The organism is Rossellomorea vietnamensis NBRC 101237, from assembly GCF_001591825.1.
GTDB classification, from domain to species: Bacteria; Bacillota; Bacilli; order Bacillales; family Bacillaceae_B; genus Rossellomorea; species Rossellomorea vietnamensis.
Genome location: NZ_BCVQ01000004.1, coordinates 1 through 176,486, shown reverse-complemented (window position 1 = coordinate 176,486; position 176,486 = coordinate 1). Strand labels below are relative to the sequence as shown.

Annotated in this window: 191 protein-coding genes, 4 pseudogenes and 3 riboswitches; of the genes and pseudogenes, 112 read left to right on the top strand and 83 right to left on the bottom strand. The window is 42.5% G+C overall.

Annotated elements, in window-relative coordinates:
• Positions 1-288: 288 nt before the first annotated feature.
• A pseudogene (locus BVI01S_RS04020) lies at positions 289-651 on the top strand (VOC family protein).
• Positions 652-691: 40 nt separating this feature from the next.
• A complete protein-coding gene (locus BVI01S_RS04015; protein WP_244886861.1) occupies positions 692-1,201 on the top strand; it encodes an NUDIX hydrolase in 510 nt (169 codons plus the stop codon).
• A gap of 111 nt (positions 1,202-1,312) precedes the next feature.
• Here BVI01S_RS04015 and BVI01S_RS04010 read toward each other — a convergent pair whose 3' ends face one another.
• A complete protein-coding gene (locus tag BVI01S_RS04010; protein ID WP_061809307.1) occupies positions 1,313-1,819 on the bottom strand; it encodes a GNAT family N-acetyltransferase in 507 nt (168 codons plus the stop codon).
• A 200-nt stretch (positions 1,820-2,019) separates the two neighbouring features.
• Here BVI01S_RS04010 and BVI01S_RS04005 point away from each other — a divergent pair, with 200 nt between their 5' ends.
• From BVI01S_RS04005 to BVI01S_RS03990, 4 genes are all read left to right on the top strand, one after another.
• Positions 2,020-2,667: a pentapeptide repeat-containing protein gene (locus BVI01S_RS04005; protein ID WP_061809306.1), complete on the top strand. Its 648-nt coding sequence runs from the start codon at positions 2,020-2,022 to the stop codon at positions 2,665-2,667.
• Positions 2,668-2,942: 275 nt separating this feature from the next.
• Positions 2,943-3,854, top strand: a complete 912-nt coding sequence (locus BVI01S_RS04000) for an ABC transporter ATP-binding protein (RefSeq protein WP_061809305.1) — start codon at positions 2,943-2,945, stop codon at positions 3,852-3,854.
• Between the two features lie 15 nt (positions 3,855-3,869).
• Entirely contained in the window at positions 3,870-4,613 is a 744-nt protein-coding gene (locus BVI01S_RS03995) for an ABC transporter permease (RefSeq protein ID WP_061809304.1), read from the top strand.
• A gap of 123 nt (positions 4,614-4,736) precedes the next feature.
• The gene (locus tag BVI01S_RS03990) at positions 4,737-5,195 is read left to right on the top strand and encodes a GNAT family N-acetyltransferase (protein ID WP_061809303.1); all 459 of its coding nucleotides are present in this window, start codon (positions 4,737-4,739) and stop codon (positions 5,193-5,195) included.
• Positions 5,196-5,284: 89 nt separating this feature from the next.
• Here the strand turns inward: BVI01S_RS03990 and BVI01S_RS03985 are convergent, their stop codons facing one another.
• Complete coding sequence (locus BVI01S_RS03985; protein ID WP_061809302.1) at positions 5,285-5,773, bottom strand: sigma-70 family RNA polymerase sigma factor; 489 nt, start codon at positions 5,771-5,773, stop codon at positions 5,285-5,287.
• 260 nt (positions 5,774-6,033) lie between these two features.
• Here BVI01S_RS03985 and BVI01S_RS03980 point away from each other — a divergent pair, with 260 nt between their 5' ends.
• Positions 6,034-6,324 carry a hypothetical protein gene (locus tag BVI01S_RS03980; RefSeq protein ID WP_061809301.1) on the top strand — a complete coding sequence of 97 codons (291 nt, stop codon included), beginning with the start codon at positions 6,034-6,036 and terminating at the stop codon, positions 6,322-6,324.
• A gap of 126 nt (positions 6,325-6,450) precedes the next feature.
• Here the strand turns inward: BVI01S_RS03980 and BVI01S_RS03975 are convergent, their stop codons facing one another.
• A complete protein-coding gene (locus BVI01S_RS03975) occupies positions 6,451-7,503 on the bottom strand; it encodes a serine hydrolase domain-containing protein (RefSeq protein ID WP_167562092.1) in 1,053 nt (350 codons plus the stop codon).
• A 212-nt stretch (positions 7,504-7,715) separates the two neighbouring features.
• On the opposite strand from BVI01S_RS03975, the gene BVI01S_RS03970 reads away from it, so the two are divergent.
• From BVI01S_RS03970 to BVI01S_RS03925, 10 genes and pseudogenes are all read left to right on the top strand, one after another.
• Positions 7,716-8,168, top strand: coding sequence for an NUDIX domain-containing protein (locus tag BVI01S_RS03970; RefSeq protein ID WP_061809299.1), 453 nt, complete (start codon positions 7,716-7,718; stop codon positions 8,166-8,168).
• 31 nt (positions 8,169-8,199) lie between these two features.
• Complete coding sequence (locus BVI01S_RS03965; RefSeq protein ID WP_156477297.1) at positions 8,200-8,391, top strand: hypothetical protein; 192 nt, start codon at positions 8,200-8,202, stop codon at positions 8,389-8,391.
• A gap of 50 nt (positions 8,392-8,441) precedes the next feature.
• A pseudogene (locus BVI01S_RS03960) lies at positions 8,442-8,936 on the top strand (NUDIX domain-containing protein).
• 100 nt (positions 8,937-9,036) lie between these two features.
• On the top strand, positions 9,037-9,699 hold the full coding sequence (locus BVI01S_RS03955) for an HAD family hydrolase (RefSeq protein WP_061809297.1): 663 nt from the start codon (positions 9,037-9,039) through the stop codon (positions 9,697-9,699).
• A gap of 162 nt (positions 9,700-9,861) precedes the next feature.
• The gene (locus BVI01S_RS03950; RefSeq protein WP_034759521.1) at positions 9,862-10,089 is read left to right on the top strand and encodes a hypothetical protein; all 228 of its coding nucleotides are present in this window, start codon (positions 9,862-9,864) and stop codon (positions 10,087-10,089) included.
• A gap of 244 nt (positions 10,090-10,333) precedes the next feature.
• Positions 10,334-10,609: a helix-turn-helix transcriptional regulator gene (locus tag BVI01S_RS03945; protein ID WP_061809296.1), complete on the top strand. Its 276-nt coding sequence runs from the start codon at positions 10,334-10,336 to the stop codon at positions 10,607-10,609.
• 39 nt (positions 10,610-10,648) lie between these two features.
• Complete coding sequence (locus tag BVI01S_RS03940) at positions 10,649-11,920, top strand: MDR family MFS transporter (protein WP_061809295.1); 1,272 nt, start codon at positions 10,649-10,651, stop codon at positions 11,918-11,920.
• A gap of 176 nt (positions 11,921-12,096) precedes the next feature.
• Positions 12,097-12,771 carry a serine/threonine protein kinase gene (locus BVI01S_RS03935; RefSeq protein WP_034759515.1) on the top strand — a complete coding sequence of 225 codons (675 nt, stop codon included), beginning with the start codon at positions 12,097-12,099 and terminating at the stop codon, positions 12,769-12,771.
• Between the two features lie 141 nt (positions 12,772-12,912).
• Positions 12,913-13,998 carry an NAD(P)H-dependent flavin oxidoreductase gene (locus BVI01S_RS03930; protein WP_061809294.1) on the top strand — a complete coding sequence of 362 codons (1,086 nt, stop codon included), beginning with the start codon at positions 12,913-12,915 and terminating at the stop codon, positions 13,996-13,998.
• 185 nt (positions 13,999-14,183) lie between these two features.
• On the top strand, positions 14,184-14,873 hold the full coding sequence (locus tag BVI01S_RS03925) for a DUF4145 domain-containing protein (RefSeq protein ID WP_061809293.1): 690 nt from the start codon (positions 14,184-14,186) through the stop codon (positions 14,871-14,873).
• A 37-nt stretch (positions 14,874-14,910) separates the two neighbouring features.
• Here the strand turns inward: BVI01S_RS03925 and BVI01S_RS03920 are convergent, their stop codons facing one another.
• Positions 14,911-15,390 (bottom strand): hypothetical protein, encoded by a 480-nt coding sequence (locus tag BVI01S_RS03920; protein WP_061809292.1) that lies wholly within the window; start codon positions 15,388-15,390, stop codon positions 14,911-14,913.
• Positions 15,391-15,483: 93 nt separating this feature from the next.
• Between BVI01S_RS03920 and BVI01S_RS03915 the strand changes: the two genes are divergently transcribed.
• From BVI01S_RS03915 to BVI01S_RS03840, 15 genes are all read left to right on the top strand, one after another.
• The gene (locus tag BVI01S_RS03915; RefSeq protein WP_061809291.1) at positions 15,484-16,071 is read left to right on the top strand and encodes a vWA domain-containing protein; all 588 of its coding nucleotides are present in this window, start codon (positions 15,484-15,486) and stop codon (positions 16,069-16,071) included.
• A 146-nt stretch (positions 16,072-16,217) separates the two neighbouring features.
• Positions 16,218-17,390 (top strand): TraB/GumN family protein, encoded by a 1,173-nt coding sequence (locus BVI01S_RS03910; RefSeq protein WP_061809323.1) that lies wholly within the window; start codon positions 16,218-16,220, stop codon positions 17,388-17,390.
• A gap of 94 nt (positions 17,391-17,484) precedes the next feature.
• Positions 17,485-17,682: a hypothetical protein gene (locus BVI01S_RS03905; RefSeq protein ID WP_061809290.1), complete on the top strand. Its 198-nt coding sequence runs from the start codon at positions 17,485-17,487 to the stop codon at positions 17,680-17,682.
• A 19-nt stretch (positions 17,683-17,701) separates the two neighbouring features.
• Entirely contained in the window at positions 17,702-18,238 is a 537-nt protein-coding gene (locus BVI01S_RS03900) for a histidine phosphatase family protein (RefSeq protein WP_061809289.1), read from the top strand.
• Positions 18,239-18,353: 115 nt separating this feature from the next.
• Positions 18,354-18,539: a hypothetical protein gene (locus BVI01S_RS03895; RefSeq protein ID WP_034759495.1), complete on the top strand. Its 186-nt coding sequence runs from the start codon at positions 18,354-18,356 to the stop codon at positions 18,537-18,539.
• A 779-nt stretch (positions 18,540-19,318) separates the two neighbouring features.
• Complete coding sequence (gene dppA / locus BVI01S_RS03885; protein WP_034759489.1) at positions 19,319-20,143, top strand: D-aminopeptidase DppA; 825 nt, start codon at positions 19,319-19,321, stop codon at positions 20,141-20,143.
• A 14-nt stretch (positions 20,144-20,157) separates the two neighbouring features.
• A complete protein-coding gene (locus tag BVI01S_RS03880) occupies positions 20,158-21,090 on the top strand; it encodes an ABC transporter permease (RefSeq protein WP_034759486.1) in 933 nt (310 codons plus the stop codon).
• Positions 21,090-22,043, top strand: a complete 954-nt coding sequence (locus BVI01S_RS03875) for an ABC transporter permease (RefSeq protein WP_061809288.1) — start codon at positions 21,090-21,092, stop codon at positions 22,041-22,043. The genes BVI01S_RS03880 and BVI01S_RS03875 overlap by 1 nt, the downstream gene beginning before the upstream one ends.
• 5 nt (positions 22,044-22,048) lie before the next feature.
• Complete coding sequence (locus BVI01S_RS03870; protein ID WP_034759480.1) at positions 22,049-23,062, top strand: ABC transporter ATP-binding protein; 1,014 nt, start codon at positions 22,049-22,051, stop codon at positions 23,060-23,062.
• Between the two features lie 42 nt (positions 23,063-23,104).
• Positions 23,105-24,730 (top strand): peptide ABC transporter substrate-binding protein, encoded by a 1,626-nt coding sequence (locus tag BVI01S_RS03865; protein ID WP_034759478.1) that lies wholly within the window; start codon positions 23,105-23,107, stop codon positions 24,728-24,730.
• Between the two features lie 93 nt (positions 24,731-24,823).
• Positions 24,824-25,762, top strand: coding sequence for a S66 peptidase family protein (locus BVI01S_RS03860; protein WP_034759476.1), 939 nt, complete (start codon positions 24,824-24,826; stop codon positions 25,760-25,762).
• Positions 25,759-26,838, top strand: a complete 1,080-nt coding sequence (locus tag BVI01S_RS03855; protein WP_034759474.1) for a dipeptide epimerase — start codon at positions 25,759-25,761, stop codon at positions 26,836-26,838. Before BVI01S_RS03860 ends, BVI01S_RS03855 begins: the two co-directional genes overlap by 4 nt.
• Before the next feature lie 17 nt (positions 26,839-26,855).
• Positions 26,856-27,779, top strand: a complete 924-nt coding sequence (locus BVI01S_RS03850) for a C40 family peptidase (protein ID WP_034759472.1) — start codon at positions 26,856-26,858, stop codon at positions 27,777-27,779.
• Positions 27,776-28,780: an ABC transporter ATP-binding protein gene (locus BVI01S_RS03845; protein WP_034759470.1), complete on the top strand. Its 1,005-nt coding sequence runs from the start codon at positions 27,776-27,778 to the stop codon at positions 28,778-28,780. Before BVI01S_RS03850 ends, BVI01S_RS03845 begins: the two co-directional genes overlap by 4 nt.
• A 17-nt stretch (positions 28,781-28,797) precedes the next feature.
• The gene (locus tag BVI01S_RS03840) at positions 28,798-29,586 is read left to right on the top strand and encodes a serine hydrolase (protein ID WP_082804658.1); all 789 of its coding nucleotides are present in this window, start codon (positions 28,798-28,800) and stop codon (positions 29,584-29,586) included.
• Between the two features lie 67 nt (positions 29,587-29,653).
• Here the strand turns inward: BVI01S_RS03840 and BVI01S_RS03835 are convergent, their stop codons facing one another.
• Together BVI01S_RS03835 and BVI01S_RS03830 are read right to left on the bottom strand one after the other, a co-directional pair.
• Positions 29,654-30,655 carry a DUF3231 family protein gene (locus BVI01S_RS03835; RefSeq protein ID WP_061809286.1) on the bottom strand — a complete coding sequence of 334 codons (1,002 nt, stop codon included), beginning with the start codon at positions 30,653-30,655 and terminating at the stop codon, positions 29,654-29,656.
• A 163-nt stretch (positions 30,656-30,818) separates the two neighbouring features.
• Positions 30,819-31,643 (bottom strand): STAS domain-containing protein, encoded by an 825-nt coding sequence (locus tag BVI01S_RS03830; RefSeq protein ID WP_061809285.1) that lies wholly within the window; start codon positions 31,641-31,643, stop codon positions 30,819-30,821.
• A gap of 300 nt (positions 31,644-31,943) precedes the next feature.
• Here BVI01S_RS03830 and BVI01S_RS03825 point away from each other — a divergent pair, with 300 nt between their 5' ends.
• Complete coding sequence (locus tag BVI01S_RS03825; RefSeq protein WP_034759457.1) at positions 31,944-32,489, top strand: helix-turn-helix domain-containing protein; 546 nt, start codon at positions 31,944-31,946, stop codon at positions 32,487-32,489.
• A 76-nt stretch (positions 32,490-32,565) separates the two neighbouring features.
• On the opposite strand, the gene BVI01S_RS03820 is transcribed toward BVI01S_RS03825, so the two are convergent.
• Entirely contained in the window at positions 32,566-32,898 is a 333-nt protein-coding gene (locus BVI01S_RS03820; RefSeq protein WP_061809322.1) for a DUF3889 domain-containing protein, read from the bottom strand.
• A gap of 268 nt (positions 32,899-33,166) precedes the next feature.
• On the opposite strand from BVI01S_RS03820, the gene BVI01S_RS03815 reads away from it, so the two are divergent.
• On the top strand, positions 33,167-36,244 hold the full coding sequence (locus BVI01S_RS03815) for a GNAT family N-acetyltransferase (protein WP_061809284.1): 3,078 nt from the start codon (positions 33,167-33,169) through the stop codon (positions 36,242-36,244).
• 175 nt (positions 36,245-36,419) lie between these two features.
• A complete protein-coding gene (locus BVI01S_RS03810) occupies positions 36,420-37,220 on the top strand; it encodes a class I SAM-dependent methyltransferase (RefSeq protein WP_061809321.1) in 801 nt (266 codons plus the stop codon).
• Positions 37,221-37,307: 87 nt separating this feature from the next.
• On the opposite strand, the gene BVI01S_RS03805 is transcribed toward BVI01S_RS03810, so the two are convergent.
• On the bottom strand, positions 37,308-37,508 hold the full coding sequence (locus tag BVI01S_RS03805; RefSeq protein WP_034759452.1) for a twin-arginine translocase TatA/TatE family subunit: 201 nt from the start codon (positions 37,506-37,508) through the stop codon (positions 37,308-37,310).
• A gap of 153 nt (positions 37,509-37,661) precedes the next feature.
• A complete protein-coding gene (locus tag BVI01S_RS03800; protein WP_034759449.1) occupies positions 37,662-37,988 on the bottom strand; it encodes a hypothetical protein in 327 nt (108 codons plus the stop codon).
• A gap of 184 nt (positions 37,989-38,172) precedes the next feature.
• On the opposite strand from BVI01S_RS03800, the gene BVI01S_RS03795 reads away from it, so the two are divergent.
• Entirely contained in the window at positions 38,173-38,754 is a 582-nt protein-coding gene (locus BVI01S_RS03795; RefSeq protein ID WP_061809283.1) for an STM3941 family protein, read from the top strand.
• A gap of 52 nt (positions 38,755-38,806) precedes the next feature.
• Here the strand turns inward: BVI01S_RS03795 and guaC are convergent, their stop codons facing one another.
• Positions 38,807-39,790, bottom strand: a complete 984-nt coding sequence (gene guaC, locus BVI01S_RS03790; protein ID WP_034759445.1) for a GMP reductase — start codon at positions 39,788-39,790, stop codon at positions 38,807-38,809.
• A gap of 239 nt (positions 39,791-40,029) precedes the next feature.
• Here guaC and BVI01S_RS03785 point away from each other — a divergent pair, with 239 nt between their 5' ends.
• Complete coding sequence (locus tag BVI01S_RS03785) at positions 40,030-40,578, top strand: 2'-5' RNA ligase family protein (RefSeq protein ID WP_034759442.1); 549 nt, start codon at positions 40,030-40,032, stop codon at positions 40,576-40,578.
• Positions 40,579-40,663: 85 nt separating this feature from the next.
• Here BVI01S_RS03785 and cypC read toward each other — a convergent pair whose 3' ends face one another.
• Positions 40,664-41,911 carry a CYP152 family fatty-acid peroxygenase CypC gene (gene cypC / locus BVI01S_RS03780; RefSeq protein ID WP_034759440.1) on the bottom strand — a complete coding sequence of 416 codons (1,248 nt, stop codon included), beginning with the start codon at positions 41,909-41,911 and terminating at the stop codon, positions 40,664-40,666.
• Between the two features lie 83 nt (positions 41,912-41,994).
• Between cypC and BVI01S_RS03775 the strand changes: the two genes are divergently transcribed.
• The 9 genes from BVI01S_RS03775 (at position 41,995) to BVI01S_RS22465 (ending at position 50,085) form a co-directional block, all read left to right on the top strand.
• Positions 41,995-42,486 (top strand): MerR family transcriptional regulator, encoded by a 492-nt coding sequence (locus BVI01S_RS03775; RefSeq protein WP_369690874.1) that lies wholly within the window; start codon positions 41,995-41,997, stop codon positions 42,484-42,486.
• Positions 42,483-44,003 (top strand): class I adenylate-forming enzyme family protein, encoded by a 1,521-nt coding sequence (locus tag BVI01S_RS03770; protein ID WP_061809282.1) that lies wholly within the window; start codon positions 42,483-42,485, stop codon positions 44,001-44,003. Before BVI01S_RS03775 ends, BVI01S_RS03770 begins: the two co-directional genes overlap by 4 nt.
• Positions 44,000-45,682: an acyl-CoA dehydrogenase family protein gene (locus BVI01S_RS03765; RefSeq protein ID WP_061809281.1), complete on the top strand. Its 1,683-nt coding sequence runs from the start codon at positions 44,000-44,002 to the stop codon at positions 45,680-45,682. The genes BVI01S_RS03770 and BVI01S_RS03765 overlap by 4 nt, the downstream gene beginning before the upstream one ends.
• A 357-nt stretch (positions 45,683-46,039) precedes the next feature.
• Positions 46,040-46,591: an Hsp70 family protein gene (locus BVI01S_RS03760; protein ID WP_061809280.1), complete on the top strand. Its 552-nt coding sequence runs from the start codon at positions 46,040-46,042 to the stop codon at positions 46,589-46,591.
• 380 nt (positions 46,592-46,971) lie between these two features.
• Positions 46,972-47,841, top strand: coding sequence for a cation diffusion facilitator family transporter (locus BVI01S_RS03755; RefSeq protein ID WP_061809319.1), 870 nt, complete (start codon positions 46,972-46,974; stop codon positions 47,839-47,841).
• 151 nt (positions 47,842-47,992) lie between these two features.
• Entirely contained in the window at positions 47,993-48,823 is an 831-nt protein-coding gene (locus tag BVI01S_RS03750; protein ID WP_061809318.1) for an alpha/beta fold hydrolase, read from the top strand.
• Between the two features lie 19 nt (positions 48,824-48,842).
• Complete coding sequence (locus BVI01S_RS03745; RefSeq protein WP_244886858.1) at positions 48,843-49,307, top strand: GNAT family N-acetyltransferase; 465 nt, start codon at positions 48,843-48,845, stop codon at positions 49,305-49,307.
• A 195-nt stretch (positions 49,308-49,502) separates the two neighbouring features.
• The gene (locus BVI01S_RS03740; protein ID WP_061809279.1) at positions 49,503-49,928 is read left to right on the top strand and encodes a GNAT family N-acetyltransferase; all 426 of its coding nucleotides are present in this window, start codon (positions 49,503-49,505) and stop codon (positions 49,926-49,928) included.
• Between the two features lie 16 nt (positions 49,929-49,944).
• Positions 49,945-50,085, top strand: a complete 141-nt coding sequence (locus BVI01S_RS22465) for a hypothetical protein (protein ID WP_156477296.1) — start codon at positions 49,945-49,947, stop codon at positions 50,083-50,085.
• 34 nt (positions 50,086-50,119) lie between these two features.
• On the opposite strand, the gene BVI01S_RS03735 is transcribed toward BVI01S_RS22465, so the two are convergent.
• Together BVI01S_RS03735 and BVI01S_RS22035 are read right to left on the bottom strand one after the other, a co-directional pair.
• A complete protein-coding gene (locus BVI01S_RS03735; protein ID WP_034759426.1) occupies positions 50,120-50,506 on the bottom strand; it encodes a sporulation protein in 387 nt (128 codons plus the stop codon).
• The gene (locus BVI01S_RS22035; RefSeq protein WP_079532558.1) at positions 50,506-50,640 is read right to left on the bottom strand and encodes an FbpB family small basic protein; all 135 of its coding nucleotides are present in this window, start codon (positions 50,638-50,640) and stop codon (positions 50,506-50,508) included. The genes BVI01S_RS03735 and BVI01S_RS22035 overlap by 1 nt, the downstream gene beginning before the upstream one ends.
• A 348-nt stretch (positions 50,641-50,988) precedes the next feature.
• Between BVI01S_RS22035 and BVI01S_RS03730 the strand changes: the two genes are divergently transcribed.
• The 3 genes from BVI01S_RS03730 (at position 50,989) to BVI01S_RS22460 (ending at position 52,558) form a co-directional block, all read left to right on the top strand.
• On the top strand, positions 50,989-51,411 hold the full coding sequence (locus BVI01S_RS03730) for a DUF1801 domain-containing protein (RefSeq protein ID WP_061809316.1): 423 nt from the start codon (positions 50,989-50,991) through the stop codon (positions 51,409-51,411).
• Positions 51,412-51,613: 202 nt separating this feature from the next.
• Complete coding sequence (locus BVI01S_RS03725; RefSeq protein WP_061809278.1) at positions 51,614-52,249, top strand: FMN-dependent NADH-azoreductase; 636 nt, start codon at positions 51,614-51,616, stop codon at positions 52,247-52,249.
• A gap of 123 nt (positions 52,250-52,372) precedes the next feature.
• Entirely contained in the window at positions 52,373-52,558 is a 186-nt protein-coding gene (locus BVI01S_RS22460) for a hypothetical protein (RefSeq protein ID WP_156477295.1), read from the top strand.
• Positions 52,559-52,622: 64 nt separating this feature from the next.
• Here the strand turns inward: BVI01S_RS22460 and safA are convergent, their stop codons facing one another.
• Positions 52,623-53,252, bottom strand: coding sequence for a SafA/ExsA family spore coat assembly protein (gene safA, locus BVI01S_RS03715; protein ID WP_082804657.1), 630 nt, complete (start codon positions 53,250-53,252; stop codon positions 52,623-52,625).
• Between the two features lie 222 nt (positions 53,253-53,474).
• On the opposite strand from safA, the gene BVI01S_RS03710 reads away from it, so the two are divergent.
• The 3 genes from BVI01S_RS03710 to BVI01S_RS03705 all read left to right on the top strand — a co-directional run bounded on the left by BVI01S_RS03710 (position 53,475) and on the right by BVI01S_RS03705 (position 54,697).
• Positions 53,475-53,678 carry a hypothetical protein gene (locus BVI01S_RS03710; protein ID WP_034759413.1) on the top strand — a complete coding sequence of 68 codons (204 nt, stop codon included), beginning with the start codon at positions 53,475-53,477 and terminating at the stop codon, positions 53,676-53,678.
• Positions 53,679-53,693: 15 nt separating this feature from the next.
• On the top strand, positions 53,694-53,864 hold the full coding sequence (locus BVI01S_RS22455) for a tRNA U-34 5-methylaminomethyl-2-thiouridine biosynthesis protein (protein ID WP_106298451.1): 171 nt from the start codon (positions 53,694-53,696) through the stop codon (positions 53,862-53,864).
• 119 nt (positions 53,865-53,983) lie between these two features.
• The gene (locus tag BVI01S_RS03705; protein WP_061809275.1) at positions 53,984-54,697 is read left to right on the top strand and encodes a nucleotidyltransferase domain-containing protein; all 714 of its coding nucleotides are present in this window, start codon (positions 53,984-53,986) and stop codon (positions 54,695-54,697) included.
• Between the two features lie 52 nt (positions 54,698-54,749).
• On the opposite strand, the gene BVI01S_RS03700 is transcribed toward BVI01S_RS03705, so the two are convergent.
• Entirely contained in the window at positions 54,750-55,130 is a 381-nt protein-coding gene (locus tag BVI01S_RS03700) for a sporulation protein (protein ID WP_061809274.1), read from the bottom strand.
• A gap of 366 nt (positions 55,131-55,496) precedes the next feature.
• On the opposite strand from BVI01S_RS03700, the gene BVI01S_RS03695 reads away from it, so the two are divergent.
• The 7 genes from BVI01S_RS03695 to BVI01S_RS03670 all read left to right on the top strand — a co-directional run bounded on the left by BVI01S_RS03695 (position 55,497) and on the right by BVI01S_RS03670 (position 61,966).
• Entirely contained in the window at positions 55,497-57,629 is a 2,133-nt protein-coding gene (locus tag BVI01S_RS03695) for a peptidoglycan D,D-transpeptidase FtsI family protein (protein WP_061809315.1), read from the top strand.
• Positions 57,630-57,709: 80 nt separating this feature from the next.
• The gene (locus BVI01S_RS22450; RefSeq protein WP_156030020.1) at positions 57,710-57,874 is read left to right on the top strand and encodes a hypothetical protein; all 165 of its coding nucleotides are present in this window, start codon (positions 57,710-57,712) and stop codon (positions 57,872-57,874) included.
• Positions 57,875-58,025: 151 nt separating this feature from the next.
• The gene (locus BVI01S_RS03690) at positions 58,026-58,592 is read left to right on the top strand and encodes a nucleotidyltransferase family protein (RefSeq protein WP_244886856.1); all 567 of its coding nucleotides are present in this window, start codon (positions 58,026-58,028) and stop codon (positions 58,590-58,592) included.
• A 119-nt stretch (positions 58,593-58,711) separates the two neighbouring features.
• Complete coding sequence (locus tag BVI01S_RS03685; protein WP_061809273.1) at positions 58,712-59,191, top strand: YjdJ family protein; 480 nt, start codon at positions 58,712-58,714, stop codon at positions 59,189-59,191.
• A gap of 168 nt (positions 59,192-59,359) precedes the next feature.
• Positions 59,360-59,770, top strand: a complete 411-nt coding sequence (locus tag BVI01S_RS03680; RefSeq protein WP_061809272.1) for a MerR family transcriptional regulator — start codon at positions 59,360-59,362, stop codon at positions 59,768-59,770.
• A gap of 42 nt (positions 59,771-59,812) precedes the next feature.
• Positions 59,813-61,081 (top strand): hemolysin family protein, encoded by a 1,269-nt coding sequence (locus BVI01S_RS03675; protein WP_061809271.1) that lies wholly within the window; start codon positions 59,813-59,815, stop codon positions 61,079-61,081.
• 63 nt (positions 61,082-61,144) lie between these two features.
• Positions 61,145-61,966, top strand: a complete 822-nt coding sequence (locus BVI01S_RS03670) for an EcsC family protein (protein WP_061809270.1) — start codon at positions 61,145-61,147, stop codon at positions 61,964-61,966.
• 121 nt (positions 61,967-62,087) lie between these two features.
• Here BVI01S_RS03670 and BVI01S_RS03665 read toward each other — a convergent pair whose 3' ends face one another.
• Both BVI01S_RS03665 and BVI01S_RS03660 read right to left on the bottom strand, forming a co-directional pair.
• Positions 62,088-62,483 (bottom strand): SET domain-containing protein, encoded by a 396-nt coding sequence (locus tag BVI01S_RS03665; protein WP_061809269.1) that lies wholly within the window; start codon positions 62,481-62,483, stop codon positions 62,088-62,090.
• 102 nt (positions 62,484-62,585) lie between these two features.
• Positions 62,586-63,899: a D-alanyl-D-alanine carboxypeptidase family protein gene (locus tag BVI01S_RS03660; RefSeq protein WP_061809268.1), complete on the bottom strand. Its 1,314-nt coding sequence runs from the start codon at positions 63,897-63,899 to the stop codon at positions 62,586-62,588.
• Positions 63,900-64,169: 270 nt separating this feature from the next.
• Here BVI01S_RS03660 and BVI01S_RS03655 point away from each other — a divergent pair, with 270 nt between their 5' ends.
• The 4 genes from BVI01S_RS03655 (at position 64,170) to BVI01S_RS03640 (ending at position 67,537) form a co-directional block, all read left to right on the top strand.
• Positions 64,170-65,183 (top strand): S66 family peptidase, encoded by a 1,014-nt coding sequence (locus BVI01S_RS03655; protein WP_061809267.1) that lies wholly within the window; start codon positions 64,170-64,172, stop codon positions 65,181-65,183.
• A 199-nt stretch (positions 65,184-65,382) separates the two neighbouring features.
• Entirely contained in the window at positions 65,383-65,928 is a 546-nt protein-coding gene (locus BVI01S_RS03650; protein WP_061809266.1) for a GNAT family N-acetyltransferase, read from the top strand.
• Complete coding sequence (locus BVI01S_RS03645; protein WP_244886855.1) at positions 65,925-66,947, top strand: serine hydrolase domain-containing protein; 1,023 nt, start codon at positions 65,925-65,927, stop codon at positions 66,945-66,947. The genes BVI01S_RS03650 and BVI01S_RS03645 overlap by 4 nt, the downstream gene beginning before the upstream one ends.
• An 89-nt stretch (positions 66,948-67,036) precedes the next feature.
• Positions 67,037-67,537 carry a CBO0543 family protein gene (locus BVI01S_RS03640; RefSeq protein WP_061809264.1) on the top strand — a complete coding sequence of 167 codons (501 nt, stop codon included), beginning with the start codon at positions 67,037-67,039 and terminating at the stop codon, positions 67,535-67,537.
• A 90-nt stretch (positions 67,538-67,627) separates the two neighbouring features.
• Here BVI01S_RS03640 and BVI01S_RS03635 read toward each other — a convergent pair whose 3' ends face one another.
• On the bottom strand, positions 67,628-68,134 hold the full coding sequence (locus BVI01S_RS03635) for a GNAT family N-acetyltransferase (RefSeq protein WP_061809263.1): 507 nt from the start codon (positions 68,132-68,134) through the stop codon (positions 67,628-67,630).
• 125 nt (positions 68,135-68,259) lie between these two features.
• On the opposite strand from BVI01S_RS03635, the gene BVI01S_RS03630 reads away from it, so the two are divergent.
• The 8 genes from BVI01S_RS03630 to BVI01S_RS03595 all read left to right on the top strand — a co-directional run bounded on the left by BVI01S_RS03630 (position 68,260) and on the right by BVI01S_RS03595 (position 76,454).
• Entirely contained in the window at positions 68,260-68,691 is a 432-nt protein-coding gene (locus BVI01S_RS03630) for an HIT family protein (RefSeq protein ID WP_061809262.1), read from the top strand.
• 11 nt (positions 68,692-68,702) lie between these two features.
• Positions 68,703-69,944: an aminopeptidase gene (locus BVI01S_RS03625; protein WP_061809261.1), complete on the top strand. Its 1,242-nt coding sequence runs from the start codon at positions 68,703-68,705 to the stop codon at positions 69,942-69,944.
• Positions 69,945-70,053: 109 nt separating this feature from the next.
• The gene (locus tag BVI01S_RS03620) at positions 70,054-70,611 is read left to right on the top strand and encodes a glycerol-3-phosphate responsive antiterminator (RefSeq protein ID WP_034759363.1); all 558 of its coding nucleotides are present in this window, start codon (positions 70,054-70,056) and stop codon (positions 70,609-70,611) included.
• Between the two features lie 331 nt (positions 70,612-70,942).
• Positions 70,943-71,773 carry an MIP/aquaporin family protein gene (locus BVI01S_RS03615; RefSeq protein ID WP_061809260.1) on the top strand — a complete coding sequence of 277 codons (831 nt, stop codon included), beginning with the start codon at positions 70,943-70,945 and terminating at the stop codon, positions 71,771-71,773.
• A gap of 18 nt (positions 71,774-71,791) precedes the next feature.
• Positions 71,792-73,282, top strand: coding sequence for a glycerol kinase GlpK (gene glpK / locus BVI01S_RS03610; protein ID WP_034759358.1), 1,491 nt, complete (start codon positions 71,792-71,794; stop codon positions 73,280-73,282).
• 173 nt (positions 73,283-73,455) lie between these two features.
• Complete coding sequence (locus BVI01S_RS03605) at positions 73,456-75,120, top strand: glycerol-3-phosphate dehydrogenase/oxidase (RefSeq protein ID WP_034759355.1); 1,665 nt, start codon at positions 73,456-73,458, stop codon at positions 75,118-75,120.
• Positions 75,121-75,568: 448 nt separating this feature from the next.
• Positions 75,569-75,982, top strand: coding sequence for an NUDIX domain-containing protein (locus BVI01S_RS03600; protein WP_034759351.1), 414 nt, complete (start codon positions 75,569-75,571; stop codon positions 75,980-75,982).
• Positions 75,983-76,010: 28 nt separating this feature from the next.
• Positions 76,011-76,454 carry a DUF4064 domain-containing protein gene (locus tag BVI01S_RS03595; protein ID WP_082197404.1) on the top strand — a complete coding sequence of 148 codons (444 nt, stop codon included), beginning with the start codon at positions 76,011-76,013 and terminating at the stop codon, positions 76,452-76,454.
• A 227-nt stretch (positions 76,455-76,681) separates the two neighbouring features.
• Here BVI01S_RS03595 and BVI01S_RS22880 read toward each other — a convergent pair whose 3' ends face one another.
• On the bottom strand, positions 76,682-76,777 hold the full coding sequence (locus BVI01S_RS22880) for a putative holin-like toxin (RefSeq protein WP_224519971.1): 96 nt from the start codon (positions 76,775-76,777) through the stop codon (positions 76,682-76,684).
• 252 nt (positions 76,778-77,029) lie between these two features.
• Between BVI01S_RS22880 and BVI01S_RS03590 the strand changes: the two genes are divergently transcribed.
• The 8 genes from BVI01S_RS03590 (at position 77,030) to BVI01S_RS23060 (ending at position 85,526) form a co-directional block, all read left to right on the top strand.
• Positions 77,030-78,127 carry a M24 family metallopeptidase gene (locus BVI01S_RS03590; protein WP_269146691.1) on the top strand — a complete coding sequence of 366 codons (1,098 nt, stop codon included), beginning with the start codon at positions 77,030-77,032 and terminating at the stop codon, positions 78,125-78,127.
• A gap of 150 nt (positions 78,128-78,277) precedes the next feature.
• Positions 78,278-78,721 carry a DUF6376 family protein gene (locus BVI01S_RS03585; RefSeq protein WP_061809258.1) on the top strand — a complete coding sequence of 148 codons (444 nt, stop codon included), beginning with the start codon at positions 78,278-78,280 and terminating at the stop codon, positions 78,719-78,721.
• 185 nt (positions 78,722-78,906) lie between these two features.
• On the top strand, positions 78,907-81,069 hold the full coding sequence (locus tag BVI01S_RS03580) for a DNA topoisomerase III (RefSeq protein WP_061809257.1): 2,163 nt from the start codon (positions 78,907-78,909) through the stop codon (positions 81,067-81,069).
• Between the two features lie 146 nt (positions 81,070-81,215).
• Positions 81,216-81,869, top strand: coding sequence for a type 1 glutamine amidotransferase domain-containing protein (locus BVI01S_RS03575; protein ID WP_369690872.1), 654 nt, complete (start codon positions 81,216-81,218; stop codon positions 81,867-81,869).
• 110 nt (positions 81,870-81,979) lie between these two features.
• Entirely contained in the window at positions 81,980-82,360 is a 381-nt protein-coding gene (locus BVI01S_RS03570) for a CidA/LrgA family protein (RefSeq protein ID WP_061809256.1), read from the top strand.
• The gene (locus BVI01S_RS03565; protein ID WP_061809255.1) at positions 82,344-83,030 is read left to right on the top strand and encodes an LrgB family protein; all 687 of its coding nucleotides are present in this window, start codon (positions 82,344-82,346) and stop codon (positions 83,028-83,030) included. Before BVI01S_RS03570 ends, BVI01S_RS03565 begins: the two co-directional genes overlap by 17 nt.
• Before the next feature lie 163 nt (positions 83,031-83,193).
• Positions 83,194-83,937 (top strand): type I methionyl aminopeptidase, encoded by a 744-nt coding sequence (gene map, locus BVI01S_RS03560; protein WP_061809254.1) that lies wholly within the window; start codon positions 83,194-83,196, stop codon positions 83,935-83,937.
• A gap of 302 nt (positions 83,938-84,239) precedes the next feature.
• Positions 84,240-85,526, top strand: a complete 1,287-nt coding sequence (locus BVI01S_RS23060) for a protoglobin domain-containing protein (RefSeq protein ID WP_061809253.1) — start codon at positions 84,240-84,242, stop codon at positions 85,524-85,526.
• A gap of 47 nt (positions 85,527-85,573) precedes the next feature.
• On the opposite strand, the gene BVI01S_RS22710 is transcribed toward BVI01S_RS23060, so the two are convergent.
• Positions 85,574-85,729, bottom strand: a complete 156-nt coding sequence (locus tag BVI01S_RS22710) for a DUF8096 family protein (RefSeq protein ID WP_167562091.1) — start codon at positions 85,727-85,729, stop codon at positions 85,574-85,576.
• 404 nt (positions 85,730-86,133) lie between these two features.
• On the opposite strand from BVI01S_RS22710, the gene BVI01S_RS03550 reads away from it, so the two are divergent.
• From BVI01S_RS03550 to BVI01S_RS03530, 6 genes and pseudogenes are all read left to right on the top strand, one after another.
• Complete coding sequence (locus BVI01S_RS03550; protein WP_061809252.1) at positions 86,134-86,946, top strand: 3D domain-containing protein; 813 nt, start codon at positions 86,134-86,136, stop codon at positions 86,944-86,946.
• 299 nt (positions 86,947-87,245) lie between these two features.
• The gene (locus BVI01S_RS23055) at positions 87,246-87,818 is read left to right on the top strand and encodes a 3D domain-containing protein (RefSeq protein ID WP_061809251.1); all 573 of its coding nucleotides are present in this window, start codon (positions 87,246-87,248) and stop codon (positions 87,816-87,818) included.
• 743 nt (positions 87,819-88,561) lie between these two features.
• Positions 88,562-90,091 (top strand): glycine betaine uptake BCCT transporter, encoded by a 1,530-nt coding sequence (locus BVI01S_RS03540; RefSeq protein ID WP_034759323.1) that lies wholly within the window; start codon positions 88,562-88,564, stop codon positions 90,089-90,091.
• 275 nt (positions 90,092-90,366) lie between these two features.
• Positions 90,367-90,447, top strand: a pseudogene (locus BVI01S_RS22860) (YjcZ family sporulation protein); the annotation flags it as partial.
• 148 nt (positions 90,448-90,595) lie between these two features.
• Complete coding sequence (locus tag BVI01S_RS03535; RefSeq protein ID WP_034759311.1) at positions 90,596-91,237, top strand: lytic transglycosylase domain-containing protein; 642 nt, start codon at positions 90,596-90,598, stop codon at positions 91,235-91,237.
• A gap of 123 nt (positions 91,238-91,360) precedes the next feature.
• The gene (locus BVI01S_RS03530) at positions 91,361-93,583 is read left to right on the top strand and encodes a DEAD/DEAH box helicase (protein ID WP_061809250.1); all 2,223 of its coding nucleotides are present in this window, start codon (positions 91,361-91,363) and stop codon (positions 93,581-93,583) included.
• A 52-nt stretch (positions 93,584-93,635) separates the two neighbouring features.
• Here the strand turns inward: BVI01S_RS03530 and selD are convergent, their stop codons facing one another.
• Positions 93,636-94,688 carry a selenide, water dikinase SelD gene (gene selD / locus BVI01S_RS03525; RefSeq protein WP_082804655.1) on the bottom strand — a complete coding sequence of 351 codons (1,053 nt, stop codon included), beginning with the start codon at positions 94,686-94,688 and terminating at the stop codon, positions 93,636-93,638.
• 231 nt (positions 94,689-94,919) lie between these two features.
• Here selD and BVI01S_RS23215 point away from each other — a divergent pair.
• Positions 94,920-95,105, top strand: a pseudogene (locus tag BVI01S_RS23215) (Rdx family protein); the annotation flags it as partial.
• 62 nt (positions 95,106-95,167) lie between these two features.
• Here BVI01S_RS23215 and BVI01S_RS03520 read toward each other — a convergent pair.
• Positions 95,168-95,560: an Hsp20/alpha crystallin family protein gene (locus BVI01S_RS03520; RefSeq protein ID WP_061809248.1), complete on the bottom strand. Its 393-nt coding sequence runs from the start codon at positions 95,558-95,560 to the stop codon at positions 95,168-95,170.
• 100 nt (positions 95,561-95,660) lie between these two features.
• Between BVI01S_RS03520 and selA the strand changes: the two genes are divergently transcribed.
• Positions 95,661-97,073: an L-seryl-tRNA(Sec) selenium transferase gene (gene selA / locus BVI01S_RS03515; RefSeq protein ID WP_061809247.1), complete on the top strand. Its 1,413-nt coding sequence runs from the start codon at positions 95,661-95,663 to the stop codon at positions 97,071-97,073.
• 44 nt (positions 97,074-97,117) lie between these two features.
• On the opposite strand, the gene BVI01S_RS03510 is transcribed toward selA, so the two are convergent.
• Positions 97,118-97,255, bottom strand: a complete 138-nt coding sequence (locus BVI01S_RS03510) for a small acid-soluble spore protein P (protein ID WP_034759304.1) — start codon at positions 97,253-97,255, stop codon at positions 97,118-97,120.
• 118 nt (positions 97,256-97,373) lie between these two features.
• On the opposite strand from BVI01S_RS03510, the gene BVI01S_RS03505 reads away from it, so the two are divergent.
• Positions 97,374-97,631, top strand: coding sequence for a hypothetical protein (locus tag BVI01S_RS03505; protein ID WP_034759302.1), 258 nt, complete (start codon positions 97,374-97,376; stop codon positions 97,629-97,631).
• A 176-nt stretch (positions 97,632-97,807) separates the two neighbouring features.
• Here BVI01S_RS03505 and sspO read toward each other — a convergent pair whose 3' ends face one another.
• Complete coding sequence (gene sspO / locus BVI01S_RS03500; RefSeq protein ID WP_034759300.1) at positions 97,808-97,957, bottom strand: small acid-soluble spore protein SspO; 150 nt, start codon at positions 97,955-97,957, stop codon at positions 97,808-97,810.
• A 320-nt stretch (positions 97,958-98,277) separates the two neighbouring features.
• On the opposite strand from sspO, the gene acnA reads away from it, so the two are divergent.
• From acnA to BVI01S_RS03470, 7 genes are all read left to right on the top strand, one after another.
• Entirely contained in the window at positions 98,278-100,989 is a 2,712-nt protein-coding gene (gene acnA / locus BVI01S_RS03495; RefSeq protein WP_034759297.1) for an aconitate hydratase AcnA, read from the top strand.
• Positions 100,990-101,128: 139 nt separating this feature from the next.
• Positions 101,129-101,716: a peroxiredoxin family protein gene (locus tag BVI01S_RS03490; RefSeq protein ID WP_061809246.1), complete on the top strand. Its 588-nt coding sequence runs from the start codon at positions 101,129-101,131 to the stop codon at positions 101,714-101,716.
• 193 nt (positions 101,717-101,909) lie between these two features.
• On the top strand, positions 101,910-102,056 hold the full coding sequence (locus tag BVI01S_RS22020; RefSeq protein ID WP_079532604.1) for an FbpB family small basic protein: 147 nt from the start codon (positions 101,910-101,912) through the stop codon (positions 102,054-102,056).
• Positions 102,057-102,160: 104 nt separating this feature from the next.
• Positions 102,161-102,304 (top strand): acid-soluble spore protein N, encoded by a 144-nt coding sequence (locus BVI01S_RS03485; protein WP_034759295.1) that lies wholly within the window; start codon positions 102,161-102,163, stop codon positions 102,302-102,304.
• Positions 102,305-102,384: 80 nt separating this feature from the next.
• Complete coding sequence (gene tlp / locus BVI01S_RS03480) at positions 102,385-102,612, top strand: small acid-soluble spore protein Tlp (RefSeq protein WP_034759293.1); 228 nt, start codon at positions 102,385-102,387, stop codon at positions 102,610-102,612.
• A 178-nt stretch (positions 102,613-102,790) separates the two neighbouring features.
• Positions 102,791-103,207, top strand: a complete 417-nt coding sequence (locus tag BVI01S_RS03475) for an acyl-CoA thioesterase (RefSeq protein ID WP_061809245.1) — start codon at positions 102,791-102,793, stop codon at positions 103,205-103,207.
• 56 nt (positions 103,208-103,263) lie between these two features.
• Positions 103,264-103,569: a hypothetical protein gene (locus tag BVI01S_RS03470; protein WP_061809244.1), complete on the top strand. Its 306-nt coding sequence runs from the start codon at positions 103,264-103,266 to the stop codon at positions 103,567-103,569.
• A 53-nt stretch (positions 103,570-103,622) separates the two neighbouring features.
• On the opposite strand, the gene BVI01S_RS03465 is transcribed toward BVI01S_RS03470, so the two are convergent.
• Positions 103,623-103,913 carry a HesB/YadR/YfhF family protein gene (locus BVI01S_RS03465; protein ID WP_061809243.1) on the bottom strand — a complete coding sequence of 97 codons (291 nt, stop codon included), beginning with the start codon at positions 103,911-103,913 and terminating at the stop codon, positions 103,623-103,625.
• A 120-nt stretch (positions 103,914-104,033) separates the two neighbouring features.
• On the opposite strand from BVI01S_RS03465, the gene BVI01S_RS03460 reads away from it, so the two are divergent.
• Complete coding sequence (locus BVI01S_RS03460; RefSeq protein WP_156477294.1) at positions 104,034-104,297, top strand: hypothetical protein; 264 nt, start codon at positions 104,034-104,036, stop codon at positions 104,295-104,297.
• A gap of 65 nt (positions 104,298-104,362) precedes the next feature.
• Here BVI01S_RS03460 and BVI01S_RS03455 read toward each other — a convergent pair whose 3' ends face one another.
• Together BVI01S_RS03455 and plsY are read right to left on the bottom strand one after the other, a co-directional pair.
• Entirely contained in the window at positions 104,363-105,520 is a 1,158-nt protein-coding gene (locus BVI01S_RS03455) for a CapA family protein (RefSeq protein ID WP_034759280.1), read from the bottom strand.
• A gap of 223 nt (positions 105,521-105,743) precedes the next feature.
• Positions 105,744-106,328 (bottom strand): glycerol-3-phosphate 1-O-acyltransferase PlsY, encoded by a 585-nt coding sequence (gene plsY, locus BVI01S_RS03450; protein ID WP_174523011.1) that lies wholly within the window; start codon positions 106,326-106,328, stop codon positions 105,744-105,746.
• A 198-nt stretch (positions 106,329-106,526) separates the two neighbouring features.
• Here plsY and BVI01S_RS03445 point away from each other — a divergent pair, with 198 nt between their 5' ends.
• The 10 genes from BVI01S_RS03445 (at position 106,527) to BVI01S_RS03400 (ending at position 118,967) form a co-directional block, all read left to right on the top strand.
• Positions 106,527-107,807, top strand: a complete 1,281-nt coding sequence (locus BVI01S_RS03445) for a purine/pyrimidine permease (protein ID WP_034759276.1) — start codon at positions 106,527-106,529, stop codon at positions 107,805-107,807.
• Positions 107,808-107,980: 173 nt separating this feature from the next.
• A complete protein-coding gene (locus BVI01S_RS03440; RefSeq protein ID WP_061809241.1) occupies positions 107,981-108,964 on the top strand; it encodes an ABC transporter ATP-binding protein in 984 nt (327 codons plus the stop codon).
• Positions 108,961-109,617 carry an ABC transporter permease gene (locus tag BVI01S_RS22855; RefSeq protein WP_034759269.1) on the top strand — a complete coding sequence of 219 codons (657 nt, stop codon included), beginning with the start codon at positions 108,961-108,963 and terminating at the stop codon, positions 109,615-109,617. Before BVI01S_RS03440 ends, BVI01S_RS22855 begins: the two co-directional genes overlap by 4 nt.
• A gap of 24 nt (positions 109,618-109,641) precedes the next feature.
• Entirely contained in the window at positions 109,642-110,541 is a 900-nt protein-coding gene (locus BVI01S_RS22850; protein ID WP_034759266.1) for an ABC transporter substrate-binding protein, read from the top strand.
• Between the two features lie 203 nt (positions 110,542-110,744).
• Positions 110,745-111,152 carry a CoA-binding protein gene (locus tag BVI01S_RS03425; RefSeq protein WP_061809240.1) on the top strand — a complete coding sequence of 136 codons (408 nt, stop codon included), beginning with the start codon at positions 110,745-110,747 and terminating at the stop codon, positions 111,150-111,152.
• Between the two features lie 289 nt (positions 111,153-111,441).
• Positions 111,442-113,412 carry a DNA topoisomerase IV subunit B gene (gene parE / locus BVI01S_RS03420; protein WP_280512979.1) on the top strand — a complete coding sequence of 657 codons (1,971 nt, stop codon included), beginning with the start codon at positions 111,442-111,444 and terminating at the stop codon, positions 113,410-113,412.
• 3 nt (positions 113,413-113,415) lie between these two features.
• Positions 113,416-115,854 (top strand): DNA topoisomerase IV subunit A, encoded by a 2,439-nt coding sequence (parC, locus tag BVI01S_RS03415; RefSeq protein WP_061809238.1) that lies wholly within the window; start codon positions 113,416-113,418, stop codon positions 115,852-115,854.
• A gap of 259 nt (positions 115,855-116,113) precedes the next feature.
• Entirely contained in the window at positions 116,114-117,538 is a 1,425-nt protein-coding gene (locus tag BVI01S_RS03410; RefSeq protein ID WP_034759253.1) for an alanine/glycine:cation symporter family protein, read from the top strand.
• A 138-nt stretch (positions 117,539-117,676) separates the two neighbouring features.
• The gene (locus BVI01S_RS03405) at positions 117,677-118,441 is read left to right on the top strand and encodes a YybI family spore inner coat protein (RefSeq protein ID WP_034759250.1); all 765 of its coding nucleotides are present in this window, start codon (positions 117,677-117,679) and stop codon (positions 118,439-118,441) included.
• Positions 118,442-118,508: 67 nt separating this feature from the next.
• Positions 118,509-118,967 carry a staygreen family protein gene (locus tag BVI01S_RS03400; protein WP_034759247.1) on the top strand — a complete coding sequence of 153 codons (459 nt, stop codon included), beginning with the start codon at positions 118,509-118,511 and terminating at the stop codon, positions 118,965-118,967.
• A 577-nt stretch (positions 118,968-119,544) separates the two neighbouring features.
• Here BVI01S_RS03400 and BVI01S_RS03395 read toward each other — a convergent pair.
• Entirely contained in the window at positions 119,545-120,504 is a 960-nt protein-coding gene (locus tag BVI01S_RS03395; RefSeq protein ID WP_061809237.1) for an LAGLIDADG family homing endonuclease, read from the bottom strand.
• Between the two features lie 259 nt (positions 120,505-120,763).
• Between BVI01S_RS03395 and BVI01S_RS03390 the strand changes: the two genes are divergently transcribed.
• A complete protein-coding gene (locus tag BVI01S_RS03390; protein WP_439951094.1) occupies positions 120,764-121,246 on the top strand; it encodes a ribonuclease H-like YkuK family protein in 483 nt (160 codons plus the stop codon).
• A gap of 205 nt (positions 121,247-121,451) precedes the next feature.
• On the opposite strand, the gene BVI01S_RS03385 is transcribed toward BVI01S_RS03390, so the two are convergent.
• From BVI01S_RS03385 to BVI01S_RS03180, 43 genes are all read right to left on the bottom strand, one after another.
• Entirely contained in the window at positions 121,452-123,011 is a 1,560-nt protein-coding gene (locus tag BVI01S_RS03385) for a long-chain-fatty-acid--CoA ligase (RefSeq protein WP_061809236.1), read from the bottom strand.
• Positions 123,012-123,176: 165 nt separating this feature from the next.
• A complete protein-coding gene (locus BVI01S_RS03380; protein ID WP_061809235.1) occupies positions 123,177-124,481 on the bottom strand; it encodes a nucleobase:cation symporter-2 family protein in 1,305 nt (434 codons plus the stop codon).
• Entirely contained in the window at positions 124,478-125,068 is a 591-nt protein-coding gene (locus BVI01S_RS03375; RefSeq protein ID WP_061809234.1) for a xanthine phosphoribosyltransferase, read from the bottom strand. Before BVI01S_RS03375 ends, BVI01S_RS03380 begins: the two co-directional genes overlap by 4 nt.
• 112 nt (positions 125,069-125,180) lie before the next feature.
• A riboswitch (purine riboswitch) is annotated at positions 125,181-125,282 on the bottom strand.
• 164 nt (positions 125,283-125,446) lie between these two features.
• Complete coding sequence (locus BVI01S_RS03370; protein ID WP_061809233.1) at positions 125,447-126,016, bottom strand: precorrin-2 dehydrogenase/sirohydrochlorin ferrochelatase family protein; 570 nt, start codon at positions 126,014-126,016, stop codon at positions 125,447-125,449.
• The gene (locus tag BVI01S_RS03365) at positions 125,997-126,752 is read right to left on the bottom strand and encodes a sirohydrochlorin chelatase (RefSeq protein WP_034759230.1); all 756 of its coding nucleotides are present in this window, start codon (positions 126,750-126,752) and stop codon (positions 125,997-125,999) included. Before BVI01S_RS03365 ends, BVI01S_RS03370 begins: the two co-directional genes overlap by 20 nt.
• The gene (cobA, locus tag BVI01S_RS03360) at positions 126,753-127,517 is read right to left on the bottom strand and encodes a uroporphyrinogen-III C-methyltransferase (protein WP_034759227.1); all 765 of its coding nucleotides are present in this window, start codon (positions 127,515-127,517) and stop codon (positions 126,753-126,755) included.
• Positions 127,518-127,528: 11 nt separating this feature from the next.
• A complete protein-coding gene (locus BVI01S_RS03355; protein ID WP_061809232.1) occupies positions 127,529-127,753 on the bottom strand; it encodes a DUF3906 family protein in 225 nt (74 codons plus the stop codon).
• A 14-nt stretch (positions 127,754-127,767) separates the two neighbouring features.
• On the bottom strand, positions 127,768-129,378 hold the full coding sequence (locus BVI01S_RS03350; RefSeq protein ID WP_061809231.1) for a nitrite/sulfite reductase: 1,611 nt from the start codon (positions 129,376-129,378) through the stop codon (positions 127,768-127,770).
• 12 nt (positions 129,379-129,390) lie between these two features.
• Complete coding sequence (gene cysC, locus BVI01S_RS03345; protein ID WP_034759218.1) at positions 129,391-129,993, bottom strand: adenylyl-sulfate kinase; 603 nt, start codon at positions 129,991-129,993, stop codon at positions 129,391-129,393.
• Between the two features lie 21 nt (positions 129,994-130,014).
• Complete coding sequence (sat, locus tag BVI01S_RS03340; protein WP_061809230.1) at positions 130,015-131,151, bottom strand: sulfate adenylyltransferase; 1,137 nt, start codon at positions 131,149-131,151, stop codon at positions 130,015-130,017.
• Positions 131,152-131,194: 43 nt separating this feature from the next.
• Entirely contained in the window at positions 131,195-132,259 is a 1,065-nt protein-coding gene (cysP, locus tag BVI01S_RS03335) for a sulfate permease (protein ID WP_034759212.1), read from the bottom strand.
• A 15-nt stretch (positions 132,260-132,274) separates the two neighbouring features.
• A complete protein-coding gene (locus BVI01S_RS03330) occupies positions 132,275-132,973 on the bottom strand; it encodes a phosphoadenylyl-sulfate reductase (protein ID WP_061809229.1) in 699 nt (232 codons plus the stop codon).
• 103 nt (positions 132,974-133,076) lie between these two features.
• The gene (locus BVI01S_RS23050; protein WP_224519933.1) at positions 133,077-133,232 is read right to left on the bottom strand and encodes a YezD family protein; all 156 of its coding nucleotides are present in this window, start codon (positions 133,230-133,232) and stop codon (positions 133,077-133,079) included.
• 77 nt (positions 133,233-133,309) lie between these two features.
• A riboswitch (SAM riboswitch) is annotated at positions 133,310-133,415 on the bottom strand.
• 166 nt (positions 133,416-133,581) lie between these two features.
• Positions 133,582-133,986, bottom strand: a complete 405-nt coding sequence (locus tag BVI01S_RS03325) for a MaoC/PaaZ C-terminal domain-containing protein (protein WP_034759207.1) — start codon at positions 133,984-133,986, stop codon at positions 133,582-133,584.
• Positions 133,983-134,432 (bottom strand): MaoC family dehydratase N-terminal domain-containing protein, encoded by a 450-nt coding sequence (locus tag BVI01S_RS03320; RefSeq protein WP_034759205.1) that lies wholly within the window; start codon positions 134,430-134,432, stop codon positions 133,983-133,985. The genes BVI01S_RS03325 and BVI01S_RS03320 overlap by 4 nt, the downstream gene beginning before the upstream one ends.
• A 24-nt stretch (positions 134,433-134,456) precedes the next feature.
• Positions 134,457-135,215, bottom strand: a complete 759-nt coding sequence (gene fabG / locus BVI01S_RS03315; RefSeq protein WP_061809228.1) for a 3-oxoacyl-ACP reductase FabG — start codon at positions 135,213-135,215, stop codon at positions 134,457-134,459.
• Positions 135,216-135,236: 21 nt separating this feature from the next.
• Positions 135,237-136,412, bottom strand: a complete 1,176-nt coding sequence (locus tag BVI01S_RS03310; protein WP_061809227.1) for an acyl-CoA dehydrogenase family protein — start codon at positions 136,410-136,412, stop codon at positions 135,237-135,239.
• Positions 136,413-136,438: 26 nt separating this feature from the next.
• On the bottom strand, positions 136,439-137,413 hold the full coding sequence (locus tag BVI01S_RS03305; RefSeq protein WP_061809226.1) for a quinone oxidoreductase family protein: 975 nt from the start codon (positions 137,411-137,413) through the stop codon (positions 136,439-136,441).
• Positions 137,414-137,424: 11 nt separating this feature from the next.
• Positions 137,425-138,198, bottom strand: a complete 774-nt coding sequence (locus tag BVI01S_RS03300; RefSeq protein ID WP_061809225.1) for an enoyl-CoA hydratase/isomerase family protein — start codon at positions 138,196-138,198, stop codon at positions 137,425-137,427.
• Between the two features lie 13 nt (positions 138,199-138,211).
• The gene (locus tag BVI01S_RS03295; protein ID WP_061809224.1) at positions 138,212-139,294 is read right to left on the bottom strand and encodes a phosphotransferase family protein; all 1,083 of its coding nucleotides are present in this window, start codon (positions 139,292-139,294) and stop codon (positions 138,212-138,214) included.
• A 16-nt stretch (positions 139,295-139,310) separates the two neighbouring features.
• A complete protein-coding gene (locus BVI01S_RS03290; protein ID WP_061809223.1) occupies positions 139,311-139,727 on the bottom strand; it encodes an acyl-CoA thioesterase in 417 nt (138 codons plus the stop codon).
• 78 nt (positions 139,728-139,805) lie between these two features.
• Entirely contained in the window at positions 139,806-140,372 is a 567-nt protein-coding gene (locus BVI01S_RS03285; protein ID WP_061809222.1) for a TetR/AcrR family transcriptional regulator, read from the bottom strand.
• Between the two features lie 34 nt (positions 140,373-140,406).
• Positions 140,407-142,002: a long-chain-fatty-acid--CoA ligase gene (locus BVI01S_RS03280; protein WP_061809311.1), complete on the bottom strand. Its 1,596-nt coding sequence runs from the start codon at positions 142,000-142,002 to the stop codon at positions 140,407-140,409.
• A gap of 46 nt (positions 142,003-142,048) precedes the next feature.
• Positions 142,049-142,798 carry an SDR family NAD(P)-dependent oxidoreductase gene (locus BVI01S_RS03275; RefSeq protein ID WP_061809310.1) on the bottom strand — a complete coding sequence of 250 codons (750 nt, stop codon included), beginning with the start codon at positions 142,796-142,798 and terminating at the stop codon, positions 142,049-142,051.
• Between the two features lie 19 nt (positions 142,799-142,817).
• Complete coding sequence (locus BVI01S_RS03270) at positions 142,818-144,047, bottom strand: acyl-CoA dehydrogenase family protein (RefSeq protein ID WP_061809221.1); 1,230 nt, start codon at positions 144,045-144,047, stop codon at positions 142,818-142,820.
• Between the two features lie 33 nt (positions 144,048-144,080).
• Positions 144,081-144,854: an SDR family oxidoreductase gene (locus tag BVI01S_RS03265; RefSeq protein ID WP_034759182.1), complete on the bottom strand. Its 774-nt coding sequence runs from the start codon at positions 144,852-144,854 to the stop codon at positions 144,081-144,083.
• A gap of 172 nt (positions 144,855-145,026) precedes the next feature.
• A complete protein-coding gene (locus BVI01S_RS03260) occupies positions 145,027-146,412 on the bottom strand; it encodes an L-cystine transporter (protein WP_061809220.1) in 1,386 nt (461 codons plus the stop codon).
• 105 nt (positions 146,413-146,517) lie between these two features.
• Complete coding sequence (gene thiE, locus BVI01S_RS03255) at positions 146,518-147,162, bottom strand: thiamine phosphate synthase (RefSeq protein WP_061809219.1); 645 nt, start codon at positions 147,160-147,162, stop codon at positions 146,518-146,520.
• Positions 147,159-147,968 (bottom strand): bifunctional hydroxymethylpyrimidine kinase/phosphomethylpyrimidine kinase, encoded by an 810-nt coding sequence (gene thiD / locus BVI01S_RS03250; RefSeq protein WP_061809218.1) that lies wholly within the window; start codon positions 147,966-147,968, stop codon positions 147,159-147,161. The genes thiE and thiD overlap by 4 nt, the downstream gene beginning before the upstream one ends.
• 16 nt (positions 147,969-147,984) lie before the next feature.
• The gene (locus tag BVI01S_RS03245) at positions 147,985-149,007 is read right to left on the bottom strand and encodes a thiazole biosynthesis adenylyltransferase ThiF (RefSeq protein WP_034759172.1); all 1,023 of its coding nucleotides are present in this window, start codon (positions 149,005-149,007) and stop codon (positions 147,985-147,987) included.
• The gene (locus BVI01S_RS03240) at positions 149,004-149,768 is read right to left on the bottom strand and encodes a thiazole synthase (protein WP_034759170.1); all 765 of its coding nucleotides are present in this window, start codon (positions 149,766-149,768) and stop codon (positions 149,004-149,006) included. Before BVI01S_RS03240 ends, BVI01S_RS03245 begins: the two co-directional genes overlap by 4 nt.
• A 1-nt stretch (position 149,769) precedes the next feature.
• Positions 149,770-149,973, bottom strand: a complete 204-nt coding sequence (gene thiS / locus BVI01S_RS03235; protein WP_034759167.1) for a sulfur carrier protein ThiS — start codon at positions 149,971-149,973, stop codon at positions 149,770-149,772.
• Between the two features lie 4 nt (positions 149,974-149,977).
• Complete coding sequence (gene thiO, locus BVI01S_RS03230) at positions 149,978-151,075, bottom strand: glycine oxidase ThiO (RefSeq protein ID WP_061809217.1); 1,098 nt, start codon at positions 151,073-151,075, stop codon at positions 149,978-149,980.
• Positions 151,059-151,700: a thiamine phosphate synthase gene (locus BVI01S_RS03225; RefSeq protein ID WP_061809216.1), complete on the bottom strand. Its 642-nt coding sequence runs from the start codon at positions 151,698-151,700 to the stop codon at positions 151,059-151,061. The genes thiO and BVI01S_RS03225 overlap by 17 nt, the downstream gene beginning before the upstream one ends.
• Positions 151,690-152,493 carry an energy-coupling factor transporter transmembrane component T family protein gene (locus tag BVI01S_RS03220; RefSeq protein WP_061809215.1) on the bottom strand — a complete coding sequence of 268 codons (804 nt, stop codon included), beginning with the start codon at positions 152,491-152,493 and terminating at the stop codon, positions 151,690-151,692. Before BVI01S_RS03220 ends, BVI01S_RS03225 begins: the two co-directional genes overlap by 11 nt.
• The gene (locus BVI01S_RS03215; protein ID WP_244886853.1) at positions 152,490-153,917 is read right to left on the bottom strand and encodes an ABC transporter ATP-binding protein; all 1,428 of its coding nucleotides are present in this window, start codon (positions 153,915-153,917) and stop codon (positions 152,490-152,492) included. The genes BVI01S_RS03220 and BVI01S_RS03215 overlap by 4 nt, the downstream gene beginning before the upstream one ends.
• Positions 153,918-153,931: 14 nt before the next feature.
• Positions 153,932-154,510: an ECF transporter S component gene (locus BVI01S_RS03210; RefSeq protein ID WP_034759152.1), complete on the bottom strand. Its 579-nt coding sequence runs from the start codon at positions 154,508-154,510 to the stop codon at positions 153,932-153,934.
• Complete coding sequence (gene tenA / locus BVI01S_RS03205; protein ID WP_061809309.1) at positions 154,503-155,210, bottom strand: thiaminase II; 708 nt, start codon at positions 155,208-155,210, stop codon at positions 154,503-154,505. Before tenA ends, BVI01S_RS03210 begins: the two co-directional genes overlap by 8 nt.
• A 118-nt stretch (positions 155,211-155,328) precedes the next feature.
• Positions 155,329-155,436: riboswitch (TPP riboswitch) on the bottom strand.
• A gap of 268 nt (positions 155,437-155,704) precedes the next feature.
• The gene (locus BVI01S_RS03200) at positions 155,705-156,304 is read right to left on the bottom strand and encodes a response regulator transcription factor (protein ID WP_061809213.1); all 600 of its coding nucleotides are present in this window, start codon (positions 156,302-156,304) and stop codon (positions 155,705-155,707) included.
• On the bottom strand, positions 156,301-157,437 hold the full coding sequence (locus BVI01S_RS03195; RefSeq protein ID WP_034760685.1) for a sensor histidine kinase: 1,137 nt from the start codon (positions 157,435-157,437) through the stop codon (positions 156,301-156,303). Before BVI01S_RS03195 ends, BVI01S_RS03200 begins: the two co-directional genes overlap by 4 nt.
• Before the next feature lie 124 nt (positions 157,438-157,561).
• Positions 157,562-157,759 carry a hypothetical protein gene (locus BVI01S_RS03190; protein ID WP_034759142.1) on the bottom strand — a complete coding sequence of 66 codons (198 nt, stop codon included), beginning with the start codon at positions 157,757-157,759 and terminating at the stop codon, positions 157,562-157,564.
• Positions 157,760-157,916: 157 nt separating this feature from the next.
• Positions 157,917-160,445 (bottom strand): cyanophycinase, encoded by a 2,529-nt coding sequence (locus BVI01S_RS03185; protein ID WP_082804651.1) that lies wholly within the window; start codon positions 160,443-160,445, stop codon positions 157,917-157,919.
• Between the two features lie 198 nt (positions 160,446-160,643).
• Complete coding sequence (locus BVI01S_RS03180) at positions 160,644-160,925, bottom strand: DUF6509 family protein (RefSeq protein WP_034759138.1); 282 nt, start codon at positions 160,923-160,925, stop codon at positions 160,644-160,646.
• A gap of 173 nt (positions 160,926-161,098) precedes the next feature.
• Between BVI01S_RS03180 and yxiS the strand changes: the two genes are divergently transcribed.
• Positions 161,099-161,407 (top strand): protein YxiS, encoded by a 309-nt coding sequence (gene yxiS / locus BVI01S_RS03175; protein ID WP_094075183.1) that lies wholly within the window; start codon positions 161,099-161,101, stop codon positions 161,405-161,407.
• 49 nt (positions 161,408-161,456) lie between these two features.
• On the opposite strand, the gene BVI01S_RS03170 is transcribed toward yxiS, so the two are convergent.
• Complete coding sequence (locus BVI01S_RS03170; protein ID WP_034759132.1) at positions 161,457-162,371, bottom strand: phosphatidate cytidylyltransferase; 915 nt, start codon at positions 162,369-162,371, stop codon at positions 161,457-161,459.
• 97 nt (positions 162,372-162,468) lie between these two features.
• On the opposite strand from BVI01S_RS03170, the gene BVI01S_RS03165 reads away from it, so the two are divergent.
• Positions 162,469-163,023, top strand: coding sequence for a hypothetical protein (locus BVI01S_RS03165; RefSeq protein WP_061809212.1), 555 nt, complete (start codon positions 162,469-162,471; stop codon positions 163,021-163,023).
• A 36-nt stretch (positions 163,024-163,059) separates the two neighbouring features.
• Here BVI01S_RS03165 and BVI01S_RS03160 read toward each other — a convergent pair whose 3' ends face one another.
• The 7 genes from BVI01S_RS03160 to speD all read right to left on the bottom strand — a co-directional run bounded on the left by BVI01S_RS03160 (position 163,060) and on the right by speD (position 168,653).
• Positions 163,060-163,647 (bottom strand): hypothetical protein, encoded by a 588-nt coding sequence (locus BVI01S_RS03160; RefSeq protein WP_061809211.1) that lies wholly within the window; start codon positions 163,645-163,647, stop codon positions 163,060-163,062.
• A 43-nt stretch (positions 163,648-163,690) separates the two neighbouring features.
• On the bottom strand, positions 163,691-164,443 hold the full coding sequence (locus BVI01S_RS03155) for an exodeoxyribonuclease III (RefSeq protein WP_061809210.1): 753 nt from the start codon (positions 164,441-164,443) through the stop codon (positions 163,691-163,693).
• Between the two features lie 205 nt (positions 164,444-164,648).
• The gene (locus BVI01S_RS03150; protein ID WP_034759120.1) at positions 164,649-165,044 is read right to left on the bottom strand and encodes a DsrE/DsrF/DrsH-like family protein; all 396 of its coding nucleotides are present in this window, start codon (positions 165,042-165,044) and stop codon (positions 164,649-164,651) included.
• Between the two features lie 59 nt (positions 165,045-165,103).
• The gene (locus BVI01S_RS03145) at positions 165,104-165,403 is read right to left on the bottom strand and encodes a rhodanese-like domain-containing protein (RefSeq protein ID WP_061809209.1); all 300 of its coding nucleotides are present in this window, start codon (positions 165,401-165,403) and stop codon (positions 165,104-165,106) included.
• Positions 165,404-165,532: 129 nt separating this feature from the next.
• Positions 165,533-166,627 (bottom strand): PRK06851 family protein, encoded by a 1,095-nt coding sequence (locus tag BVI01S_RS03140; RefSeq protein ID WP_061809208.1) that lies wholly within the window; start codon positions 166,625-166,627, stop codon positions 165,533-165,535.
• A 267-nt stretch (positions 166,628-166,894) separates the two neighbouring features.
• Entirely contained in the window at positions 166,895-167,692 is a 798-nt protein-coding gene (locus tag BVI01S_RS03135) for a TIGR00266 family protein (RefSeq protein ID WP_061809207.1), read from the bottom strand.
• Positions 167,693-167,840: 148 nt separating this feature from the next.
• On the bottom strand, positions 167,841-168,653 hold the full coding sequence (gene speD / locus BVI01S_RS03130; protein WP_034759109.1) for an adenosylmethionine decarboxylase: 813 nt from the start codon (positions 168,651-168,653) through the stop codon (positions 167,841-167,843).
• 191 nt (positions 168,654-168,844) lie between these two features.
• Between speD and BVI01S_RS03125 the strand changes: the two genes are divergently transcribed.
• Positions 168,845-169,975 (top strand): CAP domain-containing protein, encoded by a 1,131-nt coding sequence (locus BVI01S_RS03125; protein ID WP_244886851.1) that lies wholly within the window; start codon positions 168,845-168,847, stop codon positions 169,973-169,975.
• Between the two features lie 119 nt (positions 169,976-170,094).
• Here BVI01S_RS03125 and BVI01S_RS03120 read toward each other — a convergent pair whose 3' ends face one another.
• The 4 genes from BVI01S_RS03120 to BVI01S_RS03105 form a co-directional block, all read right to left on the bottom strand.
• Positions 170,095-170,814: a DsbA family oxidoreductase gene (locus BVI01S_RS03120; RefSeq protein ID WP_061809205.1), complete on the bottom strand. Its 720-nt coding sequence runs from the start codon at positions 170,812-170,814 to the stop codon at positions 170,095-170,097.
• A gap of 85 nt (positions 170,815-170,899) precedes the next feature.
• Complete coding sequence (locus tag BVI01S_RS03115) at positions 170,900-173,479, bottom strand: helicase-related protein (protein ID WP_034759100.1); 2,580 nt, start codon at positions 173,477-173,479, stop codon at positions 170,900-170,902.
• 164 nt (positions 173,480-173,643) lie between these two features.
• Positions 173,644-174,090 (bottom strand): SRPBCC family protein, encoded by a 447-nt coding sequence (locus BVI01S_RS03110; RefSeq protein ID WP_061809204.1) that lies wholly within the window; start codon positions 174,088-174,090, stop codon positions 173,644-173,646.
• Positions 174,091-174,253: 163 nt separating this feature from the next.
• Positions 174,254-175,045, bottom strand: a complete 792-nt coding sequence (locus tag BVI01S_RS03105; protein ID WP_061809203.1) for an HAD family hydrolase — start codon at positions 175,043-175,045, stop codon at positions 174,254-174,256.
• Positions 175,046-175,195: 150 nt separating this feature from the next.
• Between BVI01S_RS03105 and BVI01S_RS03100 the strand changes: the two genes are divergently transcribed.
• Both BVI01S_RS03100 and BVI01S_RS03095 read left to right on the top strand, forming a co-directional pair.
• Positions 175,196-175,492 carry a DUF948 domain-containing protein gene (locus tag BVI01S_RS03100; protein WP_061809202.1) on the top strand — a complete coding sequence of 99 codons (297 nt, stop codon included), beginning with the start codon at positions 175,196-175,198 and terminating at the stop codon, positions 175,490-175,492.
• A gap of 141 nt (positions 175,493-175,633) precedes the next feature.
• On the top strand, positions 175,634-176,284 hold the full coding sequence (locus BVI01S_RS03095; RefSeq protein WP_061809201.1) for an MtnX-like HAD-IB family phosphatase: 651 nt from the start codon (positions 175,634-175,636) through the stop codon (positions 176,282-176,284).
• Positions 176,285-176,486: the final 202 nt, after the last annotated feature.

Genomic DNA, 176,486 nt, shown 5'->3' with positions numbered 1-176,486 from the left:
ACCGCCAGCCCCGCGGAAAGCGAGCAACTCTCGCTGTAATCAACCACTACTCACTACTTTCAAAACCAACTGTATTTACGTAAACAGCTAAATGATAAATCCGAACGATTTCGATTGATCGTTCGGATTTTCTTTTAACTAAACTCTTTTGTCCCAACCTCTTTCTTTGGAAAACATTATTCGCTTGAAGGATAATGGGAAATTTTGTCGAATTGTAAATAGTGCGTAATGGTATCAGGGATTGTCTTTAAGTGAGTTCAATTTAACATGATAAGAAATGTGGAGGGAATGAATGTGAAAAATCGAAATGGAAAAGTAGTTGGCTTTGAAATAAGCAGTCAGGCTCCAGAAAAAGCAGCAGCGTTTTATTCGAATGTTTTCGGGTGGGAAGTGGATGAACCCCAGTGGGACTACCAAACAGTCACGACCGGACACAAAGATGGAATAAATGGGGGGATTAGCAAGGGACCCCACGATCATCCACACGGTACACGAATTTAAATTGAAGTAGAATCCATTGAAGAAACCATTTCTGCAGCTAAAGAAAATGGGGCAATGGTGGTAAGAGACAAGATGGAATTCGAGCATTTTTTTCTTGCGTATCTAGTGGACCCCACCGGTGTGGGCATTGGATTGATTGAAAACAAGTAGGGAATGAAATCAACATAGTAGAAGGGAGGGTGAGATAACTTTGTTTGAAACTGTATTGGGAAAACCAAAAAGCTTGGTAACTGATTACAAAATGAAATATAGAACCGCTGTTAAGGCAGTCATCATACAAAATGGTAAAATCCTTCTTATGCATTCCAACAGGGGAGATTATAAATTTCCAGGAGGCGGAGTCGAAGAAGATGAGAGTCTGTCTGCTGCTCTGATAAGGGAAGTGGCCGAAGAGACGGGCTACATACACTGTCATGTTAAAGAGCCTGTAGGTATCGTTATACAAAGGCATCCCGACCTAAATGATGAAGATACAATATTTGAAATGACTTCACATTATTTTCATTGCGAACTATCAGACTTTGATAAAATTCCTCAACAATTAGAGGGATATGAGTCGGAGCTGGAAATGGCTCCCCGATGGATTACCATGGATGAAGCCATTGACGGAAATGAGATGCTGATGGACAAGTATGAGAACAATCGATGGATCAAAAGGGAAAACTATGTTTTGGAAGAATTAAAGAAATTATACGAATAGAATGTGGACGCTTACCCGGTATAGGGAATGGAAAAGAGCTGTCGGTTTATTATGACCCAGCTCTTTTCGATATGAGTAAACGTGAATAACATTTAATACATTTCCTTTTAGTTAGATTTTCAATCCGTATTTTTTCAATTCTTCTGTATCATTGGGCAATGTCACATACCCTTCAAACGTCATACCCAACTTTTCAAGAAGTTTGGAAGAAGGGTCATTATCTTTTGACGTAATCGCTACGAGCCGTTTAATTCCCGCTTCTTTGGCAAACTCCACCGTAGCGCATGCGGCTTCATACGCATACCCTTGAGATTGATAGTCAGATAGAAAGGCAAAGCCAATATCCACGTCTTCCAGTCCGTCTCGCTTAATCAGTCCACACAAACCGATTGGTGTATGATCAAGTTTTCGTTCTGCCAAGAATAATCCAAAACCTTTTTGCTCATACATGGCTCTCGGACCATTCAAAATATACCGATTTGCATCTTCCAAAGTATGAACCCCTTTATCTCCAATGTATTGAAGCCATCCAGGCTCATTCAATAATGTTAAAATAAATCCTGCATCCGACTCCTCCACCCATCTAAGTGAGAGCCGATTTGTTTCTGTAATTTTCATAAGGAACACCCCATTTCATATCACTCCACCTTATTATACTTGAAACATATAAGAGAGGAAATCCAACAATGCTTCATACTATAAATTTGACCACTAACATCATGGCGAGACACACACCTAATAAAAATCCAAGACTACTATTCAATTTTCTTCATGATATAGTTTCTTTATACAAAAAGAACATAATTTGAGGTGTAATCATGGCGCAAAAATTTAAAGTCGAAGACCCGAAAATCCCTGCTCGTTTAAGCTCTGTCAATTTTCAAGATATCTATTATGAAGAAGATCCGTTCCTATCAAATGGTTTGATCGAAAATATAGGATTGGAAGGGGAAGAAATCGATCAGCTCGTGATATCAAAAGTCATGTTTAAAAATGTCTCCTTCACCGGTGCATCTTTCCCCCGTATCGACATGACAGATGTGGTGTTTGAAAACTGTGACCTGTCGAATGCAAACTTCAGTGAAGGAATCATACATCGGGTCATCTTCAAAGAATGCAAATTATTGGGTGTGAATTTTACCGGTGCTCATTTAGGCAATGTACGTTTTGAAGAGTGCCTGGCGAATATGAGTGACTTTGTTGAAACACGATTAAAACAAGTAACATTCAACGAGACCTTTTTACAAAATGCCAATTACTCTGACTGTGAACTGCTTAAGGTCAACTTTAATCAGTGCGATCTTAATGATATTGACTTCACTCAAACTGACCTCAAGGGTATCGATATTAGTACTTGCAAGTTTACACGCATCAATGTAGCTCTTGAAAATCTTTCTGGTTGTGAGATTTCACCAGAGCAGGCGATCGGATTTGCAAGCTTATTGGGATTGAAAGTGAAGGAGTAGTATAAGACTGTTGTTGTTCATAACGATATTCATATTGGTTTGAATCCTGTACAAGGCATGAAATGATTCAAGCGGGCATAACTATGTATCAACAACGCCTACCTGGTTTCAATTCAAAAGGTTACCGTCTTCCGTTCACCCGAAAATAGTAAAAAAACGAAAGGAGTGGAATATAACCCCACTCCTATTTCTTTCGTTTCTTACTGGTAGTTGAAACTTTTACCAATTATGATTCGTACATCTTATTAAAAGTAACTGTTGGAGGAGGTTTATTCATGATCACGGTTGATAACGTAACCAAGCGATATGATTCACTTCAAGCGCTAAACGACATTCATTTCTCAATTCAGGAAGGCTCTTGTTTCGGCCTTGTAGGACCCAATGGTGCGGGAAAATCCACATTGATGAAGATCTTTTCCGGTGTATTGCAAAACTTTAGTGGGGACATCAATGTCCAGGGCCTATCTGTCAAGAAAGATAGAGTAAAGGTAAAAAAGCTGATCGGCTACATACCTCAAGAAATCTGTTTGGAAGAATCCCTTACTGCCAAGGATAATTTATTGTATTTTGGTAGCCTTTATGGTCTGAAAGGAAAAGACCTTCAAGATCGAACCGAGAAAGTGTTACAGCAAATCGGTTTAGAAGAACGAGGGAAAGATAAAGTCAACACCTTTTCAGGGGGGATGAAGCGCCGGTTGAACATTGGCTGTGCCATTCTACATGCTCCCTCCATTATCATCATGGATGAACCGACAGTGGGAATAGATCCACAATCAAGAAACTCAATTTTTTCAATCATACATGAACTAAAAGAGAAGGGAAGTACAATCATATATTCGAGTCACTATATGGAGGAAGTAGAGCAGCTTTGTGACAGCATCGGACTGATTGATAAGGGTTCATTAATCGAATGTGGATCTCTGGGTGAGTTGCAGCAAAAATATAATAAACCGTCATTGTTTGTTTCCGGTGAAGGTTTAGATAATGTTGGTTTATCCAAACATGGAGAGGTCGAATCGAAAGGAAACGGATTTATTCTGCGAAGTGATGATCCTTTGATGACATTGGAAAAATTGATTGCCGAGTTCCGCATCTATAACATTTTGCCAAGAAGGCTAGAGTTATATCAACCGAAACTGGAGGATATCTTTTTCACATTAACTGGAACGCAACTTCGAGATTCATAGAAAGGGGAGGATGATATGTGGGCCATTGCCAAAATGGAATTTAAGAAAAATATACAGGATAAAGGCTTGTGGTTTTGGACATTTATCTTACCGATCGTCTTTATCATTGCCTTTGTTTCCATTTTTTCAGGTGATGAAAATACGAGTTACAAAGAAGTCATCACTCAAATCATTCCAGGCTATACCATCATGTTCGCTTTTTATATTATGATTTCAATGGTCATCGGATTAGTGAAGGATAGGGATAAAGGAATGGTTGCGAGGATTGCCAGTACGCCACTTCCTATCATGAGCTATTTTATAGGGAAATGGATTCCTTTCATGGTGATCGTGTTGATTCAGATTGCTGTATTATTTGGATTTGGCGTCGTTGTGTATGACCTTCCTTTAGGGGATCCCCTTGGACTGATCATTTTATCCATTTCTTTGGCGTTTATTGTAACCGGTTGGGGCATGGCGCTCGCCGTACTCGTGAAAACGGAAAATATGGGTATTGCCATGACCCAGATCATAGCTCTTGGTGGTGCAATGCTTGGGGGATTGTGGTTACCCGTCGATTTGATGCCGGAGTTCATGCAAACAATCAGTAAGTTACTTCCTCAATACTGGGCAATTGAAGGGTACAAAGAGATCATTTTAGAAGATGGAACCATATTAGATGTCTTATTCAATATTTTGATTTTGGTCATTGCAGGAATAGCTGGTGGCTTGATTGCCATCGCTGCCTATCCACGGTTTCTTCGTACCTCCAAGAGTTAAAGACAGATGGAAAATTTTCTATTTATTTTTAAAAATGAAAATCCTCTCCTTATTTCTTGAAATTTATGGTATGATTCTATGGTCTGAAATACAAGATCTTCGTAGATTGAAAGGGGAACATACTTGAATAAGAATCAAGTGAAAATCGCAGAAGTAAACGCAGAAAATTGGTACGAGTGTTGTCAACTGGAACTTTCCATGGAGCAACAGGAATTTATTGAGCCTAATGCCATTTCGATTGCTCAATCGAAATTCGAGACTACTTTAAAACCATTCGCCATTTATTTTGAAGATAAAATCGTCGGGTTTTTAATGTTCAACTCTGTACCTGAAGAACTGGATGCTTATTGGGTTTACAGAATCATGGTGGATAAAAACCATCAAGGTAGAGGCATCGGAAAAGCCGCAACAGATCTGATGATGAATGAAATGATAGAAACCTATGGTATAAATAAAATCATAGTAGGATATCATCCTGAAAACCATGGGGCTCACCGCTTATATGCGAGTTTGGGGTTTGTCGATCACGGTGACCGATTCGGCAGGGAAATGGCGGTAGTGAAAGAAGTAACGATGAACTAAGATATTTCAAAAGGGCCACAAACGCTTGGCCCTTTTTGAGCTTGCATTAAATCCCCTTTTCTAATACTTTTGAGCAAACGACTTATTATTCACCCGTTAATGTCCAATATCCCTCGAACCTTTTCCTTTGCTCCCTTCCGCCACTTTTTCACAGCGGATATGGACACATTCTCTACCTCTGCAATTTCACTGACTGTCAGCATATGCAGACAAGTATACATGACCCATTTTCTTTGGTTCGCAGTTAAGTCCCCACAGTAACTGAACAATAATTCTTCGGCCAGTCCTTCGTTGATATGCTCATCTTCGATCATGTCAAAAAACTCCGTCTCTTTGAAAATACTTTTCTCTTCATTTCGACTTTCACTTGTTAATTGAGAAAGTATTCTGCCTCGAACATATGAATAAGCATAGGCAGGAAATGCCCCTTTTTCCGGTTCGAATTTTTGATGTGCCTCCCAAAGTGCAATGAGACCGGTCTGATAGTATTCAGGTTTGTTTTTATAAATGTGCAGAGAATGAATGATCTTGTGAATCATTCTGTCATATTGCATATGAAGCTTTTCGAATTTCTCCAAGTCAGTATCCTTTTGACCGGCGCGCCGTTCTTTGTATTCCCAGGTAGCTTAACCTTACAAAGGAACAGGGCTTTTTGACAAAAGAGGATAACACTCGTTTTCATGGAAGAAACCTAGCATTACCAAGGTTAGTCATCATCATTTATCGGTAGGGAACTGACAGTTATGCTGGAATTTTCAGTGTGGTGAATTACTTGAGTTTAACTTTACCCACCAATAGCAATACTGAAAGGACCATCCACTTACAAGGAGGTCCTGGTATGCCTAATAAAAAGGATGAAAGCAACGATGTCCTAGGTCAGAAAAATGAAGAGATTGAAAAGCTTGAAGAGATGTTATCCGCCGTCCTTCACTACTTATCAGATGATGAAATCGAAGAAATCGATATCGAATATCTTCTTACGAATACAGATAACCTCCGGGATTGGTGGGATAGCTACCGGGAGAAAAACAAAAAGAAGCTAGAAGATGAGATTAAAAAGTCTTTGAACAGGTTATCTCTTGAGGAGTTAGAAAACATCCGGGAACAAATAAAGAATAAAAATCGCTAAATGACAACAGAGAAACCATAACAATATTATGTAAATTAAGTGCAACACAGAAAAAGGAGGATAACGGTATGCCTCAAATAGCTCAGGAAGAGAACCCCTAGGGAAAAGGCTTCTCTTCTTGGTCAATTATCTACTTACTAAATTTCTTTTTAACAGTTGATGAGCAAGTGACACAGCTCCTACAGGCATCTGATTCACGATGACCGTCGTAAAAATTTCCTCATCGTGATAATAAAGTGTCACGGATTCATACCCATGAATGCCACTATGATGACCATATGCCGTCATTCCATTTTCAAATGTATACTTGTATAAACCCAAACCGTAAAATCGCTCCGGATGATCCGTTTCAGAAAATACAAGCATTTGATTCATCGACTTCTGAGATAGGAGGGATCCGCCAAAAAGGGCCTTCATGAATGTTTGGATTTCCGCGGGGGTTGAAACAAGTGCCCCTGATGTCCCCATGATTGAAACATTGAGATCTGTAATAGGTGTTATATCATCTGATAGGTCAGTCAAGTCAGACGTCGCTTTTGAATGCCCGGTGGCAAAGGGGAGCCTGAGATCATTGGAACAAGGGAAGTATGTTCTCTCCAGTTGAAGTGGTTGGGTGATCCATTGATAGACTGCATCTTCAAACTTTTTTCCTGAACATTCTTCGACGATCAGTCCCAACAGGATACCATTCGTATTAGAGTATTTGAACGCAGTACCAGGTTCAAATTCCAGGTCGTGGTTGGCAATAAGTCTGACAAGACTTCGTGGCGAAAAGAAATCCCGGGGACTTGAAACAGCGTGCTGGATACATTTTGTTCCTGCAACGTCCATCCATAAATAATCCTTAAGACCGCTTCTATGCTGGAGCAGTTGTTTCACGGCTATACGACTGCCTTCTTTCAGGATACCGGGTAAGATGGATTCTACAGTTTGCTCCAGTGAAAGCATGCCTTCTTCCTGAAGTTTTAAAATCACCACACTTGTTACAATGTTTGATAAGCTTCCAACCCGCTGATGATCATAAGGATCTAATAACGTATCTTGAAGAAGGTTTCGAACGCCTGTTGCCAATATATAGTCTTCTCCGGAAGAATCAGTCAGACACAACGATATACCTGGAATCCTGTATCTATCACGAAAGTATTGGACTGTTTTTTTCAGTAAAGCAGGATCCTTCAAAGAAATCATCCTTTCAAGTCTTGGTTTGATAAAGAAAACCCCTGCCAAATGCAATTGCTTTTAAGTATAAAGCAGAATTTAAGCGGTTTTATATTGAAAAGAATATAGTTAGTATTTTATTAATGCTATAGATCCACTAAATAGATAGTGAGTGTCATATAGTATGTTTTATACATATGTGAAATCGAGAGAAATAGAAGGAGAATGATCCGATGCCGATTCGTAACTCAGCAAAAGCCATCATTATCAAAGACAACAAACTACTTTTGACTAAAAACAAAGACGAAGACAGTATTTTTTACCTTTTCCCCGGTGGTGGACAGGAACATGGTGAAACACTTCATGAGACTTTAAAAAGGGAATGCCTTGAGGAAATCGGATGCGAAGTGTCAGTAGGAGAACTAATCCATGTTAGGGAATATATAGGTAAGAACCATGAACATGCAGCATTTGATTCCTCCTTGCATCAAATGGAGTTTTATTTTACCTGTACGCTCATCCACGAATGGAACAATGATCAGACCCCATCTAACCCCGATAGTCATCAAGTAGGGGTGGAATGGATTGATCTGAGTAAACTGAAAGAATATAGATATTATCCTAGAGAAATAGAATCGTATTTAGTCAATAAATCGCCCAGAGTTTACCTGGGGGACATTAATTAGTTCTATTCTATTCAAACAAGGAGGGCGATGAGTGATGAGAATAAGTAATTTTATTTTGACAGGTATATTGGCAGGCATTTATTCAAGTGTGTTAGATGGCTTTGAACAGCACTACAGCTTGAATTCCCTTTACAGTGCCTTCATCTTAGCGCTGTTAACAATCGGGACGGGTCTTTTATTACACAGCCTCCCATCCATAAAAAGTGGAGGGAATCCTGACTGAGCTCTCTTGGAGAATACCCGTAAAAGTCAACAGTAAACGGAGTGATCATGATGAATTCTACATATGTATGGTGGGGAGGATCCAAAGTGAAGTTAGCATGGCGGCAAGATTCGATCCTTCCTGACACATCACGGGTTACCAGTGTGCATGGATTCTGCTTTAAAGATGGAAAGATGCTCTTGGTGAACCTTCATAAGCGAGGCTGGGATTTTCCAGGTGGGCATCTGGAGAAGGGTGAGTCCCCTGAAGGATGCTTGAAGAGGTAAGTGATGGAGGAAGCATATGTATCCGGCTCTTCTCACTTTTTGGGTTATCTGATTGTGGATCATCATGATAATCCCCTCTGGAATGAACAAAGCCCTTATCCCAAAGTAGGCTTTCAACTTTTTTATAGAGTGGACGTTGAGGAAATATATACATTCGAAGCAGAATATGAATCTGCTGAGCGATGTTGGATCGATCCAGATCATGTAGCCGATTGTTATTCCGGATGGAACAGAGTGTATGAGGAGATTCTTTCTCAAGCCCGTACAATTAATTTGTAGGTTTGTTATATGAAGTGGAATTCCAACAAGTTGAATTCTTACGATAGAGTTAATTTACTATCAAAGGTTATTAAATGTAGAGGGGTGGAGATGGTTATTTATGATTAAAGCTGCACTATTCGATCTTGATGGGACGCTTTTAAACAGGGATGCGTCTGTCCAAGTATTCATCAAAGACCAATATGAACGATTCTTCCAATTTCTCAACCATATCCCGGCGGATTTATTTTCATCCAGATTCATTGAATTGGATCAAAGGGGTTATGTGTGGAAAGACAGGGTGTATAAGCAGCTTATCGATGAGTTTTCAATTAAAGGATTAACTTGGGAAGAACTGCTCGATGATTATATCAGTCAATTTAAACACAGCTGTGTACCGTTTCCCCATCTACATCATCTGCTGGATGAATTACAGGCTTGTGGTATAAAATTGGGGATGATCACAAACGGCTTCGGCAGATTTCAAATGGACAACATACTTGCCCTTGAAATCGAACCTTATTTTCAAGAAATCCTTATCTCTGAATGGGAAGGATTGAAAAAGCCCGACCCTGAGATTTTTAAGAGGGCGATAAAGAGATTACAGGTAAAACCTGAAGAATGTATTTTTGTCGGGGACCATCCTGAGTATGATGTGTACAGTGCCCAAAAAATAGGGATGAAGGGTATTTGGAAAAAAGATCCCCATAGGACCGGTGTAAAGCATGCAGATGCTGTGATTGATGATTTGTCTGACTTACCACGCTACTTAAGGAGCTTATAATTTTCTTATTAGTCAATTTAAAGGATGAATCCACCCATCTAACATACTTATTTAGGCAAAGCTACCACTATTAAATTCATGAAATTTCTAGTATAATAGTCTTCTTGATACTACATATTCAGTGTAGCGCACTGGAATTGAATCAAATCAGGAGGGTCTAAATTGTTGGAATTCAGTAAATTATTAACAGAACCAGTAAAAACAGTTGCCATCAATATAGCAATTGTTTCGATCGTCACCATATCGCTTACCACACTTATATATACGGTACTTAAATTCATTAAGTTACCAGAAAAATTCATAGAAAATATCATTGGCCTTATCGTCGTGTTCGTTGGAATCGGTACCGTTTATTATTCACTTAGATGGGATTTATTCCTCGCATTATAGCGATCTATACTTTCAATAAAAAGCATCTACATGGTGCTTTTTTTTATGTGCATTTTTCTTAAAAGCATGTGTCGATCAGGAACTTCATCCTAAAGTCTTATATCCTTTCATCTAAAATGACCATGATATGCCCCTGCCATATCAATATAGTATAAATAGAAATGATATAATCCCCTTGATAATATGTAGAAATTTCTTTATATTTAGTAAATATGATTTTACCAAATGTTGGAGGTAGCTATCTATGAATGACATGAAGAAATTATGTAACTCCATTAATTCCTGTTTCACAAATGAGAATTCGTCTTTAGATGAACGAAACATGGGTGAAATTGTATCCTTACTGCGTGTGAAATCTCAACTGACGCAAGAGGAGCTGGCTCAAAAAGCAAATGTATCTACACAAACCATTAAAAGACTTGAAGGAGGCAAGGAAAAGGTAAGTGATATTACTTGTAGAGAAATAATAGAAGCATTGGGGGTTAATATTTCCCGACTGACAAAGCTTCTGGACGAATGAAATGAACGAACGCCCAATTGAAAAAGAGAAGGAATACATATGAGATTCAGAGATTTTCATAAAAATATTAAAATACGCATCATTGAAACATTTATGAGCCGCTTTATTGGGAGCATGATCTTTCCGTTTATGTCGATCTACCTGGCTGTTCATTTTGGAACAAAGATAGCAGGATTATTACTTTTGATCAATGTGTTTGTAGGAATAGGAATCAATTTTCTTGGAGGATATTTCGCCGATCAATTTGGCCGCAAAAAAATTATGTTATTCGCAGAATCGCTCAGGTTTCTGGCTTTCCTCACCATGATGGTTTGTAACTCACCCTGGTTTGAATCAGCCGCTGTCACCTTTGCCATGATGACGGTAAACAGCATTTGCTGGGGCCTTGCAGGACCTGCCAATCAGGCTATGATGATCGACGTCAGCACACCATCACAACGAAAGCTCATGTATTCGATTACCTACTGGGCGAACAATCTGTCCATCGCGATCGGAGGAATCATAGGGGCTTTCTTATTCAAGGATTACCTTTTCGAGCTCTTTCTTGCATTGAGTGTTGCGTCCGCCATTACCGCAATTTTGGTCGCATTCTTCATTGATGAGAGCCATACGGTATCGGAATCCGAATTGACACCCTCTCAGCATGTTAATCAACTTATTTCAAACTACGAAAAGGTGATGCATGACAAGCTGTTTGTTCTTTTTACCCTTGCAGGTGTGCTCATTCTGTCCATGGAGTTTCAGCTCACGAATTACATCGGCATTCGACTAAGTGAAGAAATGCCTTCGCAACCGTTCCTATTCTGGGACATAGACGGCGTACAAACCATGGGGATCCTACGAAGTGAAAATACGATTCTGGTCGTCCTCCTCATGCTTTTTGTCACAAGGATTCCGCATTCATTAAAAGACAAGACCGTTTTAGTATGGAGTTGTTTCTTCTTTTCAATAGGGTACGCGGCACTTGCTTATTCTAATAACGTGTTCATCCTATTTTTGATGATGGGGGTACTCACTATCGGAGAAGTCTTCCGCGTGCCGGTAGAGCAATCATATTTGGCAGCCATTCCACCTGACGATGCCCGCAGCTCCTATATGGCATTTAGTGGTCTGAAGTTTAACCTGTCCATGTTGATTGCATCCATCACCGTAACACTCGGAGCGATTCTTCCATCGGTCATCATGGCCGGGATCATTCTCACCATTGGACTTACTGGTACGGCACTATTAAAGATCATTTCTCCAGAATTGGACAGGCGAAAAGAAGCCGTAGATCTGAAACAGAACCATGAAGCTGTTAAGGCAGGTTAGGATATTCAAGGCAAAATAGACTATGGGAGTGTTCATTCAGGGTTTGTATAAAATTACTAGAAAGATGAGTAGGCTTTGAGTTGATATTTTAAATGGGCAGATGCTATATTATCCTGAATAAGGTACGAAATACGTTCATATCTTTAGAAGTATTAAATCGTACGAAGGGAGAGCCTATGGATAAGAAATGGGAAGTCGCACTACCTTCTTTATCTCAGATGTCCGTGTCATCAAATGCAAATAACGAACCTGTCACCATCCATGGCGGAGATGAAACATTACGTTGCATTGGCGTCGGAACAGACGCGGCAGTCTTTCAATCCATTTATGCACCCGACTTTGCTTTCAAATTGTACGCTGAAGATAAAAGATCTAAAATAAAGAGTGAAGAAATAGTTTATCAAACCATCGGAGAGTCCCCTTATTTCTCCACGTGCTATGAAGCATATGATACGTTACTGGTGTTAAGTTTTGAAGAAGGACCAACCCTTTTCGATTGTTTGCTGCAGGGGGTCAACATTCCAGAACAAGTGGTTAAAGACGTTGAACATGCAAGACAATATGTTCGAGATCAAGGAATGAATCCGCGTGATATCCACTTGAAAAACATTTTATTACAAAATGGCAGAGCGAAAATCATTGATGTGTCGGAATATATCCAGCCTGGTAATGATTACAGGTGGGAGCATTTAAAGAAAGCCTACGACGATCATTACCACCTTATAGAAGGTCGGGCTTTGCCATTTTGGCTGTTGGAGACCATTCGAAAATGGTATAACTCATGGAATAAGCATTTTAGTTCATATGAGGAGTTCATGAAAAGAGTATCACATTTCACTTCCTTTAAATAAGTCCCAAAAAAAGCGTTCAAGGCATTTGCTTTGAACGCTTTCATGATGAAGAAGAGGCCATGATGAACACGGATGAGTTGTACAACATGCTTTCCTTTGACATAATTCAATATAGAATATGAAAGAAACAGGAGGGAGACTATGTGGTATAAAAATGATGTAACGAAGAATCTCCGTACGAAATATCCTATCATCCAAGCAGGGATGGCCGGAGGGGTCACTACCCCTGAACTGGTTGCTTCTGTATCAAATTCCGGGGGGCTGGGAACGATTGGCGCAGGCTATATGTCTGTCACGGACCTCAATGAAAGTATTAAACAAGTAAAGAAGCAAACGAACCTTCCATTTGGGGTGAATGTATTCATTCCAGAGGAAGCGGAATATACTGAAGACCAAATAAATCAAATGCAAGAATTACTGAAACCATTTATGAAAGAATTGAATCTATTCAATGATGATCCATTCACTTTAAAACAAATTGATTTTGAAAGACAGATTGAAACAATTTTAGAGGAAAGAGTCCCTGTCTGCAGCTTTACATTTGGAATCCCGCCAAAGGAAATAATGAAAGAGTTGAAAAAGGAGGGTATTCAAGTGATTGGAACTGCAACGACGGTGGAAGAAGCGTTGATCAATCAAGAATGTGGAGTGGATTTGATTGTCGCCCAGGGAAGTGAGGCGGGTGGTCACAGAGGTACATTTCTTGGTACATATGATGAATCGATGATTGGGACGTTCTCTCTACTTCCACAAGTAGTGGATGCTGTGGAAGTACCGGTCATAGCTGCAGGGGGAGTAATGGATGGAAGAGGCGTGGTAGCTGCATTGGCTTTGGGTGCAAAAGGAGTTCAGATGGGTACGGCTTTTCTTACCAATAAAGAAAGCGGGGCAAAAGAGATACACAAAAAAGCTATTTTACAAGCTGAAGAAACAAATACAACCCTCACATCTGCGTTCAGCGGTAAACCGGCAAGGGGCATAACAAACTCATTCATACACATTATGAAAGAGTATGAGAATCAAATCCTTCCTTACCCTGTGCAAAACGCCTTGACGAAAGAATTGAGAAGGGAAGCCGGCAATCAACGTAACCCTGAATTTATGTCATTATGGTCTGGCCAGAGTCCGCGGCTAAGTAAGGACGTTAATGTACATGAATTGATGGATTCCCTGGTAATGGAAGTGGAAAAAGGTATACACAGATTGACCGGGCAGTGCCGGTTATAGAGGATTTCAATACCATTTATTCTCTTTAGTCCCATTATCACAAATCTCCTTTTCCCATTATTTAACCTTGTAATACTTTCTAGCAAAGGTATAATTTTGATATAAGGAAAGCGCTTTTTTATTTATCGTAAATTTTCATAATAATTAAAATTCATTTTTCGAGGTGCATTTTCTAGGAGGTTCACATGAGAGAAATTTTACCGGGATCTATATTGTCTCACATTCAGTACGGGTATCAAAAAGTTCCTAAGAAAGTCAAAAGTCAATGTCCAAGTTGCTCGAAGACCAGTGAATTTGTGCTGAAAGCCAACTTTTATCAAGTAAATAAAACAGGTTTGTTCGCAGAGGCAAACTGTTCGGAGTGTAAGAAACCGGCTGTTTTCGTTATCATGTTGAATGATGATTCGATTCATCACAAGGAGGAAGCGGGCCTTTATATTTATGATCCCCTGGCTACAAATGGACCTTTGGATCAAATCCAGGGGAATAAACGGATCCCCCAGGACCTTGTCCGTTCGTTCCGTTCTGCATTGAATGTCAGCCAGTCCAAAGATAACTCCGCAACCGCCGTAATGTCAAAGCGGGTGTTAGAGAGTGTCCTGAAGAATTTCAATGGAGATCAATCATCAGGTCAATCCCTGTCGGAACAATTCGATCAACTGCCGAAGAATGTAGATCTGTCAAAACCGATCCAGGCTCTCAGCCATCTTGTTCATCCCAAATCAGCATTTTATGAGATGTTGGAGTTGGAACGGGAAATAGACGATGAAACTGCCGGCCTGCTCATTGAGTTATTGGAAGGATTGATAGAATACCTTTATGTGCTTCCGGAAAAAATTGAAACATTACAGGAAAGAATTGAAAAGAAGTATTAGGAGGAGTAGAGTGCCGAGACTGGCACTCTACCTTTTTTTATAATGGTTTTAACCCGAGGGAATACAGTGCCTGGTTGACTTCATCCATGTCGTGAATTTCCTTCTCCAAACAAAACTGAATGACGAGATCGAATCGGTCATTGTTGGAAAGGGAGAAACCAGCGGCATTCAACATCTCAACGGTATCTTCCTCAGACAATTTCATAGAAAGACACAAGGCTACCACTGTCCGTTTACTGGGCTTATAATCAGGAAGCGATCTTATTTTGGAAAAAAGCTTTCGGTCTACTCCGGCTTTTTTGTAAACGGAAGCATCTGTCAAACGCCGTTCATCGATATGCTGAAATAGCCTTTCTGAAAAAGACGACGAATGATGCATCTTAATAAACGCTTCAAGCTCATTTGCGTAGACTGCATCACTCAAAATGGTCTCTTCTTTATGTATATCATATACCCGTAAGTCTCCGCTTGCCTCCACAAAATCAAGAAGCTCCTTCAAAATCTGTTCGCTAAGCATAGCATCACCTCCAAATGTCGCTTTCAAAGCGACCTATCTCATACTCTATTTGGATATGATTATATCAGAACAATATGGAGGGGATGAGAAAAAATGAATAGAGAATACACTGAAATCATTTTTTTATTGGACAGAAGCGGGTCGATGTGCGGACTTGAACAAGAGACGATTGGAGGCTACAACTCTTTTATCGAGAAGCAGCGCAAGCTGTCCGGGCAAACACTTGTCACGACCGTTCTCTTCGATGACAAGGTCGAGCAGTTATGGAGTGGGGTGGAGGCTGGTAAGGTAGGGCTCACAAGAGAAGAGTACTTCGTACGGGGGTGCACGGCATTAATGGATGCTGTAGGTAAAACGATCATTGAAGTGGGTCATCGTCTATCCCGTATGGCTGAAGGGCAAAGACCGGGTAAAGTCATCTTCGTCATCACAACCGATGGTATGGAAAACGCCAGTGTGGAGTTCTCTGCTAGTCAGGTGAAGGACCTTATCAATCAGCAACAGCAAGGATACAATTGGGAGTTCATCTTTCTGGGAGCAAATATCGATGCAGCTGAAGAAGCAATGAACATCGGCATAGACAAAGGAAGTGCGTACCAATTTGAAGCTTCTTCTAAAGGAGTTGAAGCGATGTATGATGTGGTGAGTGAAGCTGTGTGTGAAAGGAGAAATAAATGGTAATCGTGATGTCGGGGTCCCATCTTTTTGATGGGATTTTTTCGTTATTCTGATCAGTATTTATTTAAATTTTGCCAAAACTAGTTTATCATAGTGAGGTAGATTCAATTTATTCGGAAGTCAACGGAATTAAAGGAAGGTACACGATGATGACAGAAAACGAAAAGAATATTACGAGAATACATATGGATGGGAAGGAATTTATTCTCATCGGGACCGCTCATGTGTCACGTCAGAGTGCTGAGCAGGTGAAAGAAGTGATTGAAGCTGAACGCCCGGATACGGTATGTGTTGAGCTGGACGAACCGAGGTATCAATCCATCGTTGAAGGAGATAAGTGGAGGGACACGGATATCTTTCAAGTAATCAAGGATAAGAAAGCGACCTTACTGCTCATGAACCTTGCGATTGGATCATTTCAGCGAAGAATGGCCAAACAGTTCGGCATCAAACCGGGACAGGAAATGATCCAGGGAATTGAATCCGCGAAAGAACTTAACGCAGAACTTGTCCTTGCTGACCGAAACATCCAGGTGACATTTTCCCGGATATGGAACAGCGTCGGTTTCAGTGGGAAAGCCAAGCTGTTGACTCAAATCATCTACAGCATTTTCAGTACTGATACGATTACTGAGGAAGAACTCGAGAAAATCAAATCACAGGATATGCTTAATTCGATGTTGAATGAATTCACCCAGGTGTTTCCTAAACTGAAAACACCTTTGATTGATGAACGTGACCAATACCTGGCCCAAAAAATCAAGGAAGCACCTGGGAAAAAGATTGTAGCCGTCCTTGGTGCCGCACACGTTCCGGGGATCACGCAAGAAATCCATAACGAACATAATCTGGATAAACTCAATGAACGACCTGCTAAATCAAAATGGCCTAAAATCATCGGGTGGACCATCCCTATCATGATTCTGGCCGTCATTGCCTACACGTTCATATCAAACCCCGATGCAGGCATACAGCAGGGGATCAGTTGGATATTATGGAATGGGGGATTCTCAGCCTTGGGGGTAGCCATCGGCATGGGCCATCCATTAGCCATATTGACAGCATTCGTCGCAGCACCTATCACATCCTTGAATCCGCTTCTGGCAGCGGGGTGGTTTGCAGGATTCGTTCAAGCCTATTTCCGCAGACCCAATGTCGGTGACTTTGACTCTCTCCCTGAAGATGTCCTGAGTATTAAAGGATTCTGGAGAAACAAAGTAACCCGCGTCCTGCTCATTGTCGTACTTGCCAATTTAGGAAGTACACTGGGGACGGTCATTGGAGGAGCAGACGTCGTAAGATTATTTTTGGAAAATATATAGAAAAAAATGGGTCATCCTTCTGGATGGCTTATTTTTTCGGGAAAATATTGGAATATTATGTTAGAATAAGCTTACAAAAGCTTTGGAGGGGATCATGATAACTGAATTCATCAATCGATATGGCCATTGGCTCCTTCTTCTTATCACGGGGTTGAGTATGGGAATGGGATTTACCATTTTTACATCTTCGGCTCAAGGAGTCATTGCAGGCATATTTGGCATAGTAGGATTTTTGGGCGTAACCTATCTGGTCATCCATATGGAAGGACAGAAGAGGAAGAATAGTAAATAATAATGGGAGGAGGAGCTGCATGATCTACGTCATAAGACACGGTCAGACGGACTGGAATAAAGAAGGGAGACTTCAAGGTAGAAGAGGACTCCCTTTAAATGAAGAAGGCGTCAGACAAGCCGAAAATTTAAAACAGCAACTGAGTCATATCAGCTTCGATTACGTCTTTTCATCTCCACAGAAAAGAGCACAGGAAACGGCTGAAATTACCACCGGGGTCGCATGCATTACAGACTCCCGGTTGGATGTATATGATTTAGGGGAAGCAGATGGACTTTTTAAAAGGGAAGTGAAGATGGATGGACCCTTGCCTGATTCAGCTTCCTATAGTGGGGTGGAAGACCCTATGGAGGTCATGAAAAGGATAAAACACTTCATGACAGAGTTAGAAACTTTACACGGCAAGGAAGATAAAAACATCCTGATTTCCGGGCATAGATGCACTACAGGTGCAATCGGGTCTTTTTTTAACGGAATACCAGATGATCAAAATATTGTAAAGCTCTCTTCCGATAATGGCGAATATAAGCAGTATGGATTCACGGCAAGAAAATGATCAAGCCTAAAATGTAACTGCACAGCCACGTTTTCAAAATGGATCTTTGGGTAAATAGTAGTTAACCTTTACCCGCGACCTTGTGAGGAGAGAATAATAGGAGCTGTGACGATCGTTGCTCAATATACATGACAGATACTCCATTGTTTTGTATCAAACCTATATGGCAAGAAACCAGGCTTCCCGTACTTCTCAGAAGATTACCATTCAAATGCTCTCTCAGTACACAGGATTCTCTGAGGAAATCATCCTCGAAGCACTAGAATTTGGAAAGTTATCACCTGATTTATCTTTAAGATAATCACCTAGGGTTAAAGGTCAAAGAAAATTATTTTCTCCTCCAAGGTTGACTTATCATAGATTTATTCATTTTTGTTACATAATTAAATTTTGAAGAATATATTGAAAATACAAGCTTATATTTATTATAATAACAGAAAGGATTTATAGAGGAGGATCTAATGGACACCCACAGGAGTAAAAGAATCTCAAAGTTATACAGAAAGTTGATTACTTCTGATGCAACGCAAGCTTTCCTTATTTATAAAGGCCTAGATGAGACAACGAAAGCAGAATTACTTGATTTAGTGGCAGAGATGGGCTCTCAGCACTCAGAAAAATTGATGAATAAAATAAGCTAACATACATGCACCGAGTTTAAGACCTGGAGAGATGAGTACACCAGGTCTTTTTCTTATGAAAGTCTTCATACGAATAAGGTTTAACAGCGAAATAAATAATATATCAATAAAATAAAGCTAAGTCTTATTTCCCTCATTGAATACTGTACATCGATGATATTTGACATATAGATAGAAAAAGAATGCGGTGTGATTTCAATTAGGAAATCCATCGCATTTTTTTATTTTGATCCGATTTTATCACTCCATTGAACTATTTCGTTTTCCTTCATGGAGAAAGATACAGTTAAAAATAACGTTTTATAGTCCATACTTCCTTTTTTTATGAAAATAGGAATATATTCCTTTTTATTCAAAAAATGATTGTAATTAAATGCTATAATAATTATAATATTAAGAAAATTTAATAAATATTTCCTAAGAAAGGAGGGAACACTTTATGAACATATATATGTCAGTTGATATGGAGGGTATAACTGGACTGGTTGATCATACTCATGTCTCATCAGATAAGCATAATTATGAACGCGGAAGAATCATTATGACAGAAGAGGCCAATGCCGTTGTGACTGCTGCCTTTGATTCGGGCTGTAAGGAGGTATTGGTAAATGACAGTCATTCACAAATGAACAATTTGTTAATAGAAAAACTGCACCCTGAAACGAAACTGATATCCGGTGGAGTGAAACCATATTCCATGGTTCAAGGACTGGATGAGACGTTTGATGGGGCTTTTTTTGTTGGTTATCATGCCCGGGCTTCCATGAAAGGGGTGATGTCTCATTCCATGATCTTTGGGGTGAGAAACATGTACATCAATGATGTGGCCGTTGGGGAATTAGGATTCAATGCATACGTTGCAGGGTACTACGGTGTTCCTGTATTACTGGTTGCAGGGGATGATCAGGCTGCGCTGGAAGCAGAAGCATTCATTCCAAATGTGACAACTGCCGTGGTGAAGGAAACGATTTCCCGTTCTGTTGCGAAGAGCCTAACCCCGGAGAAATCAAGACAATTATTAAAAAAGAAAACAGAAGAAGCGATACATAATAAGAAAAATGTACAACCACTTACTCCTCCTGAACATCCTACTTTACGTATCGAGTTTGCGAATTACGGACAGGCGGAGTGGGCAAGTCTCATGCCGGGTACCATTCATGAAGAAGATTCAACGATTGTGAGATTTAAGGCCGGGGATATCCTTGAAGCCTATAGAGCCATGCTTGTCATGACTGAACTCGCGATGAGAACAACATTCTGTTAGGAAGTGTTTGATCAATGAGTACATATTTATTGAAACGACTACTGGCCATGGTCATAACCCTCTGGCTGATTGTGACATTAACGTTTTTCCTGATGCATACCATACCCGGATCCCCCTTCAATGAAGAACGGAATACGAGTGAAATGGTACAACAAAATTTAGAAGCCCATTATCATTTGAACGAGCCCCTGATGGTGCAGTATTTTCTATATTTAAAATCGCTTATTTCATTGGACTTTGGTCCTTCTATCACGCAGCCATCCCAAACAGTGAATGATTTACTGGGGAGGGGATTTCCAATTTCATTTGAACTCGGTATGACAACACTGATCATCGCAGTGCTTTCAGGAATTATCCTCGGGGTATTAGCAGCCCTTAGGCATAATGGGGTCATTGACTATATGGCGATGACATTTGCCGTACTTGGCATTTCAATTCCTAATTTCGTCATGGCGACATTATTGATTCAACAAGTGGCTGTAACGTGGGGAATCCTCCCGGTTGCCACATGGACAAGCTGGCGACACATGATTCTCCCGACTCTTGCATTAGCCACAGGGCCCATGGCCATCATTGCACGTCTTACCCGCTCGAGTATGCTGGAAGTGTTGACTCAGGATTATATACGGACAGCACGCGCTAAGGGATTGTCACCATTCAAGATTGTCGTTAAGCATGCGTTGAGAAATGCATTGCTGCCGGTCGTCACTGTCCTTGGTACACTTGCTGCTGGAATCTTGACAGGAACCTTCGTCATTGAACAGATCTTTGCCATTCCAGGTATGGGAAAATACTTTGTCGAAAGCATAAATCAACGCGATTATCCCGTCATTATGGGAACAACGGTATTTTACAGTGCCTTTCTTATCGTCATGTTATTTTTAGTCGACCTGGCATATGGTTTCCTTGATCCACGGATAAAGTTACACAAGAAGGAGGCAAAATGATGGGAGTCCCAAATCAACAAGAGCCACTCGTGACTCCAGATGTCAGGGATGAATGGTTCGCACCCAAGAAGAGGAATAAAGAGGATGCTGAAGCAGTGGTTAGACCCAGTCTTTCCTATTGGCAGGATGCCTGGAAGCGCCTCATGAAAAATAAACTGGCCATGCTTGGATTAGTATTCTTAACTGCTTTAATCATCATGGCGGTCGTCGGCCCGATTATTTCTCCACACGACGTCACTAAGCAAACGCTCTCAAATCAAAATCTGCCCCCCTCTGGTCAACACTGGTTTGGTACGGACGATATGGGCAGAGATGTCTTCACCCGTACTTGGTATGGTGCACGAATTTCGTTGTTTGTAGGGTTCATGGCAGCGCTTATCGACTTTGTGATCGGGATTGTATACGGTGGCATTGCAGGTTATAAGGGCGGAAAAACGGATAATGTCATGATGCGTATTGTTGAAATATTATACGGGTTACCATATCTGCTTATCGTCATTCTATTGATGGTAGTTATGGGACCGGGTCTCTTGACGATCATCGTAGCCTTAACGGTGACCGGGTGGATCGGAATGGCCAGGATCGTAAGGGGACAGGTGCTTCAGATTAAAAACTATGAATTTATTTTGGCTTCAAAAACATTCGGGACGAAAACCGCACGCATCATCAGAAAGAATCTGCTTCCTAATACAATGGGCCCGATTATCGTACAAATGACATTGACGATACCCAGCGCGATCTTTGCTGAAGCTTTCTTAAGCTTCCTTGGACTCGGCATTCAAGCACCCTATGCAAGCTGGGGAGTGATGGCCAATGATGGGTTATCTACGATCCTATCAGGGTACTGGTGGCGTTTATTCTTTCCTGCACTATTCATTTCATTGACTATGTTTTCATTCAATGTGTTGGGAGACGGATTACAGGATGCACTGGATCCGAAATTAAGGAGGTAATCACCATGAGTAAAGTTTTATCTGTACAAGATCTCCATGTCTCCTTTACAACCTATGGTGGAGAGGTCAAGGCGGTCAGGGGAGTAAGCTTTGATTTACATAAGGGGGAGACGCTGGCGATTGTAGGCGAATCCGGATGCGGGAAGAGTGTGACATCACAAAGCATTATGAGACTGATTCCGAATCCACCCGGGAAAGTGACTGGAGGCAGAATCCTTTTTAAGGGAAGGGACCTTTTAAAGGTAACCGAACCCCAAATGAGGAAAGTGCGGGGAGCCGATATTTCCATGATCTTTCAGGATCCGATGACGGCACTTAATCCTACGTTGACCATTGGTGAACAAATCATGGAAGGGATTTTGCAACACAACGATGTATCCAAGAAAGAGGCGAAACAAAAAGCGATCGACATGCTTAAGCTTGTGAGCATTCCAAATCCGGAGGAAAGGTTAAAGCAATATCCTCATCAATTCAGCGGGGGGATGCGCCAGCGTATTGTGATTGCCATGTCCCTTGTATGTGAACCGGATGTCTTGATTGCGGATGAACCGACAACGGCCCTTGATGTTACCATACAAGCCCAAATACTTGAATTGTTTAAAGAGATCCAGAAGAAGACGGGTGTATCGATTATATTAATCACGCATGACTTAGGAGTCGTGGCTCAAGTGGCTGACCGGATCGCCGTCATGTATGCAGGGAAGATAGTAGAAGAAGGAAACAGGAGAGAAATTTTTTATCATTCACAACACCCGTATACTCAAGGTCTGCTTAAATCCGTTCCAAGGCTTGATCTTGATGGGGAAGATTTGATACCGATTCCCGGTTCTCCGCCAGATCTCTTTTCTCCGCCTGTCGGGTGCCCATTTGTCCCACGTTGTGAAAAAGCCATGGAAGTATGCGACCGTGTGTATCCCGTGAAGACACAATTAACGGACGAACACCATGTCGACTGCTGGCTTCAGGATAAACGAGCCAACAAAGTGAAGCTTTCATCGGTCAGCTTAACCATTCGTTAAATTGATCGTTTGATAGAAAAATAGAATTAGAGGGGGAAAATTATGAAAAAGCTATTATCGGTCTTCCTAGTGGGGATGCTCCTGTTCATGTTGGCAGCTTGTACGGCCACGAAGGATGCAGGCAGTGAGTCAAGCAGCGGGGACAGTAAGAAAGAAGACGCAGGAAAGGTCCTCCATCTGAATAATGGAGCAGAACCAACGTCGTTCGATCCACCAATCGGATTTGATTCCTATTCCTGGACAGCATTGAACAATTTAATGGAAGGGATGACCCGTCTAAATGCCAATCATGAACCTGAAGCTGCCATGGCTGAAAAATGGGATGTCTCGGAAGATGGGAAAGTATATACCTTCCACATCAGGGACAATGCCAAATGGTCAAACGGTGATGATGTCACTGCCGGAGATTTTGTATTCGCGTGGAAACGCCTATTAAATCCAGACACAGGTTCACCGGCTGCTTTCCTTGGATATTTCATTGAAGGTGGCGAGGCATTCAACACTGGAAAGGGTTCAGCTGACGATGTGAAAGTGGCCGCGAAGGATGAGAAAACATTCGAGGTCACACTGACAAGTCCACAAGCCTATTTCTTGAGCGTCATTGCCAATCCTGCATTCTTCCCGATCAATGAAAAGGTTGCTACTGAGAATCCGGAATGGTTTGGAGAAGCGGATACATTCGTTGCCAACGGTCCGTTCAAACTGACGGAATGGGAGCATGACAGCCATTTCGTCATGGAAAAGAATGATCAATATTGGGATAAAGACTCTGTGAAATTGGATAAAGTTCACTGGGCCATGGTAAACGATACCAATACGGATTATCAATTATACAAAACTGGTGAACTGGATACAGCAGACGTACCGGCGGATTTGAGTAAACAGTTATTTGAAGAAGGCAAAGTGAATGTGGAAGACCAGGCCGGAACATACTTTTATCGTTTCAATCTAGAAAAAGAGCCTTTCCAAAATCAAAACATCCGAAAAGCATTCGCCATGGCTGTGGATCAACAGCAAATGGTTGACTTTGTAACAAAGAATAAAGAAAAACCAGCTTACGGATTCGTATCAAAAGGGTTTAAAGATCCAGCAGGCAAGGACTTCCGTGAAGCAAACGGAGACTTGGTGAAAACGGATGTGGAAGAAGCAAAAGCCCTCTTGAAAAAGGGGATGGAAGAAGAGGGATACGACAAATTACCGGAAGTCACTTTAACATACAGCACTAGTGATACCCATCAAAAAATTGCTGAAGCCCTTCAACAAATGTTCAAGGAAAACTTAGATGTCGATGTAAAGTTGGCCAATATGGAGTGGAACGTATTCCAGGATGAACAAAAAGCGTTGAAATTCCAGTTATCACGTAGTTCTTTCTTGGCAGACTATGCTGATCCGATCAACTTCCTGGAAAACTTCCAGACAGGACATTCCATGAACCGGACAGGGTGGGGTAATGAGAATTATGACAACCTGATCCAACAAGCAAAGAATGAAGCGGATGAAACAAAACGATTCGAAATGATGTATGAAGCAGAAAAAATCCTAATGGATGAAATGCCGATCATCCCGATTCACTTCTACAATCATGTGTATCTACAAAATGAAGATGTGACAGGCATCGTCCGTCACCCGGTCGGCTACATGGAATTAAAGTGGGCTGATAAAAAATAAAGATTTTCATACAGGATGAGTGGAGGGGCGCGTCGGCACACTTTATGGCCATGCGCCCACTCCCTCTTTTTCTACGAAAGGGGTCAGGAACATATGATGATGAAACCTTCTAAACTAAAAAAGGGGGATAAGGTAGGGGTCATAGCTCCGGCAAGCCCGCCAAAATCAGAACCATTGGAAAAAGGAATCCGGTTCCTTGAAGAATTAGGATTGGAAGTAAAGGTTGGGAGCTCGGTACATAAGAAATATGGGTACTTAGCAGGTGAGGACACGGAAAGGATAGAAGATATCCATAGGATGTTTGCAAATCAGGATGTAAGAGCCATTTTCAGTGCATGTGGGGGTTTTGGAACGGGCCGTATTGTTTCGAGATTGGATTACGAACTGATCCGTCAAAACCCGAAAATTTTTTGGGGGTATAGTGATATTACTTTTTTACATACGGCCATTCACCAACAAACTGGTCTCGTGACCTTCCATGGACCGATGTTAAGTTCCGATATCGGGCTCGAGGACGTCCATGCAGCCTCAGAGGAATCGTTCCGGCAGTTGTTTCAAACGGAAGACATTGACTATACGTATGACAAATCCAAACTTGAGACGGTTGCAGAAGGCGTAGCGACCGGCCCCGTGATCGGTGGGAACCTTACCCTGCTTGTAAGCACATTGGGGACACCATTCGAAGTGAATACCAAGGGAAAGATCCTTTTTATTGAAGATATCGATGAGGAACCCTATCAAGTCGATCGAATGCTGAATCAGTTGAAAATGGCCAATAAATTCAAAGATGCTTCCGGTATCATCATTGGTGACTTTAAGAACTGCGAGCCTAAAAAACGCGAACGTTCCCTGACTCTTGATGAAGTTCTGACAGAACATATTGCGAATGCCGGAAAACCTGCACTAAAAGGTTTTAATATCGGCCATTCTTCACCTAATATAGCCATCCCGGTGGGCAGCATTGGAACAATGAATACATTTGAACATTCATTTAAAATCGAGTCAGGCTTAAGTGAGGGTGAGAACGAGTGAAGATCCATCAACTTGAAACGTTCAGGACAGCCGTCCCTTTACATACCCCATTTAAGACAGCTTTGCGAACGGTGACAGTGGCGGAAGCCATTGTTGTCAAACTGACTTGCGACAACGGGATCACCGGCTGGGGGGAGGCACCTCCTACCATGGTAATCACCGGAGAAAGTTTATCCAGCATCGAACATAGCACCCAACACGTAATCAAACCCGCGATAATGGGCAAAAACCTATTAAACCATGAGAATCTTTTTCAACATCTTCACTCGTTACTCATCAGGAATACTAGTGCGAAGGCTGCAGTGGATATGGCCATTTATGATTGCCTGTCTCAACATTGTCACTTGCCACTCTATCAATTTCTGGGAGGGTACAGGCATGAACTTGAGACAGATTATACGGTGAGTGTGAACAGCCCGAAAGAGATGGGTGAGGACGCAGCAGCTTATGTGAATAAAGGGTTTGATGTACTGAAAGTGAAAGTAGGCAAAGATGAAATCGAAACAGATATAAAAAGAATTCACGAAATCCGCCAACGAATCGGTTACGATGTCAAAATCCGCCTTGATGCCAATCAAGGATGGGAATCAAAAGCCGCAATCAGAGCGATTCGCAAGATGGAGGATCTTGACCTGAATATCGAATTAGTTGAGCAGCCAGTCCCCGCGCATGACATTGAAGGCTTGAAGAGGGTCACGGATGGGGTCGAAACCCTGATCATGGCTGATGAAAGTGTGTTCACTCCGTATGAAGCCTTTGAAGTATTAAAAACACGAAGTGCCGATCTCATTAATATTAAACTCATGAAAGCGGGGGGAATCTATCAGGCTCAGAAAATAAACGACATAGCGGAAGTGTGCGGAGTTGAATGTATGGTAGGGAGCATGATTGAAACCAGACTGGGAATAACGGCTGCAGCCCACTTTGCGGCAAGCAGGAAAAATGTCACTCGGTTTGATTTCGATGCACCACTCATGCTGGCTGATGATATCGTAGTCGGGGGGATACATTATAACGGCCGGAAGATTACGTTGCCGACAAAAGCTGGTCTTGGAATAGAGAGAGTAAAAGTATGAATAGAGGGGGAAATCAAATGACGACTAAGGCGCAAATTGCAGTACCTGTAGCAACTCTTTGGACAAATCGTGATTCTGCACGTGACTTGGATTCACCGGCCATAACCAATCCTGCTCAAATTACAGATTGGTTGGACTCTTTAACGTATGATACGCGCTTAGCACTTTGTGATGAGAACCGCATACAATCTCAAGCATTATTCGGTCAGGAAGTATTCGTGTTGGAAGAGAGTAACGGTTGGTCCCATGTCCTCATACCGGATCAATCATCTTCAAAGGACGGACGCGGGTACCCCGGCTGGATCCCGAGTGTTCAGCTAATACCGGGAGAGTCATCCCAAGCGGACACATATGCCATTGTCATAAGTAAATTCACGGACTTGATCAATAAAGAGAATGAAGCCGAATTAGAACTCAGCTTTCAAACCATTTTACCGATTGTGAAAGAGCATGATGAAATAATAGAAGTGGAGACTCCTTTGGGTACAAGGTTCTTGAGGCAGACAGATATCATGGTATCTAAATCCAAAGTGAATGATCGAAGGGGAAGCGGCCAGGATATCGTTTCATCAGGAGAATTATTCCTTGATCTTCCTTATTTATGGGGCGGGATGTCAAGCTACGGGTTTGATTGCTCTGGATTCAGCTACACGATGTGCAAAACACAGGGGTACTTGATTCCCCGGGATGCACATGACCAGGCAAAGGAGGGGAGAGAGGTGCCGCTCGATCGCTTATTGCCTGGTGACCTCTTGTTCTTCGCATACGAGGAAGGAAAAGGCAGCATACATCACGTTGCCATCTATTATGGTGAAGGTAAGATGATCCACTCCCCAAACACCGGGAAAACAATAGAGATTCTATCGTTTAATGGAACGTATTATGAAAAAGAGTTGTGCGCAGCCAGACGCTACTGGGAAGAAACGGAGGAATCCCCATGACAAATCATGCGTTACTCGAAGTGAAAGAATTGAAGAAATACTTCCACCTGGAAAAGGGAAAGACATTAAAAGCCGTGGACGGTATTTCATTTGATATATATAAGGGAGAAACCTTCGGATTAGTGGGGGAATCAGGTTGTGGAAAGTCCACGACCGGTCGCACCATTATCGGCTTATACGACCGGACAGAAGGAGAGGTCTTATATAACGGTAAAAACGTACACAGACTTTCGGATAAGGAGAAACAATCATTTTATCGGAATATGCAGATGATCTTCCAAGATCCATATGCATCTCTGAACCCCCGCTCAACCGTAAGGGAAATCATAGCTGAACCTATGGAGGCACACAACTTATTCAAGGATAAAAGAAAGCAGATGGAACGCATTTATCAACTTCTGGAGGACGTAGGGCTTAATCGTGATCATGCCAATCGTTATCCTCATGAATTTAGTGGGGGCCAGCGTCAACGTATTGGCATCGCAAGGGCACTTGCCCTTGATCCAGATTTCATTATTGCAGACGAGCCGATTTCTGCCCTTGATGTTTCTGTACAGGCACAAATTGTAAACTTACTAACGAAACTGCAAAAAGAAAAGGGCTTGACCTTTCTCTTTATTGCACATGACCTTTCGATGGTCAAACATATCAGTAACCGTATCGGTGTGATGTATCTAGGCCATATCGTTGAACTTACCGAAAGTAAAGAGTTATATAAGAAACCTTTACACCCCTATACTCAGGCATTGCTTTCCGCGATCCCGATTCCCGATCCGGATGTGGAGGATTCACGTGAAAGGATGATCATACAGGGAGAAATCCCAAGTCCGATCAATCCCCCGACTGGCTGTGTGTTCAGAACCCGCTGCCCGGCAGCCATGGAAGCGTGTGCCACCCATAAACCTAAATGGCAGGAAGTAGAGGAAAGGCATTTTGTAGCTTGTCACCTTTACGACAAGGAAATCACAAGAAACCATGACGAAGTGGCAGTCACTAAGTAAGGGAATGAAGAAAATAAATGAAGAATATACTGGAATATAAAATAAGGGAAATAATGGTTCGCAGTATAGGAAGTGTGAGTGTGGCCGTTGAGCTTCCATACCACTCCTTCCACATTGATGGGGACCGCTCTTATTCAGCTGCCAGTTTAATTAAGATCCCCATTTTACTCGAAGCTTTCCGTCAAGCACAGGAAGGGGACATTTTCCTTAGTGATATGGTTACGATTCCTAAAGAGGGGAGAGTTGGCGGAGCTGGAGTTCTTGTGTCACTTTCAGATCAACTTACCCTAACTATAGAGGACCTTGTTACGCTTATGATCATCGTTTCCGATAATACTGCCACAAATTTTCTAATCGATCGGCTTGGTTCGAATGCCATACAAGAGCTTTGCCATTCATTAAAATTAAAGCATACCAGGTTTCTTAGGAAAATGATGGATTTCGAAGCTTTGGAGCAGGGGGTGAATAACTATACCTCGGCACTCGATATCATTACCTGTTTGAAAGTATTGGACATTGGTAAGGAATACTGTCAGACGAGCAGGGGGAAAATGCTGCATATTTTAGGGCAGCAACAATTTGATACCAAACTCCCATCGAGGATGGACAGGGAAGCAGTATATATCGGAAACAAGACAGGAGAATTGCCCGGGGTTGAGCATGATTGCGCCATCATCAAGTACCGGGAGAAAACGGCTTATATAGCGGTACTTATCGATGGACTAGGAGAGACCGAATCAGGGAAAGACACGATTGCTCAGATCGGGAAATTGATTTACGACTTTTTAATCAAAGATAACAGCTAAAAAAGCAGGTGAGCCATATGAATGATGGCACATCTGCTTTTGTCTGTCTTATGGAAAAAAATACAAACTATTTAAATAGCTTATTTCGATCTTCCATACTTGGAGGCTGTTCCATCCAACCGTTCTTAGCCATTATTTTACCTCCGTCATGCCCATAAGCTAAAATGTCCTTTGCAGTCGAAGCCAGTTTGATTGGAAGATCGCTGCGTAAGCTGAAAGCAGTCCCAAGGGCATTGCTTCCCAAACCGAAATTAGTAAAAAGGGAGGTGCAATACATCATGAGCTTATCTGAAAAAGGCGCAACCGTTGAATCGGTTGCTCTCGCTCCGGAAGTAGAAGGGGCTTGGACATCACTTTCCATCAGCACTTTAGAATAGTCGCTTACGATTTTCTTTGATAATTCTTTTCCTTTAATAAAGTATTTCTTCACTTCCGATTCATTTGCCACCTGGGCAAAGCCCGTCATCATCTGCATTCCCAAAGTATTTGATTCTATCCCAAAATAAAGGTAGGCAACTTCAACCGTATTCAACACCCTTTTATCCGAAAAGATGTTGAAACCAGCCATATAATTAGGACTTTGAGCAAATTCGATCGATTTTGGGAGTGTCACAGCAGGAGACCCAGGTAGAACATCCTTTTGGCGTAAGTAGTCCATGCACTTTTCATAAACAGATTGAGTGAAGCCGGTCAACTCTTTGTATAATAGGATAAGATCTTTTCGGTATGACATATTGACGTGTAACGTATGTAAACCCATACTAATGGCTTTAAGCTGCCTAAGAAACACGATATCGAAGTGGTGATCAAATAGTTTAGGAACCCCGGGATTTACATCCTCTTCGTTGAAGCCGGCGGGAATCACACAGCCCTCCTCTTCGAACAAAGAGGTGAGCCTTCCGATGTATTCTTTCACATTTGTATGTGTATCAACCAGGATATGTTTTGCTTCCTCATCGTCCGCCTTCTCTATGAAATACTCAAGTATGCGCTGAGTCATTGTCTTTTGTTGATATGTCATCCACAAAGTAGCCAGCTCACTTGAACATAACGCTTTATTATCAGTCATACACACCATCCTTTTTTCATTCATTTCATTCCGAGTTCATCATGGTGCCCGGAAATTTCATATCCTCATTTTTCCTCTTGAACTAAAAAATTATTCTCTAATATATTAGATAGCGAAGTCGTAGTTTGAGCTGTGATGGAGCATGAAAAAAAGCAAGAGCATCCTAACTCTTATGGATGCTCTTGCTTTTTTGTAACTGTATGAGGGCTGTATGGAGACTGGCGAATGTTGGGATATGCGTGATGACAATTCCCAGATTAACCATGGTTTGAGCAATTTCTGGTCGAATCCCTGTCAAAACTGCCTGAATTCCGGCTAATTTAAGAGCTGCCACCACTTTAAATAATTGGTCTGCCACCATCGTGTCAACAACCGTAACACCCGATAGATCAATAATTAGATAGTGTAAACCCATTGCAGACCCTTTTGTGAGGGCCCTTTCCATTAAATCTTTCGATCGTGAGGCATCAATGTCTCCAATAAGTGGCAGAATGGCAATCGAATTGGTCACCTTGACGATGGGGATGGACAGCTCAGCACTGATCGAGTCCGAAAGGGGATGAGAATAAGCGATCGTGATTCGAAAAATGGCCCGGTCCACCCCAGTATGAAAGTGAGAAAGTAAATCGTAGAACTTTTCAATCGACAGCTCTTGATCAATCGCCTCTGCTTTAATCACTTCTCCGATCATTTTACGAAAGTAATGCAGATCGTTTATCGCGACTTCAAGAGAAACGTCCAGCTGCTTGAATAGCGTAACAGAAGAACAAGCCCACTTTTCAATGTTTCCTGGATGCTTAGCCATTCGCAATGAATCAGCCAGCACCTCGATGGAATCGCCTCTCCACTTTCTAAGAGATACTTCTACAATATTCGAATAGGAAGGGTCTATATTCGCTCTCTCCTGTATCAGCACTGATTTTGACTCGACGATACGATTAATGAAATCAAGATATTTATCTTCGTCCTGAACGGCCTTCATCGACATATGATAACCTCCTACTATTTATCAACTTTATGGTTGTCTAATTATGTAAATATATTTGGAAAAAAGATAGAGGTAACGTTGGATTCTATGTTATGATTTTTATTAAAGAGTACAAAAGCAATGTTACTATTTGAGGAAGTAAGGTGTTTCATTGAAGAGGTGAAGGAATGAAGCATGATATGTTCCTACCTATTTATTATACAGAAGATTCGCACTCAAAAAAGTGTCTGTTTAGACACTTTCTAACATGCAGTATTCATTTGTTATTCTGTCTTTATGGTTCAGAAGGGGGATTGAGGGTTGAATAAAAGAACTTGGCTTACTAAGTTAAGAAAAAGGAAAAAGATGACCCAACAGGAAGTAGCAGCAAAAGCCTTTATTGAAAGATCCTATTATGCCCAAATTGAAAATGGAATCCGGAAACCCAGTCCTGAAGTAACGATCAAGTTGGGTCAAGTGCTGGATTTTCATGCTTCAAGTTTTAACCTGGAGGAGAATCCATTCTCCATCGCCTTACAAAATGCCCCTGTTATACTGGCTCATTGTGATACACAATTACGGTACACATGGATATTTAATACTCCTGATCTTATTCCCGAAGATCATATCGGAAAAACAGATATGGAGCTGGATGATAATGAGGGGAATCGTGCCCTGATGAAACTGAAGGAAGAAGTATTGATTGAAAAAATGCCCATCAGTCGAGTCATTACCCTTCCGTTGCCATCTGGTGAGATTTCCTACAATGTTTATGCTCACCCCCTTCTAAACGAGGATGGTGCCATTATTGGAGTTGCCACTGCTTCAACCGAAATACATAAGAACAGAGCTAATGAAGAGATTTAATTGATATGAGTGGTGAGTGTGGCAAAAAGAGATCGAAGGATGAAGAATCCGTCGATCTCTTTTTTTTTGAAAAAAACTACCGTTCCGTTTCCCTATATTTAATATTCAGAAATTTCTCGGTTTCCGTTTCAAACTGAATATCAATAAACACTCCGAATTCTTTACCATTCTGCCTTAACCATAGCTTGAACTTTTCGGTTGAAATCTTCGTTCCATATTCTTTTCCAATGTGAAGGTAATCCACGATCTCAGCATTAGGATACCTTTCTTTCGTTTTTCGCACAGCCAGACTTCCCCATTTTGCATAAGACGGAATTTCCTGCTGAGCATGAAGAATATGAGTACCGTCTCCGAGTGACAGGTTCGGCATAACCATTAAACAAAGAACAATAGAAACTAACCTGATCATTTTCAAAAGAATTACCCTCTTTTTATCTTGTAGGTTGTCTTGTCTGTCAGAAATTATTCCCCTTTTATGATTTGAAGACAAATGAATTATTTTTTTAGTTAGAATATTCTTTACTTAATACGCATAAAATCTTACACTGTGGATGTGGGAAGAAAATCTTTCCAACACATTGAAAGGAGGCGATGACGATGATTTCAATCGTCGATGCAAGTCAAAATATCAATGATTATGAGGTTCTTTCAATTAAAACATAGCCTGGGAGGATATTATGAAGACAACGCTTCAGCAAGTGAAAATCGTAGAATATCATGAAGGATTAGCAAAAGGAATCGCCAAAATGTGGAATGAAAGTCGTGAAAACTGGGGCGGGGATTCCACCGTTACAACAGAACAGGATGTGAAGGACAAGGAAGAGAGTTCCACCAATCTTCATCTATTTTTAGCCATGGTAGGTGACGAGGTTGCAGGATACTGTGGTCTTTCTGAATATCGTGAAGATGTCGGTGCATTATACATTCCATTACTGAATGTCCATCCTAAGTATCAGGGGTTAAAGATAGGTAAACAGCTTGTCTTAAAAGCGATTGAGAAGACGGTTGAATTACAATGGCCACGACTGGACTTGTTTACCTGGCCTGGAAATACAAAAGCTGTTCCACTTTATAAGAAATGCGGATTTTTCTGGGAAGACCGTGATGATACCGTTCATTTAATGAATTTCATCCCAATGGTGCTCCAACTCGATCTTTTGAAGCCTTTTTTCGAGAAACATGATTGGTATCAAACCAGTCAGCGTTTAATTGAAGTCAAACCGGATGCTTTGAAGGTTAATGAACACACGTATTATGAATACAAGTGGGAGGCAGATGGAGAGTTCGTCCGCATTCAATTTGAACGAACGGGAAGGGGCATTCGTTTAATTGAAACACAGGATTATTTAGTTCAAATGAACGTACCGGAATTCAAACTTCTGGAAAATGAAGACCATTATGTAAACTATCATGTTGAAAATCGCAGCAAGGAACCGATTGAAGTTTCAATAAAAGGTGTTTCCTCATCGATAGCTGAACATGTTTTCGAAGATACATTTCAGGTCGAAAACAAATGGATCAGGGATTATACAGCAAAGGTTTCTATGCCTCAAAGTGAGCCAGGTCCATGGAAAACCCACCCCACGATTGGGGCGGAAATCAAAATAAATAATCAAGCCCTTTCGCTGAAAATGGGGGTATACCCTAAGCAGGCAGGCAAAGTGAACGTAAGATCTGTTAAAAAGAATTGGAGACCCCACAGTAAGGGAATCGTTTATCTCGACCTTGAAAGTCAGGTGGGCGAAGATACCACTTGGACAGTCAAATTGCCTGAGAATAAAGTGATTTCCTGGGAAGAGCCTAAGGTGAACGAGGAGATCCACGCCAAGGCGAGAGCTTCGATTCCAATACCTGTCCAACTGTTGAAAAATGGGTTTTTATCCGAAGAAATAGTCGTAGAGGTCAAGCGGGAAAACGGACACCTCTCTACCTTTAAGACTACCTTGAAATTTGCATTTCCCGGGTTCGGGGCGAAATTCGGCGGGGAAACAGACGAGCACTGGTTTGGATATAATGGACCGCACTATGTTGAGATCGAAAAAAGAAATCATATGGTGAAAATCGGCTCCACTTCTTTCACCAGGGATCCCATTTCCTTTTTCACTCCCAAATTGGGTAAACCATATAGCGAAGAGTTTTCAAAAAAAGAAGCCTCTTCCATTGAATTCATCGAGTTACCTGAGGCATTGGTTGTGAAAACATCACTCATTTCAGAAGCCTTTCCTGCCGTACTACTGAATTCATATTTCAAGATATATGGTGAGGGATTAGTGGAAGTCAAGCATGAGGTGGTCAATACAGGGGATCAGGAAAAGAAGAATCTTTCTTTGATTCAGCCGGTGTTCACAAGTCTGGAAGGCCTGTCAGTGCCTCAGAATGAAGGGGTCTTGAAGTGTAATGAGTCCCTGGTTCCATTCGTCGAGTATATAGATGATAAAGCTATTTCAGAGCGATGGATGTTTCTCGAAGCATCCATAGGGGATACAATCGGTTTATCCTGGCCTGAGAATGCCATTGCCAGAAAAGATGATTGGCGAATGGGTTTGGAATATGATATGGATTTGATTCCTGCCCATGAGGAGCTATGTTTAGGTCCGATCCAGGTAGGGATCAACACTTCAAAACACTGGTCGAAATGGCGTGAATTCATTGTAGGGGATGAAACCGAGCGGAAGGAAATCCCACTTTATACTTTCGGAAAAGCAAATGGAGATGTTGTTTCTACTATCGGTGCCATAGAGGATTATTCATTTAATTCCATGATGACCCCTTATATTCAGGGCACTTTAACTGTTGGGTACGAGGGTGGTACGCTTGTGAAGGAAGTATTGAAAGATGATGCTCTCACTCAAGTGACTGTGGAAGTTGAACATAATTCCCCTGGAGTAAAATGGATCTCCGGAGATTTTTCCTCTAACAGTCAAACGGCGAGGGTGGATTCCTTGCAATTTGTTAAAGGAAAAAGCGCTGTGAAGATCGGTCAACATGATGATATTTGGTCTGTTGATAATGGGGTGGTGTCGTTTAAGGCCTCATCGGATTACTATCCTGGAATTTATTCATTAAGGATGAATGGAAGGGAAGCACTCGATCATCAATACCCTACCCCGGGACCCCGTGCCTGGTGGAACCCATGGGGCGGTGGGATTGCTTACTCCTTCCGGAATATCAGTGCATATTCCATGCTGAAAGAGAAGACAACGATTGAATCAGTGACGAAGGTGGATCATAACGGTCATCGTTGGTCAGGCCTCTGTTTAACTACAGAGTTTAAGCAGCATGAGAAAATGAAAGGCGTCATTCTTCGCCAATACGCCTTGACGCTGCCGGAAGTACCGGTGCTTACCGTTTATGCAGAAATTCATCAACATTCAGGGCAAACGATTGAGAAAGAATTACTCGATCTGGATGCTTTCTTCAAGTTGGGAAAAACGTTACAAACCAGTTACATTACTCTTCCTTCAGAAGGAATCTTCCATAAATACTATGGAGGAGCGGAAGAATTCGTCTTAAGGGATACACCGTTTGTTGTATTGGGATCTGACGAACGGGAAGAGATGATAACGCTTGTTCATCCAGCTAATAGAAAGATGTCAGAAGCGTATATTAACCAAGACGCGCTTTTAGTAGCATCCACTAAAGAGTGGTCTGCTCCCACCGGGAAAATCATAAAGGCAGATCCAAGTATCCTCTTCTACGGAGAACTGAAGGATACCCAAAGCATTAAAACATTACAAAACATCAAATTCACTTAATTCAGCACGAACTTGCCTGCACTCAGGCAGGTTCGTGTTTTTTAGAGGGGAGGGACGGACCTCCAAAAAGGGTGCTTTTCCCATGGATAACCTGATTGTACAAGGATCGAGGAGGAAAAGTGGAGAGTTATGGGAGGTCCGTCCCTTTAAAAGATTTTCTGGAGGGGACGGCATTTTGAGACAAAGTGAGCTTAGTAGGATCAATAGGGCAGGATGGAATGATGGTGCTTATCAGGCGTGGGTAAATCGTCATGGATCGCCAAAGGATTATGCTCTTACACTTATGAAAAATCCAAAACAGAAAGTAATGAAATATCTAAACCATATGGGAGATATCAGAGGGAAAAGAATTGCCAATCTATTAGGATCAAAGGGTAATAAAGCAGTGTCATTTGCTTTATTGGGCGCAGAGGTTACTGTGGTGGATATTTCGACAGAAAATAGCAAGTACGCCATGGAATTGGCAGAAGCCGCTGGTGTCGATATTCGTTATATCGTTTCTGATTTAGCAGAAATCCCCTCTGAAGAGAAAAAAGCAGATTATGATTTTGTCATTTTGAAAGTTGGCGTTCTACACTACTTTGTGGATTTAGTGCCTGTTTTTACGATCGTCATTAACATGCTTAAGAAAGGCGGAACTCTCATCTTGAGGGATTTCCATCCGATGCTTACTAAGCTATTGACGCTTGAAGGTTCAAAAATGGTGGCAGCAGGCGATTATTTTGATAGTGGTGAAAAGGAAGTGGATGTTGCATTCCGGAAACTATTGAAGACCGATCCACTGCACCCATCAGCTAAGAATAGAATTCGCAGGTGGACACTTGGTGATATCATCACAGCAGTCGGCACTACCGGCTTTACCATTACTCAATTAGAAGAGGAAGCCGGAATAAGATGGGCGTTCCCAGCCAAATCACCTATAGGAATCGAAGATAACATACCTGGTTTATTCACAATCATTGCAGAGAAAAAATAGCGGAAAGGAATAAAAGAGGGACGGACCTCTTAGAGAATAATAATGACGAAAGAATCATCACTCCTAGAGGTCCGTCCCTTGTAATGGTTACATATGATTGTTCTTGTCTTCCTGATTTGAAGGCGGCTGATTTTGTTGTTCTTCGTCTTCCATTATTCCACTTACTGCCTTTTTGAATTCTTTGAGGGTAGCACCGGCGGCTTTTCCCAGCTCTGGCAGTTTGCTTGGTCCAAAGAATAAAAGCGCAACAAACAGTATAATCGCTATTTCACCGAATCCCAGATTCATCGTATATTCCTCGCTTTATTTAAAGTCGTATAATTTAACATTCATCTATCTCCAGTCGAATATCTTCAATTAATATTAGTAAAATGCAGGACAAATAATCTCTTTTCTGTAAGAAACAAGCTTATTAACAATGATGAAAAAGGAATGTAAGGTTCAGAGGTAATTTGAATGGGACCTGACCACTTCTAGAAAACCCAACGAATCGGGAAGAAATTCAAAGCAAGATGGACGTTGTTCGAAAGCCTTCATGCCGAAGTCCGAGTCAGGGGGATTGGTCATTTTATTAAGAGGAATATCATCTTGTTTATGGACGAGAGAAGGGGTCGTGTCGAGAATCATGGCTTCATCTGCTAGAAACAGGTGATCCGAAATGGCAGGCTCATCATCAAAGCTTGCTAATATGGATTGATGTGACTGTTGTTGAATCGGATTGGTCATAAATGCCATACACAAAAGCACCATTAACATAAGTCTCGCCATTGTTCCTTCACCTCCCAAGATCATATTACACTTAATTATAGCCATAATTTTTTTGGTGTCTATAAAAATTCAGAGGGACGGACCTCTGGAACAAGGAAGGAAAGAGCCCGCCTTCAATCCTTTAGAGGTCCGTCCCTCAAATGTTAGGTTTAAATATAGTATTTTCGGGTATAGGAGATTGGATATGTATATTTATGGAAGGGGACTGGTCATGGAGGAGAAGGTTGTTGATTTTTATGAATCTAAGAAGAAGTTGAGTTTGATTGCGGTTGGATGTGTGTTGTTTGTTCTAGTATGTTTGTATTTAACGTATGAGTTTTTCTTTATTGATACGAACTATATGATAGGGGGGATTGTTGCGTTAGGGGGAGTGTTTTTTCTCTTTTGTTTGATTCAGATCTTTAAGAAGCTCTCTAATGATGTACCTCATGTAAGCATGACTATGGAGCATTTGGTTTTATATGTGTTGCCTGATGAACCCGTTCACATTCGATGGGAGGATATTGAAAGCTATGTTCCTTACGAAATTTACCGGAATTCTTTTATTGGGCTCGTTCTGTTCGATGAAGAGGAATACCGCGACAAGATGCCTGATAAGCTAAAACGCATGTCCAGGATGAATGTGAAAATGGGGTATCCACAATACAATATTGTAATAGGAAATTTAAAAAGGCCACAAAAATTACTCCAGGAATTGAATGGTCGAATTCCTCATGCGAATGTGGTCACTGCAGGAAAGACTGTTTCTCCTTCGAATTCATTGTGATATAACCAAAAAAGGTGAGCAAACATTGCCCACCTTTCACCTTTAAAAAAGATTAATATACTTTATCCCCATTAAAGATCGAATTCTTAACCACGACGTAATCTACAGTACGGATGGATTCAAGTTTTGTTCCCCCGGCATAGGAAATGGAGGATTGAAGATCTTGTTCCATTTCAATCAGGGTGTGTTCTAATGAACCTTTATGTTCAACATACATTTTCTTTCCTTCAACGTTTTTCTTTTCACCTTTTTGAAATTCGGATGCAGATCCAAAGTATTCTTTGAATAGTTTACCGTCTTTTTCAATCGTTTCTCCAGGAGATTCTTCATGGCCGGCAAAAAGGGATCCGATCATCACCATAGTGGCACCAAAGCGGATTGATTTTGCAACATCACCATGGGTACGGATGCCTCCATCCGCGATGATAGGTTTAGTAGCCGCTTTAGCGCACCATCTCAGTGCAGCCAGCTGCCATCCACCTGTACCAAAGCCTGTTTTGATCTTTGTAATACAAACCTTACCCGGTCCGATTCCAACCTTGGTAGCATCGGCCCCGGCATGTTCTAATTCTCTTACGGCTTCTGGTGTACCAACATTCCCGGCAATCACAAAGCTTTCAGGTACATGCTTTTTAATATGTTGAATCATATTGATAACGGCATTGGAATGGCCGTGTGCAATATCGATTGTAATGAATTCAGGGACAAGCTTTTCTTCAGCAAGCTGCTCGACAAAAACGTATTCTTCTTCTTTTACACCTACTGAAATAGAAGAGATCAATCCACGTGACTTCATATCTTTAATGAATGACACACGCTCTTCAGGATTAAAACGATGCATAATATAGAAATAATTATTTTCAGCTAAATAGACAGCGATTTTTTCATCAATAATGGTTTGCATATTGGCTGGTACTACTGGCAGTTTAAACGTATGTCCACCCAGTGTTACACTCGTATCACATTCAGAACGGCTGTTAACCACACATTTTGCAGGAATTAATTGAATATCTTCATAATCAAATACATTTTCCATCATTACACCCCTAAACACGAATATTAAAGTTTGTTTATTTTATAATTGTTCGTCCATAAGGTAATTTACATCATTTTCTTACCGATGTCAAAGATTTTATTTAATTTTTGGATGAATACAAACGATTCATGTAGTTAATTTTTAAGCGTTTACATTTGATATATCTTGAGGGAGACTGTGTTAGAGTATAGACATACCGGATATGTTACATTCCGTATGTTTAGAAAGGTGGTTTGCCTATGTATTGGGTCATCGCTCTATTCGATGATCAAACAGAAGAGCTGATAAAAGGGATTTGGAAAGAACTAGCGGTTAAAGACATCTCTTATTATGAAGAAGAAATCAATGATGCCCGTCCTCATATTACATTAGGCAGTTACACTGAATTAGACAAAGAGGCATACATAGATTCTTTAGGAACCTTTTATGAACATACCGCACCCTTCCGCATCACATTTAATACAGTAGGATCTTTTTTGAACTTCGGCACTCTTTTTCTTTCCCCGACCGTTACGAGGGAGCTTCTGGAGTTTCACTCGTCTCATTACGATTATTTTCATTCTTTTAAACGAAAGGCCAATCCACTTTACCTTCCTGGCAATTGGATTCCACACTGTACTTTAGCCAATAAACTTTCCCCTGAAAAATTAGCCGAGGGATTCGAGCACTGTTTAGGAAGGGGAGACACGATTGAAGCGGAGATAATTGGTGTAGCCCTTATTGAATTATTGGATGATTTAGAGGATTGTATGAATGCACCGATCATTTATACTAAATCATTTAGGTGAGTGAAATATTTCTATCAAACAGCGAGAGGCGGGTTACCATCCCGCCTCTCGCTGTTTGATATTACAGAACGCCAACTCAACAAAGTTATTTATTGCATACCTTCTTCATCACGAAGCCACTTTTCGGAAGCGTTGGGATTACCCGGAGACTGTAGCTCATATCCTGTTTCGGCAGCTGATAGGTAAGATGCTTACTCATGAAGGAGAAGCTCGCTTTCATGACTTCTATGGTCGGCCATTCACCTGGACAACGATGACCGGTATCATAATCTCCACCGCCTTGTGGGACCAGTTCATAGATACTGCCCTTGTAATCCTTGAACCGCCCGGGATCGAAATGATCAGGGTTCTCCCAGATCCGGGGATCATGATTCGTACCATACAAATCAAGCATCACCATTTGACCTTGTTTAAAATGATATTGCTGCCATTCGAAATCCTTGGTTGTCAGGGCAGCCAGAAAAGGGAAGAAGGGGTAGTAGCGACGCACTTCCTGAACGAAACATCGGAGGAGTTCGTCATGAGAATGAATCTTTTCTTTCCACTCCGGATTTTCCTCAAGTGCAACAGCGCCAAACACCAGATAACGTGATATGGCTACAAGAGGCCGAATGACATTTATTAATTCGACTGCTGCCACCTGTTTATCAAGAAGGTCCCCGTTCAGGTCTTGGTGGAAAGCCATTTCGTAGAGGGCAGACCCTTTCCTGGTTTCTTGCTGCCCTAGACGCACCCTGTGAATGACGCTTTCCATCCATTTTTCCAACCGATTCCTTGCCCGGAGACTTGCAAGATACTGTGGGCCGATTTTTGATGCTCCTTCAATTAATCTGTTTAAATCTTTGGAGCGTTTTGGTACAGCTTTCTCTTCGATTGGTATACCAGCCCATTCACATCCAACCTTTGTAAGTAACTCCAGGGATTCCTCGAAAAGGTTGACTTTATTCTTTTTCTCCCACTTACGTGTATATGCATCCCACTGTCTAGTCGTCAATTTGTGCAATTCATCGAGTCCTTCAGGTGTCATCAATGACATAAACAAACGTTTACGGTGTTCATGAGACTTTCCATCTAACGTCTGGACCCCGCCTTTCCCGAAGAGTGTGTTCAGTATGTGAGGAGGCATCGCTCCATTCCTCTTCATCTTTTCATTATCATAGAACAGTTTCACACCTGCTTCACCGCTTAGAAGAGCGACCTTCTTACCAAGAACTTTTGTTTCATACACATCTAGATGATGCTTCTGAGTACGTTTTTGAATAAACTCATAGCCGTCCATAAAGATCGACAATGTACGGTCAATTCCTTTATCTTTCGGTACCTGAACTGGCATTATGTATTCACATCCCCTTCTATTTGATTATTTTGTACTTTCCCACTTTTCCTATGAAAATAAACGCCTAAGCTGTTCATTTTTTGGGAGACCGAAAAGTAGTTATTTTTAAAAAATCGGTTGAACTTTACGTCAACGTCAATGATAAAATGAAAGTATCAAAATTTTCAAATAAAGGGTTGATGATGATGCCTTATACCATTTCCCAATTAGCAAAGGAGTTCAACGTAACGACACGCACTATCAGATATTATGAGGAACTTCGTTTATTAAAGCCTGAAAGGAGTGATTCAGGGAGGAGACTATACTCCAAGAGTGATGTCACCAGACTTACATTAATATTCCGTGGAAAGCGCTTCGGTTTTACTTTAGAGCAAATCAAGGAAATGATTCACCTGTTTGATCAAGATCGAAGTGGAAGGAAGCAATTGGAACGCACAGTCGAATATGGGAACATGAAAATAGAGGAGATAACCTCTTTCATTCAAGAACTAGAAACGATGAGAACTGAAATGGAAGAATTAAGGGATGACTTCCTTAAAAAATTAAACGAGTCAGGGGAGAACCGAGAATGAATATCTCAGAATTATTATCTCGAAATTCCAGGAAATATCCAACACGGAAAGCGGTTGTCACAGAGGGCGAAGAGATGACTTACAGGGAGTTGAATGAAAAAGTCAATCAGTTGGCGAATAGCTTGAAAATGCGGGGGATAGGTGTTGGGGATAAAGTGATGCTATTCATGCCGAACTCAGCGGAGTTTGTCATCAGCTACTTCGCAGTCCTACGGTTGGGGGCGATCATAGTCCCTGTTAATGCAAAGCTTTCACCTGATGAACTATCATTCATAGTCCATCACAGCGATGCCCGTGCCATCCTTGCACACGAGCGGGTTTGGGAAACGGTAGAAAGCATTGAACCCGGTCATCTATTATGTATTAAGACAGGGAAGACACGAGGATCTTGGAAGTCATTTGAGGATATGTTGAATGAAGGGAGTAAAGAAGAAATCGAGTGCACAATGAGTGAAGAGGATGATGCTACCATCCTTTATACTTCCGGGACGACAGGTCAACCAAAAGGCGTCCTCTTCACTTACCGAAATATTCTAACGGTTTCCATCATGATGTGTGTGGAATTTGAGATGAAACCGGAGAGCAGGATCCTCCACATGATGCCTCTCAGTCATTCTGCACCACTACATCTATTCCTGATAGCAGGTACTTATGTAGGAACCACCCATATATTATCACCGACCTTTACTCCTGAGAATCTACTTAAGTTGGTAGAGCAAGAACAGATCACACACTTTTTCGGCGCGCCAGTCGCCTACTTATTCACTTCCAAACTGCCTGACATCCAAACGTATAATCTTACTTCAATGAAATATTGGGTCTATGGTGGAGCACCTGTCTCCGGTGCAGAAATTGCATATATAAAAGAAAGGTTAGGGACGGACCTCCTCCATTGTGTTTACGGTCTGACAGAAGCTGGACCCAGCGGAACCCTGTTAGGAGCAGATGAACACCACCAAAAAGGAGGGAGTATCGGGAAGAGAGGGGCCCTCGGAACAGAAATTGTGATTGTTAACGAAGAGGGGGAGCCAGTGGACACGAATGAGGTGGGAGAAATTCTCCTATATGGAGAAGGTAATATGAAAGGATACTATAAAGATCCGGAGAAGACGGAAGAAGCCTTTATCAATGGATGGTTGAAAACGGGAGATCTCGCCAGAGTGGATGAACAAGGATATATATGGGTGGTTGACCGCAAGAAGGATATGATCATTTCCGGTGGGGTAAACGTTTATCCTAAAGAAATTGAAGAACTGCTTGTGGAGCATCCGGATATTTCTGAGGTGGCAGTCGTTGGAGTCCCCCATCCTGAGTGGGGGGAAACTGTTAAAGCGTATGTCGTCAGTTCGCTATCGTCGAATGAACTTTCCACGGTATGTAATGAATTCCTGAAGGGTAAACTGGCAAGTTATAAAACTCCAAAACTCTATGAATCCTTGCATGCACTCCCGCGTAATGCAACAGGCAAAATACTGAAACAGCCTTTACGGGATATGATTCAGGAGGTGAATCTATGAGAAAACTGGAAAATTTTTATCATGAAGATCCTCATTTAAAAGAAATCCTTGAGAGCTATCTGGATACAGATTTTTTTACGTGGGCCCATCATGAGCTGAACACTTTCGGCGAGCTTTGTGCAGGTGAAATTGATGAACGGGCCGTCCATACGGATCGTGAGGGTCAGCCTAAGCTTATAAAATACAACAGATTCGGAGAAGAGATTTCTGAAGTCTGGGTGAATGAAGGATATAAGAAAACAGTTGAACAAACATACAATAAAGGAATTGTCGGGTATATCCATAAAGAAATACCCGGGCTTGGGACGAAAGGAAATTATATGTATTCTTATGCCCAGGGATATCTTTTGTCTCAAACCGAGCCCGGTTTCTATTGCCCGGTCACCCTTTCCATGGCAACGGCCCTCCTTCTTGAGAGGTATGCATCTCCTGACGTGAAAGCCAGGTTCCTTCCACATGTCCTTTCAACGGGAGAAGTTGAATTATATGAGGGGGCGACTTTTTTAACTGAGAGACAGGGAGGGTCTGATGTCGGCGCAAATGAAACAAAGGCCATTCAAGATGGTGAATCCTATCAGCTATGGGGAGAAAAATATTTTGCCTCCAATTCAGGGATGTGTGGAGTGACAATGGTCCTCGCTCGGATAGAGGGATCCGGTAAAGGAACAAAGGGACTTAGCTTATTTGCAGTCCCGTGGAGAAACGATGATGGCTCCCTTAATGGAATCCACATTCGAAGGCTGAAGGATAAGTTGGGTGTCCGGGCAGTGCCTTCAGCGGAGGTGGAGTTCAAAGGTGCAAAAGCCTATCTGGTTGGAGAACCGGATAGAGGCATCTACTATATGATGGAAGCACTCAATTTATCCCGGATTTGCAATGCCATTGCATCGATCGGCATTATGAGAAGAGCCTATCTTGAAGCAAGAAATTACGCATTCCAGCGTGAAGCGTTCGGACAGCCTCTGGCTCACTTTCCGATGATAAAAGAATCCTTGACCCGTCTTGCCTCTAAACAGGAAGTGGAAACCAGTGCCGTGTTCCATCTCGTTCACTTGTATGATCGAGTCGTCTCCGATGACATTCCTGCAACAGAGGAAGAATCTGTTCTACTTCGTTTGCTGATTGCCATTCTGAAGAAAGAATCAGCGGAGCAGGCGATTCACTTTTCTCATGAAGCAATCGAACTTCATGGTGGAAATGGGTACATTGAAGATTTCGTCCTTCCGCGTTTACTCAGGGATGCCCAGGTATTGACGGTATGGGAAGGTACAGCCAATATTCTAGGACTCGAAGTTCTGAGATTAATGAATAAACACCGGGCTCATGAATACTTTTTAGCCAAAATGAAAAAAGAGCTATCCCTTGTTCCAGAAGAATTCATCTTGTTAACGATTCCCGTGACAGAAGGGATCATAAAGCTGGAACAACTATTGACACTTGTAACCACGTCCAATCATGATACACAGACCTATCATGCGAAGAGGATAGCAGAACTGATGGTCCATATTTTCGAAAGTGTAGTGGCACTTAAAGATGCCTATACGTTTGGCGGAAAAAGAAAACGTATGATTGCAGAGGTTTTTATCGAACACACATGGAAAACAACAGAATGGATGGATGAAGAAATGAAATCCGTTCAATACTTCGACGAAATAGTCGGGGGAAAAGTAAGGGTTTAAATAAAAAAAATCCCGGGCAACGTCCAGGGATTTTTTTTATTTTTCACAGCAGCAGGGACAATCACATTCTTTTTTCGTTTTACACGTACAGCGGTCACAAGGACATTCTTTCGTCACCAAATAAGGCACCTCCTTTTGCAAAAGTCATTATTCATCGTTTCCAAATCACTGAATTTCATACACATTTAAGCAACAGAAGCCCCACGTGTTAATGGCTAACGTCAAAGTACGGAAATCAGCATGTCTATATCATAAAAAATTACAATTAATACTAAATGATATCCATTTGTTTACAAATATTTAGTGATAAGGTAATATATGTAATTGTAGGAACGAATGAATGGGGAGGAATTACAGATGAAAAAATTGATGTTACCCTTTTTCTTGCTATCTATGAGTTTATTTATTGCTGCATGCAGTAGTGATGAAGGTAGTACAGAGGAAAAAGAGACAAACACTGAAGCAACTGAAGAAAGTGCAAAATCGGACGAGATGGAAATGAAATCAGCTCTATTAGACTTTCAAAAAGAAATCATCAACACAGTGAATGCCAATGATTCAGCTATTTACACGTTTGAATCGGCAAAAGCTAAAGAAGAGGATAAACCAAGTGCAGAAGAGATTGCCAAACTTAAAACCGAAGCTGAAACATCTGCTAAAACCGTAGCTGAAGACGTTCAGGGGCTGGAAGTACCTGCTGCACTGGATTCAAAGAAAGACGAAATTCAAGGCGCATTGGACGATCTTGCAAAATCATATGAAACCAGAGCTGCAAATCTTTCAGACGAAGCAAACGCAGAATACACAGAATCTGATGAACAATTTGCATTATTTGAAGAAAAAATGGCTGCTGTTTATGAAGAAGCTGGATTGACGAAACCTAGTTTTTCAGCTGATATTGTAGATTAATAGCACAGAAAAAATATAGATTAGACTTTTGACTAGAGTAGACTCAGATTTTTGACTCATTCGGGCGAAACTAAAGTTTCGCCCGCTTTTCAGCAAAGCTGAAAAGTAGCTCGTGAAGAAAGGCAGCCTGAATCAAATGCATTTGATTCAGGCTGCCTTTCTTCACGGGCTAAATGAGTCAAAAATCGTTATAGTATATATATCTATTTTAGGACTGCATTCGCATTCCTATTTTTTATGCCTTCATAAAAGTTTGCTACCGGAAACATTGTTCACCTCTTCATATTAAGATAGCTTCACTAAAGAAGGTTGCTATAGACCCACATGGGAAGGGGTTGCTATGATATTCAGGTACATATCAAATGTGGGGGAATATGATTGTGAACGAAGAAAAATATGATCAGTTAAAACTGGGTGAGCGTGGTGCACTGATAAGCATTATCGCTTATATACTGTTATCAATTATTAAATTCCTCATTGGAACATCAGCAGGTTCGGAGGCATTACGTGCAGACGGCTTGAACAATGCCACGGATATCGTGGCTTCCGTTGCGGTACTTATCGGCCTAAGGTATTCAAGGAAGCCAGCCGATCAAGATCATCCTTATGGGCATTGGAAAGCGGAAAGTGTAGCCTCTTTACTGGCATCCTTTATCATGATGGTAGTGGGGATACAGGTGCTATATAATGCGATTCAATCTGTATTTGACGGAAAAACCCAGGCACCGGATCTAATTTCCGCATGGACTGGTATTGGGGCTGCAATCGTCATGTACCTTGTCTATAGATACAACAAAAAATTAGCACAGAAAATTAATAGTCAATCCCTTATGGCTGCAGCAAAAGATAATCTCTCAGATGCATGGGTAAGCATCGGCACGGTGATCGGTATCCTTGGTGCTCAATTTTATCTGCCTTGGTTGGATCCCCTCACGGCAGTCATTGTCGGCCTTCTCATCTGTAAAACCGCATGGGGCATTTTTATAGAAGCTTCCCATTACTTAACGGACGGATTCGATGAAGAGCTTATAGAATCGTACGAAAAGACCGTCCTCGATCTCCCCGGGGTTAAAGGTGTAAAAGATATTCGCGCAAGAAATTATGGAAACAATACTGTCGTGGATGTAGTGATTCTGGTGAGGTCCACCCTCGATATAAAACAGGCACATGATATTTCAAGCGAGGTAGAAGAAGAATTGATGAATAAGCATGAGGTGTATGATGTGCACGTTCATGTGGAGCCGAATTAAAAGCGCTTCACTTCGAAAGGCCCTGCTTAGGGTCTTTTTTAGGTTCAAATCCATTTCAACCCTTTTTTCAAAACTTAGCATGAATATGTTGGATGATAATGGTAAGATAAAAGAATAAGAGACGGAAAGAAATACATAGGGGATGAACACCATAAAACGTTATTTTATTCAAAAACAACTCCAGCAAATACACATATCGGAATGGGGAGATCCTGCGAAACCAGTGATTTTTTGTCTTCATGGATTGGGAAGCACAGGACTCAGCTTTATAGAAATAGCGAACGATTTAGAGAAAGACTATAGAATCATTAGCATCGATGCACCTGGTCATGGAAAGACTACCCCATTTGAACGCGGGGAAAATTATGAAATGAATAACATGGCCGAATGGCTGAATGAAGTGATTGAGCTCCTTGAAATCGATTCATTCTATTTCCTGCCTCATTCATGGGGGGGCTTTGTAGCGCTATTTTATGCAGCCAAATATCCCGATAAGATCAGCGCATTGATGTTCATCGATGGAGGTTATCAGGGAAAACGGCATTCACAACAAACCGTAGAAGAAGAAGTCGCTTATTATGAAAAAGATTTTGAACAGACATGGGGAACATGGGAAGATTTCCTCACCCTCGTTAAGAGTGAATCGTTAAATTGGTCTTCTTTAAAGATGGTGGCCGCTCAAGATCTTTCCCTTTATCATGACCACCAATATTATTGGCATGCCCGTGGGGAGACAGCTGCTCACATCATCCGTGCCATGCACAAAGATGAGGCGGAGGATATTTATCACAAAATTGAAAATCCGGTTTTATTATTAAGAGCATCCCTTCCTGAAAATCTTGCTGAAACCCGTAAAAAGACAGCCGACAACTTTAAGGTACAGGTAAGGGGAGAAGTAAAGTGCATTCCGGATACGACCCACCTTCTTCATTGGGACCGTCCTGAAATAGTAGTAAGGGAAATAAGACAGCGCTGGAAATAAGTAAAGGAGGAATCACTCTATGATTACATTAAAAACGATGACAGAGAACGAATTTCATGATTGGATAGAAGAGTCCATCAAGGAATATGCAGAAGAAAAAACGAAGGCAGGCAATTTCAAGAAAGAAACGTCCCTGGATCAAGCAGAGGAGGAATTCAATAAACTATTACCGGAGGGAAGGGAAACAAAAGATCATTATTTATTTACCCTGTTTCATGAAGAGAGGGAGGAAATAGTAGGCAACTTATGGATTCATTTAAATGATGAAGCAAAGGAAATATTTATATATGATATTAAGATCCATGAAAATAAAAGGGGATCAGGTTATGGGAAGGGAGCTTTAGCGTCATTGGACTCGTTTGCCAGGGAAAAGGGTATCCCGAAAATATCCCTCCATGTATTCGGTCATAACAAAATAGCTATATCCTTGTATCAAAAAACAGGTTATGAAGTAACAAATGTGTTAATGTCCAAATCGCTTTAAAACAAAAGGGCACCTGTTCATACGGTGTCTTTTTCTTCTTAGAGGAGGATCTTTCACCATGTCAACTGTAAAAGAAACATATCGTATTGCCGACAGTTATTTCTTTATTGGAGATGCAGGGATACTTATGATAGCTCTCATCTTGGTCTTAGTATTTATTTACATATCATTAATGAAAAGAAGGTCGTGACTGTTATGAGAGAAGTAAAATATGCTCAATTATCAGATCTGGAACCGATCGTGGCGATTGATCAACAAGTCATCGGGCATTCAAACAGAAGGGGAGAAATCGAAAAGGCGATTAGGGAGCAAGCATGTCTGATTATCAAAGAAGGAAAGGCTACGGGCTTTCTCTTATTCAATACCCAGTTTTTTGAGAACGCGTTTGTCTCTCTGATCATCATTGCTCCTGAGGAGAGAAGAAAAGGGTATGCGTCTTCCTTATTGAAATATTTTGAGAAGAATTCCCCAACGGAAAAAATCTTTTCATCTACTAATCAGTCAAACATTGAGATGCAAAAAGTTTTTCAAAAGAATGGATACACTCCAAGCGGAAAGATTGAAAACATGGACCCTGGAGATCCTGAGCTGATTTATTTTAAATATAAAGAGAATCAATGAGATTGGGGGACTAAAATTGATGATCATGGTATTAGCTGTGTTTCTTCTTATTTTCTCGTTTGATTTCACGAAATTCAGGAAGCAGAATCAGACGATGATCGAGCAGAATGAAAGGATCATTTCACTACTTGAGGACATTAAGAAAGAAAACACTTGATAAAAATGGCTCGCAGATCTTGCGAGCCAACTTTCTATACAATTGAAATATAATCTTCATCCACGCTTTCTACCCCCTGATCAAACGTTAGCTTTGTCTTGAATAAATAACGCACGCCATCTTCAGAAAATGGGACTCCCATAGGAATTCGATAGGTAAATGACAGTTTATTGCATTCATCTGCCCGGATGATATCCGATTTTAATACAGTGGTCGAATCAATGAGCATTTCTTCCTTTCCATTCTTATCAATCATAACCAAATCACATTCAACCCGTTTAAGCTTTTGTTCAATGATGCCACCCTCTAAAAAGAAATAACCATGCAGGAGCTCACCTTGTCTAAATGAGGTTTTAGGCAGCACAAGATCAATTTTCGCAGACCCAATACCGAAGAGCGACATATATTTACGCAGTATCATTAGGCATGCTCCTTTTTGCTAGTATATTTCTTATCGATTTTTTCTTCGATTTTATCCATCTCCCGTCGATTTCTAATAATTTCTTCTTTGTTTTCTTCTATTAATTGAGAGAGGTTTGATTTTAATTTTTTCATTGTCCATTACTTCCTTTCAGAGTGAAATAATAAAGAAAAGACCTTTACCAATGGAGGTAAAGGTCTTTTCTGGACATATATAAGCCTTCACCAACTGGTAAAGGTCTCGCTAACAACATGGTTGTCAATAAAGCCGAGAGCGTGCACTCTGTAATGACGACTTTATTGTTACAGCTACTCCCCTTTAGGAGAATATTAAATTATGACACAATCATAATTGAAACAAGGATCGATGTCAACGGATATGAGAAACATATATCATTTCTATATATAAGACTCTATGCAGGAAACTCGAGGACGAAAAGAGAAGTAGTGGGTTAGGATGAAATGGAAAAAGGAGCTGGTCATGTGTATGAATTGAAAACGAAACAAAATGATGCGAGTGTCATAGAATTTATTGAGGGAGTGGATCACCTCCAAAAAAAGGAGGATGCTTATAGGCTACTGGATATTTTCAGCGAAACAACCGGCTTTGAAGCAAAGATGTGGGGGCCAAGTATTATCGGATTTGGTTCTTATCATTATAAATACAAAACGGGTCACGAGGGAGATGCTCCATTAGTGGGGTTTTCACCGAGAAAGGCCAAGATAAGCTTATATTTTGCCACAGGGGACAGTGAAAGAGAGAAACTTCTAAAGTCATTCGGGAAGCATACATCCGGTAAGGCGTGTGTGTACATAAATAAAGTAGCAGACATTGATGAATCGGTGTTAAAGCAATTGATTCAACAGTCTGTGGCCTTTTTACAAAAAACATATCCTGAAAAATAATTAAGTTTTTAATAGGGAATCAGTCTTGTTCATGTGACTAATTCCTTATTTTTTTTGACTGAAAGCTTTTTATTTGTAATTAAAGATAATATCCTATAATATTAATCTTGAATTAAAACTATCACGGTTCGAGATACATGATTTCAAATCATTGCAAAACCTTGATAAGGATCATTTTACATTCAGAAAGGGACGATTCAACATGACGAAGGTATTATATATTACAGCACATCCACACGATGACACACAATCTTACAGCATGGCTGTAGGGAAGGCATTTATCGATACGTATAAAGAAGCAAATCCTGGTCACGAAGTTATTACTTTGGACTTATACAAGGAAAGCATCCCACAAATCGATGCTGACGTATTCAGCGGCTGGGGCAAACTGCAATCAGGTAAAGGATTCGAAGAACTTTCTCAAGAAGAACAGGCAAAGGTTGGCCGACTTGGTGAATTATCGGATCAGTTTGTCGAAGCTGATAAATATATTTTCGTTACACCATTTTGGAACTTCTCATTCCCTCCAGTAATGAAAGCATATATTGACTCTGTGTCAGTTGCAGGTAAAGCCTTCAAATATACAGAGCAGGGACCGGTTGGACTACTGACAGACAAAAAAGCGCTTCACATTCAAGCACGTGGAGGAATCTACTCAGAGGGACCGGCTGCCGCAATGGAAATGGGACACCGCTACCTGGAAGTAATGATGCAATTCTATGGCGTTCCTTCATTCGAAGGATTATTTGTAGAAGGACATGCAGCCATGCCTGATAAAGCGGCTGAAATCAAAGAAAATGCCATCGCAAGAGCAAAAGATTTAGCACATACATTTTAATAATAGAGGGAGTCAACGATTATGTTGGCTCTTTTTTATTACCATTTATTTGAACCTTTTTTGAAAAATATGAAACTCCAACCACGTTATATTCGTATAGAGAGAGGAAAGGGAGTGGGGAAAATGAAGGATCAGGAATTTATTGATATTGTGTTAGGGGAAGATGAATCACTCGCAGCCCTGTTACAAACGATTGTGACCCATAAGAGGGAAGATTTAGGGACGCATGCCGTTTATGTTCAAGAAGTTATATCTACATATGACAATGGTTTCACGGTTATTCTTGAAATCAGCCGCAGCACTTACTAGATGAAAGAGGGAAAACATTAAAAAGAGACCCCGGTACAGTACCAGGGTCTACAATTATCATTCATTATCTTTTTATGAACATTTGAGTCCAATAATGACCGTACGATCCACCTTTCACATAGCCTACTCCGATTTCTGTATAAGTCGGGGAGAGGATATTTTTTCTATGACCTTCGCTGTTCATCCACGCTTCTACCACTTCAGATGGAGTCCTTTGACCTGCAGCAATATTTTCTCCTGCTGCCTGGTAGGAAATCCCGAAATCCTTCATCATTTGGAATGGGGATCCGTATGTCGGGGATGTATGACTGAAGTAGTTCTTCGCAATCATGTCTTCCGACTTATAGCGAGCGACACGGGACAACTCCCAATTTTCCTTCAATGGGGGTAAACCCACTTTTGAACGCTCCATGTTTACGAGTTTCACTACTTCATATGTATAACTTTCAGCAGTGGCATTTGCTCCTGGGATATTTAAGCTTTGACCAGGATAAATCATATTCGGATTACTGATCCCGGGATTTGCTGAAATCAGCTCGGATACTCCAACCTGATGTTTCACGGCAATCTTCCACATCGTATCCCCATAAGAGACCGTGTAGGTACCAGCAGCGGCAACCTTGGAAGAATGACCAAATCCAATGACAAAAGTGACAGACAACAATAAGATAGATAAAAGTTTTATAGTTTTCATAGTTCTATTGAAATATAATTCTGTTAATTTTAAAACAGGTAGTTGTTACCACTATAGAGGGAAACCCGTGTTATCAACATATAGTAAATTTTACTAGGATCATTCGACGGTTACTTTCTAATCAGAACAGTACAAATTAATCCCATATTATGGTCCTCCTTTGATATACTAATTAATAAAGATGTTTAGATAGCCGAGATACATACTAAAGGAGTGTAGCGAATGAACTGGTTGAATTGGAATGATCTTTTAGCCCCGTCCAATCCATATGTTGCCGTTTTTTTCGGGATCATCCTCACCATTGTGGTTGCCTTCAGTATATGGGTTGAAACGCGACAAATACGACCCCTTTTTATTGCAATGGTCTCAGGCGGTTTAACCACCATCATCGGAGTCGGACTCCTTACGATGGTCGGATTCTATTAGGAAGGATGAAATGATATGAAATCCCTTTTCTTAGTCATATTTGGCGCCATCCTGGGATGGGGAATCACAGGTTTTTTCACGGAAGGTTTTGAAACGGATTATCTGTTTATCCTGATCATAGGAATCGTGATCGGACATAGTTTAGGGCGTAGAAAGGAAAAAGAAGAGTTTACAGAATCCATTTGAAAGGCATGTCTGTATGACAGGGAAGTATATTCATATGAAGCATTTATCATTGGAAAGGTATGATTTAGTGTTATTTTTCTTGAAAGAACTCATCTTCTAAAGAGAAACGGAGATTACATATGAAAAGACCAACACCGATTGAAGCCGCAAAGCTTTTCATCCATGAACAATTTCCCACCTGTCAAGCCGCCCTTCTCGGAGGAAGTGTAGTAAGAGGAGAAGAGACAGCAACATCGGATCTTGATATTGTCGTCATCGATGAACACCTCCAGACCGAGTACCGTGAATCCCTTATTTCCAACGGATGGCCGATAGAAGTATTCGTTCACAATATGAAAACCCTCCGACACTATTTCCAATCGGACTACAAACGGGCCCGACCCTCCTTACAAAAGATGGTGTCAGAAGGAATTCCACTCATTGACCACCCAATCATCGACACAATCAAACGAGAGGCGAATCATATGTTGAGGGACGGACCTCCCGAATGGTCAGCAGAAACCGTTCGGATGAAGAGATATTTTCTTACAGATGCCCTTGATGATTTAATCGGTTCGACGAATAGAGGGGAAAGTATTTTCATTGCGAACTCAATCGGGGAATTACTTCATGAATTTGTGCTCAGATCGAATCGTCATTGGATAGGCTCTTCAAAATGGATCGTCCGTGCATTACATGAGTATGACCCACAGTTTGCCAAGGAATTTGTATATGCTTTCGAACAATTTTATAGGGAAGATGACAAAATGGAAATTGTGAGGCTGGTCGATTCTGTTCTCCAAATACATGGTGGAAGATTATTTGAAGGATTTTCGGTTGGAAAAGATCATTAAACTAGTTAACACTCAAAAGCCCTTCCGAATAGAAGGGCTCACATGTCTATCATTATACAAGAATCTGAAATTCATCGTGATCGACGCTGTTGACACCATCATCAAAGACAAGTCGGGTGACGAACTTATAAGAAACCGTCTCACTGCTTGGTGGAAATGCATCTGAAAGTCGGCATGAAAAGTGAATGGTGCGTTGTTCGTTTGCTTTCATCGTTGATGAGCTTAATATGGTATTCTGATGAAGAACAGAAGAACGTTTATCATCGTATTGTAAAAGATCTGTCTCAATCCTCTTTAATTTCTGCTCTACCCGACCGCCGGTGAGTTCATATTCACCCTTGATGACATCTCCTGGTCGAAACTCCTTCTTATTCAATACCAAATCAATCTTTGTAGCTCCAATTCCGAACCTGCACATCAGTTTGCTAAACATAACAGCCTTCAACCTCTCAATCATCTAGTTACCAATTCTACGCATTAAGGAGAGCTTTGGTTTCATTTTTATTGCTTTGAATACGACTATATTCTAAAAGAAACGGAACCGATTTGTCTATACTCCTTCTTCGACATTTTTCGCAGTTAATCTTCACACATATGCATATTAACCCCTATACTTCACCATCAATATCCAACGAAGTAAAATTAATGGGTTTTATTCCATATAGAGGTAGAAATATAGTCGAATTTTCTATAAAATAGGACTAGAACATTATCATATTTTGGTAAAATACGAGCTTAAAAGGGGTTATACAAATTGAAGGAAAAGAAGAAAAAGAAAAAAACCCATGTCCCATTGAGAATGAATTTATTGTTTATTTCGGTCTTTTTTCTATTTTCACTTCTGATTCTTCGTCTTGGAATTGTACAAATCGTGCAGGGGAACCATTATGAAGCAGAAGTCGCAAGAACTGAAAATGTCAAATCACATAATGGAACACCGCCGAGAGGGAAAATCTATGACCGATACCGGAATGTCATCGTCGACAACGTTCCACTGAATGCCATTACCTACACGAGAACGCAAACGACGAAGCCTAAAGATATGCTAAAGGTCGCTGAGAAATTAGCTGAATTGATTGAAATGGATACGGGTAAGATTACCGATCGTGACCGTCAGGATTTCTGGCTTCTCACTCATCCTGATAAAGCGGAAAAGCTTGTTTCAAAAGAAGAAATAAAGAAGCTGGAAGATGATGAAGAACTAGCGGAGGATGAGAGGAACAAGAAAATTTACGAAATGCAGCTTGAGAGAATCACTGAAAAGGATATCAACTCCTTTTCGAAACAGGAAGAGGAAGTACTGGCAATTTTCCGTGAATTCAATACGGGATATGCCCTTAGCCCACAGATCATCAAGAATAAAGATGTATCGATGGAAGAGATGGCGAGGGTGAGTGAACGATTATCTGAAATGCCCGGTGTGAACGTCACTACGGACTGGGAAAGAAAGTATGTGAATGATAGTACGCTGCGGACTGTTTTGGGTAGGGTTTCCACCTCACAACAGGGGCTGCCAAGCGAACTTGTAAAAGAATATAAAGCTCAAGGATATGCTTTGAATGATCGGGTTGGAACGAGTTATTTTGAATCTGAGTATGAAAATATACTTAAAGGACAAAAGGAAGAAATCGAGTACATTACGAAAAATGGTAGCGTCCTTGATACACAGCTTGTAAGCGAAGGACATAGTGGTAAGGATGTTGTGTTGACAATTGACTTGCAGCTCCAGAAAGAAATTGAAAAGATTGTTGAAGAAGAGCTTAGCAAACAAGCCTCAAAATATTGGGAATCTCCGTTCCTGGACCGCGCATTCGTCGTCATGATGGATCCGCACACAGGTGAGATCCTCTCCATGGTAGGAAAGAAGTATGGTAAGGATGAAAACGGAAAGACAGAATTACAGGATTATGCATTAGGAACGTACACTTCTGAGTATGGGGTTGGATCTGCTGTAAAAGGTGCTACTGTGTTGACGGGGTATATGACTGGTGCGTTGAATGTTGGGGATGTTTTGTATGATGAGGCAATTGCCATACAGGGAACCCCCGTTAAAAGATCATGGTTTAACCTTTCGAGAGGACCCATGTACCTAAACGATATCGATGCACTGGAGATTTCTTCAAATGCGTATATGTTTAAAACAGCAATTAAAATTGCAGGTGGTGTATACAGAAAGGACCAGCCAATTGATATGGATCCAAAAGCGTTTGATACCATGCGCAATTACTATAGCCAGTTCGGACTTGGCGTTAAAACTGGTATTGATCTGCCTGGTGAAGTCGAAGGGTTAAAAGGAAAAAAGAGAGAACCAGGTATGTTAATGGACTTCGCCATTGGTCAATATGATTTATATACACCCATGCAACTTGTGCAATATGCATCTACAATCGCCAACGGAGGTTTCAGGATGGAGCCTCACTTAATGAAAGAGGTTAGGGAACCAAGTCAGGAGAGGGATAAGGTAGGGCCATTAATTTATGAAAAAAATGCAAAGGTATTAAATCGGATTGATGCAACGGAAAGACAAATCCAGCAAGTGCAGAGAGGATTCTATAAGGTCGCACATGGGAGCCAAGGTACTGCCAATAATTTTAGAAACGCTCCATATGATGCTGCAGCTAAATCCGGTACAGCCGAAGCATTTTACTATAGTCCAGAAGAAAAAAGACAGTATGAAACCTATAACACTACATTAATCGGCTATGCACCATATGACAATCCTGAAGTTGCATTCTCAGTGGTTCTCCCATATTCACACCAGGACAAAGATCCGTATGTGAACAAAACCATCGCCAAAAGGGCCATGGACAAATACTTCGAACTAAAAAAGCAATACGAAAAACAAGGCTACTATAACTCTTCAACAGAAGAGAAAGTCCGTAATGCCGATGAGCTTGAAAACATAGAAGATCCTGAAACAACAGAAGAATAATTCTGTTAAATATGAAACCTGCCGTTTTTTCAAACGTATATATAGGTAAGGAAAGTATTCCTAATGGAGGTGCAGTGCACATGCTATGGTGGATTATAGGAATTGCCGTTGTGTTCGGTGTAATAAGTGGTCTTCTTAGACGTAAGTTCTCCCAAAATACATTTGAAGCCGGTAATCAAAACGAGAGGCAACTGCAGGAAGAAGAACGTGTGAAAGCGAGCAGTTGGTTTAACGGTGGGCAGTGATAGAAAAAATGCCAGGAAAAGCTTCCTGGCATTTTTTTTGACAATATTGACGGCTGTATCTAAAACCAATACATAATGTATATGAATCATACATTCAAAGTCAATCGAATGACTTCAAAAGGATGTAGAAATTGAACGAGGAGAGAAGAATGTGATCAAATCAGCACATGATATATTGGAGCTCGTTGAACAAGATTCCTGGATGATGGACATCCTTAAAACAACACATAAACTGCACCTTCCTGATTGGTGGATCTGCACAGGTTTTGTCAGGACGAAAGTGTGGGATACACTGCATAGGTATTCAAACAAAACGAACTTGCCTGATATTGATGTCGTGTATTTTGATGCTTCGAATACAGAGGAAGAATTTGAGAAATACGTAGAATCCCGATTGAAGGAGGAAGCTCCCTCCGAACCGTGGTCTGTGAAAAACCAGGCAAGAATGCATATTAAAAATGGAGAAGCACCATATACATCCACGATTGATGCCGTTTCCCGTTTTCCGGAGACTGCCACCGCTATTGCTCTGAAGCTGAACGAGAAAAATGAGCTTATATTGGCAGCCCCTTGGGGGATAGAAGACTTGATTTCTTTACAAATTAAGCCGACTCCACCATTTAAAGAAAAAGAGGCTCTGTCTTCCATTTATGAAAAAAGAGTGCTGGAAAAACTATGGGATACAAAATGGCCAAAGGTGAAAGTTCATGGTAGCTGAATTGAGGGACGGACCTCAATTGGGCACTTCATGTGGGGTTGAATCCTTAGTATAAAAGGACTTCCTTACATAAATACAGCAATTATTGAGGTCCGTCCCTCAAAGGAAAGGAGAAGGTTATGTCTATTAAATATTGGTCACAGGTAGGAATCGGTTTGCTTGTGCTTGGTTTTTCTACTCTGGTTAGTTGGTATGAGGGAAGTGCTTTATTGGATCATGCCTGGGAGTGGAGGTATTCGGCTCCTTTTAGTGAGATGGTTCATGGAAGTGTGACGGGTTCGAGTGATATCGTAGCCCTTGATTTCTTTGTATATGCGGCGAAGTTCTCGCCACTGTACCCAGGGATGATGATTATCAGTGCCAGCTATCTTTTCATACTGATTGGATTTAGGTTATTCAGACAAACAGGTTTCCGGCTTTCCCTCGCTCTACTTGGAGTGATCTACCTTGCGTCATGTGTTGTCATTTCCTCATCACCTACTGCGGGTGGGAACGCATTATTCTGGTTGTTCCTATTGGTAGGAGTATTGATGGTTGTAGCAGCTTGCATCATTCACTTATTTCCATTCTTACGATTAGGAAGGCCATACAACCAATAGAGGGACGGACCTCAAAATACTTCACGATTTCAAGTATAAATCCTTTGATATAAAGCATTTACCCATAAAAACAGATGGATTTTTGAGGTCCGTCCCTAAACCGTAACGTTTAACTGTACGGTTTTGTTAAAATGCAGTATACTACTCTAGAGGTGATAACTTGGGAAGTTGTATCGGATAGGCGAGCTGTCGAAGGTAAGTGAAGTTTCAAAGCGAACGATTGATTATTACACGAAAATGGGTTTATTAAAATGCGGCAGGTCCCGTAATAATTATCGATATTATCATGAAGAGGCATTAGCTGACTTGAAACTGATTGAACAATGTCAGCAGATGAAAATGACCTTACATGAAATCAAAGATCGTATGATTTTATTGAAATCCAATCAGGTGGATCAATCCGTGCTTGAAAAGCAGGTAAAACATATACGAAATGAAATGAAGCATTTGCATAATGAATTGCATGAAGTCCTTCAGGCGATGGATACATTAGGGGATGAAGATAAGAAGCGCATGTTAAAGCAGGTTTCCCCACAGGCTTTAGCCTTATTTCAAACATTAATGGTTTTTTCTGGTTAATCCAGCATAATAGATAAGCAACTACAGGAGAGTGACTTTTTTTTGGACGATATACCACTGAATTCATTAGTATTACTGGGAGCATTAATCCTTTTATCTGCCTTTTTCTCATCGGCGGAAACGGCTTACTCAAGCGTAAATAAGATCAGACTTAAGAATTTCGTAAGTGAAGGCAGAAGAGGAAGCATTAAAGCGCATTATATTGCTGAGAATTTTGACAAAGCCCTGTCGACGATATTAGTCGGGAACAATATCGTGAACATCGCGGCAGCTAGTATTTCAGCAAAGCTTGCGACAGATATTTTCGGAGGGAACACGGGTCTCGTCATCAGTACGTTTGTCATGACGCTGTTAATTTTGATTTTCGGAGAAATCCTCCCGAAATCATTAGCTAAAGAAAACGCAGAAACGTATTCCCTGACCATATCCGGCGTGCTTTTTTTCTTAATCAAGGTCCTTACACCGATCAACTTCTTTTTTATCAAATTAAAGGAGCTGGTTTCGAAATTCTTCTCGAAAGATCACGAGATGCCGTCTGTCACAGAGGAAGAGTTAAAGGTGATGCTTGATATTAGTGAAGAAGAAGGAGTCATCGATAAAGAAGAAAGGGAGCTGATCCATCGCTCCATGGACTTTGATGATATCCTTGCTACCGAGGTCCTGACTCCCCGTATTGATGTCAAGGCCGTTGAAGTGAATCAGCCGATTGAAGAAATCAAAGAAATGTTCTTTGAAGAACGATTTTCGCGGATTCCTGTATATGAGGATCATATCGATAACATTATCGGAATTCTCTCGGAAAAAGAGTTCTTTACTCACTTGATCAAGTTCGGTGAAGTAAACATACGTGAATTGATCCGCGAACCAATGTTCATTTTTGAATCTGTTAAAATCTCTTCCCTTCTTACTAAACTTCAAAAGAACAATGTGCACATGGCCATTGTAGTAGATGAATTTGGTGGAACCACGGGAATCATCACCCTTGAAGACATCCTGGAAGAGATTGTAGGGGAAATCTGGGATGAGCAGGATGAGAAAACTCATTCCATGAGGAAAATCAGCGATAAAGAATATCGATTCGATTCTCAATATCAATTGGATGAATTTACAGAGTTACTCGACGTACCAGAGCCTGAAAGCTCTTACCATACACTTGGGGGATGGGTCGTTGAAAGTTTCGAAGATCTTCCTTCAGAGGGTGACTGCTTCGATTATGAAAACTTAAAGGTGAGCGTAGAAGAAGTGGATAACCGCCGGGTACGCACTATCAAAGTGGAGATCTTAGAAGAAAAGACCGGAGACCTGGTTTAAAATACGTTAAAAAAACAGGCTTAGATGCCTGTTTTTTTATACGCAATCGAAAGGAGCTGTAACATGCATCAAGAAGAAACGAAAGAGGTCCTTTTAAAGGAACTTGAGGTGGTCAATGAATGGGCAGATGATCAAAAAGGATTGTGGTTCTGGGAGAAACTCGGCAGGATTCCATTCATGATTCTTGATCGGATCACCCCTCAAATGGTACATAATAAAATCGGGCAGGCCTTGGATGAGATAGGAAGCTACATTCAAAAAGGCGGGAGTCATCTCACAAGTGAGAAGGAAGTCCTAAATCGATTCATCAAAAAAACGGGAGAGTCTGATTTAACTCTAAAGAAAATAGGAGTGCTTCCCCTTAACTACATGGACGAAGTGAGCGAAGGAATTGTGGATTTGAGGAAAAAGGTAGCAATGACTCAAGGTGCCACGACAGGGATCGGTGGTTTTCTTACATTAAGTATCGATATCCCATTCATTCTGGGCATATCACTTAAAACCCTTCAAGAGATAGCCCTGTGCTACGGTTATGATCCCAATGATCAAGAGGAGCGCATTTTTATCATCAAATGCCTACAATTTGTTTCATCGGACATTGTCGGGAAACAAGCCATCCTTCAAGAACTGGAAGAGTTTAATGGTGAGAAGAAGTATAAAAGAGAGCAAACCCTTTCCCAGCTGCAGGGGTGGAGGGAAGTCATGATCAGCTTTCGTGACAACTTTGGATGGAAAAAACTCTTTCAAATGATACCCATCGCCGGAATCCTCTTCGGCTCCTTCATCAACAAATCCATGATCAAAGACATAGGAGAGACCGGTCGCATGCTATACCGTAAACGAAGGATCCTCGCGAAGCTGGAAGAGGGACGGACCTCTAATTAACATCCTATTTTCATGAAGAATTCAGGTTTTATGCGCATTTTTAATCACATCGGGAGCATTTATAGAGGTCCGTCCCTCTATAAATGCCAAAAGGGACCTCCACATGGAAGTCCCTTTTTCTTTATTCTTCTTCTTCATTCTTATCTTTATTAAACCAAAGTGGTTCATCATTATCCACTTCGCCATTGTAATTAATAAGTAGTTCTTCTCCAGCTTGAATATCTTTATAAGCATAAAAGTCGAAAGTATGATTATCAAAATTGATTTCGTAAACTGTATTCGGTGTATATGAATGGTTGAACAACATTCCGTATCCCAGTAGAAGTGCTGTGTGGTTGATTCCATATTCAAATACGTAATCCGCCAGGAACGTCTTCTCAATATGTTCATGTTCCTCGTTTGGGTATGGGATGACTGGTGCTTCATGAACCAGTTCTCCTTTGGCTATATCTCTTTTTGCAAAAACTCCACGATTGAGATCTCCGTCGCTAAGAGACGATAGTTTTACTTCGATCATTATGCCACCTGCTTTCTAAATCCTTGACTAAATAAGTTTGACACGAACGGGATAGAAAAGCAAACACTAAATCTAACCCGAACAGTAAGGTTGACCTGTCCGTTAGAAGAGATTACCGAAAAAATCCTGGATGCCACGTGCACTTCGGACAATCCAGCTCGCTTTCTTAACGGATTCTGCAGCATATACATCCACTTTATAATCTGAGGTCTTCCTGTCAAAGATATATTCTTCTTTTTCACTTGTATCAATAACCAATTCCCCGATTTTTTCTCCTTTTTCAATAGGAGCTTGAAGGGACCCATCCTCGTTGACTTTTTGTTCATCAAGATTCAGGGTGGTTTTCACCTTGTCTTTCTCCTCATCCGTTAAGCGGATAGAGAGGGGTTTGTCAACCTTTATTGTCACTTCCTGCTCTTTACCGTTCGGAACCGGTAAGGTATGCTTCTTTTTCTTTTCCATGCTGTCCAAGTCATAGGTTACAGTCTTAAATTCATCAAAACCGTAATCGAGGAGTTCTCTTGCTTGAATAAAGCGTTGTGCACTGCTTGGCTGTCCATACTCATCCTTGGCGTCAAGAATGACAGTAATGTAACGGACTCCATTTCTTTTTGCCGTTCCCGTAAAGGTGGAACCGGCGAATGGAGTCGTCCCCGTCTTCAGACCGTCTGCACCCTTGTAATGATAGGATTTCCCCTTTAATAGACCATTTGTGTTTTTCATGACCAGCTCTTCACTCGTCCCAGGTCTGAATACTTTGGAAGTGAGACTTGATGTTTCCAATACTTCAGGAAAATCATGAATGAGGTAATAGGCAAGGGTTGCCATATCTTCTGCTGATACCATATTTTCATCATTCACATCGGTTCCTTCAGGATACATCCCCAGCATATCGTAGTTACTGAGCCCGGAGGAATTGACGAATTGATAATGTTCAAAGCCAAGTTCCTTCGCCTTGGCATTCATCATCTTCACAAATTTCCCTTCAGAACCTGCAACAACCTCAGAAAGCGCAATTGCGGCACCATTGCCGGACTTGATGACCATGGCATCATACAATTCCCTTACTGTATATTCTTCATCTGCCCTCAATGGAACATTGCTTAATCCGGGGGCATTGGCCAATTGATAGACCTTATCGCTTACCTTATACCTTTGATCCCATGTTATCTTTCCTTTTTCAATCGCTTCTAACACAAGGTACTCCGTCATCATTTTCGTCATGCTCGCAATACCGAGTGCCTTGTCCTCATGTTCACTATAAACAATCTTTCCTGTATCTGCTTCTACTAATATTGCAGCATCTGCATTGATTTCAACTGTTGATTTACCATGCGCCGTCTGCTGAAAGGGCGTCATGGCCATAAATGATATCATCAAAACCGCCAGGCTTTGTTTCACTGTCTTCTTTTCCAAAATAGTACCTCCATAAAACCAATTTTACGCAACCAAATCATTCTACCATACAAACCTCCCAAACACCCCAAATCCCATGAACCTTTTCAAATCGTTCAAATTATTGTAAATAATTGTTGTACTGAGTGTACTGAGGGACGGACCTTCATCTATCAATCTGGGTTTACCATAATATGAACGGAGAAGGTCCGTCCCTCAAAATGGAAAATAATTCTTGTTCCCTTTCTACCAATCTGGTAAAATCGGGTAAACCACTGGGAGGGATTAGAGTTGATCACATATCCAATACTTACGAAACATTCTACTGTGGGCGTTACAGCACCTTCTTCTGGCGTGCCACATGAGCTCCACGATTCACTGAAGAAAGCTATAGCAAAAATGGATGAAGAGGGGTACAGCATAGAATGTGGTGAAACCGTTTGGAAGCAGCACAAGGCAAAGTCCGCTCCTGCTCACGAGAGAGCGGCCGAGTTAAATAAAATGCTTCAGGATGATTCAATTTCACTCATCATTCCTCCATGGGGAGGAGAGCTCCTTATAGAGGTCCTAGACTTAATCGATTATCAACAAATCAAGCCTAAGTGGGTACTCGGATATTCCGACATCAGCGCCCTCTTACTTGCATTAACTTTAAAGACAGGGATAGCGACGGCACATGGGACCAACCTCATTGACTTGAGAGGAGAGGCAACTGATCCTACGACTAAACAATGGGAGAATGTCCTTTACACAGAAAGAGGTTCTTCAGTCACCCAATACTCATCCCAGAAGTATCAAAAAGAATGGAATCATGAAGAGCCTTCACCACATGTCTTTCGTTTAACGGAGCCCACGGTCTGGAAAACGATTGGAGACGGGAAGGTAGAGGTGGAAGGGCGAATTCTTGGAGGCTGCATCGATGTGATCAGAAACCTTATCGGTACACCATACGGGGATGTGGCTTCTTTCAGGGAGAAACATATAATCAATGAGCCGATTATGTGGTATTTCGAAAACTGTGAGATCAATACGGCAGATTTACGCCGTACACTAGTACAAATGAAACTCGCAGGATGGTTAGACCATACTGCGGGGCTGCTATTCGGAAGAAGTGCCGCAAATACCCCGGTGGACGGCTATACAGCAGAAGATGTTTATCATGAAATCGCCAACGAATTACAAATTCCAGTTGTATATGATATCGACTGTGGTCATCAGCCTCCACAGATTACATTCATCAATGGTGCTTACGGGAAAGTAGAAGTTCAAGATGGAAAAGGGAAGGTAACACAAACCTTCCGATAATTATTCAATTAGAGGGACGGACCTACATGAAGCAATAGCAGTTTACCATAATTATAATTATGAAGGTCCGTCCCTCTAACTCCATTTTACACATAGCGGTCACACACCGAATTACGAAGAAGCAAGTCACTTCACAGAAGTGGTGATGAGGTTCATAAACACCAATAATCTTATAAAACAGAGATAAGGGGAAATAAAGATGTTTACCTATAAATTAAGCGATAAACTGGAATTAAGACTGCTTGATGTACAAGACGCAGAAAGATTATTCGAACTGACAGATGGATCCCGTTCCTATTTACGAGAGTGGCTCCCTTGGGTTGATTACTCAAAAACGGTGGAGGATTCGAAGGAATTCATTCAGGCGACCCGTCAAGGTTTTGCCAATAATAAGAGTTTGACGACTGCGATCGTTTATCAAAATGAAATTGTCGGTGTTGCGGGTTTCAATGAACTGAATTGGTCTAATAAAGTCGCCTATATCGGTTATTGGCTGGGGGAAGGCTATCAAGGGAAAGGTATCATGACGACCGTTGCAAAAGCGTTGACGAGCTACGCCTTTGATTATTATAAAATGAATAAAGTGGAAATAACCGCTGCTGAATTTAACAAACGGAGCCGGAGCATCCCGGAAAGGCTCGGATTTGTGGAAGAAGGGAAGCTGAGACAGAGGGAATGGCTCTACGATCACTATGTGGATCATGTTGTCTATGGAATGTTAGCGAAAGAATGGAACAGAGCGTGAAGGAGATCGAACACCGTGCAGGGGAATTGATTTCCTGGGTGGAAGAGATCAAAGAGAAAAATGGAAGCTCTGCCGGCGCACTCTATATCCTTAAAGATAATCACGTAGTCGTAGAGCATTATAGTGGACATCATTCCCACGAAGAGGATACGAGAAGTGTCCAAGCCGACTCACAATTCAATGTGGCTTCTGCCCGGAAGAGCTATTTAGGTCTTGCCGTTTCCCTGGCATTGTTTGACAAATACATCGAGAGTTTAGATGATTCCATCTCTAAGTACATGCCTGAATTGGATCCTGACATGGTGAAGGGTACGTCCATCCGGCACCTTGTCACTCATTCCCACGGACTTCATATCGATGAGAAGGGGGAATGGTATAGAGAATTCAAGGCTGGAACAAGCTGGGCTTATCGCAACATCGGAGTGGAGATCCTGACCGATTTGATCCAGAGACTTTACGGTAAAGGATTTCCTCAGCTATTGGAAGAACGGATATTTACACGTATCGGATTAAAAGAAACGGGCTGGCGGACAGAATCCTCAGCAAGCCTTGTAAACATAATCGGAGAAGTAACGGAACCGCCTCTTTCCGGACTGGGGACGACCAATGATGGTAAAGAAAAAAATCTATTCGTTTCGGCGCGGGAATTTGCCCTTTGGGGACAACTCCATCTGCAAAAGGGCAGGATGCACGGTGAACAGGTTGTTCCCCCTCAGGTGATCGAGTTATCTACCTCGATCCAAAATGGGTCCTATCATGACCCGTCGCTCCCAGATAACGGCCTTTTCTGGTATGTACAAGGAGATTCACGGGCGAGAAGCGAAATGGGGGAACGGGTACCCCGTACTTCGTATCAAATTCTTGGAGTGACGGGACCAACACTTCTTGTCATCCCGTCATTAAACGTTGTAGTGGCAAAGATGTATAATAAGCGCTATAACTACGGTGGGGATGACTATCTTCATTATCTAAGAGAGTTCAGCAACAAAGTTGCGGATTTATTTACTGACAGTCAATAGCCATGACAATAAACTTGATTTGGGAATGAATTTCCAAATGGGAGGGTACACTATGAACAATCATTTGTATCATACTATGGGGGGATCCCATGTTTCATATTGCCGTGATTGTATTGATTGTTCTTAGTTCCTTGAAATGGGGATCTTGGAGTAGGTGGAGGGAGTTTCTTCCCACCATCTACTATTTTAGTTTTTTTAATATGTTTTATCAGTATCTCAGCTATACGGTGAAGGCCGTGTGGGAATTAGACGGTTTTTTTGTCAATATGTTTGTGACGGATACGCTTTATACAATGGTTGCTTACCCTTGCCTTGTCGTTCTGTTCTTGAGTCATTATCCAGAAGAATGGAGAACCAAGTTCATCTACTATCTAAAATATATCGGTGTTGCCACGGTGGTTGAATGGGCTGCGGGGAAAACCGATTCCATAGTATATTTTGAGGGATGGAATCTATGGTGGACGGTGCTCTTTTATTGCATTATGTTCCCAATGCTGCGCCTTCACCATCTGAATCCTATTAAGGCCTTTCTTGCATCCATTATCGTGGTGATTTTTCTCTTGATCAGCTTCGATTATCATGTATTATGAAAAAACGGTGAATCTCTTTTTTTGAGACCCACCGTTTTTAAATGGTAAAAAAAATGATTTGTTGCACCATCCATATTCTCAATTAAAGGATCACGATAAAAACATAACCATCAACTCTTCATCGTAGTACTCCTCATTATATTTCAATGCTCTCTTTTCAGTACCATATGGTTTAAAACCACAAGAAAGATAAAGTCCTTTTGCTGTTTCATTGGTGGTGACGACTGTGATCATCAACTGTTCAATACCTTCTGTTTCCTTTGCAAGGTTTATGGCCGCTTCCAGAAGTCGTCTTGCCAATCCCTGCCCCCTATGTGCCGGCGTGACATACATAGCAAAAATGGAAGCTTTATGGTTCATTTTCAATGCCGATTCCCGTACCATCGTGACTGCCCCTGACAGTTTTTCTTCAACAAAGCAGCCAAAGGTGAAACTTTCTTCGCTTGAAAGCCTCTTTTTTGTCAGTTCAACTGGATTTTGGCGTTCAAGTGCCTCTTCATAGCTGCTGCCAAAGCTTGTAGGACTCTGCTTCAGCATCTCTAACCTAAGGTTCCAATAATCTTCCGCATGTGTTTCATTAAGTAATGTAATTTCCATTATTTTCTGATATCCCTTCCTTTACGTGATATGATGATAGGAGAAATGTTGTGATTGCACCTATACAATGTTCGACATATTTTTAAAAAAACCTTTTTAATCCACTGTTCATTGGAGGAATTCGAATGGAAAACTGTCTTGGTTGCCGACTTTCAAATCAAGAAGAGAACCTACATGTCATATATGAGAATGAATTTGTCACCTGCATACTGGATCATGTTCCCCACCATGCAGGTCATGCACTGATCCTGCCAAAGAAACATAAAGCGGAAGTGACAGAACTGGATGAAGAGGAAAGTCTCTCCGTTATGAGGGCCTCACAGTTGGTTGCACGTGCCATCCATGCATTATATGAACCGAAAGGCGTGACAATTTGTCAAAATGGGGGAATTTACAGTGAGTTGACCCATTACCACATGCATGTCATTCCCCGTAATGAAGAAGCAGATCAATTTGGTGCCATGTTTTATGGACATACCCGGGTAGAAGAACCCAACGAATCGTTGGAGGAAACTCACGAAAAGATGAAGAACTTCATCACTAGATTACTAGAATAGGAGAATTCAATATGACTATACATAAAGATTTTCAAGAAAAAGTTAAACAATACGCAGAGCTGGCGGTTAAGGTAGGGGTGAACGTACAAGAAGATCAACCGTTGTGGATCTCGGCACCGCTCGGAACAGAAGACTTTGTTCGCCTTGTGGTAAAAGAAGCCTATCTTGCTGGCGCAAGAATTGTACATGTTCAATGGTACGATGAAGAAATTATGAGAATGCATTATGAATCTGCACCCCATGATGTGTTCCATGAATATCCGAGCTGGCTCGCTGCTGCTCATGAATGGGTAGTGGATCTAAAAGGAGCGTTCCTGCAAATAGAAGCCAATGACCCGGACCTTCTGAAAGGTATCGATCCTGACAGGATCCTCAATTACGAGAAAGCGAGTGGGGATGCACTTGATCGATTCTATGAAGCGATTGAAAAGGATGAAATCAGCTGGTCCATCGTCGCCATTCCCTCACAGAAATGGGCGGATAAAGTGTTCCCTGAACTCCCACCATCAGAAAGAGTCGCCAGTCTGTGGGAACGGATTTTCACTTCGGTCCGCATCGATCAACCAGATCCTGTTTCTTCATGGAAATCTCATATCCAAACCTTAACCGATAAAGCCACCCAACTTAACGCACTCAATCTAGAAAGCCTCCACTACAGCGCGATAGGGACGGACCTTTCCATTGAACTGCATGAAGACCATATATGGCTTACTGGCGCAAGCAAGACCCCACAGGGAACCAACTTCATTGCCAATATGCCGACAGAAGAGGTATATACAGTTCCTGTGAAAACAGGAGTGAATGGGACCGTTACAAGTACCAAGCCACTTGCTTACAATGGAAATGTGATAAACGGATTCAATCTCACATTCGTTGACGGAGAAATTAAGGAAGTCTCCGCTGAAGAAGGAGAAGAAATACTGCGTAAATTAATCGAAACCGATGAAGGAGCAGCTTATCTGGGAGAGGTGGCGCTTGTCCCTCACCATTCACCCATCTCAGACTCCGGTGTCTTATTCTTTAATACACTATTTGATGAAAATGCATCCAATCATTTAGCAATCGGTTCCTCATACCCGACTTGTATGAAAGATGGAAACATATTATCTGACGAGGCACGGGAAGAAAAGGGTCTCAATGAGAGTGTCGTGCATGAAGACTTCATGATCGGTTCTGCCACGATGAATATTGACGGGGTTTGCCGCGATGGTAGAAAAATTGCCATTTTCCGTAACGGGAATTGGGCGATATAATTAAATACAAACGGAAAGAAGGACAGAGTAACGAATAAAGGAATCAACAACTATGATATAATTTCTCCTTGAGAAAAACATGTATATACCTATTAAGGAGTGAAAGACATTGAGTTTTGAAGGTCAAAACATATTACCTGCCATAAGGTCCATGAAGGACTTTGATAAAATGCTCGAAACCTCTTTCCAGTACGGGGTGTTCCTCGACCTTCATGTCGGGATGCTGAAAAGTGTTTTTGAATATGCCCGGAACGAAAATCGGAAGATGTTTTTGCATCTGGATCTCATTCATGGTTTATCCAGTGATGAATATGCAGCAGAATATGTCTGTCAGGAAATAAAACCATACGGGATCATATCCACTAAGGGAAACGTCATAAAAAAGGCAAGGCAAAAGGGCGTTTATGCCACCCAGCGAATGTTTGTCATAGATTCGAGCGCCATGAACCGCAGTATTGAATTAATCCAAAAGACGGATCCGGATTTCATTGAGGTCCTTCCAGGTGTGGTTCCGAAAATCATTAAGGAAATAGGTACCAAGACAGGTAAGCCCATCTTCGCCGGCGGGCTCATTGATACAGTGGAAGAAGTGGAAGCGGCACTTGAGGCAGGAGCGACGGCTATTACAACCTCTGATCGAGTCCTATGGAAACATTTTGACAGATAAAAAATCATGAAAACCCATTGACACCGCTTTCATAGTGGAGTAATATGAATGACAAGTTAATACGTTGTGAAAGAGATGAAGAGACTCACGTGAAGTGCCTGCAATTTATGGGCATATTCCGTGAGTCTCTTTATTTTTGATTCAACGGGCTCTGATGACATGGTGAGTGACTGGTAGGATTATCATAAGCATTTATAGGGTAAACGAGCTAAAAAGCCCCGTACAAGCACGAAAATCGATGGTAGTGCAAGCTCTTCGTGTATGGAAAGCAATTGATGATGTCGGCTCATCGTGATTCAGAGCAAAATCTAATTGAAATGAGGGATGATGCATGAATGCATTTATAGGAGAAGTGGTAGGTACAGCATTGCTCATTATTTTCGGTGCCGGGGTTTGCGCCAATGTGAACTTGAAGAAATCATTTGCGTATAACGCCGGTTGGATCGTCATTACATTTGGATGGGGATTGGGTGTTGCCATGAGTGTATACGCCGTAGGGCAGTTTAGTGGTGCACATTTAAATCCTGCCGTCACATTGGGACTGGCGTTCAATGGTGATTTCCCATGGAGAGATGTACCTGAGTATATCCTCGCACAAATGATCGGGGCAATCATCGGGGCAACCATCACATATTTACACTTTTTACCCCATTGGCACGCAACCAAGGACCCAGGCGTGAAATTAGGAGTTTTTGCTACAGGTCCAGCCATTCCGCATTATTTTTCAAATTTACTGAGTGAAATCATTGGAACTTTTGTATTAGTAGTAGGATTATTATCCATAGGGGCGAATACCTTTACAGACGGATTAAATCCATTTATCGTCGGATTCCTGATCATTGCGATCGGTATATCACTTGGCGGTACAACAGGATATGCGATTAACCCGGCTCGTGATCTTGGACCGCGTATCGCTCACTTCATCCTTCCGATTCCCGGAAAGGGACCATCCAACTGGGGATATTCATGGGTTCCTGTAGTAGGACCGGTATTAGGGGGATCTTTTGGAGGCGTCTTTTATAAAGCGGTTTTCATTGGACAAGTCACGACAAGCTTCTGGGTGGTTCTTGTGATTCTTCTAGCCGTGCTTGGACTTGCCTACGCAAGTGACAGAAAGACCAGTTTAGCTAAAAAAGTACATCAATTATCTACTGAAAATTAATCATTGGAGGGGTTATCAATGGAAAAGTTTATTTTATCTTTGGATCAGGGAACTACAAGCTCAAGAGCCATCCTTTTTAATAAAAAAGGGGAAATCGTTCATACTGCTCAAAAGGAGTTTACTCAGCATTTTCCTAAACCGGGCTGGGTAGAACATAGTGCAAATGAAATTTGGGGATCTGTCCTTGCCGTCATTGCAAGCGTTTTATCGGAATCCAGTGTGAAACCCGATCAAATCGAAGGAATCGGAATCACGAACCAACGTGAAACAACCGTTGTATGGGATAAAGAGACAGGCGACCCGGTTTATAATGCGATCGTGTGGCAATCACGACAAACCGCCGGGATCTGTGAGGAATTAAAATCAAAGGGACTAAACGATACCTTCCGTGATAAAACCGGATTGCTGATTGATGCCTATTTCTCCGGTACGAAGGTGAAATGGATCCTCGACAATGTCGAAGGTGTAAAGCAAAAGGCGGAAGAAGGAAAGCTTCTGTTCGGAACGATCGACACGTGGCTGATTTGGAAAATGTCTGGTGGAACTGCTCACGTAACGGACTACTCAAACGCTTCACGTACCCTTATGTATAATATCCATGACTTGAAATGGGACGAAGAGCTCCTTGATATTCTCGGTGTACCGGCAAGCATGCTTCCAGAGGTCCGTCCCTCATCAGAAGTTTATGGGAAAACGGTTCCGTATCATTTCTTTGGTAGAGAAATCCCGATTGCAGGTGCTGCAGGGGATCAGCAGGCCGCATTATTCGGACAGGCGTGTTATGAGAAAGGGATGGCGAAGAATACGTACGGGACAGGCTGCTTTATGCTCATGAATACAGGTGAGAAAGCGGTGAAGTCTGATAATGGTCTATTAACTACCCTGGCATGGGGAATCGACGGAAAGGTGGAATATGCTCTTGAAGGCAGTATTTTCGTTGCCGGTTCTGCCATCCAGTGGCTTCGAGACGGTCTTCGGATGCTGAAAGATGCGAAGGATAGCCAGGAGTATGCAGAGAAAGTGGACTCAACAGATGGCGTATATGTGGTCCCTGCATTCGTTGGCCTGGGCACTCCTTATTGGGATAGTGACGTCCGGGGTGCAGTGTTTGGATTAACCCGCGGTACCTCTAAGGAACATTTTGTAAGAGCCACTTTGGAATCCCTTGCTTATCAGACAAAGGATGTATTGACAGCCATGGAAGCCGATTCAGGAATTTCCCTTAAGAAGCTGAGAGTCGATGGAGGGGCAGTCAAGAATGATTTCTTAATGCAATTCCAAAGTGACTTGCTATCCGTACCGGTAGAGCGTCCAGTGGTCAATGAAACCACCGCATTAGGTGCTGCCTACCTTGCAGGGCTTGCCGTCGGTTTCTGGAAAGATCGCGAAGAAATCTCCAAACAGTGGAATAAAGACAAACAGTTCGAACCGAAAATGGCCGTTGAGACACAGGAAGAACTATATGGCGGCTGGAAAAAAGCTGTAAAAGCAGCTATGGCTTTTAAATAATAACAACTTATGATATAATGAACCCAAGTTAATAAAACGGTTAGAGACCAAGAGAGACCAAACTCGCATTATGGCACATTTAGGCCATGATGTTAGTTTCGGTCTCTTTTTTTATGGTTAAACAGTAGAGTAAGAGCAGAAATCATTTCTTTAATTCTTAGGAGGAACCAACTATGACATTTTCTAGTACTGCACGAGAAGAAGTAAAACATACACTGTCATCCAATCATTTCGACCTGATTGTAATCGGGGGAGGTATTACAGGTGCAGGGATTGCCCTTGATGCATCCAAGCGTGGAATGAAAGTCGCCCTTGTGGAAATGCAGGATTTTGCCGCAGGTACATCCAGCCGTTCCACAAAATTGGTTCACGGCGGACTTCGTTACTTAAAACAATTCGAAGTCAAAATGGTGGCTGAAGTGGGAAAAGAACGCGAAATCGTATATGAAAACGGGCCACATGTCACTACTCCTGAATGGATGCTGTTACCCCTTCATAAAGGAGGAACATTCGGTAAATTCAGCACATCGATCGGCTTGAAGGTCTATGACTATCTTGCGGGTGTCAAAAGAAGTGAAAGACGATCCATGCTGTCGGTATCAGAAACATTGACGAAAGAGCCACTCGTCAAAAAGGATGGGTTGAAGGGCGGAGGTTATTATGTAGAATATCGTACTGACGATGCCCGTTTAACCATTGAAGTCATGAAGGAAGCAGTTGCACATGGGGCAACGGTTCTTAACTACATGAAATCCCAAAGATTCCTGTATGACAACAAGAAAGTTGTCGGGATAGAAGCAGAAGACCTGGTATCAGGGGAAACGATCGACATTCGCGGATCAAAAATCGTCAACGCTGCCGGTCCCTGGGTCGATGATGTCCGTGGCAAGGATTACAGTACGAATAATAAACAACTCCGCCTGACCAAGGGAGTCCACCTTGTCATCGATCAAAGCAAATTCCCTCTCCAACAGGCTGTCTATTTTGATACACCGGATGGACGTATGGTATTTGCGATTCCTCGTGATGGGAAAGCGTATGTAGGGACTACGGATACATTCTTTGACTCTGAAAAAGCATCTCCTCATATGACATCAGAAGACAGGGATTATATCCTGAATGCGATTCACTTCATGTTCCCCGATGTGTCAGTGGGGAAAGAGGATGTGGAATCCAGCTGGGCAGGGGTGCGCCCACTGATATTCGAAAAAGGAAAGGACCCTTCTGAGATTTCGCGTAAAGATGAAGTGTGGGAAGCGGAAAGCGGACTGATCACCATTGCAGGCGGTAAGCTGACAGGGTACCGTAAAATGGGGGAACATGTTGTCGATCTTGTTTCTAAACGGCTAAAAGAAGAGAGAAAACAGAAATTCCCTGCTTCTGCGACGAAGCATATGCCGATATCCGGCGGTCATGTAGGGGGCTCGAAGAATTTCCAATCCTTCATTGACCAAAAGGCAGGGGAAGCCCTTCAGTATGGTTTATCAGAGGCCGAGGGCAGGAAGCTCGCAGGAATGTACGGTTCTAATGTGGATCAGCTATTCAAGCTAGCTCATGCCTACAGTGGATCAACGGATGAAAGGTCCGTCCCTCCTTACTTGTACGCCCAGCTGATTTATGCGATTCAGGAAGAGATGGCTGCGACACCCGTGGATTTCTTCATTCGACGGACAGGCGCATTGTTCTTTGACCGTGAGTGGGTAGAGAAGTGGAAGGAACCAGTCATTGAGATGATGTCCAAATTGTTGAATTGGACTTCTGAACAGAAGGACAAATACACTGCTGATTTAAACGAGGAATTAAAAAATGCAGTAGTTCCAGTAGATTTGCAGTCATAAGGTTATAAACGGCAGAAAAAAATTTCTGCCGTTTTTTTTAGTCATTCATTCACTTTCATCAAAACATGCATAATGAATTATGCTTACAATTATATAAATATATGAAATGAAGCTGAAACCGCCTAAACCGTGCATTTCATTTATTGAGAGAACTTTAGATCCGTGCAGAGGGAAGTTGAGGGAGCGGGGTCGTTACGGTAGAGTAAGAATAGAAATTGACACGACTCCTCGTTAAAAGGCTGGCTTCAATGGGATGAAGCCAGCCCTTTTTTTGTATTTCTAACTACTAACATATCCCATTGAACGAACCAGTAATGGCTAAATTAATAAAGGGATGAAACGGAACAGGTTGAAGTCTGAAAATAAAGAATTTTATCCTGATAAAGGAGAATTTTGTCAATAGGGCGAATATGAATTAAGGAGATTCAATCAGAAGTGAGGTGAATGAATGAACGAATGGAAAGGGGCATCTGCCCTTTGTATGAATGAAGGGCGTTTATTAATGGTTTTACAGGGAAAAGAAGAGGAAGAGAAACGATGGTCGGTCCCTTCTGGTGGTCTTGAAAAAGGGGAAACCCTCAGGGAGTGTTGTAAGCGGGAAGTTTGGGAAGAGACCGGCTATAGGGTGGATGTAGGAAAACACCTTTATACCAAGTGGGGGTGTGAAGGCAAGATTTCCACTACCATTCACTATTATGAAGTCCAACTTCTTGGAGGAGTAGCCACGCTTCAAGATCCCGATCAATTAATACATAGAATCGAATGGATCTCTCTCCAAGAGTTAAAAGATCTGCCCCTGGGCTTTCCTGAGGATCAATCCATCCTGGAGGCCTATATGAGCAAGAAACACAATATACTATAGAGAATTCAACTATTAAGGAGAGATTAGAATGGTGAAGCGTACTGGTGAAGTCATTATGGGAGTGATCGGAATTGTCTTATCCGCATTATTTTCCATCATTGGAATCGTACTGAACATGGGCATGAACAGCCCCGAAGTGATGTCCCAAATCGAAGAGGGAATGGAAAGTGACCCGAATTTGCAGGAATCAGGCATGACTGCAGGGGATATGAGTGCCATCATGGAAACGGCTGAATCAATGGGTTCTTATCTGGTGATATTAGGAATCATTGCATCCATCCTTGGTATCATTGCTGTTATGACCATTGTCAAAAATAAAAAGCCTGTACTATCCGGTATCATGTTTATCCTTGCCGCACTTGTGGTCGGACTTGGAACAATAGGATTCGGGTTCATTCCTGGACTTTTATTCTTAATCGCCGGCATCATGGCCTTTGTTCGTAAACCTAAAAGAACCGAAACCGTTTATTAAAGTGAATAGCTTAGGGAATCCTCTCTGAGCTTCTTTTTTTACTCGTCCATATCTTGCTTTCCGTTAGAAAATATACTATCTTAAAAGGAGAGTATAAAGTAAAACAAGAGACACTGGCGGCAACCAATGTCTCTTGCTACACAGCAAACTGCAAGGAAAGCAGTGGCCCAATAGAGAAAGGAATATAACTCTACCCTTCAAAGTTTAGGCGCTTCATGAGGGTGGGGTTATTTCTTTTTGTCATGTGAAATAACTATGGCAATGATGGAGACAATTAAAGAGCCAAAGGTAATCATTAGCGTTAACGCCTCATACGTTGTCACTATAAGCACCACCTCCTTCTATAAGGAAGTGGCCACTCCCACCCTACATTCACTGTATACTCAGATTATATCACAAACGCCCTCCATCCTTTATAGGCAAGAGGTAGGAAAAGCCTGCCTCATCATAAACACTCACCCGGCGAGACCTTTCCCACACTAGAATCATTTCAAACTTTCTTCGAAATATGTTAGCATAGATATGCTCACATTAAACGATTACATAACATCATGATACTCAAGGAGGAATACACATTGAAACACCGCATAGAAATGGTGAAAAATTGGTTGAAAGAAGAGAACATTGATGCAGCATTTATCAATTCAACTGAAAACGTATTTTACTTAACAAATTTCCACACAGATCCACATGAAAGATTAATGGGACTCTTCGTATTTCCGGATGCTGAACCTTTTGTAGTGGTTCCAGGAATGGAAGCGAGACAGGTGAAGGATGCCGGTTGGGATAACGAAGTAATTGGCTACTCAGACCACGAAAATCCCTGGGACTTTATTGCGGAAGCCATTCAGGCAAGAAAAATCACCGGCAAAAAAGTAGCCTTTGAGAATGAGGTAGTCACTTATGGACGCAGTCAGGCGTTTTTAAACATATTCGATTCACCACTTGTGGTGAACGTTGAAGACAAATTAAATGAAATGCGTTTAGTCAAGGATGAGGGTGAGATCGCGATCATGCGCCGAGCAGCGGAAATGGCTGACTATGGGGTAAAAGTAGGTGTGAGCGCACTTCAAGAAGGCATTACTGAAATGGAAGTCCTTGCTAAGATTGAATATGAATTAAAGAAAAAGGGAATCCGTGAAATGTCATTCTCTACAATGGTTCTCTTTGGTGAGAAGGCTGGAGATCCACATGGTAATCCGGGAGACCGTAAACTGAAAGCAGGAGATTTCGTCCTGTTTGATCTAGGGGTTGTCCTGGATGGATATACGTCTGATATCACCCGTACGTTCGCTTATAAATCAGCGTCTGATAAACAGAAGGAAATCTACAACACTGTTTTAAAAGCGGAGCTCGCTTCCTTAGAAGCAAGCAAGCCGGGTAATCGCATAGGCGACCTGGATCAAGTCGCACGTGACATCATTACAGATGCAGGATACGGTGACTACTTCCCACATCGAATCGGGCATGGATTAGGTATCAACGTCCATGAATTCCCTTCCATGAGTCATTTAAATGATGGCATATTAAAAGAAGGCATGACATACACAATAGAGCCCGGTATTTACGTGCCGGAAATCGGTGGTGTCAGGATTGAAGATGACGTCCTCATCACAAAGGACGGGCATATAACTTTAACCAACTACCCAAAAGAACTTCAAATCATTGAATAAACACAGAAGGCTAACGTATAAGCGTTGGCCTTCTTTTTTTGCGTGCCCCCGAATCTTCATTTAGATCGACCTTACAACAAAAAAAGTGAAACTTTTAACGAGAACGTGCGTATATACAGGGGAAGGACCATAACAGGGAGGACCAAGTACATGAAAAAATTTTTGATTCTCATATCATTCAGTTTCTTTACACTGACTGGCTGCGGCATATTGGAAGAAGCCAATAACAGTTTAACCTATGTAGACGAAATGACCGACTACCTGAACGAGGCAGAACAATTTGCCAATGATCTTCCCGCTTTAATGGAAAATGCTGCTGCTGATTCATCTTCTATTCCGGAACTTGAGACGAGACTTATTGATATGAAAAATGAAATCAAGGAAATCAATGATTTAAATCCTCCTAAGCTAGCTGACGATATTCACCAAAAAGTGGAGAGATATAACCAACAAGCGTTGGAAGGAATCGATCGGGCTCTAGTGGAAATTGATAAAGGGGAAGTTCAAATATCCGAGATCAAGAATCTTGAAATTGTGAATACTTTCAATCAACTACAGGACATTAAAGGAAACTTAGAAAATCTTGGCCAATAATTGATGGGTGTTACAGATACAAAGTCTGTAACACCTTTTTACATACTGAATGAACATGTAGAACCCTCATATGGAACAACGGGCTTATGATTCATGAACTACACTTCCAATTTTCATTTTAATAGAACAGCCGTTCTTAAAAAATGGTATAATGATAAAATCAATAAAGTGAAAAGGAGAATGTTATGAAAGTCGTAATAGCTGAAAAACCCGACCAGGGAGCGACCCTTGCCAAGCCTTTTTCCCATAGGAAACGTCAAGGATATATAGAGATCCATCCAAACGATGTGTTCCCGAGAGGTGCTTATATTACGTGGGCAGTTGGACATCTTTTTCAGCTTCAAGCCCCTGAGAAGTATGAAAGCAAATGGAAAAAATGGACACTGAACGACCTTCCGATCATTCCTATCAGGTTTCAATATGAGTTGCAGAGGGCTAAAGCGAAACAATTCTCCGTCATCAAAGACCTTCTTAAAAAAAACGAAGTCACAGAAATCATTCATGCAGGTGATGCAGGGCGTGAAGGGGAGTTAATCATCCGGAATATCATCTCCATGTCCAAGGTTCAGAAACCGATGAAGAGGCTGTGGATTTCATCCCTTACTGAGAAAGCCATCATTCAAGGATTCGAGAGTCTACGGGAAGAAGCAGAAATGAGAAGCTTATATTTTGAAGCTTATTCCAGGGCATGTGCCGATTGGCTTGTGGGTATGAATGCTTCAAGGGTGTACAGCATCCTGCTAAAAGAGCAGGGTATGTCCGATGTTTTCTCTGCAGGCAGGGTTCAAACTCCCACACTAGCCCTCATCGTGAGAAGGGACGAAGAGATCGACCGATTTAAGAGCGAACCCTTTTGGGAAGTGAAAGCAACCTTTCACATCGGCGATCACACTTATGAAGGGATATGGCAGAAAGATGGAGAGAGCCGGATTCAATCAAGGGAGCTTGCTGAAAGAATCGCTTCTTTTTGTCAAAACAAACCTGCAACTGTCAGTAAGTTGATCACCGAGAGGAAAGAGTTCGCACCACCCTTACTATTCAATCTTTCAGCCCTGCAGGCAACCATTAATAAAATGTATAAGTTCTCCCCTAAGAAAACATTGGATGTGCTGCAGAAACTGTATCAAAAAGGGATCGTCTCTTATCCAAGATCTGATTCACAATATGTCACGAAAGGTGAAGCTGAAAGCTTTCCTGAAATATTGAACAAACTGAAAGAGTTCAGCCCTTATAATCATTGGATCCCAACTCCCCATGCAAGCATCATGAACAATAAACGTTTTGTGAATGAAGCAAAGGTATCGGATCACTACGCGATTATCCCTACTGAGCAAGTAACAGATCCCCATTCCCTATCAGATGATGAACGGAAGATCTATGATGTCGTCGTTAAACGCTTTATCGCGGCTCACCACGACAAAGCGATCATCCATTACACGACCATCTCAACGGTCGTAGATGAACGAGCTGAGTTTGTTTCGAAAGGGAAGCAGATTTTACAGGAAGGCTGGCGTAAGGTTCTCATGCAAAACGAAAAAGAAGAGGAACCTCTCCTGCCACCTGTCGAAGAACAGGATAAAGGCGTCGTAAAGAAGGTCGTGACCAAAGAAGGGAAAACACAGCCCCCGAAACGTTACACAGAAGGACAACTCATCACCTTAATGAAGACGGCCGGTAAATATATGGACAATGATGAGCTGGAAAAAGTGTTAAAGCAAACAGAGGGTCTTGGGACGGAAGCGACCCGGGCAGGCATCATCACCATGCTCAAAGATCGCAAGTACATTGATATCCAAAAAAATATAGTCTTTCCCACTGATAAAGCGAAGGTATTGATACGAGCCATAGGGGATAATGTGTTAGCTTCTGCAGAAATGACGGCTAAGTGGGAGCAGCGCCTCCAGGAAATAGGAAAAGGACGGGCATCTGCACCTGAATTCATGGAGCAAGTGAAGAAATTAAGTGAACGACTCGTGCAAAACGCCCTCCAGGAATCCACCGCATGGAAGTTTGAGGATTTGGATACAGATTCTATCCAGAGAACGAAGGGACGAGGCGGAAAACGGGCTTCCAAAACAAGTATCGGCAACTGCTTGAAATGTGGCGGGAAAGTGATTGATAAAGGAAAATTCTATGGATGCTCCAATTATCAACGTACGAAGTGCAGCTTTACCATTTCCAAAACCATTTTATCAAAGAGAATCACCCAGAAAATCGCAAAACAAGTATTAACCGAAGGCAAATCCGATCGAATCGACGGATTTAAAAAAGGCGAAAAAGAATTCTCTGCATACCTGAGCTGGGATGCCAATCAGAAAAAAATCCAATTCCAATTTGATATCAACTAGTGTAAAACGACTCCTTCCTGTAAGGGTCGTTTTCTTATAACAGAACCCTTATAAAGTCACCAATACTTCAAAAGAAGTTTAATTTTATGTGAAATGGATAAAACAATAGAGTGATAAAAAACAGAGAATAAAATGGAGGGTATACATTGAAAAAGATATTAATGGTCTTAACAAATGAAAGTAAGATTGATGATGAACATGAAACTGGTCTATGGTTATCTGAGTTCGCAGAACCATATGAAGAATTTAAAAACCAAGGTTTTGGAGTGGATGTGGCAAGTTTAAAAGGTGGCCGCATCCCGTTGGATCCGAACAGCCTTGATGATGAACAGGTGGAGAAGTGGAAAGGGGTCACGAAAGAATTGGATCAAACGCTGGTCCTTTCCCAATTAAATGTAAATGAATATGTCGGTATCTTCTTACCAGGTGGACACGGGACGATGTTTGACCTGCCTGAAAACCCTGAACTTCAACAGGCATTAGTCCACTTTGCCGAGAACGATAAAGCGATCGGTTCCGTCTGCCACGGGCCGGCTGGGTTTGTCGGAACGAAATTATCTAATGGTAAATGGCTGGTTGAAGGAAAAAGCTTGACTGCCTTCACAAATGAAGAAGAACAGCAAACCGGTCTTGATTCACTGATGCCGTTCTTATTAGAAACAAAATTGAGGGAGCAGGGAGCTCAATTCGAAAAATCGGATGCATGGAGCAATCATGTCATCACTGACGGTAAATTTGTGACAGGACAAAATCCACAATCAAGTCAAGCGGCAGCAGAAGCGTTCTTGAGCGTATTATAATACTGTATGATTTCAGAGCATGGACCAGGTCCATGCTCTTTTTTATTACACTCATACTCCCCATCGATGTGATAAAATCAGGAGAAGAATATAGTTGAAGGGTGAAGCATATGCAGATAATTCGGGTCCTTATACAAATGGCGATTCTTTGTTTATTTTATGAAGCAGGAAAATGGTGTACCGCATTCTTCCATTTACCGATACCCGGCAGCATTATCGGGATGCTATTATTATTCCTACTGTTAGTAACAGGTGTACTGAATGAACGTCTTCTGTTGGTCGGTTCAGGATTCTTTCTAAGGCACTTCTCCTTCTTTTTCCTGCCTTTATCTGTCAGTGCGATTGTTCTGGGACCCTATTTTATCGACTATGGCTGGAAACTCCTTTTCATCCTCATTGTCAGCGGGGTGTTTGGCTTTTTGGCCACTTCCGTGTCAGCAGAAGGATTCATTAAATGGAAGGAGAAAAGAAAATATGACCGGTCTTATTAATTCTCTACTTACAATAGGCATTACTCTCCTTTATTTTTCTTTGGGTGTAAAGATTCATAAACGCTGGCCGAATCCTTTAACGATTCCAATATTTTTAAGTACGATTGCGATTATTGCCACATTACTTACTTTAGATATATCCTATAATAAATTTGCCCACGACACTTCATTCATCACGTATTTGCTTGGCCCTGCGACAGTATCTCTTGCATATCCCCTTTATCAACACCGGCAATTGCTTTTGAAAAACTTCCAGCCGATCCTGGTGGGCATTCTGTTTGGAAGCGGCTTGTCCATGCTAGTATCCTATACCTTCAGCATGTGGTTGGGGATTCCGGATGAGTGGAACCGTTCATTGCTGATCAAGACCATTACGACGCCTGTCGCAGTTGAGATCGGAAACGTAATCGGGGCTAAGATCGAGGTCATCCCCACGGTCGTCATCGTTACAGGGATGATAGGGGCCATGATCATCCCGTCCCTCTTGAAGGCTATGGGAATCAAGCATCCCATAGCCAGGGGACTCCCATTCGGAGTCATCTCCCATGGGGTTGGTACGGCACAAGCCATCAAAGAAGGAGAAAAAGAAGGGGCCGTCAGTGGTGCCGCCATGGCGTTGACCGCTACCATCATGTCCTTTGTCATTCCCTTACTCTTTCTATTGATTTAATCATTCTTCAAGGAGGAAGCTACTGATGGAATACACCTCAAAGCAGGAATCAGAGCTTGCCAGGAAGTGATACATATTCATCAACACAGGGGCTTTCCCTTTAAAAATGGATGAGGTTTCTGTATAGTAAGGGAAGGAAATTCAAAAAGAGAAGGAAGATATTATGATAGTCAAAACTGATGAAGATTTACAGGCGTTAAAAGAAATTGGCCGTATTGTCGCAATGATCCGCGATGAATTGCGCTCTCAAACAAAACCCGGCGTAACCACGAAGGAACTTGATGATATCGCAGGGAAAATGTTTGAAGAAAATGGTGCGATTTCAGGTCCTAAAGGAGAATATGACTTCCCGGGGTATACATGTATCAGTGTGAATGAAGAAGTTGCCCATGGGATTCCCGGAGAAAGAGTGATAAACGAAGGGGATCTTGTCAATATAGACGTTTCAGGATCAAAAAATGGATATTATGCGGATACAGGCATTTCATTTGTTGTCGGAATGGGTGATCCCAAGCTTAAAGATTTATGCGAAGCTGCATTAAAGTCTTTCCAGGCAGGTCTTCAAAAGGCTAAAGCCGGTTCTAAACAAAACGGGATTGGAAAAGCCGTGAATAATGAAGCCAGAAAAAATGGATATACGGTCATCATGAACCTGACCGGTCATGGTGTGGGGCGTTCCCTGCACGAGAAGCCTGATCATATCCTTAATTACTTCGATCCATGGGATAACGCTCTCTTGAAGGAGGGCATGGTCATCGCCTTTGAACCATTCATCTCCACCAAAGCGCAAAACGTAGTGGAGAAAGGGGACGGTTGGACTTACATCACACCAGACAACAGCCTGGTCGCCCAAATCGAACACACCATCATCATCACCCCAAACGAACCCATCATCATCACAGAATAAGCCGTGAGGGACGGACCTCGATTCCCAGGAGCAGCTCCTGGGAGTCAAGGTCCGTCCCTCTCTTTGTATATGTTTTGTACAACTATTCGCGGGATCGTGAGGCGGGATCCTGCCCAATAAATTTCCCCAGGGTACCATGAAAGGTGGGGAGGACTAATATAATCCATTGTATCAGAACATTGAAATTTTTGAAATTTTACAAACAAAATGATTGTCATAGGAAAAAAGTTGGAGTAAAGTAAAGATAATGATATTGTACAAAATTTATACATACTAACTGAAAAATCGGAGGCACCCTCAAAATGGCTGTATTATTTTCAAGAAAACCTAAGACCGAACCCGTAGTGATCCCTGAATCAAATGTCATTGTCTTAAACGATCAGAAACTGAATGAGCGGCTTCATTACATGCAGTTTCAGGAGCACCATTTACAAGAATTAAAAGAAATCCTCCCTGTCTACGATCAAATTTCCGATACCCTGCTCGATACTGTACTAGATCATTTATATAAGCACCCAAGCTTAGTGGAGATTGCCGAGAATCATTCAAGCCGGGAGCGATTAAAATCCGTATTCAACGATTATTTCCGTTCTTTATTTTCAGGTGAGTTGAATGATGAGTATTTCTCAATGAGGGAACGTATGGGAAAAACCCATAATCGGAATGGGGTTACAATCGATTGGTTTATTTCGACTTACACCACCATTCAACATTTACTCATCCCAAAAATTGTGGAACTGTACCAAAACGAACCTTCTAAACTTGCATCTGTCCTCGTAGCAATCGACCATGGTATCCATTTGGATGCAAGCATTGTTTCAGAATACTATATTCAGAGCAGGATGGACGAGCTTGAAAAGCTGCATCAGGAAAACCAGGCATTGCAACTGGAAATGCTCAATATGAATACAGAACTGGGTTCATCACTCAGTCAAACGGAACAAAGCCTGAATGAAACTGCCCAAAAAGCTGAAAGCATACGGGCAGAATCGGAAAATACCGAAAAAAGCAGTAAAAATCTTCTTCAACTTTCAAAAATGAATAAAGATCAAACGGATCACATGATAGAAAGCTTTGGCGTCATCACAGAGCAAATCAACACGCTCCTCAAAGAAATTCAGGGGGTAAAGAACATTGCAGAACAAATCACGCCTCTCTCCAACTCAATCCAGCAAATTGCTGAGCAGACGAACCTTCTGGCATTGAATGCATCCATTGAAGCAGCACGGGCAGGAAATGAGGGCAGGGGATTTGCAGTCGTTGCATCGGAAGTACGAAAGCTTGCCGAAGATTCCAAAGAACTCAGCACGTCCATTCATCAATTGGTGAATGAAAGCAATAAACAAATCGGTGTTGTTTCAAATCGTGTTCGGAACATGACCGACCTGACCGAAAACTCCCGCAAGGAAATCGGGAATGTGCAAAGCGGGATCATGACGGTCCAGATGGAAATGGAAAACTATATGGATATGTTTAGAAGAAACCAATCAGAATTAAATCATATCGTAGAGGCAATCAAGAAGATCAATCATACTACAGACGAGTTGGTTCAATTTGCTTCCACCATCATTCAGAAAATAAACAAATAGAAAGAAAGGGGAAACCGGATTCAACCGGTTTCCCCTTTCTTTCCCTGCTATACGATTTTGGTTTTCCCACATTCCTGGCACTTACGATAAAACTTCCCATCCAGTACTCTTGATTTAAAAATATTATTTCCACACTCGCAACGTCCACTATGCTCGTCGGGATCATCTTTATAAAGAACTACAACCTCTTCTTGGTTTTCCATTCCAGTATTCCTCCAGTGCAAACCATTCTTCTTATTATAGTATAGAGGGAACAGACAAACTTGTTAAGGAAAAATCGTCAAAATCCGCTAATAAATGCGTTTCCTTCAAGGATTTTATGACCCTAATTGGGCTTGTCTCTCTTAAATGCCATTTAACCAAGTACGAATACTCCCCCAATAGTAAACCCATAAATATCCATAATATCTATATTATTCTAACCATTTTTCCATAGTATTCCTCTACATGATAGTTTATACAGGAAATCGCTTTCTATTACAGTAGTGAAATATTCTTGACGCACGATGTTAAAGTTCTTGTTATTGAATTGAGATTTTACTATGTTAGTATTTTCCCTGTTAGCAAAAATAAATAAACCGCTAGCTACATAAGGAGGAATTTTTCTATGAAACTAAAAAAATCGATTATTTCTGTGGCTGCATTTACAACACTTGCAGTATCTGGTGGAGCTAGCGCTTCAGCACAAGACATAGAAGTAAAAAAAGGCGACACTTTATGGGGACTTGCAAAAGAATATGGAACAACTGTTGATCAACTCATGACATGGAATAACCTGGGTTCATCCATCATTTATCCTGATCAGGAATTACAGGTTTCTTCAAAGGAATACTATACAGTGAAAAAAGGTGACACTCTTTGGGGAATTTCATCCTTATATGGCATTTCAGTAGACAGCTTAAAAGGGTGGAACGCACTTGAAAGTGACCTGATTGTCCCTGGACAAGAATTAGTTATCAACTTAGACGATAAAGCACCTTCAGCTACTGCAAATACTTCTGAGAAGGCAGAAGCACCTGCTCCAGAACAAAAAGCAGAAGTAGCTCCAGAAGCTGAAGCACCTGCAGCGGAAACAGCAGAAGCAAAACCAGCACAAGCTGAACCTGCTACAGAAGATAAAGCAGTAAAAGAACTAACAGTAGAAGCAACTGCCTATACGGCCGATTGTGCAGGGTGTTCAGGTACAACAGCAACTGGTGTGAACCTTAAAGAAAATCCGGATGCGAAAGTGATTGCAGTAGACCCTAATGTCATCCCGCTTGGATCTAAAGTATATGTTGAAGGCTACGGCTATGCTACTGCAGAAGATACTGGTGGAGCAATCAAAGGGAACCGCATCGATGTTTTCATCCCATCAAAGGATCAAGCCGTTGATTTTGGCAGAAAAACAGTAAATGTAAAAATTCTTGAAACAAACTAATAGATGACAAACCACCGGGACATGTCCCGGTGGTTTTTTTATTCCCGCATGGTGTTTTTTCAATATTCCTTCTATTATATTTCTTCTCAAAGAAACGCCTCTGATTCCAGCATTTATTCCCTTTATATGAAATAAGTAGGGAAATAGCTGCCGTTTTCTTCGGAATAGTAGAAATATTACACGCTTGTCATCTAATTGTTATTTCTTTATAAACAGTTTGTTATGTGTATGAGGTAAGGCTATGTTACCATTTCAACTGTTGGTCCAAGGGCTAAACATAAAAGGAGGAATTTGACAAGATGAAAAAAGGTTTATTTTCCATTTTTTCCTTCGCAGTTTTTCTTTCAATCGGACTTGCTTCTGCTTCTGCAGAGAGTAATGATACTGCTATCAATGATTATCATAATATAGAAGAAGGCGATATCCTTTGGGAAATCGCCAACCGATATCATGTTTCCGTCGACGAGGTCGGCACGCGCAAACAATTGTTAGAAGAAGGGTATTCTGTGAATGATGATTCTGAAAACGGGGAAGCAGTAAAAGCTGCAAAGACTCCCGATCAAGAGAAAGATAATGTTGTGAAAGAATTAGATATCACAGCAACCGCTTATACCGCTCATTGTGAAGGGTGTATCGGTATTACGAAGACAGGTGTGGATCTGATTGAGAATCCTGATGCCAGAGTCATTGCTGTTGATCCAAGCGTCATTCCACTCGGTTCCAAAGTATATATTGAAGGATACGGTTATGCCCGTGCCGAAGATACCGGTGGAGCGATCAAAGGGAACCGCATCGATATCTATATGGAAAAAGAAAAAGATGCCCTTCAATATGGTGTAAGAGATGTGAAAGTCAAAATCATTAAAGAATAGCCAAAAGGACGCTGATCAGCGTCCTTTTTTATTGATTTTCTTCTCCTACATGCTTTACTTAAGTCCTTTTTTAGCGGAGGGAGCGACGGATTTCAATTCGATTTCCTCACCCATCTGCTGTTGTGCCAATTTTTTTGCTGCTTCATGCTGTGTTCGTTTGTTATTATTTTTCATCGGATTTCCTCCTCACATTTTTCTTTTTATTTGTTCCACCAAGAGAGTGGTTTCACCACACTAAATTCATGTCAAAATTACCAATTCATTCTTTTCAATATATGGCCCTGATTGTGTTCCCTTTCGCTATAGACCATCCTATATAGCAACAAACTCTCACCAAGTCATAACAATGAACATTGTTTATACAGCGTTTTCATTTCCAATCAAACGCCATTTGAAAATAGTGATACTAAGACGGAAAGCCATCTAAAAGAAAGGGAATGAAAACGAGAAAATGACAAATACTAATAAAAATAATGATGGTTTTCACTTGCAAAGTTAAACTTCTTTCTGATAGGGTAACAAATGTTGGTTTTATATGAGAGTGACAAGGGAATAGGTAATAAGTAATCATTCCCTCATCCTCAGAATGCACATTTTCCCATTTGCATTAACTGGGACTCTTCGACGAGGGGTCTAGTACAGTAGGTGTACATACAATTTCCAGAACACCTCGAATCCCACTGTAGTTCCCCTTCGTTAGGAAAGAGCCAAAACAAAAACCTGAATATGGAAAGGAGAATTTTATGAAGAGGATATCAAATGTTTTTTGGATTACCGTCATTTTGGTTGCTGCTTCCGTTGCATATGGAGCCATCGCACCAAATTCGTTTGAAACGGTAACAGCAAAAATGCAAACTTTCATCACCTCAACTTTTGGTTGGTATTATCTTATTTTAGTTACAGTGATTGTCATCTTCTGTGTGTTCTTAATATTTAGTCCAATGGGAACGATTCGATTAGGGAAACCGGATGAGAAACCTGAGTACACAAGAGGAACATGGTTCGCCATGTTGTTTAGTGCAGGAATGGGAATTGGTTTAGTATTCTGGGGGGCAGCCGAACCGCTGTCTCACTATATGACCCCGCCAACAGCAGAAGGGGGAACCGACCTTGCGATCAAGGAATCGATGCGTTATACGTTCTTCCACTGGGGAATTCACGCATGGGGGATCTATGCGATCGTTGCTTTAGCACTTGCATACTCTAAATTCCGTAAAGATGAGCCTGGTTTAATCTCGGCAACTTTGAAGCCGATCTTTGGCGATAAGATGAATGGGCCACTTGGGACAATCATCGATGTTCTGGCTGTATTCGCTACGGTTGTAGGGGTAGCCACAACCCTTGGGTTTGGGGCGGCACAAATCAACGGTGGATTATCGTATCTATTGGACATCCCGAATAACTTCACAGTCCAGGCGATCATCATCGGGGTTGTGACAGTGCTGTTCATGATTTCTGCATGGTCCGGGTTAAGTAAAGGGATCAAGTACTTATCCAATACAAATATGGTTCTCGCCGTATTACTTCTCGTATTGGTATTCTTTATTGGACCGACTTTATTAATCCTCAACATGTTTACTGACACAATCGGAGCCTATATTCAAAATATCGCAGCAATGAGCTTCAGGATCGCTCCATTAAATGAAGAGCACCGCACATGGATCAATGGTTGGACCATTTTCTACTGGGCTTGGTGGATTTCATGGTCACCGTTCGTGGGTATCTTCATCGCACGTGTCTCAAGAGGTAGAACGATTCGTGAATTCCTGATTGGGGTATTGTTATTACCGGCTCTAGTCAGCTTCATCTGGTTCGCAACCTTTGGGACATCCGCCATTGAAGTTCAGCAAGCCGGCGCGGCTCTTTCTGATTTGAAAACAGAAGAGGTACTGTTTGCCGTCTTTAACGGATTTGAATGGTCTACGATCCTTTCAGTCATTGCCATCACACTGATTGGAACTTTCTTTATCACATCTGCTGACTCGGCTACATTCGTGTTAGGGATGCAAACGACTTATGGTTCATTAACACCTCCAAACTATGTAAAATTAACTTGGGGACTGGCACAGTCTACCGTTGCATTAATTTTGCTTTACAGCGGTGGGTTACAGGCTTTACAGAATGCATTGATCGTCGCAGCACTGCCATTCTCTGTGATCATGGCACTCATGATGGTTTCTCTGTACAAGTCATTGAACCAGGAGAAAAAGGAACTTGGTTTATACATTAAACCGAAGCCAAGAAAAACAAAAGAGCCTAAAGAACATATGTAAACGACTAAAAGCGCCTGGATATTTCCAGGCGCTTTATTTATGTCTTGATAAGGTTCAACTAGACATTTTACTCATTTTTTCATTCAATAATAGATTAAAAAGCCTTTATTCATGCATACTTCAAGCCGTTTACAGAACATTGATAAAAAGTGGTGGATGATTTTAATTAACCTACATTTTGTCCACTACATACATTAATATCGTAGTAAGATAACTGGAGGTGACTGATGATGTATGGATATGGATACCCTGGATATGGATATGGCTGCGGTGGTGGTGGCTACGCTGGTGGTTTCGCGTTAATCGTAGTTTTATTCATCCTTTTAATTATCGTTGGAGCAGCGTTTGTTTGTTAACAATAAATAGATAATGGATAGATGCCCCTTAGCTGCAGAGAGCCTTCTGCTTAGGGGCATCTTTTTTTTATACATAATGGATTGTCATAAATGCATTCTCATATTAGAATACAAAGAGCAGCCAAAACCTTGTAAAGGATCGACTTCAATGACAAAAAAACCGGCTAGAAAAAAGCATTCCAGTAAAAAAAAGCAATCATCACCCTTTAGAATCCTTCTCATCCCCATCACCATTTTAGCTATTTATTATGCCCTCAATTATGACGACCCATCATTTAATCTTTCATCCATCGGAAAAGATGAGATACCTTCTGAGTATATCCCTATCTATAAGGCAGCTGAAGAGGAATACGGAGTACCCTGGTATCTACTAGCTGCCCACCACAGGGTTGAAACGAAATTCTCGACCATGAAGTCCCTCGTTTCTCCAGCGGGGGCAGAGGGCCACATGCAGTTTATGCCCTGTACCTTTGTGGGCTGGTCCCATCCTAGTTGTTCAGGACTTGGAAAAGGGGATATCCCACCAGATCAAAAAACGGACCCTGCCGTCATAGAAAAATATGGCGGATATGGCGTCGATGCAAACGGGGATGGAAAAGCCGATCCTTTTCAGATGGAGGATGCCATATTCAGTGCCGCCAACTATCTCGCTCATAACGGAGCCGCTGAAGGAAAACTCGAACAAGCTGTATTTGCATATAACCATAGCGAACAATATGTTGAAGATGTCCTGTATTATGCAGACCGATTCGTGGAAGAGGAAGAGGAAAATACAGGACAACCAATGTAATGGGTGAATCATCAGAAAGAATCATTTCTTTGAAATGGTTCTTTTTTGAATTCCTATACACTCCCTCAATAAATTGTTATGATAAAGGTCTTGAACTTTTATCGGATGACAAAGGTGATTTAAATGAAGATAACAGACATGATAGAAGAGTGGAAATCTGCTTTGGATATGGAGATCCTGCAGTTGAAAAAACGGGAAACGAACGGGATCCTCATCGAGGAGGGAAGATGCATCCGTAAAGAAGAAGGTGCCTATATTTATTGGTTCACCCTTCATTATCCCGCTTCGCTGCCTGAAGGCGGAAGCGTCATATATAAACGGAAACATTTTTCAACCCAGGGGGTCGTGATTAATTCAGAGGAACGGGAATGCATCATAGAGCTCGATCAGTTCCTCGGGGATACAGTATCATACGGACAGATCCTACACGAACCCTGGGATATCCTTGAGAAGCTGATGGAACGGTTGGATGAAGCAAGGGAACGACACGGGAAAACCCAGCGAATCCAGAAGGTGGTGTTTCCGGAACATGCTCAAAGGCAGCCAGCAGTCGAATACAAGACCCCTTTACATGAAGCTTATGTAAGAAGTAAATATAATCCTGTAACGTATCTGTGGGGACCACCTGGAACAGGCAAGACTTATACCCTGGCAAGAGTGGCGGCTTATCATTATTCAGATGGGAAGAAAGTGCTGCTTCTCTCCCATAGTAATGCAGCAGTGGATGTATTAATAGAAGAAATGCATCGTTTTCTGAGCAGTCATGACCGTTGGACCCCCGGAGAGGTGGTCCGGTACGGTACAAGCAGGAAAACCTATAGTGCCGATGTGACGGATTTAAGCGCCCTTCAATTACTGGAACAACAGGATCCGACTCTTTCCGAGGAAAAAGGAAAGGTAGAAAAGTACAGGAGAAGGTTAAAGAACAAACTATCGAAAACCTATTCTTCCTATGATTCAGAGAGATTGTCCCATCTAGAGGTACACTATCAAAAAATCAAGGAAACGTTTAAGAGAAGGGAAGGAGAGTTGGTTTCCGAGGCAAAAGTGATCGGAACCACCCTCTCAAAGGCGGCCATTGACCGACTTCTGTATGAAGAGGAATTCGATTTAGTGATTGTGGATGAGGCAAGCATGGCCTATATACCTCAAGTGGCATTCGCTGCATCCCTGGGGAAGAAGATCATCATATGTGGAGATTTCAAACAACTTCCACCCATCTCCACTTCCTTTCATCCCCTGGCAGCCAAATGGCTGAAGGAGGACATCTTTCATGCAGCCGGAGTGGCAAGATCCGTAGCAAAAGGGTTGGATCACCCGCATCTCTTACTACTCCCGGAACAAAGGAGGATGCACCCCAGCATTTCGGCATTCACCAATCGATATATTTATCATTCAAGGGTGGGGGATCATCATTCGGTCAAAACGATTCGGGAGAACATTACAAATAAGAAACCTTTCCCTTCACATGGAGCCGTGCTATTTTCCCTGAGAGAAGGGACGGAGTGGGCGGACACTCAAAAAGGATCAAGATGGAATCTGTTGTCCAGCTTAGTCACGATTCAGCTGGCGCTTCAGTCCATCCATGATGGGTTACTTTCCGTTGGGATTGTGACCCCGTATCGGGCCCAAGCCAAATGGTATAATCTCTTACTGGATGAACTGGTAAAGAGTATTGCCCCTTCAGCCGACTTATATGCCGCCACTGTGCATGGATTTCAAGGGTCGGAAAATGATATGATCCTATTCGATTTAGTCGACGGGGAATCCCATGGCAGTCCTGGTACGTTAATTACCCGGAAGGGCAGCGAGAGGCTGATCAACGTTGCCGTCACCCGCGCCAAGGGGAAATTCATTTTAGTGGGGAATGATGGATTCATTCAGGAAAAGACTCATCCTTCTAAAGCTGTACATCAATTCATTTCTCACCTTAAGCAGGAAGTCCATAACGAAACGAGCGCATCACTCATTCCAACTTCTATAAAGAAAATGAAGTGGTTCAGAAGTGGTGACCATCATAAGCTCCGTAAAGATATGGAAGCTGCAAAATCTGAAATCATAGTGAATGTCAGGGATTTAAAAGAAATCCCACATGATATGATACGTGTCTTACAAATGGCAGCAATGGATAAACAGGTGACGATCTTCAGTCAAACAAGCGGTGGTTCACATTGGCCTTCAAACGTCAAATTTAAAAAATCAACCACCCAGATACCCTTCATAGCATTCGATGGAAAAGTAATCTGGTTCAATTCTTTTACAAAGGAAGCGAATCGATTTCCGTTCCAGGTGAGAATTTTATCAAAAAATATAATCCGACAGTTCTTCAAAATGATTGAAGAGTAAAAAAACGGTGTCCCCTTGAGTTGCTTTCTTCCTCAAAGGAACCACCGTTTTCTTATTTTTCTACCGTTATACTCCATTTCTGCCGTGGTCGGACATGACCAATGATTCCCGCGGAGATGGAGTGGCGCTGAAGGTCTTCTACATATTTATGCCCTTCGGAAAGAGGCAGGCTGACAAGTAAACCTCCGGAAGTGATGGCATCAGAGAGGATCCATCGTTCTTCCTGGGTAAGACCAGCTTCATAATACACCATGTCTTGAAGCCAAGTGGCATTCGCTTTCGATCCCCCGGGAATGACTCCCTGATCTGCTAATTCCTTCGTCCCTTCCAATAGCGGGATGGAGGAATAAGTGAATTCAATTGATACGTTACTGCCTTTCGCCATTTCATATGCATGTCCCATCAATCCAAACCCTGTTACATCTGTCACGGCATTCGGATGAAATTTCTGAAGCAATTCTGCAGCCGTTTTATTCAGCATGCTCATCACCTCGATGACAGACGCTTCCTGGGCTGGAGTCACTGCCTGGCGCTTGATTCCTGTTGTCAGGATTCCCACACCCAATGGTTTTGTCAATACAATGACATCCCCTTCTTGTGCACCGGTATTAGTCCAATACTTTTTCGGATGGACGATTCCTGTCACGCTCAGTCCGAATTTAGGCTCTTGATCATCAATCGAATGTCCTCCTACGGTCACGGCTCCGGCTTCGATCACCTTGCTTTGTGCCCCTTTAAGGATAGCCGCCAGCATCTCGCTTCCCAGCTTTTTAATGGGGAAGCCTACAATGTTTAAAACGGTTTTCGGTGTTCCACCCATTGCATACACATCACTTAGAGCATTTGCAGCAGCAATTTGACCGAATTGATAAGGATCGTCCACAATCGGAGTGAAATAATCAACCGTTTGAACCATGGCGAGGTCCTCTGTCAGCTGAAAGATGCCGCCGTCATCGGATGATTCATTCCCTACTAATAATTCTTTCGTAAATGGTTGAGGGGGTAGTTGACGCAAAACTTGCGTCAAGTCACTAGGACTAAGTTTACAGCCTCAGCCAGCTTTTGAAGAAAGTTCTGTTAAGCGGATGATCTCTTCCTTGCTCATTCTATTCACCTCTTTATGTATGGATAAATTCATTGTACAGGATAAAAATACTATTGAGCAAAGAAGAAGTAAGGAGAGATGGGAATGATGGAAAGAACTGAATATTTGCACAAGTATTCTCACCTATAATAAAATGAACATACACGTGGGAGTGATCCTAAAAGGAGGCAGATATTGATGAAAGCTGTGAAAATGACAATTGAATTCTGTATGATGTGAAACTATGCACCTAAAGCCGCGAGTTTCGCGGAACAATTATTCAACCATTTCAGATCCGATATCAAGGAACTGACGTTAGTACCGTCTTCCGGAGGGGCATTCGAAATTACTGTAGACGGGAAAAAGATTTACTCCAAACTCGATACAGGCGTTTTTCCCGATATCACCGAGACCATTTCAATTATTGAATCGCAGTAAAACACATAGAAAAGGTCATCAGCACGGGCTGATGACTTTTTCTTCTATTTAAAGAATGACGGTTATTCACTCGACAATCCCTGAACTCGAATCACGATGGATGAGGGGGTGGAACATGCCTTTTTAGGCACATTGATTTCGATTGTATGATGCTCAATGGAATAGGTAATGGCCCGCTGTTTTAAGCAGAAAGGAAAACGAATGGAGCGTTTTCTGATTTTACTTTCGTCTTTCAGCATGATCAATACCAGCAATTGCGTATCCTTTTTTTTAATAATCAACTCTTCGGGACAAATATTTTCTGTCTCGATCTCCACTATGAACGATTCCGTCGTATCAAGAAAATCCACACGGAATTCTTGTTCATCCAACTGAACCGTTGCAGGATCCAATAACCAATCCTTCATACTCTCCTCCCATTTCTCTAAATAGAAATCCTCCTTATCCTTACTCATTTACACCTGACCCCCAACAACTCTTTTACATATAGTATTCTTTCTACTATAAATGGTGAGGGTGTTATAATGAGGGAAAAAGAAAGAAGGGGCAAAAGTCATGAACCATCTTGTCAGACATATTCCATCCATACACGAACTGAAACAGACCCAACAATTCCATACTTTCCTTCACCATCACAACCTTCCGACAGAAAGAGGGACGGACCTCTTGAAAAAGGTGATCTCGGTTTGCAGGGCGAGCATCCTGAATGAAGAGTGGGAGGGATCTCATCCATCTTCAACAGATTTCATTGATGAGGTATTCGGCCAAACTGAAGCTTTGGCAAGCAAATCTCATTCCCTGTCTCTCAGGAGGATCATAAACGCAACAGGGACCATCTTACATACGAACCTGGGGCGGGCTCGCCTAGGTCAGGAAACGATGAACCACGTCCTGGATGCGTCTTGTCATTACAGCAATCTGGAATATGACATCGAAGAAGGGGGCAGGGGATCCAGACATAGTCATGCAGAAAGGCTGATATGTGAATTGACCGGGGCAGAGGCAGCCATGGTTGTCAATAATAATGCAGCCGCCGTTTTTCTTATCCTCGCTGCTCTTGCCAAGCAAAAAGAAGTGATTGTTTCACGGGGTGAATTGGTGGAGATCGGCGGATCATTTCGGATTTCTTCTATCATGGAAGAAAGCGGTGCTCTCCTTCGCGAGGTGGGGACAACGAACAAGACCCATTTAAGGGATTATGAAGAAGCGGTGACGGGTGAAACTAGAATGATCATGAAGGTTCATCAAAGTAATTTTGTCATGAAAGGATTTACTGCTTCTGTATCGACGGAAGAACTGGCTGAGTTATCCCGCCTTCATTCCCATGTCCATTATTATGAAGATTTAGGAAGCGGTGCTCTTTATGATTTCGGACGATTGGGGATCGGTAATGAGCCTCTGGTTAAATCGGTGCTGGATAAAGGGGCTAACATCGTCTCATTCAGTGGTGACAAATTATTGGGGGGACCTCAGGCCGGAATCATAGCAGGACAAAAGGGTTTGATCGATCAATTAAAGAAACATCAGCTTGCCCGGGTACTCAGGGTCGATAAAATGACTTTGGCAGCACTGGAGGTGACCTTCTTACACTATATAAAGGGGGAAGAACAAAAGAAAAATCCAACCATCGCAGCCATCACCCGGACCAAAGAAGAAATCCTCCTCCAGTCCCGGACGTTTGTTGAGGGTGTCCATGGACTCGGGAACGGTTACAGATCCAGCATCGTTGAAGGGCAAAGCCAAATCGGGGGAGGAACAATGCCGGATGTGGAATTAGACACGTACATTGTCGCAGTCTCCCACGCTTTTGATTCGCCACAGCTCATTCATGAAAAGCTCAGAAGGGGGAATCCTTCCATTCTTACAAGGGTCCAGGACGGTGTCGTCCTCTTTGATCTGCGGACCGTTTCCATGGACGAGCAGATGGAAATTCTCCACGCTTTAAAGACCATACAAGGAACAGACTGAAAGGGAGTGCAGGCATAAAACGCCGGCACTCCCTGTATCATCTCTTACATATCGTGGTTACTATTATTTTTCTGACGGGTATGATTACGGTTCTTCACTTTATGTGAACCACTTAACGGCTCCGGCTGTCCTGATTGTTTCGGAGCATTCTTACGCATATCTTTGCCATCATTTTTGTTCATGTATCATCCCTCCTACCCATTAGGATGCTAAGTTGATGATCCGTTTATTCACGCGTATAGGTTCCTGGTGTTTTGGTTAAACTAAAGAAGCTAATTTATAAATAAGGAGAGATCATCGATGCCTTACAATAAAAATAAACAACAAGCCTTCCAGGCTGCCGAGCAAAGCGTGACGGAAGTGCAGCATACCATCAACGAACTCGTACTGGATGGAGCAAGCTACGGCTCTCAATTGGCCCATCTCAAAAATGAGGTGAATGAGGCTTATCAACAAATAGAAAATGCACTTGAAGTGGCATCGGATACTCAACGGGCACAACTTCAACAATTCAAATCCGACTTGTCATCCATTGTGAATGAAGTGAATGAACAATAACAGAATCAACCTTTTGGCTCCGTTCAAATATAAAACCCACCCTGTTGAATGATAAGGGTGGGTTTTATATTTGAACGAAGAGGGTAGGGGAAGATAGATGAAAATAGTTCCAAAGGAGGGAGGGTGACCATATCTACAAATTTTTTGCAGTACGAAAATAGCCACCCTGTTATTTCTTACTGATTGGTTTTTCTTTTTTTATTGAACTGACGTTGTGCTGCAGTCAATGGTTCATTCGAATATTCTTCATTGTAACCGGCACCTTGTCCTTGTCCTTTTGCTGCATTCATTCCATTTATTACATGGTTTGCTTTACGTTTTGCCATTGTAGAACACCTCCATATGGATAGAATGCCACCATCTGTGACCATCTATAATAGGGAATCGCTAACAGATTCACTTTCTTAAAATAATGTTTTAGACAAGCTGACACGATTTGACATGGCCTGAAATGTTGTTATACCAATATTTTTCTAGAAACCTTAAGGAGTTTAATCATTTAGATAAGTAAAACTTATCAAAAACAATAACTTTATTGTTATTTACTTATGTAATCGCTTGTATTAAGATGTAAATGTGAGAAAAGTTCGTTTAGAACGAAAACTTTTCGACTTATTGTTTGATGCAGTTTAGAGGGGGAATCGAAATGGCAAAGAACGATGTATTTAATGCACGATCTTCTTTCGAACTAGAAGGAAAACGTTATCATTATTATCGTTTAAAAGCGCTTGAAGAAGCAGGAGTAACAAAAATTAACCGCTTACCTTACAGTGTGAAGGTACTTTTGGAAAGTGTACTTCGTCAATTTGACGGACGTGTCATTAACAAAGACCACGTTGAAAATCTGGCAAACTGGGGATCAACTGAAGTGAAGGATGCAGAAGTTCCTTTCAAACCTTCACGTGTTATCCTTCAGGATTTCACCGGTGTTCCGGCTGTAGTTGATTTAGCGTCTCTACGCAAAGCAATGGCAGATATCGGTGGAGATCCTCAAAAGATCAATCCTGAAATCCCTGTAGACCTGGTAATCGACCACTCAGTACAGGTTGATAAATATGGTACGGCTAACGCACTGCAGGCCAATATGGACCTTGAATTTGAACGAAACGCTGAGCGTTACCAGTTCCTTAGCTGGGCTCAAAAAGCATTTGAAAACTATCGTGCTGTCCCACCGGCAACAGGTATCGTTCATCAGGTAAACTTAGAATATCTAGCCAATGTCGTTCACGCAGTTGAAACAACAGAAGGCGATTTTGAAACATACCCTGATACATTGGTTGGTACTGACTCTCATACAACTATGATCAATGGAATCGGTGTACTTGGATGGGGTGTTGGCGGTATTGAAGCGGAAGCTGGAATGCTTGGTCAGCCTTCATATTTCCCGATCCCTGAAGTTATCGGGGTCAAAATGACTGGTGAGCTTCCTAATGGAGCGACCGCTACAGACTTAGCCCTTAAAGTGACACAAGTACTGCGTCAAAAAGGGGTAGTTGGGAAATTTGTCGAGTACTTCGGTACAGGTGTAGCAACTCTTCCACTTGCCGACCGTGCAACGATTGCCAACATGGCTCCTGAATATGGTGCAACTTGCGGATTCTTCCCGGTTGATTCAGAATCATTGGATTACCTGCGCCTGACTGGCCGTGACGAAACACATATCAAAATGGTTGAAGAATACTTAAAGAAAAATGAGATGTTCTTCACTCCTGAAAAAGAAGAACCAACTTACACGGATGTAGTTGAAATCGATCTTTCAGCAGTGGAACCAAATCTTTCAGGACCAAAACGTCCACAGGATTTAATTCCTCTATCTGATATGAAAGAAGCTTTCCATAAGTCCATCACGGCTAAAGAAGGCGTTCAAGGCTTTGGGCTGGACGCGTCTGAAATCAACAAAACGGCCAAATATACAACTGAAGATGGTAAAGATGTCGAGATGCCAACTGGTGCAATCGGAATCGCTGCCATCACATCTTGTACAAATACATCGAATCCATATGTTATGTTGGGTGCCGGTTTAGTTGCGAAAAAAGCAGTGGAACTTGGTATGAATGTTCCTGATTATGTCAAGACATCTCTTGCACCGGGATCTAAAGTTGTAACAGGTTACTTAAGGGATTCAGGTCTTTTATCTTATCTTGAAGATATCGGATTCAACCTTGTTGGATATGGTTGTACGACTTGTATCGGTAACTCCGGTCCACTTCGCCCTGAAATCGAAAAGGCAGTATCAGATGCTGACCTATTATTAACATCCGTCCTGTCAGGTAACCGAAACTTTGAAGGTCGTATCCATCCACTTGTGAAAGCAAACTACCTTGCTTCACCACCACTCGTTGTTGCATATGCACTGGCAGGTACTGTGGACATCGATCTTCAAAAAGATTCTTTAGGTAAGGACAAAGATGGAAATGACGTGTTCTTCAAAGATATCTGGCCTTCACAGGATGAAGTGAAAGATGCTGTAAAATCAACCGTTACACCTGAATTATTCCGTAAAGAATACGAGCACGTTTTCTCTGAAAACGAGCGCTGGAATGAAATTAAGACAAGTAACGAACCACTTTACAGCTTCGATGAAAATTCGACTTACATCCAGAATCCAACGTTCTTTACAGGACTTGCGACTACTCCTGAAGACATTCAAGGCTTGAACGGACTTCGCGTAGTCGGTAAATTTGGGGATTCTGTCACAACAGACCATATTTCTCCAGCAGGTGCAATCGGTAAAGATACACCAGCAGGCAAATATCTTCGTGCGAATAATGTAGAGCCACGTGACTTTAACTCCTATGGTTCCCGTCGTGGTAACCATGAAGTGATGATGCGCGGTACATTTGCAAACATCCGTATCCGTAACCAAATCGCTCCTGGTACAGAAGGTGGATTCACCACTTATTGGCCGGAAGATGAAGTAATGCCGATGTATGATGCATGCATGAAGTATCAACAAGATGGAACTGGATTAGTTGTTCTTGCAGGAAAAGATTACGGTATGGGATCTTCTCGTGACTGGGCAGCAAAAGGAACGAATCTACTTGGTATCAAGACTGTAATTGCTGAGAGCTATGAGCGTATTCACCGTTCGAACCTTGTGATGATGGGCGTTCTTCCACTTCAATTCAAGAAGGGTGACAGCGCTGAATCATTAGGATTGACGGGTAGAGAAACGATTTCCGTGAACGTAACAAACGATGTAAAACCTCGTGATATCCTAACGGTGACAGCTGTGGCTGAAGACGGTTCTAAGACTGAATTCGAAGTACTGGCCCGTTTTGATTCCGATGTAGAAGTAGACTACTACCGTCATGGCGGTATCCTACAAATGGTTCTTCGTAATAAATTACAAGCATAATACAAGCTGAAAGCCCCGGGGAAATACCCGGGGCTTTTTCTTATTTCCTCATAAAGAAGGGCAAAAAATATATGACTAAAGGGAGACAAGCCTACATATGATGATAGTAAAATCATTTACATGAGAGGAGAGCACTCCTTTGAAATCCGTATTTGGCGTTTTACTTGTCACCTTATTAGTCTTCTCATTCTATATTGAGAATAAATCCGACCCCTCATCATTATCAAAAAGCGCGTTTCAACAAGCTGAGGCTTACAACCAATTAATCGACATTGAAGAAGGAGAGGTCTCTGAAACCACTCCAGTGGAAAATATGCCTGGACCGAATGTCGGGGAACGGGCCATTGACTTTAAGCTGGATACCTTGGATGGTAAATCCATTACCTTATCTGAACTGAAGGGAAAGAAAGTGATTGTGAACTTCTGGGCTACGTGGTGTCCTCCCTGCAAAGAAGAAATGCCTGTCATACAGGAATTTTATACGAAATACGGGAAGGATGTTGAAGTCCTTGCCATCAACATCGATCCACAATACAACGTCAAGGAATACCAGAAATCATTGGGACTTTCATTCCCGATCCTATTGGACACTGATGACAAAATCAATAATGCCTATGACATCCTGACCGTCCCCACCACGTTCGTCATCAACGAACAAGGCATCATCACCCACAAACAAATCGGGGCAATCACCAATATAGATTCCCTCACAGCACTGATTAAGTGAGGGACGGACCTGAAAAGAGAGCCCAAACCTTATGTTTGGGTGAACAAAAGGGACGGACCTCTAATCAATGGGAACCGCTTATCTCAAGCCAGCACCCAATCAATCGCCACTCTCAATTGTGACCTTTGTTTAAAATATCTGACATTTGGATATACTATTTATACAAACCACAATAGAGAGCGAGGGGATTGTATTGCGCAGACCACGCAAAAAATCATTTGCAGATCTGGTGAAAGAGAACAAACAACAGCTTCTGTTGGATCAGGATGCCATTGATGCCATTGAAGAGCGCATTGATGCAAGACTTGAAATAAAGCGTCCAGTAAGCAAAGCCGAGTAAGAAATTACGAGGCTTATTTTTTTTGCCCTGACATTATTACTGCCAATTATTACGCCTATTCTTCCTTGTCGTTTTGGTAATCATACTAGTAAGGGGGGATATTCATGAGTAACTCAAAGGGAAGTCCGAATCACTTCGCACCTAACCATATCGGGACACAATCGAGGTCTGCAGGAGGCAACAAAGGGAAACAAATGCAGGATAAATCAGGTAAGCATGCACAAGTGATTCAAACGAAGGGTGAATAATTCACCAGCTTGAAGAGGGAGCAGCCATAGAGGTCCGACCCTCATACTACTCATACTATTAGATACAGGAGGAATGCAGGATGGCATGGGATAAACCGAATCCGGATGATCGCAGTGATAATGTAGAGAAGCTTCAGGGTATGGTTCAGCATACGATTGAGAATATGGACCGGGCTGAAGAGTCGATGGCCTGTACGGACAGTGAAGAGCAGCTTCAGTCCATCCAGGCAAAGAATGAACGCCGCCGCGAGAGTCTAGAGGCTTTCCGTAATGAAATAAAAGATGAAGCGAATCAAACAAAGCAATAAAGGATAAAGTTTCAATGACCCGGACAGAAAGGTTCTTATACCTTTCTGTCCGGGTCATGATGTTCTTTGCCACTTTGTCCTCGCCTAACTGACTTTCGTTCGAGCCGATTAATTCTATGCCTGTGGCTTGTATGATAAGATGGGATAGGATACTGATTAGATGAAGAGGGTGTAAGGAATGCAAATTGCAGAAAAAACGATTGAAGTGCGTTATGCCGAGACGGATCAAATGGGGGTTGTCTATCATGCGAACTACCTTGTTTGGATGGAGCTTGGTCGTACACAATTGATTGAAGATCTGGGCTTCAAATATGCGGATATCGAAAAAGAAGGAATTCTTTCTCCGGTCATTGACCTGAATGTAAGTTATAAGTCACCTGTTCGCTACGGCGAAAAAGCATTTATTAAAACATGGGTAGAAGAATATGATGGACTACGGATTACATATGCTTACGAAATTTATAACGGACAGAACCAGCTGGCCATTACCGGGCAGTCGAAACATGTATGCGTCAAGCAAGAAAATTTCCGCCCCATTTCCATTCGGAAGATGTTCCCGGATTGGCACGACGCCTATGAAAAGGCAAAAAAATAAGGATTACATACGGGTTATTACGGAGAACTTTTTATAAAAGGGAAAGGAAGAGGGCCATGGCATTCGGATTAACCAAACAAGAGCTAAACGGATGGAAACAACAGGTGAGGAATGGGCAGATTGCCTTCCTTACCCATTACTGGCTGGATGACCGATTTCCCGATGTGCGCTCTGTCACGAAGGTGGGCTGCTGTAACATTGATGCATTATCCCACTGGGGAAAGAAGTATGGCTTGAAAAAGGAATGGATCCATCAAAGGAAAGACGGCTTTCCACATTTTGATTTGTTAGGGGATATTCAATATGAAATCCTGATGAAGGAAGGCCTTCAGGACCATATTTCCCGTTTTGTAAAAAGGTAAGGGGCAGACTCTAAAGTAGAAAGGCTGGCATATGCCAGCCTAAAATCATTCTGTTATTTCTTGTACTCATATGATGGTTCTTGAAGCTTTTCATCAAACTCTACATATAAATCATGACCATCAAAGAACCATAAATCTCCTTCTTCTATAAAAAATTCCCGTTTGTCGATTTCGATCCGTTCACCAGCATCCACTGGTTCGTCTTTGTTCACTCCTAATGAAAAACCATCGTGGAGAGGACTGGAACCTCCATATCGCACATAAAAACGGACTTGTTCGCCTTCCTCCACAAGCATCTCGTCTTTAAACCACGTAAGAGCTTCTTCTGAAATATGTATGTTCATTGGTGAGACTCCTTTCTCTACTTGGTATTTTTCCAGAGTGATCCTGGACAAAGAAAGTTTCATTTCCTATTATAAACATAATGAAGCAGGAACATCTACTAATACGTACGAAGGGTGAGAATGATGAAAACACAAACATTATTATATTACATTGGTGCCTTTATCTTTGCCGGATTAAGTATATTAACCCTATTACAATTGCATGAAACCAAATACCAGATCGAAGCAGGGACCTTTATTGTCATTGCTGCAGTCATTTATTATGGAATGGTGACTCTGTACTTTAAGGGTACCCGTAAAACGTTCTTGTTGGCGAATACCTTGCTGGCTATTGTAGCTCTAGCTGGCATATTCTTTAATTCAATGATATTCGGTGGACATTAAAAGAACGAGCTTTCCTTATGAGCATAAGGAAGCTCGTTCTTTCCGTTCATACATAAACCTGCCAGCTATTCCGGCACCCCGTTCACCATATGGGATACCATTTCTTCTTCCGTATATGCAATCAAGCCATTTTTCCTTGCAAAATCGAGAGGGTAGATGCGGTAGTTTTTGTAATGATTCTCCGACACAAAAGTAGGCTGGAATCCAATGGACGGGAATGTGATTTTGGAACCCGCCGGATTCATTGTTTTCTCAACCTGAACCGTCACCATGCCACCGATATCCTTGAAATCATCCTTTTGACCGGAAAGGAAATTCCCAAGAGAATAAATGACAACCGCTTCCCGTCCATCACTCGTTTTATAGGTCTGGATCGGCTGCAGGACATGTGGATGGTGTCCGAAAATGATGTCGACCCCATTATTCGTCAGCACCTTGGCAAGTCTTTGCTGTTCCTCCGTAGGGAATCGTTGGTATTCATTTCCCCAGTGAAGGCTCATGACCACTAAATCAACGTCCAGATTTTTGGCTTTCTGGATTTCCCCTATCATTTTTTGTTCATCTATTACATTAACTAAATACTCTTTTCCTTCAGGGACAGGAATCCCATTTGTACCATACGTATAAGAAAGAAGGGCAAATTTGATTCCATTCACATTAAATGTACGTATCCGGCTTTGGTCTTCCGGGCTTTTAAATGACCCGACATACGGCATCGATATCTCCCCATAGTAATCAATCGCATTCAATAGACCTTCTTCGCCCTGATCCAACGAATGATTATTGGCAGTGGTCACAGCATCCACTCCAACCTCCTGGAGTGTTTTAACCACTTCCTGCGGACTGTTGAATAGGGGGTAGCTTGAAACGCCAAGTTCCACACCACCCGGGGTTGATTCCTGATTGGCAATCAGAAAATCCGGTGCAGAAAGCATATCCTTAATGGGAGAGAACATCGGTGTAAAATCATATCCATTTTGTTTCTTTGCGTCATTATAGACGGTATCATGAATGAGGATATCTCCGATTGCAGCGATGGAAGCATTGGCTTTGATTGATTTACCCGACGCCTGCACCTCCCTGGTTGCATGGAGGAGGGAAGTTGCTTCAACTCCTTTTGTTGTGGAATTCCAGTCGGCATACTGCCTGTTTAGCAGGAAACCGATCAGCAGCAGGAATGGAATACAGAGAATTATCCCTGTTATCATTCGCTTTTTATTCATATTCATCATCCTTTATTGTGCTCTACTTCCATTTTACAAAAAAAGAAGTAGAAATGGGGAGAAATTTAGAGAATTCTGAAGAATATTATCATTTTTTTTAACAGTTTTTATTCCTCATCTTTCTCAAATGAGAGAATGTGTATACCTGGTACTTCACACTAAAAAAGCAACCTTTGCAAAGGTATCCGAGAGTCCGGTACCCCGTGCATAGGTTGCTTTTTCGCTAGAGCCATTTAATTTTCGGTTCGGTTTTATTTTTGATCCGGATAATATTTGCCCTGTGTCTGTAAATCACAAAGATGGTCAGGATGCCAACAACAATGATGAGTGGAATATCGCCAGTGAAGACCGAGTACGTAAAGGCAAGTACCGCTGCAATCATAGAAGATAGGGACACATACTTCGTTGCATACAAGCAAATAAAAAAGACAGCCAGTAAGATTAAGAAAAGAATGTAATTGTATCCTAGCAGGACACCAGCCGAGGTGGCCACTGCTTTTCCTCCCCTGAAGTTTGCGAAAACGGGATACATATGACCGATGACGGCGAATACCCCTGCAAGCAGCATATGTACGTCACTTGCAAACATCAACGGCAGCAAAGTGGCCAGGGTTCCTTTGAGAATATCCATTATCGTCACAATCATACCGGCTTTCACACCCAGGGTCCTGAACGTGTTCGTTCCCCCAAGGTTTCCGCTCCCATGTTCACGGATATCTTTGCCGTAGAAGGTCTTACCGATCAGTAAACCTGATGGAATGGAACCCAGTAAATAAGAAAGTATGAGTATAAGGGCAAAAATCATCATCACTGCTCCTTTGAAAATAACTAATCCGTTCTTATTTTAACATGTTTTCCCTCCAATGGGGAGAAAATAAGCGAAAAAATTAGTACCTGTTCATAAAAGTAGATATTATAAGTTTAAATTCCTCCTTCACCGTCATCTTATGAGACGAAGTATGGTAAAATGAACACACTTTACATATTGAAATGAAGGTGTACACAGATGCAAATACTTTTATCAGCTTTTCAATGGGTGGCCTTCATGGTGGCGGGATCCATCGCGGCACCCATCGCGATTGCTGACTTGTTCCAATTGTCTCCTGCCGATACAGCCGGATTCATTCAGCGGACGATATTCGTTTTGGGACTCGCGAGCCTGATCCAGGCACTCTTTGGTCATAAACTTCCGATCAATGAAGGGCCTGCAGGACTGTGGTGGGGCGTTTTTGCCATTTATGCAGGGTTTTCCGGAACTCTTTACAGCAGTCATGAGGAAGTACTGACCGTACTGCAGGGGGGGATGATCGTCAGTGGGGTGATTTTTTTCATTCTCTCTTCCACAGGACTTTTAAAACGGTTATCCTCTTTATTCACTCCAACCATTACGTTCATTTATTTGATGTTATTAATTCTGCAATTAAGCGGATCTTTCATTAAAGGGATGTTCGGTATCCAGCATGAAGGACAATCAATGGATCCGCTAGTCCTACTGGGAAGTATTCTGACGATCCTTGCAGCCTTATACTTTTCAAGCCATAAGGTTAAGTGGATCCAACAATATTCCATCATTCTTGCCTTGATCGCAGGATGGCTCATATTCATCATCATGGGGCTTTCTGAGAGTACTTCCGTTTCAGACAGCTGGTTTTCTTTACCTCATGTGTTCGTATTCGGGGCACCAGTGTTTGATACAGGTGTCATCGTGACCTCCATTTTCATCACTTTCCTGTTAACGACGAATATGATCGCTTCCATACGGGTGATGGAAGAGGTGATGAGAGCAAAGGGACAGCCTACATATGGACGGTATACGAAGAGCGGGTTCGCATCAGGGCTGAATCAGCTGTTCGGGGGAGTGTTTTCTGCTATCGGCTCCGTTCCCATTTCTGGGTCTGCAGGCTTTGTCGCAGCGACACGAATGTATTCCATCATCCCCTTCATCATAGGCAGCGGGATCATCATGGTCATCAGCCTGATTCCAAAGATCATGAATCTGTTCGCCAGTCTCCCTGCACCTGTAGGGTATGCCGTGACGACGGTCATTTTCATCAAGATGGTCGGGCTCGCACTATCCGAATACCGTAAAGAGGAAGACATAGAAAGAATTCACTTTGTAGCGGGGATCTCACTCATTGTCGGGGTCGGAGCCATGTTTGTTCCGGCAGCGGCCTTCAAGGACATGCCGGTCGTCGTTGCTTCCATTTTGAATAATGGATTGATACTGGGGACGATAACAGCAATCCTAGTGGAACAATACATCATCAAAAAGTCCAGCAACCGATAGTGTGCTGGACTTTTTATCTTTTGAAAAGGAAGTAAGCTGTATGCCCAAGCCCCAATCATCACAAACTAATGGGGACAAGGGCATTTTCTTTTACAACATGTTTACCTTTTGTATAATGAGGGTATCCCTTCTATGTTTAGTAAAATTTCTCAGTACATAAAGCAGGTGTAAAAATGATTGAATTCCAAAATGTCACGAAAGTCTACGAGGATGGGACAGAAGCCATTAAGGGCATCGACCTCACGATTCCAAAAGGAAAGCTTGTTGCGTTGATCGGTCCGAGCGGATGCGGGAAAACGACAACGATGAAGATGATCAATAAACTGATAGCTCCATCAGGGGGTACCATCCGGATTGATGGAAGGGACATATCAGAAACGGATGAAGTGGAACTCAGGCGGAACATCGGGTATGTCATTCAGCGGATCGGACTTCTGCCTCATATGACGATTGAAGAAAACATCAGTCTCATCCCCCGTCTAAAAGGATGGAAGAAGGAAAAATATGAAGGAAGAGTCGATGAGCTTCTTCATCTCGTTGGACTTGAACCCGACGTATACAAGAAAAGGTATCCACTCGAATTGAGCGGTGGACAGCAGCAGCGGGTCGGGGTGATACGTGCCCTTGCAGCGGAACCACCGATCATCCTCATGGATGAACCATTCAGCGCCCTGGACCCGATCAGCAGGGAACAGCTCCAGGATGAACTGAAAAGCATTCAAAATACGATACATAAAACCATTGTGTTCGTCACTCATGATATTGATGAGGCATTAAAGATCGCGGATGTGATTGCCGTCATGCGTGATGGTAAAATCGAACAGATTGCAGCACCCGCTGACCTTCTATCAGAACCCGCCAATGAATTCGTACGCGCCTTCATCGGTGAAAACCGACTGAGCATTCATAAGCGGCATAAACAGGTATCTGACATCATGAAGGATGATGAGAGTCATTTCCACGTCCTCCTTGAGGAACAGGAATACTCATTGATACCATTTGATGCCTCCATCCATGAAGCGGCAAGGCTGCTCCTGTCATCCGGTAAACCATATCTTATGGTGATAAAAGACGACAGGAAGATCGGGACCGTCACATCCAGTGACATTCTTAAGAATGTCGCCTCAGAAGGAAATAAGGAGGCGAGTTCTGTATGAATGCATTTTCCCTCCTGTTCATCCAAACCATTTCAAACCGGTCGGATGCTATCTTAACGGGATTATTTGAGCATCTTTATTTATCTTTTGTGTCGATTTTCATCGCGATTGCGATATCCCTGCCTCTGGGTATTTACATATCACGAAAGAAGCAATCGGCCGAATTCTTCATCGGGATCACGGCTGTTTTTCAAACGATACCAAGTCTGGCCCTTTTCGGATTTCTTATTCCCCTCCTTGGTACGGGCAGTATCACGGCGATCATTGCCCTGACGGTATACGCACTTCTTCCGATCCTGAGGAACACATACACAGGCATAATCGGGGTGGATGAAGGCGTGATCGAGGCAGGTAGAGGCATGGGGATGACCAACTCCCAGCTGTTATTTAAAGTGGAGCTGCCGCTTGCCCTGCCTTTTATCATGGCAGGGATCCGCACCGCTACCGTGCTGACAGTAGGGGTCGCCACACTTGCCACCTTTGTAGGTGCAGGGGGACTTGGAGACCTTATCTACCGTGGACTTTCCACATGGAATAATGCACTGGTTCTTGCCGGGGCCATCCCAGCGGCACTACTTGCATTAGGTTTTGATTTCATATTAAAAATCCTGGAGAGATTGACCACACCTAAAGGATTGAAAGCACGAAAATAAAGCAATATCCAAAGGAGAGTAAGAATGAAAAAGAAATTACAAGGTTTTATCATACTCACTGTATTATCCATCCTCATCGCAGGGTGCGGAAATGGCGGGGATAAAGATACCATCACCGTTTCAGGAAAGATGTGGACGGAGCAATTCATCCTTACGCAAATGATGGCTGAACTTCTCAAAGAAAAGACAGATCTTGATATAAAAGTCGAGGAAGGGTTAGGGGAAGTATCGATCCTCACACCAGCCCTTGAAAAAGGCGACATCGATGTCTATGTGGAATATACAGGTACCGGCCTTGAAGCGGTCCTGAAAGAACAAGCAAAAGAAGGCGCGTCAGCAGATGAAATCCTTTCACAAGTGCGTAAAGGCTATGAGAAAAAGTTCGATGTCACCTGGTTGAAGCCACTTGGCTTTGAAAATACGTATACGCTTGCTTATACCGGGGATCAGGACTTCGATGCAAAGACTTTCTCAGATATCGTGCCACTTTCCAAAGACTTGAGCTTCGGTGCACCCCACCAGTTTTATGAACGTGAAGGGGACGGATACGATGCCTTTTCTGAAGCATACGGATTCGAATTCAAAGAAAAGAAAAGCTTTGACCCGAACATTATGTATGAAGCCGTTAAGAACGGGGATGTAGACATTATACCTGCGTTTACAACCGATGGACGGATTCAGCGTTACAAGTTAAAAACGACAGAGGATGATAAGGGATTCTTCCCACCATACGATGCTGCGCCGATCATTCGTCAAGAAGTACTGAAAGAGCATCCTGAAGTAAAGAAAGTGTTGAATGAATTAGCAGGCAAAATCTCGGAAGAAGAAATGAGCGAAATGAATGCTAAAGTGGATATGGATAAACAAGATCCCAAAGATGTCGCACGTGAATTTCTTATATCCAAAGGCTTGATCAAAAAGTAAGTAAAACGGGAGTGTCAATGGGGAAGAAGGTGCAGGGGATGGCAAAAATGCTCCCTGACCTTTCTCTTGGCACTTCCTTTTATTTAGATAATTTTATAAAATTTTGAAAAATTAAAGGGAAATATGGTATAAAAGAAGAATAGGACTTAAGAAACAGTACAAGACTTAATCGTTAAGGATCAATGAAGGAGTGGTAAACAACCATGGAAAATCCATCACGACAAGAAATCGGAAACATCCTGAAACAATCCAAACGCATCGCAGTCATTGGTTTAAGTGATAATCCTGAACGGACATCCTATATGGTGTCTAAAGCCATGCAGGACCAGGGATATGAGATCATTCCCGTTAACCCTACCATCGAGTCGGCATTGGGTGTAAAGGCTGTATCCACCCTGAAGGAGATCGAGGGACCTGTTGATATCGTCAATGTATTTCGCCGCTCAGAATTTTTACCTCAAATCGCGGAAGAATTCGACCAGATCGATTCGAACGTATTTTGGGCGCAACTTGGTGTCATGAATGAAGAGGCATATCGCTTTTTAAAGGAACGTGGGTATACAGTCATTATGGATCGCTGTATTAAGGTTGAACATGCTTTAACCAAATAATCCTCACTCGTAACAAGCGGCTCTGACCGCTTGTTTTTTTCATGCAGACCTCACATTGACAAGGGGAATAATCCTGTGGAAACAGGACATATTTTAAGGGGTTCACGGAAAATCCATTTGCGAAAATCAAATAAAACGCTACAATAAGCAATAGTGGTTTACCTTAGAGATTGATTAAAACAGGTAAACGAACAGATGTTCTTGTGTTATAGTTAATAAAGACATAACCAATAATAGCTTACAAGAACCACACTATTACGGTTAGAGAAGTTTTGAAAGGGGAATGTTCGTGGCCAACCAGAATAAGACCATGGATTACAATGATGATGCCATTCAAGTATTAGAAGGCTTAGAAGCCGTCCGTAAGAGACCTGGTATGTATATAGGCTCTACCGATTCAAGAGGCTTGCATCATTTAGTATACGAAATTGTCGATAACTCAGTGGATGAAGCATTAGCAGGCTTCGGGAATGAGATTATTGTTACGATACATAAAGATAATAGCATTTCAGTACAAGATAAAGGCCGGGGTATGCCGACAGGAATGCATAAGCTTGGGAAGCCGACACCTGAAGTTATTCTGACTGTTCTTCATGCAGGAGGGAAATTCGGGCAGGGAGGCTATAAAACAAGTGGTGGACTCCATGGTGTAGGGGCTTCTGTTGTAAACGCACTGTCCGAGTGGCTTGTCGTCACGATCGAGCGGGATGGCATGAAATATGAACAGCGTTTCACTAATGGCGGTAAGCCTGTAACCACCCTCGAAAAGATCGGAAAGACCAAAAAATCAGGAACATGCATCCATTTCAAACCCGATCCCGAGATTTTCAGCAATACCACTTATAATTACGAAACACTATGTGAACGCCTGCGGGAATCTGCATTCCTGTTAAAAGGGTTAAAAATCGAAATCATTGATGAACGTCATGATCAGAAAGAAGTCTTTCATTTCGAAAGCGGGATCCAGGCATTTGTTCAATACTTGAACGAAGAAAAAGACGTCCTTCATAACGTAGCCTTCTTTGAAGGGGAACATCATACTATTGAAGTGGAGTTTTCTTTTCAATTCAATGATGGATTTTCAGAGAACATATTATCCTTTGTAAACAATGTCCGTACTAAAGACGGAGGAACCCACGAAGCCGGCGCAAAGACGGCCATGACCCGTGTCTTTAATGAGTACGCCCGTAAAGCGGGAATATTAAAGGACAGGGATAAAAATCTTGAAGGAACCGATATTCGTGAAGGACTGGCAAGTATCGTTTCTGTCCGTATACCAGAACATCTTCTTCAATTCGAAGGGCAGACAAAAGGGAAACTGGGGACGAGCGAAGCACGATCAGCCGTTGATGCAGTCGTGTCAGAACATCTTCTCTATTTCTTAGAAGAGAACCCTGATACGAGTTCCCTTCTTATCAAGAAATCCATTAAAGCGGCCCAGGCCCGTGAAGCGGCACGTAAAGCAAGAGAAGATGCACGAAATGGAAAGAAGCGGAAGCGTTCTGAAACCGTCCTATCCGGTAAGTTAACACCGGCTCAATCCAGAAACCCACAGCGTAACGAACTTTATCTGGTAGAGGGAGATTCAGCAGGAGGTTCTGCAAAACAAGGACGCGACCGCAAATTCCAGGCGATTCTTCCACTTCGGGGAAAAGTCATCAATACGGAAAAGGCCAAACTTCAGGACATCTTCAAAAATGAAGAAATCAACACGATCATCCATGCCATAGGCGGTGGAGTCGGTCCTGAATTCAATGTGGACGACATCAATTATGACAAGATTGTCATCATGACCGATGCGGATACGGATGGAGCGCATATACAGGTACTCTTACTGACCTTCTTTTACCGGTATATGAAACCATTGTTGGAAGCAGGAAAAGTGTATATCGCACTTCCACCCCTGTACAAGGTGAGCAAGGGAACCGGAAAGAAACAGAAACTTGAATATGCATGGACGGATGATGAGCTTCAAGGGGCCATCTCCAAAGTGGGAAAAGGATATATGATCCAGCGTTATAAAGGTCTTGGAGAGATGAACGCAGATCAACTGTGGGAGACGACGATGGATCCCGAAACACGGGCGTTGATCCGGGTACGCATTGATGATGCTGCACGAGCAGAACGCCGTGTGACCACTCTTATGGGTGACAAAGTAGAACCTCGCCGTAAATGGATTGAAAGCAATGTAGCCTTTGGATTGGAAGAAGACGGAAGCATTCTCGAAAACGAAAACATTACGGTCCGAGAGGAGGGGTAATCAATGACAACTGTAGAAAGATATCAAGACTTACCTCTGGAAGAGGTGCTTGGCGACCGATTTGGACGTTATAGTAAATACATCATCCAGGAACGTGCTTTACCGGATGCACGTGATGGATTGAAACCGGTACAAAGGCGGATTCTTTACGCCATGTATGTGGATGGCAACACTCAGGAGAAAGGGTTCCGGAAATCAGCGAAAACCGTCGGTAACGTTATTGGTAACTATCATCCCCATGGTGATACATCTGTGTATGATGCTATGGTACGGATGAGTCAAACATGGAAGGTCCGGAACTACCTGGTTGAAATGCATGGGAACAACGGGAGCGTCGACGGAGATCCTCCGGCTGCGATGCGTTACACCGAAGCCCGCCTTTCTGCGATATCCATGGAGCTTCTTCGTGACATCGATAAAAAAACCGTGGAGTTTGTCCCGAACTTCGATGATACATCAAGTGAACCGACTGTATTGCCGTCACGGTTCCCTAACTTACTCGTCAACGGTTCCACCGGTATTTCGGCAGGTTATGCAACGGATATCCCGCCTCATCACCTCGGTGAAGTGATTGATGCAGCCATCATGCGGATGGACAAGCCTGAGAGTACAGTCGATGACCTTATGACGGTCTTAAAAGGACCGGACTTCCCGACAGGGGGCATCATCCAAGGTGTTGATGGCATCCGGAAAGCCTATGAAACCGGAAAAGGAAAGGTTGTCGTCAGAGGGAAAGCAGATATCGAAAACATCCGTGGCAGCAAACAACAGATCGTCATTACGGAAATCCCTTATGAAATCAATAAAGCCAATCTCGTCAAAAAAATGGATGAATTCCGTGTGGACCGGAAAGTGGAAGGGATTGCAGAAGTCCGCGATGAAACGGATCGCGATGGGATGCGCATCGTCATTGAACTGAAAAAAGATGCGGATGCATCAGGTGTCTTAAACTACCTGTATAAAAACAGTGATCTCCAAATTACCTATAACTTCAATATGGTTGCCATACATAATAGACGTCCTAAGTTGATGGGATTACGTGAACTGCTCGATGCTTACATACAGCATCAAAAAGAAGTGGTGACCAATCGGACCAGGCATGATCTAAATAAAGCAAAGGACCGTCAGCATATCGTTGAAGGTCTTATGAAAGCATTGTCTATATTGGATCAGGTGATTGCAACTATCCGTGCTTCAAAGGATAAACGTGATGCAAAGGATAACTTAATTCAGAAGTTCCAGTTTACAGAAGCACAGTCTGAAGCGATAGTCAGCTTGCAGCTTTATCGTTTGACGAATACAGACATTACCGCCCTTCAGGCAGAAGCGGAAGAATTGGCGAAAACGATCGAAGAACTTACGGCAATACTGGAAAGTGAAAGCAAACTTTACAGTGTGATCAAAAAAGAACTAAAAGCAATCAAAAAGCAATTTGCTGACGCCAGACGAACTCAAATCGAGGAAAAAATCGAAGAAATCAAAATCAATCTGGAAGTGCTGATTGCCAGTGAAGATGTCATGGTCACCGTGACCCGGGATGGATATATGAAACGAACCAGCCTTCGTTCTTATTCTGCATCAAATGGTCAGGATCTTGCCATGAAAGAAACAGACAGACTCCTGGGACAATATGAAATGAATACAACAGATGTCCTTCTCGTATTTACCAACAAAGGGAACTATATTTATTGTCCTGTCCATGAGCTTCCGGATATCAGATGGAAGGATCTTGGTCAGCATGTAGGGAATATTGTCCCGATCGACCGGGATGAGCAGGTTCTTAAAGCGATTCCGATTAAGGAATTTAATCCGTCGCACTACTTACTGTTTGTCACCAAGAACGGTATGATCAAGAGGTCAGAGCTGCCTCAATATAAAGCACAACGATATTCCCGTCCGCTGGTGGGAATCAATCTTAAAGGTGACGATGAGCTCGTTGATGTCCATATAACAGATGGATCACATGATGTTTTCATTGCCACGCACTTAAGCTACGGCCTTTGGTTCGCAGAAGAAGATGTGAACATCGTCGGACCAAGGGCAGCGGGAGTGAAAGGGGTCAACCTCAAGGATGACGACTTTGTCGTATCCGGTAAGATCATAAGAGACCCAGCGAAAGACTTCATTTTCCTGGCTACGCAGCGTGGGGCTGTGAAGAAAATGAAACTGGCGGAATTCGAAAAAACGTCACGTGCTAAACGCGGAGTCATTATGCTTCGGGAATTGAAATCCAATCCTCATCGTATAGTGAGCATAGAAGCAGTGAAAGATACAGATAAAGTAGGGCTACTAACAACTAAAGGGAAAGCAGAAGAGGTAAATGTTTCAGACCTTCGACCAAATGACCGCTATTCAAATGGTTCATTTGTGATTGATGAAGGGGAGAGCGGCTCCGTTTGTGAAACCTGGGCAGAAACCCGTACATCCGAAGTAAAAGAATAGACATTCAAAAAGCGATCAGAATTATTCTGGTCGCTTTTTTCCATCATAAGGGTAAGGATGAATGGTAAATGTATATTCATTCAATATTGTAGTACAATGCCGGTATTGGATTGTACTACAATTCATATTCTTTCAAAAATATGAATCTATCTGTTGAAGAAAAACCTTTTTTTTGATAGATTAAAACAATGTCTGAATGGGTAAACATACTATGGCCCAACCATTATTTGTAAAAATAAAACAACTAGGGGGAACATTTATGGAGTTATTAACAAGTATCGTAGGCACCTTGAATGATTATATGTGGTCATACATACTGATCGTGGCATTAATCGGACTGGGATTATATTTCTCGCTACGCACACGATTCGCACAGTTCCGTTATTTAGGAGAAATGGGGAGACTATTAACGGATAAAACGACCATTTCTTCAGAAGGAAAACGGGGGATTTCTTCTTTCCAGGCATTCACCATCAGTACGGCTTCGCGTGTCGGTACCGGTAACCTTGCCGGTGTGGCAACAGCGATTGCAGGCGGAGGGCCTGGAGCTGTGTTCTGGATGTGGCTGATCGCCTTACTCGGTGGAGCAACCAGTTTCGTGGAAAGTACACTCGCTCAGATCTACAAAGTGAAAGACGGAAAGGACGGTTATCGTGGTGGTCCTGCTTACTACATGGAAAAAGGATTAAATGCCCGTTGGATGGGGATTCTGTTTGCCATCATCATCACCTTCTGTTTTGGTCTTGTATTTAACTCTGTCCAATCCAATACCATTTCACTTGCTATGGAAGAAGCCTATTCATTCGACCGTATGACAGTCGGCATCATTCTTGCAGTGCTAACTGCACTCGTCATTTTCGGTGGGGTCAAGCGGATCGCGAGTGTGACTCAAATCGTCGTTCCGATCATGGCCGTTCTTTATCTGATCCTTGCTTTCTATATTCTGGTCACCAACATCACCATGCTCCCAGACATGTTTGTGGTCATCTTTGAGAATGCATTCGGTATTCGAGAAGTAGCAAGCGGCGGAGTAGGAGCAGCCATCATGATGGGAATCAAGCGTGGATTATTCTCGAATGAAGCGGGTATGGGTAGTGCACCTAACGCAGCGGCGTCTGCAGGGGTTACACACCCTGTTAAACAAGGATTGATCCAAACGCTGGGTGTCTTCACAGATACGTTACTGATCTGTACGGCAACTGCCTTCATGATCATCTTATCCGATCAATATACAACCGGGATCGATGGCATTCAACTGACTCAGGCAGCTTTGAGCTTCCATGTGGGTGCATGGGCGGATACCTTTGTCGCTGTCGCCATATTCCTGTTCGCTTTCAGTTCAATCATCGGAAACTACTATTACGGGGAAACCAATATCGAATTCATTAAATACAGTCCGGTCTCCCTGTTTATCTATCGAATCGCTGTTCTTGGCATGGTGATATTCGGAGCCGTTGTGAAACTCGATATCGTATGGAGCTTAGCCGATTTATTCATGGGTCTGATGGCCATCATCAACTTGATTGCCATTACATTACTAGCCAAGATTGCCATTGCTGCATTAAGGGATTATAGAGAGCAAAAAAGGCAGGGGAAAGATCCTGTTTTCTACTCTGATTCGATTAGTGGGTTAAAGGGCATTGAAAGCTGGGAAGCAAAGCCTGAAGCAAGAGAACAACAATAGCAAGAATGGACCGGCCTGAATAGGGGCCGGTCTTTTTCTTATTATGTAAAAGGAATAATAAGATGGATATTGATTACATAGAATTACCTTTTCTGGAGAAAATAATGATGAATAATTTTCCACTGAGGAGAGAGAATCATGAGAAAAGAATTACTATTTGCATTCGGTGCCTTTTTTATTATGTCGCTCCATGCCATTGCCGGGAACTATTCCACTGAACCGATGGAAAAACAACCAGTAAATGAAATGACTTTAAAAGTATATAAAAAAGATGTAACCGGTGATGGTAAGAAAGATACGATCACCCTCAAAGCGATTCCTTTTTCTCCTGATGCCCTGTTTCTCAAACAAATTTGGGCGGATATCAAGACGTCCAAGGGAAGCGACATCCGGATTGATTATGAGGGTGGTTATGAACCGAAAATTAAATTTGTCGATCTAAATCATGATGGTATTAAGGATATGCTGTATTCAGCTGCAACCGGTGGCAGCGGCGGCCTATACAATATGGCTCTCGATACATTGGCCGACAATAAGCTCGTCAATATCGGATTGCCTGAGCCCCTTACGATTCAAGCTCAATTTGAAGATCAATACAAGGCATCCATTACGTTTGTGGATACAAACCAATCCTACACAGTGGATTTAAGCGATCGGAAAGAGGAATACGAAAGACTGGGAATTTATACCGACGGCAATCTAAATGAACCTATGGAATTAATGGTGGGACCGTATGCGTTTTTCGAACCGGTCAACATCCTTGGGAAACGCGGAAAAGGTCTGAAGGGATATCAGCAAATCAGTGGTGCCTACCATGCTGATGGTATCGGAACAGCCACTTCTTATTGGTATTATGAAAAAGGCGAATGGAAGTTGATCAAAATCAAGTGGAAAGAAAATTGAAAGAGAACCGTTTCTAGGCAAACGTCATACTCTGTAGTAAGCCCATTACTGTAAAGGAGGCTTATGCATGAGTGAATTTAAGCCTGAAAAGTTAACGGTTCAATATCTGCCGCCTGCGTCCGTCTTTAATCCCATTGATAACAGGAAGTACACGTTAACCCATTCCGATACGACAGGGGAACTATACTTAAGTATCGGCTGCCGCTATGATCTTGAAAAGATCAATATGACCATGAGGGACGAAGTGTTAGGAGAATGGAGACGGAATCTCGGTCAATACACGCTGACTGGGACTGTATATGTCAGTGGGGGGGAATTCGATCAGCAGCTTTCCAACGTACGATTTATGATCTTTAAGAAGGAGCTGCCACTGGCCCTCGCAGCAATGGTGAACGGCGATAAAGGCTTTTACACGTATTATCCATGGCTTCTTGATGCACCCATTATCATCTGTTTTGAATCCATATTCCCTGAATATCAGCAAACGCTTTATTTCGGAACACCAAGACAATATCTCATTAAATAATGCATAAGCATAGAGAGGACCGAGGGACTCTTTATGCTTTTTTTATAGTGCGAATTACCATACGGATCAGGAAATGTGATCGATCCTTGGACGAAAAATCATATAGGGAGTATGAATCGCTGCTCCGATATTATGTAAACTAAAGTAGATACAAAGCCAAATCCAGCAATTAGGAAAGGAACATTAAGATAACAAGAATGCCCAAATATTTCGATTGGAAACTTAAAGAGTCAGATAATAGCATTTGAATGGTAATAAGAATTGATTCGTTATAACTTGCTTTGAATTTATAGCCTGATAACTATTGATAGGATTGAAACATTTGATAACGATATAACAAATTACAGATAATCATGATTGATTATCCTTATTTTTTTCTTCCGTCTCATTATAAACAGTATACTTGTGATACGAGACTGAAATGAGTGATTTTATTTAGGTTCCTATAATTTACATTATGTCTACTTGATTTTTTTAAAATGCTTTAACTGTGCGAACTTCCCCTTCTTCATAAAAATAAGACTTTACGAGGAATTTTTTCTCTGTAAAGTCTTGTAATAAGATATTGTTTATTTAGTTATTTTATTGAATCGAATTCTTCTTTAAATTCCAGGTCATTTTTTAACCAAGTCTTAATTGTTGCAGGACTAATCTTTATTTCCTTACAAATTTCGTCTATTGTCATAGATTTTTTATAGAGTCTCAAGAACGTCTTTTTTCGATTCTTCACGGCTGCTTTTGTCCTTTTCATTCTGTTTTCAGGTATCTTGCTAGCATCTTGAATTGTTTCTTTATCAAATACTTCATATTTTCTTTTTAAATATAGGCCCACATCTTGATAAAGCCATTTTTTAAACATATAAATGGTTTTTCTTCCTGTAATAAAGACTCGAAAATACTTTTTATCCGCATATAATCTAGAGTTGAAATTTCTCTTTTCCAACTCTAAATTTAACTTACTCATAAATGATTCCGAACCACCTACAAAACTGACTATCTTTCGATCGAAGTTAACAAAGCCATCTCCATCGAAATATCCTCTAACAAAATGACTTAAATATCCTTCAGGGATGTTCGGCATTCTAAGAGAAGTTGATTTATCACTCGTCATTCCGTGTAGTTCCATCAGATCATATTTCATAACCTTACTTCCAATAATTAATGTATGAACTTCCGTGTTGTTTAACACTAATGGATGATTCGACTGTAATTCATTCTTGATCTTCTCTAGTATGTCAGGATCTTTTTGAGAAAAACAAACCGTATGATTGCGGCTGCTGATATACCCGTCTGCAGCAAAGAACCCGAGTATATAGGCCATGTTATTGCTCCAGGTCTTAAAGTAATCCTCATTAACCCTGTATTTTCGTTTCCAGCTCCCGTGCGGAGTTCTCGCCACCTTATTCTGTTGTAATACTGAATTGATATAACGGGTAGATACATTCGCTCTCCGGGCAATTTCAGCTGTCCTTTCACCTTCTTCATACATCTTTATAATTTCAGATTTTTCTAGGGTGCATTTCTTATTTCTAGTCATATAAAGCACCACCTTTATTCATATGTACCTCTATTTTACCGAACAAACGTTCTATAATCAAAGATGGAAACTCTAAATATTTTTGACTTAGGTAAAACCATAATCGTAGGTAATCATTTCACACTAAATAAATTCTCATCATAAAATATAGATAAAATCTACACCTTACATTCACAAATTGGTTAAGAAAGCTGTGATTGACAAGATGAAAAATAATAAGGATCAACACTTTTCATTTCAAAATCTACAGGAAGTCGGGATGTCATTTGACCAGGTCTTTGAACATATTGTGAAATTCATGCAATCAGAGCCAAATGGCCACTATCGATTAATGGTTGGGACTGATTCCCAAGTTCATCAAGCGCATACGACCTTCATAACAGGAATTGTGATCTTAAACGAAGGAAAAGGTGTGTGGGCATGTATAAGAAAAATATTAATCCCAAGAAGAATGCTGCAATTACATGAGCGGATCTCATACGAGTTATCATTATCAGAAGAAATTGTTTCGCTGTTTACTGAGGAAAGAAAAAATCAGTTAATTGATATCGTCCTTCCTTACATTTATGTTGGTGCCTCGTTTACTATGGAGGGTCATATTGATATCGGAAATGGAAAGCAGAATAAAACGAGTAAGTTTGTAAAAGAAATGGTTTCAAGGATGGAATCCATAGGTGTGGAACCGAAAATTAAACCTGATGCTTTCGTCGCTTCCAGCTATGCCAACCGTTATACAAAATAAATGATCTATCAACCCTTACTTTTTTCGTCAAAATTTAAAATACTATATTATGATTGCGAAGAATAACAAAACGCCTGGAAAGGTATTTCCAGGCGTTTTGAAATATTTTATCTTTGATTTTCTCCATATATCTCTTGTTTTCTACCTTATTTGCTTAATTTTCCCGAACGGAACATGTGTTCTTATCTGATCTAAAGTCCCTTTTTCACTGTTTTTCTTTTTGTTTAAAATTTTCCCTCAGCAAGAACTTTTGAATTTTCCCACTTGCATTACGGGGAAGCTCACTCACAAATACATATTCCCTCGGTCGCTTATAATCTGCCAACAGATCACCATTCTTCAGAAATAAATCAAGGTCCCCTGATGAAAGAGAAGGATTTTTCGATACCACTACTGCTAGTACCTGCTCTCCCCATGTTTCATCCGGTTGACCGAGGACGGCGACATCCAATACATCTTCATGAACATGCAGGGCGTCCTCTACCTCACGCGGATAGACGTTCTCCCCTCCTGAAATCACCATATCATCCACCCTGTCAGCCACATACAAATATCCGTCTTCATCCATGTAACCTAAGTCACTGGAGTGGTACCAGCCTTTATACAACGCTAGATCTGTCGCTTCCTTCCGGTTAAAGTATTCGAGCATCGTGCATGAGCCCCTGACGATGATCTCCCCGACTTCACCGGGTTTACATATATCTTCCGGATCAGAAGGGCCATTCTCAGAGGGTCTTACTACTCGTATCTCATGGTTATAAGCGGCACGACCAGCGGAACCTGCTTTCGTTAACTGTTCATCCTGAAGCAGGAACGTAACCGCTGGCCCCATCTCAGTCTGACCATACGCCTGGATCAGGTCGACATTCATCGTTTCCTGTAGAGCCCTGACAAGAACAGGTGCCATCGGGGCAGCGCCGTAGAGACCGATCCGGAGTGATGAAGTATCATACTCCTCCACCCCATGCTGGAGAAGCATATTCCACATGGTCGGTGCCGCGAAAAGATTGGTGACTTTCTCACGTTGTATCACATCCAATACCGTCTGGGGCTGGAACTGATGAACGATGATATTTTTCGCTCCCGCTTGTACCCGTGGAAGGAAACAGCAATGAAGTTCGGCACAATGGAACATGGGCGCTGTCACAAGTCCGATATCATTTGGTGTAAGCCCCATAACCGATGTACAGATCAAGCTTTGCTCCGCCATATCCCGGTGTCTGTGGAGCACCCCTTTTGGCCTGCCGGTGGTCCCGCTCGTGTACATGATGGCATATATGTCCGTTTCTTCCACTGAAAAATCAGCAAGTGCCGTGGAACAAGGACTCACTACCTCATGATAGCTTTGAGCAAATGCTGGCGTGTTGTCCCCCACATACCAAAAAAGGGTCTGAGGAAAGTTCTTGGATATCCCTTCAATCGGTTGGGAAAGAGCTTCTTCAAACAGTACGACCTTAGGTTCTGCATCTTCTAAAATAAAGTGGATTTCCTTTCCTTTCAGACGGAAGTTTATCGGATTGATCACGGCACCGATTTTCCCGCATGCAAAATAGACATTGGCCAACTCCAATGTATTGAATAGATACGTAGAAACCCGGTCCCCTTTCCTTACGCCTGCTTCCAAGAGGGCATTGGCCACACGATGGACCTCATTCTGCCATTCCCCAAAGGTTAACCGTTTGCCAGTCTTCTCTTCTACGATTGCCTCCTTATTGCGGAATTTCATTACCGTTTGGTCAAAAATAGATCCAGTGGTTGCGTACATGTTTTTCCTCCTTATTAGTAAGGTGTTCCATTCAGACACATTCCCTATCCATATTGTTCGTGATTGGTGTCCGTTTCCCCTTCCTGATATCAGATAATTCAGAAATATACCATGAAGAAAAAACCGTCATCTCTAAATGGAATAGAAATGACGGTTTTATCAAAATCATGAAGCTTTTTGCTCCCTCACCACAACATTCAACTTACGTTTAGATAACACATTAAAAAAGATATTCAGCCCAATCGCGGTTAAACTGCCGGCCACGATTCCGTTATCCGTCAAGATGCGGATGCTTGTTGGCATTTGAGCAAACAATTCAGGGACAGCCGTTACCCCAAGTCCCATTCCTACAGAACACGCGATGATTAATAGGTTCTCCTGTGAAGCAAAATTCACGTGACTCAGCATTTTAATTCCGTACGCGACCACCATACCGAACATGGCGACCATCGCACCTCCCAATACGGAAGCAGGAATCACAGTGGTGAGTGCACCGATTTTCGGGACCAGACCAAGGATCACAAGGAAGGCACCCGTTGCATATATCACATTATTCCTCTTCACACCTGAAAGCTGAACCAATCCGACATTCTGGGAATACGCTGTATACGGAAATGCGTTGAAAAATCCACCGAGGACGATGGCTAATCCTTCTGCACGATACCCTTTTGCTAAATCTTCTTCTGAAATCTTTTTATCAGTGATATCCCCAAGGGCGAAATACACGCCCGTTGACTCTACCAGGCTGACCATGGCTACAAGAATCATCGTGAGGATGGCTGTTATTTCAAAGGTCGGCATCCCGAAGTAGAATGGTTTAGCCATATGAAACCACGAAGCATCACCAACAGCACTGAAATCGACTTTTCCGAGAACGAAAGCGACAACCGTTCCTGCCATCAGTCCGAGTAAAATGGATACTGAACGGACAAAACCTGTAAAGAATTTATATAAAAATAATATGAATAACAACGTCCCAAACGCTAATGCCAGATTTTCCAATGAACCGAAATCGGCACTCCCCTGACCGCCTGCCATATTGTTCATGGCAACAGGGATCAGTGTGATTCCAATAATCGTCACGACAGAGCCCGTCACAACAGGCGGGAAAAAGCGGACAAGCTTCCCAAAATATTTACTGATCGCAATGACAAATAGACCTGAAACAAGAATCGATCCATAGATGGCTGAGATCCCATATTGACCTCCAATCGCGATCATAGGGCCGACTGCGGTGAACGTACATCCGAGAACAACGGGTAGTCCGATGCCGAAGAATCGATTACTCCACACTTGCAGCAAGGTCGCGATTCCACACATGAAAATATCGATGGATACAAGATACGTAAGTTGTTCTCCCGAAAGTCCAAGGGCCCCCCCGACGATCAAGGGGACAATGACCGCACCTGCATACATGGCAAGAACATGCTGGATACCAAGTGAAGCCAGTTTAAGAGGCTGATTCTTCATGATACAGTCGCCTCCTCTTGCTTAAATTGTACTTCTCCGTTTTCAAGGGACTCTATTTCAGCTAAAGATTCCACTCTATAGCCCGTATCCCGGACGAGTTTCCCGCCATTTTGAAATGACTTTTCAATGACAATTGCGATTCCGACGACAACCGCTTCCGCCTGCTTCACTAAGTCGATCAACCCCAATGCTGCCTGCCCGTTTGCCAGGAAATCATCGATCAATAAGACCCGATCATTTTTTTGTATGTACTCCCTTGAGATGGAAATGGTATTTTCTTCTTGCTTGGTGAATGAATACACCTTTGAAGTAAGAACTCCCTCTGTTAGCGTCAACGATTTCTTTTTTCGTGCAAAGACAAGTGGAACATTCAAATAAAGGGCAGCCATCACACCTGGCGCGATCCCTGATGATTCAATGGTCAGTATCTTTGTGATTCCTTCCTCTTTAAAACGATGGGCAAATTCTTTTCCGATTTCCATCATCAGTTCCGGATCCACTTGATGATTAAGGAATGAATCGACCTTTAATACCGTTTCCGAGAGGACGACACCCTCCGTTTTGATCTTATTTTTTAATACATTCATGATTGAACCGCTCCTTTACCTGTTGTAGATACTAAAAAACCCAAAGGATATTGTGCTCACATCAGAGTGAGACAATGACCTTTGGGTTAGGCAAAGAGCGTCCATAAAGACGCACCTATCATTGCTCACCCATAGTCGGACCATTTACGGTAATCCGGTAGAAACTCGCGGGCCATATCCCCGCTATTATATGAGTGAAAAAGAAAGATTGATTTAATATTGGTTAGTATACCGTCAACTTATCCTTTTGTAAAGACTAATTTCCTAACATTAAAACCAATTCAAAGTTAAATGTTCGTGAAATAAGAAGCCTTTTCTAACGATTCCCTTTACAAAGGGAAAATGAGTAAAGCATGGGGAAACTATATCACCCATGCTTTACTCATTTTCCATTACCTCCAGCTTATGCGAAAGTTCTCTTAACAGCTTTCTTTTTTCCTTTTCAGGTAAATCCGATGCTTTGATATCCTTTCTTTCAGAAGAAATGATTGCAAGCTTCTCGATGAAGGAATCGTCAAATGATTGAGACAGTTGATTCGTAAGCTTCTTTGCTAAGAATGGACTAGCACCACCTGTAGAAACAGCGATGGTGAAAGTCCCTTTTTGTGTAAAGGAGACCATCTGCATATTTCCACAATCCCCATCGTCCACTACACATAGAAGATGATTTCTGTCGGAGTACTTTTTCACCTGCTCGTTCACCGATCGCTTATTCGTGGCAGCGATGACGATGAACGCTTTATTTACATCATCCGGCAGCATTTCTCTCTTGATCCATACTATTCTCTTCTCTTCATGTAATACTCTGATCTCATCGACCACCTCAGGGCTGATGATGGTAATATTTGCTCCCTGCTCAAGAAAGACAGAGAGCTTACGAAGTGCCACTTTTCCTCCACCTATAATCGTCACTTGCTTATCCTTCACATCAATCATGATTGGCAGCATAGTCTTCTCCTTTGACCCACAGAGATTCATTTACCCGGTCCAGAAATGCCTGCTCCACAAGAGGGTCATACCCTAAATAGTTCGCCAGGAGGATATGTTGATTATGGGTTCTGCGGATTTCTTTCTCGATCCCTTTCATCAATAACCCGGTGAATAGGAGATAAGGCACGAAGACGACGGTTCCCTCAGTATTTTTCAAAGACTCCAGAGTTTCTGTAAAGCTTGGTGAGGCTGCCGTTAAATAACATGTTCTTACCTCACTTATCGCTGTTTTTCGATGGACACGCTCAGCTAGTGCACCGAAATCCCTCTTGATATCCGGATCTGAACTTCCCCTTCCGATTAAAATGGCCGTTGTAGATGAATGAAGTGGGGCAGCCTCCTCAATCTTATTGATGACACTTTCGACCATCCGATCGTGTACGCCGATTGGACACCCGTATTTCACCTTGACATGAGGATATAACCCCATGCATCTTTGAATTTCATCAGGGATATCCTTCTTGGCATGGACCGCCGTCAGAAGGAGAAGTGGTACGACAGTCAGGTGAGTGGCCCCTCTGTCCACGCATGAACGGAATCCTTCTTCAATGGAAGGGCTGGCAAGTTCAAGGAAACTTATTTCCTGAATATCCGCCTCGACATGTTCCTGACATCGCTTGATGAAGGCAACAGCTTCTTCACGGGCTTTCACCAAACGACTGCCATGGCACACATACAATACCGCACGTTTCATCTATAAAGCCTCGCTCATGATGATTTTCTTTTCAAACCATTGAATTTTCTCACGGTACCGTACCACTTCGCCAACGATGATCATGCTTGGATTTTCTATTTTTTCTTCTTTCACGATATCAATGATGGTATCAAGTGTCCCTGTAACGGTCTTTTGCACTTCTGTCGTCCCCCAATGAACAAGTGCTACAGGAGTATGCTTGGATTTACCGTATTGTATAAGCTTTTCTCTGATATAAGGGAGATTACTGACTCCCATATAGATGGCCAGGGTATCGATTCCTTTCGATAAGCTTTCCCATTTTTCATCTTCAAGTTGATTGTTTTGTTTATGGCCCGTCACAAACGCAACGCTTGAACTTGCATCCCTGTGAGTGACGGGTATCCCTGCATAGGCAGCGGCTGCGATTCCTGACGTGATACCCGGAATGATTTCAAAAGGAATCCCTTTTTTCGCGCATGCTTCCGCTTCTTCACCGCCTCTTCCGAATACAAAGGGATCTCCCCCCTTTAACCTGACCACCACTTTTCCGCTTGCCGCGTAGCGTACTAGAAAATGATTGATCGTGTCTTGTTTCATCGTATGATAGTTTGGCAGTTTTCCGCAGTAGATCAAATCTGCCCCTTTCTTCGCGTATGTGAGAAGTTCCTTGTTCACCAGGCGGTCATATAGAATGACATCGGCTTTTTGTATGGATTTTAACGCTTTTAGCGTGATCAGTTCCGGATCTCCGGGTCCCGCTCCGACTAAATATACCTTTCCCATTGTTTCCCTCCTCAGGATGTAATGATGGTTTCCTGTTCGTACAGGACAAATCCTGCACCATTTCCCCGGATTCTCTTTTTTTCGTAAAGGGAGATATCCCTGACATCCGGCTTTTTCAAGAAATACTTCTCAAGCTCGATCTCAACCAGGTCAAAAGCTTTTTCATCCGTATCAGCTGCTACGACGACAATCGTGACTAAATCACGGGCAGTGACTTCAAATCGATATAAATTCATCTCTCATTGCCTCCTTATGCTTCCTGCAGCAGTTGATCCAACGATTCCTGAAGGGGACTGGTACCGACTCGTTTGATATAGTCAAAGAAAGTTTCCCCTTGTTCCTTTGTTTGTTTGAAATGAATCAAGAGTTGCTTGACGACTTCGGACAGATTGGCGGCTTCCACTTTCCCTTTCAGCTTTTCATTCAATTTCCCGCCGTCCTGAAGGGTACCCCCTACATAGATTTCAAAGGCTTCGATCATTTTCTTATCTTTCGTCCTCATTTTGATCCCCTGGAGACCGATGTCTGCAATTTGTCGCTGACCGCATGAATTGGGGCAACCCACCATATGAATCCTCACTGGGACATCCAACGTCAATTCGCGATCCAAGTCATTGGCGATCTGTCTCATCCGCTCCTTTGTCTCTACCAAAGCTAGATTGCAATATTCGATTCCTGTGCACGATACAGAGTACCCTATGAAAGATAAAGGGCTCGTTGAAATCCGGTCAAAGATCTTTTCGTTAAGCAAAGCATCCACATGCTCATCGGGAATATTCGGAATGATGAGATTCTGAGAATTACAGTTTCTGATTTCGCCATTTCCATATTTCTTTGAGATCCTTGCAAGCTCGAACACTTCATCGGAGTTCAGCCTGCCGACAGGAACATTCAGCCCCACGTAATTAAGTCCTTCCTGTTTCTGTGGGTGGACCCCGTAGAAGTATCCTGCGTTCCACCCTTTCACTGCGTCGGTCCCTGCCGGAAGAAGCTCTACATACTCCAGCAGTTTTTCTTTGAACTTCTCAGGCCCCCAGTCGGCCATTAAGAATTTCAAACGGGCTAAATGCCGTTTCTCACGATATCCGTAGTCGCGAAAAATGGTCGTAAGGGCAATCGTTACGTCTTTTACCTGATGTGGAAGGACGAATACGTCCAATTCTTGTGCCAGAAGAGGTCTCGAAGACAAACCACCTCCGACCTTCAGGTGAAATCCGTTCTTCTCTTTCCCGTCTATCTGCTTTTTCGCAGGAAGGAAAGAAACACAGTTGATTTCGGCATTCGCTGCATTGTTGAGATTGGCGGAAATCGCGACTTTATACTTTCTCGGTAAATTTGAAAAGTCTTCGTTATGCTGGAAAAAGTCATAGACTTCCTTCACAACGGCTCTTGTATCAAAAAGTTCATCCGGATCGATGCCAGCCAGGGGGTTTCCGACGATATTACGCGTGATATCCCCACATGCCCCTGCAGAAGACAATCCGACTTTTTCCAGACGTTTGAAGATATCCGGGATTTGTTCAATCTTCAACCAGTGGAACTGGATGGCCTGACGGGTCGTGATATCATAGACATCCCTGCCGTATTCCTTACAGATGGAAGCAAGCTCCCTTGCCTGATCATACGATAAGATGCCGGAAGGGACATTGACCCTCATCATGAAATATCCGTCTTCTTTCGGTCTCTGCAGGTAAAGGCCAGCCCACTTGAATTTATCCCATTCCTCTTTGGGGATGGAAGAGAATCCATTTTTAGCATAATGCGGAATATCTTCAAAAATCTTCAATCCGTCTTTCTCGAGCTTCCATTGTTCTGTTTTATTCAGCTTTTCATTTGACTCCCATGATTTCTTATATGCCATATTTTTCTCTCCTTATATCAATTGTTTTTGCTTTAATTCCTTCAAAAGACGCTCTACACATTGTTCAATTGAGTTCTTTTCTGTATCCAGGACGATTTCCGGATTTTCCGGTTCTTCATACGGAGCACTAATTCCCGTGAAATGAGTGATCTCTTTTTTACGGGCTTTTTTGTATAACCCTTTTGGATCACGCTTTTCACATTCCTCCAGGGAACAATGTACGTATATTTCCAGGAATTCTTCAGGGCCGACCAGGCTTCTCACAACATCCCGGTCTTTTCTGAAAGGTGAAATAAACGCGGTGAGCACAATTTGACCGCTATCAATGAAGAGTTTCGACACTTCACCTATCCGTCTGATGTTTTCTTTACGGTCGTCCTCATTAAAGCCCAAATCTTGATTCAATCCATGACGGACGTTATCTCCATCCAGAACGTACACCTGCTTTCCCTGATTAAAAAGGGAGGCAGCAAGTGCATTCGCCACTGTCGATTTACCTGAAGCGGATAATCCTGTGAACCAGAGAATGAAACTTTGATGACCATTCTTTTTCCTTCTTTGCTGTTTCGTGATTGTAGATTCATGCCATACAATGTTTTCTTGTTTTTCACTCAAACTATCTTCCTCCCCGGCCGATTATTTGGATTCTTGTTTGAGACCCTTGATCAATACATCAATGACCTCTGGACGACTGAATGTTGAAGGAGGGACTTCCCCGTTCCTCAGCATCCCCCTTACTTTTGTTCCGGATAGGATGACGTGATGTTCTTTTCCATGGGGACAGGTTTTTGTCGTCGCCATCCCCTCACATTTCTCACAATAGAAGCTATGTTCGAAGCGAAGAGGGGTAATCCCGATCTCTTCTTCCGTAAACTGATCAAAAATCTTTTGGGCATCATAGGTTCCGTAATAATCACCAACCCCTGCATGATCTCTACCGACTATGAAGTGAGTACATCCATAATTTTTTCGCACTAAGGCATGAAAAATGGCTTCCCTAGGCCCTGCATATCTCATAGCAGCAGGAAAGACGCCAAGGAATACACGGTCTCTCGGATAATAGTTCCTCAGAAGAACGTCATAGCTCTTCATCCGGATTTCCGCTGAAATATCATCCGCTTTCGTTTCACCTACCAGCGGATTTAAAAATAGGGCATCCACCGTTTCCAAAGCCGTTTTCTGAATGTATTCATGCGCCCTGTGAACGGGGTTTCTGGTCTGGAAACCAACAATCGTTCTCCATCCCTTATCTTTAAACCTTTTACGTGTTTCAACTGGATCGAAGGTATATCCCCTAAAGGGTTTGGAAAGCCTTTTCACTAGTGTAATCTTCCCTCCGACATACACATCACCGCGGTCGAATAACTTCTTTACGCCGGGATGTTCCCTGTCCGTCGTTCCATAGACTAGAAGGGCTTCTTTATATTTGTCAGGTTCGTAGATATCCTCTACGTCGATCATCCCGTATGTTTCTCCTTTATAGACAAGCCTGCTCCTTTTCCCTAGCTGTACAGAACCAGCCTGCTCCTTGTAGATGGGCAGAGTGATGGGAATGCTCCATACACTTCCGCTCTCAAGCCGTAATGATTCCACCACGGTCTGATAATCCCGTTTGGTCAAGAATCCTTCTATGGGACTGTAAGCACCGATCGCAATCAGTTCCAGGTCACTCAATGCGATGTCGTCCAGTGGCAGTTCGTGTTGGATGTCCTTATAGGATTCTTCAGGTAAATAAGATTGGACCAGTACTCCTCCGTGTGGCTGTAAACTCATGTAAAATATCCTCCTTAACATATTTGTTTAATCGGAATTAAATTCAAATGCCCCCTCCATCTTCATGGACAGACCGTCTTTCCTCATTAATGACCCTCATCAGGGACAACGCACCTACTGTGGCAATAATGACGCTTATCGGTACGACAATTGAGTACAGATCACTATCGATTAACAATTTGACCAAAAAGTATGAAATACTGAGTGAAATCAAGGGGGATACCACCCAGATTTTGACGATTTTTTTGACGATTTTCTTTTGCAGCATGTGCTTGCCGTTTTTAGCTACACCCAAACCAATGATGGAAGAGGACGTAACCTGTGTCAGAGGGATCGGCAATCCATACAGAGAGCTCAAGATGACGAGGAAGGCTCCTGTTGAGGAAATGACAATTCCTTCAGCTTTAGAATATTGCGTAATTTTCTTGCCGTTTGTTTCGACTACTTTCTTTCCCAGTAAAACAGCTCCCAGTGCAACAAATGCACCACCAATCAAGATTCCACGTGTGGGTGAGATCAAACCGGCACCGACCAATGGACCAACTGCATTGGCAACATTATTCATGCCTGCTGAGAAAGCTTCAAAGAATCCGGCGATGATCAACAGATAAGCAAGCCACTGCTTATCAAAATGATACCCCCGCTTTCCAAGCTGAACTAAACCCAATCCCGCAAGCCAGGTTACGAAAAAGGCGATGACAGGGACGATTACCCAGAAAGACATGATCGTAATAAGTGATTTTACATACAGAACCTGATAGGCTACCCCGACTCCTACAACTGCGCCAACCGTTACTTCACTCGTAGACAGCGGAATGCCGATCACATTCGCAAGAAACAATGAAATCGTTGCGGATAACAAAATAATGAGAACGATCTTAATCGACAATAGATTCTGTGGGATGATCCCTGAACTGATTGTCTTTACAACCTCTCCACCACCCAGAACCGCCCCACTCAGCACACCTGCCGCGCATATCCATAGCGCTGTCTGGATGTTCTTTATTGCGCCTGCACCATATGCCACTCCCATTGAGGCTGCCGCTCCGCTGGCACCAATGTTCATGGCGAAGAACAAGCTGATCAGAAGGGCCGAGATTTCAAGCAAAGACCGTCACCCTTTCTAATGGAGACCGCATTCTGTCTTTCCTTTTCCTTTCCATCTTCCGGAGCGAAGATCATTGACATCAGTAGCCGGCGTAGTGCAATGGAAGCAGCCAATGCTCGGATACCCTTGATCGTGAAGTGGATTATAAGAAAGATTATGTTTATGGCTATAACGCCAGATCTCCTTCCACGTCCAGTGAATCAACGGACAGATTTTGACGGATTGAAATTTGTCATCTCTATTAATGAATTCAACGTGTTGTCTTGTTGGAGATTGTTCCCTCCTTAATCCTGAAATCCATGCGTGCCCCTTGGATAATGTTTCTTTTAACGGGTCAAGCTTCCGAATTTGACAGCATTGGTTTGGTTTGGTTTCCCATAACTTATCCCCATATGCCTCTGCCTGCTCCTTGAGGGTCAACTGAGGCTTTTTCATATGGATGGTCAACGCGGGATACGTCTTCTTCACTTTCTCAATGATTTCATACGTTTCCTTGAAATGAACCCCTGTATCAAGGAATACAATGGTCGCCTGCGGTTTCACCTTGGATATGAGATCGATAAGCACAATGCCTTCTATCCCGAAACTGCACGCATATACAACCTCGTCACCATAATGATCATATGTCCATTTCAGGACCTCCAACGCGCCTTTATAGACCGGATCCACTTCAAATTCCACAGATGGCTGTTTCCAAGTCTGATACGTTAACATAGTACACCCCATTCCCTGATGCTTATCCATAGAAAAAGAGGCGGTAACAAAATATAAGGAGTCCCTATATCTTTGCTACGCGCCTCTAGTTTGTCTAGTCAGCTTATTTAATTCGGACTTTCTCATTTTTCTCTAATTGAATGACTTTTCCATCCTGTACGATAATCGTGATCGAACCAAAGCTCATGGTTTCAAGCATGGACTGGATTTTCTCTGCAACCAAGTCAAACTGTACATGCTGGTTCTTCTCTTTTTTCACATGATACCCCCAATTTTCTTCTTATCCAGATCAGAAAAAAACAACTTCCCATTTTGGAAAGTTGTTCAGGTAAGGTTACCTTATCTTCCAAAATGACTTCACATTTTGCTGGAATTAGCACCTTACAATACGTAGGTTGCTGGGCTTCGCAGGGCCAGATCCCTCCACCACTCTGGATAAGAGTTATTCATTTTAATATTCTAAATAATATCACAATTACAGCAGAAGTCAACCCGAGTTTTTCGATCGGATTTATGTCTTTTGTCTTATTTTATTCAAACATCATTCCATAATATGTTTATTCGATTGGGGGTGGATCTACGACAATTTTTCATAAAGCATTGCGTAACTATTCAAGCATTCTAAACACGACGTTACCCTCAATTACTTTCTTCCCGGCTTGATTTGTGGCTAAAACCTTAAAATGAAGGAGGTTACCCTGATTGTCCGTCAATTCTGCCCGTAAAGTAACCACATCATGTAACATGACCATCCCTTTAAATCGTACCGAGTAATCCTGGATAAAGCCTTCCTCATAGTGTGGGCTGAAAAGTTTGGACACATTGCCCATCGTCCACATTCCATGAGCGATGATTCCTGGAAGACCCAGCTTCAAGGCTTCATCATCGATGGTGTGTATCGGATTATAGTCTCCGGAAGCTCCTGCGTATTTGATCAAGTCCATCCTTGTGACCGGAGCGAGTTCAACCGGGGTAAGTGTATCTCCTATTCCGAATGATTGTAATGTTGTCATTTACTCAACCTCTTTCTGACTTCTTCTGTGATAATGATAATCGCCTGGGAAGTGAAGATTCTTCCCCCACGAGAATCTTCACCGACATCTTCAATGACAAGGAACCCCAGTTTCCCCCCGGTACCTTCCCGTTCATAATAGTCTTTTATTTCCGTATAGCATTGAATCGTTTCCCCAACCTTCAAAGGTCTTTCATAATGGAAGGATTGTTCACCGTGGATCAACCCAACATTCGGTAAATGAAAGCCTTCAATCGAACCAAAGTCGAACACTCTCGGAAAGGTGGGAGGGGCAATGTTCACCCCATAAGAGGAGGACTTCCCGGCATCTTCATCCACATAAAGGGGATGGGGATCGCCAATGGCATCTGCAAATTTCCGAATCGCACCTCTTTCCACTGCATTTCGTGTGGGAGTAGACCTCTTTCCGATATAGGATTCAAACATATTCTTCACCCCTTTCTTCTTTATTCAGGCTTTCGGCCCTCCAGCAACGTAGAGAACCTGACCATTGACGAATGAAGATTTTTCATCTGCAAAAAAAGCGACGGCATTTGCAATATCTTCAGGAGCCCCGCTTCTTCCAACAGGGATTCCCTGGAGACTTGCTTCCACTAATTGCTCGAAAGTGATCCCGATCCGTTTAGCGGTTTCTTTCGTCATATCGGTTTCAATAAAGCCCGGTGCTACAGCATTCGTGGTGATTCCGAATGGACCAAGTTCTATGGCAAGGGTTTTCGTCAAGCCTTGAAGACCTGCTTTAGCCGTTGCGTAGTTTGCCTGCCCGCGATTTCCCAATGCTGAGGTGGATGAAATATTGATGATGCGTCCGTACTTTTGTTTGACCATGTATTGTTGGGCTGCCTTCACAACATTGAATGAACCCTTTAAATGCACATCCATGACCGTCTCCCAATCGTTTTCGGTCATTTTGAATAACAGATTATCCCTGATGACCCCTGCATTATTCACCACAATGTCCAGGGAGCCAAAGGATTCATATACTTCCTTCATCGCATTTTCAACTTCCCTGGATTCTACGACATTTACCACTTTTGTATACAATTCATATTGTTTAAATACCTCACTCGCTTCATTCAACGCATCCTCATTCACGTCGATGATGGCCACCTTGGCCCCTTCTTCAGCCAGTAATCCGGCAATCGACCTGCCGATCCCTCTGCTTCCACCTGTAACCAAAGCCACTTTTCCTCTGAATCGCTCTCCCATTTCGTCTGCCTCCTCTTCTGTTTATACAAATTGCCCAAGTTTCACATGACCTTTTAATAAGTTCCTTGAAATGATCAGTTTTTGAATTTCATCGGTTCCATCATAAATGCGCCATAACCTTGCCTCCCGGTACCATCGTTCGATCGGCAGCTCTCTTGTATAGCCCATACCACCATGGATCTGGAGGACGCGATCTACGACCCGATTCCCCATATTGGATCCATATAGCTTGGCCATCGACGCAACGTGACGATTGTCTTCCCCTTGATCGAGTGTGAATGCTGCATTTAACACGAGCCAACGGGCCGCTTCAATTTCCACGGCTGAATCCGCAATCTGCCACTGAATCGCCTGCCGGTCCGCGATAGGTTTTCCAAATGTTTCTCTTTCTTTCGAATAGTCGATGGCCATTTGAAGAAGTCGTTCTGCTGCTCCCACCGCCTGGGCCCCTACAATCCAGCGGGCAAATCCGATCCACTCCAATCCCAGATTGTAGCCGCCATCAATTTCACCAAGGATATTCTCTTCAGGAACCCTTACATCATCAAAAAAAAGACTTGCCGGGCCCCATTCCCCCATTGTATGGATATATTCGGATTTCCAGCCCATGCTTCGATCGGCGATGAAACAAGTGACTCCTTCCCGACCTGTCCGACGATGTTTTTCTTTATCCGTCACGGCCATGACCATGACGAAATCTGCTTCGTTTCCACCGGTAATGAACGTTTTCTCACCATTTAATATCCATTCGTTTCCGTCTTTCACGGCTGTGGTCCGGATATTACGGGTATCAGATCCCGCTCCGGGTTCGGTCATGGCAAAACATGATTTCTTTTCTCCATTGATTGTCGGTATCAAATAGTTTTTCTTCTGCTCATCGTTGGCGTAATACAGAATGTTATCCGCATATCCTCCAAAGGAGAACGGAACAAAGGTCTTGGAGATTTCCATATAGACGATGGCCATCATCATTTGACCGAGATCAGCCCCTCCGTATTCCTCGGGAGTGTTGATTCCCCAGAAACCTGCATCCTTGGCCTTCATTTGCAGCTCTTTCTTTTTTTCAGGAGAGAGGCTGGGCTTTCCCTCCCTTTCATTTCGCAACACTTCATTTTCTAAAGGAATCAATTCTTTCTCTACAAATTTCCGGATGGTCTTTTGGATCATCTTTTGTTCATCTGACAAGCGTAAGTTCATTTTTATTCCCCCCTAATAAGATAAAATTATGGCTGCAGGATAACTTTTCCCACTGTCTGTCTTCCCTGCATGAGGGAGTGGACCTTTGCCGCTTCTTCCAATGGGAACACGTGCCCCACTGTGACCTTTAAATCTCCGTTCGCCACGTAATGAAAGATTTCATGAAGAGTTTTTTGGGTCAACTCGGTGTCCCTCATCAGAGGAGGAAGGAAAAAGCCGGTGACCGATTGATTCTTTGCCATTAAGGAAGAGGGATAGAATCTGCTTTGCTCCCCGCTTGCTACACCGTAGATGATCATTCTCCCGAAGTGGGCAAGGCATTTTAATGTTTTGTAAAAGACGTCACCACCTGCCATCTCCAGCGCAAGATCCACACCCTTTCCACTTGTAGCATCCAGAACTTTTTTCTCCCATTCTTCCTCTGTATAATTGACCAGTACATCTGCTCCCATATCTTCTGCTAAGCGAAGCTTCTCCTCGGTGCTTGCAGTGGCAATCACTTTACCTGCACCGAATCGCTTTGCGAGTTGAACGGCTAAGAGCCCTACACCACCTGCAGCAGCATGAATGAGGACCGTCTCACCCTGCTCGAGTCTCCCAAGTGTTTTCAAAATATGATACGCACTCAGTCCCTGTACAGGTATTGCAGCCGCTTCTTTAAAATCCAAGCCATATGGAAGGGGGATGATGGATCGTTCATCTGTCATGGCATATTCTGCATACCCGCCTGAATCCATCATCGCTACGACCCGGTCTCCTTTTTTGATCCTGGTCACATCTTCTCCGACTTCGGTTACGATGCCTGACACTTCCGCACCGGGAATGTAAGGAAGGGGGGTCTTTACCACATATTGACCTTCTCTCCTGGCCGTATCAGCATAATTGACAGCAGAGGCATGCACTTTGATCAATACCTCCCTCCCACGGGGTGAAGGCATATCAATGTCCACATTCTTCAACACAACAGGACCACCGAACTCCCTAAATTGGATCGCTTTCATCTATACTCCTCCTAATTCCCCGAAAAAGAGGGGGTCCTTTTTTCTTTAAACGCTGAAACTCCTTCTACATGATCTTCCGTTGAAATCATCAGGGTTTGAGTGATTCTTTCCTGCTCCAGTATTTCATCCAGGGTAGTGGTGAATGAACGATCAATCATTTTTTTCATCATGCCGTAGGCTTTGCTTGGACCCGAAGCGAGTGTAGAAGCCAGCTCATATGTTTTTTCTTCCAGATGATCAGCGGACACCAGCCTGTTAATCACCCCTAATTCATACATTCTCCTGGCAGAAACAGGTTCTCCGGTAAAAAAGAACTCCTTTGCAAGATGAGGGCCGATCAACCGTGGGAGAAAATAAGAACCCCCTCCATCCGAAATGAGCCCTACTTTGGAAAAGCTCAGTGCAAATTGACTTGTTTCCGATGCAATGATTAGATCACAGGCCAATGCTAAATTAAATCCGGCACCTGCGGCGAAACCATGGACGGAGGCAATGACCGGCTTTTCTATTGTTTTGATGGCTTTGATACATGAATTCAGTATTCCGATATGTTCATAGACTTGGGCTGATGTGGCACTTCCCATCGTTTTCACGTCGCCACCAGCAGAAAATGACCTTCCGGCACCGCGGATCACGATCGCCCGGATCTCCTGATTCCGCCCAGCCTCTTCTACCGCTTCTATCAATCCGGTAAGCATATTCTCATCAAATGAGTTTAAGCTGTCTGGTCGATTCAAGGTAACATTCAACACCCGGTCATTCATTTCGACTAATAATGATTGCATAGCATTCATCCCCTTATATTTGTTCCCTGGAATCAAATGCTGCCTGATTACCCAGGGTAATTAAAGACTCGGCAAACCGATCGAACCCGGAAAAACGGGCATCATTTGTCTGACCCATCTTAAAACGGTAATAAATTTGCTGCACAATAACCGCCAGCTTAAAGTAGGCAAAAGACAAATAGAAATGAATGTGATTTACGTCCCTGCCGCTTTTTTCGGCATATTTTTCAATGAACTCTCTTCTGCTGTAAAAACCGTCCATGATGGTCACTGGAGGCTTCCCGAGACCGTACTTTAACAATTCAGGATCATCTTGCTGGATCCAATACCCCATGGCGACACCCAGATCTGCAAGGGGGTCTCCGACGGTAGCCATCTCCCAATCGAATAATCCCACCATGGATGTCAGGTCTTCAGAAAACATACTATTGTTTAATTTAAAGTCATAATGAATGATCGTGGACTCAGCATTTTCCGGAACGTTTCTGATCAACCACTGTGTGAGATGTTCTACATCACGAATCTCACTGGTTTTCGCACGTTCATAGCGATTGATCCACCCGTGAACCTGTCTCTCCATAAAGTGTTCGGGTTTACTGATTTCATGTAGTGAGGTTTTGGTATGGTCAATGGAATGAAGCTCAACCATTCTTGAAACCATTTCTTCCGAGATTTTCTTGCACACCTCAGGCGTTACATTCAGATGCGGGGGAAATGATGTATCGAATACTTCCCCCCTTTTTCGTTCCATGATGAAGAATGGGCTTCCGACTATCCCTTCATCTTCGGAGAATACATAGGGTTTTGGTGTAACGTCGAATAAAGGGTGGACCTCTGAAAGGATCCTGAATTCTCTTTTCATATCATGTGCCTTCGGTGCGACGGGCCCTAAGGGAGGACGTCTTAAAACCCCTTCCCATTCTCCCATTGAAAGCAAATACGTTAGATTTGAGTGACCTGCAGAAAACTGTTTAATGCTCAACTTTTCTCGTTGCAAATCAGGAAAATGCTCAACCAGGAAGTCATGTAATTTCCTTTTATTTAATTCTTCTCCTTTTCGAACTGAAACCGTTTCATATTCCATTCGCTCCGCCATGTTACCCCTCCTAGATTCAAGAATATTCAGTTTTCTCAGAACGAAAATGATTGTTTAACTGAGCTTTTAACAGATCAGGGATTGCTTTGCTCCGTTGTTCCTGAAAGTCAAAATATACAATGACCGCATTTCCCCTTGCGATCAGTTGATGAGTCTCCGCACACAGGATATCATGGTCTAACTGAAAACTCTTGGATCCGATTTTGGAAACATCGGTGGTGATGACAAGTTCTTGATTGAAATAACCCTGTGATACGAAATCACATTTGGTGGAAGCCAGGATAAACTGCCAATCCTTCACGTCCATATCGAATCCGATTGTTTGAAAGAATTTAATTCTCGCTTCCTCTAAATAGACAAAGTAAGTGGTATTGTTAATATGCCCCAGTGCATCAGTTTCGCAGAATCTACTTCTTACGGTGATAGAATCCATTTATCCGCCTTCTTCCATTATAAATACTAACCAGTCGGTATGTTAGAGGAGGAGGAAATGCTATAACCGCTTCCCCCTCTATTGTGTTTGAATCCCTTTCAAGACCATATCGACAAACGTGCCTGCGATTTCTTCATCCGTCTTCGCCCCATCAGGCTTATACCATTGATAGCTCCAGTTCATCATCCCAAGTATACCGAAGGCTACAACGGAAACATCAAAGTCGTTTCGGAAATCCCCGGACTTTCTTCCTTCTTTCAAGAGCTTTTCGATATTGTATCGGTACATATCCCGCTTGGGTTCGATTTGGTCCACACTTTCATGGCTTAAGTGTCTCATCTCCCTGAAAAACACTTTGGCACTGGCACCCTGTTCTTTGATGTCCACGATGGAAAGATGAATGATGTCAAAAAGTTTCTCGCGGAAAGATTTACTCCCATCTTCCAGTATTCTTTCCTGCTTGGACAATAAGGCATCGATATATCTCAAATGAATTTCCTTTAGAAGCTCTTCTTTACTGGAAAAATAATAGTAGAATGTTCCTTTTGTCACCCCGATCGATTCAACGATATCCTGAATGGACGTGACGGTAAAGCCTTTTTGATCAAATAATCGAACTGCTTGCTCTGTCATTTTTTCTTTCATATGAAGTCCCCTCAATCTGCAAATATCCCCTGAATTATATCACATTTTCCCGGAGGGCCCTTCTTAAAATCTTGCCTACACTCGTCTTTGGAAGTTCATCCCGGAATTCAATGATCCTCGGGACTTTGAATGAAGACATATTCTCCTGACAGAACCCCATCAATTCCTGTTCTGACACCTTTTCCCCACCCTTAAGGACAATCACGGCTTTCACGGTTTCTCCACGATAGGAGTCAGGGACCCCGATTACGACCGCTTCCTGTACAGAGGGATGTTCATAAATGACTTCTTCCACTTCCCGGGGATACACGTTATATCCTGAAGCAATGATCATATCTTTCTTTCGATCCACTATCGATACATACCCTTCATCATCCATACGGGCAATGTCTCCTGTGTATAGCCATCCGTCACGAAGGGCATTGGCGGTTTCTTCAGGTAAATTCCAGTACCCCTTCATGACTTGGGGACCTTTGATGATCAGCTCCCCAATGTCTCCCGGAGGTACTTCCTTCATGCCGGTCGCTATATCCACTACCTTATAATCCGTAGACGGGAGGCCGATTCCGACAGTTCCAGGCTTTCTTTCTGCGAAAGCGGGGTTGCAATGGGTTGTCGGCGAGGCTTCGGATAAACCATACCCTTCCAATATCTTTGCCCCTGTTTTCTTCTCGAACTGATTTAAGAGTTCAACAGGCATGGGGGCACTGCCGCTGTTACAAAGCTTGATCGAATGAATCCCATAGTCTTCAGCAGAAGGGTGATTCGTAATCGCCACATACATGGTCGGCACTCCAGGGAATAATGTGGGTTTCTCCCTCTTAATGGTTGATAATACTTCTGAGAGCTCAAAACGTGGCAGCAGGATCATTTCATTTGCTGTATAGATGGAAAGATTCATGCATGAATTCATTCCAAATACATGAAAGAAGGGAATTACACTCAGACTTCTTTCTTCCCCTGTTTGAATGCTTTCTTTAAAAAAGCGCTGACTTTGCATGACATTTGAAAGGATATTGCTATGTGTGAGCATCACACCCTTGGACACGCCGGTGGTTCCACCTGTGTATTGAAGGACCGCCACATCTTCCGGCTCTATTGAAATGGGTGAAACCCGACCGTCCCCAAGCTTCAAAAATTCATCAAACGTGTAATCCGTCTCATGATCCTCCCCTTGGAAGCTGACGACAATGATCGTTTTCACCTTGGTTTCCTTTTGAATGGATTGAATAATGGGATAAAAGCGGTCCAATACAATGATCGTCTCCGCACCGGAGTCATTCAGTAAATGAATGAGTTCCCTTTCTACAGACATTGGATTAACCTGGGTAACAATTCCGCCAGTGGTAAGGATCCCATAATAAGAAATGACATATTGGGGACAGTTAGGGAGCATGATGGCAACCCGGTCTCCTTTCTTCGTCCCGATATGCTGGAGGGACGAGGAAAACATTGTGACGGCATCTTGAAGTTCACGATACGTCATGCGCTTTTGATAGAAGCTTATACAAGGATGCTCAGGGTACCCCGAAGCAGTTTGTTGGAGCATATGGGGTATTGAGAAATCAATTGCTGGAATATCTGTGTCGAACGATTCAGGATAATGAACGTGCCAGGATTTAGTTGTCACAAAATCATTCCTTCCGTTTTGATTATTCAGCTGCCACTGCATGGTCCTAATAGATCAACCCACCACCATCTACAGATAATGTGGATCCGGTGATAAAGGAGGCTTCATCCGATGCCAGGAACAAGATGGCGGAGGCCACTTCATCCGGGTTTCCAATCCTTCTGAGGGCATTCGATTGAGAAATCACCGACCATTTCCTTTCATCCTTCTTCCATCCTTCAATGATGTTTGTATCGATGACACCCGGAGCTACAGCATTTACCCGGATTCCTTCTTTTCCGTACTCCAATGCGGCATTTTGCGTCAACAATACCACTCCGCCTTTTGCCGCATTATAAGCGGATACGTACTTCCTCCCCTTTAAACCCAGAAGACTTGAAACATTCACGATGACCCCGCCTTTTTTCATCAGTTCCGGTATGCTATGTTTCATTCCCAGAAAGATGCTCTTTAAGTTGGTATCAAGGACATCATCCCATTCCGTTTCTTCCAAATCGACACTCCTGACTTCCGACTGACCGATTCCGGCATTGTTCACGAGGATATCCAGACTCCCGAAATGCTCGACCGTATTATGTACGAGCTCCTGCATGCTTTCACTGTCTCTTACATTCGTCCTTACATACATCGCATGCCCATTCTTTTCCCTGATGAGCCTTACCGTTTCCTCCCCCCTCGATTCATCCAGATCTGCCACGACGACATTCGCCCCTTCGTCAGAAAATCTTAAAGCGGTCGCACGTCCTATTCCACCGCCTCCTCCAGTGATGATCGAAACCCTACCCGATAGCCTCATATGCAATCACTCTCTCTTCCTAGCTCTCTACCGGAGAGGCTTTTTGATATTTTCTAAGTTCTAATTTTGCTAGTTGGGCACGATGTACTTCATCAGGCCCGTCGGCAAGCCGTAATGTGCGGGCATTTGCCCATTGTGCGGCCATTGAATGGTCCCCTGATACCCCGGCAGCCCCAAATGCCTGAATGCCCCGGTCTATCACCCGTAATGCCATGGAAGGGGCCGCTACCTTTATCATGGCGATTTCCTGTTTGGCCATTTTATTTCCGACGGTATCCATCATGTAAGCGGCTTTCATGGTCAGAAGGCGTGCCTGCTCGATTTCAATACGTGAATCAGCGATCCATTCCATGACGACCCCCTGACTTGAGAGCGTCTTTCCGAATGCTCCCCTGTTTTGAACACGCTTACATAATTCTTCAAGCGCCCTTTCCGCTGCTCCGATCAAACGCATGCAATGATGGATCCGCCCTGGACCTAATCGCCCCTGGGCAATGGCAAAACCTTTCCCTTCCGCCCAGATCATATTTTCCAGGGGCACCCGCACATCGGTAAAGGTGATTTCTCCATGACCATGAGGAGCATGATCGTATCCAAAGACTGGAAGCATCCGTTCAATTTTCACACCCTCCGCGTCCAAAGGGACAATGATCATCGATTGCTGCTCATGTCGTCTTGCATCAGGGTCTGTTTTCCCCATTAAGATGGAGAAGCTGCACCGGGGATCCCCAGCACCGGAAGACCACCATTTCCTGGCATTGATGACGTATTCATCCCCGTCTCGAACGATGCTTGCCTTGATATTTGTGGCATCGGATGAAGCGACTTCGGGCTCCGTCATCGAGAAACAGGAGCGGATCTCACCATTCAGGAGGGGGATCAGGTATCGCTCCTTTTGGGCAGGGGTGCCATACCGCTCCAACACTTCCATATTACCAGTATCTGGAGCGTTGCAGTTGAATACTTCCGGGCCGATTAAAGACCTTCCCATGATTTCACAAAGCGGTGCATATTCCACATTACTTAATCCAGCCCCATATTCACTTTCTGGTAGAAATAAGTTCCATAACCCTTGTTTCCTTGCTTCGGTTTTTAATTCTTCCATGATGGGAGGGACTGAACTCCATCGGGTATCCTGCCTGTTTAATTGCTGTTCATAAAGGGATTCATTCGGGTATACGAACTCTTCCATGAAGCGGGATAGTTTATTTTGATATTCTTGTACTTTTGGAGAATAGGAGAACTCCATGACATCCATCCTTCCTTATTAAAAATAATCGGGTTACATCGCTGAGGAGCCGCCATCCACCACAAGGACCGAACCTGTTACAAAATCAGAGGCACGGGAAGCAAGGAAAAGAGCCGCCCCTTTTAAATCATCTTCGCTTCCGAATCGATTTAACGGCGTACCTTCTAAAATGGCTTCCCCGGCATGGGAGAGGATCCCCTTTGACATTTTTGTCGGAAAGAAGCCTGGTGCGATTGCGTTAACATGGACTCCGCGAGAGCCCCATTTCACGGCAAGATCCTTGGTGAAGTTGATGACTGCTGCTTTACTTGTACTATAGCCGATGGCATCCATATATCTTGGGTCCGTTCCTTGAAGACCCGCTACAGACGCGATATTGATGATTTTCCCTTCATTCTGTGCTAACATCAGCTTTCCTACCGCCTGTGACATAATGAAGGTCCCGTTCACATTTACGTTCATGACTTTATGCCATGCCTCGAGGGGCATTTCTTCTGCAGGAGCGCCCCATGAAGCACCGCTGTTATTCACCAGGATGTCAATTCGTCCAAATGCCTTTTGGGTTTCATCCACAACCCTCGCGACGTCTTCCGGATCCGTGACATCACATTGAAAGGAAAGTGCTTGTACACCCATACCCTCTAAATCCTTTTTGACTTCATCGCATGCTTCTACATTTCTTGAACAGATGACAACATTTGCTCCTGCTTCCGCAAAACAGGTTGCAATCTGCTTTCCAAGACCCCTGCCTCCACCAGTCACCAGTGCCACCTTACCGGATAAATCAAACAATTCCTTTACATGCATATTCCTGCCTCCCTCTTTCAAGTCATTCACACACCAAGATACTAACCGGTCGGTATGTTACCTCTATAGTAAAGAATATAGTCTGAATTTTCAATCATAAACACTCAAAAACATGTGAAATTTCCTTTTCCAATAAAAAAGCCGGCTCATCAAAAATGAGCCGGCCCGGCATTTAAGCTTCAGCTTCGATCATTTCTTTATTATAGGTTTCCGTATCCAGTTCTCCCGTTACCTTACTCGTGATGATTCCAGATGTCATGGCACCACTCACATTAACGGCTGTCCGGCCCATGTCGATTAAAGGTTCGATTGAAATCAGAAGACCCGCTAACGCAACCGGCAGGTCCATGGCAGAAAGGACGAGGATAGCGGCAAATGTGGCACCGCCGCCAACTCCGGCGACACCGAAGGAGCTGATGGCAACAATGGCAATGAGCGTAAAAATAAATGTTGGGGTAAAAGGATTGATGCCAACCGTAGGTGCGATCATGACGGCAAGCATAGCCGGGTAAACGCCGGCACATCCGTTTTGCCCAATGGATAATCCAAAAGATCCCGAAAAGTTGGCGATCCCTTCAGAAACACCCAGTTTATTTTTCTGGGTTTGAATATTAAGGGGCAACGTCCCTGCACTGGATCTTGAGGTAAAGGCAAAAGCCAATACGGGAAGTACTTTTTTCACGTATGTGACCGGATTCAGTCCTGTAAGCGTCAATAGGATTAAATGGATCAAGAACATGATAATAAGGGCAACATAGGACGCCCCTACAAATTCACCAAGTTTCATGATGGCATCGAAATCACTCAGTGCGACTGTTTTCGCCATGATGGCCAGCACACCGAATGGCGTCAGCCTCAATACCAGGGTCACAATTCTCATTACGACAGCATAGATGGAATCCACGATTTTCTTGAAAAATTCCGCCGCTTCAGGTTCCTTTCGCTGAACCCCTAAATAGGCGATGCCGATGAAGGCTGCAAAAATTACAACAGCTATGGTCGACGTGGCTCTTTCTCCGGTTAAATCAAGGAAAGGATTCTGAGGCAGGAGTTCCAGGATTTTTTGAGGATAGCTTTGGCCTTCTAAAGCCGCTGCCCTCTCCTCCAGCTGAACACCCCTTGCCGCTTCGGCATTTCCTTGATCAATTTGGATGGCTTCCAGGTCGAATGCTGCAGTTGTCGCAATACCTACTGCAGCCGCGACGGCAGTCGTACCGACAAGCAATCCGATGATCAATACTGAAATTTTCCCTAGATTGGAAGATCGTTTTAATTTTGAAAAGGCTGAAAGGATCGATACGAATACAAGTGGCATGACAATCATTTGAAGCAGCTTAATATAACCCGTTCCCACAATATTGAACCATTCAATCGATTGGGTGACATTTTCATCACCTGCCTCATACACCCACTGTAAACCGAGACCGAAAACAATTCCCAGTCCGAGTGCGGCAAACACCCGTTTTGAAAACGAAACATTTTTTCTTTGCATATGAAATAGTACACCAATGAGAACAAGAAACACCAAAATGTTCAACAAAACAAACCAGACATTCATTCTAAACCCTCCCTCTTATCGATGATGGTGATACAAGTTAGACCGGGGTCTACTGTATCGTATGATAGAGGAGGGCAGGATATGTTGTTTTTGTCCGGTGATTTTCTAGAAAGATTTTAACACACTATCCTGAACCCCTTGAAAGAGAGTATGAGTACGCTCAGGATGTTTTGAAATCGCCGAGATGACAGCCACACCATCGGAGCCTGCTTCCATTACTTTATGGACATTTCCCGAATGGATGCCTCCAATTCCGACCACGGGGAGGTGAATCCCCGTTTTTCTCATTGATTCAATCACCTTTGGTCCTTGGACGGGTCTGCAATCATTCTTAGTTGTAGTTTGAAACATGGGACCCACACCCAGATAATCCGCTCCCGATTCTAAAGCGAGTTGTGCTTCCCTCACATTATGAGCGGAAATCCCAAGTATTTTATCACCTAACTTCTTTCGGACCGCTCCGATTGATTCGTCCTCCTGTCCTATATGTACACCATCTGCACCCATTTTCAAAGCCAGCTCCACATCATCATTGATAATAAAGGGAACCTTGTACTTTTGACATACATGCTGGAGTTCAAGAGCCAGTACCATCATGGGCTTTCCCTCCAGACAGCGAGTCCCCTTTTCCCGAAATTGAAACATGGTAACCCCGCCCGAGAGTGCTTCTTCCAATACATCGACAGGAGATCTTTCACAATTTTGACTGCCCATCACGAAATATAGCTTTAAGGAGTCTCTAAGATTCATAGATTGACTCCTTCATGATAGGCCCAATGATTCGTTGGCCCATGTCCACTCCCGATGCCGAGTGAATGTGAGATGGCAGCTGTAATAAATCCCTTGGCAGTATGGACTGAATCAAAGACGGTGTTCCCTTTTGCCAATTCTGCCGTGATGACCGCAGAGAACGTACAGCCCGTTCCATGCGTATGGGGAGTAGAAATTCTTGGACTTGTAAACTCAAAGAATTCTTTCCCGTCATAAAGAATGTCAATCGCATAAGATGATTGAGATTGTGATTGGTGACCGCCTTTAATGATCACATGTTTGGCCCCCATCTCGTATAGGTCCTCAGCAGCTTTCCGGCAATCACCAACATCCCGTATCTCTCTTCCCGTTAAAGCTTCTGCTTCAGGGATATTGGGTGTGATGACGTAAGCAACCGGGATCAGACGATTGATCAACGCTTCAATGGATTTTTCTCCTAATAAAGAAGCTCCCCCTTTCGCAATCATCACAGGATCCACTATAAGCTTCTCCCATCCGGAGATGCTTGCGAAATCCGCAACAGAAGCAATGATCTCATCATTCACCAACATTCCGGTTTTTACGGCTTCGGGTGGCAAATCTTCATTAATGGACGTCAATTGTATCAAGACTTCTGATGCCGACGATGGAAATACACCCTGCACCCCTTTTGTATTTTGAGCTGTCACGGCTGTTACGGCAGACATCCCATAAACATGACACTCTTGAAACGTTTTTAGATCCGCCTGAATCCCGGCGCCGCCACCGCTATCCGACCCTGCAATCGTCAATGCTTTATATACCATCTGTCACGCTCCTCTTTCAACCAAAATAACGATGATAAATTGATTTTGCTTCCTTCATTTCTTTCGTTCCATGGATAAGCGCCCGTCCGTCATAAAATAAAACTATTTGGAGGGAATCGACCTTGAACCTGATCAAATAAGGGTTCCTTTCCACTTGCTTGCCCTGGTTCTCAAGTGTTTTTGAAATGTCCAAGAGATTAACAGAGTGCCTTGACGCTGGCCGGATTTGCACGGAATCCCGTCCACATAGGACGGCCGTTTTCGTTTGATTCTCATATCGAAGACTTGGGTACATTCGATGAACACCACACGAGGGACACTCTTCTTTTTTCAACTTCCTTACATCAAGAGACGTATGTTCATTTTTCCATAAATCGAAAGAGACGACCCTATGGCTGAGAGATTCATAATCTTCCACCAACATTTTTAGTGCCTCTGTCGTTTGATGGGCGACCACCTGTGAGACGGCAGGACTGATGATTCCTGCTGTATCACAGGTCAAGCCCCCTATCGGAACTTCATCGATTAAACAGTAAAGGCAAGGTGTCACACCGGGAAGAATGCTGAATGAAATGCCATAGCTCCCCACACATGCTCCATAGATCCAGGGAATGGAATATTTTTGAGATACATCATTTATGATCATCCTCGTTTCAAAGTTATCTGTAGCATCGATGATCAGATCTGCACCCATGGCCAAGTTCACTAACTCTTCAGGCATGACATCGAGAATATGTGCTTCGATATCAACTGTTGAATTAATTTCCCCCAATCTCTTTTTGGCAGCGATCGCCTTCGGTAGTCGACTTTTTGCATCTTCCTCATTGTAAAGCTGCTGTCGCTGCAGATTGCTCCATTCGACGTAATCCCGGTCCACGATCGTCAGCTTTCCGATGCCGGCACGAACGAGGATTTCTGCGTTTCCCGTGCCCAAAGCTCCTGCTCCAATGACCAGTACATGTTTATCCCTTATTCTTTCCTGACCTTCACTTCCAATGGGTGAAAATAAAATTTGTCTTGAATATCTCTCCTCATTCAAACACTCATCCCCTCCATCGGGCTGCTCGCTGAAGCATAGGGCTTTTGAGGGATTCTTCCGGCTTCATATCCAAAACGGCCACCTTCGATTGCGAGCCTCATGGCATTGGCCATTTTAACAGGATCTTTCGCCTGTGATACCGCCGTGTTCAGCAACACAGCATCTGCACCCAGTTCCATAGCATAAGCGGCATCAGCAGGAGAACCGATTCCAGCATCAACGATGACCGGTACCTTTGCCTGCTCAATAATGAAACGGAGGTTTACGGGGTTCACAATTCCCTGCCCCGATCCGATCGGGGATGCACCGGGCATAATGGCATGTGCGCCCAACTCTTCCAATTTTCTCGCAAGAACTACATCATCGGAAGTATATGGGAGGACCGTAAATCCTTCTTTGAGCAGTTCTTCCGTTGCTTTCAGGGTTTCAACCGGGTCCGGCAATAGTGTTTTATCACAACCGATTACTTCCACCTTGATCATGTCACAAATTCCCGATGCCCTGGCTAACTGTGCATGCCGCACCGCTTCCCCAGCAGTTTTTGCGCCAGCCGTGTTCGGTAATAATGAGTAGCTCTCCAAGTCGAGTTTTTCCAGGAAGTTGGGTTGACTAGGCTCGAATATATTCATTCTCCTTACCGTGAACGTAAGAATCTCTGCCCCAGAAACCTCCACCGCTTCCTTCTGGATATCAAAATCAGGATACTTCCCTGTCCCTAACAATAATCTTGAATGAAATGTATAATTTCCGATTTTCAACATATCAACCGCCTCCTACAAATTGGACCAATTCAATGGTATCTCCATTTTCAACTGTTGCCTTTTCATGCTCGTATGCCCGTAATATAATGTGATTTTTTTCGACCATGATTGTACGGTTCTTCAATTTATAATGGTGTATAAGATCGTCTATCGTCTTGACTGTGTCTGGCACGGTTACCAGCTGTCCATTAATCCTTAATTCCACTTTCTCAACTCCCCATGTGTGAATGTAGTAATGAATTCTCTTTGCCTTCCATCAGGTCTGCCATCATGACTCCCGTTATGGGAGCAAGGAGGATGCCATTCCGGTAGTGGCCCGTTGCAATGGAAAGCCCTTCAAAGCTTTCGCTTCTTCCGATGACAGGCAGTCCTCCTTTTGTTTGAGGCCGTATCCCTGACCAGGCTCTTTCCCAATCGGCATGGATCAGGTCTGGTAAAATATCTGTAGCTTTCTGCATTAAACTCATCATTCCACTAACGGAAATGGTTTCATCAAAGGTGTGCGCATGTTCTGTTGCTCCTATTAAAAATCGGCCACCCACCTTTGGAACAATGTAGCAGCCCTCGGTGAAAATGGTCCTCTCCGTCAATTTCCTGGAGTATTTCACCGAAAAGCATTCACCTTTAACTGGAAAAGAGTGAAGTGTCAAGCCGACTCTCTCCAGTAGTGATTGACTCCACGCACCGCCTGCAACGATGATTTCAGATGCATAATAGGGGCCAATCGATGTTTGGACTCCCACTATCCTGCTTCCTTCAACAATAAAGTCATGGACTTCCGTATACTCCTTGATATCAGCCCCTAGTCTGACTGACGCGTGGCCCAGTGCTTTTGTCAGCTTTGCGGCCGACACGTTCCCGTCACGCGGAATGTACAAACCGCCGATTGCCTGCTTAGAGAGATAAGGTTCGAAGGTTGATAGTTTTGGAGAGGATAGCCATTCAACCCCTTCGTCCTGATCCATTTTGGAAGCAACACTTACTAACGTCTGTGCCTCTTTCTCTGTCCTTGCCAGTTTGATCATTCCATTTTCCATATACTCTATATCCATACCGGTTAGTTCTTTTAATTCCTGTGCAAGGGCAGGGTACATATTCCTGCTTTTCTGCGCCAGGCGATAGAGGGGGCTTCCCCCATTGAGTTCCGTATGGACCCCTAGCATCCCCGCTGCAGCTTTTGAGGCTCTGGATGCCAATTGTTCCTTCTCAATCAGCAATCCTTTATTTCCTCTTTTGGAAAGCTGGTACAGAATCGAGCAGCCGATTACACCTCCCCCTACGATCACCACATCATATGCTTTCTCCAAGCTGTTTCACCTCCTTATGGATCGCCATATAATAAGCCCGTGCTGCTTCAAGGGGATCTTCTGAAAGAAAGATTCCTGATAATACCGCGATACCTTTTGCCCCGGTTCTCAAAATGCCCTCAACCCGTCCGGGCGTAATACCCCCGATGGCGATTATGGGAAGGGGAATGTTCAAAACGATGTCTTCCAAATTGATAATCCCTGTGCCTTGCTTCCCTGGTTTCGACGTTGTTTCATAGATATTCCCATATAGGAGAAAATCGGCTCCTTCGTCACATGCCCAAAGTGCTTCTTGCATGCTGTGCACCGATGAACCGACCTTCAAAGATGGAAAATGTTCCTTCACAAGAGCAACAGGAGCACTATGCTGCGAAAGCTGGACTCCTCTCACATGTTTCATCCAAGCGATGTCTGCACGATCATGGATACACAGCTTTCTTAATGGAATACCAGCAGCTGTTAATTCATCAACGGTTTCAATCAACTCCCCAGCTGTCCAACTCCTTTCACGGATATGAAGCATATCGATATAGGGGTGGATGGTTTTCGAGATTTCCACCAATACTTCACTTGAATGCTGACCAGTGGAAATGACATGTAGCCGTCTTCTGTTTTCAATTTCCATAGCGAACATCTCCCGTCGGAAATAGTGGTAGATAAATAGAAAGAATGTAACTTACGGAAACCATGAGTATGATGCTCCCCATAAAATAGCTATCAAATTTTGAAAATCCGACTTTGTAGAAATAGGTTCTCTCCCTCTCACCATCAAAGCCTTTCGTATCCATGGCAACTGCAATTCTGTGAGCCCTCCTGATACTTTGTGCCAGCAAGGGAATGGAATAAGACTCTATGGTATGAAAAAATTTCTTATAGCCTGTTCGTTCACGGTTGCCCCTGACTTTCAGTGCATTCCGAATGGTGGTGAATTCTTCCATCATGATAGGGATCAGCCTTATACCGGCCATAAAACTATAAGCGTACTTCGGCTTAAGGCACAATTGCTGCATAAGTGAATAAAACAGGAGGACAGGTCTTGTCGTCAGAGCAAACATTAGGCCTAAAACAGCGAATAGGAATGCCCTTAAACCAATGTGAAACCCCCTATAAAAACTTTCCTCTGTCACATGGACCATCCCCCAGGTAAACCAAGTCGTCTCCCCTTTCCCAAACATGATCATCGAAGATGCCGTAGAGAGAAAGACAAGGAAAAATGGCATGGCCATCAGCGTCACTAACCTCTTTGAATATCCAGAGAATGACCACAATAAAAGGAAAGTGAACAAGGTCAAATACACGAGCCAGTTCAGGTAATGAACGAATAGTAAAAACAGAAAAAGCGCAATCATTACGATCAATTTCATACTCGGGTTAATGCGATGTAGCCAGGTGTGTTTATGAACTAATTCCATGTTCATAATGCTTCACTCCTCGATGCTTCTACATCCGCATCTTGAACCACTCTTCCTTCTTCGACGGTCCATATCCTGGTCGCATAGTGTTGGGTGATTCTGATATCATGAGTCACCATCAAGATGGTGACACCTTCACTCTGTAACTCAAGAAGCATTTCGAGCAATTCAAATGTATTGTGAGCGTCCTGTCCGAAAGTTGGTTCATCCAATAACAGAATCTCCTTACTGGGAACGATGGAAGCTGCAACACTCAGTCTGCGTTTTTGACCCACGGATAACGAATAAGGATGTTGTCCCTTACATGAACGAAGGTTGAATCGCTGGAGTAGCTCATAAACCTTTCTCTCTATGCTTTCTTCGCTCAAATCCTTTAGCCGGTAACCATAGGCCACTTCGTCAAAAACGGAATGGGTGACAAACTGTAATTCGGGATTTTGAAAAACGAAGGCACACTCTTGAGAAATCTTTTTCCCTTTCATCTGTACTCCGTTTAATTCGTACGTCCCGCTAGTATGGTTGAATTTCATTAAGCTGTGGAGTAACGTTGATTTCCCTGCCCCATTCCTTCCTGTAACAGCAATCCATTCCCCTTTGCGAATCACCGCATAGGGCAGGTGAATCTTCTCTTTCTTTTGAATATAGCCTTTAAAGTCCTCCATTCTTACAATCACAGGTCCGAATGAGGGACTTTCCCTCATCTGGCGGGATGACAGATATTCCTCCCATGCGCCCGGGTACCACACACCAAAGTTCATCAACGTACCCTTGTATTGGTTCAGGATCCACTCTTTCGCTCCATCAGCCCTGATGGTTCCATCGGCATCGAAAAGAATGATTCGATCGATCATGTCAAGAACGTGATCAAGTTTATGCTCAACGATCACCAGGGTTTTATCTAAACCGATTTCTTTGATTGTCTTCCAGACAGACTTTGTACTTTCCTCATCCAATAATGAAGTCGGTTCGTCCAGGAACAAGGTATCGGGTCTAAGTGCAAGCGCAGAAGCAATGGCCAATTTCTGCTTCATGCCTCCTGATAATGTTGAGATTTTCGTATGGGGATCCTCAAGTTCCAGTCCCACCTCCGATAGCAGCCGTTGTATTTCCTCTTTCATCTCTTCACGGGAAATCCGTAAATTCTCCAGCACAAAGGCTAATTCTTCATCCACAAATGGCATACAAAATTGCGAATCCGGATCTTGAAATACATAGCCATAAGAATCAGATACCTCCAATTTTGCAGCTCTCATGGGAACATCGACGGAGCGGGGGATCACTCCGGATAAAACATGTAATAGTGTTGACTTCCCGCATCCTGATGGACCCAATAGCAATACTTTCTCCCCTTCATTGATAGAAAGACTGACTTCATTAAACATCCGTTTCCCTGTTCCGGGATAGGTAAGTCCAAGGTTTTCGACATGCATAAGCATCACCCCCTTTACTGGTTCAATACATCGTAATCATCCTCACTTGCACGTCTGACCAGACTTGTGACTCCGGTTTTCTCAAGGGCCCTGACCAAATAAAATGATCCTGCACCTGCAATGACAATCGATCCCAGTAATCTTGCAAAGATAAACAATGACAGATTCCAAAGGACTAAATCTCCCATATACCCTTTCATGTAATCCATGAAGATGGATCCCCATGCGGAACCGAACGCAGCAAAACAGATAATCGAAAGATCATAGCGTCTGTATTTCGTCAGGAAGAAAACCGATTCTGCCATTAACCCTTGAATGACTCCGAATAAAAGGACCTCGAGTCCCCATTCAGAGCCCATGAGAAACTCTCCTGAAGAAGCTGCGATTTCGGCTAAAAGGGCGACACCGGGTTTTCGGATGATCAAGAATGCTACGGTGGCCGCCATGAACCACATTCCATAGATGAGTTGATCTGCATGCAACCCGATCGGCTTCAACAGGTTATAAAATGGACCCCAAAGCTTATAAATGACCCCGAACATGATGGAAATGACCACCGTCACTAAAATATCGGTCAGTTTTAATTTAGACATGGTGTTCGCTCATTTCTTTTCCTGCATCCAGTGCATTCTGAAACGGCCATTTTTCCAGGGTGTAAGCCATCTCCCAAAACTGCCATTCATAGATGCTGCTCATAATGAAATTTTCTTTCATTCTTTCTTTATCGTGTAAGGTCATTGTTTCTGCCAATTCATCAAGCCTATTGATTTGTTCCTCCACTAACTCTTTAAACCATTCCCCGCCGTATGCCTTAATCCATTCCTGATACACCGGTTGTTCCGGCGTGCATGATTTCAAGCGTTCGCCGATCTCATAATAGAGCCAGTAACATGGGAGGATTGCCGCCAGGATATCAGCTAAGCCCCCATATCTTGCGGAACGATACATATGGGACGTATAAGCGTACGCCGTAGGAGCCGGTTTGAAATTCTTTTTTTCATCATCCGTGATCCCTAATCGTTTAGAGAAATTTTCATGAAGAGAAAGCTCTGCTTCATTGGTTCCTACAGCGTGGGATGCCATTCGTGATGTGGTATGTAAGTCCAATGCTTTTGCAGCACCAAGCGCCTGCACCTTCGAGAAATGTGAAAGATAATAGGCATCTTGCAAGAGGTAGTACTTGAACTTCTCGATGGGGAGAGTCCCATCCCCGATCCCTTTGACAAAAGGATGATCGAAACTTGCGCCCCAAATGTCGTTGACTTCGTTTCGTAACACTGTTGAAAATGTCATGATTTCCTGCTCCTTTTCCAGACGACCCGAAATGGGCAACAAAAAAAGCCACTTTCCATTATGCATACAGCATACAGAAAGTGGCTTGAGATCAGAATAATAGAATTATATTCTATGTGACCGTCAAACACCACTTCCCTACGCTGGTCTCAACCAGATCAGGTTCAAAGGGTCTTAAAGTCACACTTTAATCTCAGCCTTTTCGAAGGCACCCCTAGTGGATCGTCTTATGAAATTTTGTTTTCGATGCTATCGTATCATGATTCATTGACTTGTCAACATAAAAAAACAATACCATCATTCTTAATGGGATTCCATATGGCTGTCGAACTCAATGACAGCAAAAGGTGGAGCAGGTTAAATGTTATGATATATTTTTTTATTAAAAATTTCGTCAGTTCGTTTCTACATCCCGATCAAATCCAAATAAACATTCAATATCATGCAAAATTATAAAAAGAGGGACGGACCTTCAAAAAGGTCCGTCCCTCTTTTTATTTAAACCATCCTTTTTCTTTGGATTGTGTGATGGCTTCGATTCGGTTTTTCACTTCCAGCTTGTCGAGTATGGTGGAGATATAGTTCCTGACCGTACCTGTTTTAAGCTTTAGTTCATCGGCGATTTCCTTAGTGTTCTTTCCATCGGCAACGAGCTCGAGGACTTCTTTTTCACGGTCTGTGAGTGGATTTTCTTCGCTGTAGACATCATCCATCAGCTCCGGTGCATAGATACGCTTACCATCCATCACAAGCCGGATAGAGTTCGCAAGCTCCTCACTCGGACTGTCCTTCAACAAATACCCTTTCACGCCACCCTTTAATGCCCGCTGAAAGTAGCCTGATCTGGCAAAGGTGGTAAGGATGATCACCTTACAATCTTTCCCTTTTAATTCCTCTGCCGCTTCAAGTCCCGTCTTTTCAGGCATTTCAATATCCATGATACAAATATCCGGCTTCAGTTCATGAACGAGGGAAATGGCTTCTTCTCCATTGCCTGCTTTTCCAACCACTTCCATATCATCCTCCAGGCTCAGTAGAGACCCTAATGCGCCCAACAGCATTCGCTGATCTTCCGCAATCACAATCCGAATCATTCCATTCCCTCCCTGTCTGTCTGCTTGATTACTTTCGGAACCCGCATGATCAAGGTGGTACCATCCACCGAAACGATGTCAAGGCTTCCGTTGACAAATTCCAACCGCTCTCTCATCCCGATCAGACCACTGCCTTTGGACTGAGTATAGTCACTCCCGATCCCCACACCATCATCCTTCACCACAATGGTCATCTCTTTATCCGATTCCTCGATGATCAATTCACAGGTGGAAGCCTTGCTATGTTTCACCACATTGGTCACGGCCTCTTTCAAGCACATGCTTAAGATGTTTTCCAGAAAGAGTGATGTCTGAGGAAGGGTGGTGTCATCAGTCATCCGGAATTCAATTTCAGCAGCCTTCAACAGCTGCTTGATCCTGACGATTTCATCTTTCAATCGAATCCCCCTCATCTGGGAGACCATCGTCCTGACCTCACTTAATGCGGTTCTTGCCGTTTGCTGGACGTCCTGTAATTCACTTCTTGCCTGCTCCGGGTTCTTGTATACCAATTTTCTCGCGAGGTCACTTTTCAGTCCGATCAATGAAAGCTTTTGACCAAGTGTATCGTGCAGATCCCTGGCAATTCTCTGACGCTCTTCCTGTTTGACAAGGTCCGATATCCGCTTATTAGCATCTTCCAGTTGGTCTTCCAGCTGAACCTGTTTATTCCGATTATAAATATTGAACGGAAGCAGGATGACGCTGATCCAGATAATCAGGATGAAGGGAAACTGGGAAAGGAATAATTCGTCCTGCAGCACGAAATTATAATTGATCGATGCCGTCGTCAGGACAAGATGAATGATGTAAAGGGTCAAAAATGCAACCCGGTTCTTTATATTCCCGTTGTAGTATGCAATGTAAAAGGCGAAATAAATAAAATTAAACTGGATGGTCATGGTGATGGAAATCGCAATCAATATCGATGTCCATAAATAAACCGGCCAATCTTTCGAGATAAAAGCAAAACGTAAGGAAATAAAAAATGTAATGGTCAAGAAAATCCCCACCGCAATTTCAATCGTAGAAGAAGATTGAAAGATAAAGTAAAATGGCAGAATGCTGATAATACTCCATATGTAGGGGGAAATACCTGAACCTCTTTGAATATTGATTAATTTTTTCGGCATTTGCACGCTGAATACCTCTTTTGTTTTCAATGTTTTGAATATGTCCCCTATATTATGACATACATGACCCTGATTTTCATATGTTGCCTATGAGAATTTATTGATCTTCAGGGATGTCTGAGTACTAGTATTTTCGGTTTTGAATCCTTTTTTGCTTCTCCATGATCTCATAGGATTTGTGAATGATGTCTGTTAAGACGTCACCTTTATAGACCCTGCCAATTTTTGTGTTCTTCTGATAGTATTCTACAATTTCATCCAATTTCTCGTACGTTTCTTTATCTACCCTTACATTAAGTTGCATTCTTCCTTGATCTGACAAGGTTCGTCCCCCTATTCTATCAATGCGCTATTAACTGCTAGCACTTTGTTATCACAAGTATATCAGATGCTACATTATATAATACAGTTCAAATGTCATATTAATCATAGAATAACGAAACAGCCCGGGCAAATTTCGCCCAGGCTGTTTTTCCATGTTAGTTGTCTTCAATCGTGACTGATACAGGATCAATATCCATCTCAACCTCGAGGAATGAATAATCATCCTTGTTCCCGTCCCGGTACCCCCAGAAACCTTCTGTCTGATTTCCTTTCCTGAAGGTAAGCTGAAATCCTTCACCTCGTGAAAAGCTAAAGCTTTTTACTTCATCCTGACCAACATTATCAATCAGGCTGTAGCTTAAGTAGTTTGCAAGTGCAGGATGTGGAGTTAATACTCCCGTATGTGGCACTGCGTTATATTCATAGTATTCATAGTCTTTTGTCGACATTTTGTGTTTGCTGATTGAGAATTCTTTCGATTCAACATTGTATTGATCACCTGATGTGATCCACGATAAACGGATATCTTTATACGTATGAATAGATGGTGACAGATCTGACTGACTTAAATCGACTAGTGATACACCGCCTCTTCCTTTTACTTCAACCGTCTTGGATGCGTTATCCCAGATCAATGCAGTGTCCTCATCGATTCCATAAGATAACTCATTTTCTTTTCCATAGACTGCTGTCGTTGCAATCAGCCGGCCTAATCGTGCTTTTTTATCAAAGTGCTGGTCAACAATGCCATATGGGAAAAAGCCAAGACCCTTCTCAAGGTACCCGGGGCCGCCTTCTTGCTGGGACATACCATCATAGTTTTCCGTAAAACCCTTTGAAAGTGTGTCGTAGCTTCCACCGCCTGCAATCATCACATCACTCATGATGGCGGCTCCTGCACTTGTACCACCAAGGACCGCTCCATTTCGGTAAATTTCCCGCACACTGCTGAGCGCCTGTGATTTTGTTCCGTCTTCGTTCAATAAAGATTGTGTGATATTCGTTTGATCGCCTCCCACAAACCAGATCCCATCATACTCCAGGATCCGTTTTGCAAGACCAGGATCATTCTTATTGTCGATCCAATCTTCTTCATTTTCCTCTGTACCTTTAAAGTCATGATTGGATATAGGGAGGATATCGATGTTTTCCGCCGGTACACCATATGAGGTCAAATCCTCTTTAAAGGCATGTGAAGACTTTAAACTGGAGCTTGCTGCCGGGACGATCCCGATTTTCCCATTTTCACCGGCACGCTTAATGAATTCGTTATAAACCTCTTCATTGCTGCTGCCCAAAGCCCCACCGACGATCACCAAGCTTCCTTTTGTTTCAGGATCAAAAGAACTCTTGGGAACGTCGAGCGTAGATTTCTTAAAGTCTTGTTTCAGCCGATCTTTCTCACTAAAATTGACTTTCACAGGAGATACATCCATTTTCACATGAAGGATGGAGTAGGAATCCTTTTGACCATCCTGATAACCCCAGTAGCCATTCGTTTCATCCGTTTGTTTGAATGTAAGCTCAAAACCATTTCCTTTACTATCATATAGATAGCTGGATACTTCCTCTACCGCTTCGTTGTCTACCAACGAATATGAAAGATAGTGCGGCAATGTCCCATAAGACGATAAGATCCCGGTAGCCTGCAGAGGTTTAAAATTGTAATATTCATAGCCCTTTGTTTCAAGCTTATCTTCAGCCATGGTGAACTCTTTCGTTTTCACCTGTAGCTTATCACCCGGGGAGAGATAACTGATATCAAGATCACGAATCCCGTCTCCGGTTGTAGCGGAGCCTGAAACATCTACAATGGTCACATTGGTTCTGCCCAATACGGAAATAGTCTCTTCCTGATTGTTCACAACCATCGCCGTATCCTCATCGATTCCATAGGCTAATTCATCAGCTGTTTTGTAACGTAAGGCCGTGGCGGCTAACCTGCCAAGGCGTGATCGTTCATTGAAATGTTGATCGACAATGCCCCATTGAAAGAATCCCAGTCCCTTCTCAATATAAACTGGTGCATATTCCTCTTCCGGATTAGATACGTCCTCTGTTGTAAATTCCTGACGGAGGCCCCCTAAGCTGTCTCCACCCGTTATCATCACGTCACTCATGATGGCGGCTCCGGCGCTTGTCCCGCCAAGTACGGCACCTTTCCGGTAAATCCCCCATATTTCTTCCAGTGCTCTTGTCCTTTCCCCATTCTCTTTCATTAATGTATCGGTGATTTTCAGCTGGTCACCACCGACAAACCAAATACCTGTGAGTTTTTTTATCCTTTTGGTGATGTGATGATTTTCAGCGTTTTTCTTCCATTTACTTTCATCCTCTTCTGTCCCTTTGAAATCATGAGAAGAAAAAGGAAGGATTTCAATGGATTTTTCATCCACTCCATATGAAATCAAATCTTCTTTGAATTGAACGGAAGATTTCATAGAACCGGAAGCGGATGGAATGATTCCTATTTTAGCTTCCTTCTTTCCTCCGGATAATTCAATGAACGTTTCATACACATCCGAGTTACTGCTTCCTAATGCCCCTCCTGCAATCACAAGGTTCCCTTTAATGTTCTTTTCATTCTTTTTGGCCATGATTCCAGTAGTAGCCACACTGCCGATCACAGCCAAAACAGTCAATACAACGATTCCTTTCTTCACTTTCCCCCAATAACCAATCATCAACCATTCTCCCTTCCAATCATTCTTTCATAAAGGTAACATGCAAATTTCATGCCAACTCTGAAATATCCGAATTATCAGTCAAAAATGCAGGAATGGGTTCTAATTGGATCTTTCTGGTGACCAAGACTTTACCCAATAACAAAAAGCACCTTCCCCTTTCTTCAGAAATGAAGGGGATGATGCTTTCGATACACTTTACGCAATATGTTCTTCGCAGTAAGCAAGAAGGAGCCTCTCTTCGTCTTCTTCCAATTCAAAGTCCAGGAAGGACTCCGTGTTTCTTTCAATGATCGCAGATTGTACGAGCCTTGCTCCATTTTCGTCCCGGACAAAGATGGCTTTTATATAAATACCCTGTTCCGAATACAGTTCATCGTCTTCGGGTACTTCAACATCCAGCATCACTTCATAACGATCCCCGCTTAAAATCCCTGTTGGGTCTTTAAGTTCTTCCACATGATGATTGGTAATATTCATTTATCTATCTTCCTTTCACTATCAAACAAGTTTCTGCTTATCCTCCTATTATACACGTTCAGTCCCCCATTTAAAAATGTATTCCCTATCTATCCACTAAAGGATATAAATAGGCTTCTTTCCCAAACTCCGCTATAATAATGGTAGATCTACTGTTTAAGGAGAGATTTGAAGTGAACTCTAAAGAAATGCAGGAAAAAATCATCCAGAATTATCAGAAGGACGAACATATGATGATCCTTGTGTTTGCACAATGGTGTGTGAATCACGACCTCGATCCCGCTGAACTTTATCAAAGGGCCTATCCCCAACAGGGAGATAATCCCGCCCTGCAGCAAGGAATCGACTTGACCGTTTCAAAAGAAGAGTCCGAAGAAATTCCAGACACCACTATACTAGGTGTCCTATCCCTATTCGGGAACGATGACCTGGCTCATGTCGTGACGGAAGAAATCAGCAAACGTACGAAAGAAAAACGATAAATTCATATAGAGGGACGGACCTTTAACAAGGTCCGTCCCTCTGTTATTTTCACATAAAGTCAAAGTAATAACGAATGATGTGAAAGAAGATGGGCGATGTATAAGCGAGGCTGTCGACACGATTGAGGTAGCTTTCTTTTAGCGCAGCTACTCTTTCTTGATTGCCGATGAGAAGGTCGCGCTTCAATACGGATATTGTCAAGCTTCCAACAAAACCGCTGATGCTGATGATGAGCCCAGACAGAATGCCAAATCGAATGTCAAGGGGGGTTAAAAAAGGATACAAGAAATATGACACTCCGGTTGTAACCACCATCGCCGATAGAAACCCTTCCCATGTAATGTACGGATTTGAAGTAGGAACCACCTTCCTCTTTCCGATATACATGGAGACAACAAATTGAACGATATCGCTCACCTGGGTTAGCACGACCAGGAAAAGGACAAGATTAGCCCCATATTCAGGGCTTGCAATCTGGTAATATGCGAGGTGACTTAAACCAAACACCATCAGCATAATCCCCCATTGGGTTGAGCTTACGGAGCGCAGGAATCCGAGTGTCCCTTTTCCTAAAAGCCGGGGCAGGGGAAGCAGTAGAAATACGTAAACGGGAATAAACACTATGAACATGCCATACCATCCTATATAGATCCAGTAAAACTGAATCGGGATCGATACATAAGCCCATAAGAATATCCGCCTGTCGGCTTTCCGTGTCTTCATCATGGAGAAATACTCTTTGAGGGAATAGAAACATAGAACCATTAACGAAAACATGGATATAACAGGATTAAATAAAGTCGCCAAACAAAATACCACGAACATTCCCCACCATGTTTTCACTCTTAGAGATATCCCGGAGAAGTCTTTTCCCTTTTGATTTCTTTTGATTTGTAAAAACAAGACGTTGACAATGACCAATCCTGTAAAAATAATAAATAAAGTCCAAATGGCCGAATCCATTTTCATCCCCCTCCTCAAATGACCATATTCAAACGGTGCATTTATTGTATAATTAAGCATATGGGAAATTCTACTACTTTAAAAGAGGGAATGAGCTATGGAGAGTAAATATATTTTTATTTTACTGACAGATACAGGAACCCTGTTTACAAAGTCCATCAAAAAGTACACGAAAGCCCCATACAATCATGCGTCCATTTCCTTCGACCGTGAACTGACCGAGTTATACAGCTTTGGCCGGAAGCATCCTAACAACCCCATAAATGGCGGGTTTGTCAGAGAAGATATCTTTCATGGAACATACAGCAAATATCCACATACCACTTGCGTAATTTATCAATTGGAGGTAACGGATAGGGATATTGAAAAAATGAAGCGGGTATTAAACGTCTTTAAAAGGAGCCGCAAAAAATTCCTCTATAATATTCTTGGGGTGTTCGGTGTATCCATGAATGAGCCTGTCGAATTCAGCAACTCCTACTTTTGTTCCCAGTTCGTAGCAGAGATTCTTCAACGTTCCGGTATCAAACTGTGGGAAAAGCTGCCTGCTCTGATCACTCCGGAAGATTTCAGAAAGCACCCCCAATTCCACCTGGTCTATGAAGGAAAGTTGTTCGATTACGAGCCGGTCAAACAAAAAAGGGCAAAATAAAATCCCCCTCGGATTCGTTCGAGAGGGATCGTTCTTTTAGGACTCTTCCACAGTTTGAAGAAGGTTGAATAAAATATCATATATAAGCTCGTAAACCGTAAGCATGGTTTGGCTCTCATCAAAATCACCGTGGTCATTCAAATTGAAGTTCAAGTCCCACAGCCCATCTTCTCCATTAAACAATAGATCATAAGATGATTCACCTTTAAGAGACCCGTCTAAATAACTCTCTATCTGACCCCGATACTTCTTTTGCAGTTTTAACCCCAACATCACGTCATATGTACCAAATACGTCATCCACTTCCACGGAAACGGCATCCACCCCAATCAAAGCGAACCATTTGGATTCAAGGTAAATGAACTCATTTTTATGTTTTTTCAAATAAATGATGTGCTGATTGAGAAAGTCGTCAGTTTCTTCCTTAATCAGTTCCTCGGTTTCTTTCTCACAACGCTCGATATATGCATCCTGAAAGCGTGAACCCGCTTCCGGGGCGGCAACCTCGTCAGCATCCAATAAACCGTGATTCAACACATAGTCTCTCTCTTGTTTAAACAAGTGAACAGGAATGTCTGATCCTTTCATTTCATCAATATACTGCTGTATTCTTTTCTGTAACATTCAATTCCCTCCACATGGATTACTTCTATAATTCCTTTATGTACTACTCTAACTCCAAGTATACAGGACAATGATCACTTCCGTGAATATCCGAGTGAATTTCAGCTTTTTCTATAGAAGGCGATAATTGTTCGGAGACGATAAAGTAATCAATCCTCCAGCCGATATTTCGTTCACGTACTTTACTCATATAAGACCACCAACTGAAAGCGTCATCCTTTTCGGGGTATAGATAGCGAAAACTATCGACGAAGCCTTCCTTTAGCAACAGACCCATTTTCCCCCTTTCTTCATCGGTGAAACCTGAATTTCCACGGTTTGACTTATCATTTTTCAGATCAATTTCCGTATGCGCAACATTTAAGTCCCCGCATAGAATGACTGGTTTATGAAGATTCAAATCCGCGAGATAGTCTCTCAAGGCATCCTCCCATTCAAGACGTTCCTTGATCCTCGAAAGATCTCTTTTCGAGTTAGGCGTATAGACATTCACCAAGTAAAAAGAATCATATTCACATGTAATGATTCTCCCTTCAGGTTCCATATGATCCTGATTGAAACCATACGAGACTGTCAGAGGTTTCTTTTTAGTGAAAACGGCCGTGCCTGAATATCCCTTTCGTAATGCATAATTCCAATATTGGTGGTATCCCTTTAAATCCAAGGAGATTTGCCCTTCTTGAAGCTTGGTTTCCTGAAGACAGAAAATATCTGCATCTATACTGTGAAAATAGTCTAAAAACCCTTTTTTCACACACGCTCTAATTCCGTTTACATTCCATGATACTAATTTCATAGTAATCTATTTAACTCCTTTATTCATAACTTTCATCCCTTATTATCCTACCATAAAATCAATATATGATATTCATTATACTGATATAACATACCGTTTTATTCATTACTATTTTAATATAACTATGACCTTTCATTGAAATTTTCGCATAATAAAACCATGCTTCCGCATGGTTTTATTGTTTATACTGATTTATTTCAATGGATTAGAATGTTAAAGTGACATCTGCGTCCTTTGCGAATTCAAGGAATGTGACTGCTCCACCCACTTCGATTCCATCCACAAATGCTTCTTTATTCAAGCCCATTACATCCATCGTCATTTGGCAACCAATAAAGGAAACCCCCATCTCCTGTGCCATTTCCACTAATTCGGGAATGCCGGGTACATTGGCCTTGGCAAATCCCTCTTGGAAGTGTTCTTTTCCTTCGGGCATCGGCAGCTGTTTGTGACCTTCTTTATGGATAAGATTTAATCCTTCAAATGTAAAGAAAATGGCTACTTCCTGATCGGTGGCTGCCGCCGCAGTTGCAATATTAAATACTTTATACGCATCAAATAATCCACCGTTACTTGCGATGATCGCTACTTTTTTACTCATTTTCCATTCCTCCAGTTTTCATTTTTTTGTTGTGATCCAAGTGGTTTCAATAAAGAAGATTATTTCGTAGGACCTTCCCAAGACATCATTCCACCTGTCATATTAATGACCTTGAACCCCTGACTTTCAAGAAATTGTGAAGCTTGTCCACTTCTTCCTCCAGAACGGCATACCATGATATATTCTTTCGTCTTGTCTAACTCACCCATACGACTTTCAATCGAACCCAACGGAATATGTTTAGCAGCCGGAATCATTCCTGAAGCGACTTCTTCATCTTCACGAACGTCTATTATGTTTAAAGATTGATTGCCTTCAGTTACTAATTCTTCAACTTGTTTTGCGGTTAATTCTTTCATAGTGGTTCCTCCCAATTCTCTGATATGAATAACTGTATGTACACATAATATACCCGCATAGGTATTTTGTCAACCAAATAAAAACGTGATGACATAACAATCACCACGCATGGCTCTTTCCGCTATACACTACTTTTTTATAAACTCATTTATATCCTGAAAGATTTCTTCTCTAATCATATTCACCTTGGCAAAGTCCATGGCCCCTATATAAATGGATTCGAGTTGTTCACGAAGCTTCTTAGCTTCTTTTAGATATGAGATTGCTTCATTCATTTTATCCTTATAGGCTTTTGTCGTCCGTTCGATATCGCCAGCATATTTTTCATCTGTCCCCTCGGTAATGCATCTTTCATACATATCGATGATTTCATCTGATTCCCGATCAGGGAAATATTCATGTGGTGCGGTGCTATCAAATATAGCGATCCCTATTTCTCTGATGATCAACATATCAAGACTATTCGGGTCAAAACCGCAATGATACACTTCTACGTCAAATCCTTTCTCTTCTGCAGCAGAAGCAATTTTCTTTAACATCGTTGACTTTCCGGAACCTGCACGCCCTTTGATAAAGTAGCGCTTCCCGACATCCTCCGTTAAATTCTGAATGTAGTCAACTGCCCCATCAGGAGTAGCGGCACCCAAGAACCGATGTTTGACTGTGGAGGATTTAGGAAGGCTGTCTTCTTCAAAAAAGAGTGAAATCAACTCGTTTGTCAATTCATTGGCTTTTTCGAAGTCCATGTTCGCAATGTAGATGTCTTCAATGTCATCATGGGCACTCAGGGATGACGCAAAGGTATGATACGCTTTCCCGAAGAGTGAGGCAATGTGGTCATTTAAGGCAAGGATTTCTTCCTTGTGCCCGGTCAGTTCATTACGGTCCCATGCCACTCCTAAATTCACATACTCTTCGATCACACCGGGTGCTTTTGGTTCAATAATATGAGGAGCTGTCCCATCTACAATCCCCACACCGAATTCAGGGAGGAGAACACCGTCGATGGATTGATTATCGGAAGCACAATGCAAATAGTCTACGTTTAACCCATTTTCTTCAAACCGTTTTCCAATCGTTTTCATCAATGAGGATTTCCCTGTTCCAGGACCACCCTTTAAGATATATACCCGCTCTAATCCAGCGAGTACTGAATCATATAAACTGTAGAATCCTTTTGCCGTATTCCCTCCAGCATAATAATGACGAATCTTCCCTGTCATGAAATCACCCTTTCACATCATTTATTTAAACATATGATGCGGGATCTAAATAGGTGAATACCCACCCCTAAAGCGGAAGCGGCTTGAACAGAGGCGACCAGCATAAGATGAACATGCCGGAAAGGCGCCCTTTGCCTTTTTGGCATGTTCACCTTATGACCTCGAGCCTCTAGCCGCTGGAGCTGGATGAAGCTAAAGCGGAAGCGGCTTGGACATAAAAAAACACTTCCACGAATGGAAATGCTCTTTTATATGTTCATCGATGAATCAATCATCTCCGTTTAGGAAATCCCCGATTCCACCAAGTATACTTCCCTCACCCGTCGACCGGCCTCCACCTGGAGCGTTTGCATAGATCCGCTCCGCTAACCGGCTGAACGGAAGAGACTGTATCCATACCGTCCCCGGTCCACGCACAGTAGCAAAAAACAGACCCTCTCCACCAAGGAAAGCTGATTTGATTTTGCCGACATATTCAATGTTGTAGTCCACTTCTTTTGTCATGGCCACTAAACAACCCGTATCCACCCGCAGCACTTCCCCCGGCTGGAGCTCTCTTCTATAAATCGTTCCCCCTGCATGAAGAAAGGCTAAACCGTCCCCTTCAAGTTTCTGCATAATGAAACCTTCTCCCCCAAAGAAGCCGGTCCCCAATTTCTTTTGAAAATCGATTCCGACAGACACTCCCTTAGCCGCACAAAGAAAGGCATCCTTTTGACAAATCACTTTACCGCCTAATTCACTTAAATCGACTGGAATGATTTTTCCCGGATAGGGAGCCGCGAAAGAGACGTGCTTCTTGCCCATTCCTTCATTGGTGAAGACGGTCATGAATAAGCTTTCGCCCGTCAGTATTCGCTTACCCGCTCCCACAAGCTTGCCAAGAAAGCCTCCTGTACCGCTTCCTTTTGCTCCATCCCCAAAGATCGTTTCCATCCCGATACCATCTTCCATCATCATCATGCCACCAGCTTCAGCCACTGCACTTTCTCCCGGATCTAATTCTATATCGACAAACTGCATATCATCCCCGTGCAATTTGTATTCTATTTCATGTGAATTCATTCCCTTTTCCTCCTCTATTTACATGCATATTTACCTATTCTTCAAGAGGGAGGGATTTCCCTTCTCGATTTCCATTTTCATAATAGTTAGAAATCATGGAGAAAACCCCTTTGCGCTAATGATCGCAAAGGGGTTTCAAAGATGACTTTTACGGTCGGGGAATATTTTTACCGTAAAAGATTTCATCCATTTCCATTTTTAGTTTGTCTGTAATCTCGTCGACCTCATCCTCTTCCAGCCTGTCCTTTGTATAGCCGAATAAGTAATTGTTCAAATCAAATTCTTTCAATTTGCATTTTGTGTGGAAGATGTTCTGAGGATAGACGTTCACATCGATCATGTCATACTCATCCTTAATTTCTTCCGGAATGTAATTCTGAATGGAATTGATGTCATGGTCGATGAATAGTTTTCTTCCATTAATATCCCTTGTGAATCCTCTCACACGATAATCCATTGTCATGATATCGGTGTCGAAGGAGTGAATTAAATAATTCAATGCCTTCAGTGGAGAAATTTCCCCGCATGTAGAAACGTCGATATCTGCCCTGAATGTAGAGATGCCTTCATGTGGATGATATTCCGGGTAGGTATGGACCGTAATATGGCTCTTATCAAGATGCATCGTCACAGTAGAAGGCAATGGACCGGGTGATTCATCAAAATGCTCCGTCGGCACTTCGACGATCGGCCCTTCCGATACCAGGATGGTGACACTTGCCCCCTGGGGAACATAGTCCTGTTTCGATACGTTCAGTACATGTGCCCCGATGATATCCGAAACATGGGTGAGGATTTTCGTCAGTCTATCGGCGTTGTATTGCTCATCGATATATTCAATATAGGCCTCCCGTTCTTCACGGGTTTTTGTATAACAGATATCATACATATTAAAACTCAACGACTTCGTTAAGTTATTGAATTCATGCAGTTGAATCCGTTCTTCATGAGATAATTTCATATCTATTTTCCCCCTTTATGTAAATGGTGAACCTGCCCTATTTAATTATCTTACCCAGAGCCATCCAAACTAAAACAGGCAGACCTGATTGAAAATGGTGTAGAATGGGTACTGAGCAAAGAGAGTAGCCTTTCTCTTTTTACTTCTATATTATTTTGGATACAATGGAAGGTAGAATGGAGTGTTAGCATTTGAGACGATTAATTATACTTATCATGATTATTGTGGTTGCCTATATATCAAAACCCGCCTGGGAAGAGAAAGTGGAAGCGTCAGGTTTCGACACTGTCCTCTCCAAAATCGAAGAAATGAAGAACAACCATAAGGTTCAGGATGCCTTTGATCAACTCTCCCAGGAAGTGAACCTGCTCCTGGTAAAACTGGACGAGTCGTTCCGTGACCTCGAGAGCACCTCTGATACGAAGAAAGAAGACCCTGTGGAGAAGCCTGCTTTAACAGTCCCTAGCGATCAAACGTTTTCTATCTATAATATTGAACTCGGGGATTCCAAAGAAAGTGTCGAAGAAGAAGTCGGCAAAGCCAAGAGAGAGTCCAGCAATGAATACGGGACTTCATGGTATGCCTACCATGAAAATTATCGGAACTTCTTCATGGTCTCCTATGATCAAAACCAACAGGTAAATGGACTGTTCACGAATCAAGATCTTCTCTCCTCTGATTCAGGGATCAAGATGGGCGTTTCCAAAGAGGTGGTACAGAATGAACTTGGTGAACCACTGACCAATATCCGGAAAGGACTGACATTATATCAGTTGCAAAATAACGGGGAACAGGATGTGTACCAGATCGATGGGAGCTATGTGACGATCTTTTATGATAAGCATGAAAATGATACCGTCACCGCCATCCAGATCATCGACGGGAACTTGGAAACGAATAAGAAAAACTTCTATACCAAGGGAAGCTCTGAATTGAAAGAAGGGTTTGAATTCCAACTGTTCGACCTTACGAATGCCACCCGTGTAGAGAAAGGACTGAATGTCCTTTCATGGGACAGTTTGGTGAGGGATACAGCACGTAAACATAGTCTGGATATGGCGGAACAGGATTATTTCAGTCACACGAACCTTGAAGGTCAGTCACCATTTGATCGCATGGAAGAAGATCAGGTAGCCTTTCGCACTGCTGGGGAAAACCTGGCCTACGGTCAGTTAAGTTCGATTTTCGCCCACGAAGGACTGATGAATTCCAAAGGTCATAGAGAAAATATCCTCCAGCCACACTACGAACATTTAGGTATAGGGGTAGCCTTTAACGAAAAGTCCCAGCCTTATTATACAGAGAATTTTTATAGTAACTGACATTATTTCGAGCGCCTTGTCGCCCCTGGCCGCTGGAATTTCATGAAAACCAATAAAAACACAAGCGGGTGCTTTCTCCCGCTTGTGTTTTTTGGTTTATTAAAAGTGCACTGTAAAGATCATGACTTGGATGGAGGAATCTCACATCCGTTTTCATCACATGCCATTCCATCCGTTCCAAGGGGCTGAAGAGCTGAAGGTTCATTTTCCTCTTCCCACACCTTTTGTATGGAATTCAAAAACGCATCACTTGGTTGAGCACCTGAAATCGCATACTTGCGATTGATAACAAAGAACGGCACACCTTGGACACCGATTTGCCTCGCTTCTTCCTCATCCCGGCGAACCTCTTCTGAGAAATCACTGCCTTCAAGGACGGAAACCGTCTCCGCTTCATCCAGTCCAGCCTGTTTTGCTAATTCCACGAGCGTTTCTTTGTCACCAATATGTTTAGAAAGAGTAAAGTGTGCATACAACAGGATTTCAGTCATCTCTGCTTCTTTCCCTGCTGTTTTCGCATATTTAGTCAGGCGGTGGGCATCAAACGTATTAGTCGGTATGCTTGAGTCAAACCGGAAATCAAGACCGACAGAGGCTGCTTGCCTGCTCATGCCATCGGTCATGTTTTTAGCTTCCTCAAGAGATGTTCCGTACTTTTTGGAAAGGAGTTCTTGAATACTATATTCTGTGTTGACCGGAGCGCCGGGATCGAGTTCAAAACTTTTGTATTCAATCTCAACAGTATCCCTCTGAGGGAAATGCTCCAATGCCTTCTCTAAATGACGTTTTCCTATATAGCAGAATGGACATACATAATCTGACCATACTTCAATTTTCAATCTTACCACCTCATTCATCGTTTTCAGTTCGTACTAGATCGTATCACATAACCTTTCATCTTACATAAGATTTGCTCACGATTCACTAATATCGCGGTTTCCCCTTCGTTCTTCTTTTAACCCTCACGGCATGACAGCGATCACAGATAGGAAAACCGAAGTTCGGAGGAAGTTTTTTTCCGCATTGCCTGCACGACTGTGTTAAACTTGTGACTTCTGTCCGCAGGCTTTCGTGAACACCATCGGCAATTTCACTCCTGATCCGTTCCCAATAGTAAGCTTCCGTCTGTCTGCCCAATCGGTATAAAAATAATAGATGAAGCCCGACAGCTTTATATGAAACTTCTTTTTGCTCTAGGTTCGTACTCTTCAACTGTGGTTCAGGCAGTTCTTCACCCTCTACAATCGCTTGCATGCACTGGAGCCACTGCTCCGTTAACTGTGTTTCCTTCTTGGAGAAAGGAAGATGGAGAAAGCCGTATAGGTCATTTAATGAAAGTTTAGCCTCGATTTCAGTTCCCCGGATTAATTCATATAGTTCCCTTTCTTCAAAAAGGGTCGCTTTTTCCGTGCCGAATGGACTTTTGAACTTGTCCCATAGGAAGAAGAACGTGTCCATATCATGGTAATGTCTTTGAAAACGTTCAAACACACCACTCGTTGGGGCGATGGCAAACGTTTCGAGGGCTTGGTCAGGCTTTTCGAGGAGCTGCTTCATCACCTTAATATCCTTTGAGAAAGCTACTTTCCCCCCATTGTAAATTCCTTTTCTTCCTGCGCGGCCGGCAATTTGCTTAACTTCCTGTGAAGTCAGCCTTCTCCTCCTCGTTCCATCAAATTTATCCGTTTCCAGGAAGACGATTCTGCGTATCGGCAGGTTCAGTCCCATCCCGATTGCATCGGTCGCAACAATCATATTCGTTTTCCCTTTAATGAACTGCATCATCTGCCTCTTCCTTGTTTCAGGAGGCATACTTCCGTAGATCATGCTGACTTTATGTCCATTATTTTGTAATCTTGAAGCGGTATCCAACACTTTCTTCCTTGAAAAACAAACAACTGCGTCCCCTTTTTTAGCATGTCTCAATTGAAATTCTTTTGATTCGATCTCAAGGGGGATGTCTCTTTTGTAATGATGAATCTCGACGTTGCCTTCCCCGACCAATCCCATCAATAGATCCCGGACGTTTTCACTCCCGATGATATGGACCTCTTTGGCTCTCGCCTTTGTAATGGCACGATACCAGGAGAATCCTCTATCTTGATCGGCAAGCATTTGGGCCTCATCGATCACGATCACTTCATATTCATCTTTTTCACGAAACATTTCAACTGTTGATGAAACATGGTGTGCAGAAGGAACTTCTTTCTCTTCTTCGCCTGTTTTCAGATTACAAGGGACGCCGTCTGCATTCAATGTATCGAATACTTCCAGAGCGAGTAAACGGAGGGGGGCCAAATACATACCGCTTCTGGCTTCTTTCATCCGGCTGATTGCATGATGCGTTTTCCCTGTGTTGGTTTCACCGATATGAAGGATATAATGGATATCACCTCTGAACGAAGGGCTATATTCCCGTCCGAAGATTTCTTCCAGTATTCGTGCCTCTTCCTCTTGCTTCCGTTTTAATTCAGCGAGTTCAGCTGCTTTTCTTTCCTCGCGCTTCTTGAGATCTTTTTCATATAATGAAAGGTGAACATCTGTATCAAAAGGAATTTCTGTCAGTCTGTATAAATCATCCATATACTCCTCTTGAATCATGCTGAAAAAGTTGGATTTCAGCGTCAGAAGAAAATGGTGACTGAGTCTGCTCAGTCTTTCTTCTGTAAGTTCCTGGCCGTACACCGCCTCATATCCCTTCCTCAATTCTTCCGGCATATGCTCGGATAAGGACCGATAGACCACCTGCTCTGTGTGATAAAAGACAAAGCGTTCATAAGGATAGAAATAGGTTTCGTATTCCCACACATGACCATCCCAATGCTCACTCTTTTTGTGAATCGAACCCGTGAATTCTGTAAGAAAATCGGAAACGGTGACAAAGGAGTCCTTCGTATAGCGTCCCTCTTCTTCTAATTTCACTTCCAACATATACGGTTCAACCGATCGGAATTTGGTTTTGGTCCGGATATCGCTCATCCATTTATTAGCGAATAAGAATCGTAATTCCACATACCAATGAGTCTCTAGCTTGTCCATTTGTTGGCTGATGAAAGAAAGAATCTTTTTTTGACTGTCTTTTTGAAGTACCGCTATCTTTTTTTCTTCTTGATTCTTCACAAATGTTTTGCGGATTTCATGATGTCTTTTAGTCCAATCTTCTTCGGATATAGGATGATCCTGTATCCAGTTTAAGATATGGAAAGGTTGATACTCTCTGATTTCATTCCGGAACAATTTGTTGATCAATTTTTTATCCGTACCTTCAATATCGTACCCTTTCTCTCTGAGAAATGCTTTTTTATGACTCCGCAAGACATCATTCGTTACTTTATTTAGCCAGATATTCAGCCATATTTGATGAAAGAAAGCACTCCTTTCCTTTAAATAATCCTGAAATGAAGGACATTTTTCGTGTTTCTCCAGGAAAAGTGTCATATCTTCCTCGATTTTACGTTTCGTTTCCTCTATTGCTTCTTCTCGAAGTATGTGAAGCTTTTGCATGATAAGACCCCTTTATATCGTGATACAGATTCCACTACTATTTACTTTATAGTGTATGTATTTCTTCTCTATCTAACAATTCACTTGCTCAAATAAGTCATTATATCACATATGCAAATCATCTATCATTACTATTTAGGAGCCTGCGTGAAGATTAACGAGTATCAGGTTTTACTTCTTTCAATGGCTTCTCCCACGGCAACCGTTAGTTCCCTGGTAAGTTCGGCAACCATTTTATCGAATGCATGTTGCAGCATCTTTGCCACCGGGCTGGTGGATACAATGGATAGGCTTCCAGTCATGCTTGTGACAAAGGTGTCTACTTCATCCGCTTTGAAAAATCCTGAACCCGTGAACCTTTGATTTATACCCTTTAACGTGAACTTCACTACAGATGGTTCCTTCCAATCTGTAATTCTCACATTCACATGGATCTTTTTTGTCACCATCCCATAATGAACGGTGAATTTCCACGTTGATTGATTATTGGAATAAATAGTATGCTCCTTGTATCCGGGTACAAGTGGCGCCCAAGTATTCATATCACGAATAAAAGTCCATACATCCGATCGCGATGCATGGACTTTGACTTGATGTATTCCATTCCCCATAAGTCATCTCCCCCTTTTTAGAATGAGATCATTTCCTCATTCAACTCATTTCTCCCGTATAAGTTGCCGGGACTTTGATGAATAGTATGAATGGGAATGGATCATTATGACAGGTGAACCTAATAAATAGAGAGGCACCGACAAATCGGAGCCTCTCTCATTGTTATTTGATGATATTCTGGACAATGCGGGGCACTTCTTTCAGTGCCTTCACTTCATAATCCGGGACAACCTTTTGTGGTGTTTGCCCCCGTCGATTAATCCATATCGTTTTGATACCGATCCTTGAAGCCCCCAGGATATCCGTGTTTAAGTTATCTCCAACCATAATCACTTCATCCTTATGAAGCTTCAGCCTCTCTAGTGCATGATGGAACATGGCAGGATCCGGTTTTCCTTTACCGACATCCCCGGAGATGATGATTTCTTTGAAATAAGGGAGGAGTTCAGGAGTTTTATCGAGCTTTGTATTTTGTAAATGAGGGGAACCATTCGTTAATAATAACAGTTGGTAGTTTTCCTTCATTTCATTTAAAACCAGGAACGTATCTTCATATACATATGGTCTTTGTTTTCGTTCTTGTCGAAATTTCTCGGATAATTCTTCACCAAAAACGGAATCCGTGATACCCATAGAATTCAATCCCCTGGTCCATGATTCTTTGCGGTAGGAAGGGACGGTTTCTTTCATCTTCAGGAAATTCTCATCATGTTCATCGAGGAAGTCCCCCCAAAGGCCTTCAAAAGGGTTAATTCCAATATTCTGCGTGAACTCATATGTATCATATGTTGCATACAGCTCCTTGGCTGCTTCCCTGACGCTTGACTCCAGAGCTTCTGGATCGGTCCCCGCCTTCTGGTGTGCATAGTGGCACGTTGCTTTGAAGGCTTCTTCAATGCTTTTCGAATCCCATAGTAAAGTGTCATCTAAATCAAACAGGATGGCTTTGATCACTCTCATCTCTCCCTTAACGTATTCAACTTATCATTTAGATTACTAGCTATAAGTGAAATAGTAAACCAGAAGGTTTAAATAATTTATGCGTTATTTTCAACAATATTAGGGAATATAACTAAAAACATAGTAAAACGAGGTGAAATCAATATGTGGATCGTTTATGCAAGCATTGCCTTATTTGTCATTTCCCTGATTATGCTGGGTGTGGCATTGATGAGGACCCTCAAGACCACACGTCCCATTGTGAATGAAATGAATCAAAGGGTAGCCACTATTCAATCGAGGATGGAAAAAATCTCTTCAGAATCCACTCAGCTACAGGAAACCCAGGGAGAGATTCAACATGATATCGAATATAAAAAGTCCACTTTTACAGATACCATCCAAGAGGTAAAACGTACGCCTGAAGTATTAAAAGAATTTGTAAAGAGTATGAAAAGATAGTGTTCTGTCACCTTGCTTGATGCAGGGTGATTTTTATTCCATATAAAGTTTACATAATATTATTATGATTGATATCGTTCCTTTCTTCCCCCCACGTATTCATGATACAATCGACTACATTAGTTATGAGGAGGAAAAGCTGTGAAAAAATGGGCATTTGTTTCAGACTTCGATGGAACCATTTCAAAAAAAGATTTCTACCATCTCGTCATGGAGAAATATTTTCATGAAGGAGATGCCTTATTTACCAAATGGAAGGCTGGTGAAATGAAGGACATCCACTTTTTGTCTACCGTCTTTTCATCGATTCATCAAGACGAAACTCAAATCATTGAGGATATCCATTCATTAGAAATCGATGAACATGTCACTGCCTTCATCCGTAAAGTCCAGGCTCTAGGAGGGGATTTCTATATCCTCAGTGCGGGAACGGATTATTATATCCACCATATTCTTCAAAAATACGGAATCACGGATGTGAAGGTATTCTCAAATGAAGGCTATTACAAGGAAAAGAATGTACATATGAAGATCGATCCGGATCATCCCCATTACTCAGAGCGTTATGGGATTGACAAGTCCAAAGTGATTGCTGAGCTTAAAGAAGAGTATGAGATGATTTACTTTGCCGGTGATAGCGAGCCGGACAGCCACCCGGCTGAGGTGGCGGATGTCACCTTTGCCATGGAAGCACTGCAGGGGATCCTTGAGCAACGCGGGACCCCATTTATTAGAGTGAATGATTTCTATGACATAGACCGTCATTTAACAGATAGAGGAGTATTAAAGTAAACCACTTTGCACTTTTATTTCATGCATGATACACTTAATCTGCCTCTCCCGGACATTCGCTTGTTGCGGGACACTTAACCATGTACGGACGGGAGGGGCCTCGATATACTAAAACAAAGACTGAGTCCATCATTTTTGGATTCAGTCTTTTTAGGTTGAATGGCCTTCTTATCATGGTGATGCCGGCATTTAACGCAATAAA

Bases quoted from the DNA above. Each gene is read 5' to 3' on its own strand.
- BVI01S_RS04010 (WP_061809307.1), bottom strand. From the start codon at position 1,819: ATGAAAATTACAGAAACAAATCGGCTCTCACTTAGATGGGTGGAGGAG.
- BVI01S_RS04005 (WP_061809306.1), top strand. From the start codon at position 2,020: ATGGCGCAAAAATTTAAAGTCGAAGACCCGAAAATCCCTGCTCGTTTA.
- BVI01S_RS04000 (WP_061809305.1), top strand. From the start codon at position 2,943: ATGATCACGGTTGATAACGTAACCAAGCGATATGATTCACTTCAAGCG.
- BVI01S_RS03995 (WP_061809304.1), top strand. From the start codon at position 3,870: ATGTGGGCCATTGCCAAAATGGAATTTAAGAAAAATATACAGGATAAA.
- BVI01S_RS03980 (WP_061809301.1), top strand. From the start codon at position 6,034: ATGCCTAATAAAAAGGATGAAAGCAACGATGTCCTAGGTCAGAAAAAT.
- BVI01S_RS03970 (WP_061809299.1), top strand. From the start codon at position 7,716: ATGCCGATTCGTAACTCAGCAAAAGCCATCATTATCAAAGACAACAAA.
- BVI01S_RS03955 (WP_061809297.1), top strand. From the start codon at position 9,037: ATGATTAAAGCTGCACTATTCGATCTTGATGGGACGCTTTTAAACAGG.
- BVI01S_RS03945 (WP_061809296.1), top strand. From the start codon at position 10,334: ATGAATGACATGAAGAAATTATGTAACTCCATTAATTCCTGTTTCACA.
- BVI01S_RS03940 (WP_061809295.1), top strand. From the start codon at position 10,649: ATGAGATTCAGAGATTTTCATAAAAATATTAAAATACGCATCATTGAA.
- BVI01S_RS03935 (WP_034759515.1), top strand. From the start codon at position 12,097: ATGGATAAGAAATGGGAAGTCGCACTACCTTCTTTATCTCAGATGTCC.
- BVI01S_RS03930 (WP_061809294.1), top strand. From the start codon at position 12,913: ATGTGGTATAAAAATGATGTAACGAAGAATCTCCGTACGAAATATCCT.
- BVI01S_RS03925 (WP_061809293.1), top strand. From the start codon at position 14,184: ATGAGAGAAATTTTACCGGGATCTATATTGTCTCACATTCAGTACGGG.
- BVI01S_RS03920 (WP_061809292.1), bottom strand. From the start codon at position 15,390: ATGCTTAGCGAACAGATTTTGAAGGAGCTTCTTGATTTTGTGGAGGCA.
- BVI01S_RS03915 (WP_061809291.1), top strand. From the start codon at position 15,484: ATGAATAGAGAATACACTGAAATCATTTTTTTATTGGACAGAAGCGGG.
- BVI01S_RS03910 (WP_061809323.1), top strand. From the start codon at position 16,218: ATGACAGAAAACGAAAAGAATATTACGAGAATACATATGGATGGGAAG.
- BVI01S_RS03905 (WP_061809290.1), top strand. From the start codon at position 17,485: ATGATAACTGAATTCATCAATCGATATGGCCATTGGCTCCTTCTTCTT.
- BVI01S_RS03900 (WP_061809289.1), top strand. From the start codon at position 17,702: ATGATCTACGTCATAAGACACGGTCAGACGGACTGGAATAAAGAAGGG.
- dppA (WP_034759489.1), top strand. From the start codon at position 19,319: ATGAACATATATATGTCAGTTGATATGGAGGGTATAACTGGACTGGTT.
- BVI01S_RS03880 (WP_034759486.1), top strand. From the start codon at position 20,158: ATGAGTACATATTTATTGAAACGACTACTGGCCATGGTCATAACCCTC.
- BVI01S_RS03875 (WP_061809288.1), top strand. From the start codon at position 21,090: ATGGGAGTCCCAAATCAACAAGAGCCACTCGTGACTCCAGATGTCAGG.
- BVI01S_RS03870 (WP_034759480.1), top strand. From the start codon at position 22,049: ATGAGTAAAGTTTTATCTGTACAAGATCTCCATGTCTCCTTTACAACC.
- BVI01S_RS03865 (WP_034759478.1), top strand. From the start codon at position 23,105: ATGAAAAAGCTATTATCGGTCTTCCTAGTGGGGATGCTCCTGTTCATG.
- BVI01S_RS03860 (WP_034759476.1), top strand. From the start codon at position 24,824: ATGATGATGAAACCTTCTAAACTAAAAAAGGGGGATAAGGTAGGGGTC.
- BVI01S_RS03850 (WP_034759472.1), top strand. From the start codon at position 26,856: ATGACGACTAAGGCGCAAATTGCAGTACCTGTAGCAACTCTTTGGACA.
- BVI01S_RS03845 (WP_034759470.1), top strand. From the start codon at position 27,776: ATGACAAATCATGCGTTACTCGAAGTGAAAGAATTGAAGAAATACTTC.
- BVI01S_RS03840 (WP_082804658.1), top strand. From the start codon at position 28,798: ATGAAGAATATACTGGAATATAAAATAAGGGAAATAATGGTTCGCAGT.
- BVI01S_RS03835 (WP_061809286.1), bottom strand. From the start codon at position 30,655: ATGACTGATAATAAAGCGTTATGTTCAAGTGAGCTGGCTACTTTGTGG.
- BVI01S_RS03830 (WP_061809285.1), bottom strand. From the start codon at position 31,643: ATGTCGATGAAGGCCGTTCAGGACGAAGATAAATATCTTGATTTCATT.
- BVI01S_RS03820 (WP_061809322.1), bottom strand. From the start codon at position 32,898: ATGATCAGGTTAGTTTCTATTGTTCTTTGTTTAATGGTTATGCCGAAC.
- BVI01S_RS03815 (WP_061809284.1), top strand. From the start codon at position 33,167: ATGAAGACAACGCTTCAGCAAGTGAAAATCGTAGAATATCATGAAGGA.
- BVI01S_RS03805 (WP_034759452.1), bottom strand. From the start codon at position 37,508: ATGAATCTGGGATTCGGTGAAATAGCGATTATACTGTTTGTTGCGCTT.
- BVI01S_RS03800 (WP_034759449.1), bottom strand. From the start codon at position 37,988: ATGGCGAGACTTATGTTAATGGTGCTTTTGTGTATGGCATTTATGACC.
- BVI01S_RS03795 (WP_061809283.1), top strand. From the start codon at position 38,173: ATGTATATTTATGGAAGGGGACTGGTCATGGAGGAGAAGGTTGTTGAT.
- guaC (WP_034759445.1), bottom strand. From the start codon at position 39,790: ATGGAAAATGTATTTGATTATGAAGATATTCAATTAATTCCTGCAAAA.
- BVI01S_RS03785 (WP_034759442.1), top strand. From the start codon at position 40,030: ATGTATTGGGTCATCGCTCTATTCGATGATCAAACAGAAGAGCTGATA.
- cypC (WP_034759440.1), bottom strand. From the start codon at position 41,911: ATGCCAGTTCAGGTACCGAAAGATAAAGGAATTGACCGTACATTGTCG.
- BVI01S_RS03770 (WP_061809282.1), top strand. From the start codon at position 42,483: ATGAATATCTCAGAATTATTATCTCGAAATTCCAGGAAATATCCAACA.
- BVI01S_RS03765 (WP_061809281.1), top strand. From the start codon at position 44,000: ATGAGAAAACTGGAAAATTTTTATCATGAAGATCCTCATTTAAAAGAA.
- BVI01S_RS03760 (WP_061809280.1), top strand. From the start codon at position 46,040: ATGAAAAAATTGATGTTACCCTTTTTCTTGCTATCTATGAGTTTATTT.
- BVI01S_RS03745 (WP_244886858.1), top strand. From the start codon at position 48,843: ATGATTACATTAAAAACGATGACAGAGAACGAATTTCATGATTGGATA.
- BVI01S_RS03740 (WP_061809279.1), top strand. From the start codon at position 49,503: ATGAGAGAAGTAAAATATGCTCAATTATCAGATCTGGAACCGATCGTG.
- BVI01S_RS03735 (WP_034759426.1), bottom strand. From the start codon at position 50,506: ATGATACTGCGTAAATATATGTCGCTCTTCGGTATTGGGTCTGCGAAA.
- BVI01S_RS22035 (WP_079532558.1), bottom strand. From the start codon at position 50,640: ATGAAAAAATTAAAATCAAACCTCTCTCAATTAATAGAAGAAAACAAA.
- BVI01S_RS03725 (WP_061809278.1), top strand. From the start codon at position 51,614: ATGACGAAGGTATTATATATTACAGCACATCCACACGATGACACACAA.
- BVI01S_RS22460 (WP_156477295.1), top strand. From the start codon at position 52,373: ATGAAGGATCAGGAATTTATTGATATTGTGTTAGGGGAAGATGAATCA.
- safA (WP_082804657.1), bottom strand. From the start codon at position 53,252: ATGAAAACTATAAAACTTTTATCTATCTTATTGTTGTCTGTCACTTTT.
- BVI01S_RS03710 (WP_034759413.1), top strand. From the start codon at position 53,475: ATGAACTGGTTGAATTGGAATGATCTTTTAGCCCCGTCCAATCCATAT.
- BVI01S_RS22455 (WP_106298451.1), top strand. From the start codon at position 53,694: ATGAAATCCCTTTTCTTAGTCATATTTGGCGCCATCCTGGGATGGGGA.
- BVI01S_RS03705 (WP_061809275.1), top strand. From the start codon at position 53,984: ATGAAAAGACCAACACCGATTGAAGCCGCAAAGCTTTTCATCCATGAA.
- BVI01S_RS03700 (WP_061809274.1), bottom strand. From the start codon at position 55,130: ATGTTTAGCAAACTGATGTGCAGGTTCGGAATTGGAGCTACAAAGATT.
- BVI01S_RS03695 (WP_061809315.1), top strand. From the start codon at position 55,497: ATGAATTTATTGTTTATTTCGGTCTTTTTTCTATTTTCACTTCTGATT.
- BVI01S_RS22450 (WP_156030020.1), top strand. From the start codon at position 57,710: ATGCTATGGTGGATTATAGGAATTGCCGTTGTGTTCGGTGTAATAAGT.
- BVI01S_RS03685 (WP_061809273.1), top strand. From the start codon at position 58,712: ATGTCTATTAAATATTGGTCACAGGTAGGAATCGGTTTGCTTGTGCTT.
- BVI01S_RS03670 (WP_061809270.1), top strand. From the start codon at position 61,145: ATGCATCAAGAAGAAACGAAAGAGGTCCTTTTAAAGGAACTTGAGGTG.
- BVI01S_RS03665 (WP_061809269.1), bottom strand. From the start codon at position 62,483: ATGATCGAAGTAAAACTATCGTCTCTTAGCGACGGAGATCTCAATCGT.
- BVI01S_RS03650 (WP_061809266.1), top strand. From the start codon at position 65,383: ATGTTTACCTATAAATTAAGCGATAAACTGGAATTAAGACTGCTTGAT.
- BVI01S_RS03640 (WP_061809264.1), top strand. From the start codon at position 67,037: ATGTTTCATATTGCCGTGATTGTATTGATTGTTCTTAGTTCCTTGAAA.
- BVI01S_RS03635 (WP_061809263.1), bottom strand. From the start codon at position 68,134: ATGGAAATTACATTACTTAATGAAACACATGCGGAAGATTATTGGAAC.
- BVI01S_RS03630 (WP_061809262.1), top strand. From the start codon at position 68,260: ATGGAAAACTGTCTTGGTTGCCGACTTTCAAATCAAGAAGAGAACCTA.
- BVI01S_RS03625 (WP_061809261.1), top strand. From the start codon at position 68,703: ATGACTATACATAAAGATTTTCAAGAAAAAGTTAAACAATACGCAGAG.
- BVI01S_RS03615 (WP_061809260.1), top strand. From the start codon at position 70,943: ATGAATGCATTTATAGGAGAAGTGGTAGGTACAGCATTGCTCATTATT.
- glpK (WP_034759358.1), top strand. From the start codon at position 71,792: ATGGAAAAGTTTATTTTATCTTTGGATCAGGGAACTACAAGCTCAAGA.
- BVI01S_RS03605 (WP_034759355.1), top strand. From the start codon at position 73,456: ATGACATTTTCTAGTACTGCACGAGAAGAAGTAAAACATACACTGTCA.
- BVI01S_RS03600 (WP_034759351.1), top strand. From the start codon at position 75,569: ATGAACGAATGGAAAGGGGCATCTGCCCTTTGTATGAATGAAGGGCGT.
- BVI01S_RS03595 (WP_082197404.1), top strand. From the start codon at position 76,011: ATGGTGAAGCGTACTGGTGAAGTCATTATGGGAGTGATCGGAATTGTC.
- BVI01S_RS03585 (WP_061809258.1), top strand. From the start codon at position 78,278: ATGAAAAAATTTTTGATTCTCATATCATTCAGTTTCTTTACACTGACT.
- BVI01S_RS03580 (WP_061809257.1), top strand. From the start codon at position 78,907: ATGAAAGTCGTAATAGCTGAAAAACCCGACCAGGGAGCGACCCTTGCC.
- BVI01S_RS03570 (WP_061809256.1), top strand. From the start codon at position 81,980: ATGCAGATAATTCGGGTCCTTATACAAATGGCGATTCTTTGTTTATTT.
- BVI01S_RS03565 (WP_061809255.1), top strand. From the start codon at position 82,344: ATGACCGGTCTTATTAATTCTCTACTTACAATAGGCATTACTCTCCTT.
- map (WP_061809254.1), top strand. From the start codon at position 83,194: ATGATAGTCAAAACTGATGAAGATTTACAGGCGTTAAAAGAAATTGGC.
- BVI01S_RS23060 (WP_061809253.1), top strand. From the start codon at position 84,240: ATGGCTGTATTATTTTCAAGAAAACCTAAGACCGAACCCGTAGTGATC.
- BVI01S_RS22710 (WP_167562091.1), bottom strand. From the start codon at position 85,729: ATGGAAAACCAAGAAGAGGTTGTAGTTCTTTATAAAGATGATCCCGAC.
- BVI01S_RS03550 (WP_061809252.1), top strand. From the start codon at position 86,134: ATGAAACTAAAAAAATCGATTATTTCTGTGGCTGCATTTACAACACTT.
- BVI01S_RS23055 (WP_061809251.1), top strand. From the start codon at position 87,246: ATGAAAAAAGGTTTATTTTCCATTTTTTCCTTCGCAGTTTTTCTTTCA.
- BVI01S_RS03540 (WP_034759323.1), top strand. From the start codon at position 88,562: ATGAAGAGGATATCAAATGTTTTTTGGATTACCGTCATTTTGGTTGCT.
- BVI01S_RS03535 (WP_034759311.1), top strand. From the start codon at position 90,596: ATGACAAAAAAACCGGCTAGAAAAAAGCATTCCAGTAAAAAAAAGCAA.
- BVI01S_RS03530 (WP_061809250.1), top strand. From the start codon at position 91,361: ATGAAGATAACAGACATGATAGAAGAGTGGAAATCTGCTTTGGATATG.
- BVI01S_RS03520 (WP_061809248.1), bottom strand. From the start codon at position 95,560: ATGAGTAAGGATAAGGAGGATTTCTATTTAGAGAAATGGGAGGAGAGT.
- selA (WP_061809247.1), top strand. From the start codon at position 95,661: ATGAACCATCTTGTCAGACATATTCCATCCATACACGAACTGAAACAG.
- BVI01S_RS03510 (WP_034759304.1), bottom strand. From the start codon at position 97,255: ATGAACAAAAATGATGGCAAAGATATGCGTAAGAATGCTCCGAAACAA.
- BVI01S_RS03505 (WP_034759302.1), top strand. From the start codon at position 97,374: ATGCCTTACAATAAAAATAAACAACAAGCCTTCCAGGCTGCCGAGCAA.
- sspO (WP_034759300.1), bottom strand. From the start codon at position 97,957: ATGGCAAAACGTAAAGCAAACCATGTAATAAATGGAATGAATGCAGCA.
- acnA (WP_034759297.1), top strand. From the start codon at position 98,278: ATGGCAAAGAACGATGTATTTAATGCACGATCTTCTTTCGAACTAGAA.
- BVI01S_RS03485 (WP_034759295.1), top strand. From the start codon at position 102,161: ATGAGTAACTCAAAGGGAAGTCCGAATCACTTCGCACCTAACCATATC.
- tlp (WP_034759293.1), top strand. From the start codon at position 102,385: ATGGCATGGGATAAACCGAATCCGGATGATCGCAGTGATAATGTAGAG.
- BVI01S_RS03475 (WP_061809245.1), top strand. From the start codon at position 102,791: ATGCAAATTGCAGAAAAAACGATTGAAGTGCGTTATGCCGAGACGGAT.
- BVI01S_RS03470 (WP_061809244.1), top strand. From the start codon at position 103,264: ATGGCATTCGGATTAACCAAACAAGAGCTAAACGGATGGAAACAACAG.
- BVI01S_RS03465 (WP_061809243.1), bottom strand. From the start codon at position 103,913: ATGAACATACATATTTCAGAAGAAGCTCTTACGTGGTTTAAAGACGAG.
- BVI01S_RS03460 (WP_156477294.1), top strand. From the start codon at position 104,034: ATGATGAAAACACAAACATTATTATATTACATTGGTGCCTTTATCTTT.
- BVI01S_RS03455 (WP_034759280.1), bottom strand. From the start codon at position 105,520: ATGAATAAAAAGCGAATGATAACAGGGATAATTCTCTGTATTCCATTC.
- plsY (WP_174523011.1), bottom strand. From the start codon at position 106,328: ATGATGATTTTTGCCCTTATACTCATACTTTCTTATTTACTGGGTTCC.
- BVI01S_RS03445 (WP_034759276.1), top strand. From the start codon at position 106,527: ATGCAAATACTTTTATCAGCTTTTCAATGGGTGGCCTTCATGGTGGCG.
- BVI01S_RS03440 (WP_061809241.1), top strand. From the start codon at position 107,981: ATGATTGAATTCCAAAATGTCACGAAAGTCTACGAGGATGGGACAGAA.
- BVI01S_RS22855 (WP_034759269.1), top strand. From the start codon at position 108,961: ATGAATGCATTTTCCCTCCTGTTCATCCAAACCATTTCAAACCGGTCG.
- BVI01S_RS22850 (WP_034759266.1), top strand. From the start codon at position 109,642: ATGAAAAAGAAATTACAAGGTTTTATCATACTCACTGTATTATCCATC.
- BVI01S_RS03425 (WP_061809240.1), top strand. From the start codon at position 110,745: ATGGAAAATCCATCACGACAAGAAATCGGAAACATCCTGAAACAATCC.
- parC (WP_061809238.1), top strand. From the start codon at position 113,416: ATGACAACTGTAGAAAGATATCAAGACTTACCTCTGGAAGAGGTGCTT.
- BVI01S_RS03410 (WP_034759253.1), top strand. From the start codon at position 116,114: ATGGAGTTATTAACAAGTATCGTAGGCACCTTGAATGATTATATGTGG.
- BVI01S_RS03405 (WP_034759250.1), top strand. From the start codon at position 117,677: ATGAGAAAAGAATTACTATTTGCATTCGGTGCCTTTTTTATTATGTCG.
- BVI01S_RS03400 (WP_034759247.1), top strand. From the start codon at position 118,509: ATGAGTGAATTTAAGCCTGAAAAGTTAACGGTTCAATATCTGCCGCCT.
- BVI01S_RS03395 (WP_061809237.1), bottom strand. From the start codon at position 120,504: ATGACTAGAAATAAGAAATGCACCCTAGAAAAATCTGAAATTATAAAG.
- BVI01S_RS03390 (WP_439951094.1), top strand. From the start codon at position 120,764: ATGTCATTTGACCAGGTCTTTGAACATATTGTGAAATTCATGCAATCA.
- BVI01S_RS03385 (WP_061809236.1), bottom strand. From the start codon at position 123,011: ATGTACGCAACCACTGGATCTATTTTTGACCAAACGGTAATGAAATTC.
- BVI01S_RS03380 (WP_061809235.1), bottom strand. From the start codon at position 124,481: ATGAAGAATCAGCCTCTTAAACTGGCTTCACTTGGTATCCAGCATGTT.
- BVI01S_RS03375 (WP_061809234.1), bottom strand. From the start codon at position 125,068: ATGAATGTATTAAAAAATAAGATCAAAACGGAGGGTGTCGTCCTCTCG.
- BVI01S_RS03370 (WP_061809233.1), bottom strand. From the start codon at position 126,016: ATGCTGCCAATCATGATTGATGTGAAGGATAAGCAAGTGACGATTATA.
- BVI01S_RS03365 (WP_034759230.1), bottom strand. From the start codon at position 126,752: ATGAAACGTGCGGTATTGTATGTGTGCCATGGCAGTCGTTTGGTGAAA.
- cobA (WP_034759227.1), bottom strand. From the start codon at position 127,517: ATGGGAAAGGTATATTTAGTCGGAGCGGGACCCGGAGATCCGGAACTG.
- BVI01S_RS03355 (WP_061809232.1), bottom strand. From the start codon at position 127,753: ATGAATTTATATCGATTTGAAGTCACTGCCCGTGATTTAGTCACGATT.
- BVI01S_RS03350 (WP_061809231.1), bottom strand. From the start codon at position 129,378: ATGGCATATAAGAAATCATGGGAGTCAAATGAAAAGCTGAATAAAACA.
- sat (WP_061809230.1), bottom strand. From the start codon at position 131,151: ATGAGTTTACAGCCACACGGAGGAGTACTGGTCCAATCTTATTTACCT.
- BVI01S_RS03330 (WP_061809229.1), bottom strand. From the start codon at position 132,973: ATGTTAACGTATCAGACTTGGAAACAGCCATCTGTGGAATTTGAAGTG.
- BVI01S_RS03325 (WP_034759207.1), bottom strand. From the start codon at position 133,986: ATGACAACATTACAATCATTCGGAATAGGAGATACACTTACCCCGGTT.
- BVI01S_RS03320 (WP_034759205.1), bottom strand. From the start codon at position 134,432: ATGTTTGAATCCTATATCGGAAAGAGGTCTACTCCCACACGAAATGCA.
- fabG (WP_061809228.1), bottom strand. From the start codon at position 135,215: ATGGGAGAGCGATTCAGAGGAAAAGTGGCTTTGGTTACAGGTGGAAGC.
- BVI01S_RS03310 (WP_061809227.1), bottom strand. From the start codon at position 136,412: ATGAACTTACGCTTGTCAGATGAACAAAAGATGATCCAAAAGACCATC.
- BVI01S_RS03305 (WP_061809226.1), bottom strand. From the start codon at position 137,413: ATGAAAGCGATCCAATTTAGGGAGTTCGGTGGTCCTGTTGTGTTGAAG.
- BVI01S_RS03300 (WP_061809225.1), bottom strand. From the start codon at position 138,198: ATGCAATCATTATTAGTCGAAATGAATGACCGGGTGTTGAATGTTACC.
- BVI01S_RS03295 (WP_061809224.1), bottom strand. From the start codon at position 139,294: ATGGCGGAGCGAATGGAATATGAAACGGTTTCAGTTCGAAAAGGAGAA.
- BVI01S_RS03290 (WP_061809223.1), bottom strand. From the start codon at position 139,727: ATGGATTCTATCACCGTAAGAAGTAGATTCTGCGAAACTGATGCACTG.
- BVI01S_RS03285 (WP_061809222.1), bottom strand. From the start codon at position 140,372: ATGAAAGAAAAAATGACAGAGCAAGCAGTTCGATTATTTGATCAAAAA.
- BVI01S_RS03275 (WP_061809310.1), bottom strand. From the start codon at position 142,798: ATGAGGCTATCGGGTAGGGTTTCGATCATCACTGGAGGAGGCGGTGGA.
- BVI01S_RS03270 (WP_061809221.1), bottom strand. From the start codon at position 144,047: ATGGAGTTCTCCTATTCTCCAAAAGTACAAGAATATCAAAATAAACTA.
- BVI01S_RS03265 (WP_034759182.1), bottom strand. From the start codon at position 144,854: ATGCATGTAAAGGAATTGTTTGATTTATCCGGTAAGGTGGCACTGGTG.
- BVI01S_RS03260 (WP_061809220.1), bottom strand. From the start codon at position 146,412: ATGAATGTCTGGTTTGTTTTGTTGAACATTTTGGTGTTTCTTGTTCTC.
- thiE (WP_061809219.1), bottom strand. From the start codon at position 147,162: ATGAATCTTAGAGACTCCTTAAAGCTATATTTCGTGATGGGCAGTCAA.
- thiD (WP_061809218.1), bottom strand. From the start codon at position 147,968: ATGGTATATAAAGCATTGACGATTGCAGGGTCGGATAGCGGTGGCGGC.
- BVI01S_RS03240 (WP_034759170.1), bottom strand. From the start codon at position 149,768: ATGTTGAAAATCGGAAATTATACATTTCATTCAAGATTATTGTTAGGG.
- BVI01S_RS03225 (WP_061809216.1), bottom strand. From the start codon at position 151,700: ATGGAAATTGAAAACAGAAGACGGCTACATGTCATTTCCACTGGTCAG.
- BVI01S_RS03220 (WP_061809215.1), bottom strand. From the start codon at position 152,493: ATGAACATGGAATTAGTTCATAAACACACCTGGCTACATCGCATTAAC.
- BVI01S_RS03215 (WP_244886853.1), bottom strand. From the start codon at position 153,917: ATGCATGTCGAAAACCTTGGACTTACCTATCCCGGAACAGGGAAACGG.
- BVI01S_RS03210 (WP_034759152.1), bottom strand. From the start codon at position 154,510: ATGTCTAAATTAAAACTGACCGATATTTTAGTGACGGTGGTCATTTCC.
- tenA (WP_061809309.1), bottom strand. From the start codon at position 155,210: ATGACATTTTCAACAGTGTTACGAAACGAAGTCAACGACATTTGGGGC.
- BVI01S_RS03200 (WP_061809213.1), bottom strand. From the start codon at position 156,304: ATGATTCGGATTGTGATTGCGGAAGATCAGCGAATGCTGTTGGGCGCA.
- BVI01S_RS03195 (WP_034760685.1), bottom strand. From the start codon at position 157,437: ATGCCGAAAAAATTAATCAATATTCAAAGAGGTTCAGGTATTTCCCCC.
- BVI01S_RS03185 (WP_082804651.1), bottom strand. From the start codon at position 160,445: ATGATTGGTTATTGGGGGAAAGTGAAGAAAGGAATCGTTGTATTGACT.
- BVI01S_RS03180 (WP_034759138.1), bottom strand. From the start codon at position 160,925: ATGAATATTACCAATCATCATGTGGAAGAACTTAAAGACCCAACAGGG.
- BVI01S_RS03170 (WP_034759132.1), bottom strand. From the start codon at position 162,371: ATGGATTCGGCCATTTGGACTTTATTTATTATTTTTACAGGATTGGTC.
- BVI01S_RS03165 (WP_061809212.1), top strand. From the start codon at position 162,469: ATGGAGAGTAAATATATTTTTATTTTACTGACAGATACAGGAACCCTG.
- BVI01S_RS03160 (WP_061809211.1), bottom strand. From the start codon at position 163,647: ATGTTACAGAAAAGAATACAGCAGTATATTGATGAAATGAAAGGATCA.
- BVI01S_RS03155 (WP_061809210.1), bottom strand. From the start codon at position 164,443: ATGAAATTAGTATCATGGAATGTAAACGGAATTAGAGCGTGTGTGAAA.
- BVI01S_RS03150 (WP_034759120.1), bottom strand. From the start codon at position 165,044: ATGAGTAAAAAAGTAGCGATCATCGCAAGTAACGGTGGATTATTTGAT.
- BVI01S_RS03145 (WP_061809209.1), bottom strand. From the start codon at position 165,403: ATGAAAGAATTAACCGCAAAACAAGTTGAAGAATTAGTAACTGAAGGC.
- BVI01S_RS03140 (WP_061809208.1), bottom strand. From the start codon at position 166,627: ATGACAGGGAAGATTCGTCATTATTATGCTGGAGGGAATACGGCAAAA.
- BVI01S_RS03135 (WP_061809207.1), bottom strand. From the start codon at position 167,692: ATGAATTCACATGAAATAGAATACAAATTGCACGGGGATGATATGCAG.
- speD (WP_034759109.1), bottom strand. From the start codon at position 168,653: ATGAAATTATCTCATGAAGAACGGATTCAACTGCATGAATTCAATAAC.
- BVI01S_RS03115 (WP_034759100.1), bottom strand. From the start codon at position 173,479: ATGCAAAAGCTTCACATACTTCGAGAAGAAGCAATAGAGGAAACGAAA.
- BVI01S_RS03110 (WP_061809204.1), bottom strand. From the start codon at position 174,090: ATGGGGAATGGAATACATCAAGTCAAAGTCCATGCATCGCGATCGGAT.
- BVI01S_RS03100 (WP_061809202.1), top strand. From the start codon at position 175,196: ATGTGGATCGTTTATGCAAGCATTGCCTTATTTGTCATTTCCCTGATT.